At 47.9% G+C, this 215,120-nt stretch carries 218 protein-coding genes, 1 pseudogene, 1 riboswitch and 1 other annotated feature (1 of these 221 only partly in view); of the genes and pseudogenes, 36 read left to right on the forward strand and 183 right to left on the reverse strand.

Annotated elements, in window-relative coordinates; all coding sequences use genetic code 11:
- The 69 genes from dpsA to sucC form a co-directional block, all read right to left on the reverse strand.
- Window positions 1–28 carry the start of a dipicolinate synthase subunit DpsA gene (gene dpsA / locus ACO9K6_RS01405; RefSeq protein WP_424765741.1) on the reverse strand. It extends 872 nt beyond the left edge of the window, so only the first 28 of its 900 coding nucleotides appear in the window; its start codon is at window positions 26–28; its stop codon lies beyond the left edge, outside the window.
- Between the two features lie 131 nt (window positions 29–159).
- Window positions 160–603, reverse strand: coding sequence for a dUTP diphosphatase (gene dut, locus ACO9K6_RS01410; RefSeq protein WP_424765742.1), 444 nt, complete (start codon window positions 601–603; stop codon window positions 160–162).
- Window positions 584–1,852, reverse strand: a complete 1,269-nt coding sequence (locus tag ACO9K6_RS01415; protein ID WP_424765743.1) for a M16 family metallopeptidase — start codon at window positions 1,850–1,852, stop codon at window positions 584–586. Before ACO9K6_RS01415 ends, dut begins: the two co-directional genes overlap by 20 nt.
- A gap of 78 nt (window positions 1,853–1,930) precedes the next feature.
- A complete protein-coding gene (locus ACO9K6_RS01420) occupies window positions 1,931–2,935 on the reverse strand; it encodes a polysaccharide deacetylase family protein (RefSeq protein WP_424765744.1) in 1,005 nt (334 codons plus the stop codon).
- Between the two features lie 209 nt (window positions 2,936–3,144).
- Window positions 3,145–5,244 carry a polyribonucleotide nucleotidyltransferase gene (gene pnp / locus ACO9K6_RS01425; RefSeq protein WP_424765745.1) on the reverse strand — a complete coding sequence of 700 codons (2,100 nt, stop codon included), beginning with the start codon at window positions 5,242–5,244 and terminating at the stop codon, window positions 3,145–3,147.
- Window positions 5,245–5,397: 153 nt separating this feature from the next.
- Window positions 5,398–5,667, reverse strand: coding sequence for a 30S ribosomal protein S15 (gene rpsO / locus ACO9K6_RS01430; RefSeq protein ID WP_235233997.1), 270 nt, complete (start codon window positions 5,665–5,667; stop codon window positions 5,398–5,400).
- Window positions 5,668–5,825: 158 nt separating this feature from the next.
- The gene (locus ACO9K6_RS01435) at window positions 5,826–6,773 is read right to left on the reverse strand and encodes a bifunctional riboflavin kinase/FAD synthetase (RefSeq protein WP_424765746.1); all 948 of its coding nucleotides are present in this window, start codon (window positions 6,771–6,773) and stop codon (window positions 5,826–5,828) included.
- Window positions 6,774–6,817: 44 nt separating this feature from the next.
- Window positions 6,818–7,732: a tRNA pseudouridine(55) synthase TruB gene (gene truB / locus ACO9K6_RS01440; RefSeq protein ID WP_424765747.1), complete on the reverse strand. Its 915-nt coding sequence runs from the start codon at window positions 7,730–7,732 to the stop codon at window positions 6,818–6,820.
- 3 nt (window positions 7,733–7,735) lie between these two features.
- Window positions 7,736–8,725 carry a DHH family phosphoesterase gene (locus tag ACO9K6_RS01445; protein WP_424765748.1) on the reverse strand — a complete coding sequence of 330 codons (990 nt, stop codon included), beginning with the start codon at window positions 8,723–8,725 and terminating at the stop codon, window positions 7,736–7,738.
- The gene (gene rbfA, locus ACO9K6_RS01450) at window positions 8,722–9,078 is read right to left on the reverse strand and encodes a 30S ribosome-binding factor RbfA (protein ID WP_424765749.1); all 357 of its coding nucleotides are present in this window, start codon (window positions 9,076–9,078) and stop codon (window positions 8,722–8,724) included. Before rbfA ends, ACO9K6_RS01445 begins: the two co-directional genes overlap by 4 nt.
- 7 nt (window positions 9,079–9,085) lie before the next feature.
- A complete protein-coding gene (gene infB, locus ACO9K6_RS01455; RefSeq protein WP_424765946.1) occupies window positions 9,086–11,653 on the reverse strand; it encodes a translation initiation factor IF-2 in 2,568 nt (855 codons plus the stop codon).
- A gap of 61 nt (window positions 11,654–11,714) precedes the next feature.
- Window positions 11,715–12,047 carry a L7Ae/L30e/S12e/Gadd45 family ribosomal protein gene (locus ACO9K6_RS01460; protein WP_424765750.1) on the reverse strand — a complete coding sequence of 111 codons (333 nt, stop codon included), beginning with the start codon at window positions 12,045–12,047 and terminating at the stop codon, window positions 11,715–11,717.
- Entirely contained in the window at window positions 12,034–12,348 is a 315-nt protein-coding gene (rnpM, locus tag ACO9K6_RS01465) for an RNase P modulator RnpM (protein WP_424765751.1), read from the reverse strand. Before rnpM ends, ACO9K6_RS01460 begins: the two co-directional genes overlap by 14 nt.
- Window positions 12,349–12,394: 46 nt before the next feature.
- Complete coding sequence (nusA, locus tag ACO9K6_RS01470; protein WP_424765752.1) at window positions 12,395–13,492, reverse strand: transcription termination factor NusA; 1,098 nt, start codon at window positions 13,490–13,492, stop codon at window positions 12,395–12,397.
- A 51-nt stretch (window positions 13,493–13,543) separates the two neighbouring features.
- Complete coding sequence (rimP, locus tag ACO9K6_RS01475; protein WP_424765753.1) at window positions 13,544–14,005, reverse strand: ribosome maturation factor RimP; 462 nt, start codon at window positions 14,003–14,005, stop codon at window positions 13,544–13,546.
- Between the two features lie 169 nt (window positions 14,006–14,174).
- Window positions 14,175–18,482, reverse strand: a complete 4,308-nt coding sequence (locus tag ACO9K6_RS01480) for a PolC-type DNA polymerase III (protein WP_424765754.1) — start codon at window positions 18,480–18,482, stop codon at window positions 14,175–14,177.
- A gap of 43 nt (window positions 18,483–18,525) precedes the next feature.
- Window positions 18,526–19,974 (reverse strand): proline--tRNA ligase, encoded by a 1,449-nt coding sequence (gene proS, locus ACO9K6_RS01485; protein WP_424765755.1) that lies wholly within the window; start codon window positions 19,972–19,974, stop codon window positions 18,526–18,528.
- Window positions 19,975–19,984: 10 nt separating this feature from the next.
- Window positions 19,985–21,259, reverse strand: a complete 1,275-nt coding sequence (gene rseP, locus ACO9K6_RS01490) for an RIP metalloprotease RseP (protein WP_424765756.1) — start codon at window positions 21,257–21,259, stop codon at window positions 19,985–19,987.
- 94 nt (window positions 21,260–21,353) lie between these two features.
- A complete protein-coding gene (locus ACO9K6_RS01495; protein WP_424765757.1) occupies window positions 21,354–22,493 on the reverse strand; it encodes a 1-deoxy-D-xylulose-5-phosphate reductoisomerase in 1,140 nt (379 codons plus the stop codon).
- 17 nt (window positions 22,494–22,510) lie between these two features.
- Complete coding sequence (locus tag ACO9K6_RS01500) at window positions 22,511–23,305, reverse strand: phosphatidate cytidylyltransferase (RefSeq protein WP_424765758.1); 795 nt, start codon at window positions 23,303–23,305, stop codon at window positions 22,511–22,513.
- A gap of 27 nt (window positions 23,306–23,332) precedes the next feature.
- Window positions 23,333–24,097, reverse strand: coding sequence for an isoprenyl transferase (locus ACO9K6_RS01505; RefSeq protein ID WP_424765759.1), 765 nt, complete (start codon window positions 24,095–24,097; stop codon window positions 23,333–23,335).
- A gap of 62 nt (window positions 24,098–24,159) precedes the next feature.
- Window positions 24,160–24,714: a ribosome recycling factor gene (frr, locus tag ACO9K6_RS01510; protein WP_424765760.1), complete on the reverse strand. Its 555-nt coding sequence runs from the start codon at window positions 24,712–24,714 to the stop codon at window positions 24,160–24,162.
- Window positions 24,714–25,442: a UMP kinase gene (gene pyrH, locus ACO9K6_RS01515; RefSeq protein WP_424765761.1), complete on the reverse strand. Its 729-nt coding sequence runs from the start codon at window positions 25,440–25,442 to the stop codon at window positions 24,714–24,716. The genes frr and pyrH overlap by 1 nt, the downstream gene beginning before the upstream one ends.
- A 102-nt stretch (window positions 25,443–25,544) precedes the next feature.
- The gene (gene tsf / locus ACO9K6_RS01520) at window positions 25,545–26,195 is read right to left on the reverse strand and encodes a translation elongation factor Ts (protein ID WP_424765762.1); all 651 of its coding nucleotides are present in this window, start codon (window positions 26,193–26,195) and stop codon (window positions 25,545–25,547) included.
- A gap of 137 nt (window positions 26,196–26,332) precedes the next feature.
- The gene (gene rpsB / locus ACO9K6_RS01525) at window positions 26,333–27,031 is read right to left on the reverse strand and encodes a 30S ribosomal protein S2 (protein WP_424765763.1); all 699 of its coding nucleotides are present in this window, start codon (window positions 27,029–27,031) and stop codon (window positions 26,333–26,335) included.
- A gap of 179 nt (window positions 27,032–27,210) precedes the next feature.
- Window positions 27,211–27,801, reverse strand: a complete 591-nt coding sequence (locus tag ACO9K6_RS01530) for a hypothetical protein (RefSeq protein ID WP_424765764.1) — start codon at window positions 27,799–27,801, stop codon at window positions 27,211–27,213.
- Entirely contained in the window at window positions 27,794–28,366 is a 573-nt protein-coding gene (locus tag ACO9K6_RS01535) for a DUF6115 domain-containing protein (protein ID WP_424765765.1), read from the reverse strand. Before ACO9K6_RS01535 ends, ACO9K6_RS01530 begins: the two co-directional genes overlap by 8 nt.
- Window positions 28,367–28,403: 37 nt before the next feature.
- Window positions 28,404–28,721, reverse strand: coding sequence for a hypothetical protein (locus ACO9K6_RS01540; protein ID WP_424765766.1), 318 nt, complete (start codon window positions 28,719–28,721; stop codon window positions 28,404–28,406).
- A gap of 34 nt (window positions 28,722–28,755) precedes the next feature.
- Window positions 28,756–30,162 carry a DUF342 domain-containing protein gene (locus ACO9K6_RS01545; RefSeq protein ID WP_424765767.1) on the reverse strand — a complete coding sequence of 469 codons (1,407 nt, stop codon included), beginning with the start codon at window positions 30,160–30,162 and terminating at the stop codon, window positions 28,756–28,758.
- A gap of 15 nt (window positions 30,163–30,177) precedes the next feature.
- Window positions 30,178–30,963, reverse strand: coding sequence for a FliA/WhiG family RNA polymerase sigma factor (locus ACO9K6_RS01550; RefSeq protein WP_424765768.1), 786 nt, complete (start codon window positions 30,961–30,963; stop codon window positions 30,178–30,180).
- Between the two features lie 4 nt (window positions 30,964–30,967).
- The gene (locus tag ACO9K6_RS01555) at window positions 30,968–31,405 is read right to left on the reverse strand and encodes a hypothetical protein (RefSeq protein WP_424765769.1); all 438 of its coding nucleotides are present in this window, start codon (window positions 31,403–31,405) and stop codon (window positions 30,968–30,970) included.
- 1 nt (window position 31,406) lies between these two features.
- Complete coding sequence (locus ACO9K6_RS01560; RefSeq protein ID WP_424765770.1) at window positions 31,407–31,901, reverse strand: chemotaxis protein CheD; 495 nt, start codon at window positions 31,899–31,901, stop codon at window positions 31,407–31,409.
- Window positions 31,898–32,518, reverse strand: a complete 621-nt coding sequence (locus tag ACO9K6_RS01565) for a chemotaxis protein CheC (protein ID WP_424765771.1) — start codon at window positions 32,516–32,518, stop codon at window positions 31,898–31,900. The genes ACO9K6_RS01560 and ACO9K6_RS01565 overlap by 4 nt, the downstream gene beginning before the upstream one ends.
- Before the next feature lie 3 nt (window positions 32,519–32,521).
- Window positions 32,522–32,983, reverse strand: coding sequence for a chemotaxis protein CheW (locus tag ACO9K6_RS01570; protein WP_424765772.1), 462 nt, complete (start codon window positions 32,981–32,983; stop codon window positions 32,522–32,524).
- A gap of 14 nt (window positions 32,984–32,997) precedes the next feature.
- On the reverse strand, window positions 32,998–35,076 hold the full coding sequence (locus ACO9K6_RS01575; protein ID WP_424765773.1) for a chemotaxis protein CheW: 2,079 nt from the start codon (window positions 35,074–35,076) through the stop codon (window positions 32,998–33,000).
- A gap of 43 nt (window positions 35,077–35,119) precedes the next feature.
- A complete protein-coding gene (locus tag ACO9K6_RS01580) occupies window positions 35,120–36,475 on the reverse strand; it encodes a protein-glutamate methylesterase/protein-glutamine glutaminase (protein ID WP_424765774.1) in 1,356 nt (451 codons plus the stop codon).
- Between the two features lie 26 nt (window positions 36,476–36,501).
- Window positions 36,502–37,371, reverse strand: coding sequence for a MinD/ParA family protein (locus ACO9K6_RS01585; protein ID WP_424765775.1), 870 nt, complete (start codon window positions 37,369–37,371; stop codon window positions 36,502–36,504).
- On the reverse strand, window positions 37,368–38,585 hold the full coding sequence (gene flhF, locus ACO9K6_RS01590; RefSeq protein ID WP_424765776.1) for a flagellar biosynthesis protein FlhF: 1,218 nt from the start codon (window positions 38,583–38,585) through the stop codon (window positions 37,368–37,370). The genes ACO9K6_RS01585 and flhF overlap by 4 nt, the downstream gene beginning before the upstream one ends.
- Entirely contained in the window at window positions 38,582–40,612 is a 2,031-nt protein-coding gene (gene flhA, locus ACO9K6_RS01595; protein WP_424765777.1) for a flagellar biosynthesis protein FlhA, read from the reverse strand. The genes flhF and flhA overlap by 4 nt, the downstream gene beginning before the upstream one ends.
- Before the next feature lie 22 nt (window positions 40,613–40,634).
- Window positions 40,635–41,732 carry a flagellar biosynthesis protein FlhB gene (gene flhB, locus ACO9K6_RS01600; RefSeq protein WP_424765778.1) on the reverse strand — a complete coding sequence of 366 codons (1,098 nt, stop codon included), beginning with the start codon at window positions 41,730–41,732 and terminating at the stop codon, window positions 40,635–40,637.
- Between the two features lie 12 nt (window positions 41,733–41,744).
- Window positions 41,745–42,542, reverse strand: coding sequence for a flagellar biosynthetic protein FliR (fliR, locus tag ACO9K6_RS01605; RefSeq protein ID WP_424765779.1), 798 nt, complete (start codon window positions 42,540–42,542; stop codon window positions 41,745–41,747).
- Between the two features lie 11 nt (window positions 42,543–42,553).
- Window positions 42,554–42,823 carry a flagellar biosynthesis protein FliQ gene (gene fliQ / locus ACO9K6_RS01610; protein WP_424765780.1) on the reverse strand — a complete coding sequence of 90 codons (270 nt, stop codon included), beginning with the start codon at window positions 42,821–42,823 and terminating at the stop codon, window positions 42,554–42,556.
- A gap of 22 nt (window positions 42,824–42,845) precedes the next feature.
- Window positions 42,846–43,601 carry a flagellar type III secretion system pore protein FliP gene (gene fliP, locus ACO9K6_RS01615; protein WP_424765781.1) on the reverse strand — a complete coding sequence of 252 codons (756 nt, stop codon included), beginning with the start codon at window positions 43,599–43,601 and terminating at the stop codon, window positions 42,846–42,848.
- Window positions 43,591–44,190 carry a flagellar biosynthetic protein FliO gene (locus ACO9K6_RS01620; RefSeq protein ID WP_424765782.1) on the reverse strand — a complete coding sequence of 200 codons (600 nt, stop codon included), beginning with the start codon at window positions 44,188–44,190 and terminating at the stop codon, window positions 43,591–43,593. Before ACO9K6_RS01620 ends, fliP begins: the two co-directional genes overlap by 11 nt.
- A gap of 56 nt (window positions 44,191–44,246) precedes the next feature.
- Window positions 44,247–44,609, reverse strand: a complete 363-nt coding sequence (locus tag ACO9K6_RS01625; protein ID WP_028611027.1) for a response regulator — start codon at window positions 44,607–44,609, stop codon at window positions 44,247–44,249.
- Window positions 44,610–44,633: 24 nt separating this feature from the next.
- Window positions 44,634–45,881 (reverse strand): flagellar motor switch phosphatase FliY, encoded by a 1,248-nt coding sequence (fliY, locus tag ACO9K6_RS01630; RefSeq protein WP_424765783.1) that lies wholly within the window; start codon window positions 45,879–45,881, stop codon window positions 44,634–44,636.
- Window positions 45,871–46,872 (reverse strand): flagellar motor switch protein FliM, encoded by a 1,002-nt coding sequence (gene fliM, locus ACO9K6_RS01635; protein WP_424765784.1) that lies wholly within the window; start codon window positions 46,870–46,872, stop codon window positions 45,871–45,873. The genes fliY and fliM overlap by 11 nt, the downstream gene beginning before the upstream one ends.
- Before the next feature lie 37 nt (window positions 46,873–46,909).
- A complete protein-coding gene (locus ACO9K6_RS01640) occupies window positions 46,910–47,374 on the reverse strand; it encodes a flagellar basal body-associated FliL family protein (protein ID WP_424765785.1) in 465 nt (154 codons plus the stop codon).
- A 2-nt stretch (window positions 47,375–47,376) separates the two neighbouring features.
- Window positions 47,377–47,598: a flagellar FlbD family protein gene (locus ACO9K6_RS01645; protein WP_424765786.1), complete on the reverse strand. Its 222-nt coding sequence runs from the start codon at window positions 47,596–47,598 to the stop codon at window positions 47,377–47,379.
- Window positions 47,599–47,655: 57 nt separating this feature from the next.
- Window positions 47,656–48,474 (reverse strand): flagellar basal body rod protein FlgG, encoded by an 819-nt coding sequence (flgG, locus tag ACO9K6_RS01650; RefSeq protein WP_424765787.1) that lies wholly within the window; start codon window positions 48,472–48,474, stop codon window positions 47,656–47,658.
- 102 nt (window positions 48,475–48,576) lie between these two features.
- Complete coding sequence (locus ACO9K6_RS01655) at window positions 48,577–48,951, reverse strand: TIGR02530 family flagellar biosynthesis protein (protein ID WP_424765788.1); 375 nt, start codon at window positions 48,949–48,951, stop codon at window positions 48,577–48,579.
- On the reverse strand, window positions 48,951–49,487 hold the full coding sequence (locus ACO9K6_RS01660) for a flagellar hook capping FlgD N-terminal domain-containing protein (RefSeq protein WP_424765789.1): 537 nt from the start codon (window positions 49,485–49,487) through the stop codon (window positions 48,951–48,953). Before ACO9K6_RS01660 ends, ACO9K6_RS01655 begins: the two co-directional genes overlap by 1 nt.
- 40 nt (window positions 49,488–49,527) lie before the next feature.
- A complete protein-coding gene (locus tag ACO9K6_RS01665) occupies window positions 49,528–50,919 on the reverse strand; it encodes a flagellar hook-length control protein FliK (protein ID WP_424765790.1) in 1,392 nt (463 codons plus the stop codon).
- Window positions 50,920–50,966: 47 nt separating this feature from the next.
- Window positions 50,967–51,857 carry a MotE family protein gene (locus tag ACO9K6_RS01670; RefSeq protein WP_424765791.1) on the reverse strand — a complete coding sequence of 297 codons (891 nt, stop codon included), beginning with the start codon at window positions 51,855–51,857 and terminating at the stop codon, window positions 50,967–50,969.
- Window positions 51,858–51,909: 52 nt separating this feature from the next.
- Entirely contained in the window at window positions 51,910–52,356 is a 447-nt protein-coding gene (gene fliJ / locus ACO9K6_RS01675) for a flagellar export protein FliJ (protein ID WP_424765792.1), read from the reverse strand.
- 8 nt (window positions 52,357–52,364) lie between these two features.
- On the reverse strand, window positions 52,365–53,690 hold the full coding sequence (gene fliI, locus ACO9K6_RS01680) for a flagellar protein export ATPase FliI (protein ID WP_424765793.1): 1,326 nt from the start codon (window positions 53,688–53,690) through the stop codon (window positions 52,365–52,367).
- Window positions 53,677–54,519: a FliH/SctL family protein gene (locus ACO9K6_RS01685; protein WP_424765794.1), complete on the reverse strand. Its 843-nt coding sequence runs from the start codon at window positions 54,517–54,519 to the stop codon at window positions 53,677–53,679. The genes fliI and ACO9K6_RS01685 overlap by 14 nt, the downstream gene beginning before the upstream one ends.
- Entirely contained in the window at window positions 54,512–55,513 is a 1,002-nt protein-coding gene (fliG, locus tag ACO9K6_RS01690; RefSeq protein WP_424765947.1) for a flagellar motor switch protein FliG, read from the reverse strand. Before fliG ends, ACO9K6_RS01685 begins: the two co-directional genes overlap by 8 nt.
- 23 nt (window positions 55,514–55,536) lie before the next feature.
- Window positions 55,537–57,108: a flagellar basal-body MS-ring/collar protein FliF gene (gene fliF, locus ACO9K6_RS01695; RefSeq protein WP_424765795.1), complete on the reverse strand. Its 1,572-nt coding sequence runs from the start codon at window positions 57,106–57,108 to the stop codon at window positions 55,537–55,539.
- A 42-nt stretch (window positions 57,109–57,150) separates the two neighbouring features.
- Window positions 57,151–57,456, reverse strand: a complete 306-nt coding sequence (fliE, locus tag ACO9K6_RS01700) for a flagellar hook-basal body complex protein FliE (RefSeq protein WP_424765796.1) — start codon at window positions 57,454–57,456, stop codon at window positions 57,151–57,153.
- Between the two features lie 35 nt (window positions 57,457–57,491).
- Complete coding sequence (gene flgC / locus ACO9K6_RS01705) at window positions 57,492–57,941, reverse strand: flagellar basal body rod protein FlgC (RefSeq protein WP_424765948.1); 450 nt, start codon at window positions 57,939–57,941, stop codon at window positions 57,492–57,494.
- A gap of 623 nt (window positions 57,942–58,564) precedes the next feature.
- On the reverse strand, window positions 58,565–59,332 hold the full coding sequence (gene codY, locus ACO9K6_RS01710; RefSeq protein ID WP_424765797.1) for a GTP-sensing pleiotropic transcriptional regulator CodY: 768 nt from the start codon (window positions 59,330–59,332) through the stop codon (window positions 58,565–58,567).
- Between the two features lie 30 nt (window positions 59,333–59,362).
- Entirely contained in the window at window positions 59,363–60,763 is a 1,401-nt protein-coding gene (gene hslU, locus ACO9K6_RS01715) for an ATP-dependent protease ATPase subunit HslU (RefSeq protein ID WP_424765798.1), read from the reverse strand.
- Window positions 60,764–60,832: 69 nt separating this feature from the next.
- Window positions 60,833–61,378 carry an ATP-dependent protease subunit HslV gene (hslV, locus tag ACO9K6_RS01720; RefSeq protein ID WP_424765799.1) on the reverse strand — a complete coding sequence of 182 codons (546 nt, stop codon included), beginning with the start codon at window positions 61,376–61,378 and terminating at the stop codon, window positions 60,833–60,835.
- Between the two features lie 55 nt (window positions 61,379–61,433).
- The gene (gene trmFO / locus ACO9K6_RS01725; protein ID WP_424765800.1) at window positions 61,434–62,753 is read right to left on the reverse strand and encodes an FADH(2)-oxidizing methylenetetrahydrofolate--tRNA-(uracil(54)-C(5))-methyltransferase TrmFO; all 1,320 of its coding nucleotides are present in this window, start codon (window positions 62,751–62,753) and stop codon (window positions 61,434–61,436) included.
- A 466-nt stretch (window positions 62,754–63,219) separates the two neighbouring features.
- Window positions 63,220–65,325: a type I DNA topoisomerase gene (gene topA / locus ACO9K6_RS01730; RefSeq protein ID WP_424765801.1), complete on the reverse strand. Its 2,106-nt coding sequence runs from the start codon at window positions 65,323–65,325 to the stop codon at window positions 63,220–63,222.
- A 28-nt stretch (window positions 65,326–65,353) separates the two neighbouring features.
- On the reverse strand, window positions 65,354–66,487 hold the full coding sequence (dprA, locus tag ACO9K6_RS01735) for a DNA-processing protein DprA (protein ID WP_424765802.1): 1,134 nt from the start codon (window positions 66,485–66,487) through the stop codon (window positions 65,354–65,356).
- A 171-nt stretch (window positions 66,488–66,658) separates the two neighbouring features.
- Window positions 66,659–67,591 (reverse strand): succinate--CoA ligase subunit alpha, encoded by a 933-nt coding sequence (gene sucD, locus ACO9K6_RS01740; RefSeq protein ID WP_424765803.1) that lies wholly within the window; start codon window positions 67,589–67,591, stop codon window positions 66,659–66,661.
- A 57-nt stretch (window positions 67,592–67,648) separates the two neighbouring features.
- Window positions 67,649–68,809, reverse strand: coding sequence for an ADP-forming succinate--CoA ligase subunit beta (gene sucC / locus ACO9K6_RS01745; RefSeq protein ID WP_424765804.1), 1,161 nt, complete (start codon window positions 68,807–68,809; stop codon window positions 67,649–67,651).
- A gap of 343 nt (window positions 68,810–69,152) precedes the next feature.
- Here sucC and ACO9K6_RS01750 point away from each other — a divergent pair, with 343 nt between their 5' ends.
- The gene (locus ACO9K6_RS01750) at window positions 69,153–70,724 is read left to right on the forward strand and encodes a YifB family Mg chelatase-like AAA ATPase (protein WP_424765805.1); all 1,572 of its coding nucleotides are present in this window, start codon (window positions 69,153–69,155) and stop codon (window positions 70,722–70,724) included.
- A gap of 68 nt (window positions 70,725–70,792) precedes the next feature.
- Here ACO9K6_RS01750 and ACO9K6_RS01755 read toward each other — a convergent pair whose 3' ends face one another.
- The 7 genes from ACO9K6_RS01755 to rplS all read right to left on the reverse strand — a co-directional run bounded on the left by ACO9K6_RS01755 (window position 70,793) and on the right by rplS (window position 76,241).
- Window positions 70,793–71,218 carry a YraN family protein gene (locus tag ACO9K6_RS01755; protein ID WP_424765806.1) on the reverse strand — a complete coding sequence of 142 codons (426 nt, stop codon included), beginning with the start codon at window positions 71,216–71,218 and terminating at the stop codon, window positions 70,793–70,795.
- Complete coding sequence (locus tag ACO9K6_RS01760; RefSeq protein WP_424765807.1) at window positions 71,215–71,517, reverse strand: EscU/YscU/HrcU family type III secretion system export apparatus switch protein; 303 nt, start codon at window positions 71,515–71,517, stop codon at window positions 71,215–71,217. The genes ACO9K6_RS01755 and ACO9K6_RS01760 overlap by 4 nt, the downstream gene beginning before the upstream one ends.
- Window positions 71,514–73,361, reverse strand: a complete 1,848-nt coding sequence (locus ACO9K6_RS01765; protein WP_424765808.1) for a hypothetical protein — start codon at window positions 73,359–73,361, stop codon at window positions 71,514–71,516. The genes ACO9K6_RS01760 and ACO9K6_RS01765 overlap by 4 nt, the downstream gene beginning before the upstream one ends.
- Window positions 73,362–73,543: 182 nt before the next feature.
- Entirely contained in the window at window positions 73,544–74,158 is a 615-nt protein-coding gene (locus ACO9K6_RS01770) for a ribonuclease HII (protein WP_424765949.1), read from the reverse strand.
- 61 nt (window positions 74,159–74,219) lie between these two features.
- On the reverse strand, window positions 74,220–75,086 hold the full coding sequence (gene ylqF, locus ACO9K6_RS01775) for a ribosome biogenesis GTPase YlqF (RefSeq protein WP_424765809.1): 867 nt from the start codon (window positions 75,084–75,086) through the stop codon (window positions 74,220–74,222).
- Window positions 75,087–75,095: 9 nt separating this feature from the next.
- Complete coding sequence (gene lepB / locus ACO9K6_RS01780) at window positions 75,096–75,725, reverse strand: signal peptidase I (RefSeq protein WP_424765950.1); 630 nt, start codon at window positions 75,723–75,725, stop codon at window positions 75,096–75,098.
- A 174-nt stretch (window positions 75,726–75,899) separates the two neighbouring features.
- Window positions 75,900–76,241: a 50S ribosomal protein L19 gene (gene rplS, locus ACO9K6_RS01785; protein ID WP_424765810.1), complete on the reverse strand. Its 342-nt coding sequence runs from the start codon at window positions 76,239–76,241 to the stop codon at window positions 75,900–75,902.
- A gap of 201 nt (window positions 76,242–76,442) precedes the next feature.
- Here rplS and ACO9K6_RS01790 point away from each other — a divergent pair, with 201 nt between their 5' ends.
- Complete coding sequence (locus ACO9K6_RS01790) at window positions 76,443–77,858, forward strand: CAP-associated domain-containing protein (protein ID WP_424765811.1); 1,416 nt, start codon at window positions 76,443–76,445, stop codon at window positions 77,856–77,858.
- An 81-nt stretch (window positions 77,859–77,939) separates the two neighbouring features.
- On the opposite strand, the gene trmD is transcribed toward ACO9K6_RS01790, so the two are convergent.
- The 18 genes from trmD to ACO9K6_RS01880 all read right to left on the reverse strand — a co-directional run bounded on the left by trmD (window position 77,940) and on the right by ACO9K6_RS01880 (window position 94,345).
- A complete protein-coding gene (trmD, locus tag ACO9K6_RS01795; protein ID WP_424765812.1) occupies window positions 77,940–78,701 on the reverse strand; it encodes a tRNA (guanosine(37)-N1)-methyltransferase TrmD in 762 nt (253 codons plus the stop codon).
- Between the two features lie 3 nt (window positions 78,702–78,704).
- The gene (rimM, locus tag ACO9K6_RS01800) at window positions 78,705–79,235 is read right to left on the reverse strand and encodes a ribosome maturation factor RimM (protein WP_424765813.1); all 531 of its coding nucleotides are present in this window, start codon (window positions 79,233–79,235) and stop codon (window positions 78,705–78,707) included.
- A 131-nt stretch (window positions 79,236–79,366) separates the two neighbouring features.
- Window positions 79,367–79,597, reverse strand: coding sequence for a KH domain-containing protein (locus tag ACO9K6_RS01805; RefSeq protein ID WP_424765814.1), 231 nt, complete (start codon window positions 79,595–79,597; stop codon window positions 79,367–79,369).
- Window positions 79,598–79,622: 25 nt separating this feature from the next.
- Window positions 79,623–79,895 (reverse strand): 30S ribosomal protein S16, encoded by a 273-nt coding sequence (rpsP, locus tag ACO9K6_RS01810; RefSeq protein ID WP_102712208.1) that lies wholly within the window; start codon window positions 79,893–79,895, stop codon window positions 79,623–79,625.
- A 34-nt stretch (window positions 79,896–79,929) separates the two neighbouring features.
- A complete protein-coding gene (gene ffh / locus ACO9K6_RS01815) occupies window positions 79,930–81,306 on the reverse strand; it encodes a signal recognition particle protein (RefSeq protein ID WP_424765815.1) in 1,377 nt (458 codons plus the stop codon).
- Window positions 81,307–81,330: 24 nt separating this feature from the next.
- Entirely contained in the window at window positions 81,331–81,693 is a 363-nt protein-coding gene (ylxM, locus tag ACO9K6_RS01820) for a YlxM family DNA-binding protein (protein WP_424765816.1), read from the reverse strand.
- Between the two features lie 166 nt (window positions 81,694–81,859).
- Window positions 81,860–82,867, reverse strand: coding sequence for a signal recognition particle-docking protein FtsY (gene ftsY, locus ACO9K6_RS01825; RefSeq protein ID WP_424765817.1), 1,008 nt, complete (start codon window positions 82,865–82,867; stop codon window positions 81,860–81,862).
- Between the two features lie 43 nt (window positions 82,868–82,910).
- Window positions 82,911–86,486, reverse strand: a complete 3,576-nt coding sequence (gene smc, locus ACO9K6_RS01830; protein WP_424765818.1) for a chromosome segregation protein SMC — start codon at window positions 86,484–86,486, stop codon at window positions 82,911–82,913.
- Between the two features lie 126 nt (window positions 86,487–86,612).
- Window positions 86,613–87,311 carry a ribonuclease III gene (gene rnc, locus ACO9K6_RS01835; RefSeq protein WP_424765819.1) on the reverse strand — a complete coding sequence of 233 codons (699 nt, stop codon included), beginning with the start codon at window positions 87,309–87,311 and terminating at the stop codon, window positions 86,613–86,615.
- Window positions 87,301–88,542, reverse strand: coding sequence for a beta-ketoacyl-ACP synthase II (gene fabF / locus ACO9K6_RS01840; protein ID WP_424765820.1), 1,242 nt, complete (start codon window positions 88,540–88,542; stop codon window positions 87,301–87,303). The genes rnc and fabF overlap by 11 nt, the downstream gene beginning before the upstream one ends.
- 149 nt (window positions 88,543–88,691) lie before the next feature.
- Window positions 88,692–88,925, reverse strand: a complete 234-nt coding sequence (locus tag ACO9K6_RS01845) for an acyl carrier protein (RefSeq protein ID WP_053375686.1) — start codon at window positions 88,923–88,925, stop codon at window positions 88,692–88,694.
- Between the two features lie 90 nt (window positions 88,926–89,015).
- Window positions 89,016–89,765, reverse strand: coding sequence for a 3-oxoacyl-[acyl-carrier-protein] reductase (gene fabG, locus ACO9K6_RS01850; RefSeq protein ID WP_424765821.1), 750 nt, complete (start codon window positions 89,763–89,765; stop codon window positions 89,016–89,018).
- A 20-nt stretch (window positions 89,766–89,785) separates the two neighbouring features.
- Window positions 89,786–90,718, reverse strand: a complete 933-nt coding sequence (gene fabD / locus ACO9K6_RS01855; RefSeq protein WP_424765822.1) for an ACP S-malonyltransferase — start codon at window positions 90,716–90,718, stop codon at window positions 89,786–89,788.
- Between the two features lie 53 nt (window positions 90,719–90,771).
- Entirely contained in the window at window positions 90,772–91,758 is a 987-nt protein-coding gene (locus ACO9K6_RS01860; RefSeq protein WP_424765823.1) for a beta-ketoacyl-ACP synthase III, read from the reverse strand.
- A 9-nt stretch (window positions 91,759–91,767) separates the two neighbouring features.
- Window positions 91,768–92,757 (reverse strand): phosphate acyltransferase PlsX, encoded by a 990-nt coding sequence (gene plsX, locus ACO9K6_RS01865; RefSeq protein WP_424765951.1) that lies wholly within the window; start codon window positions 92,755–92,757, stop codon window positions 91,768–91,770.
- Window positions 92,741–93,337, reverse strand: coding sequence for a transcription factor FapR (fapR, locus tag ACO9K6_RS01870; protein WP_424765824.1), 597 nt, complete (start codon window positions 93,335–93,337; stop codon window positions 92,741–92,743). Before fapR ends, plsX begins: the two co-directional genes overlap by 17 nt.
- A 273-nt stretch (window positions 93,338–93,610) precedes the next feature.
- On the reverse strand, window positions 93,611–93,784 hold the full coding sequence (gene rpmF / locus ACO9K6_RS01875; protein ID WP_116043433.1) for a 50S ribosomal protein L32: 174 nt from the start codon (window positions 93,782–93,784) through the stop codon (window positions 93,611–93,613).
- A gap of 39 nt (window positions 93,785–93,823) precedes the next feature.
- Window positions 93,824–94,345 (reverse strand): YceD family protein, encoded by a 522-nt coding sequence (locus ACO9K6_RS01880; protein WP_424765825.1) that lies wholly within the window; start codon window positions 94,343–94,345, stop codon window positions 93,824–93,826.
- A 160-nt stretch (window positions 94,346–94,505) separates the two neighbouring features.
- On the opposite strand from ACO9K6_RS01880, the gene ACO9K6_RS01885 reads away from it, so the two are divergent.
- Entirely contained in the window at window positions 94,506–95,750 is a 1,245-nt protein-coding gene (locus tag ACO9K6_RS01885) for a nucleotidyltransferase (RefSeq protein ID WP_424765826.1), read from the forward strand.
- Window positions 95,751–95,780: 30 nt separating this feature from the next.
- Here ACO9K6_RS01885 and ACO9K6_RS01890 read toward each other — a convergent pair whose 3' ends face one another.
- Complete coding sequence (locus tag ACO9K6_RS01890) at window positions 95,781–96,830, reverse strand: YlbL family protein (protein ID WP_424765827.1); 1,050 nt, start codon at window positions 96,828–96,830, stop codon at window positions 95,781–95,783.
- A gap of 154 nt (window positions 96,831–96,984) precedes the next feature.
- Here ACO9K6_RS01890 and ACO9K6_RS01895 point away from each other — a divergent pair, with 154 nt between their 5' ends.
- Entirely contained in the window at window positions 96,985–98,214 is a 1,230-nt protein-coding gene (locus ACO9K6_RS01895) for a nucleoside recognition domain-containing protein (protein ID WP_424765828.1), read from the forward strand.
- Window positions 98,215–98,239: 25 nt separating this feature from the next.
- Here ACO9K6_RS01895 and coaD read toward each other — a convergent pair whose 3' ends face one another.
- The 3 genes from coaD to ACO9K6_RS01910 all read right to left on the reverse strand — a co-directional run bounded on the left by coaD (window position 98,240) and on the right by ACO9K6_RS01910 (window position 101,561).
- Complete coding sequence (gene coaD, locus ACO9K6_RS01900) at window positions 98,240–98,743, reverse strand: pantetheine-phosphate adenylyltransferase (RefSeq protein WP_424765829.1); 504 nt, start codon at window positions 98,741–98,743, stop codon at window positions 98,240–98,242.
- Window positions 98,730–99,323, reverse strand: coding sequence for a 16S rRNA (guanine(966)-N(2))-methyltransferase RsmD (gene rsmD, locus ACO9K6_RS01905; protein WP_424765830.1), 594 nt, complete (start codon window positions 99,321–99,323; stop codon window positions 98,730–98,732). Before rsmD ends, coaD begins: the two co-directional genes overlap by 14 nt.
- 762 nt (window positions 99,324–100,085) lie before the next feature.
- Window positions 100,086–101,561, reverse strand: a complete 1,476-nt coding sequence (locus ACO9K6_RS01910) for a protein adenylyltransferase SelO (RefSeq protein WP_424765831.1) — start codon at window positions 101,559–101,561, stop codon at window positions 100,086–100,088.
- Between the two features lie 628 nt (window positions 101,562–102,189).
- Between ACO9K6_RS01910 and ACO9K6_RS01915 the strand changes: the two genes are divergently transcribed.
- Window positions 102,190–102,423 carry an S-layer homology domain-containing protein gene (locus ACO9K6_RS01915; protein WP_424765952.1) on the forward strand — a complete coding sequence of 78 codons (234 nt, stop codon included), beginning with the start codon at window positions 102,190–102,192 and terminating at the stop codon, window positions 102,421–102,423.
- Window positions 102,424–102,509: 86 nt separating this feature from the next.
- Window positions 102,510–102,878: a toxin-antitoxin system HicB family antitoxin gene (locus ACO9K6_RS01920; RefSeq protein WP_424765832.1), complete on the forward strand. Its 369-nt coding sequence runs from the start codon at window positions 102,510–102,512 to the stop codon at window positions 102,876–102,878.
- 94 nt (window positions 102,879–102,972) lie between these two features.
- Here the strand turns inward: ACO9K6_RS01920 and ACO9K6_RS01925 are convergent, their stop codons facing one another.
- Window positions 102,973–103,215 (reverse strand): YolD-like family protein, encoded by a 243-nt coding sequence (locus ACO9K6_RS01925; RefSeq protein WP_424765833.1) that lies wholly within the window; start codon window positions 103,213–103,215, stop codon window positions 102,973–102,975.
- A 336-nt stretch (window positions 103,216–103,551) separates the two neighbouring features.
- Between ACO9K6_RS01925 and yjcZ the strand changes: the two genes are divergently transcribed.
- Entirely contained in the window at window positions 103,552–103,677 is a 126-nt protein-coding gene (yjcZ, locus tag ACO9K6_RS01930) for a sporulation protein YjcZ (RefSeq protein WP_424765834.1), read from the forward strand.
- 1,092 nt (window positions 103,678–104,769) lie between these two features.
- Window positions 104,770–104,928 (forward strand): hypothetical protein, encoded by a 159-nt coding sequence (locus tag ACO9K6_RS01935; RefSeq protein WP_424765835.1) that lies wholly within the window; start codon window positions 104,770–104,772, stop codon window positions 104,926–104,928.
- Between the two features lie 164 nt (window positions 104,929–105,092).
- Here ACO9K6_RS01935 and ACO9K6_RS01940 read toward each other — a convergent pair whose 3' ends face one another.
- The 7 genes from ACO9K6_RS01940 to ACO9K6_RS01970 form a co-directional block, all read right to left on the reverse strand.
- Entirely contained in the window at window positions 105,093–105,911 is an 819-nt protein-coding gene (locus ACO9K6_RS01940; protein ID WP_424765836.1) for a TatD family hydrolase, read from the reverse strand.
- Entirely contained in the window at window positions 105,911–106,120 is a 210-nt protein-coding gene (locus ACO9K6_RS01945; protein ID WP_424765837.1) for a hypothetical protein, read from the reverse strand. Before ACO9K6_RS01945 ends, ACO9K6_RS01940 begins: the two co-directional genes overlap by 1 nt.
- Window positions 106,095–106,370 carry a hypothetical protein gene (locus tag ACO9K6_RS01950; protein WP_424765838.1) on the reverse strand — a complete coding sequence of 92 codons (276 nt, stop codon included), beginning with the start codon at window positions 106,368–106,370 and terminating at the stop codon, window positions 106,095–106,097. The genes ACO9K6_RS01945 and ACO9K6_RS01950 overlap by 26 nt, the downstream gene beginning before the upstream one ends.
- A 216-nt stretch (window positions 106,371–106,586) precedes the next feature.
- A riboswitch (TPP riboswitch) is annotated at window positions 106,587–106,700 on the reverse strand.
- 69 nt (window positions 106,701–106,769) lie between these two features.
- The gene (locus ACO9K6_RS01955; protein WP_424765839.1) at window positions 106,770–107,873 is read right to left on the reverse strand and encodes a GerAB/ArcD/ProY family transporter; all 1,104 of its coding nucleotides are present in this window, start codon (window positions 107,871–107,873) and stop codon (window positions 106,770–106,772) included.
- Window positions 107,874–107,889: 16 nt separating this feature from the next.
- The gene (locus tag ACO9K6_RS01960) at window positions 107,890–109,101 is read right to left on the reverse strand and encodes a Ger(x)C family spore germination protein (RefSeq protein WP_424765840.1); all 1,212 of its coding nucleotides are present in this window, start codon (window positions 109,099–109,101) and stop codon (window positions 107,890–107,892) included.
- Window positions 109,102–109,119: 18 nt separating this feature from the next.
- Window positions 109,120–110,667, reverse strand: a complete 1,548-nt coding sequence (locus ACO9K6_RS01965) for a spore germination protein (RefSeq protein ID WP_424765841.1) — start codon at window positions 110,665–110,667, stop codon at window positions 109,120–109,122.
- Window positions 110,668–110,999: 332 nt separating this feature from the next.
- Window positions 111,000–111,485, reverse strand: a complete 486-nt coding sequence (locus tag ACO9K6_RS01970) for a DinB family protein (RefSeq protein WP_424765842.1) — start codon at window positions 111,483–111,485, stop codon at window positions 111,000–111,002.
- 266 nt (window positions 111,486–111,751) lie between these two features.
- Here ACO9K6_RS01970 and ACO9K6_RS01975 point away from each other — a divergent pair, with 266 nt between their 5' ends.
- From ACO9K6_RS01975 to ACO9K6_RS01985, 3 genes are read left to right on the forward strand one after another with little or no spacing between them, the layout of a single operon-like run.
- Window positions 111,752–111,961 (forward strand): hypothetical protein, encoded by a 210-nt coding sequence (locus ACO9K6_RS01975; protein WP_424765843.1) that lies wholly within the window; start codon window positions 111,752–111,754, stop codon window positions 111,959–111,961.
- On the forward strand, window positions 111,951–113,216 hold the full coding sequence (locus tag ACO9K6_RS01980; protein ID WP_424765844.1) for a DNA polymerase IV: 1,266 nt from the start codon (window positions 111,951–111,953) through the stop codon (window positions 113,214–113,216). The genes ACO9K6_RS01975 and ACO9K6_RS01980 overlap by 11 nt, the downstream gene beginning before the upstream one ends.
- Window positions 113,213–113,539, forward strand: a complete 327-nt coding sequence (locus tag ACO9K6_RS01985) for a YolD-like family protein (protein WP_424765845.1) — start codon at window positions 113,213–113,215, stop codon at window positions 113,537–113,539. The genes ACO9K6_RS01980 and ACO9K6_RS01985 overlap by 4 nt, the downstream gene beginning before the upstream one ends.
- Before the next feature lie 24 nt (window positions 113,540–113,563).
- Here the strand turns inward: ACO9K6_RS01985 and ACO9K6_RS01990 are convergent, their stop codons facing one another.
- Window positions 113,564–114,862: a DUF2515 domain-containing protein gene (locus ACO9K6_RS01990; protein ID WP_424765846.1), complete on the reverse strand. Its 1,299-nt coding sequence runs from the start codon at window positions 114,860–114,862 to the stop codon at window positions 113,564–113,566.
- A 162-nt stretch (window positions 114,863–115,024) separates the two neighbouring features.
- Here ACO9K6_RS01990 and ACO9K6_RS01995 point away from each other — a divergent pair, with 162 nt between their 5' ends.
- Window positions 115,025–115,720, forward strand: coding sequence for an SOS response-associated peptidase (locus ACO9K6_RS01995; protein ID WP_424765953.1), 696 nt, complete (start codon window positions 115,025–115,027; stop codon window positions 115,718–115,720).
- 50 nt (window positions 115,721–115,770) lie between these two features.
- On the opposite strand, the gene ACO9K6_RS02000 is transcribed toward ACO9K6_RS01995, so the two are convergent.
- The 5 genes from ACO9K6_RS02000 to ACO9K6_RS02020 form a co-directional block, all read right to left on the reverse strand.
- Window positions 115,771–116,058, reverse strand: a complete 288-nt coding sequence (locus ACO9K6_RS02000; protein WP_424765847.1) for a stage VI sporulation protein F — start codon at window positions 116,056–116,058, stop codon at window positions 115,771–115,773.
- Between the two features lie 80 nt (window positions 116,059–116,138).
- Window positions 116,139–118,193 (reverse strand): ATP-dependent DNA helicase RecG, encoded by a 2,055-nt coding sequence (gene recG, locus ACO9K6_RS02005; RefSeq protein ID WP_424765848.1) that lies wholly within the window; start codon window positions 118,191–118,193, stop codon window positions 116,139–116,141.
- A 4-nt stretch (window positions 118,194–118,197) separates the two neighbouring features.
- The gene (locus tag ACO9K6_RS02010; RefSeq protein WP_424765849.1) at window positions 118,198–119,052 is read right to left on the reverse strand and encodes a DegV family protein; all 855 of its coding nucleotides are present in this window, start codon (window positions 119,050–119,052) and stop codon (window positions 118,198–118,200) included.
- Between the two features lie 33 nt (window positions 119,053–119,085).
- Complete coding sequence (locus tag ACO9K6_RS02015) at window positions 119,086–120,822, reverse strand: DAK2 domain-containing protein (protein ID WP_424765954.1); 1,737 nt, start codon at window positions 120,820–120,822, stop codon at window positions 119,086–119,088.
- A gap of 56 nt (window positions 120,823–120,878) precedes the next feature.
- The gene (locus ACO9K6_RS02020) at window positions 120,879–121,238 is read right to left on the reverse strand and encodes an Asp23/Gls24 family envelope stress response protein (protein WP_424765850.1); all 360 of its coding nucleotides are present in this window, start codon (window positions 121,236–121,238) and stop codon (window positions 120,879–120,881) included.
- A 294-nt stretch (window positions 121,239–121,532) separates the two neighbouring features.
- Between ACO9K6_RS02020 and rpmB the strand changes: the two genes are divergently transcribed.
- Window positions 121,533–121,721 (forward strand): 50S ribosomal protein L28, encoded by a 189-nt coding sequence (rpmB, locus tag ACO9K6_RS02025; protein WP_056636926.1) that lies wholly within the window; start codon window positions 121,533–121,535, stop codon window positions 121,719–121,721.
- A gap of 93 nt (window positions 121,722–121,814) precedes the next feature.
- Here the strand turns inward: rpmB and spoVM are convergent, their stop codons facing one another.
- The 21 genes from spoVM to ACO9K6_RS02130 form a co-directional block, all read right to left on the reverse strand.
- On the reverse strand, window positions 121,815–121,895 hold the full coding sequence (gene spoVM, locus ACO9K6_RS02030; RefSeq protein WP_010345573.1) for a stage V sporulation protein SpoVM: 81 nt from the start codon (window positions 121,893–121,895) through the stop codon (window positions 121,815–121,817).
- Between the two features lie 124 nt (window positions 121,896–122,019).
- Window positions 122,020–122,292 carry a hypothetical protein gene (locus ACO9K6_RS02035; RefSeq protein ID WP_424765851.1) on the reverse strand — a complete coding sequence of 91 codons (273 nt, stop codon included), beginning with the start codon at window positions 122,290–122,292 and terminating at the stop codon, window positions 122,020–122,022.
- 11 nt (window positions 122,293–122,303) lie between these two features.
- Complete coding sequence (gene rpe / locus ACO9K6_RS02040) at window positions 122,304–122,948, reverse strand: ribulose-phosphate 3-epimerase (RefSeq protein ID WP_424765852.1); 645 nt, start codon at window positions 122,946–122,948, stop codon at window positions 122,304–122,306.
- A gap of 5 nt (window positions 122,949–122,953) precedes the next feature.
- On the reverse strand, window positions 122,954–123,928 hold the full coding sequence (gene rsgA, locus ACO9K6_RS02045; RefSeq protein WP_424765853.1) for a ribosome small subunit-dependent GTPase A: 975 nt from the start codon (window positions 123,926–123,928) through the stop codon (window positions 122,954–122,956).
- On the reverse strand, window positions 123,885–125,999 hold the full coding sequence (pknB, locus tag ACO9K6_RS02050) for a Stk1 family PASTA domain-containing Ser/Thr kinase (protein ID WP_424765854.1): 2,115 nt from the start codon (window positions 125,997–125,999) through the stop codon (window positions 123,885–123,887). The genes rsgA and pknB overlap by 44 nt, the downstream gene beginning before the upstream one ends.
- A 4-nt stretch (window positions 126,000–126,003) precedes the next feature.
- Window positions 126,004–126,765, reverse strand: a complete 762-nt coding sequence (locus tag ACO9K6_RS02055) for a Stp1/IreP family PP2C-type Ser/Thr phosphatase (RefSeq protein ID WP_424765855.1) — start codon at window positions 126,763–126,765, stop codon at window positions 126,004–126,006.
- 7 nt (window positions 126,766–126,772) lie between these two features.
- Window positions 126,773–127,819 carry a dual-specificity RNA methyltransferase RlmN gene (gene rlmN, locus ACO9K6_RS02060; protein ID WP_424765856.1) on the reverse strand — a complete coding sequence of 349 codons (1,047 nt, stop codon included), beginning with the start codon at window positions 127,817–127,819 and terminating at the stop codon, window positions 126,773–126,775.
- Window positions 127,820–127,917: 98 nt separating this feature from the next.
- On the reverse strand, window positions 127,918–129,462 hold the full coding sequence (gene rsmB / locus ACO9K6_RS02065) for a 16S rRNA (cytosine(967)-C(5))-methyltransferase RsmB (RefSeq protein ID WP_424765857.1): 1,545 nt from the start codon (window positions 129,460–129,462) through the stop codon (window positions 127,918–127,920).
- Window positions 129,463–130,413, reverse strand: coding sequence for a methionyl-tRNA formyltransferase (gene fmt / locus ACO9K6_RS02070; protein WP_424765858.1), 951 nt, complete (start codon window positions 130,411–130,413; stop codon window positions 129,463–129,465).
- A 4-nt stretch (window positions 130,414–130,417) separates the two neighbouring features.
- Window positions 130,418–130,903 carry a peptide deformylase gene (gene def / locus ACO9K6_RS02075; protein WP_424765859.1) on the reverse strand — a complete coding sequence of 162 codons (486 nt, stop codon included), beginning with the start codon at window positions 130,901–130,903 and terminating at the stop codon, window positions 130,418–130,420.
- 42 nt (window positions 130,904–130,945) lie between these two features.
- Window positions 130,946–133,438, reverse strand: coding sequence for a primosomal protein N' (priA, locus tag ACO9K6_RS02080; RefSeq protein WP_424765860.1), 2,493 nt, complete (start codon window positions 133,436–133,438; stop codon window positions 130,946–130,948).
- Window positions 133,435–134,649 carry a bifunctional phosphopantothenoylcysteine decarboxylase/phosphopantothenate--cysteine ligase CoaBC gene (coaBC, locus tag ACO9K6_RS02085; RefSeq protein ID WP_424765861.1) on the reverse strand — a complete coding sequence of 405 codons (1,215 nt, stop codon included), beginning with the start codon at window positions 134,647–134,649 and terminating at the stop codon, window positions 133,435–133,437. The genes priA and coaBC overlap by 4 nt, the downstream gene beginning before the upstream one ends.
- Before the next feature lie 55 nt (window positions 134,650–134,704).
- The gene (locus ACO9K6_RS02090; RefSeq protein ID WP_424765862.1) at window positions 134,705–135,238 is read right to left on the reverse strand and encodes a YfiT family bacillithiol transferase; all 534 of its coding nucleotides are present in this window, start codon (window positions 135,236–135,238) and stop codon (window positions 134,705–134,707) included.
- Between the two features lie 109 nt (window positions 135,239–135,347).
- A complete protein-coding gene (locus ACO9K6_RS02095) occupies window positions 135,348–135,884 on the reverse strand; it encodes an NUDIX hydrolase (RefSeq protein ID WP_424765863.1) in 537 nt (178 codons plus the stop codon).
- Between the two features lie 27 nt (window positions 135,885–135,911).
- Window positions 135,912–136,097: a hypothetical protein gene (locus tag ACO9K6_RS02100; protein WP_424765864.1), complete on the reverse strand. Its 186-nt coding sequence runs from the start codon at window positions 136,095–136,097 to the stop codon at window positions 135,912–135,914.
- A gap of 89 nt (window positions 136,098–136,186) precedes the next feature.
- The gene (gene rpoZ / locus ACO9K6_RS02105; RefSeq protein ID WP_424765865.1) at window positions 136,187–136,396 is read right to left on the reverse strand and encodes a DNA-directed RNA polymerase subunit omega; all 210 of its coding nucleotides are present in this window, start codon (window positions 136,394–136,396) and stop codon (window positions 136,187–136,189) included.
- A 16-nt stretch (window positions 136,397–136,412) separates the two neighbouring features.
- Window positions 136,413–137,030 (reverse strand): guanylate kinase, encoded by a 618-nt coding sequence (gene gmk, locus ACO9K6_RS02110; protein WP_424765866.1) that lies wholly within the window; start codon window positions 137,028–137,030, stop codon window positions 136,413–136,415.
- A 13-nt stretch (window positions 137,031–137,043) separates the two neighbouring features.
- Entirely contained in the window at window positions 137,044–137,304 is a 261-nt protein-coding gene (gene remA, locus ACO9K6_RS02115) for an extracellular matrix/biofilm regulator RemA (RefSeq protein ID WP_005548256.1), read from the reverse strand.
- A 331-nt stretch (window positions 137,305–137,635) separates the two neighbouring features.
- Complete coding sequence (locus ACO9K6_RS02120; protein ID WP_424765867.1) at window positions 137,636–139,519, reverse strand: bifunctional homocysteine S-methyltransferase/methylenetetrahydrofolate reductase; 1,884 nt, start codon at window positions 139,517–139,519, stop codon at window positions 137,636–137,638.
- A gap of 30 nt (window positions 139,520–139,549) precedes the next feature.
- A complete protein-coding gene (dapF, locus tag ACO9K6_RS02125; RefSeq protein WP_424765868.1) occupies window positions 139,550–140,380 on the reverse strand; it encodes a diaminopimelate epimerase in 831 nt (276 codons plus the stop codon).
- A gap of 121 nt (window positions 140,381–140,501) precedes the next feature.
- Window positions 140,502–143,288 carry a calcium-translocating P-type ATPase, SERCA-type gene (locus ACO9K6_RS02130; RefSeq protein ID WP_424765869.1) on the reverse strand — a complete coding sequence of 929 codons (2,787 nt, stop codon included), beginning with the start codon at window positions 143,286–143,288 and terminating at the stop codon, window positions 140,502–140,504.
- Window positions 143,289–143,466: 178 nt separating this feature from the next.
- On the opposite strand from ACO9K6_RS02130, the gene ACO9K6_RS02135 reads away from it, so the two are divergent.
- Window positions 143,467–145,209, forward strand: coding sequence for an Rqc2 family fibronectin-binding protein (locus ACO9K6_RS02135; RefSeq protein ID WP_424765870.1), 1,743 nt, complete (start codon window positions 143,467–143,469; stop codon window positions 145,207–145,209).
- Between the two features lie 15 nt (window positions 145,210–145,224).
- On the opposite strand, the gene ACO9K6_RS02140 is transcribed toward ACO9K6_RS02135, so the two are convergent.
- From ACO9K6_RS02140 to ACO9K6_RS02175, 8 genes are all read right to left on the reverse strand, one after another.
- A complete protein-coding gene (locus ACO9K6_RS02140; RefSeq protein ID WP_424765871.1) occupies window positions 145,225–146,193 on the reverse strand; it encodes a MerR family transcriptional regulator in 969 nt (322 codons plus the stop codon).
- A complete protein-coding gene (locus ACO9K6_RS02145; RefSeq protein WP_424765872.1) occupies window positions 146,190–147,068 on the reverse strand; it encodes a PHP domain-containing protein in 879 nt (292 codons plus the stop codon). Before ACO9K6_RS02145 ends, ACO9K6_RS02140 begins: the two co-directional genes overlap by 4 nt.
- Window positions 147,059–147,970 (reverse strand): selenium metabolism-associated LysR family transcriptional regulator, encoded by a 912-nt coding sequence (locus tag ACO9K6_RS02150; protein WP_424765873.1) that lies wholly within the window; start codon window positions 147,968–147,970, stop codon window positions 147,059–147,061. Before ACO9K6_RS02150 ends, ACO9K6_RS02145 begins: the two co-directional genes overlap by 10 nt.
- A gap of 132 nt (window positions 147,971–148,102) precedes the next feature.
- Window positions 148,103–148,540 (reverse strand): hypothetical protein, encoded by a 438-nt coding sequence (locus ACO9K6_RS02155; protein WP_424765874.1) that lies wholly within the window; start codon window positions 148,538–148,540, stop codon window positions 148,103–148,105.
- A gap of 205 nt (window positions 148,541–148,745) precedes the next feature.
- The gene (locus ACO9K6_RS02160) at window positions 148,746–149,009 is read right to left on the reverse strand and encodes a YlbG family protein (protein ID WP_424765875.1); all 264 of its coding nucleotides are present in this window, start codon (window positions 149,007–149,009) and stop codon (window positions 148,746–148,748) included.
- Window positions 149,010–149,038: 29 nt separating this feature from the next.
- Window positions 149,039–149,527, reverse strand: coding sequence for a YlbF/YmcA family competence regulator (locus ACO9K6_RS02165; protein WP_424765876.1), 489 nt, complete (start codon window positions 149,525–149,527; stop codon window positions 149,039–149,041).
- A 69-nt stretch (window positions 149,528–149,596) separates the two neighbouring features.
- Window positions 149,597–151,639: a helicase-associated domain-containing protein gene (locus ACO9K6_RS02170; protein WP_424765877.1), complete on the reverse strand. Its 2,043-nt coding sequence runs from the start codon at window positions 151,637–151,639 to the stop codon at window positions 149,597–149,599.
- A 17-nt stretch (window positions 151,640–151,656) separates the two neighbouring features.
- Complete coding sequence (locus ACO9K6_RS02175; protein ID WP_424765878.1) at window positions 151,657–153,339, reverse strand: DNA repair helicase XPB; 1,683 nt, start codon at window positions 153,337–153,339, stop codon at window positions 151,657–151,659.
- A 187-nt stretch (window positions 153,340–153,526) separates the two neighbouring features.
- On the opposite strand from ACO9K6_RS02175, the gene ACO9K6_RS02180 reads away from it, so the two are divergent.
- Entirely contained in the window at window positions 153,527–154,363 is an 837-nt protein-coding gene (locus tag ACO9K6_RS02180; protein WP_424765879.1) for a thermonuclease family protein, read from the forward strand.
- A gap of 58 nt (window positions 154,364–154,421) precedes the next feature.
- Here ACO9K6_RS02180 and ACO9K6_RS02185 read toward each other — a convergent pair whose 3' ends face one another.
- Both ACO9K6_RS02185 and ACO9K6_RS02190 read right to left on the reverse strand, forming a co-directional pair.
- Window positions 154,422–154,853: a CBS domain-containing protein gene (locus ACO9K6_RS02185; protein ID WP_424765880.1), complete on the reverse strand. Its 432-nt coding sequence runs from the start codon at window positions 154,851–154,853 to the stop codon at window positions 154,422–154,424.
- Between the two features lie 73 nt (window positions 154,854–154,926).
- Window positions 154,927–156,120 carry an amidohydrolase gene (locus ACO9K6_RS02190; RefSeq protein WP_424765881.1) on the reverse strand — a complete coding sequence of 398 codons (1,194 nt, stop codon included), beginning with the start codon at window positions 156,118–156,120 and terminating at the stop codon, window positions 154,927–154,929.
- 267 nt (window positions 156,121–156,387) lie between these two features.
- Between ACO9K6_RS02190 and ACO9K6_RS02195 the strand changes: the two genes are divergently transcribed.
- Window positions 156,388–156,732: a YugN family protein gene (locus ACO9K6_RS02195; RefSeq protein ID WP_424765882.1), complete on the forward strand. Its 345-nt coding sequence runs from the start codon at window positions 156,388–156,390 to the stop codon at window positions 156,730–156,732.
- Window positions 156,733–156,742: 10 nt separating this feature from the next.
- Window positions 156,743–157,939, forward strand: a complete 1,197-nt coding sequence (gene ftsW / locus ACO9K6_RS02200) for a putative lipid II flippase FtsW (protein WP_424765883.1) — start codon at window positions 156,743–156,745, stop codon at window positions 157,937–157,939.
- A gap of 63 nt (window positions 157,940–158,002) precedes the next feature.
- Here ftsW and ACO9K6_RS02205 read toward each other — a convergent pair whose 3' ends face one another.
- The 6 genes from ACO9K6_RS02205 to ACO9K6_RS02230 form a co-directional block, all read right to left on the reverse strand.
- Complete coding sequence (locus ACO9K6_RS02205) at window positions 158,003–158,386, reverse strand: Asp23/Gls24 family envelope stress response protein (protein WP_424765884.1); 384 nt, start codon at window positions 158,384–158,386, stop codon at window positions 158,003–158,005.
- Between the two features lie 123 nt (window positions 158,387–158,509).
- A complete protein-coding gene (locus tag ACO9K6_RS02210; RefSeq protein ID WP_424765885.1) occupies window positions 158,510–158,797 on the reverse strand; it encodes an Fpa/YlaN family protein in 288 nt (95 codons plus the stop codon).
- A gap of 138 nt (window positions 158,798–158,935) precedes the next feature.
- Window positions 158,936–159,178, reverse strand: a complete 243-nt coding sequence (locus ACO9K6_RS02215; RefSeq protein WP_424765886.1) for an HPr family phosphocarrier protein — start codon at window positions 159,176–159,178, stop codon at window positions 158,936–158,938.
- Between the two features lie 134 nt (window positions 159,179–159,312).
- A complete protein-coding gene (locus ACO9K6_RS02220) occupies window positions 159,313–160,428 on the reverse strand; it encodes an aminopeptidase (protein ID WP_424765887.1) in 1,116 nt (371 codons plus the stop codon).
- Between the two features lie 66 nt (window positions 160,429–160,494).
- Window positions 160,495–161,205 (reverse strand): hypothetical protein, encoded by a 711-nt coding sequence (locus ACO9K6_RS02225; protein WP_424765888.1) that lies wholly within the window; start codon window positions 161,203–161,205, stop codon window positions 160,495–160,497.
- 144 nt (window positions 161,206–161,349) lie between these two features.
- Entirely contained in the window at window positions 161,350–163,287 is a 1,938-nt protein-coding gene (locus tag ACO9K6_RS02230) for a diguanylate cyclase (protein WP_424765889.1), read from the reverse strand.
- A 364-nt stretch (window positions 163,288–163,651) separates the two neighbouring features.
- Here ACO9K6_RS02230 and rpsD point away from each other — a divergent pair, with 364 nt between their 5' ends.
- Window positions 163,652–164,254, forward strand: coding sequence for a 30S ribosomal protein S4 (rpsD, locus tag ACO9K6_RS02235; protein ID WP_424765890.1), 603 nt, complete (start codon window positions 163,652–163,654; stop codon window positions 164,252–164,254).
- Window positions 164,255–164,311: 57 nt separating this feature from the next.
- Here rpsD and ACO9K6_RS02240 read toward each other — a convergent pair whose 3' ends face one another.
- From ACO9K6_RS02240 to tyrS, 3 genes are all read right to left on the reverse strand, one after another.
- Entirely contained in the window at window positions 164,312–165,832 is a 1,521-nt protein-coding gene (locus ACO9K6_RS02240) for an SPFH domain-containing protein (RefSeq protein WP_424765891.1), read from the reverse strand.
- Between the two features lie 27 nt (window positions 165,833–165,859).
- Window positions 165,860–166,390 carry a protease gene (locus ACO9K6_RS02245; protein ID WP_424765892.1) on the reverse strand — a complete coding sequence of 177 codons (531 nt, stop codon included), beginning with the start codon at window positions 166,388–166,390 and terminating at the stop codon, window positions 165,860–165,862.
- A gap of 131 nt (window positions 166,391–166,521) precedes the next feature.
- Window positions 166,522–167,778 carry a tyrosine--tRNA ligase gene (gene tyrS / locus ACO9K6_RS02250; RefSeq protein ID WP_424765893.1) on the reverse strand — a complete coding sequence of 419 codons (1,257 nt, stop codon included), beginning with the start codon at window positions 167,776–167,778 and terminating at the stop codon, window positions 166,522–166,524.
- A 54-nt stretch (window positions 167,779–167,832) separates the two neighbouring features.
- Window positions 167,833–168,136 (reverse strand) — a binding site (T-box leader).
- Between the two features lie 120 nt (window positions 168,137–168,256).
- Between tyrS and ACO9K6_RS02255 the strand changes: the two genes are divergently transcribed.
- Together ACO9K6_RS02255 and ACO9K6_RS02260 are read left to right on the forward strand one after the other, a co-directional pair.
- Window positions 168,257–171,325: a transglycosylase domain-containing protein gene (locus tag ACO9K6_RS02255; RefSeq protein ID WP_424765894.1), complete on the forward strand. Its 3,069-nt coding sequence runs from the start codon at window positions 168,257–168,259 to the stop codon at window positions 171,323–171,325.
- A 42-nt stretch (window positions 171,326–171,367) separates the two neighbouring features.
- Window positions 171,368–171,751 carry a VOC family protein gene (locus ACO9K6_RS02260; protein ID WP_424765895.1) on the forward strand — a complete coding sequence of 128 codons (384 nt, stop codon included), beginning with the start codon at window positions 171,368–171,370 and terminating at the stop codon, window positions 171,749–171,751.
- 94 nt (window positions 171,752–171,845) lie between these two features.
- Here ACO9K6_RS02260 and acsA read toward each other — a convergent pair whose 3' ends face one another.
- Entirely contained in the window at window positions 171,846–173,570 is a 1,725-nt protein-coding gene (acsA, locus tag ACO9K6_RS02265; RefSeq protein WP_424765896.1) for an acetate--CoA ligase, read from the reverse strand.
- A 245-nt stretch (window positions 173,571–173,815) separates the two neighbouring features.
- Between acsA and ACO9K6_RS02270 the strand changes: the two genes are divergently transcribed.
- Both ACO9K6_RS02270 and ACO9K6_RS02275 read left to right on the forward strand, forming a co-directional pair.
- Window positions 173,816–174,451: a GNAT family N-acetyltransferase gene (locus ACO9K6_RS02270; RefSeq protein ID WP_424765897.1), complete on the forward strand. Its 636-nt coding sequence runs from the start codon at window positions 173,816–173,818 to the stop codon at window positions 174,449–174,451.
- Window positions 174,452–174,501: 50 nt separating this feature from the next.
- Entirely contained in the window at window positions 174,502–175,680 is a 1,179-nt protein-coding gene (locus tag ACO9K6_RS02275) for an acetoin utilization protein AcuC (protein ID WP_424765898.1), read from the forward strand.
- Between the two features lie 70 nt (window positions 175,681–175,750).
- Here ACO9K6_RS02275 and ACO9K6_RS02280 read toward each other — a convergent pair whose 3' ends face one another.
- The 4 genes from ACO9K6_RS02280 to ACO9K6_RS02295 form a co-directional block, all read right to left on the reverse strand.
- Window positions 175,751–176,452: a 5'-methylthioadenosine/adenosylhomocysteine nucleosidase gene (locus ACO9K6_RS02280; RefSeq protein ID WP_424765899.1), complete on the reverse strand. Its 702-nt coding sequence runs from the start codon at window positions 176,450–176,452 to the stop codon at window positions 175,751–175,753.
- Window positions 176,453–176,454: 2 nt separating this feature from the next.
- Complete coding sequence (ccpA, locus tag ACO9K6_RS02285) at window positions 176,455–177,462, reverse strand: catabolite control protein A (protein ID WP_424765955.1); 1,008 nt, start codon at window positions 177,460–177,462, stop codon at window positions 176,455–176,457.
- A gap of 149 nt (window positions 177,463–177,611) precedes the next feature.
- Window positions 177,612–178,025, reverse strand: coding sequence for a hypothetical protein (locus ACO9K6_RS02290; RefSeq protein ID WP_424765900.1), 414 nt, complete (start codon window positions 178,023–178,025; stop codon window positions 177,612–177,614).
- A gap of 159 nt (window positions 178,026–178,184) precedes the next feature.
- A complete protein-coding gene (locus tag ACO9K6_RS02295; RefSeq protein WP_424765901.1) occupies window positions 178,185–178,625 on the reverse strand; it encodes a VanZ family protein in 441 nt (146 codons plus the stop codon).
- Between the two features lie 54 nt (window positions 178,626–178,679).
- Between ACO9K6_RS02295 and ACO9K6_RS02300 the strand changes: the two genes are divergently transcribed.
- Window positions 178,680–179,210, forward strand: a complete 531-nt coding sequence (locus ACO9K6_RS02300) for a type 1 glutamine amidotransferase domain-containing protein (protein ID WP_424765902.1) — start codon at window positions 178,680–178,682, stop codon at window positions 179,208–179,210.
- Here ACO9K6_RS02300 and ptsP read toward each other — a convergent pair.
- The 6 genes from ptsP to ACO9K6_RS02330 form a co-directional block, all read right to left on the reverse strand.
- Window positions 179,207–180,949 carry a phosphoenolpyruvate--protein phosphotransferase gene (ptsP, locus tag ACO9K6_RS02305; RefSeq protein WP_424765903.1) on the reverse strand — a complete coding sequence of 581 codons (1,743 nt, stop codon included), beginning with the start codon at window positions 180,947–180,949 and terminating at the stop codon, window positions 179,207–179,209. The two genes, ACO9K6_RS02300 and ptsP, sit on opposite strands and share 4 nt — an antisense overlap.
- Complete coding sequence (locus ACO9K6_RS02310; protein ID WP_424765904.1) at window positions 180,946–182,832, reverse strand: glucose PTS transporter subunit IIA; 1,887 nt, start codon at window positions 182,830–182,832, stop codon at window positions 180,946–180,948. Before ACO9K6_RS02310 ends, ptsP begins: the two co-directional genes overlap by 4 nt.
- A 158-nt stretch (window positions 182,833–182,990) precedes the next feature.
- Window positions 182,991–183,656, reverse strand: coding sequence for a hypothetical protein (locus ACO9K6_RS02315; protein WP_424765905.1), 666 nt, complete (start codon window positions 183,654–183,656; stop codon window positions 182,991–182,993).
- A gap of 132 nt (window positions 183,657–183,788) precedes the next feature.
- Window positions 183,789–184,223 (reverse strand): CoA-binding protein, encoded by a 435-nt coding sequence (locus ACO9K6_RS02320; RefSeq protein WP_424765906.1) that lies wholly within the window; start codon window positions 184,221–184,223, stop codon window positions 183,789–183,791.
- Window positions 184,224–184,281: 58 nt separating this feature from the next.
- On the reverse strand, window positions 184,282–185,577 hold the full coding sequence (gene aroA / locus ACO9K6_RS02325; protein ID WP_424765907.1) for a 3-phosphoshikimate 1-carboxyvinyltransferase: 1,296 nt from the start codon (window positions 185,575–185,577) through the stop codon (window positions 184,282–184,284).
- Window positions 185,578–185,595: 18 nt separating this feature from the next.
- Complete coding sequence (locus tag ACO9K6_RS02330; RefSeq protein ID WP_424765908.1) at window positions 185,596–186,144, reverse strand: shikimate kinase; 549 nt, start codon at window positions 186,142–186,144, stop codon at window positions 185,596–185,598.
- A 118-nt stretch (window positions 186,145–186,262) separates the two neighbouring features.
- Here ACO9K6_RS02330 and ACO9K6_RS02335 point away from each other — a divergent pair, with 118 nt between their 5' ends.
- Complete coding sequence (locus tag ACO9K6_RS02335) at window positions 186,263–186,601, forward strand: hypothetical protein (protein WP_424765956.1); 339 nt, start codon at window positions 186,263–186,265, stop codon at window positions 186,599–186,601.
- Here ACO9K6_RS02335 and gndA read toward each other — a convergent pair.
- The 6 genes from gndA to ACO9K6_RS02365 all read right to left on the reverse strand — a co-directional run bounded on the left by gndA (window position 186,598) and on the right by ACO9K6_RS02365 (window position 192,588).
- The gene (gene gndA / locus ACO9K6_RS02340; protein ID WP_424765909.1) at window positions 186,598–188,010 is read right to left on the reverse strand and encodes an NADP-dependent phosphogluconate dehydrogenase; all 1,413 of its coding nucleotides are present in this window, start codon (window positions 188,008–188,010) and stop codon (window positions 186,598–186,600) included. The genes ACO9K6_RS02335 and gndA overlap by 4 nt on opposite strands.
- Before the next feature lie 279 nt (window positions 188,011–188,289).
- Entirely contained in the window at window positions 188,290–188,886 is a 597-nt protein-coding gene (locus ACO9K6_RS02345; RefSeq protein ID WP_424765910.1) for a hypothetical protein, read from the reverse strand.
- A gap of 243 nt (window positions 188,887–189,129) precedes the next feature.
- Window positions 189,130–189,267, reverse strand: coding sequence for a hypothetical protein (locus tag ACO9K6_RS02350; RefSeq protein ID WP_424765911.1), 138 nt, complete (start codon window positions 189,265–189,267; stop codon window positions 189,130–189,132).
- A 54-nt stretch (window positions 189,268–189,321) separates the two neighbouring features.
- The gene (locus tag ACO9K6_RS02355; protein ID WP_424765912.1) at window positions 189,322–190,473 is read right to left on the reverse strand and encodes an ABC transporter permease; all 1,152 of its coding nucleotides are present in this window, start codon (window positions 190,471–190,473) and stop codon (window positions 189,322–189,324) included.
- Window positions 190,466–191,632, reverse strand: a complete 1,167-nt coding sequence (locus ACO9K6_RS02360; RefSeq protein ID WP_424765913.1) for an ABC transporter permease — start codon at window positions 191,630–191,632, stop codon at window positions 190,466–190,468. The genes ACO9K6_RS02355 and ACO9K6_RS02360 overlap by 8 nt, the downstream gene beginning before the upstream one ends.
- A gap of 11 nt (window positions 191,633–191,643) precedes the next feature.
- The gene (locus ACO9K6_RS02365; RefSeq protein ID WP_424765914.1) at window positions 191,644–192,588 is read right to left on the reverse strand and encodes an ABC transporter ATP-binding protein; all 945 of its coding nucleotides are present in this window, start codon (window positions 192,586–192,588) and stop codon (window positions 191,644–191,646) included.
- 223 nt (window positions 192,589–192,811) lie between these two features.
- On the opposite strand from ACO9K6_RS02365, the gene ACO9K6_RS02370 reads away from it, so the two are divergent.
- Genes ACO9K6_RS02370 through ACO9K6_RS02380 form a run of 3 tightly spaced genes read left to right on the forward strand, consistent with a single transcriptional unit; the run spans window position 192,812 to window position 195,296 of the window.
- A complete protein-coding gene (locus ACO9K6_RS02370; RefSeq protein ID WP_424765915.1) occupies window positions 192,812–193,942 on the forward strand; it encodes a sensor histidine kinase in 1,131 nt (376 codons plus the stop codon).
- Window positions 193,943–193,979: 37 nt separating this feature from the next.
- Window positions 193,980–194,630: a response regulator gene (locus tag ACO9K6_RS02375; protein WP_424765916.1), complete on the forward strand. Its 651-nt coding sequence runs from the start codon at window positions 193,980–193,982 to the stop codon at window positions 194,628–194,630.
- Between the two features lie 18 nt (window positions 194,631–194,648).
- Entirely contained in the window at window positions 194,649–195,296 is a 648-nt protein-coding gene (locus tag ACO9K6_RS02380) for a YktB family protein (protein WP_424765917.1), read from the forward strand.
- A gap of 96 nt (window positions 195,297–195,392) precedes the next feature.
- Here ACO9K6_RS02380 and ACO9K6_RS02385 read toward each other — a convergent pair whose 3' ends face one another.
- Window positions 195,393–196,586, reverse strand: coding sequence for an MFS transporter (locus ACO9K6_RS02385; protein WP_424765918.1), 1,194 nt, complete (start codon window positions 196,584–196,586; stop codon window positions 195,393–195,395).
- A 177-nt stretch (window positions 196,587–196,763) separates the two neighbouring features.
- Here ACO9K6_RS02385 and ACO9K6_RS02390 point away from each other — a divergent pair, with 177 nt between their 5' ends.
- Window positions 196,764–198,233: an aminotransferase class I/II-fold pyridoxal phosphate-dependent enzyme gene (locus ACO9K6_RS02390; RefSeq protein ID WP_424765919.1), complete on the forward strand. Its 1,470-nt coding sequence runs from the start codon at window positions 196,764–196,766 to the stop codon at window positions 198,231–198,233.
- A gap of 134 nt (window positions 198,234–198,367) precedes the next feature.
- On the forward strand, window positions 198,368–198,784 hold the full coding sequence (locus ACO9K6_RS02395; protein WP_424765920.1) for a DUF1885 family protein: 417 nt from the start codon (window positions 198,368–198,370) through the stop codon (window positions 198,782–198,784).
- A gap of 77 nt (window positions 198,785–198,861) precedes the next feature.
- Here ACO9K6_RS02395 and ACO9K6_RS02400 read toward each other — a convergent pair whose 3' ends face one another.
- The 3 genes from ACO9K6_RS02400 to ACO9K6_RS02410 all read right to left on the reverse strand — a co-directional run bounded on the left by ACO9K6_RS02400 (window position 198,862) and on the right by ACO9K6_RS02410 (window position 200,222).
- Window positions 198,862–199,170, reverse strand: coding sequence for a DUF1292 domain-containing protein (locus ACO9K6_RS02400; RefSeq protein WP_424765921.1), 309 nt, complete (start codon window positions 199,168–199,170; stop codon window positions 198,862–198,864).
- 114 nt (window positions 199,171–199,284) lie between these two features.
- On the reverse strand, window positions 199,285–199,848 hold the full coding sequence (locus ACO9K6_RS02405; RefSeq protein WP_424765922.1) for a stalk domain-containing protein: 564 nt from the start codon (window positions 199,846–199,848) through the stop codon (window positions 199,285–199,287).
- Between the two features lie 170 nt (window positions 199,849–200,018).
- Complete coding sequence (locus ACO9K6_RS02410) at window positions 200,019–200,222, reverse strand: hypothetical protein (protein ID WP_424765923.1); 204 nt, start codon at window positions 200,220–200,222, stop codon at window positions 200,019–200,021.
- Between the two features lie 127 nt (window positions 200,223–200,349).
- Here ACO9K6_RS02410 and ACO9K6_RS02415 point away from each other — a divergent pair, with 127 nt between their 5' ends.
- Window positions 200,350–201,075: an MBL fold metallo-hydrolase gene (locus ACO9K6_RS02415; protein WP_424765924.1), complete on the forward strand. Its 726-nt coding sequence runs from the start codon at window positions 200,350–200,352 to the stop codon at window positions 201,073–201,075.
- 82 nt (window positions 201,076–201,157) lie between these two features.
- Here the strand turns inward: ACO9K6_RS02415 and ACO9K6_RS02420 are convergent, their stop codons facing one another.
- Window positions 201,158–201,409, reverse strand: coding sequence for a DUF3892 domain-containing protein (locus ACO9K6_RS02420; RefSeq protein WP_424765925.1), 252 nt, complete (start codon window positions 201,407–201,409; stop codon window positions 201,158–201,160).
- A gap of 98 nt (window positions 201,410–201,507) precedes the next feature.
- Window positions 201,508–201,660 (reverse strand): hypothetical protein, encoded by a 153-nt coding sequence (locus ACO9K6_RS02425; protein ID WP_424765926.1) that lies wholly within the window; start codon window positions 201,658–201,660, stop codon window positions 201,508–201,510.
- A 160-nt stretch (window positions 201,661–201,820) separates the two neighbouring features.
- On the opposite strand from ACO9K6_RS02425, the gene ACO9K6_RS02430 reads away from it, so the two are divergent.
- Both ACO9K6_RS02430 and ACO9K6_RS02435 read left to right on the forward strand, forming a co-directional pair.
- A complete protein-coding gene (locus tag ACO9K6_RS02430) occupies window positions 201,821–202,009 on the forward strand; it encodes a DUF2524 domain-containing protein (RefSeq protein ID WP_424765927.1) in 189 nt (62 codons plus the stop codon).
- A 309-nt stretch (window positions 202,010–202,318) separates the two neighbouring features.
- Window positions 202,319–202,531, forward strand: a complete 213-nt coding sequence (locus tag ACO9K6_RS02435; RefSeq protein WP_424765928.1) for an aspartyl-phosphate phosphatase Spo0E family protein — start codon at window positions 202,319–202,321, stop codon at window positions 202,529–202,531.
- Here the strand turns inward: ACO9K6_RS02435 and ACO9K6_RS02440 are convergent.
- The 7 genes from ACO9K6_RS02440 to ACO9K6_RS02470 form a co-directional block, all read right to left on the reverse strand.
- The gene (locus ACO9K6_RS02440; protein ID WP_424765929.1) at window positions 202,528–202,878 is read right to left on the reverse strand and encodes a hypothetical protein; all 351 of its coding nucleotides are present in this window, start codon (window positions 202,876–202,878) and stop codon (window positions 202,528–202,530) included. The genes ACO9K6_RS02435 and ACO9K6_RS02440 overlap by 4 nt on opposite strands.
- A gap of 180 nt (window positions 202,879–203,058) precedes the next feature.
- Window positions 203,059–203,847 (reverse strand): CAP domain-containing protein, encoded by a 789-nt coding sequence (locus ACO9K6_RS02445; RefSeq protein WP_424765930.1) that lies wholly within the window; start codon window positions 203,845–203,847, stop codon window positions 203,059–203,061.
- A gap of 333 nt (window positions 203,848–204,180) precedes the next feature.
- Window positions 204,181–205,671, reverse strand: a complete 1,491-nt coding sequence (locus ACO9K6_RS02450) for an alpha-L-arabinofuranosidase C-terminal domain-containing protein (RefSeq protein ID WP_424765931.1) — start codon at window positions 205,669–205,671, stop codon at window positions 204,181–204,183.
- Between the two features lie 105 nt (window positions 205,672–205,776).
- Window positions 205,777–207,288: an arabinosylfuranosidase ArfA gene (gene arfA / locus ACO9K6_RS02455; RefSeq protein ID WP_424765957.1), complete on the reverse strand. Its 1,512-nt coding sequence runs from the start codon at window positions 207,286–207,288 to the stop codon at window positions 205,777–205,779.
- Between the two features lie 57 nt (window positions 207,289–207,345).
- Window positions 207,346–208,194 carry a carbohydrate ABC transporter permease gene (locus tag ACO9K6_RS02460; RefSeq protein ID WP_424765958.1) on the reverse strand — a complete coding sequence of 283 codons (849 nt, stop codon included), beginning with the start codon at window positions 208,192–208,194 and terminating at the stop codon, window positions 207,346–207,348.
- A 3-nt stretch (window positions 208,195–208,197) separates the two neighbouring features.
- Window positions 208,198–209,142 (reverse strand): carbohydrate ABC transporter permease, encoded by a 945-nt coding sequence (locus ACO9K6_RS02465; protein WP_424765932.1) that lies wholly within the window; start codon window positions 209,140–209,142, stop codon window positions 208,198–208,200.
- A gap of 70 nt (window positions 209,143–209,212) precedes the next feature.
- Window positions 209,213–210,526: an ABC transporter substrate-binding protein gene (locus ACO9K6_RS02470; protein WP_424765933.1), complete on the reverse strand. Its 1,314-nt coding sequence runs from the start codon at window positions 210,524–210,526 to the stop codon at window positions 209,213–209,215.
- 397 nt (window positions 210,527–210,923) lie between these two features.
- Between ACO9K6_RS02470 and ACO9K6_RS02475 the strand changes: the two genes are divergently transcribed.
- A complete protein-coding gene (locus ACO9K6_RS02475; protein WP_424765934.1) occupies window positions 210,924–211,868 on the forward strand; it encodes an ArsR/SmtB family transcription factor in 945 nt (314 codons plus the stop codon).
- A gap of 627 nt (window positions 211,869–212,495) precedes the next feature.
- On the opposite strand, the gene ACO9K6_RS02480 is transcribed toward ACO9K6_RS02475, so the two are convergent.
- Complete coding sequence (locus ACO9K6_RS02480; RefSeq protein ID WP_424765960.1) at window positions 212,496–213,491, reverse strand: ATP-binding protein; 996 nt, start codon at window positions 213,489–213,491, stop codon at window positions 212,496–212,498.
- Here ACO9K6_RS02480 and ACO9K6_RS02485 point away from each other — a divergent pair.
- The 3 genes and pseudogenes from ACO9K6_RS02485 to ACO9K6_RS02495 all read left to right on the forward strand — a co-directional run.
- Entirely contained in the window at window positions 213,417–213,905 is a 489-nt protein-coding gene (locus ACO9K6_RS02485) for a transposase (RefSeq protein WP_424765959.1), read from the forward strand. The two genes, ACO9K6_RS02480 and ACO9K6_RS02485, sit on opposite strands and share 75 nt — an antisense overlap.
- A gap of 223 nt (window positions 213,906–214,128) precedes the next feature.
- Window positions 214,129–214,437, forward strand: a complete 309-nt coding sequence (locus ACO9K6_RS02490; protein ID WP_424765935.1) for a hypothetical protein — start codon at window positions 214,129–214,131, stop codon at window positions 214,435–214,437.
- 300 nt (window positions 214,438–214,737) lie between these two features.
- A pseudogene (locus ACO9K6_RS02495) lies at window positions 214,738–215,022 on the forward strand (transposase); the annotation flags it as partial.
- Between the last annotated feature and the right edge of the window lie 98 nt (window positions 215,023–215,120).

A 215,120-nucleotide genomic window follows, 5' to 3' on the forward strand; every position in this document is an offset into this window, starting at 1 on the left:
GCAGCAGCACTTGAACGCCAGTTAGCATCAAGCTTCACTCCTTTCTTGCTAATCACTCTAGACCATCTTATGCTAACGCCCAGAGCGTGGTGAAAAAGAAAAAAGACTAGGGCATATGCCCCAGTCTTCCGCCATGATCCACTTGCTTATTCCAAATGATTAAACGCCTGTATGGCCAAAACCTCCAGCTCCCCGCACCGTATCCGGAAGCTCTTCAGCCTCCGTTATCGTAACTGCTGGAACCTGTTGGAACACCATCTGCGCAATTCTTTCGCCTCGCGCAATAGCAAACGGCTGCTGACCTAAATTAACAAGAAGTACCTTCACTTCACCGCGGTAATCCGCATCTATCGTTCCCGGCGTGTTCAGACAAGTTACGCCATGCTTATAAGCAAGCCCGCTGCGCGGTCTGATCTGAGCTTCAAGCTCGCCCGGCATGGCCATGGCGAAGCCGGTAGGAATAAGCTGACGTTCTCCTGGCTGCAAGATGACAGGCTCTCCAACAGCTGCTTGCAGGTCGAAGCCCGCAGCCCATTCCGACATTTTGCGAGGAATGGCAATATCTTCATTGCCTTCTAGACGCCTAAACAATACTTGATACAAATTGATCCCTCCTGAGCTGTGCTGCAGCCTTATCATTCGATCCCACCATGGCAACCGCGAAAGGTACGGACAACATTCGTTCCGTTACCTCTTTCACATCTGCCATCTTTACGGCATCGATTCGTTTGAGAAGCTCATCCAGCGTATAATGATTACCGAGCATCAGCTCATTTTTCCCTAATCTGTTCATTCTGCTGCTCGTGCTTTCCAGGCTCAAAATTAAGCTGCCCTTCAACTGCTCCTTGCCGCGATGAAGCTCATCTTCCGCCAAGCCTTTAACGGACAGCTCGCTTAGCTGCTCCATTGTCAAATCCAGCACATCTTTCGTTTGCTTCGGCGCCGTCCCCGCATAAATCGTAAACAAGCCCGTATCCGCATAGGTAGTATGGTAAGAATAGACAGAATACGCGAGTCCGCGCTTCTCTCTAATTTCTTGGAATAAACGCGAGCTCATCCCTCCGCCCAGCGCATTGTTAAGCAAGATCATCGCATAGAGTTTTGAATCTGTAATCGAACAACCGGGAAAGGAGATGCATAAATGATTTTGTTCGGTTTTTTTCTTGAAAAACAAGGAATCTCCACGGAAGGCTGGCGAGGAGCCAAGCTCAGCGGCTGGCTTGTTGTTTGCAAATGCTCCAAAGTGCTTTTCTAAAAGAGCCAGCAAAGCTTTTTCCTCAACATTACCTGCAACGCTGATGACCGTATTATCAATCGTGTACATATCATCCATGTAACCGCGCAGCGTATCCGGGCTCATTGCCGCCAATTGCTCTTGAATTCCTAATATGGAGTATGCAAGTGAATGCTCGCCATAGGCAGCTCTCGAAGCCTCATCATGCACTTTATCGTCAGGCGTATCCTCATACATCGAAATCTCTTCGAAAATGACATTTTTCTCCTTCGCAAGCTCCTCAGGATCAAGCGTAGAGTGGAAAAACATATCCGACAACGCATCGACAGCCAGCGGCAAATGCTCATCCAGCACCTTAACAAAATAACAGGTATATTCTTTCGAAGTAAAAGCATTGACATTGCCGCCAATGCCGTCAAACAAATCTGCGATATCCTTGGAAGAACGGTTTTCCGTTCCTTTGAATAGCATGTGCTCGATAAAATGGGTGATACCGTTGTTTTCTAATGTTTCGTTGCGTGAGCCTGCCTTGACCCAAATCCCGAAGGAAACCGATCTAACGGTCGGAATATATTCAACAACGACCCGCAATCCATTGCTAAGCTTATATTTGTTCACCGGGTGTCCTCCTAATGTTTTGTGAAACAAGGCTGTTTTCTTAATCCTTGTGCAGTATACATGAATGGTTTTACTATATCAGAATCCGCTTCCCCCCTCAACAACGGGTGGTATTCTTGCAGAGGATAACGTCTCGCCAACGGTGCCCAGCGCATAACCTCTTGACTTAGCCATTGAAATAATGCTGCTAATCGCATCTCGCGTCGAAGCGGTAGGATGCATGAGAATGAGCGACCCAGGCTCCAGCTTTGATGATACTCGGCTTAAAATGGTACTTGCAGTAGGCTTTTGCCAATCTATCGTATCGATTGTCCAAAGCACAGTCTTTAAGCCCTGCTCCGCTGCGATTTGTACCGTCTTTTGATTAAATGAGCCTGATGGCGGTGCGAACCAATTATTGGAAACCTTTAAAGTGGACTTCAATAAATTTTCAGTCTTCGCGATTTGCTCATAAGCGGCTTGTCTGCTTAGTTTCTGCATATCCGGATGCGAGTAAGCGTGATTAGACATTTCATGACCGTCAGCTTGTATACGCTTTGCGATGTCCGGGTATTTCTTCAACCAGCTTCCATCGAGGAAAAAGGTAGCCTTTACATTTTCCTGCTTCAGCGTCTTTAGAATCGAGTCAATGTACTCGTTGCCCCAAGCCACATTAATCATAAGAGAAATCATCTTCTTATTCGGGTTCCCCCGATAGATGGGATGTGGTCCTAAATCATTTAAGCTGATCTTCGGCTCTACTTCTTTGAATATGTACTGGATCTCACTGGCGCCCGATTTCAGCAGTGTTGCTTCAAGCGTCTTCTCGATATCCACTTCCAGCCCATTATATCCAGGAATCGCTTTCCATACTCGGTCTATTCGGGCATCTACCGGCGCAACCTTCCTTTTCTCAGCCTCTGCCTGCACATAAGTAAGCAGCTTGCTCCTGTCCTTCGGGGTGTATGCGGTATCAGTGGATACCATGTCCGTATTCCTAAATTTTAAAGAAGCAAGAAAATGAGAAACGTCTTCGTTCATACTCACAAAAGCAAGCACCATGAGCATGCTCGCAGTAATAACGGCAGCTTTTTTAAACATCATAATTCTCACTCCCATACGCAGCTCTCATGCTTTTAAGGCTTGACCCGAAGCATGATAATCCATATGTATGAATGAGAGTACAAGGTTATGCAGGATTAACCTGTTTATGCTGGCCATACGGCGAATAATCACTTTTCACGCAACATAAAAAAAGAGACAGATATCATCTGACTCTTCTCTTTCGCTTATATTGTTTATCAGCAAGAAACTTATTGTGGCGCTGCTTCCTCTGTCATAAGGACCTTCGCTGACAAATTAATTCTGCCCTGCTGGTCGATCTCTGTTACCTTAACCTTAATCTGATCACCGATTTTAACGGCATCCTCGGTTTTAGCAACGCGCTCCGTTGAGAGCTGCGAGATATGAACAAGTCCGTCTTTGTTCGGCAAAATTTCTACAAAAGCTCCGAATTTCTCAACGCGCTTAACGGTTCCTAAGTAGATTTCGCCAATAACGACTTCCTTCACAATGCCTTCGATAATCGATTTCGCCTTTTGGTTCATCTCTTCGTTAGAGGAAGCTATAAATACCATGCCATCCTGCTCGATATCGATTTTTACGCCGGTCTCTTCAATAATCTTATTGATGATTTTTCCGCCTGCTCCAATAACATCACGGATTTTGTCCGGGTTAATGCGAAGGGTCAAAATTTTCGGCGCATATTTAGATAGGTTTGTACGCGAAGCCGGCAGGCTTTCTAGCATTTTGTCTAAAATGAACAAACGACCTTGACGGGCTTGCTCGAGAGACTGCTGCAGGATTGCACGGTTAATGCCTGCAATCTTAATGTCCATCTGAATGGCCGTTACGCCCTCTGCCGTACCAGCAACTTTAAAATCCATATCCCCTAGGTGATCTTCCATACCTTGGATATCGGAAAGAATAGCAAAATGGTCGCCGTCTTTAATAAGGCCCATTGCAATTCCTGCTACAGGAGCTTTTATTGGTACGCCTGCATCCATCATAGCCAACGTGCTTGCGCAAATGCTCGCTTGAGAAGAGGAACCGTTCGATTCCAACACTTCAGAAACAAGACGAATCGTATATGGAAATTCAGCTTCAGACGGAATAACCTTGGAAAGCGCACGCTCACCAAGCGCACCATGCCCGATTTCACGGCGTCCTGGCGGACGAAGCGGACGAGCTTCACCAACGCTAAACGGAGGGAAGTTGTAATGATGCATAAAACGTTTTGTTTCTTCTGGGGAGATTCCATCCAAAATTTGAACGTCACCCATTGCACCAAGCGTACAAATGCTTAGCGCTTGTGTTTGTCCACGCGTGAACAAGCCCGATCCATGCGTACGCGGCAGTAGCGCAACATCACAATCGATTGGACGGATTTCTTCGAGCTTACGGCCATCCGGACGAACCTTGTCATGTGAAATAAGACGGCGAACCTCTTCCTTCACGATGTCATAAAGCACTTCCTTCAAATCAGATAGCAGTTCAGGCGTCTCCGCATACTGCTCCTCAAAGTGAGCGACTGCAGCGGAGTTCACAGCATCGATCGCGTCTTGACGAGCATGCTTTTCTTCAACCTTAATCGCTTCCACCAGTTGAGCGAATGCAAAAGCACGAACATCAGCATTGACTTGCTCATTAACACTATGTAGCTTAACTTCCATTTTCGGTTTGCCGGCAATCGCTTGCAGCTCCTCGATTTTGGCAACAATATTTTTAATTTCATCATGGCCGAACATAATCGCTTCGAGCATGACATCCTCAGAGACCTCATTTGCTTCAGCCTCAACCATCATAATCGCTTCTTTGGTGCCTGCAACAACGACGTAAAGATCGGTTTGCTGCTCCTGCTCCACGGTTGGATTAATGATAAATTGACCATTTACACGAGCAACGATAACTCCGCCGATCGGTCCGTCAAATGGAACGTCGGAAATAGACAGCGCTGCCGATGTACCAATCATGGCAGCAATTTCAGGTGAACAGTCTTGGTCCACGCTCATGACCATATTCATGACCTGAACATCATTTCTGAAGCCCTCAGGGAACAACGGACGAATTGGCCTGTCCGTAAGTCGGCTGGACAAAATCGCCTTCTCGCTTGGACGGCCCTCACGTTTAATAAATCCGCCTGGAATTTTCCCGACAGCGTATAAACGCTCTTCGTAGTTAACTGTCAGCGGGAAGAAGTCCAGGTCCTTTGGACCTGCAGATGCAGTAACTGTACATAATACGACCGTATCGCCGTACTGTACGGTAACGGCTGCATTCGCTTGCTTAGCAAGGCGCCCTGTTTCGATGGAAAGAGGTCTTCCGCCTACCATCATTTCAATTCTTTGTACCATTTTACCCCTCCTATTGATTCGTTTGAATTATATTACACTGCAATAATTGGCAGTTTTTTCTGTTACTTTTCCTATTACAAAAAGCAACCCGAATCCGCGTATCCGATTTTCCCGGACGGCAGGACAGCCAGGTTGCTTTTCATTACGCATGTTTTATCGGCGAAGGCCGAGTTTTTCGATCAATGCGCTGTAACGTCTAACATCATTGTTCTTCAGGTATGCAAGCAGCTTACGGCGCTGACCTACCATCTTGAGCAAACCACGACGGGAGTGGTGATCCTTCTTGTGCTCCCGCAAATGCTGAGTCAAGTTAACGATGTTTTCAGTCAGGATAGCGACTTGAACCTCTGGAGAACCCGTATCAGTCGCATGCGTCTTATGAGTCTCAATCAGTTCGTGTTTACGTTCTTGTGTGATTGCCATCCTAATTCACCTCCTTCTTGATAATCGCCATTAGCCTCGCTGCCGTCGGTGAGAGCGGACACCCAAGCTAAGGTTAAGTTTATGAATAGACAACCATAATGACTACCTACCCACAACGATGTAAAGTATAACATAAAAGATAGTATGTTGTCGAGTAATTAGCGATAGTCTGCTATTTCTCTCGCTTTTTGAGAATCTAATTCAATTTGTTTGACGAGCTCGTCTACGGAATTGAACTTTTGCTCCGGCCTTATAAATGAGCGGAACTGAATGCTTATCTGCCGGCCATAAATATCCCCTTCAAAATCAAAAAGATGAGCCTCCATGACCGGCCGAATATCCTGCTTATTAAATGTCGGCTTAAGTCCATGATTCAGAACACCCGAATAGAATTGATCGTCAAGCCAAGCGGTAATAGCATAAACGCCAAGTCTAGGCGCGATGTATGGATGAGCGAACTCGAGATTTGCCGTTGGAAAACCAATCGTTCTGCCTCTGCCATCGCCATGAACGACGGTTCCTGTTACTTCGTAAGGTCGTCCTAGCAAACGCTCTGCCATTTCCAAATCACCTTGCTCGAGTGATTCACGCACATAGGTGCTGCTTACCTTAACGCCATTCTCAAATAACGGCTCGATAACATGGACAGCAATATCAGGATGTCCAAGACGTTTTAATGCCTCTGTATCCCCTGAGCCGCGATGACCGAAATTAAAATCAAAACCAACTACCACTTGCTTGGCATGCAGGGTTCGGAGAACATCATCTACGAATCTCTCCGGGGATACGGCTGAAAACTCAATATTGAACCTCATAATAAATACGAGATCCACGCCAAGCTCCGTAAACAAAGCCGTCTTCACGTCCAAAGGCGTTAGGCATCGATAATATTGGTCACCTTGTCCCAGCACTTCCTTCGGATGTGGATCAAAGGTTAAAACCGCGGAAAGCATATCGGCTTTCTTTGCCTCCATGACTGCCTTGCGAATGACATTTTGATGTCCGCGATGAACGCCGTCAAAATGGCCAATAGCTATGGAAAGCGGCTTGTCCAGCGATAACATGGACAAACCGTTTAAAGGATAACTTAATGGGATAATTTCCAACGCTGACACACCTGCATTTCTTGTTAACTTTCCTTACTGATCGGTTACGCAGAGAATACCTTGACTGCTCTGAAAATAGCAGCCGTCGTATCAATTTGAAAAATGCCCAAGAACGAATGATCTTCATTATATAATCGTACAAGTTGTCCATCATGCTTGTCCGAACCATGCATATGACCCTGTGTCAGGCTGATTTTCTGACCTAAAAGGGCAAGACGACCTACCGAGGTCGGAACAACAGCACGTTCCAAATGTGATATTGCTTCATCTGCTGCAATTAAATGACCTTCTAAGTTGCCATCCTTTTGAAGCTGTTCAATTTGATCCAGCGTCAAGCAGCTCTCTTTTGTAATGCCGCCAGACATTGTTCTCGTAAGATGAGCCATTGCAGCCGGCACTCCAAGCGCTTTCCCGATATCTACACATAAGGTGCGGATGTAAGTACCCTTAGAGCAATTCACTGTAAATGTAATTGTCGGCTTTTCTTGGTCCAGCTTAGCGTTCAGCAGTTCAATGTCATGTATGGTTACCTTTCTAGACTTGCGCTCAACTGTTTTTCCTTCTCTAGCAAGCTCGTACAATCGCTTGCCATCAACCTTCACAGCTGAATACATAGGTGGTACTTGTTCAATCTCTCCTTGAAACCGCTCGAGCACTTCCCGAACAGCCTTCTCTGTAATGCTATGGACAGATTGCTGCTCAATAATTGTCCCGGTCAGATCCTCTGTATCGGTGGCAACTCCCAACTGTAATACAGCTTCATAGGCTTTGGGCCGCTCCTGCACATATTCAACGACTCTAGTCGCCCGTCCAAGACATAAAGGCAATACTCCTGTAACCATTGGATCTAGTGTGCCCGTATGGCCTATTCTCTTCATCTTCAGCAATCGCCGTACCTTTGCAACCACATCATGAGAAGTCCAGCCTTCAGGCTTCCATACCGCCAAAATGCCGTCCATCGTTTAAATCAACGCCTTTCTAACTGCTTCCACCAGCTGCTGTATGGCATCCGGCAAAGGTCCGTCAAGCCTGCATCCTGCAGCTCTTACATGTCCGCCTCCGCCGAAGGTTTGTGCAATAGCGGCAACATTAGCTTTACCAGCAGAGCGTATGCTTGCTTTCACAGCGCCGTCTTCTGACTCCTTAAACAAAATGCCTACCTCAACACCGTCAACGTTAAGCGCATAATTTACTATTCCTTCAAGATCCTCACGCACAGCACCGGTTTCTTGCAAATCGTCTTTGCCAATATACACCCATCCGATTTCAAGATTGTCCGAAAACGTAAGCCGGCTCAAAGCGATCTGCAGAAGCTTCAGCTTGGCTAGTGTCATTTTCTCGAGCAAATGATCGGCAAGCTCATTTCCAGAAACGCCAATCGCAAGCAGCTGCGATGCGATATTCATCACACGCGGACTTGTATTGGAGTATCGAAAGCCTCCTGTATCCGTTAATAAACCTGTATAAATCGCAGTAGCACAATTTAGATCGAGTGTGATTCCCGCTCTCTCAATGAGATCAAACAGGATTTCAACTGTAGCAGCTGCTTCAGCCCTTATGACATTTAAAGCACCAAAACTATTGTTCGTAGGATGATGGTCGATATTAAGCAGCTTTGCTTCATGAGCAAAGCTGCTTGTTACGTCGCCAATACGTCTGTAATCTGCGCAGTCAATCGCAATGACGGCATCGAACTTTTGTTCAGGTGGAGCTTGCTTATAATTAACGATGGATTCGAAATTATCCAGGAAGCTAAGCCTGGAAGGCAGCTCGCCTTCATTGATCAACACCGCTGACTTGCCCAGCTTCTGAAGCAGCCAGCCTACGACTAACGTAGAGCTGATTGCATCACCGTCAGGCTGAACGTGCGACACAACAAGGAAATTATTCGCATTCCTCATGAACGCATACGCTTCATCCAACTGCTTCAAATAGCTTTCGGGCATCGTCATCGTGATTCGTTCCCGCTGTTGATATTGTCAAGAAGGGCTTCAATCCGGCTGCCATACTCAATGCTGCTGTCAAACTTGAATAGCAGCACAGGCGTGTGGCGAAGTCGCATTCGTTTGCCGAGCTCTGTACGGATAAAACCTGTCCCGCTTGCTAGTGCCTTAAGCGTCGCTTCCTTCTGCTCATCGCTGCCAAGCACACTGAGATATACTTTAGCCTGTGATAAATCGCTTGTTGTTTCTACACCAGTTACCGTTATGAACCCGATCCTTGGATCCTTAAGTTCAGTTTGAATAATTTGGCTCAGCTCTTTTTTAATCTGTTCGCCGACCCGTCCTACCCGAATTTTCGCCATGCTATACTCACCTCTCTACGGTTTCCATGACAAACGCTTCGATCGTATCTCCTTCTTTTACATCGTTGAAGCGATCAAGCGTAATTCCGCACTCGTAACCTTGTGCAACTTCCTTAGCGTCATCCTTAAAGCGTTTCAAGGAATCAATTTTGCCTGTGAAGACGACGATGCCGCCGCGGATAAGACGCGCTTCCGCATTACGTGCAATTTTACCAGAGGTAACCATACAGCCGGCAATCGCGCCAACCTTTGTTACTTTAAATACGTTACGAACCTCAGCATGGCCAATTACAACCTCTTTGTAGATCGGATCAAGCATACCCTTCATCGCTTGCTCAATCTCATCGATAACGTTATAAATAACTCTGTGCATACGCACATCAACTTTTTCCTGCCCAATCGTTGCTTCCGCTTGCGGATCAGGACGAACGTTAAAGCCGATAACGATGGCGTTGGAAGCCGATGCAAGAATGATATCTGATTCCGTAATCGCGCCTACACCGCTGTGAATGATTTTAACGCGAACGCCTTCAATATCGATTTTTGCAAGCGAGCCTTTCAGCGCCTCCGAAGAGCCTTGAACGTCTGCTTTGATAATGACGTTCAGTTCTTTAATTTCACCATCTTTGATATGGTTATACAAATCATCAAGCGTTACGCGGGTATTAGCTCCCATTTCGGATTGGCGGTGCTTAATCGAGCGGCGATCAGCAATATCACGCGCTTTGCGTTCGTCTTCGAATACCATAAACGGATCTCCCGCTTGCGGCACTTCCGTTAGACCCGTAATCTCTACAGGCGTAGATGGTCCAGCCTCTTTTAAGCGGCGGCCTTTATCGTTGACCATAGCTCTTACGCGGCCGAAGCAGTTACCCGCTACGAAGGCATCACCAATTTTAAGCGTTCCGTGCTGAACGAGGATACGCGCCACTGGACCTTTACCTTTGTCAAGCTCTGCCTCGATTACTGTAGCACGAGCACGTTTAGCCGGGTTAGCTTTATAATCATTAACCTCTGCTACTAGCAGAATCATTTCCAATAACCCTTCGAGCCCAATGCGCTGCTTTGCGGATACTTCGACGAAAATGGTATCGCCACCCCACTCCTCAGGCACGAGTTCGTATTCTGTCATCTCTTGCTTAATTTTGTCCGCATTCGCTTCAGGCTTATCAATTTTGTTGACAGCAACAATGATCGGTACGCCCGCTGCTTTCGCATGATTGATTGCCTCAACAGTCTGAGGCATGATGCCGTCATCCGCGGCAACAACAATGATCGTAATATCGGTTACCTGTGCACCGCGCGCACGCATCAGCGTAAACGCTTCGTGACCTGGTGTATCCAGGAACGTAATCTTCTTATGATTAATTTCAACTTGGTAGGCACCGATATGCTGCGTAATGCCGCCAGCTTCGCCGCCAGTTACATTTGTTTTGCGAATCGCATCAAGCAAGGTCGTTTTACCATGGTCAACGTGACCCATGATCGTCACAACCGGTGGACGAGCCACGAGATCCTCCTCCTCATCCGTCTCTTCAACGGTTTCGAAGGAATCTTCCTCTACTGGGATTTTCACCTCAACCTCAACGCCATAATCAGAAGCGATCAAATGGATAGCATCCATGTCGATCTCTTGGTTGATTGTAGCCATTACGCCAAGGAAAATCAGCTTCTTAATAACCTCAGAAGCATCCTTGTGAAGCAATTTCGCCAAATCGCCAACGGTCATTGTGCCGCGGACGATAATTTTCTTAGGCGTATTGTCAATCTTCTCACGTGGAGGCTGCTGCTGGAATCGTCCACCGCGGCCTTTTGCTCCTCCGCGATTGTTCCCTTTGAAGCCGTTCGGCTTGCCATCATCAAATCGGTTTTGGCCTGGTCTTCCTTTACGGTTAGCCCCATCATTACTTCCACGAGCTTGCCCCTGTGCCGGTCTCGAATCGAAGGTACGATTCTGCCCCTGTGCTGCTGGACGATTAGCTCCATCCTGACGAGGTGCGCTTGGACGGCTGCTGCCGCCTTGGGTACCTTGTCCGCCTTGCGTGCTGCGGTTCTGGCCTGACGGTGCAGGACGATTAGCGCCGCCTTGACCTTGACCTCCACGATTATTGCCATTATTCGATTGTCCTGGACGATTGCCTTGGCCACCTTGACCTTGGCTGCCGCGATTTGCTCCCGCATTTCCTTGCGAAGGACGGTTGCTGCCGGTTGGCTGCCCCGGACGGTTGTTTTGCTGACTTGCTGGTCGCTGTTCACTTTGTTGTTGGTTGGTTTGTGTTTTCGTATTAATAGAATTCATAGGCCCCTGTCTGTCTTGATTAGTATTTTTATTATCCTGTCCTGATTGTCCCTGCGGCTTCCGGTCCTGCTGCGCTTCCGGCCGGTTAGCAGTTGGCTGAGCGGAAGAAACGGAAGCCGTTGTGGTGTCCTGCGCCCTTTTTGCCGCAGCGTTTTGCTTAATGTTGCGGAAAAAGCCTTCCACCTTATTGACCATCTCATTTTCCATGACACTCATATGGTTATTAACCGGTAAATCCAGCCGTTTAAGAATCGTGATGATTTCTTTGCTGCTCATATTGATTGACTTTGCATACTCGTATACCCGCAGCTTATCTTTATTTTCGTTATTGTCTTGTTTATTGACCAATATGATCCACCTCCGTATTATGACTCAGATGATTCGCAATCATTTTTCCGAATTGCGCATCAGTTACCGCCAGCACAACGCGTTCGGGCTTTCCAATCGCCTTTCCTAGCTGCTCACGGTCGAATGCTTCGGCGAGTTGTATACCGTAGGTGCTGCATTTGTCACGAAACTTTTTCTTTGTATTATCTGAAGCATCTCCTGCAATAATAACAAGATACACTTGCTTGCTTCGTACCGCTTTCAGAACAATTTCATCACCGGTGATCAATTTTCCGGCACGCATCGCCATACCGAGCTGCGATAAGCTCTTATTCTGCTTCATCGCTGATCAGCTCCTTGTTTGCCTTGAATTGTTCTTCAACCGCTATAAAATCACGCTCTAATTGATCATAAATATGATCTCCAACAGGCTGTTTGAGCGCCCGATCAAGCGCCCTCGACTTTTTGGCAAGTTTAAAGCAGTTAACTTTTCCGCACAAATAAGCACCACGGCCCGCTTTCTTGCCTGTCAGGTCAATTTGCACCTCTTCGGCCGGTGTCCGTACTATCCGTATGAGTTCCTTCTTCGGCATCATCTCCTGACAAGCGACGCATTTGCGAAGCGGTACTTTTCTCGGTTTCACCGCACACCCCTCCTCTGCCAGCTGAATTGACTTTTATCATAATGAATTAATCGATAGAAACGGAGTCTTGGTGCATAATCGTCGTGAGCGACTTCGGACGGCCATATTCCTGTTCGGCCTGCGTCTCGCTCTTGATATCGATTTTCCACCCTGTGAGCTTCGCGGCAAGTCTAGCGTTCTGACCTTTAATACCGATTGCAAGTGACAATTGGTAATCAGGAACAATGACTCTAGCCATCTTCTCTTGCTCGAACACAATAACCTCAAGCACCTTAGACGGGCTAAGTGCGTTTGCTACGTACTCATTCACATTTTCCGACCAGCGAACGATATCGATTTTCTCGCCTTTCAGCTCGTTAACGATCGTCTGAACGCGCATTCCCTTCTGCCCAACACAAGAACCGACAGGATCGACCTCAGAATTACGGGAATGAACGGCGATCTTTGAACGGAACCCTGCCTCTCGCGCCACTGAACGAATTTCAACGACACCATCGTAAATTTCAGGCACTTCTAGCTCGAACAATCTCTTCAACAGGCCTGGATGCGTACGCGATAAAATAATTTGAGGACCTTTAGTCGTATTTTCTACTTTCGTAATATACGACTTCACACGATCGCCATGCTTAAATTTATCGGTAGGCATAAGCTCTGTCAAAGGCAGTACAGCCTCGACCTTTCCTAAATCCACGAATAAATTCCGAACATCCTGCCGCTGAACAATACCGTTCACGATATCCTCTTCTTTGTCGATAAATGCGTTGTAAATAAGTCCCCGCTCCGCTTCGCGGATACGCTGCGTAACGACCTGCTTCGCCGTTTGGGCTGCGATACGTCCGAAATCACGGGGGGTTACTTCAATCTCGGCGACATCGTCGAGCTGGTAATGAGGATTGATCTCGCGGGATGCCTCAATCGTAATCTCAAGCCGGGGATCAAGAACCTCATCTACGACGGTTTTGCGGGCATATACTTTGATGACGCCAGTATGACGATTGATATCAACGCGAACGTTTTGCGCCGTATTAAAATTCCGTTTATAACTCGAGATAAGTGCGGCTTCGATCGCCTCCAGAAGCACGTCCTTGGTAATCCCCTTATCTCTTTCAATTTCCTGTAACGCTTCAATAAAATCCATGCTCATCGGAATGGAGCTCCCCCTTTCATATTCTAAAACGAATGGATGCTACTATTTTTAAAACACGATTGCAAGTCTAGCGCTGGCAAATTTCGCATAAGGAATTGTATGCTCCTTCTTGCCAGTGCGGACAACCGCGTTTTCTCCATCAAATGAAAGCAGCAGCCCTTCAAATTCCTTAGCGCCGCTAATCGGTTCATATGTTGTTACGTAAATATGCTTGCCGATTGCCTTGCGTACATCTTCTTCCTTCTTAAGCGGGCGCTCAGCGCCAGGCGAGGATACCTCAAGAAAATAGGCATCAGTGATTGGATCATTCTTATCCAGCTGCTCACTGACATATTCACTAATCCGGCCGCAGTCATCGATATCGATTCCGCCTTCTTTATCCACGAATATGCGCAGGAAATAGTTGCTGCCTTCCTTCACATATTCAATATCAACCAGTTCAAATCCATTGCTGCTGAGGTAAGGGCTTATCATTTCCTCAACGGCGGTTTTGATTTTGGATGTACTCAAATTCAGTTGACCTCCTGTTAATAAACGCTATGCGATTTTGTCGAATACAAAACGTAAAGAGTGGGTTTCCCCACTCTTCTGCATTAAAGTCTTTATCTTCATCATTGCCAGAAAAATTATAACATAACCGCTTTAGAGTGACAAGAAATCTTTTCTATATCTCGTGCGCCTAAAACAAGGAAAGCTGGTTGGATTCCGGCAATCCGCGGAAGCAGCCCATGCTGCCAAGCACCTCAATAATCGTCTTTGTCGCCTTGGATTTCATCTGGAAATCCTCGATTGACAGAAACTCTCCATAATCCCTTGCAGCCGCAATATTGCGCGCGGCATTATCACCAATTCCGGCGATCGCGGCAAAAGGAGGAATAAGCGAATCTCCATCTACCTGAAATTTTGTCGCATCTGAACGATATAGATCAATCGGCTTGAAGGAGAAGCCCCGTGCTGTCATCTCAAGCGACATTTCCAGCTGAGAGACCATATTCTTCTCTTTAGGCAAGGCATTAAAGCCCTTGGCTTCGATCTCGATAAGCTTGCGTAAGATGGCATCATAGCCTTGGCACAACAGCTCCAAATCAAAATCATCCGCTCTTACCGTGAAGTAAGTGGCGTAATATTCAATTGGATAATAAAGCTTGAAGAAGGCGGTACGAACAGCGGAAATCACGTAAGCTGCGGCATGTGCCTTCGGGAACATGTACTCGATGCGCAGACAGGAGTCAATATACCATTGCGGCACCTTGCAGCGTTTCATCTCCTCAATCCACTCTGGCGTCAGCCCTTTGCCCTTACGAACGCTCTCTGTAATTTTGAAGGCAAGACCCGCATCCATGTCGGCTCTATAAATCAAATAAAGCATAATGTCATCACGACAGCCGATAACCGTTTTAATGTTGCAGGTGCCCTTCTTGATAAGCTCCTGTGCATTGCCGAGCCATACGCCCGTTCCGTGTGACAATCCGGAAATTTGCAGCAAATCGGCAAAGGAGGAAGGCTGCGTTTCCTGAAGCATCTGACGCACGAATTTCGTCCCCATCTCCGGTACACCGTAGGTCGCGACAGATGAACGTATTTTTTCACCCGGTATGCCCAGCGCCTGCGTGGAGTTGAACATGCTCATCACCTTCGGATCGTTCATGGGAATTGTCGTCGGATCAACACCTGTGAGATCCTGAAGCATCCGCATCATCGTCGGATCATCGTGCCCGAGTATGTCGAGCTTGAGCAAATTTTCATCAAAGGCATGGTAGTCAAAATGCGTGGTCTTCCATTCCGCATTCACGTCGTCCGCAGGGTATTGTACCGGCGTAATATCCTCAACTTCAATATAGTCCGGAACAACCACGATGCCACCTGGATGCTGACCGGTGCTGCGCTTAACACCTGTACAGCCGCTTGCAAGTCTTGCCAGCTCGGCCCCGCGCCATTTCTTGTTATGCTCTTCTTCATATTTCTTCGCGAAGCCATAAGCGGTTTTCTCTGCCACTGTACCGATCGTGCCCGCACGAAATACACTTTTCTCTCCAAACAGCTCTTTCGTGTAGTTATGAGCGATCGGCTGATAATCACCGGAGAAGTTAAGATCGATATCGGGAACCTTGTCCCCCTTGAATCCCAGGAAGGTTTCGAACGGTATATCCTGTCCTTCACCCTTCATCGGCTTCCCGCAGTTCGGACAATTTTTGTCGGGCAAGTCAAAGCCGCTCGGTACGCTGCCATCCAAAAACCATTCGCTGTGGCGGCATTCCGGATTTTTGCATAAATAGTGAGCAGGCAAAGGATTAACCTCAGATATGCCAAGGAAGGTAGCCACCACCGAAGAGCCGACCGAGCCCCGTGAGCCGACGAGATAACCGTCCGCATTCGATTTTTTAACAAGCTTCTCGGAAATCAGGTAGTTGGCCGAAAACTTATATTTAATAATAGGAACGAGTTCTTTCTCCAAACGGTCAATGACGACCTGCGGCAATTGTTCGCCATACATTGATTTCGCTGTTTCGTAGCAGGTGTTACGAATTTCCTCATCGGCGCCATCAATATTCGGAGCAAAAAGTCCGGTCGGGAACATATCATAAGGCTCGAAGCGATCAGCGAGCTCATTCGTATTTGTCACGACGACCTCGCGAGCTCTTGCTTCACCCAGGAAAGCAAACTCCTCCAGCATTTCATCCGTTGTACGGAAGTGAGCATCCGGCTTACGCTGTGCTTTAAGCGGACTGAAGCCCGTTATACCGTTAATCGTTATATCGCGGTACATTTTGTCACGCGGGTTCAAATAGTGCACGTTACCAGTAGCAATAACAGGCTTGCCAAGCTCATCGCCAATTTGGCAAACACGTCTTAGCGCTTGCTCGATTTCAGCACGACTGCCAACCAAGCCCTTTTCTACGAGGTGCATGTAAAAATCGATGGGCTGAATTTCAAGCACATCATAAAAGCGGGCAACCTCGACCGCCTCTTCATAAGATTTGTTCAGTACCGTTTCAAAAAATTCACCCTTCTCACAGCCGGAAATGACAAGCAGCCCTTCGCGCAATTCGACAAGCTTACTCTTTGGTATCGTCGCTACCCTCTTGAAATACTCTGTATGGGATATCGAAATGAGCTTGAAAAGGTTTTTCTTGCCGACAGCGTTTAATGCATAAATACTGGAATGAAAAGGGCGTGAATTCGACAAATCGATACCTACATAATCGTTAAGCTGATGCAGATTTGTAATATTTCGTTCTGCTGCATCGGCAATTAGACCATAGAGAATGCCGCCGAGCGCAAGGGAGTCATCGACTGCACGGTGATGATTCTCAAGGCTGATTTTATATTTGTCTGCGAGCGTATTAAGACGATGGTTTTTGAGAGACGGATGAATGAAACGTGCCAATTCCAGCGTATCGAGCACTGGGTTTTTCACTTCCGGCATGCCTAGCGCCTTGCAATTTGCTTGGATAAAACCGATATCAAAACGCGCGTTGTGCGCAACAAGCACATCATCCCCAATGAATGCTATGAACTCCCGGAGCTTCGGCTCAAGCTCTGGCTGGCCTCTAACCATATCGTCAGTAATATTAGTCAATTGCGTGATATGATATGGAATTTTCTCAAGAGGATCAATTAGTGTGGAGAAGCGATCAATCTCTTTACCGTCACGCATCTTGACACCGGCAAGCTCAATAATCTTATTGTTGATGACAGATAAGCCTGTCGTCTCAATATCGAATACGATGTAGGTCGCCGTTGCCAACGGTTCAGGCCGGGATGCAAGCACCATCGGCACCGCATCGTTCACGACATTGGCTTCAACGCCGAACAACACTTTAATGCCATGTTTTTTGGCTGATTTGTTGGCATCTGGATAACACTGGATATTGCTGTGGTCCGTTATAGCGATAGCCTTATGTCCCCACTTTGCCGCTGTCTTGATGTAAGTGTCTACTGGCGTAATGCCATCCATCACACTCATCGTCGTATGGAGGTGAAACTCCACGCGCTTCTCCTCCGCTTTATCCATGCGGTCTGCAGGAGCTCTAACCTCATGCAAATCATTAGGCATCATGACAAGCTCAGGCTCCTGCATGAAGCGATCGTATTCAATACGGCCTCGAGCCTTAACCCACTTGCCATTTGCTATTTGGCTTAAAATTTTAACGTCATCCTTCGTTTTCGCGAACATTTTCATCGCGATGGAGTCGGTGAAGTCGGTTAAATTAAAGGTGAATAATGTACTGCCATTGCGAAGCTCCTTGACATCCAGTCCGAAGACGGCACCTTGTACCGTAATCTTCTTCTCTTCTTCTATAATATTCATAAGAGGCACGGGTTCTTCTCTAATATCATAACCGACCGCTAATCGCACTTCGCCCTCGTCCACATTCTCCGCTTCAGTCTGTGAATTATCCATCATCTGCTGCACAAATTCGCGTTCTTCCTGCACGATTCGGAGATTGTATTCGTCAATGATTTCCTGACGCGACTCATTTACGATCATTTTCACTTTGCAGGTTCGTTGGAAAAAAGAATTGTAGAATCGAACGATGGCCTCATCCACACGTTTTTTGCGAGCAAGCTCTAGTCCGGTGTTGTCCAGCAGCGACAACGTCAGTACGTCCCCTTCGACGGTTATGCTCGCTTTTTGCAGCCAACCATTGACAGAGGCTATCTCATGCTGCGCCCATTCCATGAACAAGCCCCAGTATTGCATAACGATGGACTCCGTTTCGACTACGGAATCGTATTGCATCAAAAATGTAATGTCCGCAATATGCGAAAATTTCGTGCGAACAGCCTGACAAAGGCCGTTATACGCCTGTAAAGGAACCATGGACGTTTTGCGTATGCAAAACGTCCATTTCCGGTTGCTTTTACTTACAATAACCTGATCGATATATCCATCTTGAAAATATTGATTAATAAGTTCCTGCGGCAGCTCTGCTTGCTGCAATAAAAGCTCAAAGCGCTGCCGCTTGTCTGCGGTCTGAGTCATATGATCTCACTCCTTAAGATCCGAACCGAACTAGCTTCAGTCCTTAATAAGCTCTTGCGAACACGACAGTATGCTTAGCGGGATCGCCGCATACGAGACAAGTTTCCTTGTGAACCGATGGTTCGAATGGAATATTCCGGCTTGTCGCCCCTGTTTCCTCTTTAACCTGCTTCTCGCAAGCTGCAGAGCCGCACCATCCAGCTTCGACAAAGCCGCGCTGCTCCTCAAGAAAGTCCTTCATTTCATTTAGCGTATCGACTGAACGAGAATTATCAATACGGAATTGCTTTGCCCGATTATACATCTCCTCATGCGTCTCCGCTAAGAAAGCCTCAACCTCAGCAACTAGATTCGCTTGCTGAACGATCCGCTTCTCACCAGTAATACGGGAAACAAGCACAACTTGTCCATTCTCCATATCACGCGGTCCAAGCTCAAGTCGAAGCGGAACGCCACGCATTTCATATTCATTAAACTTCCAGCCTGGGCTCACATCCGCGCGGTCATCGACACGAACACGAATACCTGCTTTCTTCAGCTCCGCATACAGCTCGTCCACACGTCCTACGACCTGCTCGCGCATTTTCGCTGGTCCGATCGGAATCATAATGACCTGTGTCGGCGCTACCTTCGGCGGCAATGCCAGTCCACGATCATCTCCGTGCACCATAATCAGAGCGCCAATCAAACGCGTACTTACCCCCCATGAGGTTGTATGCGCGAATTGCAAAGTATTCTCGCGGTCTAGAAATTTAATGTCAAAAGCTACCGCAAATTTTGTACCAAGATAATGAGACGTTCCAGCTTGCACAGCCTTGCCGTCCTTCATCATCGCTTCAATGGAATACGTATCCACTGCGCCCGCGAATCTCTCCGAAGGCGTCTTCTCGCCTTTAATAACCGGAATGGCTAGAAACTCTTCAACAAACTGCGTATATACCTCAAGCATTTGCATCGTTTCCTGACGTGCTTCTTCTTCGTTCTCGTGAGCCGTATGGCCCTCCTGCCATAAAAACTCGCTCGTGCGAAGGAATGGCATCGTCCGTTTCTCCCAACGGACAACGTTCGCCCACTGATTAATGAGAAGCGGCAGATCGCGATAGGATTGAATCCATTTGGAATACATATGGCCGAACATCGTTTCCGAAGTCGGACGAATGGCGAGACGCTCCTCAAGCTTCTCTCCCGCAGCCTCTGTCACCCAAGGAAGCTCTGGATTAAAACCTTCTACGTGCTCCTTTTCTTTTTGAAAGAAGCTTTCAGGTATAAATAAAGGGAAATAAGCATTGCGGTGCCCGGTCTCTTTAAATCTGCGATCGAGATCACGCTGAATATTTTCCCAAAGCTCATAACCCTCCGGGCGGAATACGATGCATCCGCGTACGGGTGAATAATCCATGAGCTCTGCTTTTTTGATGACGTCAATGTACCATCTTGAGAAATCTTCGCTTTGCGGTGTTATTTCTGTAACGAACTGTTTGTCTTTAGACATGAGCGACTAATTACTCCCCTCTTACCAATCGTAAAATATCATTATAGGTAACTACCAGCATCAGCAGCATAATTAACGCGAAGCCGATGAAGTGAACCAAACTTTCCCTGCTTGGGTCGATAGGACGACGGCGAATTGCCTCGATCCCAAGAAAAATAAGGCGGCTTCCATCCAGCGCCGGAATCGGAAGAAGATTAAATATCCCCAAATACAGGCTAAGCAGCGCAGTCCAGGATGTAAGCTGCGCAATCCCTTGCTGGGCGATTTGACTTGTCACCTCAGCCGTACGTACGGGACCACCCAAATCATCCAGCTTGAACTCTCCGAATATAAGCTTTTTAAAGCCTTCAAAAATGCTGATCGTCATATTTTTCATAAGACTGGCCGCGCCCGTAAATGTTTCTGAAAAAGTGGCCGCTCGTGTTGGTAAAGCTGCTGTAATCCCTACCTTGCCTACTCCCTCATCATTCGGCGTAGGAGTGAGAACAATTTTCTGCTCTTGACCATCACGAATTATATTTAAAGTTACAGCTTCATTCGGTGATTTTCCAATAATATCAATCATTTTATCAAAATCGGCACCGATCTTAACCCCGTTTACCGAATCGATGACATCGCCTTTTTGAAGATTTGCTTGATCCGCAGGCATCCCTTCCGTTACTTCATTCACGAAAAGCTTGTCAGGGTTGTCGACCACGACTCCCGCCATCTGAATATAGACAGCAAACAAAACAAATGCAAGGACGAAGTTCATCATCGGACCTGCAAAAATAGCAAGCGCACGCTGTGCGACCGTCTTGCTTCCGAACTGTCTATCAATTGGTGCGATTTGCGTTTCTTTCCCTTTTGAAATCATCAAAGCTTGAGGATGTACCGAATAGCTCTCTTGATCGCCTTCAACATCCAAAGCGACGGACAGCTTGCGCTCCAAATCAATGTTGATAACTTCGCCGCGAATAACACCGCTCCGCTCGTTAAGTCGATCCAAATAAATCCTTGTGATTACATTGTCCTTGACACGTACAGCTATGGTTTGTCCAAGCTGTACCTCGACAATTTCGGGATCCTCGCCCGCCATGCGCACAAAACCGCCTGCTGGGATAAGTCTTAGCGTGTATCTCGTTTCTCCTCGTTTTAACGAAAATAACTTTGGCCCGAAGCCAATAGCAAATTCTCGAACTAATATCCCCGCTCTTTTTGCGAAATAGTAATGACCCCATTCATGAATCGTTACAATAACGAAAAATACGAGCACCGTCAAAAAGACGACCTGAATCATGTGCATTAAGCTGAAGCCTCCTGTTCATTACGGCCTGTACCCTGTACATAGATTATCATTATTCTCCCGTCCGATACAAGAGAACCAGCAATTGACCGAATTAAACGGATTCCGCCAGCTTACGTGCCCAAGCGTCTACTTCCGCAATAATCTGAAGGTCGATTATATCCGTTGCCACATGTTTGCTGACTACCGTCTCTAATATCCGCTCGATATCTAAAAACGTTATCTCACCTTTGAGAAAACGAGCCACCGCTACTTCATTGGCCGCATTGAATACCGCTGGGGCGGACTGGCCATTTCGGCCGCATTCAAAGGCCAGTCGCAAGCATGGATATCTCTCAAAATCCATTTCGCGAAAGTTCAGTCTACCTATTTCGGCCAGCTTTAGCCGCTCAGTTGGCGTTGTAAGCCGATTGGGATAGGTTAACGCATACTGAATCGGAACTCGCATATCCGGGAGACCGAGCTGGGCCACAACACTATGATCAACAAATTCCACATAGGAATGGATAATACTTTCCGGATGAATAATGACATCTATTTGATCATATGTAACATCAAACAGCCATCTGGCTTCGATGACCTCCAGCCCTTTGTTCACCATCGTCGCTGAATCAATCGTAATTTTAGCGCCCATCGACCAATTCGGATGATTAAGCGCCTCCGCAACGGTTACTCCTTCGAGCTGTTCTCTGCTGCGATCGCGGAACGAGCCTCCGGAAGCCGTTAACGTGATTTGCTTCACTGCTTGTCGACTCTCACCATTCAGGCATTGGTAGATCGCCGAATGCTCACTGTCTATTGGCAAAATCGGTACATTGCGCAATCGAGCACGCTCCATAACGAGATGACCGGCAGTGACCAGTGTTTCTTTATTGGCTAAACCAATTGTTTTTCCTGCATCGATAGCAGCTAATGTTGCCGGAAGCCCTCTGCTCCCCATAATGGCTGTCACGACGATGTCAGCATCAGTTCCTGCCGCAATCTCGATTAAACCCTCTTCACCGTATACAACTTTTGTAGCAGCTGGCAAATGCGGACGAGCCGCCTCCGCATCCTCTTTGGTTGCAAGACTTACAATGCCAGGCTTAAATTGGTTTGCTTGCTTAATAAGCAAATCAACATTTGACCCTGCAGATAATCCAACAACCCTGAAGCGTTCTGGATCATGAGCGATAATGTCTAACGTTTGTGTTCCAATAGAACCGGTAGAACCTAATATACTAATTCTCTTCATGCGAAAATCCTCCTGAATTATACAGGGATCAGCCCCGTCAGCAGCAGCAGCGGAAATACAATTAACCAGCTGTCACAACGATCCAATACACCGCCATGTCCCGGAAGCAGCGCACCTGTATCTTTAATATCTCGCACACGCTTGTAAGCTGATTGAATTAAATCTCCGAACTGTCCCGCAATTGCTGCAAGCAATCCGATAAGTAATGCCGCTGATAGAGAGATCAGCTCCGGTGCAGCCAACGCAAATGCAGCAGAGATAATTAGTGAAAGCAAAACTCCGCCCAATGCTCCTTCTATCGTTTTATTCGGGCTAATTGAAGGCCAAAGCTTCGTTCTGCCTAAAGCCCTTCCAAAAAAATAAGCGCCGATATCTGAAGACCAAATACACCCAAAGGAAAGAAATGTCCAAAACAATCCGTGTTCCCCTGCTTGTCGAACTTCAATCATAGCCGCAAATCCATAGCCAACATATAAAGCGCCTAGCAACATGAGCGCGGCGCCATCGATGGTCGTTTTATTTTTCGTAACAACGGTTAGCGCAAGCAGCAAAAAGGCCAGCATCCAAAGAAATGTTAATGGCGATGGCATAACCATTCCCCAGTCGGACCACGGAAGCACGAAAAGCAGCACGCCTGCATAACCAAGCAGTGAAGCTGGATGCGTCCATGCTGCCCCATTCATGCGCACATATTCAGAAAACCCGATAATAGCAAGCAAAATGAGTAATCCGGTATAAAACCATCCGCCTATTCCAGCTAAACCAATGAAAAATGCGCCTGCTAAAACACCCGTAATTATTCGTTGTCTCAATGAAAAGTCACACTCCGTTACTTGAAGCTACAATCCACCATATCGACGTGCACGGCGCTGATATTCCATAATCGCTTCTTGAAAATGCGCTTCCGTAAATTCAGGCCAATATACATCCGTAAACCACAACTCACTATAAGCAAGCTGCCACATCATAAAGTTACTTAATCGCAGCTCTCCACTTGTACGAATGAGCAGATCAGGATCAGGCAAATCCGCAGATAGCAAACGATCCGCCATAACTTTATCGTCAATATCTTCAATATTTATTCGTCCTTGTTGAACCTCAGCAGCGATTTCTTTGACTGCTTCCAGCATTTCTTTCCTACTGCCATAATTTAAAGCGAAATTTAAAATCAAACCGGTATTACCCGCTGTTTTTACAATTGCCTCTTCTAACGCACTAATCGTATATGGCGGCAAGCCCTCTTTGTGGCCCATCATTCTAACCTGGACGTTATTGGCGATGAGCTCCTCTAATTCAATTTCCAAAAATTGCTGAGGAAGCTTCATGAGGAAATCCACTTCTTCCTTGGGTCGTTTCCAGTTTTCTGTTGAAAACGCATATAACGTCAAATATTTGACGCCCAGCCGGTCTGCCGCCATCGTAATTCGCTTGACCGCCTTCATACCGGAGTGATGACCTGCCACTCGTGGCAACCCACGATTTTTAGCCCAGCGACCGTTTCCATCCATAATAATGGCAACATGCTCAGGCACGTTCTGAAAGGCTTCTGGATCAGCCGGCTGTAGGGACGATTTGCCAAACTTGGCCCAAAGTCGCTCGATCATCTAACTTCCTCCCAACCAAAATCAAAACCAAACCCCACCTATCGGAGGGGCCCAGAGTATTATTATACTTCCATAATTTCTTTTTCTTTAGCTGCTAACACTTTATCCACTTCTGCAATAAATCTGTCGGTTGCCTTCTGGATATCCTCCTGATGACCACGCGATTCATCCTCAGAGATCGTTGTCTTCTCCAGCTTCTTCACCGCATCATTCGCATCACGGCGAATATTACGGATAGCCACCTTTGCGTCTTCACCAAATTTCTTCGATGTTTTCACCAATTCAGCACGTCTCTCTTCCGTAAGCGGCGGTACAGAAATACGGATCGCTAAGCCGTCATTTGATGGATTTAGCCCAAGATCTGATTTCATAATCGCCTTCTCAATAGCACTTAATGAAGACTTATCCCATGGCTGAATGAACAATGTACGCGAATCCGGAGTGTTTATATTGGCTAATTGATTAAGGGGAGTCATAGCTCCGTAATATTCAACCTGTATACGATCAAGCAACGCAGGATTAGCTTTACCAGCCCGCAGTGAGGAGAAATCACGTTTCATTGCGGCAATAGCCTTATCCATACGCTCTTCGGCATTCTTTTTAATTTCTTGCGGCATTATTTCGCACTTCCTCTCACAATCGTTCCGATTTTCTCACCAAGGACGACGCGTTTAATATTCCCCTTCTCCGTAATGGCGAATACAATTAGAGGAATATTGTTATCCATACAGAGTGAGGATGCAGTAGAATCCATAACACCTAGATTGCGATTAAGCATATCGAGGTAGGTAAGCTCCTCATACTTCTCTGCTGTATTATCTTTGAAAGGATCAGCCGAATAAACGCCGTCCACCTTATTTTTGGCCATCAAAATAACTTCCGCTTCAATTTCAGCCGCACGTAAAGCTGCAGTTGTGTCAGTGGAGAAGAACGGATTACCTGTGCCCGCAGCAAAAATAACAACGCGGCCTTTCTCAAGGTGACGAATAGCACGGCGTCTAATATAAGGCTCGGCAATTTGTTGCATAGCGATTGACGTCTGAACGCGGGTAGGCACATCGATTTGTTCCAGTGCGTCCTGAAGCGCCAGTGAATTCATTACAGTAGCCAGCATTCCCATATAATCAGCTGTTGCGCGATCTATACCTTTTGCTGTTCCGGCGATTCCACGCCAGATGTTGCCGCCTCCGACAACAATTGCCACTTCAACACCAAGCGCAATTACTTCTTTAACCTGATCAGCTATCGAAGAAATGACAGATGCTTCTATGCCATAACCTTCCTGTCCAGACAGCGACTCACCACTTACCTTCAAGACGATACGTTTAAACACAGGTTGCTCCAACGTCTATACCTCCATCATGCACCTCAATTGTCGAGGTTATCAAATATGTTCTAATCATACAAGCAGGCGGGGCGGACGCCCCGCCCCGCCTGTGCGTTCGGATTAAAGTTTTGCTTGAGCCATAACTTCTTCAACGAAATTGTCTACTTTTTTCTCAAGTCCTTCGCCAAGCTCATAACGAACGAAACGACGGATGGAGATATTCTCGCCAATTGCACTGATTTTTTCATTCAGCAATGTCGAGATCGTTTTGTCTGGGTCTTTGATGAAGGATTGCTCAAGCAAGCAATATTCTTCATAATATTTTGAAATGCGGCCTTCAACCATTTTCTCAACGATGTTAGCTGGCTTGCCTTCGTTAAGTGCTTGAGCCTTCAAAATTTCGCGTTCTTTCTCAAGCTCATCGCCAGGAACTTCTTCACGACGAACGAACTTCGGATTAGCTGCCGCAATTTGCATTGCAACATCTCTTGCAAAATCGCGGAATTGGTCCGTTTTTGCAACGAAGTCTGTTTCACAGTTTACTTCAACGATAACGCCGATACGGCCGCCTGCGTGAATGTAGGATTCAACAACGCCTTCTGTTGCAATACGTCCAGCTTTGTTAGCTGCTGCCGATAGACCTTTCTCACGAAGCAGGGCAATCGCTTTTTCAATATCGTTATTTGTTTCGTCAAGAGCTTTTTTGCAATCAAGCATTCCTGCTCCTGTTCTTTCCCGTAGTTCCTTTACCGCGCTAGCACTAACTGCCATAGTAAACCCTCCTATTATTTTCACGATGCCATTCTGGCTTCGTTATAATCAGATGTCAGAATTGAATTGCGTTCAAAAAAAGGGCAGTGAGAGGTTTATCACCATCTGACCACCCTTTGTTGACTTTCTAACTAAAATTAAGCTGTTGTTTGTTCGCCTTGATTAGCTTCAACGATTGCGTCAGCCATTTTCGACGTCAACAACTTAACCGCACGAATTGCATCATCGTTACCAGGGATTACATAGTCGATTTCATCCGGATCACAGTTTGTGTCCACGATGCCAACGATTGGGATACCCAGTTTACGAGCTTCAGCAACCGCGATACGCTCTTTGCGCGGGTCGATAATGAACAGCGCGCTCGGCAGGGATTTCATACCTTTAATACCGCCAAGGAATTTTTCCAGACGATCTTTTTCTTTACGAAGAATAATAACTTCTTTCTTAGGAAGAACCTCGAAAGTGCCATCCTCTTCCCATTTCTCTAACTGCTTCAAACGATCGATACGCTTTTGAATCGTTTGGAAGTTAGTCAAAGTTCCACCCAACCAACGTTGGTTGATGTAGAAGTTACCGCAACGCTCTGCTTCTTCTTTAACAGAATCTTGAGCTTGTTTTTTTGTTCCTACGAAAAGCATAGTGCCGCCTTCAGCAGCGATCGATTTAACAAAGTTGTACGCTTCGTCAACTTTCTTAACCGTTTTTTGCAAATCGATAATGTAAATCCCGTTTCTTTCTGTGAAGATATAACGATCCATCTTCGGATTCCAACGACGAGTCTGATGACCGAAGTGTACCCCAGCTTCTAGAAGCTGTTTCATGGAAATAACCGCCATTTCTCCAACACCTCCTGTTATGGTTTTTTAGTGCTCCTCCGCATGTCGCATCTTTCGTCAAAACTTCCGCCGGGCGGAAGCACCAATTGACAAAATTGACCTGCGTGCGTTTTTAACACCGTCAATTAATATACCACAAATACATATTCGGCGCAACAATAGTTTCATAAAAAGAATGCCTACTTCGACTTAATGTCAGTAGTGATAGCTACTGCCTCTGATCTCGTTAGCGGCTCGCTGGTCACGATCTTAACCGCCTGATCAACTGTTATCGCTTCAGGAAACAAAAAATAACCGGCGCGAACCAGTTTTTTTGTTGATTTCATTTGTTTAATAAATGCTGCCTGATCATCAATAATATTGTATTTTGCTAGACGCTTAGCTGTATTGGTCAAATTTAAGCCTTCTTCAATTCGGATAACATGCTTCGCAGGTATTGTTTCCGATTTTTTTTCAGCAGCAGTAGCGGCCTGCTCCTTCTCCTTAGCACCTTCTGTATTGCTCGATGCAGGTTTAATCGAAGGAGACGGGGATGGCTGCACTTTGGTTACTTCATCTGATTTTAATTGCTCGTCAATTTTTGCGGAATCGCGCTCGGCCTCAATCATAGCATCTACTTCATCCTGCGTATAAAGCTTATCATTTAGTTCTTTATCGATATTTTGCAGATTCTGATTGGATTGCTCTCCCATTAACATAAGCTGAAAAAGCAATGCTCCAATAATAATCCCGGACCCCAGTCCAATGAGAAACATTCGATTTTTAAGCACGTGAGCCCCCCTCCTGCTTCGCCAGCTGAATGATGAGCTGCACCTCGCCTTTATTCATACCAAGCTTTTTCGAAATCATCTCAATAGATTTTCCCTGGTCGTAGAGCTCAAATAACTCCGAGTATCGCGCATGAATCGAATTTACAGTCGGCTGCTCGACTAATACGGGTGGAGGAACCTGTTGCTCTGCTGCTTTCCTAGAAGGGTGAATGGCTTTCGGCTCGTCAGAGAAGTAAGGTGTCTCCGGCTTGCTTGCAAACGCAGCACTTCTCTCAAGCGCAAGCTGCAACTGCTCCGTCTGTTGCTCATATTTCCGCTCAAGCTCTTTCAGACGCAATTCCATTTTATCGGACTCTGCCTTCGCCTCCTGCTGTGCCCGCTTTACCAGCAGCACAAGCTCGTCATTATCCTTCTCCATGTTTTCCATAAACTGCTCTAATGCAGTTTCCATGTTTTGGACAGCATGTTCTGGAATGGCCGAATCTACTTTCTTACGCGGTAGAGCTAGGGCGCCTACAATGACAACTGCACCAAGTAATAGGATATAATGCAAATATGGCTGCAACGTTTTGTACCCGCCTTTCTAATAGAAGCTTCCAGCCTTACAGCTTCATATCAAAGTTATGTCCTTTATACGGATGCGCAGGCTGCTCATCGGCCTCCGACTCCTCAACCTTATCTCTACGCTTCCTGTTGGAATGCTCATTTCCGTTATGTCCATCCTGCTCACTGCGTACCTGAAGGCCTGTTGTATGCTCAACTTCCGTGTTCTTGCTTCTTAGCTCCTCTGTAAGCTTGGCTGACTGGTTCGCCAGCATATTCTGATCTGCAACAGGCTTATGAAGAGCATGTCCATGCTGACCGCTAAATTCTGGCGTACGTGGTATAGACATTTGCAAATGAATAGGCTTGAATGTCATTTCCGCTCACCCCTTCTCGAATTAATCGGCGTTGCTAAGAAGTAAATGGAACAAGCACAATATCCCCCTCTGAGTAACGGAACGATACGCGCTGTGCAGAATCCTTAACAAATTTAGTGTATCTGCCAATCACGATTTTAGTGCCGCCAAATACAGTATTCGAAACATTTACCCTGGAGCTTTCTGAATCCTCAAGCGTTTTCTCAATTTCAAGAATTTTCTCCTTGGCTTGATCGTTTTCAAGAATCGTTTGCCGCTTTGTTGCTGTAAGCTTGATTCGCATAGCAAGTCGATCCGAAGACAATTGGTCTGCTGCCGCCAACTGATCCAGTATAGTAAGGGCTTTATCTGTTTTGTCCAGATTTTCCATGCCTTGCTTGAGCTTCGTCCTTAGCTCTGTGAGTTCAGATCTATGCTCCGGCTTGACACCGACCTCTATAGTTGTTGTTGTGGACATAGAGTTTCCAATCGTACGGGCGCTGACAAGATCACCAGCTTGAATAAGTCCGCCGACAATCAAGCCTTTTGCTCCTGAACAAACAACATTTTTACCTGCTTTAATATGTGAGTGCATAATACTTTGCGATACCAGCACTTCTTCACCTGCGATAACGTTGCCGTCTTGAACGAAGGAGCTTCGAACATTGCGCCCTGCCTTGACATAGCCTTTATTACCAGCCAAAAGCCCTCCGGTTATCTCAACAGAGCCATCCGCTTCGATTTCCGCGCCTTCAACGCCTCCAATGATTCTAATGTCTCCAGAAGCTTTGATACGAAAACCGCTAAGGACATTGCCGCGAATGATAACCGTGCCGACAAAATCAATATTTCCAATACTGTAATCAACATCACCATTAACTTCATATATCGGAAACACATTGATCTTTTCATTGTCCGTTAACGTAACTAGTCCGTCAATAGCCGCGTACATAGCTGTCTGATCGTCATTAACAACGACATTCTTACCGACCTTAAATCTAACCTGCTTGCCCAGCTTAGGAGGAATCTCTTCACCCGTAACCATCTTCCCCGGTGCGCCTGGCAGCGGATCGAAGCGCTCTGCGATCAAATGACCTCGCATCACGTTTTTGAGCTGAACGACTTCCTTAAAGTCTACCTTCCCGTCCTCTAGCTCGGCAGGACGATTATATTTTTTTTCCATATTAAAAACAAGCTTTACGAATCCATCCTGGCCTGCAGTAACCGCATCCCCTTGCGCAATCAACGTTTGCTCCTTATAATAGGCAAGAGGATTCGAGGCTATTTGTTTTAGCAAATCGCTCCTTAGTCCATAAACAACACCATTACTGCGAATAAAGTCCTCCAATTCCTTACTACTGCAACTAAATTCATCCGAAAAACGGTTAAAAGTTAAAAAGGCGGACAACTTATCGGCTGATGTCTGGATATGAAGGTATGTTTCCAATTGTAGATTACCCACCTAGCTCCCCCCCTTTTAATGCTGCATGAGTTGATCTTTATGCTTAGCCAAAGCACCACGAAGCCGTAAAATAGCTTTAGAGTGGAGCTGGGAAATTCTCGAAGGTGAAAGAGACATAACTTCTGCGATCTCGCTTAAGGACAATTCCTCGTAATAAAATAACGAAACAACTGTACGTTCCTTCTCAGTGAGCTTTTCGATCCCTTTAACAAGCGATTCCTTTAAATAAAACTCGTGCACCTTATGGTCTGGATTTTTTGCTTTTTCATCAACCAGCAAAGACATCCGTGTTTCCGATTCCTCTTCGCGGATCGGATCCTCTAAGGAGCATACGGTTGTAACTGCAATATCCTGAAGCATACTTAAAAACTCTTTCTCAGATACCTGCAAATACTCGCTAATTTCTGCGTCTGTAACGGAACGTAAATACTGCTGCTCCAAATGCTGATAGGCTTCTTCAACCTTCTTCGCTTTCTCGCGAACGGAGCGCGGTACCCAATCCCCTTGCCTCAAGCCATCGATAATCGCACCGCGAATTCGCCAGGATGCATAGGTTTCAAATTGCAATCCTCTACAATAATCAAACTTTTCAATCGCATCAATGAGCCCCATTACGCCGTTGCTCGCAAGATCATCCTTAATGACATTTTTCGGAAGTCCAATCGCCATCCGGTTCGTTACATATTCAACAAGCGGCAGATACTGTTCAATCAGCTTTTTCTTTGCTTCCAAATCGCCTTGTTCTCTCCAGGCTTGCCACATCTGGAAGTTTGTCAAATGAGGCGTTTTCTGCTCAATCATCGACTCACTCTCCTGTCAGGTGACGAATGGCTTTAACCAATTCCTCAGGTTGTTTATTTTTTGTAGATAACAATTGAGGAGGATCTAACGGACGAAAATCACCCGGTTCCTTTGATTCGTTATGAACGGGTTGTGCCAAAGATCCATCCTGCAGCTGAGATTTCAACAATTGGTTTAAATCATCTGATTCATCAGGCGTTTGCATGTCAAGCTGTGTTCCTTTTCCTTCATCCTGCTCGGTTGCTTCTTCTGCAAGAGAGGGCGGTTGAAGAATGTAAGTCAAAACTGCGCGAGCTGCATAAGCAAGAACAAAAAAAGCGATGAAAGCATACATACCTCTTAGCAGCATAACCGTAACTGGATTGTTACCGATTGAGAAAGCTACTGTAAGTACGGTGCCAATGATTCCAAATACGACATTCCATCGCCATGTTCCCAGCATATTAAATCTCCTTTGTACCAAACTGCACACTTCTTATAGATAACATTCCGCTAACGCTGTCAAATTCTATCGTTCGACCAAAGCTCCCGCCTGTATCTTGGCCAAGAATAGGTATCTTGAAACGATCCAGCATGAGTATGCATGATTCTACATTGCGAGGACCGATTCGCAGCGAATCCGAATGACCAGACATCGCGAACATTTGGGCGCCGCCTGCCATTTTTGCTCTCATTCTCTCCACAACAGCGCCCGCCGCAATCATTCGTTCAAGAAGCTCAGGAATGGCCGTATCTGCATATTTCGCAAAATTAATATTGGTCTCGCGGGCAATATCCGAGGATGGTAGCATCACATGCGCCATACCTGCAACCTTTCGTATCGGATCAAATAAGGCTAGTCCAACACATGATCCTAAGCCGGTCGTTTTCAGAATTTCTCCATCAGTTGCAATATTTAAATCTGCCATTCCAACCTTAACCAAATTTTGTTGTATCATTCGCCAACGACTCCCAATGCCCTGAAAATTTTACCGAACGAATCCGGATCAGGTATAAGGAAGAAATGTCCTTCCAGCGATTGATGGTCCTCCAAAAATTTGGTTTCAATTAATAAAGCCGAGTCACCCATTTCACCGTACTGCATTAAGCCATAGCTCAAAATCGGGCCTGCCATATCGACCGCAATAGCAGGTACAGATGGTGCCATCGTAAGATTAGTAAAGTCCGCTAATGATGATAAATAGGAGCCTGCCAAAATATTACCGATCTCGCATAATGCCGATAGCTCCATTTCGGAATATCCATTTTGCTCCTCGACATTTATGGCAAGCAATTGATGTAAAATTCTTTTTGCTGGCTCTTCTTCTATTATAAAAAACATATTACCCGGGGCTTCACCCTCTACACGAAGGAAAACCGCGATTACAATTTGCTCAGATCCGCCCACTCGCTCTGCTACCTCTTCGAAAGGCAGCAGGCTCACTCTGGGAACAGCCATATCAACAGGTTTGTTTAACAAGCGAGATAATGCCGTTGCCGCATTACCTGCTCCGATGTTGCCGACTTCTTTCAAAACATCTAATTCAAATGCTTCAAAGCGGCTGTATAGGTTCACTTTCTATACCTCAAGCTGTTCAAGCTGAATGATTTCGTTTTTGTTCAAAACTTCAGTAAGATTAAGCATGATGAGAAGTCGACCTTCACCAAGCTTGGCTATGCCTCTTAAGTATTTGGCTTTGATTCCACCGACAATTTCTGGCGGCAGATCAATCGTGTCGGTATCGATATCAATAACATCGTTCGCGGAATCTACGATGAAGCCAACCTCCATATCAGCTACAGCAACTACGATAATTCTCGAATTGTCAGTAGCAACCGTTTCCGATAGATTGAAGCGGCCGCGAAGGTCAATGACTGGAACGACTACTCCCCGCAGATTAATTACACCTTTAATGAAAGCTGGTGTTTTGGGAACTCGTGTAATTGGAGATAATCTTTCAATCGTGCGAACCTTATCTACTTCGATACCATATTCCTCGTTGCCTAGTGCGAACACGATAACCTTTAATTCTTCTCCCATCGTTAAAAACCTCCCTATTTGATTAATGCATTCGGATCAATGATTAGTGCGACATGTCCATCGCCAAGAATAGTTGCGCCTGATACAGTAGGAATATTTGTTAAATATTTGCCTAGTGACTTCAAGACAATTTCACTTTGTCCGATAAACTCATCAACTGTAACAGCTGCCCACTTCTCGCCTTTGCGAACCACAACGATTTCAGTCTCTTGCTCGTCATTTTCGTTGAAATCCGGCGATTCCAATACCTTGCTTAAGGAAATAAGAGGAATAATTTGATTCCGGAATTCTATCATTTTATTACCGTGGACCACTAGCACTTGCTCTCTACGAATAATACCGGTTTCGACAATCGATGATAATGGTATGGCATATTTCTCTGATCCAAGCTTAATCAGCATTGCTGCGATGATAGATAAGGTTAACGGGAGTTGGACAGAAAATTTCGTTCCTTTTCCAAACGTAGAATCTATGGTTACATTACCGCCCAGTGCAGTTATTTTGGATTTCACGACATCAAGACCAACGCCGCGACCGGAAATATCAGATATCTTATCGGCGGTACTAAATCCTGCTGCAAAGATCAGCATATTAATTTCATCTGGTGACAGCTGCTTTGCTTGCTCTTCTGTTATAACACCATTTTTGATGGCTGTTTTCAATACACGCTCATGATGAATGCCTCGGCCATCCTCTTCGACTTCAATAAACACGTGATTTCCGCTGTGGTAGGCTCTTAAATGAATCGTACCTGTCTCCGGCTTACCGGCAGCAATTCGCTCATCAATCGTTTCGATACCGTGATCAACAGAGTTACGCAACAAATGAACAAGCGGATCGCCTATCTCGTCAATGACCGTTCGATCCAGCTCAGTGTCAGCACCAGTAACAACGAGCTCAATTTTCTTATCTAATGACTTAGCCAAATCTCTGATCATTCGTGGAAAACGATTGAATACAGAGTCAACCGGAACCATTCGAAGCTTCAAAACAATGCTTTGAAGATCCGAGCTGACTCGAGTCATATGCTCAACCGTCTCCGTTAAATCATTGCGTTTGATCTCGCTGGAAAGCTGCTCTAATCTTACACGGTCAATAAGCAGCTCACTAAATAAATTCATAAGCATGTCCAATCTTTCGATATCAACGCGGATGGTTCGCGATACGCCGCCGGCTGCTGCAGGCGCCGTTCCGGCTTGCGCTTTGCTTGGAGCGGCTTCGCGCGCAGTCTCTGCCTTAGCCTCCGCAGCTACAGCTTCATTTGATGCAGATACCGCTTCTGCTGCAGCCGCTGCTGGCGCTTGATTCAGCATTGCTAATGACTCGCTGTCCAGCTGCGTTACGTTGACGGTCTCAATTTCTGAAATATTAGAAATTTGCGCCTGCAATTCATCTTGGCTCAAGCTGGAAATCGTAAATACAGAAAATGAGAAATCAAATTTTTCTTGTTCAATATCTTGAACGGATGGATTGGACTTGATAACCTCGCCATTACGCTCCAACACTTCAAATACCATGTATGCACGAACCGCTTTTAGCAAGCAATTATCGCGAATGGTAACCTGAACATGATGCACCTTATGGCCGCTTTCGATGGATTGCTGTAAAATTGAAGCTTGATATTCATCCAGCAGCATCGCCCCTGATGCGCTTGATGGTGTGGCCACTGTGGGTGCTTCAGCCACAGCTAAAGTCACATTCCCCGGATTGTAATCACTCTTCAGTATAACTTGAAGTGACGCCACAATCGTCGTTACGTCAGCCTTTCCTGTACCACCGCCCACAATATCTTGAACCATTGCTTCAAGGGCATCCAGCCCTTTAAACAAGGTATCAAATATAAAGCTGTCCATTTTGAGCTTATTGTTCCGAACGAGATCAAGTACATTTTCCATCTCGTGTGTTAAGGCCGCCAAATCTTCGAAGCCCATAGTCGCAGACATTCCTTTCAGCGTATGCGCTGAACGAAATATGGATTGAACAATACTTAGCTCCTCCGGCTCGCCTTCAAGCCGCAGTAGATTTTCATTCAAAGACTGCAAATGATCATTTGATTCATCGATAAACATCGAAAGGTAGGCATTCATATCCATTTTCTAGCACCTCCTGTAGTGTAGTTTAGTGATTCTAGCCTATTTATTTCAACACTGCCTGCACTAATTGTGAAGCAATGTGTTGCAACGGTAATATTTTATTCACACAGCCCGCTTCGATCGCTGCACGCGGCATTCCGTAAACGACACAGGTTTCCTCTGCTTCAGCAATCGCAGATTCTATTCCGTCATCCGCCAACTGCTTCATCCCTTTTGTTCCATCACTGCCCATACCCGTCATAATGACAACATGCCGCCTCAGATCTCTATAAGCTAGCAATGATTCAAATAGTACATCCACGGAAGGACGATGACCATTTCGCTGAGGCTGCTCCGTTAGTAATATGGCGTAGCCTGAAGCATCTTTTGCAAGCTCCATATGATAACCGCCGGGCGCAATATACACAACGCCAGCAGACACCCTTTGTCCCTGCTCGGCTTCAACAACATGGAGCGCACTAAAGCTGTCTAGACGCTGCGCAAGGGATTTCGTGAATTTAGGCGGCATATGCTGAACGACAAGCACCGGCGCTGGAAGATCGCCTGGCAGTGTGGTGATGACCTCATGCAATGCCCTTGGTCCCCCGGTAGAGGTCCCTAGCGCAATGATATGGCGGAACGTGGTGCTCGCACCGGAAACGATGTGCTTTCTTGAAGAAGCAGAGTTTTTCATTCCTGCAGGTTCACTATGTGAATCCCGAACGGCTGGTCTTCGTGGTGTAATAACAGCTTTTGGTTTGCTTGGTGCTGCTTGCTCCGCCTTAATTTCTTTTTGATTCTTATGTAAAGAGGATGCCGCACGCGGCTCAGGCTTTTTGCTCTGAGCAGATGGTTTCAGCTGTTTCTGATCCTCAACCGGACTTGAGACCTTTGCTTGCGGCGGCTCCTCTGGTTTTAACGTTTGCTTGATCTTATGTTCGACAATTGCAGGCTTCGTCTCTACTGTATCCGTAGCAGTTGTACTTTCTGCCTCCATCTTAATAATTGGCTGATGCTGCTTGGTTTGTACCGCAAATCGAAGCTTCTCCAGCAATACCTCTCCAACCTGATGAATATCATTCGAGATGGCGCTAGATGGTTTCCTAATAAAGTCGAATGCCCCAAAATGCAGAGCTTTAATCGTCTCTCTCGTATTATCCTCGCTTATACCCGACAGCATAATGACTGGCGTTGGACGGTTACTCATAATGAGTTGTAACGCTTCTATTCCATTCATTATTGGCATTTCTAAATCCAGCGTAATCGCATCCGGCTTCCATACACGGACTGCTTCAACAGCCTCCTGTCCGTTTACGGCCGTAGCTACAATCGTAAATTGTGGATCCTGAATAATTAGATCGCTTATGATTTTTCGCATGAAGGCGGAATCATCAACAACAAGGATACGATAAGGAGCCATTTTATTCCCTCCTCATTTCCAAAGGATTATCTTGAAAGTCTGAACATTTTATGCAAAAACCCTTTGACTCCGCCGCTAACAGGGTTACTCTGCGGGATTTCGAGAAATTTCTTTGCGATTCTCTCGATCGCAACGGATGCTTCGCTTCCGGGAAAGGCAACTGTAAAGGGCACCTGACGCTTCACAGCCTTTGTTACATTAGGATCATCCGGAACAATTCCCAACGATGGTAATGTTGAATGCAGAAATCGCTCTGCCACTAAACTGATTTTATCGGCAGTCTGCTTTCCTTCACGATAATCAACTGCCCGATTGACGATAAGCTTGAAATTGACATCCACATCCATAGCCTTCACCATTTTAATAAGGGCATAGGCATCGGTAATGGAAGTAGGCTCTGGAGTTGTAACCACAATTGTCTCTTGAGCCGCTGTAATGAATTTTACAGTTTCTTTCGACAAACCTGCCCCGGTATCAAACAAAATAACGTCATATTTTCCGTGAAGCTTGCTTATTTCCTCCGCAAAAAAATCCAACTGCTCCGTTGACAAGTCAAGCAAATCTTTAAAGCCTGATCCGCCTGCTATAAAATTAAGACCTTCAGGACCTTCCTGCACAATGTCCCAAATCGTTTTTTCCGTCTTCAGCAAATGGTAAAGATTATAGGAAGACGATATGCCCATCAGCACATCAATATTGGCCATACCGATATCTGCATCAAACACAAGCACTTTTTTTCCTAACCGCTGTAGAGTTAATGCAAAGTTAAGACTGAAATTCGATTTCCCCACTCCGCCTTTTCCGCTTGTCACCGTCACAATACGAGTCGTGCGTCCCTCTTCTCGAAGCTCCTGTTGCTTGACTAAATTACGTAATGCTTCTGCTTGGTCGTTCATCGGCTAGCGCTCCCTAATAACTGTTGAATATAGGACTCGACTTGGAATTTCTCAATATCGTCTGGTACGGTCTGACCGCTTGCCATATAGGTTGGAAATAATTCGTAATTTACAATTAAGTTAAAGATTGCACCGTAGACGGCAGTCTCATCAAGCTTTGTAAATAGCACCTTCTTAATACCATATTTGACAAAACGATCGGCAACCGCTGCCATATCCTTTGATTTCCCAGTCATGCTCAATACGAGAATGGTCTCGCTGGGCTCAGTTGATTGCAGAAGGCTATTAACCTCCGAAACATGAAGCTCACTCCGAAAATTCCGCCCAGCCGTATCCATATAGATGAATTCGCGATCTTCAAGCTGCTTTAAGGCTTTGGGCAGGTCCATCGTAGAAAACACGACTTCCAAAGGAACATTCAATATATTCGCATAGGTTCTTAGCTGATCAACAGCTGCAATTCGGTAAGTATCAGAAGTAATAAAGCCTACTTTACGTCCCTGCTTAATAGTATGCTCCGCTGCAAGCTTCGCGATTGTTGTTGTCTTGCCAACTCCTGTAGGGCCGACAAAATGTACAACTCTTGCTTCTGGATGAATACCGCTCCCTCCATAAGGCTGAAGCCATGCCTTAAGCTGCTCCGCTGCAAGCTCCCATACCTGCTCCTTTGTAAATTCCGTATGCTCTTCGTCTTGTTTAGCCAGAATAATTTGAATCAGCTGTTCGATCCATTGCATATCCATTTCCTGATCGACTAGATGTTCTTTAAGCTCCAGCAATTGATCTGACAGAAAGGTATGATCACTCTGTTGTTTTGATAGCTTAACCACATACTGTCGTAAGTCGCGAATCTCATCAATAATAAATTGCTCACGCTCTTCTCGTTCCTTTTGCTTCTCAGAGGTTTGAGCAGCAGACGTTTCGAGCATAACGTTCGTCGGACGTTCAGCGGCCCTTAAAATTTGCTCCAGCATAGCCTCAGCTTGGGGAGCAGGTTTGGGCTGTTGAATATTCTGATTTACTTGATTTACTTGATTCGCATGATTCGTTTCAATAGCTGCAATCACTTCCATCTTCTTCTTTCGAAACATGCCCATGAAGCCGCCAACCTTAATTTCCTTTGTATTCAGTATGATAGCGTCTTTTCCCAACTCGCTCCTGATCATGGTCACAGCTTCTGGCAGTGCATTAACAACGTATCGCTTTACTCTCATAGATTCACCACCCCAACGCTTTGAACTTCAATGTTAGGCTCCAGCTCGCTATAGGAAAGGACTGGAAGGTCCTGCATCGTTCTTTCCACGATTTGTCTTAAGTACATTCTAATCGTCGGTGAAGCCAGAACAACCGGCTGCTGACCAGCTTGAATTTGGCGATTGACATGCTCATTAAGCTTTTGATAGATTTGCTGCGTAGAGATCGGATCGAGCGCTATGTAACTGCCTTGATCTGTTTGCTGCACAGACTCAGCAATCTTCTTCTCCAATTGAGGCCCGACGGTAATGACTTTAAGTGTATCCCCGCCTGCCGAAAATTGCTGCGTAATTTGCCTGGATAACGCCTGGCGAACATATTCCGTCAAAATATCCGGGTCTTTCGTATAGTTTCCATGGTCAGCCAGAGATTCAAAAATGGTTACAAGATCACGGATCGAAATTTTCTCGCGCAGCAGCTTGGAAAGCACCTTCTGCACATCACCAATCGTCAATATGGATGGGATAAGCTCATCAATTAGAGCAGGATAGGTTTCCTTCACATTTTCTACCAGGAGCTTTGCTTCTTGACGTCCTATCAACTCGTGAGCATGACGCTTAATAGTCTCAGTTAAGTGAGTAGCGACAACCGATGGCGGGTCGACAACGGTATAGCCAGACAACTCTGCTCGTTCTTTCATCGGCTCATCAATCCAAATGGCCGGCAAGCCGAAAGCTGGCTCCGTCGTTTCAATCCCGACCACCGAATCATCCTCAAAGCCGGGGCTCATCGCCAGGTAATGATTGAGCAGCAAATCGCCCCGCGCTACCATATTTCCTTTTATTTTGATGACATATTCATTTGGCTTTAATTGAATATTGTCTCGGATTCGAATAACCGGTACAACTAATCCAAGCTCAAGCGCGCATTGTCTGCGGATCATAATGATCCTGTCAAGCAGATCTCCTCCTTGCTGCGTATCCGCCAACGGAATCAAGCCGTATCCGAACTCAAATTCAATCGGATCAACTTGCAGCAAGCTAATTACACTTTCAGGACTTCGCACTTCTTCAATCTGCTGTTCCTCGACAAGCATATCCTCTTGCTCCTGCTGTTTGCTGATCTGTTTCTGCATGTACCAGGCGCCGACAGCAAGCAGAATGGCAAATGGCCAAGTTCTCATGATGCCGATCGGCGTAAGTCCGAGTAATCCAATTGTACCGGAAGCTATGTATAAGAGCTTCGGATATTTGAATAGCTGAGCAGTCACGTCCTCAGCCAGATTGCCGTCAGACGCGGCTCTCGTCACAATAAGTCCTGCTGCAGTTGAAATAAGCAAAGCAGGTATTTGGCTGACCAATCCGTCCCCGATGGTCAGAATCGAGAAGGTAGAAAGCGACTCTCCAAAGCTTAAACTGTGAATGGTCATACCAATAATAAAGCCGCCTACTAAATTGATGACGAGAATAATAATCGAAGCGATCGCATCGCCCTTTACGAACTTACTCGCACCATCCATCGCTCCATAAAAGTCGGCTTCACGTTCAATTTTCGAGCGACGTTCCTTCGCTTGCTGTTCATTAATGAGACCTGCATTCAAATCAGCATCGATACTCATCTGTTTACCCGGCATTGCATCGAGTGTGAACCTTGCGGCAACCTCTGCTACCCGCTCGGAACCTTTCGTAATGACGATAAATTGAACGACGACTAGAATGAGGAAAACGATAAAGCCAATGGCTATTTGTCCTCCGCCCACCCAGCTGCCGAATGCGGCAACAACCTCTCCGGCTTCAGCATGCGACAAAATGTTTCTTGTTGTCGATACGTTTAGCGCAAGACGAAAAAGAGTAGTGATTAATAGAATCGCTGGGAATATAGAAAAGTCTAGCGCTTCCCTCGTATTCATTGCGATAAGTAATATCATCAGCGCCATAGAAATGTTTAGTATTATGAGTATGTCCAGCAATAGAACCGGGATCGGGATTATCATCATGAGAACTATGCCGATTACTCCGAATAGAATGACGAAATCTTTTACTTTCATGACGCCGCCTCCTCCCAGTAAATTATGATGATTTCGCACGGCCCTTCATCTTATATACATACGCCAAAACTTCCGCCACAGCCTGGAACAGATCTGGAGGAATGACATCCCCAATTTCGGCCCGTTCGTAAAGTGCTCTGGCTAATGGCTTATTTTCCATCGTAACAACGCCATTTTCCTTTGCTATCTCTTTAATTCGCAGAGCAACATGATCCATGCCTTTTGCAACGATCTTCGGCGCTTCCATCAGAGAAGCATCATATTTTAATGCAATGGCAAAATGCGTTGGGTTTGTAATGATTACATCTGCTTTGGGTACCTCCTGCATCATTCGCTGAAGCGCCATTCTGCGCTGGCGTTCGCGGATTCGTCCTTTGATTATAGGGTCACCCTCTGATTTCTTATGCTCATCCTTAATATCCTGCTTCGACATTCTTAAGCTCTTGCTATGCTCGTAACGCTGATATAAGTAATCCGCAAACGCCAATACAGCCAATACAGCACCGATCTCGATGCCTAACCTGATGGTTATGCCCGCTGTATAACTGAATATTTGTTGAATTGATAATGAAGCGAGCAAAAGGATACGATCCCATTCTTTCAATATAGCCATATAAACAAGAATGCTGACAATAGAAAGCTTCAATAAGCTTTTCAAAAATTCAACTAGTGTTCTCGCTGAGAAAATACGCTTGAAGCCCTCGATCGGATTTAACTTTGACAGCTTCATTTTGAGCGGATCACCTGTCAGTAGAAAACCGAACTGCATAAGGTTTCCTAAAACACCGACAAGGATCGCGATTGCAAATATGGGAAGAAGCATGAGAAGCAGCTGTGCAGTAAGGTCATTAAAAAGCGTTATCATATTGCCGGTTGTTACATCCATGAGCAGCCAGTTCTCAAACAAATTATCGAACATCATCATGATGCGTTCTTTATAAAAGCTGCCTAACATCATAAAGCTCATAAATACAAAGGTTAATATAAGTGCACCGGGCAAGTCCGGAGATTTAGCAATCTGCCCCTTCTTTCTTGCGTCGTCTTTCTTCTTCGGTGTAGCCTGTTCAGTCTTCTCCTGACTGAATAATTGAAGATCAAGCTCTAGGCGGTAATTACGCACGATTCCATCCTCCTATTGCCCTGCTGGCGGCGGTCCTTGCACAATTCCGAATAGCTGCTCCAACGCTTCGAACATGATAGAAAACAATCTTTCAAAGATGCCTGACAGACTTGGCATAAGCAGCATAAGTAAGATTAGACCTATTATGAGCTTCAATGGTATACCGATAACAAAAACGTTGAATTGCGGTGCTGACTTTGTTAAGAAGCCTAACCCGACATCTGTCAAAAACATGGCTACAACTAATGGGGCAGCAACTTGAATACCAAGTAAAAATACATTCCCGACCAATCTGGTTAAAAAATCAGTAACACCGCCGCTCATCAGCCTGCTGAATAGTTCATTTGACAGAGGCATCCATTTATAGCTATCCATCAAGCCCGCTAACAGAAAATGATGGCCATTCATCATCAGAAAGATGACGATCATGAGCATATACTTGAAGTTACCAAGCATTGGCGCAGATGCGCCTGTATGCGGATCCACAATATTAGCCATTGCAAAGCCCACTTGCAAATCCATAAAGGCGCCAGCCGTTTGAACAACTGTAAAAAATAAATAGACTACGTAACCCATCAACACACCGACTAAAATTTCTCGAAGGACTGCCAGTACGTATTGCGCATCCGGAACGATCGTCTGCTCCATCCCATACGTTAGAAAAACAATAAAAGAAATAAAAAAACCAAGTCCGATTTTAAACGTATTGGGTACTACACGAGACGAGAAAACAGGAGCTACGACGAAAAATGCAGTTATTCGACAAAAGATTAGCAAAAAAATAGGAAAACCTTGTACGATCGCATTCATTCATTCACAACCTAACCGATGTAATTATGGAGATTATTCAGCAGATTGTAAGTGAAGTCGATGACCGTATTTAGAATCCATGGACCAAAAACGATAATGGACACGAAGACAGCTACAATTTTGGGAACGAAAGCAAGCGTCTGCTCCTGTATCTGTGTTGTTGCTTGAAAAATACTGACGATTAACCCAACAACCAGGGCAAGAACGAGCATTGGCGCACTGGCTTTCAAAACCACAAAGACGGCCTCACCAGCCAGTCCGATTATGAAATCAGTACTCATTAAACGTATCTCCTTGCTGTGTTCACGTATTAAAGCTCAATAATAGAGATTTAACGATCAAATACCAGCCATCTACTAATACGAACAGCAATAATTTGAAAGGCAATGAGATCATAACCGGCGGAAGCATCATCATCCCCATAGCCATCAAAGTACTTGCAACAATCATATCAATGACCAGGAAAGGTATAAAAATCATAAACCCCATCTGAAATGCGGTTTTGAGCTCGCTTATCGCAAAGGCCGGAATTAATACCGTGATCGGTATATCTTCAAACGAAGCCGGTCTCTCCGTTTGTGTATAGTTCATGAACAGAAGCAGGTCCTTCTCTCTCGTATGAGAAAACATAAATTTTTTCATTGGAACGGCCGCTTCCTCAAGAGCTTCCGTTTGAGAAATTTGACCATTCAGATAGGGCTGTAGCGCAACCTGGTTTACTTCAGAAAATGTTGGCGCCATAATAAAAAAAGTGAGAAACATGGCAAGTCCGATGAGCACCTGATTGGGCGGCATCTGCTGCGTGCCAAGTGAAGTTCTTACAAAACCGAGTACGATAATAATTCGTGTAAAGCTGGTCATTAATACAAGAATAGCTGGTGCAACACTTAAAACTGTTATTAATAGAAGTATGGACAATGCACTAGTACCAGGCGCTTCGCCATTCCCGTTACCTATATTAATAGATACATCAGGTAACGGCTCCGCGAATGCTTGATTATGTAATAATAATGCAAGCAGTTGTACAGCAACGATTGATATCCACCACTTATTTTTCATCATCCATCAACCGTTCGTTTGTTTTAGAGTCATGCAGCAACGATTCCAATTGTTGCTTGCGATCGGCCTGCTGACTAAGCTTGTTATTAAGCAAACTCTGAAAGGAAGAAGACTGGTTCCATTGATCGTTTGTTGGCTCGGCTCCAGCTTTCTCATTCCGATTCCTCACCTTGCTTAATAGGAGTGATAAAGTATTTTGCGGCCAACCTGTATCGGATTGACGTTCTATCGCAGCGATAACCTCGCGAACTTGTTCAGCATCATCCAGCTTATCAATCAGCGTAATCTCAGTGCCTACTCCTACGATGTAAATCCGCCCTGCAATTTCAATAACCTGAATCGAATTATTTTGTCCTAGCGCGATACCTCCGAGAGAACGAAGCGAACGATTCGCCCCCCATGCTTGGTTGCGCTTGGACAACCATTTAATGACCAAGATGATCAGGACGATAACGATAGCCAGAGAGATAAATACCCAAATCATACTGCCGGCTAAATTTTGTGAATTGGAGAAAACCATTTGTTCATCATTGTTTGCGGTGCTGCCGTCTGCTGCGGCAGCAGCCGCAAAACCTGGCCAAATCGTCATCCCAAGAGCAGACACCATTGAAATGTACGAATGTATGTTCAGCATTTCCCTTACCGTTATCCGAGCGTTTTCTTGATCGCTTCGATAACGCGATCGGCTTGGAATGGCTTCACGATAAAATCCTTTGCGCCTGCTTGAATCGCGTCAATAACCATGGCTTGCTGACCCATCGCTGAGCACATAATAACCTTTGCATTGCCATCCAGCTTTTTGATTTCCTTAAGCGCGGAAATTCCGTCCATCTCAGGCATCGTGATATCCATTGTCGTTAAATCCGGTTTTAGTTCCTTGTACTTCTCAACCGCCTGAGCACCGTCTTGTGCTTCACCGACGACTTCGTAGCCGTTCTTTGATAAAATGTCTCGGATCATCATGCGCATGAATGCTGCATCGTCTACGATTAGAATGCGGTTTGCCATTTTTTATCCTCCTAGGATGTGATGTTATTGTAATTTTTGAATGCGGTCCCATTGGCTTACGATATCTGTTACACGAACACCAAAGTTTTCATCAATGACAACAACCTCGCCTTTAGCGATTAGCTTATTGTTAACCAAGATGTCAACAGGCTCGCCGGCCAGCTTGTCCAGCTCGATGATTGAACCTTGCGACAGCTCTAAAATATCTTTTATTTGCTTCTGGGTCCTTCCTAATTCTACAGTGACCTTTAGCGGTATGTCGAGTAATAAATTAAGGTTTGTCTCGTCTGCTTGCGCAAAAGGCATGTTTTCAAAATTAGCAAATTGTACAGGCTGTACATTAACATTGCGATTAGCTGTCTGGCCGTATGTATGCGGTCCAGGCGGCTGCATCGGGTATTCATAGCCTGCTGCAGGTGTCTGGTATGGCATCTGCGGTATCTGCGGCATTTGCGGTGCTGCATGCATTTGTGGAGGCATCGTATGCATTGGAGGCGCAGCCGCAGCCGTCTGCTGAATCGCTTCTGCTTGCTGAACAGCTGGCGGAGGCGTTACCGCTGCCGGTGCTGGTGTTTCGTCCATACCGGACATCAATATATCAACCATATGCTTCGCAAATGCGACTGGAAGCAACTGCATAATCGTAGAATCAATGAGATCACCAATCAATAACCGGAAAGAGATTTTGATAAACAGATCAACAGGCGGCAAATGGTCCAAACCATCACCCTTGTTAACATCTAAAATATCAATGCCGGGTGGTGAAATATTAACAAAGCGATTAAAAATCGTCGACATCGATGTTGCGGAAGAGCCCATCATTTGATTCATCGCTTCTTGAACAGCGCTGATATGAATTTCATTTAGCTCTTCTATTGTAACATCACCCTCGCCGCCCAGCATGAGGTCTGCGATAATTTGCGCATCCTTGGTTTTGATCACTAATGAATTAATGCCTTGGAAGCCATCGACATACTGAACGCTGACAGCAACATGCGGTTTAGGAAAAATATCTGGAAGCTCGTCCTTTCTGACAAGCGTTACTTGAGGCGTCGTAATATCGACTTTTTTTCCAAGCAATGTTGAGAGAGCCGTAGCCGCGCTGCCGAACGTGATATTCCCAATTTCACCCAATGCATCCTGCTCTAAAGCCGACAAATAGTCTGTTAGCAAATCTTCACCTGGGGTTGCTTCTGTCGGTTCTGGTTCGTTGGAGGATTGTCGAAGCAGCGCATCAATTTCCTCTTGTGATAAATAATCCTTACTCATCATTGTCTTCTTCAACTCCTTCGCTGATTACCTCGTCGACCTGCACAGCCATCCGATCCTTCACGGAGCCTGGACTGCCTATGAATTTCAGCTTGTCTCCAACCTTAATTTTCAAGCCGTCATCAACCGATTTATTTAGTGATATGACATCCCCAATATTCAGACCAAGAAATTCTTTGATCGTAATGGAAGATTCTCCGAGCTCCGCTACGATTGGAAGTTTGGCTTTGCTTACCCTTTGCTCTAATATCTCGACCTCTTCAGGCGCACGGGCTTTCTTCTGCGATACAAACCAATGGTGAACAGATAATCTTGACATGATAGGCTCGATTACGACATGCGGAATACAAAGGTTGATCATGCCCGTTGTATCGCCAATTTTAGTGCTGAACGATATGAGCGCAATCGTCTCATTCGGAGATACAATCTGCATAAATTGCGGATTTGTCTCCAAAGCTTCCAGCCTTGGCGATATATCAATAATCGTTCTCCATGCCTCCTGCAGGCTCTCAAAGGTACGGCTAAATATCCTTTCCATAACGATCGTTTCGATCTCAGTCAGATTATTGATTTTAGATGGAGCCGTTCCTTGCCCGCCTAGCATTCTATCCAACATCGCATATGCAACGTTAGGATGAACCTCGAGTACCATACGACCTTCTAGCGGCTCCGCTTCAAATATGTTCAAAATCGTCATTTTTGGAATCGAACGAATGAATTCGTCATATGGCAATTGCTCGACCTGCACGACATTGATTTGAACGAAAGTGCGAAGTTGCGCTGAGAAATAGGTTGTCAAATATCGCGCGAAGTTTTCGTGAATACGAGTTAAGCTCCGGATATGATCCTTCGAGAAACGAACTGCGCGCTTAAAATCATAAACACTGACTTTACGTGTCGTTTCTTCCTTTTTCAAATCCTCCGCATCCATTTCCCCGGAGGACAATGCAGCAAGAAGCGCATCAATTTCATTTTGCGATAAAACATCAACCAAATATCTCACCTCCTTCGAGGAATGTCGGCATCATCAACTATATTTGCGAAATAATAAAGTTTGTGATTTCTACTTTGATCAGCTTCCCTTTGGGAAGGATCGGATTAATTAAATTTAACAATTTAGATTCAAGAGCATCCTCGCCTTGTGAGCCCTGCAGCTCCTCGGGTGTCATATCCGCCACCGTGCGGTTAATAATCGGCCTTATTTCAATTTCAAGCAGCTTATCAAAGGATTCTTTTGTTTTTTTACTATCGAGCTGGAAGGCAAAGTTGAGCATTACAACATAATCAGGATCTTTAAGATTTCTTCTAAAATCCTTTAATTCGGATGTGACCTCTACACGCTCATCAGCAGACAAAACCTTGACCTCAATCGTCTTTGTCTCGTTAGATTGCTCCTTCGGGTCCGAAAAAAACGATTTAAATAAAATAATAGAGACGATTGCGATTAACGTAATCGCGAGTAAAATTGTAATTAACCATGGTATCATCTTCTTCATACTCAGAGACCCTCCGTCTGCTCACTCTTTTGGGCTCCTGCAATGAGGCCGATTGAACGAAGAAACTGCTGATTAAGCATCAACAGCTCTGCTGTCTTCTCCTTCACTACTAGCTTCTTACCCGTCGTAAGCGTAATAACCGTATCAGCAGATTCTTCAATTATTTCAATTAAAAGAGCATTAATTGTAACCTTCGAGCCATTCAAACGTGTTACGGTAATCATTAGCTACCCCCTCACACCTAGGGGAGGCTATTAAGCCTCCCACTGGTTATGACTTACCTATCGTTTTAAGTTAACAACTTCTTGCAAAATTTCATCAGATGTTGTAATAATACGAGAGTTCGCTTGGAAACCGCGTTGTGCTACAATCATTTCTGTAAATTCAGCCGTTAAGTCAACGTTTGACATTTCGAGCTGGCCGGCAACAATGGATCCGGTACCTAGTTCCGCGTCACCAGCGAACGACAAGTAATCCTCAACATTCGCTTCCGGATTCGCATTTGCCGTTACACGGTACATGTTCCCGCCAAGCTTCTCAAGACCAGAAGGATTTACAACTCTTGCTACGCCGATTTGAGTAATAGGCTCGGTACCATCTGCAGTCACACCCATAATCGTGCCATCCTGTCCAATCGAAAATGCGGTAACGCCATCTTCCAGCGCGATTGGCTCGCCATCGACATTCAACACAAAGTATCCATCGCTTGTAACAAGCTGTCTGTTCGCGTCAAGCGTAAAGTTTCCTGCGCGGGTAAGCAGCATCTCAGAATCCTCATTGGCTCTAACTACGAAGAATCCATCTCCGTCAATACGCAGATCTGTTGGTTGATTGGTCGTCATAGCGCTGCCAGCAGTATGTACTGTGTCTATGGAGCTGATCGATACGCCCAGACCGATTTGCTTCGCATTGACACCGCCGCGCGCACCGTCCTCAGGAGCTGTGACGCCGGCAACCGTCTGGCTAAGAATATCCTTAAACATAACTCGACCTGCTTTAAAACCAACCGTATTAACGTTCGCAATATTGTTTCCAATGACGTCAAGCTTTGTTTGAAAGCCACGCATACCAGAAACGCCCGAATACATCGATCTTAGCATTTACGTTATTCCTCCTAATAATGGTTATTATTTCAAAAATATCACACTATCAACAGCTGCTTCGATCGGTCCGCAGCTCAAGGCCTCCTGATAGGTCCAGCCTTATGATAAAACAATAGCGCTATCGATTTGAGTAAATACGCTATTTCTCATTTGACCGCCATCCATGGCGGTTACAACGGTACGGCTCGGTACGTTCACAATCATTGCAATATCTTTGAATAAAATTAACGAGTCCTTGGCACCTTTAGATTCCGCTTCATCAACAGCATTCATAATTTTCGTGATCGACTCTGGTTGCAGGCTAATGCCGCGCTGCTGCATACGAACCTCTGCATGATGACTAAATTTAAGCACTTTAGCATCGAGCATGCCTTGAAAGCCCGAAGCTTGCGTCGTACGTCCTGCTGCTTTTTTTGGCTGAAGCGGCGTTGATTTAACCGGAAATAAATGACCGATCTTCATTTTCTCATTCATTAGCTTTCAACCCCCTTAATCGTGGCTGAAGCAAAAGAATTTGGATCAAGAACTGCAGCGCCTCCGTCACTCTTAGATTCATCTGCAGCAAGGTTGTCCGCATTTGTTTCTGAGATGGAGGTAACATAATCTAGCGCTACTTCCGAATCTCCGGCCTTCGCATAAAGAATTCCATTCTTAGAAATAATAGAATCCACAGTGCCCTTTGATGTTATAACAGCGCCTGCCTGATCATATTGGTTCCACTCAATCGTTTTCCCGATAATACTCGATGCTGAACCTATGTTCTGACGCATTAAGGAAAGCTCCGTCGCCATGTTCATCAGCTGCTCTACTGAAGTGAATTGCGCCATTTGAGCAATAAACTCTTTATCCTGCAAAGGCTGCATCGGATCTTGATTCCGAAGCTGCGTAACAAGAATACTTAGAAATTGATCCTTGCCGAGCATATCCGTATTTTTCTTGGCGGCAGCCGCTTGAACATTGGACTGACTGTAATTAGGCCATACAACACGAGCAGAAACACTATCTGTCATAACCGATCACCTCCAATCCTCCATCACTGTGATGCATTCGTTACGCTTTGACGTTAATCCCTCTGCCGTATCCTAAATGCTGAACAGCAGCCTGTTCGATCAGATCGGCCTCAAACTGTGATTCGGCAGCTCCTTCATCACCTTTGAAGGCTTGTTGACCGGGTGCCCGTTGTTGATTGCCGCCTTGGCCATGCTGCTGTTGGAACAGCTGCGCAGCCGGTTGTCCCTGTGATACTTCCAGCTTATCGACGACAAGACCTTGTGCTTGAAGTGCAGCTCTAAGCTGTGCCATTTGATTATCGAGCATATCTTTCGCCATTACGTTATCTGTCTGGAAAACAGCAGTTAACAAACCATTCTGCATCGTAATACGGACGTCGACCTGACCCAGATGCTCTGGGAACAACATCAGTTTGGCTTCAGATACGCCATTAAGTGTTGAAATATTGAATTTTTGGATGACTAACCCTGTCATCGATTGAGCAAAATCATCAGCAACAACAAATGATGTTGTTACAGCAGCAGCATTTGTCGCAGCTAACGCTGCTCCACGCGCCATTTCGGGATTATTTATCCCCATCTGTAACACCTGCTGCGGCTCCATTGAATTGTCTGCGGATTCCGCGTCAGCAGTTAGCGCATTTGCTTGTCCGGATGAAGAAAGATAAGAAGGATGTATTGCTTGCTGGGATAAACGCTGCAATAAAGCACTGACCTCAGCTGGCGGAGCGCTCTGAGCATGAAACAGCTGTTGTGCGAATACCGTCGATTTCGTTTGCGTTTTATCAGTTTCCACCGACTTGCCTTCCAAAATCGCTGCTATTGCTTCAAGCTGTTTTCCAACTATTACAGCCGGCTCTATATGCTGAATGCGCTTCACGTTACCTTGCTGAAGCAAGGCTTGCAGTTGAAGTAACGTATCCTGTAAATTATTCTTCAGCATCGCTATCTGACTATTCCCTTCAGTAGCGGTTTGTCCATTAAGCTCAGTAGACGATGCAGTACTATTCGTCTGAATTGCGGACGCCGGTATGCCAAGAATCGTAAGCAGCGCTGTCATTTGCTCAATCGCCGACTCCAGTTGCGCCATCTGTTCTTCAGCTTCTGTTGGGTCTTCCACAGCTTCTGATTTTGATGACTCAAGCTGAACCAATAACCCGTCAATTATTGTCATCAAATCTGATAAAGAAACCATGGCTTGAGTTCCATCAGCTTCAGTTGCATCTGAATGAATGACAGCTGTTATCACAGGTATTGGAGGTACCGCAGTTGATGATCCTGCAGCTGCTTCCGTCCCGGCTGTCGCACCATTAATTTGCTGAACCAATGTTTTTTGAAACACGACACCGTTCCCTGCTGAACCCGTTTGACCATTACCGGCTGATTGCGATGGGGGGTGTACTGCTGCAACTTGTGAAATCATCATCTCCATTTTTTCACCTCCTTCCCATGATTGCGTATAGATATCGTTTTAGAGCACTAGCTGCCTGTCATCATTTGCGAAACGAGTTGAGCTGTGATTGCCTCATTTAATTTGGACATTTCTGCGAGAATTGCGGATCGTGTCTGATTATCAACGGCATTCAGAATACGAATCACCTTACTTGGGCTCACATCCACCATTTTGATCAAGAGCTCAGCAGCGCTTGTCGCAGCCATTGCCGTAAAGGTTGCGCTTAGCTGTTCTTGATCCATTACCGAAGATGGCGCCTTCGTATCAGCAGATTCCTGTGTGCTTAGCCTGGCTTGAAGAGCTGCAATTTGCATATCCTTAGCGGTAACATTATCTTTTAGCATCATAGCTGCATCAGCAGCGGTCTGTGGATTCATCTTCTCCATAATGCGAACACGATCATCTGGACGCATATTTGCGAATACAAGCACCATTTCCTCAAGCGTCATGCTTTGTAGGATGGGCGCTGCTCTGCTAGGCGTTATTTTTGCAAACATGCTCGAAAGCTCTTGAATCTTTGCTTGATACTCCACATCCTCAAGCTGCTGTTCTTCATTAGCTACTTTAAGCTGCGAGTTATCAGTCTCCAAATTGTTAAGCTCCTGCTCAAGCGCTGCTTTTGCCTGGTTCGCTGCAGCAAGCTCACCTTCAACCGCCGTAAGCTGCGCTTGCAAATCTGCAATCTTTCCCGACATATTCGCATTCTTCAGCTCTTCATCATCAAGAGAATTATTTGCAGCATTTGGTTCGGGCAGCACGTCTCTCAGAACAGGAACAGAATTGCCCAATTCGAGCATTTTATTACGAAAATCATTGTCGACAAGGGTATACAGCACGCCAAGCAGAACGATTGCAAATAAAATCGGTGTCATCAAAAACATCAGACGTTCTATTGCACTGTAACCTTGCTTTTCCACTTCCGGTCCCGCCAACTTCATTCACTCCCTCTAGCCGGTCTCACACATTAGTTTATGGGGTTGATAGCATGAAACGGACACTTGCAAGCTCATCCAATTCGTTTTGCTCTTTGATTTGCATGGCATATTGGAACCGATTACGTGCATGATCCTTTGCTTTAAGCCACACCTTTTCGTCCTTCATTTTGTCAGAAAGCTTCATTCTGTTTTGCTCAACCACTTTTTGTGCTTGCAGTACATCAGTCAACTTGCTCGTAATACAGGTTACTAAATAGTCTAGATAATGTTGAATAGCCTGCAGCTCAGCTAACGGCACTGCGGACTGAGAGGCTTCAAGCAGCCTCAACTCCCATGCCGATTGCTGCGAACGCAATTGCTCGAGAGAAAGTTCCTCAGCGCTTAATACACCAATCGCCGAGGAGAGAATCCATTCCGCCTGTGTTTTCTCACTGGACTTCAAATCAACTATCTTTTGAAATGAATAACGAAACGATGCCATTAATTGGCTCAACTCCTATAGAAATCTTGTATTAAACGCTCCTGGGCTTCCTGTAAAGCTACCTTTTCGTTCGTCTTTTGCTTCGTATAACTATGTATGGAGTCAATAGATTCAAGCGCCAAATCAATTTCTGCATTTGAGCCTCGTTGGTACGCCCCGATATTAATAAGGTCTTCCGAATCTCTATATACAGATAAAAGCTTTTTCATTTCATTCGCCGCGTCCTGCTGCTGTTCCGTTACGATTTCCTTCATGACACGACTAACGGATGCAAGCACATCGATCGCTGGAAAATGGCCTTTGTGAGCCAAATGTCTACTAAGGACAATGTGACCATCCAGTATGCCTCGAACGGCATCGGCAATCGGTTCGTTCATATCATCGCCGTCTACAAGCACGGTGTAAAAAGCAGTGATTGAGCCTGCAGGACCTGTGCCGGCCCTTTCTAGCAGCTTTGGCAAAGCTGCAAATACCGATGGAGTATAGCCCCGGGTTGCAGGAGGTTCGCCTATGGCCAACCCAACCTCTCTCAGTGCCATAGCATACCTGGTCACCGAATCCATCATCAGCATGACGTTTAAACCGCGATCACGAAAATATTCTGCAATTGAAGTAGCGATTAACGCACCCTTCATCCGAATCAACGCGGGCTGATCCGATGTAGCAACAATAACGACTGAACGCGCAAGCCCTTCAGGACCAAGATCCTTTTCCATAAACTCGAGAACCTCTCTGCCGCGCTCGCCGATGAGGGCAATCACATTCACATCCGCAGAGGTATTGCGTGCAATCATGCCCAGCAAAGTACTCTTTCCTACGCCAGAGCCGGCGAATATACCAACACGCTGACCTCGACCGACGGTTAACAGTCCATCGATTGCGCGAACACCAATGCCTAGCGGTTCAGTAACACGCGGACGCATCAGCGGATTGCTCGGCTCATTGTGAGTGGAGTAATGCGGCATTCGTCTTGGCAGAAAGGAGCCATCGAGTGGATTGCCAAGACCATCGAGCACTTTACCCAGCAATTCAGAGCCAACCTGAACCGACAGGGGTTTGCCCGTCCCGACGACATCGCAGCCCGGGCTTATGGCATGCAGGTCGCCTAGAGGCATCAATATAACTTTATTATCTCGAAAACCGACAACCTCTGCTTTAATGGGTTTGACAGCCTTTGAAGGATAAATCAAGCATACGTCGCCGATACTTGCGTCAGGGCCCTCGGATTCAACTGTAAGGCCGATAACCTGTGTCACCTTACCATTAACCCGAACGGGATCTAGCGGCTGCAAATGCTCAATGTATTTCAAAACATCAAGATTATTCAATTTCATCATTTTGCCCTCGTTCTTCACCGCTCTGATGAGCGAGATGGAGAAGCTCACGCTTAATCTCAGTAAGCTGAGTATCAATCCGAGCATCGATGCTGCCAAACGCTGAACGTATGACGCAGCCGTTATCCTTAACTGTTGAATCAGGTAATATTTGCAGCTCAGCCTGTGAATCAATCGCCATAAGCAGCTCTTCTCGAGCGGCTTGTACGAAAGCGAGTTGCGCAGGCGCGACGCATAACGTTATTACACCCTGCTCTCTTCTTCGCGACAAAGATTTGCGTATGAGCTCAATGGCCATGTCTGGCGCCATTGTTAATTGTTTGCCAATAATTTTTTCAGCAATCGCACAACTTAATTCGACTAAGAAAGGTTCTGCTTCTTGTATAATCTGCTCGCGCATTTCATAAGCCGATTTCAGTACAGAAGACGCCTCAGTAAGCTTCTGCTCCCATAGCTCGCGTAATTCGTGTTCTGACTGCGCTGCTCCTTCGGCATAACCGAGCTCATAACCTGCCTTTCTAGATTCTTCAGAAGCTGCTTCATCTTCCTCGCGCTTCTGCAGCCACCATACATCCATTTGCTGTTCAGTTTCAGCGAGAAGCTTCTGACTTGCCTCAGCAGCCTCGCGAAGACGCTCTTCGGCAAATTGCTGGGCATCATTCAATATTTGATCCCGCAAAGAAATCGTTTCTTCATCCGGAACTGATTGTTCTGCATCAGCTGATTCATCAGCAGCTTCTTCCATTTCGATATGGCGCTGCTGCAGCCATTGCAGCTTCTTAAGCTGATCAACGGATACGACACTTGACGATTTGATCAGATTAGACAATGATATCGTCTCCTCCGCCGCGAGCGATGATGATTTCCCCAGACTCTTCTAATCTGCGAATCGTAGCTACGATTCGTGTTTGTGCTTCTTCCACATCGCGGAGTCTCACTGGACCCATAAATTCCATCTCTTCCTTGAAGGTCTCTGACATGCGTTTCGACATATTACGAAAAATCGCTTCTCGAACCTCTTCACTTGCAACCTTAAGCGCCAGCTGGAGATCGGCACTCTCGATGTCGCGTATAATACGTTGGATGGAACGATTGTCGATATTGACAATATCCTCGAATACAAACATTCGCTTCTTTATTTCCTCTGCAAGCTCCGGGTCTTGGATTTCAAGAGCATCCAAAATTGTACGTTCCGTTCCGCGGTCGACACCATTCAAAATTTGAACGATCGAATCAATACCGCCTGCATTCGTATAATCCTGCGTTACTGTGGCCGATAGTTTTTGCTCTAGCACGCGCTCAACCTGAGATATAACTTCTGGCGAAGTGCTGTCCATCAAAGCGATTCTTCTTGCGACATCGGCTTGCTTCTCCTGTGGAAGGGAAGACAGGATATGTGAAGATTGCTCTGACTGCAAATATGAAAGCACGAGTGCGATCGTTTGCGAATTCTCGTTTTGAATAAAGTTTAGAATTTGAGTTGGCTCTGCTTTTCTAGCAAAATCAAAAGGTCTAACCTGCAAAGTAGCCGTAAGACGATTAATGACTTCCAATGCTTTTTGTTCACCAAGCGCTTTCTCAAGGATGTCTTTCGCATAAGAGATACCGCCTTGCGTAATATACTCCTGTGCCATACATATTTGATGAAATTCACTTAATATCATTTCTCGATCTAAATTATCGACCTTTCGTACATTGGCGATTTCTAATGTCAATTGCTCAATTTCTTCATCTCGCAGATGTTTGAAAATTTGAGCCGACACTTCTGGTCCAAGCGTAATGAGTAATATCGCCGCCTTTTGACGTCCCGATAATCCTTGCATCGATTTTGACACTTATACCACCTCTATTCATCAACAAGCCATGTGCGCAAAAGATTAACAAACTCATCAGGCTTCCGCTTGGCGAGCGTCTCGAGATTTTTGCGAGCTTGACTCTCATTACTGACGCTTTCCAAATCAAGCGTTGGATATTCAACCTTCGTCGGTGTTGGCAGTTCGATTTCTTCTTCAACGACTTTTTTACGTCTGCGAGCAAGCATGTATATTAATCCGCCAATAATGGCTAATGCTGCGACACCTATGCCAATGATCCATGGCATCGAAAGAGTAGAGGTTTGAACATCTGATGCACCGCCTGTAAATGTTCTTCCAATAATCGCTACCTTCTGGCCCATGAGGTCAGCATTGGTTACATCTTGACCTGAATCTGCAAGCTGCGAACGAACGAGTGTTGTCAAATAAGTATTGATAGCTCCGAGCGTCGTATCATCATTCAATTCTGATTGCTCGATCCCTACGCTAATCATTAGATCCTTAAGTACGTATGGCGCAGATACAATATTATTATTAATTCGATCCACTTCATAGTTTCTAACTTGAGAGTTGGATTCTGATGAGCTTTCACCAGCGGCTACAGCATCATAAGTGGGAATATCAGTCTCACCAGTTCCTGCATCGCCGCCTGCTTGTCCACCGTTACCCGTTGAGGTATTATTGTTAATTTGTTCGCTAATGATTATGCCGTTGTTATTATTATTTTCTAATGGCCTTACTAATGATTCTTGGGTTTGGATCTTATCGAAGTTCATACTGCTCGAAACTTGAATGACTAAGTTTTCCGGCCCTACGATCGTTCCAAGAAATTGCTGAATATCCTTTTTCAATTCGGTTTCATATTTGCGTTGAATTTGGAATTGGGTTTCAACAGCATCCGTGCTTCCCGCTGTTACGCCGTTAACTTCTGAATAAGTTAATTCTCCTTGGGGACTAGAAATTGTAATATCCTGTACCGCAAGCTTCGGGACCGCTGTTTTCACCAAATTATAATAACCGTCTATTTCTTTTTGACTAGGACGGTAACCGGCTACGAACTCCAACATAATTGAAGCTGATGCCTTCCCTGCATCCTCAGGTGTTAAAAAAACACTTTCTTCAGGCAAATTCACTAAAACCTTTGACGTTTCTACCCCTTGCATTGCATTAAGAAGCTGTTGAATTTCGCCATTCAGCGCATTCAAATATTTAACATTGAATTCATTTTCCGTCGTACCGAAAGCGCTTGAGCTTGCGGTGAACGCCTCAAATCCAATCGAGCCATTTTGCACTAGACCTTGAGAACCTACATCCACTTTAATTCGTGATGCATCCGTACTTGGAACGGAAATGTTCTTGCCGTTGTTGCTAAGCTCATAGGGTATTCCACTTCCATCCAGATAAGTCATAATAGCTGCAGCATCCGTTGTATCCAAGTTCTGAAATGCTATTTCGTACTCCGTTCTAGTAAATACGATGGTTAGTAAAATGATAGCTAACAGTAACCCGCCAATGGATGCCCCCAGCCATATTTTTTGTTTCCTGCCCATTTGACCCCAAAACTGCGAGAGCCTTCCGCGGTACTGGGCCAATCTCTCGTTCACATTGTCACCTCACCCAAATGCTTTGCTAGATCAAAAGTACGATTAAACTTGCATCCGCATAATTTCTTGATAAGCCTCGATTACTTTATTGCGGACCTGGGTGGTAAGCTGCAAATTTAGACTCGCTTGCTCCGAAGCTATAAGAACCTTAGTCACATCAACTTCGCCAACTAAAAATTGAGTGTTAAGATTTTGAACATTTTTTTCCTGAGCATTAACATTATTAATTGCTGATTCCAAAAACTGTCCAAATGATTGCGTCAATTCTGCCGGAGTCGCCTCTTGAATCGGTTTCGATTGTGTTAGTTGTGTGGGATTTATTTGTCCGAGCGACATCGATTGTATCATCATTTCTCCTCCTCTTCATCCTAAAGTCATATTCTTTATTTTCCAATTTCCAGTGCCTTTGCAAACATAGCCTTTGTGGCATTTAATGCCGTTACATTCGCTTCGTAAGAGCGTGAAGCCCCAATCATATCAACCATTTCCTTCGCAACGTCGACATTCGGCATATTCACGTAGCCATTTGCGTCAGCATCAGGATGAGTTGGATTATATACGAGTTTGTTTGGCGAGTGATCCTCTCTTATATGTGTCACCTTTACTCCTTGAGCAGCCTTGTGCCCTCCGAGCTGCTGTGAGAGTATGCTCGAAAACGACTGCTGCATCGGCTCCATGACAACTATTTTTCGCTTATAAGGCTGGAATTGTCCGTTCACGAAGCTGCCACGCGTTGTTTCCGCATTTGCAATGTTAGATGAGATGACATCCATTCGCAGACGCTGCGCGGTTAAAGCAGAAGCGCTAATATCGAAGCCTGTTGAAATTTTCAGAGTTAGCCTCTCCCCTCCATAGATGTTTACTGCATTTTAATTTCATAATCCAATTGATGAACTTGGGCAATTTAACGTGATTGATTTCGTTTCAGCAAAGACATTTCGCCATCAATACCCACATTATTTTCGTGATTGTTCAACTTCGTTGTTTCAGTGGTTATGATTTGGGGTAAATGTAAATGAGAAGCTCGGTTGCCAATACGCAGATGCTTCATATTCGTCCTTCCCCCGGCTCAAAGCTCATGCTGATCATTATCGAATGATTGCTCCAAACATGGTTCGAACCGAACTTCAAAACGTTTAAAATGCGGTATATATGCGTTTTTCACATTGATTGCATTGACGCGCTTAGGCATTATAAATCACCCTCCAGCCTCGAAAATGCTGCGTCATGCAACAAATTCACGTAATTTCACCACTTTCGCAAAGAAGGTCTTTTTTAATATTCAACAGAATATCTCTCATTCCTGCCTGCTTCGACATTAATAATTAAAAAAATGAGATAGAGATGTCGATTTTTGCCGACATCATATTATTCATCAACAGCCTAAATTATAACAATAAGAAATAAGCCCTATCTTTGTATTAAGATAGGGCCGAATTGGTCGAATTGACCTAGGTTATGATTTTATTTTCTCCAATTCCTGTAGTAATTGGGTGTTTAATATTTTAATATAGGTACCCTTCATTCCTAGAGATCTTGTTTCTATGACCCCAGCGCTCTCCAGCTTGCGAAGAGCATTTACGATCACTGAACGAGTAATGCCCACCCGATCTGCTATCTTTGAAGCAACGAGCAAGCCTTCCTTTCCGTCGAGCTCCTCGAAAATATGCTCAACAGCTTCCAGCTCACTAAACGATAATGACCCTACTGCTATGGAAACGGAGGCACGACTGCGCACTTCCTGCTCAATCTCCTCCGTGCGTTCACGCAAAATCTCCATACCGACGATAGTTGATCCATATTCCGCCAAAATAAGATCATCATCATCGAATTTTCCTGATAACCGGGTAAGCACCAGCGTTCCTAGACGATCTCCCCCTCCTACGATTGGGACAACCGTCATAATTTCCTGCTCGCCCAGCTTAGGAAACATTAAAACGCCAGGATCAGGCTGGACATTTGTCATTGATTCCTGCATATCTAAAAAGCGAACATTGCTCTCTAAAGGAAAGCGAAGCTCTTCTGCGGAAAGTGATCTCATAAAATCATGATCATACGCATCCACTGCAGCGCAGCCCAAAATTTTCCCTTTTCGGCTGACGACGAATACATTCGTCTGAATGGTCGTACAAAGAACCTCTGCCATTTCTCTAAAGCTCAGTGCTTTTCCTGCTGCGCGCTGCAGCAATCGGTTAAGCGTTCTTGTTTTCGTAAGTAAAGTCATTTCTCAATTGCCTCCCAAAACTCTTAACAACTACAGTATATATTGACTCAAATCGCGATTTTGAGCAATGGTTCCCAGCTTTTCCCGAACATATTCAGGTGTTATCGTCATTTTATCCAATGATAGCTCAGGCGCCTCGAATGACAAATCCTCTAAAAGCTTCTCAAGAATGGTATGCAGTCTACGTGCGCCAATGTTCTCCGTATTCCGATTCACGTCAGCAGCAATCGATGCAAGCTCGTGAATAGACTCGTCTGAGAATTCAATCTGAATGCCCTCCGTTTCCAAAAGTGCAGAATATTGCTTCGTCAACGCATTTTTCGGCTCTTTCAGAATACTCACGAAATCATCCAAACTTAAGCTGGTCAGCTCTACCCGAATCGGGAATCGGCCCTGAAGTTCGGGAATAAGATCGGAAGGCTTCGAAACGTGAAAAGCGCCTGCTGCAATAAACAGAACATAGTCTGTTTTCACAGGACCATATTTCGTCATAACGGTCGAGCCTTCTACAATCGGTAAAATATCGCGTTGAACGCCTTCTCTCGAAACATCTGGTCCGTTTCCGCGAGATGGACTTGCAATTTTATCAATTTCATCTATGAATATAATACCCGATTGCTCTGCGCGAATAATCGATTCAGAAATGACATCATCCATATCAATTAGCTTATTCGCTTCTTCTTGCGTCAACACTTTACGGGCTTCCTTCACGGGCAGCTTGCGCTTCTTCGGTTTCTTAGGCATGAGCTGGCCGAACAATTCCTGCATATTCATCCCCATGCCTTCAGGCCCTTGTCCAGAGAGCATATCCATCATGTTAGGCGTTGTATCCTCAACCTCTATTTCAATGATCTCATTCTCAAGCTTACCCGCAGCAAGCTGCTCTTTCATTTGCGAACGCTTCTGAGCAAGCCCGTAATCAGCTTCAGGTTCTTCCGCCGCTTCCTGTGCTTGCTGCTGATTACCAAATAACATCTCAAATGGATTTTTTGAAGACTTAGCTTTAGTTGCAGAAGGTGCAAGCAGATTGACAATACGCTCATTAGCAAGTTTTTCCGCTTTTCCCTTAACCTTCTCCGTCTTTTCGCTCTTTACCATTCGAATTGCCGTTTCAACAAGATCGCGAACCATGGACTCAACGTCGCGTCCTACATAACCAACTTCTGTAAACTTTGTTGCTTCAAGCTTTACGAACGGTGCTTTTACAAGCTTAGCCAAACGACGAGCGATTTCCGTTTTACCGACCCCCGTTGGACCAATCATTAAAATGTTTTTCGGAACGATTTCATCACGCAGCGTTTCATCCAGCAAGCTTCTACGATATCGATTACGAAGCGCAATGGCAACTGACCTTTTTGCTTGCTTTTGACCGACGATATATTTATCGAGCTCCGTTACGATCTGACGAGGCGTCATTGCATCATTTCCCATATTAAATCCCTCCGATTTGTTTTCCTTCAACATGGACTTACGAAGCTTGGCAATGGTTTACACACCTATCTATTCAATTTCTTCGACTATAATATTGTTATTCGTGAACACACAAATTTCTGCTGCAATTTCCAATGCAGAGCGAGCGATATCCTTCGCTTCCATATCGGTTGCATGACGCTGCAATGCCCTTGCGGCAGATAATGCAAAGCTTCCTCCCGAACCGATTGCCAAAATGCCGTCATCCGGCTCTATAATTTCACCATTTCCAGAAATAAGCAGCAGTCCCGTCTTGTCCATCACGAGCATCATCGCTTCTAATCTGCGTAGAACCCGATCCGAACGCCATTCCTTCGCAAGCTCAACTGCGGAACGCTGTAAATTGCCGTGATGTTCCTCGAGCTTTCCCTCAAATTTCTCGAACAAAGTGATGGCATCCGCAACCGAACCTGCAAAGCCAGCAACTACCTGTCCCCGGTAAAGCCTTCTCACTTTTTTTGCTTGATGCTTCATGACCATGCTATTTCCAAAGGTTACCTGTCCATCACCTGCAATTGCGCCCTTGCCCTTATGTCGAACCGCGCAAATTGTCGTTGCATGAAATTGCATTTCCATCTCCTTGCCTCCTCTAATATCTGTATGAAATACGGTTACACATCCTACTTACGGCTCATGCCTGCAAATGTTCCCGTTTAAATTGCTCAATCGATTCCAGGGCACGATTGGCAATCATTTCATTTTTCTCTTTCTTATTACGAATCTTATTCTCAAGCGGCGGGAATAATCCAAAATTTGCATTCATTGGCTGAAAATGCTTGAAGTCGGCCGTTGTAATATAGTTAGCCATACTTCCCAAGGTCGTTTGTTCTGGCAAAACAACAGGTTCAAGACCGCGGGCAAGCTTAGCCGCATTGATTCCTGCGATAAGTCCAGAAGCAGCCGATTCTACATAGCCTTCTACCCCAGTCATTTGACCAGCAAAAAATAAATTGTCACGATTATTCATCTGGTACGTTGGCTTAAGCAAGCGCGGAGAATTAATGAATGTATTACGATGCATAACTCCGAAACGTACGAATTCCGCATTTTCCAATCCAGGAATTAAGGAAAATACACGTTTCTGCTCTCCCCACTTCAAATGCGTCTGAAAACCAACCATATTGTAAAGGGTACCTGCAGCATTATCTTGCCGAAGCTGAATAACCGCATAAGGAAGCTTGCCAGTATGAGGATTAACGAGCCCAACTGGCTTCATTGGTCCAAATAATACTGTCTGCTTCCCTCTGCTTGCCATGACCTCTATTGGCATACAGCCTTCAAAATAAATTTCCTTTTCAAAATCTTTAAGCTCCGCCGTCTCCGCAGTCGTGAGGGCCTCATGAAAAACGTTAAATTCCTCTTCTGTCATAGGACAGTTAAGATAAGCTGCTTCACCTTTATCATATCTCGAGGCCAAATATACCTTATTCATATCAATCGAATCTTTATCGATAATTGGCGCTGCGGCGTCATAGAAGTAAAAATACTCCTCGCCAAGCAATTCTCGGATTTGTGCCGACAGCCCCGGTGCCGTTAAGGGACCCGTTGCAATGATGACAATGCCATCCGATGGAATTTCCGTCACTTCTTCGTTACGCACCTCAATAAGAGGATGCTCCCGAAGCCTGCTTGTTACCTCTCCAGAAAAACCATCACGATCTACAGCCAATGCTCCACCTGCCGGTACGGCATGCTGATCGGCGCAGCTTAGAATAAGCGAGTTCAGTTGACGCATTTCCTCTTTCAATACGCCTACCGCATTCGTTAGGCCGTTGGCCCGCAAGCTGTTGCTGCAGACAAGCTCAGCGAATTGATTCGTATGATGAGCCGGTGTTTTGGTTACCGGACGCATTTCGTATAAAACAACAGGCACTCCTTGTGATGCAATTTGCCATGCGGCCTCGCTGCCTGCGAGACCCGCTCCGATTACGGTTACTTTTTGATGTGACAATGTGGTCAATCCTCTCAGAATAAAGTATAACCAAACCTTTGTAGGGCTTTTACCAGACTTTCAAAGGGTTCAACTTCCAAGACCTTCAAAGGCTTTAACTACCGAACCTTCTTAGACTTTCGAACCCACCCAAACCCTCCCTTCCAAGGGAGGGCCCCGAGGGTTGCATCCTATGGACACCCGCAATTAGACTAACGGAGAAGTTATTGAAATGCTTATGTGCTGCGTTTGCTTAGTGCTCGCTTTTGTCCCTGCGGGACATGCTTTCTTTTTTGTGCGCCTGGGACACACTTTGTGTCACGTTTGGCGGCTTATGCTGCCTTTGTATTGAATTAGCGGAATTTTCTGCCTTTAGTAGAGAGAGGCTTGTTCAGGCTGAACAAGCTCGTATAACAACGCTGTCCTCCCTGTTGGAAGGGAGGACGGGTTGATACGGTTAAATGTGAATAGCGATCAAGCGGTTAAATTAGCCATTTTCGAGATCTTGGTCTTCCTCGTCCGGAACCTCTTCGGAATAATCGCAGGAAGGACATTGCAGCTTGACGCCGCTGCGATTGCGTTTCTCAACAAGCATGGTATCGCATTGCGGACATGGTTTGCTTGTTGGTTTGTCCCAGGAAACGTAATCACAGGCAGGATATTGATCACAGCCGTAGAAAATACGCCCCTTTTTGCTCCGGCGCTCAATAATTTTTCCTTCGGCACATTTCGGGCAAGTAACGCCGATGTCTTTCACAATCGGCTTCGTATTGCGACAATCCGGGAAACCGGAACAAGCAAGAAACTTGCCGAAGCGACCCATTTTGTAAACCAAATGACGACCGCATTTTTCGCAAATCTCATCGGAAACCTCATCTTGGATTTCGATTTCCTTCATTTCTTCCTCAGCTACCTCAAGCCGTTTCTCGAAGGAGTCATAGAAGGTTGCAAGCACCTTCACCCAATCCTCCGTCCCTTCCTCCACATGGTCGAGATTTCCTTCCATGTTAGCTGTAAACTCGGCATCAAGAATCTCAGGAAAAAACTCCTCCATCAGCTGAATAACGAGATCACCCAGCTCAGTTGGCATAAATTTCTTCTCTTCCATCGCGATGTAGCCGCGCTTTTGGATTGTTTCCAGCGTAGGCGCATAAGTACTCGGACGCCCTATGCCTAATTCCTCAAGCGTTTTCACAAGCCTTGCCTCCGTATATCGCGGCGGCGGCTGCGTGAAATGCTGCTTAGGATCTATAGCCTCTGATTGAATGGTATCGCCTACTGCGAGCGGCGGCAAAAACTTATGCTCCTCCACCGTACCATCATCATTGCCTTCCACATAAACCTTCATGAAGCCGGCAAACTTCACTTTAGATCCGGCTGCTCTAAAGACCGTATCGCCTGCTTGCAGATCTACTGTCATTGTATCAAGGACAGCCGACTGCATTTGGCTCGACACGAAGCGCTCCCATACAAGCTTATATAAACGAAGCTGGTCTCTGCTTAGAAAAGGTTTCATCGCTTCCGGTTCACGCATGATTGAGGTCGGACGAATCGCTTCATGCGCATCCTGGGCATTACTGTTCTTCTTCGTGTAAATACGCGGCTGCTCTGGAAAAAACTCTGCCCCATATTTTTCTGTAATGTACTCTTTCGCTTCCTCTTGAGCCACAGGTGAGATTCGAGTTGAATCGGTTCTCATATAAGTGATTAAACCGACCGTGCCCTCTTTCCCAAGCTCCACACCCTCATAAAGCTGTTGAGCGACTGACATCGTCTTGGATGCGCGGAAGCCAAGCTTCCGCGCGGCCTCTTGCTGAAGCGAGCTTGTAATGAACGGCGGCGCCGGATTGCGCAGACGCTCCTTCTCGCGCACCTCGGACACCGTGAACGGTTTGCCCTTCATCGCGGCAAGCACTTCCTGCACATCAGCTTCCTTGCCCAGCTCACGCTTCACTCCGTTAACCGAATAGTATTTTGCATCAAACGGAATATTCGTGTGGTTCAGCTTAGCCGTAATCGACCAGTACTCCTCAGGCACAAATGCATCAATCTCATTTTCGCGATCGATAATGAGCTTCACTGCTACCGATTGCACACGTCCGGCCGATAAGCCCTTCTTCACTTTTTTCCACAGCAAAGGGCTAATCTTGTAACCGACTAGACGGTCGAGTATTCGGCGGGCCTGCTGGGCATTCACTAAATCCATATTGATTTTGCGCGGGGTTTTAAAAGCATCTTTAACCGCTTGTTTTGTTATTTCATTAAATACAACGCGGCAGGTGTCCGTCTCATCAAGCTCTAAATAATGCGCCAAGTGCCATGCAATCGCTTCACCTTCGCGATCCGGATCGGCTGCAAGATAGACATGCTTGACTTTTTTGCTAGCATCCTTCAATTCCTTCAGGATGCTGCCTTTCCCGCGTATCGTTATGTATTTAGGATTAAAATCATTTTCAACCTCGACGCCGATCTGGCTTTTTGGCAAATCGCGAATATGACCCATTGAAGCTTTAACGATATATTTGCTGCCTAAATACTTTCCGATCGTTTTGGCTTTAGCTGGTGATTCGACGATAACTAATGAATCTGCCATGTGAGGCGCCTCCTCTCTCCAATGCAAGCTATAAAGCGATATATATTGACCCAGGCTGCAGTTCAATTTTCCGTTTTATACATAAATTTAGCAGAAGTGAATTCAAATGTCCAAACGGAATAGCTGACAGCTCATGTAATTCATTGATGGATAAGGGCTGATCCTGTAATAATGCAATCAATTTCAACTCGTCTGGCGATAGCGCTGAAGCCTGTGAAATCTTCTCGGATTCGCTTCCTTCAATCGATTTCTTGAAGGACTCTAATACCGCAGGCAGCCAAGAAAGCTCGTCAACAATATCCTTTACACTGCTGATTAGCTTCGCTTCCCCGCGTTTTATAAGCTCGTTCGGACCTTCGCTCTTCGGGGAAGATATTGGTCCGGGTATGGCGAAAATCTCTCTAGACATATCAGACGCATGCTGCGCCGTGATGAGAGATCCGCTTCGTGTAGCTCCTTCAACGACGACGGTCCCAACGGACAAGCCTGCTATGACTCGATTACGCTGCGGAAACTGTCCGGGATGAAGAGGCGTACCGATCGGCGTCTCCGATACCAACAAACCATGCTCCGCAATTTTGTGAAATAGGGATAGATTCTCAGGCGGATAGCATGTGTCGATTGGCGTGGGCAGAACAGCTATTGTACTTCCTGCTTCATTGAGCGCAGCTTCATGTGCTTTGCTGTCGATCCCTCTTGCCAAACCGCTGACAACCGTTAAGCCTGCCGCAGAAAGCTCCTTCGCAAGCGCCATAGCCGAATGTTTTCCATATGCCGTTGGCACTCTTGTGCCTACTACTGCAACGCATGGCCGCTGCAGAAGCTCAAGTCTCCCTCTCGCATACAAAACCCATGGCGGCTGAGCTATTTCCTTCAACACCTGCGGATATGCCGCATCAAACGGCGTCAATACAATCGCATTAGCTTTGGCTACAGCTGTAGAGGGTTCTTCTGTTAAAATCCAGGGTTGCTCTGCATAACGATCTACAGCCTTCTGAGCCTGACCGCGATGCAAGCCAATGGAGAGCAAATCCTCTATCGTCCAATGACGTTTATTCCAAAATTGATGCTTAATCGCCTTCTGAATCGCATGCCATCCAATGCCCGGTATTTCATGGAATGCAATAATCATTTGTCTTCGAATGGCTTGATCGTTAGTCATTTAATCCAACCCCTTCATATGTAGGGCTGGCTTGCATTCCTATCTATTGTGCTTCACACAGCAGAAGAATGCAAGTCAACCACAAAAATAATGAATCTTCCCAAAAAAAAAGCAACCCTTCAATTCCCGTTATCGGGTCATTGAAAGGTTGCTTACCTCAACCATTGCTATTTATTTACGTGTAATACATTTTTCGAGCAAGCCTTGCTCTTCAAGCACGCTCACAAGCGTAGAGCCCATTTCGGAAGGCGTTGGCGCCACTTTAATGCCGCAAGCCTCGAGTGTTGCTATTTTCTCAGCAGCCGTTCCTTTACCTCCAGAAATAATCGCGCCCGCATGTCCCATGCGTTTGCCTGGAGGCGCTGTAGCGCCGCCGATGAAGCCGACAACCGGCTTCTTCATATTCGCTTTAATCCACTCGGCAGCTTCTTCCTCTGCTGTGCCGCCGATTTCACCGATCATGATGACAGCGTAAGTATCTGGATCGTCATTGAATTTGCTTAAAATATCGATGAACTCGGAGCCTTTAACCGGGTCTCCGCCGATACCAACCGCGGAGGATTGACCAATACCGCGAGTCGTAAGCTGATGAACCGCTTCATATGTTAACGTACCAGAGCGGGAAATAACCCCTACATGTCCAGCGGAGTGAATGTAGCCCGGCATGATGCCGATTTTACATTCGCCTGGCGTAATAACGCCTGGACAGTTAGGTCCGATCAAAGTCGTTTTGCTGCCGTCCATGTAACGTTTTACTTTAACCATGTCAAGCACCGGAATGCCTTCTGTGATACAAATAACGAGATCCAGCTCCGCATCAACAGCTTCCATGATCGCATCTGCAGCAAATGCAGGCGGTACATAAATAACAGAAGCGTTAGCGCCAGTAGCAGCAACTGCTTGAGCCACTGTGTTGAATACTGGAAGGGAAACATTTGATCCGTTATCAAGAGTAATATCGACGTTCGTGCCGCCCTTGCCAGGCGTTACGCCGCCTACCATTTGCGTACCGTATTCCAATGCGCCTTTTGTATGGAACAAGCCAGTAGCACCGGTAATACCTTGCGTTATGACTTTAGTATCTTTATTAACTAAAATGCTCACTCTTAACTCACATCCCCTGAATGAATTCGTATGCGGCGAGCCGCACAACAAGTTATCTTATTTCACGAGAGCGACAATCTTCTGCGCGCCGTCCGCCATGGAATCCGCAGCCACGATGTTCAATCCCGATTCTTTCAAAATAGTTTTGCCTAGATCAACGTTCGTGCCTTCAAGACGAACAACGAGCGGACGGTCAAGACCGACCTGCTTCGCTGCTTCAACAACGCCGTTGGCAATGACGTCGCAGCGCATAATGCCGCCGAAAATGTTAACGAAAATACCTTTAACTTTCGCGTCGGACAAAATGATTTTGAACGCTTCTGTTACCTTCTCAGCTGTCGCGCCGCCCCCTACGTCCAGGAAGTTGGCAGGGTCGCCGCCGTAGTATTTAATAATATCCATCGTTGCCATTGCTAGACCAGCGCCATTAACCAAGCAGCCAATGTTGCCGTCAAGAGCGATATAGCTAAGATCGAATTTGGATGCTTCAATTTCCTTTGCATCTTCCTCTTCCAGGTCACGAAGCTCCACAATATCCTTGTGACGATACAGTGCGTTCGAATCGAAGTTCAGCTTCGCATCAAGCGCAATGACTTGACCGTCGCCAGTAACGACAAGCGGATTAATTTCCGCGATCGAAGCGTCCTTCTCGACGAATGCCGTATACAGGGAGATCATGAATTTTACCGCTTTATTGACAAGCTCGCCTGGAATGTTGATCGAATAAGCCAATTTGCGCGCTTGGAAAGCTTGCAGGCCAACAGCCGGATCAACAATTTCTTTGAAAATTTTCTCCGGGGAATGCTCTGCTACTTCCTCAATCTCTGTTCCGCCCTCTTCCGAGGCCATCATAACGACACGACCCGTACCGCGATCCAAAACAACGCCGATATAATATTCTTTCTTGATATCGCAACCTTGCTCAATCAGAAGGCGTTTTACTTCCTTGCCTTCCGGACCTGTTTGATGCGTAACCAGCACTTTGCCGAGAATTTCACTCGCATAAGCACGCACCTCGTCCAAATTTTTTGCCACTTTTACGCCGCCCGCTTTACCGCGGCCGCCTGCGTGAATTTGAGCCTTCACGACAACGACTGGTGAACCGAGTGCTTTAGCCGCTTCAACAGCTTCATCGACGGAGAAGGCTACTTTTCCTTCTGGTACGACTACTCCATACTGTTTTAGGACCGCTTTGCCTTGATACTCATGGATATTCATTGTTGAAATCCTCCATTTCACAGACCGAAATCAGTCATATGTACACAAACCTATACCATTGTAGCACCTTTCACCGCTTGTTACCTTACTTTCATTCATAATTAATACGGCTTTTTTGATATGGATTCAATCTCAAATTGAGATTAGATCCAATAATTCAGCAAAAAAGCCGATAATTATAGCTTAAGACACGCCCATTAGTATAGCCCAAACGGTTACCCTATACACTTAATTTCAAGAGGATTGACAAGCTATAATCCTCTCCATTATGATAATTTCAATAATAAAACGATACGGAATGGTAAGGAAGCACCTTCATTCATGTAATGGGGGTTTTTTTGTCGTGTTCAGCTTAATTCGAAGCGCAAGCGTCTATGGTGTTGATGGCAAAAGCATATCGGTAGAAGTAGACATCGCGAGCGGTCTCCCGCAAGTAAATATCGTTGGTTTGCCAGACCCAGCTGTTCGCGAATCAGTAGAAAGGGTACGAGCAGCGCTTAAAAACAGCGGGTTTACGTTTCCCATGGACCGGATTACGGTCAATTTGGCTCCTGCTGATTTGCGCAAGGAGGGTACCTCCTTCGACTTGGCTATTGCAGCAGGAATACTGATCTCAAGCGGACAAGTCAGCTCGGACCCTTTTGAACAAACCTTATTAGTAGGCGAGCTATCGCTGAATGGCAGCGTTAGGCCAGTCACCGGCATGCTGGCTATGCTGGAACAAGCAAAGCTGTCGGGCATACGCCGCGTTCTGCTCCCGCTGGACAATGTCAAGGAAGCTGCCTGGATATCCGGAGTAGAGCTGTTCGCACTAACTCATCTGAAAGAGCTAGATTCACTAAAAAATAAAACCAAAGATTGGCACCACATACGTGTCGATGCAGAGAAGCTGTCTGCCATTCGAGGCGTGCCAAGCGAAGACTATCCTCATGCTTTGTATGATGAACTAGGAGATTACAGTGATGTCGTGGGACAGCATCAAGCCAAACGCGCCATGCTAATCGCCGCTGCTGGCAAACACAACATTCTTCTAAGCGGTCCCCCCGGGACCGGAAAAACAATGATGATCCGCCGACTTCCCGGGATATTGCCGGTGCTCAGTGAACAAGAGGCATTGGAGGTTACGAAAATATATAGTGTGGCGGGCAAGCTGGCGGAGAGCTCTCACGGTCTAATTACCCATCCACCATTCCGCGCTCCTCACCATACGATATCCGCCGGCGGCCTTATCGGCGGCGGCTCGATACCGAAGCCTGGCGAAGTAACATTGGCTCACCGAGGCGTTCTTTTTCTCGATGAGCTGCCTGAATTCCCTAGACAAGTTCTAGAGGTCATGCGACAGCCGCTTGAGGATCGAATCGTGACCATTTCTCGCTCCAAAGCTATTTTCCAGTTTCCTGCAAGCATTATGCTTGCGGCTTCCTTTAATCCGTGCCCATGCGGTTATTATGGACATGAATACGGTGACAAACGCTGTATTTGCAGCGCATCCATCATCAGCCGCTACCGCTCGAAAATTTCCGGACCGCTTCTGGATCGAATAGATCTGCACCTGGAGGTGCCTCGGCCAATTTCCATTGATCATGACAAGACAAGTCCCTCTCTGTCTTCATCTCAAATGCGGCAAATGGTCACAGCTGCAAGAACCTTTCAGCAAACGCGCGCTTCTGAGCTCGGCGTTATCGCAAATGGCGAATTATCCGGCGCTGCGCTGCGCAAAACAGTTCATATGAAGCAAGAAGCCTCAACCTTGCTTGAAAACGCCTTTAAAGCGTTAGGCATCAGTATGCGTGCCTATGACCGGATGCTTAGGCTGTCACGAACGATTGCAGATCTTGAAGCAAGCGAGACGGTGGAGGAAGAGCATGTCGCAGAAGCCATTCAATACCGAAGGCTGGAAATATCTCAGCCTTGATCAACACAGATAAAAAAGGGGACATCTCCACGAGGCGGATGTACCGCAGAAGATGTCCCTTTACTCTATTAAAAAGCGCCTTCATAATGCTTGCACTCTATAATCTCATCGCCTTGCCTGCTCATTGTAAGCGCAATGACATCGAATCGAATTGCCGTTTCAGTTCTGCCTATGCTGCGCATATATACTAGTGCCGTTTCTCTGACCTGCAGCTGCTTTCGACGATCAACCGATTCGGCAGCCGTTCCAAACCTCCCGCCGTTCTTTCTTGTTCGCACCTCCAAAAATACAATTCTGTTGTCATGCTCAGCGATAATATCGATTTCTCCGCTGCGACAGCGCCAATTGCGTTCGATGATGACATAGTTAGAATCCAGTAAAAAGCGGCAAGCAGCATCCTCTCCAAGCATTCCCGTCTGCTTACGTGTATCCTTGCCCTCCTTGCTGTAATTTACGTTTATTTCTTCATTCGATAATGTCTTCTTTTTGTTCATTCCATATCCCTCGCTTTACGGTCGGAGCGATAAACGAAACTTAATATTTCAGCCACTAGCGTATATAGCTCGGGCGGAATTTCCTGATCAATATCCAGCTTAGAGAGCACCTCGACAAGAGAGGAATCCTCTTGTACCGGAATTCCATTTTGCTTCGCCCGCTCAAGAATGAGCTCCGCCATATGCCCTTTGCCTTTTGCAACCATGACCGGAGCGGAGCGCTCACCCGGCTCATATTTTAATGCGACCGCTTTTTTTATCGTTTGCTGCGCTGGATTTTTCGACGGATCGCCTGTCATATACGGTAATCGACTCCTTTATAACGACTAGAAGAAAAAGGAGACAATTCAGGCGGCTGCTGTTCCTTCGTTGCAGTCGCTGCATCAGTCTGCGGCTCTCCTGCTTTCGGCAGCGGCTTCGTGCGCAGCGATAATAGCTGGTAGCCTGCTTGGTGCAAGCTATCAGCTATTTCTGCGCGTGAGCCCTCCGCAAGAGACGCAATCGCAGGATGGTCATTCCACAAATTTAAGCTTACGATTTTATCTGTTACACTAACATCGACCATTGTGTCACCAAGCGTATTCATCGACAAATTAAACAATAATCTGCAATTAGACGCATCAAGCTCACCTTTAGCTCCGCGTCTCGTTTGAATGTGAACCGATGCCGTTTGATTCCCATCCGGGCTTTGCAGCGGAATAAACATAGTCACATGAGTAAGCAGCGAGCTGTTTCGCTCAGGCGTCAGCAAAAGCTGCTGGCCCGTTATTTGCTGAACGAGCTGCTGCGCCGTATCCTTAACAGCAGGCAATGTATCATCTGATGCTATTAGCGATAGCAAAGCACTCTTAAGTGACTCTTGCTGTGTCTGTTGTACTTGATCGCCTGCTGAACCGCCATCCACTGAAGCCGCAAGCTGCGTAGCTGGCAGGACAGCCGCTCTATCGGCGTGCTGCCGCAGCTCAACAACCTTCACGTGCTGCTCTTCCGCACCGGCTTGACTTTCTTGCAAGGCTGCGGCATTTTGCGCTGTGTTCACGTTTGCCGCTTGTGCTGTACCTGCTGATGCTGCAGAGGCGACCGCACGATTCTGCTCCGCTGCGGCAGTTGCTGCTGATGCATTAACTTCAACAGCAGGAGGAGACTTCTGGGAAGACGCGCCTTGCACGTGCTGCGCATCCGTACTCCATGCCTTGGTCAACTGGAGCTCGTGATCAACACCTAGCCACTTCATCATATGCCCTAGCCAATTCGGCTGACTGCCTGCCGTACGAGAAAATGGTTGACCCGTTGCTTCATTTCTGTCCATTGCCTCAGTCACTGGCATTGAAGCGTTGCCGCTAGTCATGCTGTCTGCTCTTGCTGGCATGCCCGCTTGCGCCTGAGCTGCCACTGTGGAAGGCTTCCCGCTTGAGTCTGCTGCCTGAGCCTGCGCCGGAAAGTTTACCCCTTGGGAGACTGCACTTCGAAGCAGCTCTGAGCCTTCAGCAAGCAATGTCAACACACGAGCTGCTGCTTGATTCAACTGCTTCTGCTCAGCTCCGTCAGCTCTACTGCTGCCGTTGACTGCGAGCTGCTGCTGCAGCGCGTCGAGAAGCTCGTGTGTGCTTGACCCGAACATGACTTGGTGGAAAGCAGCTACCGTTGCACCCGTCATAGGGAGTCCGCGTTTAAACGCGGCTGCGGAAGCCTGCATCCACTGTTCGGCATCTATACCTGCGGGCATCGCAGCCGCGGCCCGTTGGAAAGCTCCAGCTACTTCTCGATTAAGAATAACGCCCTCTCTGCGCAGATCCTTCACAATTTCTACTGCCCACTTCTGCTCAGGCAGAGAGAGCTGCTTAGCCCACTCCTTAAAAGTATCATCGGGCAAGCCTACAGCCCCGGGCTCGACCTGCTTCAGCGTGATCATCGCTCCGCTCGATTGCGGCTGCACCTGAAGCATAGCTGATTGCCCGACCTGCAGCGGAAGCTCAAGCTTCGCCCTTACCTGCACGCCATTAATTTGGACAAGCGCTTCATTATTTTCCATCACCTGCAAAATAACACCGCGGACAATTTGTCCCACCTTAAGCTCCACTGCTCTGGAATCACTGGCAGCTGCTTCTCCCAAAAAACTTCTCATCATTTGACTTATATTCATTTATTTCATCGCCTCCGTTGCCACAGCGCGCTTCTACGTTTCACACCAATTAGCTATATCCCTTATATCGGTTAAATAGCTGAAACCTTGAAGCTTATTTCCAACAAAAAAACGCCCGTTAATCGCACATGGTATTCGAACCTGAGTGTGATCAACGAAGCGTTTAGCTCGTCCATTTACTTTTAAAATAACAGCTGCTGCTCCGCTGGAAACAGCTTGCCCAGAAAGGATCTGCGATGCAGCGGGCTTGGCCCGTGCTCAAGCAGTCTCTCCCGATGCAGCTTGGTCGCATAGCCTTTATGTATGGAAAGACCGTAAGCGGGAAACTGCTGCTCCCATTCCCCTTCGCATAATCGGTCTCGCGTCACCTTGGCGATGATAGATGCTGCAGCAATCGATTGACTGTTCGCATCCCCTTTGATGATGGAGAGCTGCGGAATAGGCACGTCCACCTTCTCCGCATCCACTAGCAAATAATCGGTTGGCGACTGCAGTGATTCTACAGCAAGCTTCATTGCCAATCTGGCAGCCTGTTTAATATTGATACGATCGATCATTTCCGCATTAACGCGAGCAGCAGACCATGCGACACATTCCTGCAAAATAATATCGTACAACTGCTCTCGCTTCTTCTCTGACAGCTTCTTCGAATCATTTACGCCGTCGATCACGAGGCCGGGCGGCAAAACAACCGCGGCAGCAACGACATCGCCGAACAAGCAACCGCGCCCGACTTCATCTACACCAGCAATCGCTTTATAGCCCTCCTGCCATAAAGGCTGTTCATACTGCAGCATCATGCGTTCCCCCATTCCTAAGAAGCTAGGCAATTTCATTCTCCCTCAACCTCTTGTGCCCTTAATATGGAGGAGCCTCAAGCGTAATTCGGCCAAGCTTGCCCGCTCGTAGATCACGCAAAATGATACCTGACGCTTTCTCAAGATCAACGCGTCCTCCGCTCATAAGACAGCCTCTCCGACGGCCGATGTCTTCCATTACCCGAACGATTTCATCGGAATCCGCAGAGTCCTTCGGCGGTGTTTCAAGCTCATAGCGCTCCTTTATGGCAGGCCAGTAACGATCGACAAGCTCGCGAACGGCAAAAAACGCAATATCGTCCACGTTTAAAATTTGCTCCTTTATAGATCCGATCATCGCAAGCCGATAACCGACCAGCTCATCCTCGAATTTCGGCCACAAAATACCAGGCGTATCGAGCAATTCCATTTCCGTACCTACCTTTATCCACTGCTGTCCCTTCGTTACGCCCGGACGATCGCCCGTCAAAGCGATATTACGACCGGCAAGCCGATTGATCAGCGTCGATTTACCGACATTAGGTATGCCGACAATCAACCCTCGAACAGCACGAGGATTCATTCCTTTGGAAATTTGTTTTTCAATTTTTTCATGGAGAATCTGCTTAGCCTTAAGCGGAATATCGCCAACTTTTGTGCCTGTTGAAGAGTCAACCGCAACGCATTCATGCCCCTCATTCTGAAAGTACGCCATCCACTGCTCGGTCGTTCTGGGATCTGCCAAATCCGATTTGTTCAAAACGATTAACCTTGGCTTGCCGTTTAATATTTCCTCAATCATCGGGTTGCGGCTCGAAAGCGGCAGCCGGGCATCCAATAGTTCGATGGCAAGATCGATTAGTTTGAGCTTGTCTTGTATTTGCCGCTTCGCCCTGGTCATATGACCCGGAAACCATTGAATGGTCATTTACTCACCTCATTTATTCCAATGCTTGATAAACTCTAGCTTGTTAAGCGGCCAAAAAATAATATCAGCTCGTCCAACAATTTCATCATCCGTTACAAACCCGATATCTCTACTGTCGGAGCTATTCCCTCGGTTGTCGCCAAGCGCCAAAATCATACCCTCAGGAACCGTTGCTTCTTGTACGTTGGCATTAGGGAAGTTAGGGCCGCTATTATATAATTTGCCTTCCGCATGAGCGGCTTCGATTGCTTCTTTAATATAAGGCTCTTCTATTTTCTGCTCATTAATGTACAGGTCATCGCCTTCAAGTCGAATCGTGTCCCCCGAAACCCCAATAACACGCTTAATAAACTTTCTGCCCTGCTCCGGCACATCGAATACGACTACCTCGCCAAACTCCGGCTCACGGATCGCGTACAAAATTTTATTTACAATCAGCCGTTCGCCCGTCTCAAAATTCGGCTCCATTGACGGTCCGTCTACAATAAACGGTGAAAATAAAAACTGACGAATCAGAAAAACAAGAACGACCGCAATAACTAGCGCTTTAATCCACTCCACGATTTCCTTATACGCTCCGCCTTGCTTGCCGGAACGGGCTGCATAAGTCGCGTTGCGATCTGGTGTCGATTGCTGAATTTCCGCTTGGCTTCGCGTTTCCTTTAATTCATTCTCATTCCCGCTATTTGGCCCGTCATTACGCTCTTGACTGTCCAGTATGCTCGCCTTCTTCCCTATGCTGAAATGTGAAAATACGATTTAGAAAAAAACGAAAAGGAGCTTGTTTGCGCAAGCCCCTCTTGTCGTTTGATCTTAACGAATTTCTTTAATTCTAGCAGCTTTACCGCGAAGTCCACGAAGGTAGTACAGCTTCGCACGACGCACTTTACCACGACGAGCCACTTCGATTTTTTCGATTTTTGGCGAGTTAAGAGGATAAGTTCTTTCCACACCAACACCGTAGGAAATTTTACGAACTGTAAAAGTTTCGCTGATTCCACCGCCGCGACGTTTAATAACAACGCCCTCGAACAATTGGATACGCTCACGAGTTCCCTCGACAACCTTTACGTGAACTTTCAAAGTGTCACCAGGACGAAAGTTCGGCAGATCTTGACGAAGATTTTCTTGCGCAATAGTTTGTAAAAGATTCATTTGATTCACTCCTTCCACCATAGACGTTCTTATAGCTCACCTTATTCCACTGAATAGGCTCATCGCTAATAGCGGACCGTCCGAGTTAACGAACAACATTAGAAATGTTACCACAAAACGGCTAACAATTCAACACGTTTTTTAAATACATGTTTCATGTATACTGATTATGACAATTAATGACTGAAAGAGGTGACATCCTTGCGAAACAACAAGAAGTTAGTATTATCTTTAAAAAAGATAACCATTTCCGCTGCCCTGATGCTTACAATCGCACTAGCGCCTATCCAAACGTTAGCCGGGCCTGTGAGCTTCAACGACACTTCCGGACATTGGGCCGACAGTTATATTTCATGGGCTGTTGAGCAAAACTTAGCGCAGGGCTATAACGACGGCTCCTTCCAACCGAACAAACCCGTCAATGAAGCCGAATTTCTCGCTATGCTTTTACGAGCTTATGGAATTGTTCCCATCTCAGCGTCAGCAAGCGGCGAATGGACAAAGCCCTATTACGAATACGCCAGCAGCTTAGGCTGGCCGTTGAACGGCAATCAAAATAACGGCACATTTCGCCGCGGACAAGCCGCAAGCATAATAGCTGCAGCAGTCAATGGCAAAGCTTATACGGAGATGAGCGCCATTCAGTGGCTGCTGGATGAGAAGATCTCCCAAGGCCGCACCTCCGCCACCGTCAGAGGATTTATTCCGGACGGCAAGCTGACGCGCGCAGAAGCACTTACCTTCTTTTATAATCTAAAGCTTCATTCCGCGTCATTATCGACCAACATAATAATAGAAGCAGACACAGCTCTTGGCGGCATCGCATTAAATGATTCCTTACAAAAGCTGATTCAGACGTTTGGAAAGCCTTCCAGAATTGATCCCAGCGAGTACAGCTTTTCCTGGTATGTCTATAACAGCAGCTATTCCAATTACATGATGTTCGGCGTAAAGAACAATCGTGTGACGGCGCTCTTCTCCAACGCAAGCAGCCGCTGGAGAATGGCAAACGGAATCAAGATAGGACAATCGATAGGGTCTGCCAAGAAGCTAATCAGCGTGAGTGCGAAAAATGCAACTGCAGATGATTACTATGTCTATTCACTTGGCAGTGAACGAACCACACTATTTATCGATTCCCATGACAGCAACAAAATTATCGGCATTATTCATATGAATCAAGCAGCTTCCAAAACAATCGATCAAGCCTATAACACAAAGCTTCAGGCAGCGTTCGAGCAGCAAGTATTCGATCTGGCTAATGCTGAACGCGCAGTCCGAGGTATTGCTGTATTGCAATGGGACAAGCTCGCTGCAGCTGCAGCCCTCAGCCACAGCAAGGATATGAAGTCCCGAGATTACTTTGCTCATGAAAATCCTGACGGGTTATCCCCCTTCGACCGAATGAAGCAGGAAGGGGTTAAATACCGTGCGGCAGCAGAAAACCTCGCAGCAGGTTATCCGAATAGCATATACGCGCATTACGGCTGGATGAACTCCAAAACAGGACACCGGGAAGCGCTTATTGATAAAGATCTCGAGCGACTGGGAACCGGCGTTGCGTTTGGCGGGAGCTATCATACTTATTATACCCAAAATTTTTATACGCCCTTGTAGTCTTAACGAATAACTGGACTCAAAATTAGAAAAATGGTGATACATCGCTGCATCACCATTTTTTTCTGCTACTGGCCATAGTCAAACTTTTGGGCTTGAAGCATTTGAACGAGCCGTTCTCTCTTGAGCAGCCAGCCACTTTCGTTCCTTATCTGTTAACTCCGCTTGCTCAAGAAGATCTGGCCGGCGCTGCAGCGTACGCAGCAGCGATTGCTCACGCCGCCATACCTCAATATTGGCATGATGACCGGAGATAAGCACATCTGGCACCTGCCAGCCGCGGAATTCCGCAGGCCGCGTATAGTGGGGATGCTCAAGAAGACCTGTGCTGTAGGAATCAGTGACTGCTGATGTCTCGTTGCCTAATACGCCAGGCAGCAGTCTAACTACACTGTCGATGACGGCCATCGCAGGCACCTCGCCCCCCGTCAGCACATAATCACCAATCGACAGCTCGTCCGTCACCAGATGCTCCCTAATACGCTCGTCATAGCCCTCATAGTGACCGCAGATCAGCACAAGGTGCTGCTCCTTCGCAAGCTCCTCCGCCTTTTGCTGCGTAAATTGAGCGCCCTGCGGGCACATCAAGATCACTCTAGGACGGACATCCTCTTCAATATTCAAGTCTTCTATTGCCGCAAATACGGGCTCCGGCTTTAGCACCATGCCGCCTCCGCCGCCGTAAGGATAATCATCAACCGTATTATGCTTATTGTTCGAGTAAGCCCGGAAGTTGATCGCATCAAGCGAGACAATACCCTTCTCTTTCGCTTTTCCAAGAATACTCGCATTAAACACACCGTCGAACATTTCTGGAAATAGCGTCAGCACATCAATTTTCATCGGTTAAATCAATCCTTCCATCAAGCGCACCGTCACAACCTTCTCCTGTTTGTCGACACTGATTAATACATCATCAATCACTGGCAGCAGAAGCTGCTGCTGCTTGCCGGCACCCTTAGGGCGATCCACAACCCATACGTCATTCGCTCCTGGGCTCAATATTTCAGAGATGACACCAAGATCATCGCCTTCCTCGGTGACGACACGGCAGCCGATGATCTCATGATAATAATATTCGCCTTCGACAAGCTCCTCTTGCTCTGCCTCAGATACTTTAAGCACCCAGCCTTTATATTTCTCTACCTGATTAATGTCATTGAAGCCTTCCAGCTTTATTATGTATACGTTCTTGTGCTCACGGGAGCTGACGATCCTCACTTCCATTGAAGCTCCGCTATCCTCATTCAGCATAAGCAGCTTGCTGCCAGACGCGAAGCGCACATCGCCGAAATCCGTTTGTGACAGTACCTTAAGCTCTCCCTTAATACCATGCGTATTGACAACCTTCCCAACCGTAAACCATTTTTCGCTCATGACTACCAGCCCTTCATATGTGTATAAGCATATTATACATACAAAAACGGCTTCATTCCACATTCCGGAACAAAGCCGTTTCAACAGAAAAAGGTTAGGACGATTATCCTAACCCTTCATTAGCGCCTGCATCATGACTTGATGTCCACAATGACACGCTTTTGCGATTTGCTGGAAGCAGAAGTTACTACCGTTCTCATCGCTTTCGCTATGCGCCCTTGTTTACCGATAATTTTACCGATATCCTCAGGGTGAACCGAAAGCTCGTATATCGTGCCACGGTCATCATCCTTCACATTGATCTGCACCTGATCCGGATGATCAACCAATGCCTTCGCTATGACAAGAATCAAGTCCTTCATCTCAAGGCCCTCCGCTATTCAACAGTTATTTCTGTTGCTTAAGCTCATGGAACTTTTTCATAACACCAGCTTTGGAAAGCAAGTCGCGAACGGTATCAGAAGCTTGTGCTCCTGTTTGTAGCCATTTCAACGCTTTTTCTTCGTCGATCTTAACTTGAGCCGGTTGTGCAACCGGGTTATAAGTACCGATCTCTTCGATAAAACGTCCGTCACGCGGCGAACGGGAATCCGATACGACTACGCGGTAGAAAGGAGCCTTATGAGCGCCGATTCTTTTCAAACGAATACGTACTGCCATGGAAATTCACCTCCTTCAAGTAATAAACAGCAGATTAAAACGGGAACTTCATATTTTTGCCGAGCATTCCCTTTAGGCCCTTCTTGCCGCCCTTCGGTCCTTTCGGTCCCATCATCGATGAAAATTGCTTCATCATCTTCTTCATATCGTCAAACTGCTTGATCAAGCGGTTCACTTCGACCACCGTTGTACCGCTTCCTGCCGCAACCCGCTTCCGCCGGCTGTGGTTAAGAAGCTCCGGCTTCTGCTTCTCTTCCTTCGTCATGGAGCGAACAATCGCTTCGACGCGGCCGATCTGCTTCTCGTCGACCTTCATATCCTTCATACCCTTCATCTTGTTCATGCCGGGCAGCATATCCATGATTTGATCGAGCGGACCAAGGTTTCGTACCTGCTCCATTTGCTCAAGGAAATCGTCGAATGTAAATTCCGCCGTGCGCATTTTACGTTCCATTTCCTTCGCTTTGTCTGCATCAATGTTCGACTGCGCCTTCTCAATGAGAGAGAGCATATCGCCCATGCCGAGAATTCTGGACGCCATCCGCTCGGGATGGAACGGCTCCAAGGAGTCGATCTTCTCGCCCATTGCCGCGAATTTGATTGGGCAGCCCGTGACCGCTTTAACGGAGAGCGCAGCACCGCCTCGCGTATCGCCGTCAAGCTTCGTGAGCACAACACCAGTTAGTTCAAGCTGCTCATGGAAGCTCTTAGCTACGTTAACTGCATCTTGACCTGTCATGGCATCGACGACGAGCAGCACCTCGTCCGGCTTCGTGATCTGATGAATTTGCTTTAGCTCTTCCATCAGTTCTTCATCAATGTGCAGGCGGCCTGCCGTATCGATAATGACGTAATCGTTGCCGTTCTCCTTCGCATGCTGCAGACCGGCGCGCGCGATTTCAACCGGAGAGGTCTGATCTCCCAAGGCGAATACCGGAGCATTAATTTGCTCGCCTAGAACTTGAAGCTGCTTAATTGCAGCTGGACGATAGATATCGCAAGCGATAAGCAGCGGCTTGTGATTGCCCTTCTGTAGAAGCTTAGCCAGCTTGCCAGACGTCGTTGTCTTACCGGCACCTTGCAAGCCTGCCATCATAATAACGGTTGGAGGCTTATTGGCCTTGGCCAGCTTGCTCTGGGTTCCACCCATAAGCTCGGTAAGCTCTTTATTTACGATATCGATGACGACCATGCCGGGCGTAAAGCTCTTTGACACATCTAAGCCAATTGCCCGTTCCTTCACCTTTGCGATAAAGTCTTTGACGACCTTGAAGTTAACGTCTGCTTCAAGCAGTGCAAGCCGCACCTCGCGCATTGCTTCGTTAACATCCTCTTCGGATACTTTGCCTTTGCCTCGAAGCTTGCTGAACACATTTTGTAGCCGACTCGATAAGCTCTCAAACGCTGCCATGTACCGTCACCTCCATTCTTTTCGTTATTCCGTCTTGCTTAATTGTAAAATCATGCTCATCAGCGCCTGCCTGTCCTGCTCGGCAATCGATAACTGATTGATGCTGCTGGCAAGCTGTTCGGTCATGTGCACGAGCGCTTCATGCCTTGCGAGCAAACACAGCTTACTCTCGTAGCTTTCGAGCACTTGCTCTGCGCGCTTGATATGCTCATATATCGCTTGCCGGCTGATGCCGAACTCTGCAGAAATTTCACCAAGTGAGAAATCATCGTGAAAATAATATTTAAGGAACGTCCGCTGCTTCTCTGTCAGGAGCGGCTCGTAAAAGTCGAATAATAAATTGATGCGGGTTGTCTTGGATAAGGCGTCTGGTTCATTTGCTTTCATCCCCTAAGCCCTCCTGCTCGTATACCATTCGCAGCCGTCAAGGAAAAAGCCTTTACAGCTGACAACGTCTTTTATCATACATGACATCATAGGCAGCTGTCAAGCTTTTTGCCTTGTCACCTTAACGAGCCGACCTGACCCTTGTCAACTTGCATACGATCACCGCTTAATCCGATTGTTTTCCCGCATCCTCTTCGTCTGTTTCATGAATCAATCCTGCGAACAACGCATGTATGAATTGCTCCGAATCGAACTGCTGCAGGTCGCCCATCTTCTCGCCAAGTCCAACGAACTTCACCGGCAGGCTCAGCTCATTGCGGATCGCAATAACGATACCACCTTTAGCCGTGCCGTCGAGCTTCGTCAGAACAAGTCCTGTCACGCCGCTTTTCTCACCGAACAGCTTCGCCTGGCTAAGCGCGTTCTGGCCGGTCGTCGCATCAAGCACCAGCAGCACCTCATGCGGTGCGTCCGGAAGCTCGCGCTGGATGACGCGGAATATTTTGTTAAGCTCCTCCATCAGGTTCGATTTATTTTGAAGCCTTCCTGCTGTATCGCACAGCAGCACATCCACACCGCGCTGCTTGGCTGCATGGACAGCATCGTACATAACAGCCGCAGGATCTGAGCCCGACTGCTGCTTTATCACATCAACGCCAACCCGCTGTCCCCATACCTCAAGCTGCTCGATCGCACCCGCTCGAAAGGTATCGCCTGCTGCCAGAAGCACGCTTTTGCCTTCGCTTTTGAACTTATGCGCCAGCTTGCCAATCGTAGTCGTCTTGCCCACGCCATTAACACCGACGAACAAAATGACAGTGATGCCGCTTGCCGCCATACGAATCCCCGCTTCATCGTCACCCTTCATCATTTGAATAAGCTTCTCTGAGAGTATCGGCTGCAATTCATTGGCATCCTCGATTTTGCGTTTTTTCACCTCGACGCGCAGTTCCTCGATTAGCTGCATCACCGTGCCCACGCCCACATCGGCGCCGATCAGTATTTCTTCCAGCTCTTCATAAAAATCTTCGTCGATTTTCTTGCGTCGAGTAAACAGCTCCTCGACCTTCTCCACAAAGGCCGTTCGCGTCTTCGTTAAGCCTTCCTTGAAAATATTCGTTACCGCTTCGGTCTTCGACGCAATGCTTTCCTTCAGCTTCTTAAAAAAGCTCATCGTTTCTTTTCCTCCATCCTCGCATTACCGGCATCTTCTTTATTTATGCAGATACCGGTTCTTCTTCCTCTAGACGAACGGATACCAGCTTCGATACGCCGCCTTCCTCCATCGTAACGCCATAGAGCACATCCGCTTCTTCCATCGTCCCTTTGCGGTGTGTGACAACAATAAACTGCGTAAGCCCTGAAAACTCTCGCAAATATTGGGCAAAACGTGATACGTTCGCTTCGTCAAGCGCCGCTTCAACCTCATCGAGGACGCAGAATGGCACCGGCTTCACCTGCAAAATCGCAAATAGCAGCGCGATTGCGGTCAATGCCCGCTCTCCGCCCGAGAGCAGCTGCAGATTTTGCAGCTTCTTGCCCGGCGGCTGCGCGACAATGTCTATTCCCGTCTCCAGCACATGCTCAGGCTCGGCCAATATAAGATCCGCTCGACCTCCGCCAAAGAGCTTCGCGAACACAACAACGAAATGACCGCGTATCGCCTCGAAGGTCGTTTTGAACCGTTTGGACATTTCATCGTCCATTTCCCGAATAACCTGGTAAAGCGTCGATTTTGCTTCAATCAAGTCATCCTTTTGCTCTGTTAAAAATTCAAAACGCTCCTTCACACGCTCGTACTCATCAATTGCGCCTAAATTAACTTCGCCCAGCGCCGTAATTTGACGTTTAAGATCGCGAACCTCGTTCTGTGTGCTGACAACATCCTGAGGAATGGGATACTGCTCCTTCGCCAGCTCATAGCTAAGCTCGTATTCCTCGCTCAGCTTGCGAAGCAAGTTATCGAGCTCCACATCCAAGCGGTTTGAGGCAATTTCCGTTTGCCGCATTTGCTCTTCAACCTGTCTTAATTGCGCACGCTGCTCCTTTGTTTCGCTTTCGCCTTGATCAAGCTCGACAATACGCTGTGCGCGAGCCGCACGCTTCAAATCCGTTTGCTCTGCACACTCCTGCTTTTTCAAGCGCAGATGATTGAGCTGCTCAATCTGCTGCACGGATTCCTCGGTATGCCGCGCAAGCTCCTCCTCCTGCTGCACATACAAGGTGCGCAAGCCGGACAGCTCCTGCTTAGCCCGTTGAATGTCCGCGCGCACACGCGTAGACTGATCCTCGAACGAAAGCTTCTCCTGGTCTGTCTTCGCTGCCAGTATCTTGATATCCGTCAATTGGCCCTGCAATGCTTCCTTCTGGGATTCACTCGCCTTACGCCGTTCTTCTGCCAGACGAATCGCTTCCTGCAGCCTCGCTTCATCCTCTGCGAGCTGCTCTAACCGGAGCTCAGCCGCTGCGGCCGCTGCTTGTATATCCTTTTGCTCTGATATATGCGTGCTTCTGTCCGCGGTATAAAGCTGCCTCTGCTCCTCCAGATGCTTGGCTTCATTATTAAGCTGCTGAAGCTCCGCGCGGATCTGCTGTTCTTCAATTCGGCTCTGCTCGCCTTGGGCGCGCAGCTCCTCTATATTGTGGGTACGAATCGAGTGCTCCTTGCGGAGATCGCTAAGCTTGTCCCGCAGCTGCTCCACCATTTGGCGGGCATCCGAAATTTCCTGATCAAGCGCATCGATCTGACGCTGACGACCTAGCAGACTTGCACCCTTCTTCTGCAAGCTGCCGCCCGTCATCGAGCCTCCAGCATTAACGATATCTCCTTCCAGCGTAACGACACGATACCGGTATTGACATTTTGAAGCGATACGATTCGCCTGCTCCAGTGTCTCTGCAAGCAATACGTTCCCTAGCAAATTGTTCACGATCGCTTCATAACGTTTCTCCGAGCTAACCAATTCCGCCGCAATGCCAACAAAGCCATCAATTGCTTCAGCCGTGCGCTTATCATGCTCCGGCACCTGTCTGCCCCTTATAACATCGAGCGGCAGAAAAGTGGCGCGTCCAAGCTGCCGCTGCTTCAGAAAGCCGATTGCAGCACGGGCCGACTTCTCGTCCTCCATGACGATATGTTGGAGTGCTCCGCCTAAAGCTGTCTCTACAGCTGTCTCAATACGTTCAGGCACCCGCATCAGCTCTGCAACCGCGCCATGTACGCCGCTTATGGCGCCATTACCTTTGCGAGAAGCTTTAAGCACTTCCTTAACGCCCAGCATAAAGCCATCTAACGCGTCCTGCATTTCCTTCATCGTGTCGCGTCTTGAAACGTGACTGTCGAGCTTCTGTTCCCATTTCCGAATCGCGAGCGTCACCTCTTCGAGGCTTTGCGATATCGTCTTCGTCTGCTCTGATTCTGTAAGCAAGCGGCTTCTAGCCTGCTCAAGCCGTGCCAGAGTAGCCTCCAGCAGCTGTGAAAGCTCTGTGCGGCGTTCGTTAAGACGGATTTGCTGTTCCTGCCACTTCGACTCATCTTCGCTGATTCTCTCCATCCGGCGCTGCAGCGTTTCCTGCTGCTGAGCCGCATAGCGAATCTCATTGCGGTGCTGTGCCATCGCGCTTAGCACCGCAAGCAGCTCGCCCTTGAGCGTCTCCTCCGCATCGGCGCCTGCTCCGCCTGCAACGCCTACCAGCCTCGCTTCCTCATTGGCTATTTGCGCACGAATGTCGGCAAGCTGCAGCTCTAATGCCGCTGCTTTACTGCGAAACTCTGCTTCCTCCTGCGTCAGCGATACGATCCGCGCGTCAGAAGCGGTAATGGATTCCTCCAGCTGCCGTTTGTTTTGCTCAAGATTGCGCTTGCGCTCCTTCAGCACCTCGCCATAGCCCTCACATTTCTCGAAATCCTCGCTTATCTGCAGCATAGCTTCATGCAGCTGATCCAGCTCAAGCTCGAGATCCCGCAGCATCTGACGATCCTTCTCCAAATGCGCGTCATGCTTGCTGACGACGGTCGACAGCTGTAGCTGCTCCTGCTGCAGCCTTTCAAGCTTGCCGTTCGCCTCTGTCCAAGAGCCATGAATCTGTTCAATATTATGTACGTACATGGAAATCTCTTTGGTCTTCAGCAGCTCTTTGAGCGACTTGAAATGTATCGCCTTCTCCGACTGCTTCCGCAGCGGGCCGACCTGATCCTCCAGCTCGGTGACGAGGTCATTTATACGAAGCAGATTCTGCTCCGTTTCATCCAGCTTCTTCTGCGCCTCGCGTTTACGCGACTTATATTTGACAATGCCCGATGCTTCCTCAAAAATACCGCGCCGGTCCTCCGAGCGCGTACTCAAAATCTCTTCAATTCGGCCTTGTCCAATGATGGAGTAAGCCTCCTTGCCGATCCCTGTATCCATAAATAGCTCGGTAATATCTTTGAGTCTGCATGGCTGCTTGTTAATTAAATATTCGCTGTCGCCGCTGCGATGAACACGACGCGTAACGGTTACCTCGTGATATTCGAGCGGCAGAGCGCCGTCACCGTTATCGAGCGTAAGCGATACCTCGCTGTAATTGACCGCCTTCCGAGCGTCACTGCCAGCAAAAATAATATCCTCCATCTTGCCGCCGCGCAAGCTCTTCGCGCTTTGCTCGCCCAGCACCCAGCGTATGCCGTCCGAGATATTGCTTTTACCGCTTCCGTTCGGGCCTACCACAGCCGTTATACCGGTTACAAATTCCATTTCTGTTTTGTCCGCGAACGACTTAAAACCAAATAATTCGATCCGTTTCAGAAACATGTCTTGGTTTTCACCTCACCCCTCATTGTACCACATCTGTTAAGCCTTGATAACCATTCCATTCCCCCTGTTCAGCAAAAAAGAGAGCATCCTGAGGTCGTCAGACCATCAGGACACTCTCTTCCATTACTCCTTCGAAAACGTACGCCAAGCCTCTGCTGCCGCACGCTGTTCCGCTTCCTTCTTCGTTCTGCCGCTTCCAATACCAAAGCGCTCATCCCCGAGATAAACCTCAACGACGAACTCTCTGTCATGTGCCGGACCACGCTCTTCGATGATGCGGTATTCGACCGGACCTAGGCCGTGGTGCTGCGATCGCTCCTGCAGCTTAGACTTCGAATCTTTCACAAGCAAACCGTAATCATTCGATTCCACGAATGGGAACATATGCTCATTTAAAAAGGCTCTCGTCCGCTCGATTCCAGCGTCTACGAAGATCGCTCCAACAAACGATTCGAACAAATCCGCAAGCAAAGCCTGTCTTTGTCTGCCTCCGAGCTGCTCCTCGCCGCGACCTAGCAGCACATGAGCGCCGAGCTCCAGTCGTTCAGCGAATTGCGCCAGCGACGGCTCGCATACGATGGACGCACGCATCCGCGTCAGCTCACCCTCTGGGCGCTGCGGGTATGTCGTGAACAAATACTCCGACACAAGCAGCTGCAGCACCGCATCTCCCAGAAATTCCAATCGCTCATTATCTTGTGCAGACCCGCGTTTGTGTTCATTCACATAAGAGGTATGAGTAAAGGCCTGTTTGAGCAGCTTCGTCCGCTTAAAGCTGAGCTGCAGCTTCTGCTGCAGCTCATAGAAGGGATCACGCTTCATATACTTTCATCACGATCGTAGCATTATGACCGCCGAATCCGAAGGAATTCGACAGCGCTGTACGGACGTTAGCTTCACGAGGCTTATTCGGCACATAATCGAGATCGCATTCCGGATCTTGATTGTCCAGATTGATCGTTGGAGCAATCACGCCGCTCTTAAGCGTCAGGCCTAAAATAACGGCTTCTACGCCGCCAGCCGCTCCGAGCAGATGGCCTGTCATCGATTTGGTCGAGCTAACCGCTACTTTATAAGCATGGTCGCCGAACGCTTTCTTAATCGCCTTCGTTTCTGAGCGATCGCCTACCGGCGTCGACGTACCGTGCGCATTAATATAATCGATTTCGGATGGCTCAATGCCTGCATCCTTGATCGCCTTCGTCATACAACGAGCAGCTCCGTCTGGATCAGGCTCTGTCATATGGTGAGCGTCACCGCTCATGCCATAGCCAATGACCTCAGCGTAAATCTTTGCACCTCGCGCCTGTGCATGCTCAAGCGATTCCAGCACAAGAACGCCAGCGCCCTCACCCATAACGAAGCCATCGCGATCGATGTCGAAGGGACGGCTTGCTTTTTCCGGCTCGTCATTGCGAACGGACATCGCACGCATGGAACAAAAGCCCGCCATACCTGTAGGTCTGATTGTCGCTTCCGCTCCGCCAGCAATCATCACGTCGGCATCGCCGCGCTGAATCAATTTGAACGAATCACCGATGGAGTGTGTTCCGGTTGCACATGCGGTAACCGCTGTGCTGTTCGGCCCCTTAGCACCGGTCAGCATCGATACTTGGCCGGACGCCATATTCGCGATCATCATTGGAATAAAGAAAGGACTCACTCGCTTCGGCCCTTTCTCTAAGAGGATGTTATGCTGATCCTCCCAGGTACCAAGACCTCCGATACCAGATCCTACCATTACGCCAACGCGCTCAGCATCGGCATTTTCGCCGATTTTCAAATCTGCATCCTTTACCGCAAGCTGGCTTGCCACAGCAGCAAACTGAACGAAACGGTCCATTCTGCGGGCTTCTTTTTTATCTAAACCGTAATCCTCAGGATTGAAGTTTTTGATTTCTGCAGCAATCCGGGTCGGATATTCAGAAAAATCGAATGCCTCAACTACAGAGACACCAGACTTGCCATCCATCAAATTTCCCCAAAACTGCTCCAAATCCGAGCCTAACGAGGTAATAACCCCCATACCTGTAACCACTACTCTTTGTTTCATTCCATTCACCTCTACAGACAGCGATATAGATGACCGCGCTTGCATCATCTTCATTTATATATAAAAGCTATCACGCTTTGCATAATCTCAAGTTTGAAAACGAGCAGTATGGAGAGAAGTCCCGTTTGTTATAACGGGACTTGTCCTTTTTACGTATGAGATTGTATGTATTTAACTACTTCTCCCACCGTCGTGATTGTCTCTGCATCTTCATCAGAGATTTCCATATCAAACTCGTCTTCTAGCTCCATGACCAATTCTACGACATCAAGAGAGTCAGCGCCGAGGTCATCTTTAAAGGAAGCTTCAAGTGTTACTTCTGCTTCGTCCACGCCAAGTCGGTCGATGACGATACGTTTTACGCGATCTACTACTTCGGACATCCGGTTCACCTCCTCCATGGTATTATACGAGAATTAAAGATAAAATGCCATACGCAACCGTTTTAATTCCAAAGAGCGGAATAATCGGCGCTACATGTACATGCCGCCGTCCACATGAATCGTCTGACCGGTCATATAGGCCGATGCATCCGATGCAAGGAAACGAACCGCATTTGCAATGTCGCCAGGGTCACCAAGCCGCGCAAGCGGAATTTGGCCGGACAACGACTCGCGCATTTCTTCCGGCAGCTTATCGGTCATGTCGGTCTGAATAAATCCAGGGGCGACGCAGTTGACAGTAATGCCGCGTGAAGCAAGCTCGCGCGCGCTAGCCTTCGTCAGACCAATCACGCCGGCTTTAGCCGCAACGTAGTTCGCCTGACCGGGATTTCCAAGCACGCCGACAACCGATGAAATGTTAATAATTCGGCCGGAGCGCTGCTTCATCATGGGACGAGTGACCGCTTTGATGCCATTGAACACACCTTTCAGGTTTGTCTCAATGACCTGGTCGAATTCGTCTTCCTTCATACGCATAATAAGATTATCTCTTGTAATGCCGGCATTATTCACCAAAATATCAATCGCTCCGAACTGCGCAATTACTTCCTTCACCATGGATTCGAATTCATCCGTCTTGCCGACATTCGCTTGCAGAATGATCGCCCGTCTTCCAAACGCTTCAACAGCTTGCGCCGTCTCGGCTGCCGCTGCTTCGCTGCCGGAGTAGTTAATGGCAACGTCAGCACCTGCTTCAGCGAGAGCAATAGCGATAGCTCTCCCGATCCCGCGCGATGCACCGGTTACGAGCGCCTTCTTCCCTTCCAGGCTGGCAAACATTCAATCCCCTCCTATTTGTGTTAATTCACCTGCAGCGCATCCAGCGCAGAGATGCTGTTTACCGAAATAACCCGCACGTTTTTGTCGATCTTCTTAATCAAGCCGGCAAGCACCGTACCTGAACCGATTTCAACAAACGTGTCTACACCCTGCTCAATCAAATAACGGATGCTGTCCTCCCATAGAACCGGTGAATACACCTGCTCTACGAGCAAGCTGCGAATTTCGTCCGCAGCTGTTACCGCACGCGCCGTCACATTCGCCACGACAGGCACAGAAGCGTCTTGCAGTTCAAGATTCGCAAGCATTGCTTGCAAATTGTCCGCCGCAGGCTTCATCAGCGAGGAATGGAACGGTCCGCTGACCTCCAGTGGAATGACCCGCTTCGCGCCGGCCTCTTCCTTCCCCCGTTCAACCACCGCTTGGACTCCTGCAGCCGTACCGGATACAACAATTTGACCAGGGCAGTTTACATTCGCGAGCTCAACAGCTGAGCCTTCAGCCGTAATCGACGCGCATAGCCCTGCGAGCGTATCACGCTCCGCACCGAGCACCGCTGCCATCGCCCCTTGACCGCTTGGAACGGCCTGTTCCATAAATTGACCGCGGGCACGAACGGTGCGAACGGCATCCTCGAACGAGAGTACACCTGCAGCCACTAGAGCACTGTATTCGCCAAGGCTGTGCCCCGCTACGAAATCCGCCTTCAAGCCGCGTCCTTCCAGCGCCGCAAGCAGCGCGATGCTCACAGTCAGCAGTGCAGGCTGTGTATTTGCGGTTTGCTTAAGCGCATCATCCGGACCCTCAAAAATGATTCGGCTCAATTCAAAACCTAACGCAGCATCCGCTTGCTCAAAAATCGATCGCGAACGATCAAAGCTATCATAAACATCCTTGCCCATTCCAACAGCCTGGGCGCCTTGCCCTGGAAACACAAATGCCGTTTTACTCAACGTATTGCCCCCTTACAAGCTAAAGATCTGCAATCAGATAACGAAATATAATTTTACCAAATAAGAACGGATGCTCCCCAGGTTAAACCGCCGCCAAACCCAACCAGCACAAGGCAGTCCCCTTCGTTCACGCGTCCCTGCTCTACGGCTTCAGCTAAAGCAACCGGTATTGAAGCAGCAGACATGTTGCCATACTTGTCAAGGTTGACCATCGCTTTGTCTTCCGACAGGTTCAAGCGATTAAGCGCCGATTGTATGATTCTGATATTCGCTTGATGCGGAACGAGAAGATCGACGTCTTCCTTGGCTATGCCCGCTTTCTGCAGAGCATCCTCTGCTGCGCTTCCCATAATGCGAACGGCAAACTTGAAAACATCATTGCCGGCCATATGAATATAATGCTGCTTGGACTGAATGCTTTCCTCTGTCGCCGGAACCCTGGATCCGCCGCCATGAACCTTAAGCAGCTCTCCGCCGCTGCCGTCCGCCCCAAGCTCGAACGAACGGAAACCGCGCCCTTCCTCTACTTGCCCAAGCACAACAGCACCGGCGCCGTCACCGAACAAAATGCAGGTATTACGGTCCGAATAATCCGTAATGCGGCTTAATGTTTCCGCGCCTACCACAAGCACATGCTTGTACATACCTGTCGCTATCATGTTGGAGCCCGTCGCTAAGCCATAGATGAAGCCGGAACAGGCCGCAGAAAGGTCAAAAGCAGCTGCTTTCTTCGCACCCAGCTTATCCTGCAGCAAGCAGGCCGTTGAAGGAAAAAACATATCCGGCGTAATCGTAGCAACGATAATAAGATCGATATCTTCAGCTGTAAGACCAGCCGCCTCGATCGCTATTCGCGATGCTTGCAGAGCTAGATCGGAGGTCGCCTCTTCGGCAGCAGCAATTCTGCGCTCCTTAATGCCTGTTCGGGTAACAATCCACTCATCGTTAGTTTCGACCATCTTCTCTAGCTCGTGATTCGATAATATACGTTCGGGAACATATTTACCCGTTCCTATAATTCCGACAGGATGTAAATTCATTTCACACACTCATTTCCCGTTAATTTCAGCTGCAATTGATTCGGTAAGCTGACCTTGAATCGCTATACGTGCTTGGCGCACCGCGTTTTTCACGGCGAGAACGTCAGATGAGCCATGACATTTCACAACTAGGCCGTTCAATCCAAGCAGCGGAGCGCCGCCATGCTCTTTGTAATCCATTTTTTTCTTAATGGTACGCAGCTTAGGCAGCATAATGGCCGCAGCCAGCTTTGTCATGAGAGATTGACCGAAAGCATCCTTCAGCGAAGTGAAAATCGTACCCGCTGCACCTTCCATGGCCTTCAGCATAATGTTCCCTGCAAAGCCGTCGCACACCAGCACATCACAGCCGCGCGTTAAAACATCCCTTGCTTCCACATTGCCAATAAAATGAATCGGCGCCTGGGACAGCAAATCATATGCGAGCTTCGAGATTTCATTTCCTTTCTTCGCCTCGGTGCCTACATTAAGCAGACCAACCCGCGGCTTCTCCATCCCATGCACCTTAGCGCGATAAATACTGCCCATTATCGCGTATTGCAGCAAATGCTCTGGCTTTGCGTCCATGTTAGCTCCAAGATCGAGCGCCAGCACGCCAATATCATCCATCGTCGGCATCATCGGCGCTAGCGCCGGTCTCTCAATGCCGTCCAGCCTTCCAACTACAAGCAGCCCTGTCGCCATTAATGCTCCTGTGTTACCTGCCGAGAGCATCGCGTCCGCCTGCTTCTCGCGAACGAGCTGGCCGGCTACGACCATAGATGCCCCTTTCTTCCGACGCACTGCCTTCACTGGCTCATCATCAGGCCCGATCACCTCATCAGCGTGATAAATCGTCACGTTAGCGGGCTTCTGCCCATTCATAAGCGGTTCAATTGCAGCGGTGTCTCCGACCAGCAGCAGCTCCGTATCGGGCCACTGCGCCGCTGCCTCCAATGCGCCTTGCACAATTAAGCCTGGCGCGTTATCTCCGCCCATCGCGTCAATAGCGATCCGCAATTCCGTCTCCCCCTCCACTGTCTGTGTCTCCCGCGGACCGATAAATGACAAAGTTTCCTTGGAATACCATTTCATCGCCTACATACGTGAACAGCTCCACCTTCGCCTTGCTGCGCTCTCCCGAAATCGAACGAACGTAAGCTTTGGCGATACATTTCTCCCCCAGCTTCACCGGGCGTATAAAACGAATATCAGCTGTTACCGTAAGGGCTATTTCATCGTTTATAACAGCAACCGCAAGTGAGTTCGCTTGCGCAAATACGTGATGTCCGCGTGCGATGCCGGTTCTTGAGAATACATGCTCCTCCCGAATCTCGAACACCGATATACCGCTCTTGTCTAATTCCAGATCAACAATATCGCCTATCACCTCATGCAAAGGCAGTGACCTAACGGAGTCGTAGGAGCGTTCAGCCATCAGCTTCAGCCGTTCTCTAAGCTCCGGAATCGCGAGCTCCATTCGATCCAGCCGAATCGTCTGGATACTCACCTTAAGCAGTCGCGTGAGCTCCCGATCCGTTATGAAGGGATTTTCTTCGATTAATCGGGCTAGCTGCTGATGCCGCTGCCGTTTGGGCATTCGTTCGATGTTCGGCACCACCTTATACAGTATAGTGACAGTTTTATTATTAACCCCAATTCGCTGTTTGATAGCAGCTCGCGTTAAGGTTAGTTTATGTATGTTACTTGATATTATCACCTGGTACTAATTAAGTATATAAAAAAAATCGGCCTAGTGCAACGAAGTGCAGCACTTTCCTACATTCAGCCTGTTCTTTCTTAGCACTTACAGCGATTTTCAAAAAAATAACACTCCATCATATGATGGAGTGCCATTAATGAAACCATTCCATTATTGGGAAATGATCTCTTTTGTTTTGTAATATCCACATACTTTGCACACGTGATGAGCTAACTTAAGCTCTCCACACTGTTCGCATTTCACCATACCCGGTATTGCAAGCTTAAAATGCGTACGACGTTTGTCGCGGCGAGTTTTGGATGTTCTACGTTGAGGTACTGCCATATTTCCCACCTCCTTCAAAAAATCAATCGCTACTTGCGCTTATTCCTTAAATAAATCCTTCAGCGCCGCAAAACGAACATCAATCTTCTCGTTCTGACAGCTGCATTTGTGCTCATTTAAGTTCTGTCCGCATGTTGGACATAGGCCTTTACAGTCATCGCTGCAAAGCGGGGCAAATGGTATGGACAGCTGAAGCGCTTCTTCCACATAAGGCATCAGGTCCAATTTGTCCGCATTTACTTCAACAAAGTCACTGATCTCTTCTTCTGTGTATTCGTCGCTCTCTACGTTAGTCGCAGCTCGTTTGAATACCTCAGAGAAAGGAATGACGATATGATCCTGCACCGGTCCAAGACACCGTGAGCAAACGAGCTCTAAGTCGATAGCAAGCTTGCCATCCACTTCGATAAAGCCCTCATGCCCGGTAACCTGAAGCGTTACATGAAGCGATCCTGCTCGGTAAACATCTTGGCGTCCTTTGAATAGATCATTGACATCTAACTGCTCATTGATCGTCGATTTAAGACTTTTGGACATTGTTTCTTGCATATGAAACTGCATCTGATCACCCCAAACAAACAAAGATTATTATATCTATCAGCCTACCGTTTTGTCAACATTTTCACACTGTTTTTCGTCAAAACACATCCGACCGATGTGTGATGGACAACACTGTGATATAGTGAAACAACCAGCATTTTACATAGAAAGGACAAAGCGAATGCGCACAGTCGGGCTAATTGTGGAATACAACCCATTTCATAACGGTCATCTTTATCATTTGCAGCAGTCACGCAAAATAACGCAGTCGGATGCTGTAGTCGCTGTTATGAGCGGCCATTTCCTGCAGCGAGGCGAGCCTGCCCTGCTCGACAAATGGATCCGAACAAGGACCGCTCTTGATGGCGGGTGCGATCTTGTCATTGAGCTGCCAGTCGCTTATGCTACGCAGGCTGCTGAATGGTTTGCTTACGGCGCCGTTTCCTTGCTCGAAGCAACGGGTGTCGTAGACAGCTTCTGCTTCGGCACGGAGAGCGGCGAGCTTGCACCGCTGCTTCAAGCGGCTGAGGTCGTTGCCCATGAGCCACCAGATTTCAAAAGATGTTTAAAGGAAAAGCTTCAGACCGGAATAAGCTATCCTAACGCATACAGCAGCGCTGTTTCTGAATATTTAGCTGAGCATGGACATGCCTCTGCCGCTAATTTCCCATTCGCGCTGCCAAATCATACATTGGCGCTGCATTATTTACTTGCCCTGAAACGAATCAACGGCAAAATGGAGCCCTTCACCATTGCGCGCGAGAAATCGCAATATAATCAGGAAACCGTGACTGATACTCAAATTGCCAGCGCGACTGCGATTCGCAAGCTGCTGCTGGAGCAGCGTTCGCTGGATGCCGCGCGATCATACATGCCTCCCTCCACATTCCAAGCGCTGGAGCAGGCATGGTTGGACGGGCATTGCCCAATCAGCTGGGAGCTATTCACGAGCCAACTGTTTCATGCGATCGTCACTCGTTCTGCTGCAGAACTTGCCAGCATGCATGAAATATCCGAAGGGCTGGAGCACCGCATTCGAAGCACTCTGCCAAAGCTCGCTACCAGGCAATTCGAAGAATTGCTGGCAGCGCTGAAAACCAAGCGCTATACGCGCACTAAGCTTCAAAGAGCGCTTCTCTCCGTGCTTCTTGGACATACCAAAGCAGATTTCACGGCAGATAAGCTCGCTTCCGGCATCGAATACATAAGAGTGCTCGGCTTCACCGAGAAGGGCAAGCAGCTATTAAAGCGAATGCGCACTACCGCCGCATTGCCTGTGCTGCTTAGCGCGGCCAGGGCACCACAGCCTTACCGTTATCTTGAGGTTGATGTACAAGCGAGCAGCGTATATATGCTTGGTATGCCAAACACGGCTTCACCGCAGTCCTTGTTCCGAGATTTCACGAATAAACCGATTACGATTTAATCAGCAATAGAAATCAATAATGGCTATTGGCTATTCAGATTCTTTGAATTCCTCTATGCGATCCAAGGCTTCCTGAAGCGTCGCAACACTTACCACTTTCATGGAGGTGTCGATCGACCTGGCTTTCTCATCCGCCTCCTTGAAATTGTCCGCAGGCGCCAGAAACAGCTGAGCGCCTTCTTCGCTTGAGATGACAATCTTCTGTTTAATCCCGCCGATTGCGCCAACCTTACCATCCGCTGTAATCGTTCCGGTTGCTGCAATCCGATGACCGCCGGACAAATCTCCTTCAGTCAGCAAATCGAGCGCCTGCAGCGTGAATACCAAACCGGCTGAAGGTCCTCCAATCTCGCCCGCCGCAATCGTCAAATGGTAGCGGGGATCGTCGGGCTCCAAGCTCCGAAGCTCAGTCAGACTAATGATGCCCAGCGCCTTCAACCGCTCCTCTTCCGTAACACCAGTCCCCTGAGCGCGGGCAGGAATGAGAACGCGAATGACCTCTTCACCCCGTTCCACATCGAATGCAGCAGACGGTTCCTTATTTAAGGCTTGCAGCAGCCCGAACAACTCCTCAATATTTTCGAATCGCGCTCCTCCAGTCAGCCCGAGCAGCTTATCGCCTGCCTGAAAAGGCGCCAACAGCCGATTCTCAGCCGTATACGCATCCGAAACGATAATGGCTTGCGGCTTACTCTTATAAGGCAAGCCCGCATGCCGATATGCAGCCTCTACCGCATTATTTTGCGAGCCCTGCATGATGACGTTCAGTCTCTCCACATATTGCTGCCTGGAATAACCCCGAAGCACATCCCTTTTCAGATACACATCCTTACTCGAATCCCACATCGACTGCAGCGTGCTCAAAAAGTTAGGCTCCGTCATTTTTACCGCGGTGAGCAAAAATTCGCCATCCCCCAGACGGTCGCCTTCCTCGATTGAGATCATCGGTTCGACCGGCACCGCAAGTCCCGGCTCATATACGACATAAGGTGTAGGAGCATAAAGCAATATCCACATCATCAAAGCCGTAACAATAACGATATAAATAAGGCGGCGAAAATCCGATCGTTTTTCTTGCACCCTCCATTCCCCCATTCTGAATGCTAGATGGTCTATCCTCCGTCGCGCATGCGTACTATTTAACGTATACGGTTGTCCTCTTTAGGATAGAATTGACCGCTATATTGCGCCGCACATCGATTACCCGCCCAGTGAAACAAGGAGTTGAGTGGCATTGGCCAAGACAGTTATGCTAGCAGTTATTTCCATTATGTTAGTTGTCGCAATCATCCTGCAGCCAGATGCTGCTTTTCAAGCATCGCTGCAAGGTCTCACCGTATGGTGGAATATCGTATTTCCCGGCATGCTGCCGTTTCTCGTCCTATTTGAGCTGATTGCGGCCTTCGGTCTTGCGCATGCTTTCGGCTCGCTCCTGCAGCCGCTTATGGGCAGGCTATTCAAGCTTCCCGGCGAAGCGGCAATCGCAATCGCGTTAGGATGGATGGGTGGATTTCCGGCCGGCCCGGAAGCAGTAGCATCTCTTCGCAAAAGAAAGCTGGTGACAAAACAACAGGGCCAGCGTCTGCTAGCCCTTGCTCATATGCCTAATCCGCTGTTCATGATTGTTGTCATCGGAGCAGGCTTCCTGCATAAGCCTATCGTTGGCACCATGCTTGCCGCAGCCGTATGGCTGTCGGCGATTTGGCTATTGCTTCTTGCTTCGCTGTTTATCCATGAGGGAGGTACCGAAAACATTCATGAACCTCCGAGCGCCTCAACTAAGCAGCGCATCAGCTTACTGGAGCGAGCGGCCGAAGCGCTGCATCTCGGCAGAGAGCAAGACGGCCGCAGCTTTGGCAAAGCGCTCGGCGACGCCGTCTCATCCAGCGTCCAAAAACTAATGATGATTGGCGGCTTCATGATCTTCGCAGCGGTGCTTGCGAAATTAACCGAGCCGCTGTTTGACCCGCTTCTGGCTTATCTGGAGCTAAACTTCCTCACTCAAGCCTTTTTCGAAGGCCACTTAGGCGCTTATGCCGCTTCGATATGGGACGCACCGGGCACCAGCACACGATTGAATGCCGCTGTGATATCCGCCGTACTCGCTTGGAGCGGACTAAGCGGCATTTTGCAGACAGGCTATGCCATTACAGGCACAGATTTAAAGCTTCTCCCGTTCGTAGCCTGGCGAGCCGCTCATGCCATCCACGCGTTTGTTTTCATGTTTCTGCTATGGAAGCCCATTACATCCCTGCTTCGAACCTTGCTGCCGGAAGAAGCAGTCCCTGCTGCTGCAATCCCAGAATCTCTTAATATAGATCCCGTTGCTCCCGTTACGTGGAGAGTGGGAGATTTTCCGCAGCTATGGCAGTTCTCCTTAACCGGATGTCTGTTGATGGCCTTCCTGTGTCTTTTGCTATCCCTCATGCTCTGGCCCTATCGACGTACGAATAGATCGTTATAGGATAAGAGCAAGCTCTTTCAGCAGATCACATGCGAGCTTTATATTTCTCTCTTAACTGCTGCTCCACAACAGGAGGCACCAGCTCATGCACCGCTCCGTTAAACTGTGCAATTTCCTTCACTATGCTTGAGCTTAAATAGGAATATTTCGGATTCGTCATCATGAACATCGTATCAATCTCTTCATCCAGCAAATGATTTGTGGAGGCAAGCTGAAGCTCGTATTCGAAATCCGTTACGGAACGAATGCCTCTAATAATCACATTTGCCTGCTTTGATTTCATAAATCGAACGAGCAGATCCCGGAAGCTGTCGATTTCGACATTCGGAATGTCGCGCGTCACTTCCATAAGCAGCTCCTTGCGCTCCTCTACCGAGAATAGCGGATTTTTACTCGTATTATTTAGCACAGCGACAATAAGCCGGTCAAATTGCTTCGCGGATCTGCGAATAATATCCAGATGACCATAGGTTACAGGGTCAAACGTGCCCGGGTACACGGCAACGCGTTCTTGTTTACTCGTTGACACCGGCCTCACTCCCTTCGTGTATATCTTCGTTGTTGTATGTATATATCGACACAGCGATATCGCCGTATTTGGCATGCTTCATTTGGTCAAAATGGTCCAGCCGCTCCGGGTACTTATGAGCCGCATCGTGTTCCACAACAATGATTGCCCCTGACTCAAGTAGTTTAAGCTCAGCAAGTTGCTCCATCAATGCGTCCATTGTTATCATTTTGTAGGGCGGATCGAGCAAAACAAGACGGAACCGCTGTCCCCGCTTAGCTAACGCTTTCAAAGCACGTTCGGCGTCGTTCCGATAAATTTCGGCGGCACTGCCCATCCTTGCCGTTTCTACATTTTGACGGATCGTGTCGATGCTTATTTTCTCCCGATCAATAAACACCGTCCGTTCTATCCCTCTGCTCCAAGCCTCAATACCTAAGCCGCCTGTCCCTGCGAACAGGTCCAGTGCCATTCCCCCATCGAAGTAAGGTCCGATCATGCTAAATATGGCTTCCTTCACCTTATCCGTTGTCGGCCTTGTGTTCATACCGGGTACAGCCTTCAGCGTGCGGCCCTTGGCCTCGCCCGCAATGACTCTCACTGCAATTGCCCCCTTCTATCTGGTCCCCGCCTATCGTACCATACAACCCCTTTGTTAATAAAGCAGAAGCATGTCGAATGAAAAGCAATACAAGCCCATTCCAGCTCGATTGAAAATAATTACATCCTATAAATGTATAATTCTCATCAAACCGGACAAGATAAAGTCATCGGCGTCGCAAGATGTCGTAGACAACCGCGGAGAAGACTTACGTTTCCCCATAAGTTCTTCGTCCGGTTTCTCCTCTCCCATGAAAAGGAGCCCTAGAAATAGGGCTCCGATTTTTTTTGTAAATCCCTTATATATCATGTTTTGAAATTCCTGGTTATTTCATCGAAGTGCATAAGTCATGTTTTTTTAATAAATTCTGCTTAATTTCTCCATTAACGCCACTTCCTCAGCTTAGCCACTTTCCTCTTATAAATAACCCTGAATTACGAAAGTAAAGCCTCACAAAAATATAAAAAGGTGCCCTGATCTTTGGTAGAATAGTGTTTGTCGAGAACACATCACCCAAAAGAGAGAAGCACCTTTAAGGTGAAGTTTACCGCAAAAATCGCTAATCTGAAAAAGGAATTTCCTGTTAGAAACGCCACAAATATTGCAGGCAGCAAAGTCATGCTCGCCTATCTTGAAAAAATTGGCTTGGATCGGGCCTTTCACACCTTAAGATTCTCAAAAGCCGCTAATGCCATATTCCCTTGCAAACATTTATTATGATGTTTTTCTTTTCAATGAATTGGTTGGTCTAATGCTTCTATATTAGGTACCGCAAAAGGTCCGGTAAGGACGGGTTGATAGCGCAGGCAGTGTGGAGTAATCAGCCTGCTCGGGGGAGTGCGCATAAGGGCTTGAAAGAACATCTAGCAGCCGCTCCATCACGCTGTAGTCTCCTTGTTTCACCGCTGCTTCTAGTGCGTCTTCAACCAGGTGGTTGCGCGGGATTAGCGCGGGATTGCTCTTCCGCATCAACTGATGCGAGGAGGCTTTTGGTTCCTGTTGCCTGCCTAGTCTCGCCTGCCACAGCTCATGCCACTCCGCAAATCCCGAATCGCCAAACAGGACCGTATCCTCCAGCTTATCAAAAGTTAACGCGCGAAAAGTATTCGTGTAGTCCGCACGATACTTCTGCATCATACTGAGCAGGCCTTCAATAAGGGATTCATCCTCTAGCTCATCGTTAAAGATACCTAGTTTTGCTCTCATTCCCGAAAGCCAATTACGGTGATACAGCTCGGTAAAATCTGAAATCGCATCCTCGGCCAATTCGACAGCCTGCGCCTCATTGACATGCAGCAGCGGCAACAAGGCTTCAGCAAATCTCGCGAGATTCCACGCGGCAATACGCGGCTGATTACCATAGGCATAGCGGCCATAAGTGTCAATGGAACTGAATACCGTTACTGGGTCATAGGCATCCATGAAAGCGCAAGGACCATAATCAATGGTTTCTCCGCTAAGAGCCATGTTGTCGGTATTCATCACCCCATGAATGAAGCCAACGAGCTGCCATTTGGCAATCAGCACAGCCTGACGCTTGATCACTTCCTGAAGTAAAAAAAGATAACGGTTCTCATCCGCGCCAACTTCTGGAAAATGTCTTTGCAATGTGTAATCAGCCAGGTCCTGGAGATCCTGGGCAGTCCCCCATTGTGAGACGTATTGAAAGGTGCCGACGCGCAGATGACTGGCAGCCACGCGGGTGAGAATTGCACCTTGTTGCTCGGTTTCGCGGATGACTGACTCACCGGTTGTTGCCACCGCCAGGCTGCGGGTGGTAGCAATTCCAAGCGCATGCATGGCTTCGCTGATGATGTATTCGCGCAGCATCGGTCCAAGCGCCGCTCGACCATCGCCTCGGCGGGAGTATGGCGTTTTACCTGAACCCTTAAGCTGAATATCTAACCGGTCGCCTAGGGGAGTGATCTGTTCGCCAAGCAGCAGAGCCCGGCCGTCCCCTAACAAGGTGAAATTCCCGAATTGATGCCCTGCATAAGCTTGGGCAAGAGGCAAAGCGCCTTCGGGAATCAGGTTGCCAGCAAGCACCGCTACGCCATCATTGCTTTGCAGCGCTTGGACGTTCAACCCCAGAGATGTTGCCAACGGACCATTAAGAATACTCAACTTCGGTGAGCGTACAGGGGTTGGGTTGAGCCTGGTAAAAAATGTTTTTGGCAGACGGGCATAACTGTTGTCGAAGTTCCATCCTGTTTCAATTATTGCTTTTTTCTCTGTCATCGTATCTCTCTTTTCTTTTATCTTTTTGCATCTTATACCGTTGGTACTGCAGATGGATATCATTGTACTATTGTTACTCGATAGTTGAATGATTATGTTCAATCAACAAATCTTTTAATCTGTTTTTAACTTCAGGCCAATCCTCATCAATTTCAGTTCTTCATGCACGAATGAGAAGTCAACCAACTCCTTGATTTGTCTTAACCTATTGTCCTTAGGAACAATTAAGTTATAGAGCGCTATGTATGGACCTACGATCAGCGTCTGTTGCTGTTGAATCATTCGAATCACCATCTCCCTATGATGACTTAATTATACAAGAAATAAGGTACAGCCTCCTCCTATTTTTGAGAAACTGTACCTTTTTTACATCATGGGGACTTTTTCAGTGGCTTCGATAATACTGGCTTCCTTTTAACTGCAAACGGTAATTACACGATTACAGGATGAAAATGAACCGAAGTATATTTGTACAAGCTGTGATCTTATAATACTTGTGTCTTATGAGCAAAATTCATAATCGTCGCTTTGAGTTACCGACCGTATTACGCGCGAGCATTTTTGCGAGGTTTTCATCAAGCTATATAAAGCGACGACAGACACGATTATAACGGAAACGTCCGAGAATCTGGACCAACAATTATTTTCTCCTTATGCTAGTGAGGCGATTATGTTTTTGTCCTCAGCAGATGTCATTAAAGGAATAACAAAGGACACCTTCGGACCCAAACAGCATGCCACCAACGATAAACAACTGTCTAGCACCAAGAACGCCCATGGGATAACCCGATCTGGGACCTTAGTTGCGTTTCTCATCAGACACAGAGATTCCACGAAGTTATTACTTCGTTATAAAATATGAACGATTAGACAGAAAAACAAAAAGCGGGACGAATATATAGTTATAAAGACTTAATAGAAATAATATTTTCGGAGGTGTCGTATAGAATGCAAAATTTCATGATGGAACGAAATATGAATTATTACCTCCAACTGCCTTACACGTTAACAATTCAAGAAATTGATGATGGAAAGGAGTCTTATTTCTACGGTTATTATGCAGAACTCGCAGGATGCGAAAGCAAAGGCGGGACAATAGAAGAGCTTCTTAGTAACTTAACAGACACAAAATTGGCATGGATTGCAATTAGATTCGAACGTGGGGAAATCATTCCTGAACCACAAACAGAATATAGCGGACAACTGCTATTACACGTGCCAAAGTCGTTACATCAGCAGCTCGCTATTCAAGCGCGTCAGGAAGGGATCACCTTAAACCAGTATTTGCTCTATAAGCTAAGCAGCAGATTACAATAACCCTGGAAACGCAAACGGCGGTTTAACACATGATTTTCATGTTCTAAACCGCCGCTTCGCTTTTTCTAATCAATCAACACTTAAAAAAAAGAGCTCAGTAAGAGCTCTCTACTTTCATAATGTCCAAGAATGGTATTTTTATGATCTCGCCTTGGTTACTGACGTGAACCATCTTCGTTCGAGAGTCCATATTTACGATTTTCCCACAAGGCTGATAATCCCAATTCCAAACGGTAAATAGTAATTCAGATTGTTCGTGCTTCGCCTCGACGAGTCGTTCGCCTAATTCCTCTAATGCAAACTCGTCTCGTGTCGGCCGTTTTGGTCCTTTTGCCAAGTATGTCTCCTCCAAGCTCTTGTTGTATTCGTTTCAAGCTGCCTTCTTCATCTAATCCATCCACGATAATGTCGATTAGTGTCCTTAACCTAATTGTCGTACTTTTACGATCTCTAATAAAAATATATTGATTGTGGACGCTCTTTTTTGCTCCAGAGGCCGCTGAAGTCTTTCCGTGTATCATCAAGCATGCTGTTCCATCGGCCCTATGTCAATGATTTTCTAAGTCTAGGCCAACGTCATGGAACATCGGTTACCATAGCAAACACCCAAGCACACAGGCGAAATCATGCATAACTTACAGAGTATCCACTACTTCAGGAGGTGCATGAGAATATGTCAGGATTAGTTGGAGGAGCATTCAATAACACAGGAATGATTTTGGTTCTTTTCATTTTATTAGTAATTATCGCTTGCAGCTGCATGAGCGGCATCGGCCCGGTTTGCGGAAAGGGCTGTTAATTCAACGTCTACGGCTTGCTTCATTCATGTATAAATGTGCAGTACTTATATTACAGACCCCATCCCTGGGTCTTTTTTTTGTTAAACTCTGAATATTTATACATAATACTAAATTACTTATTTTTGCCAATATCGGCTTGATCATCGAGGCTAGGCGTATATCACCTTCTAATTACCTCCCTGCCAAACACCCAAGCATATTAAAAATCCATGCATAACATACAGAGTAGTCTAGACGTAAGGAGGTGGGATGAACAATGTCCGGTTACGTTGGTGGTGCTTTTAACAACACTGGAACTATTCTGGTGCTCTTCATTTTATTGGTGATCATTGCTTGCAGCTGCATGGCTTGCAGATACTAAACTAGACCTAATACGCAATGCATACCAGCAGCGTACTCAAGTTACAAGGAGGTGTATTGGCGAATGTCTGGATATGTTGGCGGTGTTTTTAATAACAACCTGGGCGTCATTTTGGTGCTTTTCATCCTATTGGTGATTATAGCTTGCAGCTGCATGGGCAGAGTCTACTAAATAAGTGAGACGCAAGCTCCATCGTATTTAAGCTGCTATCATTCTTTAATAAAACCTCTCCCAATAAAAGGCCCACTCTGTGGGCCTTTTGCGACTCTTGCTAGTGATTGTCTTATATTAAGCTCCTGATTTAATCTCCGTCATTTCCCTCCTATTAACACGCAACAAGGTTGGCGCAACCATCTTATCGGATCTCCCGCTCGTTTAATTTTTAATTTGACTTACTTATCGGCCTTCATGGTCAGACTCAAATTAAGTTTGTTATCGGAGGGGTCTCGAAAATCCCAAATCGTCGGATTCAATTCTCCCCTACTCATGGTGTTATTCTACTTTTCAACAATCCGACAAAGATTTTTAAGGTACGGTTAAGGTTTGGTTTGTATAATAAGAGACATCAACCCCACCGTTGATTTATAGATCTAGGACAGTTGCCCACAGCGATGTGGGCGATTTTTTTTGAAACCAGATAGGCTTTAAAACGTTATAACTGAATATACATGCAAGTAGCAGAGGCTTACGAAGTGGTTTTGCGGGCGCAAAACCTGAAGGAGGCGATTCCGTGGAAACATTCGGCAGAGGATGTCTGTACATCATTGTCGGCGTCATAGCCGTGATGGCGCTAGCCTTTATTGTTGGAGGCACGATTACGATTCCGTGGTTCATCCTCATTCCCTTGATCATACTCGCATTCTGGGCCGCATCTAAGAAAAGTAAGTGAACGGATAGTCCCGCGCTATAATATGAAAACCGACACCTTGCCAGATGAGGCGGAATGTCGGTTTTTCTTTTGGCATCTATACACCGTCAAAATTCAGCCTTACACTTCTCCTTCACTGTTGCAGCTAAACCCGCTCCGCCAGCAGCACGACCTTTGCCGCATAACTATACGCCATAAAATCGCTTCGTATTCGCAAGCAATGCTTCCGCAATCTGCTCTGCAGGCCGCTCCTTAATGCGTGCAATATGCTGTGCAGCATCAGCAGCCATAGTCGGCCGAGTCTGCTTCCCGGTATAAGGGCCTTCGAACGGCCACGGGCCGTCGGTCTCCACCATCATAAGCTCTAGCGGATATTGCTTCACAAGCTGCTGTATCTCTTCTTCATACGCCACATCCGGTGTAATTGAAATCATATAACCGCTTGCTGCCATTCTCCGCACTGCAGCCTGGCTGCCCTTAAACCAATGGAAGTGTGCCCTCCGGACGCCATGCCTCTCCAAAATATCGCAGGCCTTGTCCGCATCCTCGTACACCGCATGCAGCACGATCGGACGATCCAGCTCTGTCGCCAGTGCGGCGAATCGGGCTAACAGCTCTAAATAAGCAGCTTCATCGAAAGCAATACCCGCTGACTCTGATGCTGTCCTTGTGTAATACGGCAGGCCAACCTCGCCGATCGCGAACGGCTCCCCTGCTTCATGCCGCATACGAATCCATCCAAACAGTTCATCGAGCTCCGCACCAGTGTGAATCGGCTGCTCCGGATGAAAACCGTAGGCCGGATGCACCCTTCCAGGATGCCGGATGGCAAGCTCTCGGTTCAGGATAGAGGAGGCCAGATGCATAGACACCGCTACTACGGCAGCAGCGCCTTCCGCAAAAGCCTCTTCCAGCAAGCCGTCTAGCTCCGCTTCCTCATATAAGTCGACATGAATATGCGCATCTATAAAAGAAAACGTATGCTTCTCTCCGTTCATGGGCATCACACGCTCTCCTTCATACCGACTTTAAGCAGCTCGTAAATACGCTGCTTCAGCTCATTAAATCGCGGATCGCTCCACAGCGCTTCGCTGCGCGGCCGCGTGAATGGAATCTCATATTCCTCCAGAACAACAGCAGGCGAAGCGGACAGCACAACAATCCGATCTGATAAAAACAATGCCTCCTCAATACTGTGCGTCACGAGCAGCACCGATCTGCGGTTTTCCTCCCAAATCGACATCAGCCACTGCTGCATTTGCAGTCTCGTCTAGGCGTCCAATGCCCCGAACGGCTCGTCCAGCAGCATTAATCGCTTGGGAGCAAGCAGCGGGTCTCCTTAAGAAGGAGACCCGCTGCAGCATCCCGCCGGACAGCACATGCGGATAGGCATCCGCATATTCATGAAGACCGATTCGCTCCGCAGCCTGCCAGCGCCAATACGAATACGAGCATAGCTCCAACGATTCTCCACGACGCTTGTCCTGCTTTTTTCTGATTCATGATGTGTGTTGCTCTCTTCGCTTGCTCTATTTTTTATAAAAGGTGACGAGCCTTCTTACGTGTCCGGTTCATGGAAATATAAAAAAAAAGCGTCCTCCCAATCCGGAGGACACCGTCAATTTGGCTGTGCAGCTGTTCCCTTCAGCATCGGCCGGATCAATCTAATCGAGCCTGCTGCATAAACAGAGCGTCTGTCCCTACGCTGGCATTACCCAGATCAGGTTTAAAGGGTCGGAATTATAAAGAAAATCCCCTCTCAGCCGGCCTAACCAGCTCCCCGGAACATATTTAGTTTCGTCAACATGTCAATTGTAAAGCAAAACCCGACCAAAATGCTAGTCTTTTTCTGAAAACCATTTTCAAAGATCACCTGCTTGAACCTTATAAGACTGCTTATACTTCTTGCGTACGCCCACCATCAGCATAAGCATCGGCAGCGCAACCTGGAATAACGGAACAATTTTGAGCGTAATATCTAAGCCAATCCAAATATGATACGTATAATTCGGCTCAAAAAAGGATGATACATAAATGACAATGCCGACCGGCATGACAGAGTAACGATGCGCTATGCCTGTTATGGCTTTGAAGGTGAGTACCGACGCCATATAGAACGCGGTCATTTTCACATACAGCCCAATGAACAAGAGCAGTGTAACAATAGCATCAATCCGCTCCAAGAAATTAGCAAGCCTAATGAGCTGTACCACCTCCAGCAGAGGGAGTGTCGACAGCTTTGACAGCTCCGGTCCAAGCACGCTCATGATGAGCGCATTCATCATAACCAAGAAGAGCGACACGGCGATCTGCGACCAATATGATATGCGTCCAATCGCTTTTTTTTCATTAACGTACTTCCAGAACACGAGCATGATCACCATCTGCCCGAAAGGGAAAGATAGCAGACTAGGAAAAGCTGCCTGTATGACGGGGATTGACCCATACTCTAGGACTGGCAGCAGCTGTTGAATATTCGGCAGTCTTGCAATAAACAGCAGCAAAATAATAATGAAGTAGCTAAACGCCGCAATCGGAAAGAGCAGCTGGACGACACGAATAAATACCTCCACCCCTTTGCTTACGCAATAGGCGGATACGCCTAAAATCATCAGCATCACAATCCACTTCGGCGTAAGTGTCAGGAGCGCCACTGCCGTCAGCTCGCCGACATCCCTCACATTGCGCATGGATTCATACGCGAACCAGACGGCATAAATGAGTCCAACGGCACTGCCGATCCATTTGCCAAAATGCATTATAAAAAGCTCGGCTAACCCTGCCCCCGGCGCACGCTTCTGAATATGAACGTAAATGACGGTGAGCAGCAAACCTGCCGCTGCCGCAAGGGACATGGCTAGCCACGCATCCTGCTTCGCCTTCATTCCGAGCTCGAACAAAGGAGTGCTGCCTATAAGGAAAATAATAATCAGAATGGACAGCTGGTTTTTGCCGATTTGCTGCATACCGTCTCCTTTCCGGCTACGAGCGCGCCTTCTCCTGCGCCTTTTTGAAGCCGCTGCCGCTCATGCCTGTTGCATGAAGCTTAACCTCCACCGTGATCTTTACTTCCATTTGCGAGAATAGCTGCGGCCAATCATCCTCCATCTTATGCCACAGCTTTGGATATTTATTGTGGATAACGTTGCCGAAGCCGACGACATCCGCCCGATGCTTGCGAACAGCCTCCCATCCGAGCGCCATCCCAGCTTGTATTTCCTTCTCGATTTTACCTTCTATCTTTTCCACCTCTTGCGGCTTGGACAGGTCGCCATCGCAATTGTACTCAAGCAGCTGCCCTTTCGCCATCGTGTGGACATACATCGTCCACTTGTCGCCTGATCGCTCAGGCCGAAGCTTGGTTTTTGCGCTGATGATGCGTATAGAGGACTCCTTAAGCTTGTTCTCATCGCGCTCGCAAGCAAATGAGACCGTTGTCCGTTTGATATGATCCGCCAGCCACATCACCCCTTGACTCTCATTCCTTGTTATCCAGCCTACCAGCTTATCCTTCTGAATTAATCCCAAATCGTGAAGCCTCACCTTCGAAGGCGTATTCGTCCGGTTCAGTTTATCCCCATGGTCCATGCTTTCGGTAGTACCGCCAACAGTGAGACTCGGAACGCCTGTCGCTTGCGACGCGCCCAGCAAGTCCAGCACCACCTGATACATCGTCATTTGGCGAAAGGCCGAGCTGTTTTTTTCTTCGTTGGCCATCATGCGTTGGATAGCCGTACCGGGTATTTTCTCCAGCGGGATGAGCTGCTCGAGCATCCTCCGTGCGTTTCCTTTTGCCAGAAACACACCCACCGTCTCGCGTGAATCCGAATTGCGCAAATAGACGTCGAATAATTGATCCAAGCCTTTCCGGGCCGCCTCCTCACCAATAATGATGATTTGATTATGACCAAAATATAACTGCCGCGACGTCTCCTGGCTTGCCCTGCTCGTTGCCATCCGAAAGTTGTCTCCCGTTGTCGAGAAGACATTAACCGCCACCCCACCGCCGGAGGACGGGCTTTGATTGGATATCGCCTGTGGAATAACCACCTGATAAGACAATTGCCATTTCCCATTCTGCCAATCGATGCTTGAAGCCGACACAATCCCGATTTCATTCAGCTCCACTCGATTCCAGCAGCCGCTTACCAGCAGACAGCAGAGCAGCAGCATGACAAGCCTTATACGGTTCACCGTTACCCCTCCTTTCAGCTATGGCTTCTCTGCTTGCCGCTGTGCGGGCGGCATCTTCCCCTTCCCCCTCCGCTTTGGATTACGCAGCTTCATATCAAGCGGCCTGAACACGATTGCCCACCACGGAAGCCGTACAAACATATCCCGCCACATCCCTTGCTTTGCTCCCCCTGGAGCTAACGGCGACATATACGGCACGCCGAACGAGCGAAGCGAGGCGAGATGGACAAGCATGAACAGCACCGATGTGAAAATACCGAAAAATCCAAGCATTCCCGCCATCAGCATGAATAGAAAGCGTATAATTCTTGAAGTAGCCGCCATATTGAACTCCGGCGTCACAAAATTCGATATCGCCGTGAAGGAAACGACGATGACCATCCCCGCAGATACGATGCCCGCTTGCACAGCGGATTGTCCTAATACGAGAGCGCCGACGATCGAAATCGCGGGACCGATCGCCCTTGGCATCCGCAGCCCCGCTTCGCGAAGCACCTCAAAGGTCATTTCCATGAGAAGCGCCTCCACAAGGCCGGGAAATGGGATTCCTTCCCGTTGAGCGGCAAGACTGATAAGCAGCGTCGTCGGCAGCATTTCTTGATGATATGTCGTTATGGCAATATATAAGGCCGGAAGCAGCATCGATACGACATAAGCGGCATAACGAATCAAGCGGACAAAGGACGCGATATCGTAACGCTGGTAGAAATCCTCAGGGGATTGAAAAAAACTGAAAAACGTCGTAGGAGCAAGCAGCACCATTGGCGTTCCATCAACCATGATCGCGACTCTTCCCTCAAGAAGCGAAGCTGCTACTGTATCCGGCCGCTCCGTATTAAGCAGCGTCGGAAATAAGGTGAAGGTCTCATCTTGAATGAATTCCTCAATATAACCGCTTTCGAGCACGCCATCGATCTCAATGGCACCCAGTCTGCGGTACACCTCCTTCAAAATCCCTTCATCCACAATGCCGCGCAAATAAAGCACGGCGACATTCGAATGCGTCTGCTGCCCGATCTTGTGCATTTGCACATGCAGGTCAGGGGAGCGAATAATCCGGCGGATCAGGCTAATATTCGTTCGGATATTTTCCACGAAGCTGTACTGCGGTCCCCGAATCACCGTTTGCGTCTGCGGAATAGTGACAGATCGCTGCTCGCCGCCATTCACGTCCGCCGTTAACGCCGCGGCACTGCCATCTGCCATAATAAGGCACAGCCCATCCGTCATACCTTGAAGCGCCTCATCCAGTGTGCTGATATGCTCCACGGAGCCAACCGCCAGGACGCAGCTGCGCAGCGCCTCCAGCAGCTTGCCGCCCTTGGCGTACGCATGCTGAGGCAGCTTGAGCGACATCAGCGGCTCCATAACGCTTTCATTAATTGTCTCCGAATCCACAATTCCGCCCACGTACATGATCGCCAGCTCGCGCTCTGGAGCCGCATCGCTGCGGAACGGCCGGATGACGATATCCGCGCTCTCGCCGAACCGGCTGCGGATCGCTTTCATATTAGCCTGAAGCGACGGACTAAGCGGCGTTAGAGCCTCTGTCGGTTGTTTGCTCATAGCGGCACCTTTCGTTTCCAAGTTGCTTCTATTTTGGCGCATAATGGATGCAATTATGTACCTAACCGATTTATTCGCTCACGGGTGTGGGTGGGTGGGGCGACATGTTCCACTGTACGATTATCGAAGCAGCAATATTCCCGCAGCTGTCGCATGGCGAAACGCAGACCGCTAAAAAAGGACAGCCTGCATTCGGCTGCCCTGTTTTATGTATGTGCTTCAAACGGAGCCTCAATATGCGACGGGCAATATCGCGATTCTACGATGCACTCACCCAGAAACGGCGCAAATATTGGAGGTTCAGATCGCTTGTCCTTATAATAATCATTCAATTAGTACAAATCGAACATGTTGACTTCATAGCCTTGCTCTTTCAAATATGTAAACAACTGCCCGCGGTGATGCTGCGCATGGGTAACGATCTCAATCAGCCATTTCGCCTGTACGGAGCCATGCTCCAAATAAAACGGTGTTGTTTTTTTATGAAGAAACTCCTCATCCGGCAGCTCCTTCATATACTTCTTCACATCCTCCATACCTGCGGTCATCCAACCGATTAATTGTTCCTGATCCAGATCTGCTGAAATAGCCCCCTCCAGCGCGCGAATCTCCTGCTCGCTCTTTTCCTGAAGTATCAGCAGATCTGTAGAAGGTACCGCCACGAGATGATGAACGAGCTCCAGCAGCGATCTCATATTTTCCCGCGGCCTGTAATGCCAGTGCTGCGGCGAAATTTTGCGTATGAGATTAGAAGACGTCCTGACGATAAGCTCCAATTCCTCGAATAGCAAATCCTTTATTTCCTTAACCGCTTGCATAGCTTTCACTCCATTCTTCCAATTATTTTACCTTGCAAGTCCAACTGGGCCTACTTCCCATTGTAGCTTATAGCAGTGGAAATCATTGCCACTATTATAAAAAATAACGGAGAAAAATAAAATTTTCAAATCGACACGACTTATGGAAATGATAACCCCCCTGACACCTTCTCCCCTTCTCAATAACATCCATAAAAATCCTGTAGAATAAGAACAGATGTTCTGTATATAATAAGAACATAAGTTCTTATACGGAGGGAAGCATCATGGCATTGGAAAAATGGTTAAATATGATCGGTTGTGTCGTTGATGTGATTTATATGAGCAAGAAGGGCCAGTTTACGAAAAGAAGGCTTCGCGTCATTTCCGTGCGCGATGGCTATGTAAGAGCTTTTTGCCTAAGCTCGGGCGCACAGCGCGTCTTTCTGCTTGAAAATATACTGGCTGCAGAGCGGGTGAACCGCAATGCCTCGTGAAAGAGTAGTTATGCTCGCCGACTGCCAATCGTTTTATGCATCGGTAGAGAAGGCCGAGCATCCCGAGTACCGGGATCTTCCCGTTGTTGTGGCCGGCGACCCTGAGCGCAGATCCGGCATCATTCTTGCCGCCTGCCCGATCGCCAAGTCGTTCGGCGTTACGACGGCGGAGCGTCTCGGCGATTCGCTCGCGAAATGCCCGGACCTTGTTATCATCAGACCGCGAATGCAGCTGTATATTGACATTTCGATGATGATTACGCGCATTTATCAGTCATACACCGACCTCGTCGAGCCTTATTCGATTGATGAGCAGTTTCTCGACGTGACGGGCTCGCTGCATTTGTACGGTACGCCGGAGGAGCTCGCGCGACTTATTCAGAGCCGGATTCAGCAGGAGCTTGGAATTTACACCCGCTTCGGCATTGCCGAGAACAAAATACTGGCGAAGACGGCCTGCGACAACTATGCGAAGAGAAACGAGGCAGGCGTCTTTGTCCTGTCGAAGGAAAGACTCCATGAGACGCTTTGGACCTTGCCCATAGCCAAAATGTTCATGGTCGGCAGCCGCATGACGCGGCATTTCAACGCAATGGGAATCGAGACGGTCGGCAAGCTCGCCGAGACGCCGCTCGATAAGCTGAAGCTGATGATGCGCCGCAAATTCGGCAAAAACTCCGATATTAACGCCGAGCTGTACTGGCGCATCGCGAACGGCATCGATGACAGCCCAGTTACGCCCGGCACCCATGAGGAGGCTCCGCGATCGGTCGGGCATATGATGACGCTGCCGCGCGACTATAGCAAGCTGGAGGAAATCAAGGTGGTGCTGCTCGAACTGACCGAGCTCGTCTGCCAGCGCTGCCGCGGCAAGGGCTATATGGGCCACGTCGTGTCGGTCGGCTGCATGGGCGCGGATTATGACCGTCCCACCGGCTTCAGCCGTCAAATGAAAATGGACGATCCGACCAACGTCACCAATCAGGTATATCGCGCGGCGGTCGAGCTGCTGCTGCGGCACTGGGACGGCCATCCGGTAAGAAAGGTCGGCGTCAGCCTGACGCAGCTGACAGCTGACGATGAATACCAGCTTTCGCTCTTCGATCCGCATCGGGAGAAAACAATGGCGCTGGAGCGGGCGACGGATGCGATTAAACGGAAGTATGGGGACGCTACTATATTACGAGCGGTTTCGATTACTCCTGCTGGGCAGGCACAGCACCGCTCTGAGAAAATCGGAGGACATTACAAATGAGAAAGAAGCTGGAAGGCAACGGACTTTGGGAATCAAGCCGCATGATGCTGCCTGAGCACAAAGTAGCCATTAATGAGCACGAAGCGGCTTTGCTGCTGCGGCAACGCGTCGAGCTGGACGAACAGGAGTGGGAAAATGTCGCCCGCTGCGTGACCGAGTCGCTGCAGCAGCGGCAGCAAATTACGCTTCGGCTGTTCCACCCTATCGAGGAGCTGACCGTAATCGGCATCGTGGACCGCATCGACCAGCAGCGGGGACGCTTCATGGTCGACGGCGAATGGTTCTTGATAGGCGACATCGAGGGCGCCGTCATAGAGGAGTGATGCAGCCTCAGCCAAATGTTCCGATTAGAGGAATTCATCTCTCCCAGACTCGCTCCGCTGCGAAGCAAGTACGGCAAGCTCGATCTTGTTCAGCATCATGCCGTATTCATTCGTAATTTCAAACGTATGCGGCAGCGGCAGCGTCTGGAAAAAAGGCAGCACATCGGCAACGGATTGAAACCAATCGCCGGGCTCAGGTGTCTCCAGCGGCTGGTCGCCCCACGCAGCGCTAAGCTCCGGGCTGTAGAGCGGCTCGACGCCAGGCTTCAGCCGCCCGCCCAGCAGCCGCTCTACATAGACGCGCTCAGGCGGCTGATGGCGTATGCGCGAGAACAAATGCGGCGCATAATCTGCACGCGAGCCCGTGTGCTTAACCGCGCCGGCAAAGCCTTTGGCGCCATCGTACACACGCGGAATGCCGAACAGCATCGCATACAGCCGTTTCCCGAATTCGATCCGCTCCTTCAAATGCTCGAAGCGCTCCAAAATTAGACCGGACAGCTTCAGCGCAGCGGCATCCTCCTTCTTGTCTTTTCCTTCTTGACCATGCCCGCTGCTATAAGGGAAAACCACACCATTAAGCTGCAGAAGCGACTGCAGCCCAAAAAAAAGCGTATGAAGCACCTTTTCGCGGAAGTAAGGATGCTGAACCACGCGCTGTTCAATATAGTGCTGCTCGTTGACAATCAAAGCGACCGTAAGCGGAATCGAATCGCGGTCACGCCAGAACTGCTTCCACACCGGCAGCATGAAGGAGGACACGCCAAAGGCCGGAAGCAAATGGTATAAGCTTCGCCCCTCGCGCCTGCTCCATTCGTAAAGCAGCAGCTGTGGATAAGCATCCTGGAAAATAAACGCGTTCGCTCGCTCCAAAAAACGAAAAACCGCTTCACGCTGCTCTGCATGAAGCAGCAGCGGAAGCCAATCCCCTTGCAGGTCGGTCATATTCCAGCCGCCGTTGCGCGATACCATATGCGCAAGCAGCGCCCAATGCAGCTCCGGCATGCGAAAGAAAACCGAGCGGTACGCTTCCGTTCGCGTCACATTGTTGCGGTTATGAGCAGCGGTCTCCGTCCGAATGCGCGCAATAAGCGCCAGCTCCTCCTCCGTGAAGCTGGCGGAGACAGCTGGCGCAGCACCCAGCTTCGTCCAAGCAGCTGAAAGCCTAGTCACAGCAGCCTGCGAGAGCCGCAGCGGCACAGCTTCGGCCAGCATCGTATGCGAAACGCTCATGGCGTCCCATTTTCCAACCGCGTAATCGAACGCTGCGCCTGGCAAGGCGAGCAGTTGCCTAAGCCAATAGCCGAATGAACGGCGATGCATGCGTACCCCTCCTTATTGTCCATCGTCAGCGCTCTGATGAGATAAACCCTATATATGCCAGTATCCTCTACAGAGTGCTTCACCATACCTGGAAGCAAAATAAGCGATAATGGAGCAGGCGTTGTATAATAAGGACAAATTCTGAACAGGAGGTGAACAACGATCTGCGGAAGATACACGCTAACCGTAACGCTGGATGAGCTAATGGTCAGATACAGAATTGGAGAAACCATGATCCCCTTCCATCGACCAAAATATAATGTGGCGCCAAGCCAACAGGTGCTCGCGATTATTAACGACGGACTAAGCAACCGGCTCGGAGAGTTAAAATGGGGGCTTATTCCGCCATGGGCTGATCATCCCAAGATCGGCTTCCAAATGATTAATGCGCGCTCGGAGACAGCTGCAAGCAAGCCTGTCTTTCAATCCCCGCTCCGCTCCAAGCGCTGCCTCATCCCCGCGGATGGCTTCTATGAGTGGAAGACGACCGCAAATGGCAAGCAGCCTATGCGAATCGTACGGAAGGATCGTGCCCTATTCAGCCTCGCTGGCCTGTATGAGACATGGGTTTCGCCAGACGGCTCCAAAATCAACAGCTGCACCATACTGACAACAACGCCCAATAAGCTGATGGCCCCGATTCATGATCGTATGCCGGTTATTTTGAAGCCAGAAGACGAGCAGCTTTGGCTGAATCGCGCCGTATCGCATGTGAATCTGCTTACGCCGCTGCTTCAGCCTTACAGCTCCGAGGAACTGGATGCATACCCGGTATCCCCTTCCGTCGGCAGTGTCCGTAATGACGATGCCTCCCTCATCGAGCCCTTTGCGGCGGGCGAGCAGCTGGAGCTGTGGTAATCGCAGCAAGCCAATAACCGTTCATAAAAAAAATCGCCGACCGAAAACGGTCAGCGAAACATCCCCCACAGCTTCAGCAAATGAAACGTGTTGTTGGGATCAATTTTTTGCCCTAGAACAAAGGCGACGATCTGTTCTTCCTGCGTATCCGTAAGCTGCTCCTGCAAAATAACGGCAGCAGACTTCACAAGCCTTCTCACCTTCGGCCGGTCCTGCAAATCGGCCTTGGTCACATTGCCCAGAAGCTCGCGAATCCGCTCCTTTACGGCAGGGTTTTTCATTTTAAACTTGACACGTTCGACCAACTGCGGCTGTATGCCGTATTTTTGGTAACTCAACGTCTAGACACCTCCATCCGGCAGTGCATTGCTCTCCAATCTCAACGTTACACTATATGCCGAAGGAAGGTAAATCTTGCCTAATCAAGCTGTTCCCCTTGAAAAACCGGATCAGTCTGCAGCACTCTGCGTACTCTGACAAAGGACTCATTTGTCCAAAAATCTTCTCGCTCCGTCAATACAGCCGCATCCTCGCGGGCAAGCTCCAGCACCTCGTAATCCGCAACCATGTCAGCGAGCCGGAACTCCGGCAGACCGCTTTGCTTTGTGCCGAAGAAATCGCCAGGACCGCGAATTTCTAGATCACGCCTCGATACCTCGAAGCCATCGTCCGTATCCGTCATCACCTTCATCCGCTCGCGTCCCGTTTCTGACTTCGGATCGGCGACCAGAATACAATGCGACTGATGCTCGCCCCGGCCTACCCGTCCACGAAGCTGATGCAGCTGTGACAAACCGAAACGCTCAGCATCCATAATAATCATGAGCGTCGCATTCGGCACGTCAACGCCTACCTCAACGACGGTAGTCGCGACAAGCACCTGCGTTTCATTGGCGCCAAAAGCGGCCATGACGCTCTCCTTCTCGGCTGCAGACAGCCTGCCGTGCAGCAAGCCCACCCGCAGGTCGGGAAACGATTGCTGTGTCTGCACATACAGATCGATCGCATTTTGAACGTCAAGCTTCTCCGACTCCTCAATCAGCGGGCAAATGATATACGCTTGGCGGCCCTTGCTAACCTCCTTGCGAATAAATCCGTACACCCGTTCCATCATGCTGTGCTTTACCCAATAGGTCTTTATCGGCTTTCTTCCATGCGGACGCTCGCGAATGGTCGACACGTCCATATCGCCGAAGGCCGTAATAGCCATCGTCCTTGGAATGGGAGTCGCCGTCATCGTAAGGACGTCGGGATTCATCCCTTTGCGCCTCAGCACGCTGCGTTGATTTACGCCAAAGCGATGCTGCTCATCAACAACAACTAATCCGAGGCTGCGAAAGAAAACATCCTCCTGAATAAGCGCATGCGTCCCGACAACGATATGGATCATCCCCATCTGAAGACCGGCAAGCACATCTCGCCGCTTACGCTCGGTTAAGCTTCCTGTCAGCAGTGCGACCTCAATGCCTATTTCCGCAAACAGCCTTTGCAGAGAACGCATATGCTGCTCGGCCAGTATCTCGGTCGGCACCATAAGCGCTCCTTGATGGCCGGCCTTCACCGTGACATACAGCGCGATGGCCGCAACGACCGTCTTGCCTGAACCGACATCGCCTTGCAGCAGCCGATTCATGCTGGAGGGCCTGCGCATATCCGTTAAAATTTCATTGACAACCTTCTTCTGTGCATCTGTCAGCTCAAAAGGCAAGGCAGCCGCGAATTGACGAATCGTCTCGCTGTCCATCCGATGAGCGATACCATCATTACGCTTCCGATTTAGCGCCCGGTAGGCTTGCAGCTTCAATTGAAATAGAAACAGCTCCTCGTATACAAGCCGTCTGCGCGCAGCTTGTCCTTCCTTCGTATCATCCGGTAAATGAATACGCTGCACTGCATCTCGTCTAGCCATCAGATCATGCTGCTGGACAAGCTCATACGGCAGCAGCTCTTCGATCATCGCGCCGTACTGCAGCAACGCTTGACGAATCGTCTTGCGCATCCAGCCTTGCGTAATTCCTCCGCCGACTGAATAGACCGGCTGCAGCGTTCCTGACTTAGAGGCCCCGCCGCTGCCCGGAAATTCGGAATCCGATACCGTCATTTGCAGCCGCTTCTGCTCCCACTTGCCGGTAAGCATAATTTCACGGCCGAGCGTAAGCTGGTCCTGTAGAAAATGCCGGTTGAACCATACCGCCGTAACCAGCCATTGCCCGACTTCAACCATACAAGTCAGCCTCGACTTGCTGCGTCCATAGCGCTGCAGCACAGGCACGCCGCGCACATGTCCAAGCACGGTTACCTTATCGCCATCCTTCACGTCGGTTAGCTCGCGAATGCGGTAATCCTCGTAACGAAAAGGGAAATAATCAAGTAAATCAGCAACGGTCTGCACGCCAAAGGCGTGAAGCTCTTTTTCCTTAGGAGCGCTCACGCCTTTGATTTGCCGAACTGAAATTTGATCCAGCTCTATCATAGGATCACAGCCTGCGCATGAACACGGCCGAAACGGCTGGTCCTGTATGTGTTCCGATAACGCTGCCAATGGTGGTCCAGTCTATTTCTTGAACATTGAACTGGCTCTTGACGAGCTCGCCAAGCTCCCTGCCCGTCTCATTAGACTGCGCCCAAGCCATCGTGACGTTAACCGGCTCATCCCCAAACTCCTGTTTAAGAAGCTCGATGATTCGCGCTATCGCTTTTTTGGAGCCGCGCATCTTATCGACCGCGATAACGACGCCTGTAGGATCAAGCGACAAAATCGGCTTAATGTTAAGAATGGACCCAATAAGTGCGGATGCCTTGCCGATCCGACCGCCCTTTTGCAAATATTCAAGCGTGTCGACCAAAAAATAAAGCTGCGTATCGCGCTGCAACTTATCATGAGCTTCGATGATTCGTTCCTTGGATTCGCCTGCCTGCGCCATTTCAGCCGCTTTCACGACACGCATCCCGAAGCCGTAAGAAGCAGATTTCGAATCAATCAGCGTAATATCGGAATCCTGCTCAAGCATAGAATGAGCAATAACCGCCGACTGATAGGTGCCGCTGAGCGCTGATGACAAATGAATAGAAATAATAGGCGAATCAGCATCCTCTGCGAGCAAACGCTCGTATACATCCAAAAATTCCTGCGGCGAAGGCTGCGAGGTTGTCGGAAGCGCCGATGCTTGCGTCAGCTTCTCATAGAAGCGGTCCCCGTCTATCGTTAGCGCATCCAAATACGTTTCTTCTCCAAAAAGTACCTTAAGCGGAACCATCACGATGCCTAACCGCTCTCTTACTTCTGCTGGAATGTCGGCCGTGCTATCTGTTACAATTCGAACTTTTCCCACGTTTCATCCCTCCAACATCAATAAGCTTTCCTTTTATTCTACTGCCAGCACATACGGGTAAAGAGGCTGTCCGCCGTTTTGAACCTCCAGCTCAAGCTCCGGATACTGCCCGGCAACCCATTCACATAGTGAAGCCGTCTCGACAGAATCTGCTTCTTCGCCAGTAAAGACGGTCAGCAAATCGCCGCCGCTCTCCAGCATGCTGCTGATCAGTCCTTGGCAGGCTTGAAGCAAACTAGCATGAGAGACAACAATCGTTTTCTCCTTGATGCCGATATAATCGCCTTCTCGAATGTCAACACCTTCTATCGTCGTGTCGCGAACCGCCTTCGTAATTTGACCGGAAAGAACTTGCTCCGCTGCGTTCTTCATCCATAACGTATTGCGTTCCGCCGATTCGTCCTCCTTGAAAGCTAACACAGCCGCCAAGCCTTGCGGAATGGTGCGGGTCGGAATAATCGTTATGTTACGCTCACTAAGCTCTGCTGCCTGCTCCGCCGCCAAAATAATGTTTCCGTTATTCGGAAGGATATAAATATGCTCTGCAGACAGCGCCTCGATTGCCTTTACGAAATCCTCTGTGCTGGGATTCATCGTTTGACCGCCGGACAACACGGTATCGACATCATTTTCAAGAAAAATGTCTGATATCCCTTCCCCAAGCGCAACCGCGATAATACCATAAGGAGCCCGCTCGAAAACTTGTCCGGGCGGAGTGACTTGGACAATGGCTTGACCAGCCAGCAGCTCGGCAGCTGAAAAATCAGCCGTGCTCACATCCGTGAAGTCATGCTCCAGCAAATCGCGATGCTGCTCACGCATGTTCAGAATATGAATGTCAGTCAGCTCTCCGTATGGCAGCGATAAATTAAGGACATCGCCAGGCTTGCGCGAGTGAACATGAACCTTAATTATATCCTCTTCGGTTATTACCAGAATAGAGTCGCCGTCCTTTTCCAACGCGCGTTTGAAAGCGGATTCATCAAAGTACACTGCTGTTTTTCCGCTGTGTTTACGATTGATAAAAAATTCCATGTCATATAAATATTCAATGTCGTCCGTTGATAAGCGAGCCTGTGCCGATGTCCGCTCCAGCTTGCGAATAACAGGAGCTGCTGCGGGGACTGCCACCTCCTCCGGAGGCGCGGCTTCTGACGGCATCGCATACGAATCCTGATAGCCGCTGCCATCTGATTCCGACAGACTGCGCATAAAGCCTTCATAAATGAATACCAGACCTTGTCCACCCGAGTCAACGACGCCAACCTGCTTCAGCACAGGCAATAAATCAGGCGTACGCTGCAGCGCTTCATGCGCCTTCTGATGGACCTCCCGCATAAGCTCCGCTACGTCATTCGTTCGGCGGGCATATTGGACCGCATGCTTCGCAGCTTCCTTGGCGACGGTAAGAATCGTCCCTTCAACCGGCTTTACTACAGCTTTGTAGGCTAAATCAACGCCATGCTGCAATGCTGCCGCTACTTGAGCAGCGCCAGCCTCCTCGAGATTGGCCAGCGATTTCGAGAAGCCGCGTACCAGCTGCGATAGAATAACGCCCGAGTTCCCTCTGGCACCCATCAACAGACCCTTAGACAATGCTTCCGCCGCTTTGCCGATACTCTCAGATGGCTTGCTCCGGAGTTCACGGACACCGGAAGTCATCGTTAAATTCATATTCGTTCCCGTATCGCCATCCGGCACCGGAAACACATTCAGAGCGTTGACATACTCTGCATTTCGTTGTAAAAAATCCGCGCCGAGCAGTGCCATCGCGGCAAAATCAGATCCGTTAATTGAGCGCTTACCCAACGAAAATTCCCTCCCTGTTACTTGGATACCCTGACGTCTTGCACAAATATATGGACTTCTTCCACTTGTAGACCGATTACGTCATTCAGCACATATTTCACCTTGGATTGAATGTTATGCGCTACCTCGGAAATCTTCGTTCCATAGCTCACAATGATGTACAGGTCAATATGTTGCTTTTCATTTTCCCTTCTGACAACTACCCCGCGGGTAAAATTCTCTCGTCCGAGCAACTCGGCAATACCGTCCTTCAGCTGTTTGCGGGAAGCCATTCCGACGAGTCCATAACAATCCATGGCCGCAGAGCCTGCAAGAACGGCTATGCAATGGTCGGTAACATGGATGGAACCTATTTCGGTGCTTAGCTGCATAGGCATGGAAATACACTCCCTTACTGTATATATTATGGACTATGTACCATTGTACTATAAATGGCTCCTTTATAGAAGTCTGTTCGAAAAATCCAGCAATTCTGCGAAAAATAAAGATTTTAACTCGAAATAAGTCATGTTTCACTTTATATTTAGGTTGTACAGTCTCGCTGTTTATGTTACTATATTCAAGTGTGTTTAAATGTTATTTGTCTAACGAATGAAGTTTTCCTCACGCATAACGGAGCCAACGCTTTTGGAATCAGTTTTGCTGCAGCAAGACTTAAAGGAGGTGTAGTCATGTCCCGCAAATGTTTTCTAACAGGTAAAGCACCTGGTACAGGTAACAACGTATCCCACGCTAACAACAAAACTCGTCGTTCTTGGGGCGTAAACGTGCAGAAGGTTCGCATTCTGGTTGACGGTAAGCCGAAACGTGTTTATGTCAGCACTCGCGCACTGAAATCCGGTAAAGTTACCCGCGTATAATGATGGCTTAAGCCATAGACAAAAGCACCTGAGCGCTCAGGTGCTTTTTTTCATGTTCACGATCGCAGCCTTTGGGGATCCACGAGCTTCGATCTAATTTTTTTGAAAGGTATTCAAAATCGCCTTAACGAACCCGCCCAAAAATTTCGGCAGCTTGATCGTGTAAAATTTCATGCCTCATCCCTCCTCAGACACGCTCATCGAATTGACCCGTGACAAGAACCTTCGCTCATGTAACCATCCTATGCGTTGTCAGTTCGTCCTATTCCATCGTAAGCGTGCCGGGAAGAGCCCATTCTTAGACCGCTGCAGGAAGCGGGTTATCTCTTATATAAAGCACTGCGGCTATCGTAAGCGCAATCAGCAGATAAAAGACTATGCCGAGCACGAAGAAGGATATTCTTATTCCCAACGTATCAAATCTTCGAAAAAAACGTATGCCTATGTATAAAGCAAGAAGCGAAAATAAATATTTGATCATTCCCTCTATAAGTGAGAACATCGCCAGCATGGCACCGGCAAGAAACGTGTAACCCAGCAGCCACAGCGTCGTTTTTAGCCGTTCATTCATTCTATCCGCTCCTATCTTAAAGCAGCGATGGCCGCTGCGCGATCCCGCTCTGCAAATACGGCATTGCCTGCTACAAGCACATTAGCGCCAGCCTCCCGAATCAATGGAGCGGTGACATTGTTTACGCCGCCATCAACCTGCACGTCTACTGCATGCAAGCCGCGTTCCTGAAGCATAGCGCGGAGCTGCCGCAATTTAACGAGCGAGTATGGAATGAACGCTTGACCGCCAAAGCCTGGATTTACCGTCATAATAAGCACAAGATCTAAATCCTGCAAAATAGGCTCTAATACATGTACCGGAGTCGAAGGATTGATGGCAACACCAACCGGCAGTCCTTTTTCCTTAATAAAATGAACCGTTCTATGCAAATGAACGCACGCTTCGGCATGCACCGTAATCCTGTCTGCTCCAGCTGCTATATAATCAGCAAGCGACAGCTCCGGCCGTTCGATCATTAAGTGAACGTCAAAGGGCAGCGATGTTGCAGAACGAACCGCTGAGATAACAGGCGGACCAAAGGTCAAGTTCGGAACAAAATGTCCGTCCATGACATCGACATGAATCCAATCCGCTCCGGCTGCATCAACCGCCTTAATTTCCTCCCCGAGCCGCGCAAAGTCAGCAGATAATATAGAAGGCGCGATAATTGTCATTGTGGTTAGTACCTCCGTTTTTTCTCTTTCATTTCCGCCAAGAATAGGATGTAATGGTCGTACCTGCTTTGTTCGATCCGACCTGCCTGCAGCGCTTCAAGCACAGCACAGCCTGGCTCCTGCACATGCGTGCAGCCGCGAAATTTGCAGCTTGGCGACAGCTCGCGCATCTCGACAAAACAATAACCCAAGTCCTCAATGCCGAGCTCGTTGAAATCCAACTGACTGAAGCCCGGCGTATCCGCAACTAATCCGCCGCCGATTTCAATAAGCTCGACATGCCTCGTCGTATGCTTGCCTCGGCCAAGCCTATTGCTGATTTCATTCGTCTCAAGCGTAAGGCCGGGTACGATTGCATTCAGCAAGGATGACTTGCCAACGCCCGACTGCCCAGCGAATACGGCCAAATGACCGATCAGACGCTCCTGCAGCTGCTCAATCCCTTGGCCAAGACGGGAGCTGGTCCCGAACACCTCATAACCAAGTGCCTGATAAATACGATTAACGGAGGCAGCCGCAATCTGCGCCTCCTCCGTTTCCATTCCGTTATTTTCCAAATCCTGTTTGCTGAGACAAAGCACTGCCGGAATGCCCGCATGCTCAATATGCACAAGAAACTTATCCAGCAGATGCAAATTAAGCGCTGGCTCCGTAACCGAGAATACTAAAATCGCCAAATCAATATTTGCTACCGGTGGACGAATAAGCTCCGAGGAACGAGGTAAAATCTCCTCAACGGTTCCTTCCCCGTTCTCGGTTAAGCTGTATAATACCTCATCACCTACAAGAGGGGAGATGCCCTTATTCTTAAATACGCCGCGTGCGCGGCACTGGACAGGCTCCGAGCTCCAGCCCTCATCCTTAGCCCGAACATAATAATAACCGCTAAGCGCCTTTACAATTGTGCCTTTAAGATGAACGGTGTTTTGGACAGGGTTAAGGCTGCTGCTGTGGCTCTTCTTCTTGGGCTGCTTGCTCATCGCTTTCGTTAACCTCCGCTTGTGCCGGTTCTTCTGAAGGCGGCGCTTCCGTCGGCGCCTGCTCCTCACCCGGAATAGTCACGGTGGACGAGTTCGTACCCTGATCCACCTCTTCGTACGTGATCGATTTTGTATCTATGAACTGATTATCGCGATAAACCGTCACTCTTGCCTCTGTATCCGGCGCTAGTACAACCGTAACAGGGAAGCTTTGCGTGCCCGAAATTTGCTGTTTAACCGCTTCAATTTCTTCACCGCGCGCATCAGAGTAGACAATTCGGATTTCGCTTGTTTTCCCCGCTTCCGCAGGCGATATGACGATATTGAACTGATGCGCCTTCGCATCAGCCGGCGGGCCGGAGCTGACACTAATCGAAACCTTTGAACCTTTTGCTACTTGCTCCTTTGGCTGGTAAGGCTCTTGGCTTATGACATAATCCTTCTGGTGCAGATAGCTTGGTTCATATAAAATATCGGCATCTTCAAGCACCAGCTCGCTAGCCCTGATCAGGTCCCTCGCTTCAGCAAGACTGTTGTCGACTAAATTCGGCATCGGAACGGTTTCTCTGCCTTTGCTGACCATGAACCAGAATTCCACAGTCTCTGGATCAAACTGCACACCCGCCTTCGGTGTTTGCTGAATGATCGTATCCGGCGCTTCCTCGCTAAACACGGAATCCGTGACGATCCGGTCCTCAGAGACCCCAAGCGCAGTCAGCTCATCTATCGCATTTTTCAGCGTTTGACCAACGTAATTATTCAACTCCTCCAGTTCGGGACCTTCGCTAACGGTAAGCTGAATGAGCGAGCCTTCCTTCACCCGCATATTCATTTTCGTCTGACTTATCACCTGATCCTTTGGAATGTCCTTATTAAACTCGCGAACCACAGGGTCCTCTACTTTAAGTCCCGCCGCTTCTATCTCTTGCCGCGCTTCCGTTTCCGGCTTGCCAACGACATACGGAACGTCTACCTCGGCCACGTCCAATCTCCCGAGCAGCCAAATAAATCCCATAATAATAAGCGCCAGGATAAGAAGGGTCGCGCCAACGACGGTCAGCGGCTTCTTCCATTCCTTCTTATTTGAGGCGAGCTCTTTTGTATTCCACGGAGTGTCCGTATCGGACGCGGCACTCTGATCGATCCTGTCTTTGGCAGCTACCGTCTTAACATCGCCGCGAATGGCAGGCATTACCCGAGTCTCTTCCATATCATTAACGTTCATAAACGTTATTTTCGGTTCGTTAAGTCGATCGGGCTGCAAGCAGCTGTCCAAATCGAGCAGCATCTCATGCGCAGAGCCATAGCGTTCGACCGGGTTTTTGCGCATTGCTTTAAGAATGACGTTCTCCACACTTTGCGGAATATGAGGATTAGCGATACGCGGATCTTCGAAATTTTCCTGCAGATGCTTCAAAGCTACGCTTATCGGGCTTTCTCCAAAGAAGGGAAGCTTTGCTGTCAGCATCTGATAGAGCACGATCCCGAGCGAGTACAGATCCGATTTCTCCCCTGTATTGATTCCTTTGGCGTGCTCGGGAGAGAAATAATGGACGGATCCAATAACAGAGCCGGTTTGTGTAATCGTGGATGAGGTCACCGCGCGCGCTATTCCGAAATCCGTCACCTTGACCCTTCCATTTTTCCCAATTAATATATTATGAGGCTTGATGTCACGATGGATGATATGATTCTGATGAGCGTGATCGAGCGCATCCGCTATTTGCGCAGCAATATGCACCGCTTCTTCTGCCTGCAACGGTGCGCGCTCTTGAATGATTTCGTTCAAATTAGGGCCTTCAACATACTCCATAACAATATAATGCGTTTCATCCTCTTGCCCCACATCGTATATGCTGACGACATTTGGATGAGATAACGCGGCTGCCGATTGCGCCTCGCGGCGAAAACGGCGAATAAATTCCTCGTCATTCACAAATTGCTGCCGCAGCACCTTTACCGCTACCTTACGGTTCAGCAGCACATCATGCGCTTTATAGACAAGCGCCATCCCGCCGCCGCCGATGCGCGTCAAAATTTCATAACGTCCGGCCAAGTCATGTCCAATCATTTAATCACCCCTCTTGATTCTTGCCAGCCGCATCTTGCAACAGAACGACCGTAATATTGTCGTCCCCTCCAGCATGCAGTGCCAGCTGAATGAGTTGATCAGCCTTCGCTTCCAGCTCAAGCTGTTCCGTGGTGACCGTTTGCAGCATTTGCTGCTCGCTTACCATATTGGACAATCCGTCGCTACAAAGGAGCAGTACATCCTGCGATGACCACTCTACCTCTTGTATATCGATCTCGATTCGAGCATCTGTTCCGACCGCACGCGTCAGCACGTTGCGCCGTGGATGATGAGCAGCCTCCTCAGCGCTTAGCTGGCCGGATTTCAGCAATTCATTGACGAGTGTGTGATCATCCGTTAATTGCGTAATGACGCCTTCCTTAATCTTGTAGGCGCGGCTGTCACCGACATGTCCAATAATAGCATTGTCCTTCTTGACTAAGGCTGCCACGATCGTGGTACCCATGTTGTGATAATGCTCGTTACGAACGCCCATTTCGTAGACAGCGTCATTCGCCTGCGAAATCGCCTGGCGAATGAGCATTTTGCCTTCCTGCACTGACAAATCAGCCTTTGCTGCACTCTGCTCCAGCATACGGCGGAAAGCATCTACTGCCTTCTGGCTTGCCACATCGCCAGCCTGATGACCACCCATCCCGTCTGCGACGATGGCAAGTGTTACGCCGTTATTAAGCTGACCCACCCATGCCTGGTCTTCATTTACTTGACGAACCCGTCCAATATCACTGCGGTTTGCCGTTAACAATCCGTCATCACCCCGTCGTGGACTCCATATGTTTCGCTCTTAATTGACCGCAGGCGGCCGCAATGTCATGCCCTTGCTCCCTGCGAATCGTCACACTAACCTTATTACGCTCCAGCACCCGCTGGAATTCAAAAATATCCTCGCGCGGCGTCCGCACGTAATTGCGTTCCGGCACATGGTTAACAGGAATCAGGTTGACATGGCACAGCATGTCCTTCAGCACCTCAGCCAGCTCCTGCGCGTGCTCCGGACGGTCATTTACGCCGCCGATGAGCGCATACTCAAACGTAATCCTGCGGCCTGTCTTCGCGATGTAATGATGGCAAGCGGCCATAACGTCTTCAAACGGAAAGCGGCGGTTAACCGGCATCAGCTTTGAGCGAAGCGCATCATTAGGCGCGTGTATGGAAAGCGCCAAATTAATTTGCGTATTCTCGTCCGCGAATTTATACATGCTTGGCACAATTCCGCTTGTCGATACCGTAATGTGACGCTGACCGATATTAAGCCCCTTCTCATGAATCATCAGACGCAGGAACGTCATAGTCGCATCGTAATTCTCGAACGGCTCGCCAGATCCCATAATAACGATACTGGATACACGTTCGTTGGTCGCATCAAGCATTTGCTGCGCAGTCACCACTTGGGCTACAATCTCGCCCGCGGTCAGATTGCGCTTAAGTCCGCCAAGCGTCGAGGCGCAGAAGGTGCAGCCAATACGGCAGCCTACCTGCGTCGTAACGCAAATGCTGTTGCCGTAATTATGGCGCATAATAACGGTCTCGATCGCATGATTGTCATGAAGACCGAATAGAAACTTGACCGTACCGTCCTTGGATTCGAATCTTGTGATTTCATTGAGCGTCAAAATTTCGAAATGCTCATCCAGCTTGTCGCGCAATTCTTTCGGCAAATTGGACATATCTTCAAAGCTCTTTACCCGCTTCACATATAACCAGTCAAACAGCTGTCCGCCGCGAAATGCCGGCTCACCGTTGTCCTTCATCCATTGTTGAAGCTGATCGAGCGTGTAGTCATAGATACACGGTTTCATATTATCACACCTGTACTTTAAAGTAGGGCGGCTTACGCAGATGCGTGCCGCCATCGATTTATTTTACCACAAACGCCCATGTTGAGCCATAAGCCCGCTTAGGGGCGTCTAACCATACGTGCAATATAGAAGCCATCGCTGTCAAAATGCTGCGGAAGAAGCTGGGCTTGGCCATCGAACTGGTCGCCGATTGCGCCCGCATTCCTTAGTTCATGAATGATCGGTTCCGGCCAATTTCGGTCAAGCTCAAATTCAGGATGCCCCTGCAGGAAATGAGCTATCTGCCGTTCATTCTCATCCTGTTCAATCGTACAGGTGCTGTATACGAGTACGCCCCCAGGGCGCACCAAGCCGCATACAGCGTCCAGCAAACGCTTCTGGACAGCCGCTATTTCTGAGACATCACCTGCGGTTTTTGTCCATTTAATTTCTGGTTTGCGCCTAATCACACCAAATCCAGAGCACGGCGCATCAAGAAGAACGGCATCCATCGACTGGGACTTGAATCGCTCGCTCAGCTTCATGGCATCCTCCGTAATGGCTTCCACATTGCGAAGCTTAAGCCGTTCGGTTTGCGTTACGATAAGCTCACGCTTATGCGCATGCAAATCATTCGCCCACACCTTGCCCTTGCCTCCCATTAGCTCGGCCAGATGCGTGCTCTTCCCGCCAGGTGCCGCGCAGCAATCCAGCACTTGCATGCCGGCTTTCGGGGCTACAACCTCGGCGACCAGCATGGAGCTCTCATCCTGCATGGTCCATAGTCCCTCGCGGAAGCCTTCCGTATCCGCCAAATTGCCGCCGCGGTTGATCGTAATACCTGCCGGGGCTACGTCGGAGGCGTCAGCATCATAGCCTTCCGTCCTCAAAGCGGCAATAAGCTCATCGCGGCTGCCGCGCAACGTGTTCGCCCGTATGCTCGCCTTCGGCTGCTCATTTCCTGCGGCGCAAATTGCCTCTGCCGTCTCCACGCCGTAAGCCTCTGCCCAGCGGCTTACCAGCCACTCTGGATACGAGTGCCGCAAAGCGATTTGTGCAATGGGATCTGCGTTCTTAATAGCTGATGGCGTAAGCTCCGCTCGTCCACGGTCGATGCTTCGCAGCACGCCGTTCACCATTCCCGATATACCGGCATGGCCGCGCCTCTTGGCGATCGTTACCGCCTCGTTAACCGCCGCGTGAGCAGGGATGCGATCCAGATAAAGCAGCTGATACGCGCTCATACGGAGCAATTGATGCACCCACGGCTCAAGCTTATGTAAGCCTTTAGAAACAAACCCGCTGAGCCAGTGATCAAGTGTAGCTTGTCTTTGAATGGTGCCGTAGACGAGCTCAGTAACAAGCCCCGCATCCGCGCGCTGCAACTGCGCTTCCTGCAGCGTGCGGTTAAGCTGAAGATTGCTGTAAGCGCCGGTCTGCGCCACTTTGACCAAAGCATCCATCGCCAGCTCTCTCGGTGATTTCGCTTTACGCGCTGCCTGCTGCGGCTGGGCACCTGCGTGCACAGTTTTTCTGCCATTGGAGCCGTTGCGCTTACTGCTCGCTTTCGGTTTCACGCTCGGGCTTGAACCGGACCTTCGACCTGCATCAGAAGGGCTGCCGCCACTCCGTTGTGCGGGCTTATGCTTGCTGCCTTCCGTCATTTAAGCACCTCCGTCTTCAAATCGGGTGCCCGGCTCAAGCCGGGCACCCTTCAGCCAGTCGGCTGCGCTCATGGCCTTCTTGCCGGCAGGCTGAATTTCCTGCAGCAAGAGTATGCCCTCGCCTGTTTGTACCTTAATGCCGCTATGATCAGCTGCAATTACAGTGCCTGGAGTCGTTTCGGCACGATCTGATGTAAGGGGATCCACAGCGCAGGCCCGCACTTTGAACACTTCTCCACCTAGGTAGGTGAAGGCGCCGGCCATCGGAGACAATCCCCGTACCTGGTTGAAAATGGCGCGGGCCGACTTCCTCCAATCAATACGCTCATCTTCCCGCGTAAGGTTCGGCGCATAGGTCGCTTGCTCGTCCTCCTGCTTCACCGCTTTTGCTTCTCCCGCAATGACGGATGGCAGCGTTGTTCCTAACAGCTCCGCTCCAGCTACGCTCAGCTTCTCGAACATCGTACCCGACGTATCCTCGTCGGTAATCGGCAGCTCGACAACACTGATCATATCGCCCGTATCCAGCCCTTCGGCCATATACATTATCGTAACGCCTGTGGAGCTTTCTCCGTTGATGATGGACCGCTGAATAGGCGCACCGCCGCGATATTTCGGCAGCAGTGAGCCATGCACATTGATGCAGCCCAGGCGAGGAAGCTCAAGCACCGCCTTCGGTAAAATTTGTCCGTATGCGGCCGTTACTATCAGATCAGGCTTCAGCTCGGCAATCGCCGCAACCGCCTCCGCGCTTCTCATTCGCTCCGGCTGCAGGACAGGCAGACCGAACGACAACGCCGCTTCCTTGACAGGCGGCGGCGTCAATGTTTTTTTGCGGCCCTTCGGCCGATCCGGCTGCGTTACGACCGCAACGACATTATACTTCTGCTCCAGGAGCAGCTTCAATGAGGGAACGGCGAACTCCGGCGTTCCCATAAATACAATACGCATGAAGCTATTCGCCGCCTTTTCTAGGTCTTTCCGTAATATCGTATACATTCTGCGCCAAATCGGTAAACAGAATACCGTTCAAATGATCGACTTCATGCTGGAACGCACGCGCGAGGTAACCCGTTGCTTCGATCGTAAACGGCTGTCCGCTGCTGTCTTGACCGTTGACAACGATGCGATCAGCGCGAAGCACATCTCCGTTCAAATTCGGAATGCTCAGACATCCCTCCGCACCAAGCTGCTCGCCTTCCTGCTCGACAATGACCGGGTTGACCATTTCAATAAGGCCGTTCTCATCGCCTACATCGACCACGATTACGCGCTTTGAAATGCCAATCTGAGGGGCGGCAAGACCAACGCCTTCCGCATCGTACATCGTTGCCGCCATATCCTTCAGCAGCTTTTGCAAATTAGGGTTAAACTTCGTTACTTCTTTCGCCACTTCTCGCAATACCGGATCGGGGTCTTTCACAATAATTCGGATACCCATTCTATGCCCATCCTTCTCATTCTGTAATATAGTAATAGCTATTTATAATATAACTTGCGGATCAACGTCAATGCTGAACTGCACCTGCTTTTGCGGCGGTCCGTCCGTGAATGGCGCGAGCGCCCTGCGAACGAGCGCTGACGCATCAATATTACCACGATATTTTATCACACATTGAAAACGGTAGCGATCCTTTATTCTCGCGATTGGCGATGCAACAGGCCCTAGCACCTCTACCGCTCTGGAGAAGCCGCTGTTTAAAGGGATTAGCACGCCCTCGTGTTCTGCCAGCTCGCGCAGGGACGCCGCGAAGCGTTCACTGACCGAAGAAAGCAGCGGAAGCTGTTCATGCGACATTGTCACCAATATAAGCCGGCAATAAGGAGGGTAACCCATCATCCCGCGGTGTCTGAGCTCCTCATTGACGAACGCCGCATAATCATGCTGCTGCGCGGTCATGATCGCGTAATGCTCGGGGACATAGGTTTGAACGACAACCTCACCTGGCAAATGATGCCTGCCCGCTCGGCCCGCAACCTGGGTAAGCAGTTGAAACGTCCGCTCCGCTGCACGGAAATCCGGCAAATTAAGAGAGGTGTCCGCCGCAATCACGCCCACAAGAGTAACATATGGAAAATCCAGCCCTTTTGCTACCATTTGCGTGCCGAGCAGCACATCCGCTTTCCGCTCGCCAAATTGCTTCAGCAGCTTTTCATGCGAATTTTTCTCCGTCGTCGTATCGACATCCATACGAATGACACGAATGCCGGGAAACAGCTTTGCAAGCTCCTCCTCTACCCTTTGCGTACCTGTACCGAAATAGCGGATATGCTCGCTCTGGCAGGAAGGGCAGGTCGTGGGCGCTTGCTCAGCATGGCCGCAGTAATGACAACGAAGCACACGGGTTTTCTGATGATAAGTTAGCGAAATATCGCAATGCGGGCAAGCTGCCGTGTAGCCGCAGGAGCGGCACATCACGAAGGTCGAATAGCCGCGCCGATTAAGCAGCAGCACGGATTGCTCGCCGCGCTCCAGTCTCTCGGCGAGCGAGCTGTGCAGCAATCGGCTGAACATCGAGCGATTGCCCTCCTTCAGCTCCTCGCGCATATCGATCACGGTAACCGGCGGCATCGGTCTGCTGCCTACCCGATCGGGCATTGGCAGAAGCGCCGGCTCACGGCCTTGATCGCGATCCGTCAAGGGACGGCTCGCAGCCGCAAAAGATTCTAGGGAAGGCGTGGCCGATCCAAGCACAACTGCCGCGCCATGCTGTTTAGCTCTGCGCACCGCCACGTCCCTTGCATGATATTTCGGACTCTCCTCCTGCTTGTAAGAGGTTTCGTGCTCTTCATCAATAATGATCAGGCCAATGCGCTCAAACGGCGCAAAAATAGCCGATCGCGCGCCGATGGCTACCTGTACCTGACAATTGCGGATCTTGCGCCACTCATCATAACGCTCGCCATTGGAGAGCCTGCTGTGCAGTACAGCTACCGCATCGCCGAAGCGGCCTTTAAAGCGCTCCACCATTTGCGGCGTCAGCGATATTTCGGGAACGAGGACGATCGCTTGTTTCTCCTGCTCCAGGCAAAATTGGATCGATTGCATATAAACCTCGGTTTTACCGCTGCCGGTAACGCCGTGCAGCAGCATCGTCTGCGGTTCACCTGCGTCAACTGCCCTCACAACGCGGGCGTAAACCTCCTCCTGTCCCTCCGTTAGCGGCAAAGGTGTCGTCCGTTCAAAATCACGATCGGCATAAGGATCGCGCTGCTGCTCCACCTCGCGGAGCTCAAGCAGCTCTTTCTCTACAAGGGAGCGAACGCTGGCTGCTGATCCACCCGCTTCAGCCAGCAGCTGCTGCAGCGGAATCGGACCGCCATGCTCGAGCATGAAGGAAAGCATCTCACGCTGCTTAGCCGCTCTAGCGGGCAGCTCCGCCAATGCCGAGCGGATCGTTTCCACGTCTGCAGGAACAAATACCGTCAGCACCTTACGTATGGCAAGCCTGTCCCTAATGGACGTTTGCTCGACGAGCACGCCTTCACGCAGCGCTGACTTCACGATTCGCGCATGCTCTGGGAACTTTTCCAGCAGCGCCTCCAGCTTTACGAATTGTCCACTTCCGCCAATCCAATTCAAGAGCGCAGGCGGCAAATCCTCAGCCGCCGCCTCATCATCCTGGATGCCGACAAGCCGCTCAGCCTTGCCCTTTAGAGCAGCTGGAATCATTGCCTGCAGCGCCGTTGTCCACGAGCAGCAGTATTTTTCGCTAAGCCACTTTGCGAGCTCAACAAGATCCGGCAGCAATGGCGGCACAGGATCAAGCAGCTCGGAAATAGGTTTGAGTCTTTTCGGATCGATATCCGTCTCAGCCGCTAGCTGCGTCACGAAGCCCTGCAACACCCTTCCTCCGAAGGGAACTCCCACACGGCTGCCCACCTCAATCCATTCCTCCATGGCCGAAGGCACCTCATAATCAAAAGGCCGATCCGTCTGGCGGCTCGGCACGTCTACAATGACTTTAGCAATCATGCTTCATACCCTCCAGAGTGGGGAAGCCTATCTGCAATCAACTCCAATAATCGATTCGCAACCTCGCGCTTCGACAGGAGCGGCAGCGATTCCAGCAGCCCCTCCTCGCCAAATATTTGTACAATATTCGTGTCGCCGTTGAAGCCGGCACCATCCTTGCTGACATCGTTTGCGACAATAAGGTCACAGTGCTTGCGGCGCAGCTTGTCCATCGCGTAATAGTCGATTCGTTCCGTTTCTGCTGCGAACCCGACCAAAAACTGCTGCTTCTTCCGCTTCCCCAGCGTCTCCAGTATATCCGTCGTTCGCTCAAGCTCAACGACAAGCCGCTCACCGGTCTTCTTGAGCTTCTGCTCACTGATAGCCGCCGCCCGATAGTCGGCCACGGCCGCCGATTTCACAACAATATCCATTTCATCATATAGACTCGTTACCGCATCCAGCATTTGCTGTGCGCTCTCGATCCTAACCAGCTTCACACCCGCTGGAGGCGACGAAGACGTACGGCCGGCAACTACCGTAACCTCAGCACCCATCAGCAGGGCAGCCTCGGCAATGGCAAAGCCCATTTTTCCAGAGGAATCATTCGTCAAATATCTTACGGGATCAAGCCGCTCCATCGTGCCGCCTGCCGTGACCAGAAGCCGCTTGCCCGCCAGTTTTCCGCTTTTGGCAAACCACGCTTCGATCGCTGCAGCGATCTCCTCCGGCTCCGCAAGCCTTCCCTTCGCCACATAGCCGCAGGCCAGCTGTCCTGTACCGGGCTCTATGAACAGCGCCCCGCGCGAAGCAAGCAGCTCCATATTGCCGACGACAGCCGGATGCTCATACATATGCACATTCATAGCTGGCGCAATAATAATGGGACAAGTCGCAGCCAGCAGCGTCGTGCTAAGCATATCGTCGGCATGACCGCCCGCAAGCTTCGCAATTACGTTAGCTGTAGCCGGAGCGACAACGATCAGATCCGCATGATCCGCCAGATCAATATGCGATACGACCGCCGGGTTACGCTCATCGAATGTATCGATATAAACAGGATTGCGCGATAACGTTTGCAAGGTTAACGGCGTAATAAATTTGGTTGCCGAATCCGTCATAATGACATGTACATTCGCACCCGCCTGCACCAGCTTGCTGCAAAGCGCTGCGCTTTTATAGGCCGCAATTCCACCTGTAATACCGAGTATTATTGATTTTCCTTTTAACATGCTGTATCTCCCGTCTTCCAGTAAGCAGCAGCTGCTAAAGCTCAGCTCACACTTTTCACTCAGGCTGCCAATCTTTCCGTTCTCTCAAGCTCGTGATTTGCGCAACATGGTGTCTGCCATGCCAAGAGACGAATCCAAGGAAATAGGCCAAACCCATTTGACTGCCTTTCTCCGGATGATAGAACATTTTCTCAAAATCAGCCGTCGTCATCGATCGCAGCAGCAGCACCCATCGTGCATAGATGCCCTCTATAATAGCTAAGCTTACTTCCGGAGAAGCCTGCAGGCTGTCTGCCGTCTCGGCCCAGCGCTCTTCATGAAACGGCTTGATCGTAGGATTCGCTTCCGTAATCGCAAGCTTAAAGCGCGAGAAAGAATTCATCGCTGCATCCGCGATATGATGAACAACCTGACGCACGGTCCAGCCCCCGCTCCGATAAGCTGTATCAAGCTGTGAATCGTCCAGATCTGCAATGGCTGCGCGCAATTGTGAAGGAAGCTTCTCTATATCTGATATCCACTGCTCTCGGTGCTTAGCGGTCATTCCCTCGAACGAGTATCTGCCAATCGGATAACGCAATTTATCCATTCCGTTCCCTCCCAATTCTCGATCACTGCATCATACAAGCGCTTCCTCTATCATACCATACGACATCCCAAAAACTAACTAGCGCATATCAATTTGAGCAGTCACAAAATTATGAGCTTCTTGTTGTTCTTAGCTCATGAGCCAGCCTGTAAAGCTCTGCAATATCGAAGCGCCCAATTTCCTCGAACCTGCTAACCGCCTCTGCAATGTCGACAACCTCTACCGCAACAACCTGTTCACCATCGGGCGGATTTAACGGTTCACCGACAATAGCAACCTCCCCATAACCGATCATTCTAACAAAATTCGGATGCGGAATATGCGGTCGATACGGCTCTTCCGCAAATGACTGGCAGCGAAAACAGCCGAAAGGTGTATACGAGACAAGCTCCGCTCCGAGCTCCTCCCTTACCTCTCGCGCCAGCGCATCCATATGGTATTCATTAGGCTCCAGCGTCCCGCCTGCAAGCTCCCATTTTCCGTTATCAATTTTCATCACGACATATTGCTCGTCAACTGTAGGGATGATGCTAATATTGCTGATCATTGCCGCATCCACTTCATAATCAAGTGAAAAGCAATTTTCCACAAAACCGATAACTATACCCTTCGACAAGGTTGGAAATTGACTCATTGTGACGTTCATAGGTGATACTTCCTTTTCATTTATTTATTAACCATTCATGAACTGTATAACTCCGATTCCAATAAAAAGCACAAAAAAAACGATCAAAAAGGCAATAATGAACCTTATCGGACCTGAACCTCTCCGCTTCGAATGCTCAGTCAGCCTCTCGACCTCCAGCTCCAGCCTTTGCAGCGACTCCTTCAATTCCTTCATGTCCTGCTCATCCGCCAATGCTTTCCCTCCTTCATCCGAATAAAAAAAGGAGTGCACGACTGTCGCCAGCCTGCAATCCTTCTTGTCTTCATCATGATGGTAAAAAACTAATCCTCTTTTGTAGGAATCTTCTCTACCTGGAGAATGTCTCCGTAAATTTCCTCTAGCGCAACGCCCACGAACTTGCGGGAGCGTGGATTACGAAGCTCGGACTTATCCCCGTTGCGAAGCATGCGGGCACGTCTCGAGGCAGCAACGACAAGCGTGTATTTGCTGTCTACTTTTTTCACCATTTCATCAATGGACGGATATAACATCGTTCATTCTCCTCACTCAAGCTTTCTCGATTGCGGCTACCATATCTGTAACATAAGGCAAATAACGATCTCTACGGCAATGCTCGGCAATAATAATGCTGCGAATACGATCGCAGGCAGCATCAATTTCGTCATTCAGAACCGCGTAATCATAATGACGCAGCAAATTCATTTCCTCTACGGCAACCGTCATCCGATTATTAATCGTATCCAACGTTTCTGTACCGCGGCCTGTAATCCGCTGCTTCAGCTCGTCCAAGGAAGGCGGCAGCAGGAATACGAATATGCCGTCAGGAAACTTCTGCTTAACTTTAAGCGCTCCCTGCACTTCAATTTCCAAAATAACGTCCTTGCCGCTCGCTAAAGTGCGCTCGACAAAATCACGCGGTGTTCCATAATAATTGCCAACGTATTCCGCATGCTCCAGCAGCGCGTCACGCGCAATCATTTCCTGGAACTGCTCTCTGCTCTTGAAAAAGTAATTGACGCCGTCTACCTCACCCTGCCGCGGCGACCTAGTCGTTGCCGAAACAGAGTAGATTAAATCAGGTATCTTATTACGAAGAACTGAGCATACCGTTCCCTTTCCGACCCCTGAAGGACCGGACAACACAAGTAACAATCCCTTATCCATATTACTCCCCGTACTATTCGTCGTTATCGTCATCCTTTGTGGACAAGCGATGAGCAACCGTCTCCGGCTGTACCGCTGATAAAATAACATGATCGCTGTCAGTAATAATAACAGCCCGCGTGCGGCGCCCATATGTTGCATCAATGAGCATATGTCTGTCTCGCGCTTCTTGAATGATCCGCTTAATCGGAGCCGATTCCGGGCTTACGATTGAAATAATGCGATTTGCCGATACAATATTACCGAATCCGATATTAATAAGTTTAATAGCCAAGCCTGGTTCCTCCTCCGCCTACGGTCTCCCATGTGCATCTGCCTGTGAATCATCCAAAATATAATAAAATATAAATACGACAAATGATGTTCTTGCCAAATACCGACAGAACTACTGCACTATTGTTGACGAAAAAAGTGCGGTGCATACGTCTTGAAGCACGATAAAGCATATGCCATAGCTTCTGTTGGACGGTCTGTCCCTACTATGCTCTAAGCAGCATGACAACTGTATCCATGCCTTATTTTAATTGATTTTTCACAATCGAACAAGCAAAAATGCGAAAACAAGCAAAAAGGCCAGTTTTCGCACACATTTCGTCACCTATGAATTACGTCGATTGGGTCTGTTCCCAAACATATTTTGTAAGCTGAACACCCATATCATAGAACATGAACGGTGTGATCAGATAAATGCCGTTAAAGTGCGGCAAGGCAGCATCAAGCAGCTCCTTGGCGATTTGTACGCCTTCGGCGCGGCCTGCTTCGCCTTCCAGACCGGCCATTCGCTGTCGAACCTCATCTGAAAGCTGGATGCCAGGCACCTCGTTATGCAAGTACTCGGCATTTCGTCCGCTTGCCAGCGGCATAATACCGATAAAGACCGGCACGGATAAATGCTTTGTTGCCTCCGCGATCCGTTCAATCAGATCAGGATCATATACCGGCTGCGTCATAATGTAATCTGCGCCTGATTTTATTTTGCGCTCAAGACGCTGAACCGCTTTGTCCAAATGCTTTACATTCGGGTTAAACGCGGCGCCAACGACGAACTTCGCCTTTTGCTTCAACGGCTTGCCCGAGAAGGCTGTCCCATCATTCAACTGCTTGATCATGCGAATCATTTCGAAAGAGGTTAAATCATAGACTGAGCTTGAGTCAGGCAAATCTCCGAATCTGGCCGGATCTCCCGTCACTGCCAGAACATGATCGATATTGAGCGCATCAAGACCCATCATATGCGACTGCGTGCCGATGAGATTGCGGTCTCGGCATGCGATATGAACAAGCGGACGCAAGCCAATTCGTTCTTGCACGAGAGCCGCGAGCGCAATATTGCTCATCCGGGTAACTGCAAGCGAATTGTCAGCCATCGTAACCGCATCCGCCTTCGCTTCCTTAAGAGCCGCTGCGCCATCCATAAACTTGCGGATATCGAGATCGCGCGGCGGATCAAGCTCCACAATAACCGTATGCCGCTTCTGCACAAGCTCGACGATAGAAGGCTCACTTGCAGCAGCATGCTTTGACTCAGCAACCGCATTGGAAGGTCCCGCCTGATGAGCGGCCGGCTGTACGACAATCTTCTCCGAAGTCTTAACGACCGACGAAACTTGTCCGCTCTGCGGCACGTAACCGTCAAGCGCCGCAGCCATCGCTGCTACATGCTCAGGCGTTGTTCCGCAGCAGCCGCCGATAAGACGTGCTCCGCGATCAGCAAACCGCATCGCCGTCTCCGCAAAATATTCAGGTCCTGCAGAGTACGTATATTTGCCGTCAATATAATCAGGAATTCCGGCATTCGGATAGACAGATAACGGTAAGCCGACAGGCCCCTCGATCGCATCGATCGCTCTCATGATGCCGTTAGGACCGCTGCGGCAGTTGAAGCCTACAACATCAGCGCCCGCAGCTTGAAGCTGATCGAAAGCGTTCTTCATCCCGTTGCCTTCCTGCGTGCGGCCAACATCCTCTACCGCAAACTGGCATATGACAGGCAGGCTCGTAGCGGAACGTGCAACCCCCAATGCAAGCAGCATTTCGTCAAGATCGTAGAACGTCTCCAGCAGCAGCCCGTCTACGCCTTCTTCAAGAAGCGTATGCATTTGACGCTCGTAAGCTTCTTTTACTTTTACAGTGCGTAAATTTTTAAGTTTTCCGTCTCGAATGGAGCCCACCGCGCCAACGACATACGCGTCAGCTCCAATGGCCGCACGCGCTGCTCGCACGCCGGCACGGTTAATGGCTTCCATCTCGCCTTCCAGACCATATTTAGAAAGCTTCTCCAAATTGGCTGAGAAGGTATTCGTTTCGATCACCCGCGCCCCTGCTTCGTAATAGCGGCGGTGAATATTTTCAATCACGTCAGGTCGAAGCGTATTAAATTCTTCATAAGAAACGCCGACAGGGAACCCCATCTGATAAAGATAGGTTCCCATCGCGCCGTCCCCGGTCAAGATACGCTGCTCCAGCGCTTCCCGCAAATCCGGTTTCATTTTATTCCTACCACCCATCTCATGTTGCTCTTACACTGTACCGCGGAAGGAAACAGCTGCAGGTCCAGTCATATAGACATGATTATCTTCCTCATTCCATTCAATGAACAGATCGCCGCCTTTGAGCGATACGGTAGCCGTCCGATCAGTAGCCCCGGTCAATACGGATGCAACGACTGTTGCACAAGCCCCGGTGCCGCAAGCCAGAGTCGGCCCTGCGCCACGCTCCCAAACCCGCATGTCCGTGTGCGTGCGAGATTTGACAGTTACAAACTCCACATTTATTTTACGGGGAAATAGCGGATGCGTTTCAAGCTTTGGCCCCCAAGTGTTCAAATCAAAGTTCACGGCATCGTCTACATAAATGACGCAGTGAGGATTGCCCATCGATACCGCCGTAAACCGAAACTCGCGTCCGTCCACCTCGATCGGGTGTTCAATGACACGCTCAGCATCAACCGTTGTCGGCACCTGCAGTCCGTTCAGAATCGGCTCTCCCATATCGACACGCACGCTCTCAACCTTGCCGTCTTGAATAGTCAACTGTACCTTTTGAGCGCCAGCACCGAGCGTTTCAATCGTCATTTCTTCCTTATCGATTAACCCATTATCATAAACATATTTCGCCACACAACGAATCGCGTTGCCGCATTGCTCTGCTTCAGAGCCGTCCGAATTTATGATGCGCATACGGAAATCCGCAATTTCCGATGGGAGAATGTAAACAAGCCCGTCTGCGCCTATTCCAAAAAACCGATTGCATAAATCAATAGCCAGCTCCGCCACATTGTTTGGAAGCTGCTGCTCTCCTGCAATGACAACAAAGTCATTACCAAGGCCGTTCATTTTCGTGAAATTCATATGAATGCTCTCTCCTTGCTTCATCTACCAGTATAATAATAGCTATGATTTTTCCTAATAGCATACCGCAAAGCAAGGAGAAACGCTATTCATAATTTGTATCAACATTTGCATTTTTACGTTATCTTGCCGCCGTTTGCGGGCCTAGCGGCCAGTTTGTTTTTGTTTTGTTTTTCTTAGAGGCGCCGAGCACGCTGCCCATTCCCATGAGGAAGGTTGGTATTCCGGCGGCAACAAATACGAGACACCACTCACGAATGCCGATTGGCACGGTTTTGAAAATCGGCTGCAGCGCTTCGATATAAAGCACGCCAAGCATTAGCAGCAAAGACGAGATAACCGCAAACACCAAGTATTTATTTTGAAGCGGATTGCGATGAAAAATCGAACGCGAGCTACGGCAATCAAATACGTGAATCAGTTGAGCCATGACGAGTGTCGCGAAAGCAACCGTCTGCGCTTTGACAAGCTGATCCGCGCTTCCAGGCGCCTCGTGCAGGGTCAGCCAGAAGGCTCCCAGCGTACATACGCCGATCAAGATCCCGCGGCTAATAATTTTCCAGCCCAGTCTGCGCGAAAAAATGCTTTCTTTCGCCGAACGAGGCTTTTGCTGCATCAAGTCCTTCTCCGCCTGGTCTACGCCAAGTGCCATTGCCGGCAAGCCATCGGTAACGAGATTAACCCATAATATTTGAATCGGCACGAGCGGTAGCGGTAGTCCTGCCATCATCGCCAGAAACATAACTAAAATTTCACCAACATTAGACGCTAATAAATAACGGATAAATTTGCGAATATTTTCATAGATGCCCCGGCCCTCTTCAATTGCCGCGACAATCGTCGAAAAATTGTCGTCGCTCAACACAAGCGCCGAAGCCTCCTTCGAGACATCCGTCCCTGTGATACCCATCGAGATCCCAATATCAGCCGCTTTGATGGCTGGAGCGTCATTCACCCCATCGCCGGTCATCGCTACGACATGCCCCTGGCGCTGCAGCGACTTTACGATCCGCAGCTTATGCTCCGGCGAAACACGGGCGTATACATAAATTTTGTCAACCAGCCGGTCGAGCTGCTCATCATCCATCGCCTCCAGCTGCTTGCCGCTCATTGCGATGCCTCCGCGCGGCATAATGCCAAGCTGGGCGGCGATCGCTTCCGCTGTTAACCGATGATCCCCGGTAATCATAACCGTCTTAATTCCAGCGCGGCGGCAGGTCGCAATCGCTTCCTTAACCTCGCGTCGCGGGGGATCTATCATACCTGTTAAGCCTACGAAGACCAGATTGTTCTCCACATCGCCTTCCGTCTCGCATGCGTCGCCGGCGCGGAGATCACGATAAGCAAGTCCCAATACGCGAAGCGCAGACTCCGCCATCTCCTCGCCCGCTTCTGCACATTTGCGCTTAAGTGTCGCCGTAAACGGTACAACCTTCCCATCCCAAAGCACGTAGCTGCAGAGATCTATCAGCATATCCGGCGCACCCTTCGTACAGATCAGGCGGCCTCCCTGATGCGTAACAATAACCGACATCCGCTTTCTCTCCGCATCGAACGGAAACTCCTTCTCGCGCTTGTACAGCAGCTCCAACGATTTTGCCGAAGAGCCCAGCTTAGCGGCCAGAACGGCTAACGCTCCCTCAGTTGGATCTCCTTTCAGCTGCCATTCTTCCTGGGGCTCCTTGCTTTTCCGTTTCTTGGCGGGCTCAGCAGTCTCTACCTTTACAATCTCAGCATTATTGCATAATGCGCTAACCTGCAGTAGTCGTTTGATCGACAAATCAAGCTTGGTATCAAGCGTTTTTCCATCCTGAGAAATAGATCCGACCGGCTCATAGCCCTCCCCGCTTACCTGCAGCCGTCTGCCGCCAATCCATACATGCGTGACCGTCATTTTATTTTGGGTCAGCGTTCCTGTTTTGTCTGAGCAAATAACGGAGGCGCAGCCGAGCGTTTCAACAGAAGGCAGCTTCCGCACGATCGCCTTTCGCTTGATCATGCGCTGTACGCCCAGCGCAAGCGCAATCGTCACGATTGCCGGCAGGCCTTCGGGAATAGCAGCTACAGCGAGACTGACTCCTGCAAGGAACATGCCATATGCAGGTTGTCCGTGCAAAATCCCTGCGACGACTACCATGACCGTCAGACCAAGCGCTACGACGATCAGAATTTTGCCAAGCTGTTCCAGCCGATGCTGGAGAGGCGTCTCCATCGATTCGGTCTGCTCGATTAAGCCGGCAATTTTCCCCATTTCTGTATCCATTCCCGTCCGGATAACAAACCCTTTCGCTGTTCCTCTCGTGAGCATCGTACCCATAAATCCAATATTTTTCTGATCGCCAAGCGCCATCTCAGATTCAGAAATGACAGCAGCGTGCTTATTGACAGGTACGGATTCGCCTGTTAACGCCGATTCCTCTACGTAACAGCTGTTTGCTTCAAGGAACCGCAAATCAGCAGGAATGCGATCCCCGCTTTCCAGACATACGATATCGCCTGGCACGAGCTCCTTGGCCGGTATCGTCATTAATTGTCCGCCGCGTATGACCTTTGCCGATGGAGAAGATAATTCCTTTAGTGCGCGCAAGGATCGCTCCGCTCGAAACTCCTGCGCGAAGCCAAGCATGGCGTTCAGCACAATAATCGCCACAATCGTGATCGCGTCCAAATATTCGCCGAGCAATCCTGAAATTAAAGTTGCGCCCATCAGCACAAGCACCATAAAATCCTTGAACTGGTTCAAAAATAACATAATGGGCGATACGCGCTTGCCTTCCGACAGCTCGTTTCTGCCGTGCTTCTCCAGCCGCTCCGCCGCCTCCGTAGCCGTCAGACCTTGATCAGGGGAGCTGACTAATGTGTCAACCAGCTCACTTGTCCCCATTTGATGCCATTTCATTTGTTCCATGGTATAACTCCCTCCCGTGATAGGCCGAGCCAAGCAGCAGCAACGCCAGCCCTTCGGACAGCCCTTCTAGGATAAATGTATTCGGACAGCCTATAAAATATCCCAACAAGCACTTAAGTTTTTGTCCGAACTATGGCATGATAGAGAAAGACTTATCAGGAAGAGAGGAACAGCTACCATGGCATTAGACGGTATCGTCACTCATGCAATAACACAGGATCTGCAGCGCGCTGTAGGCGCACGTATACATAAAATCCATCAGCCTACTGATCATGAGCTTGTGCTCAGCATCCGGGGAGCGGGAATGCAGGGCAAGCTTCTCCTGTCCGCTAACCCGACTTATCCGCGGGTGCATTGGACGACCGGGAGCTATGTCAATCCGATGGAGGCGCCCATGTTTTGCATGCTGCTCCGCAAGCATTGCGAAGGCGGCATGATCGAATCGATTAAGCAAATCGGACGCGAGCGCATTATTCATATCGAGGTAAAGCACCGCGACGAGCTCGGTGATTTATCGAACAAGACGATCGTGATCGAAATCATGGGTCGTCACAGCAACATTATTCTAATGGACCCTGCAACAGGGATCATTCATGACGGCATCCATCATGTTACGCCGGCCATAAGCAGCTTCAGAATCGTACTGCCTGGCAGCAGCTACACAGCTCCGCCTGATCAAGGAAAAACAGATCCACTTGCCATCGCGAGCGAACAGCAATTTGCGGAGGCGCTCAGTGCTAAGGACGAGACCGTCCCGCCGCACAAGCTCCTTGTCGATGCGCTGAGCGGCTTCAGCCCTCTCCTTGCCAAGGAGCTCGTTCACCGGACACAAGCAGAAACCGGCGAGCCGAGCCGCAAGGAGCTTTGGGACACCTTCTCAAGCTTCATCGAGGAGGTAAGGGCGAATCGTTTTACGGCTGTCATTAAGTCTGATATTGAAAGCGGAAAAGACTATTTCTCCATTACGGAGCTGACTCATTTACACGGTGAGAGTACCCATTTCGCTAACATTAGCGCATGTCTTGAGGGCTTCTACGGCAACAAGGCCGAACGGGATACCGTTAAGCAGCGCGCCGCCGACCTCATCCGATTTGTTCAAAATGAAAAGGCAAAAAACGAAACCAAAATCAAAAAGCTTGAGGAAACATTAGCTGTCGCGAAGGATGCCGAGAAATATCGCGTCCTCGGGGAGCTTCTTACCGCCTATATGCATCAAATGAAACGCGGAGATCAGTCCATTACACTGATTAACTTCTATGACGAGGAGCAAGCGGAGGTAACCATTGATCTGGACCCTCAGCTTACACCTTCCGATAACGCGCAGCGCTATTTCCGCCGTTACACAAAGCACAAAAACAGCTTGTCCATCGTCGAAGAGCAAATGAGCCTGGCCCTTACAGAGATTCAATATTTTGAATCCTTGCTGCAGCAGCTGGACAAGGCTTCTCTTGCCGATATTGGTGAAATTCGGGATGAGCTTGTCGAGCAGGGCTATATGAAGGAGCGCGGCCGCCGCGGACCGAAAAAGAAAAAGCCGCTCCGTCCAACGCTGATATGCTTCACCTCGTCCGAGGGCGCTGCCGTTTATGTGGGCAAGAACAATACCCAAAATGAATATTTAACGAATCGACTTGCTTCTCCCTCCGATACCTGGCTGCACACGAAGGACATTCCAGGCTCACACGTTGTTATTCGCGGCAGCGATTTCGGCAATGCTACGCTTGAGGAGGCGGCGATGCTTGCTGCTCATTACAGCCAAGCGCGTGATTCCAGCTCGATCCCAGTGGATTACACTACGATTCGACATGTCCGCAAGCCTAACGGCGCTAAGCCCGGCTTCGTTATTTACGACAATCAAAGAACGCTGTTCATCACACCGGACGAACAGCGTATTAAATCGCTTGCTTTCGAATTGAAATAATAAAAACACGGCTTCTTATTCCATAAGAAGCCGTGTTTTTATTTTTTGGATGGCGCTCTTGCCGTCTCCTGTAATCAAATGGACTCGCTTTGTCCCCTCCAGCAGCCCATCCTCCTGTACGGCCCTCCCGCCGATGAACACATGCGTGGCCAAATTCCCCTCCTCGATTTGCTTGTCCAGCTCAACCAAAAATGGAATAGACTTCTCCAATTGCTTCACGATCGAGTAGCTAAACGTGAACGCAACTGGCCTATGGCCGTCCAAGCAATCAAACATGCCTTTCTCTGAAGGAGAGGGGCCCAGGTAAATAACTTTAAAGCCTTCCTGCTGGGCAAAGAAACCAAAAATCAAGATGCCAAGCTCATGTCTCTCACCGGGACCGCAAGCTGTCACAAGCAGCGGGCTGCCGTCAGCCGGTCGGAATAAACTGCGAATCGCAAGCATTCGATCGCGAATAAAGTGACTTCCGAAATGCTCTTGGTATTCGGATATCTCCCCCCGCGCCCAGCGCTCACCCAGCTCTACAAGCGTCGGCTCTAATATATTCAGCAAAAGATACTCCAAAGGATGAGTGGCAAGCAGCTGCTCATAAAATCGTTGAGCATTAGCCAAATCGAGCTCCGTAAAGCATTGAAGCAAATGCTCAATCGGCTGATTCCAATCATAGCTGTTGGATAGGCTAGTCTCTTGATTTTGCCACTGCTCCAGCTTGCCCGCGGTGCCTTCTCTTTCGATTGCCATATCCAGACCTTCTCGCCTATTGCCCTTCCATTCCAGAACCGCCATCCCGATCGGAACACCCTTATCCGCTTCGCGCTTCAGCCACAGCAGCGTATCGATGTCCTCTTTTGTATAGCCTCGATAGCCGTTAGCCATTCTTTGCGGCGCAACGGCCTCATAACGTTCCTCCCACTTGCGTATAAGCTGGGTGGACAAGCCCGTGCGCATGGCTGCCTCTTTGATCGTGTAAAGCCTGTAAGTCATTTCGAACTCCCCCATGAAGATCGGAGCTGTTGCAGAACGTGAACATCTACGCTGCGGCTCCCTACTGCACCATGAAATATTTGTCCGTGTCGAACGCCATGGAAATCAGAGCCTCCGGTAACGATAAGCTTATATTGTCTCGCAAGCTCAGCGTATCTTTTCTCTTCCTCCGGTCCATGATCAGAGTGAAAAACCTCGATCCCTTTTGCGCCATGCCGGACAAGCTCTTCTACAAGTGAATCATTTCCGTATAGTCCAGGATGTGCAATAATGCTCGTTCCGCCGGCCTCCTTAATCCACTCCATTGCTTCATAAGGATGTACGCGAGGAGGGTTGACATAGGCCGCCGCATCTGATGCCAAATACCGATCGAAAGCCTCTTGCATGCTGGCGACAACTCCCTTCCGAACGAGAACCTCCGCGATATGCGGACGTCCGATGCTAACTTCAGCCGCTGGCAACGAATGGCTTGTATCGCTTCCATGAGCGGCAGCCACTACGTCCTCCATAGCTATTGTGATCCCAAGGTCACGCAGCTTGTCTACAATCATTTCGTTCCGGCGTTCTCGTGTACCTCGCAGATCGGCAAGCCTGGAAAGCCACTGTCCATCCTCATTATTCGTATAATAGCCCAGTATATGAATATCAATTCCTTCCGCCACCGTGCTAACTTCCACGCCTGGAACGACCTGGATGCCGATTCGTTCCCCTTCAAGCATGGCTTCCGCTACGCCGGACACGGTATCATGATCCGTGATGGCAACAGCTGATAGCCCTGCCGCCTTTGCCAGTCGGACATTCTCCGCCGGAGACTGCATGCCGTCCGAAGCGGAGGTATGGGTATGCAAATCAGCTTTTCCGTTTATTATAGCCATTGCTGCAAATCCCTCTCTCTCAAAAAGGTTAAGAAGGTAACGGCGGAAATAGGCAGCAAAGCGGACTTTAAATAGATGGAATAGAACTTACGCTGGAACTTCGTATCCGATATTTTAATCATACGAATTAATCCTAGCGTAACCTCATGCTTCACGGAGGATGAGGAGATGAATGAAATACCCAGCCCTGCCTCCACCGCAGATTTAACTGCGCCGGTGCTTCCAAGCTCCATAATGATTTTCATTGAAGCAGGATCGATATTTTTCTTCCTAAGCTGCTCCTCCATCACCAACCGGGTCCCAGAGCCTTGCTCCCTAAGCACGAACGGATACTCCATAACTTCCTCCAGCGTGACCGAGGAGCGGTCAGCTAACGGATGATTTTTAGAGACAATAAGTCTAAGCTCATCGCTCATTACCGCCTCCATATGCATATCCGGATGGTTGACGGGTGCCTCGATTAAGCCGAAATTAAGCTGATGATTCAATATATCCTCCATAATTTGCGAGGTGTTCATCACCTTCATGCTGATCGAGATATGCGGGTACTCCTGACCAAAGGGACCCAGCAGGCGGGGCAAAATATATTCCCCGATCGTCAAGCTGGAACCAAGCTGAAGCCTGCCCTTCAGTTGCTTCGTAAAAGCCGACATCGCTTGATCCGTATCACGAATAAGATCTATACTGCGCTGTGCATAAGGCATGAGCGCTCTTCCAGCTTCCGTCAATTCAATACGCTTCGTTGATCGCTGCAGCAGCTTAGTGCCGAAGTAATCCTCAAGGGATTGGACCTGCATCGTAACGGCAGGCTGAGTCATATGAAGAGATTGCGCAGCTGCAGAGAAGCTGCCCCGCTCCGCTACCGTATAAAAAATATGCAACTGATGAAAATTAAGAGCCATCGCAACAATCATCCTTTCTTCTATCGTTATTATACTACAAACCTTATACAAGTCGCATATACCTTATAAAAAAAGCGCACAATCTTTTCAGACTGAACGCTTTTTTTCGTTATTTTTTATAAATTTGTTATTTCATTTGCGTTTCCTGCTGCTCTTCACTAGCGTCATTCGTCTGGAATGACGCAGCCATGAATAATAGGATCTCAGGTCTCTAAGCTCGATCGTCTCGGACATTCGTCCTAGGAACGTAACAATAATCATCTTATGTAAAGGATTTCCAACAATATCCGTCTCCGTTAATGAATCAGAGAATTCTGCTACAAAAACGAGGTCGTCATCAATCAAATAAACATCCTGTTCGTTGCGATAATAAGGCTCGACCCTGCCCTGCTTCAAGCATTCCCATAAAAATTCGGCAATGTCCACGAAGCCGGTTTTCTCGCTTTCAATCCGGTCTAGCCAACGACTTTTGGCATGGTTCGTAATTACGATGTCTGCAACTTTCTTATCGCCAAGATCGATATAAAACGACTCATAAGTGCTCCATCTTCTCGTCATTTTATCCTTCATTACGAAACCTTCTCCTTCCAAGGGACCAGGGCTTTTATACTATATTAAAATTCATTTTACCATGATTGACCGATAATACAACATTAAATTAAAATCAGGCGAAATATGTTAGTATTTGTATAAAAACAATAAAAAAGACGCTTCTTAGCGCCTTTCTCGCGCCAAGAAGCGTCCATCTATAGAAGAGGTGACAGCTTTTTAATGGTTATAGCGTATAAAATCTCGTTTTGTCCTCGAGGTCTTTGCTGTATTCCGTCTTAATTTCATTCCGGTATGAACGTTCGATCTTCCTGACGTAATGCAGCTTCCCCATCTGTCTAACGGATTCCTCCGAGCGGTCCGCGTTCATATACATAACGACGTAATGCATCCTGCGCGACATATAATGAACAGTCCCGAATCTCTCAAGCGACCTTGCCGCCTTCAAATCACTTACCCAAACAATATAACCCGTTCGATCCGGTAACATCTCTTCCCTCCTAATCGATTTGCCGCCCGTTAGCCGCAGCCGCCGCTTCCGCAGCTGCATGATCCGCCGCTTCCACAGCCGCCGCCGGCGTTCTCGTTGCTCGGCACTTTAATATTGTCAGATACCGACTCAGCAATTGCACGAGAAACCTCGTAAAGCATCCCATCTACAACTTGCTCCGCAAGCTTATAGCTGCGCACGCTTTCGATCTCGCTTAGCTCGCGTTCAATTTGCTTTACCTTATCCTTCGCGGCATTATAATCGGGATGAAACCGACCAAAGCGTTCACATTCCGCAAACAACTCTTTCGCCTTCGCAAATTGCTTCTGCAGCTGCTTCACTTCTTCATCCTGATCCACAAGCGATTTCCAATATAAATATTCGGCAACCTCTGCCGACTGATTGATCAAATCTCCTAATTCATAAGCGCTAAGCAGCAACGACGCCATATCGAGCGAAGAAACGCCGCCTTGCGGTTGCTCCAACGGAACAGCCGATAACCCTTCAGCAACTGGCATTTATCCACCTCATTTCAATTCGCTAACATCTACACTATCATATCATATTCATTTACAAAATAGATAGGATCATATTTGCTCAGATTGTCCGGGTAGGACAAGCCGCATCTCTTCCCACATGTCTGGTGTAAGGCGTATCAGCTCTCTTTCCTGCTTATTACGCAGCTTACCGATAACAGCCCAGCCTCCCTCCTGCTGCTCGAGCCTCTCCGGCACGAATGACCGAAGCTCATCATCCATGCGAAGCTGAACAGGCGTTTGCCATGCCAGAGCGCGCTCAATCATCTCTTTCCTTGTTGAATGATGATAACTGCGCAGCTGTTTCATCCACATAGCCGGAACTTGATCTTTCTTATAAAACGACTTCGTGCGCGTATTTGCATCATTTTCGGTTATTTCATACTGATGAAGAGGATAATGCTCGTAAATATACATAACAGTTGATCGCGAGCTGTCCTCTGGCAGCAACTGCAGCGAGTCTGAATAAGCCGCTTCGTCAGCTGCCTTCATCATCGGATAACGTATTTCCTCCACCGAGGCTGAAGATTGTATTCCTTTGCGCGGCGGATACCCCGCCTGCTGCAGCAAGCGCCTAATCTCCAGCACATCGGTCTTGCTCACAATGAAATCCGAGACACCGAGCTTGAATAAACGCATGGCAGCAATTTCCGGCACCTTCTCAACAAGCTCCGCCATCTGCTCATTGTCGCATCGCAGCAATACGACCTCCGCGAATTCAGTACGGCATGCACGTCCCGTCCACAAGTCAAGCATCGCCTCGACCATAGCCGGCAGCCGCTCTCCTCCTGAGGCATGAACAAGAAAATCACGAATAGACTTTAATGTCCTTCCATGCTCCAATGCGCGAGTAATCGTGGCTGCCTCTATTTTGTATACAGCTACCTGTTCATCGGATATTCGTTCGGCAAGCAATTCCAGCTCCCAACAGATAATGTACGGACATTCCGGCTCAACGATAAGCTCGCCGTTTGGCTGTACATGTATAAACGGAGGGCTCCCATTGGATAGATCGTTGTGAGCAGCCCCGATCACCGCATTGCTTTTCCACCTGTATAACAGCCTCTCCGTATCTGATCCATCGCAATCAATGACATCCATCCAACCAAGACTATGGAACAAACTCAGCCAGCAGGACAGAGCTAATGGATCACGTCCGGTTAATCCCTCAGACAACTTGATGGAGGCCGCTTGGCTCCATTCGTTGAGCATATGATCGGAGTACCATAGCCCTTTCTCTATTCCATATAGTGCTGCAGCTGTATGCGAGCTTACGGATCCCGCCGGCATGAGCAGACCCAGACACCAATCCATCAGCTGCTTTTCTCTCACATCGCTGTTAAGCAGAAGCCAACGGCGGAGCCTTGCCTCGTCCCACTTTAATTGCCCTTCGACCCTTTGAATCAGACCACACGCAGTGCCTGCCTCCAGGATGAAAGCCGCCTTTAGCGGATAATGTTCCTTATACGACCACTTTAGCTCAAAAGGCAGCAGACACTGTTCATCGAGATCTGCCGCTTCCGACAGCTTAGCAATCGTCTTTTTGGCAAGGACTCCCTTTAACGTTAATTCCATTCCGCTTTTGGCGAGGACACTGAAAGCATACAACAACTGCTTGCTGAACGGGATGCGATTCGATCTTATTTTGCCCTTCATTAACCGGTTGCGATCATGAACTGAAATTGTCTCCCCGGTAAACGGAAATAAGACGTTTTGCCATATGACAAAACATTCGACCGGCATGAAATAAATACATTCTCCCCAAACTTTGCGAACAGAAAACAAAATGCCGGCATCAATCAGATCAGCCAAACCCCATCGGCACTCAGCTCCTGATAGTACGGTTTGATGGTGAAGTGTAGTTAAAAGTTTTTCTTCATCAACAGGGACTGCAGCGAATGATTGCAGCATTTGCTTTAATACCAAAGCCGCTTGCGATGATAACCGTTCAGCCGCCGCTTGGATGGACATCTTATCTGTTATTGCCTCCTGCCAAGACAAGCCTTGCTTCAGAGCATCACACCAAGCCGGTGCCTGAAGCATACGTTCCTTCTGCTCATCGCTCAGCTTGTCTAGTAATTGCTGCTTGTTCATTGTTCTGCCGCCTCCTCTCAAGCATGTTCGGTATGAGTCCAATGGAGCCTCTCATAATGATAGCCCTGCTCTAGCATGAACAGCTGTCTTCTCATCGCGAACTCCATTTCCTTCGTCTCATCCGTCACGAGCGTATAAAACCAAGCTGAATTATGTCCTAACTTTGGCCGCAGCAGCCTCCCGATTCGCTGCGCTTCCTCCTGCCGGGAACCAAAGCTGCCCGAAAGCTGTATAGCAACCGAAGCATCAGGAAGATCAACCGCAAAATTAGCAACCTTGGAAACAATTAGCACTGGTATATCGCCAGCCTTAAATCGCTCATACAGCCGCTGCCTCTCCTGCTGTGGTACTGCGCCAGTAAGAACGGGTGCCTTAAGACGATCACCAATTTCATGAAGCTGAGCTAAATATTGACCAATAATAAGAGTTGGCTTACCGGCATGCTCATTTAATAAACGCTGTACGATAGCTATTTTATCCGGATTTTCGGCAGCTATCCGCAGCTTAGAGCGCGCGCTTGCTTCACGATATTGCTCCTTCTTATCGCGCTGCAGCGGCACTCTTATTTCCGTACAAGATACAACAGCGATATGCGAGCCCGCTTCCGCTGTCTTCCACTGCATGTCGAACAGCTTCGGTCCGATTAAAGAATATACGTCTTCGGCATAGCCATCCTCACGCACGAGCGTGGCCGTAAGCCCCAGCCTTCTTGTTGCTTGAATATCAGCAGTTCTCCTGAATACAGGCGCAGGCAGCAGGTGCACCTCGTCATAAATAATGAGTCCCCAATCCCGCTCTGAAAATAACTTCATATGAGCGAATGACTCATCCTTCGATTTCCTATGCGTCAGAATGCTGTAGGTTGCAATCGTAACTGGCCGCACCTGCTTCAAGGCTCCGCAATACATGCCAATCTCGGAATCCGTCAGTGATGTTTTATCGAGCAGCTCGTCTCTCCACTGCTTGACCGATGTCATATTCGAGGTCAATATAAGCGTCGCGCTGCTTATTTTTGCTAATGCTGCTATACCGACGATCGTTTTTCCTGCGCCGCAAGGGAGCACCACTACACCGCTTCCGCCCTGAATGGTCCCTACTGCAGCAATAAGCTCGACGGCCGCTTTCTGATAGTCCCTTAATGCGAACATCTTGCCCTGCACGGTTTGGCTGCGTATCTGTACAACAAGCTCCTCACCCGCAAGATAGCCTGCCAAATCCATTACCGGAAACCCTAAACGCGTCAGCTCCTGCTTAATAAGTCCTCTGCAGCCTTCCTTGATTTCCAAAACTTTACTCTCAGTATTTTCTCGAACCCACTCGGCCACGGACGGATGAACATATAACTCCTCCATTAATTGGTGGTCACCCTCTAGAAACAGCTTTCCGTCTCGCGTGATTAAATGCAGCTTGCCATACCTGCCCATGAGCCTGCGTATCGTCACTTCAGCCTGCAGCGGCAGCTCGTACCTGGCATGCTCAGATAACCAGCCCAAAATATCATCTGCGCTAATACCAGCAGCAGCGCTTTGCCAGAGAGATAACGGCGTCATACGGTACGAATGGATTACTCCTGCCCTGCTTACGGCATCTGCGAATCGTATTAGCTTATCTTTGGCTTCCTCCGCACCGCCCTTGCTCACATCCAGCAGCACCGTTAAATCCGACTCCACGACTAAGGGTCGCTCTATGCCTTCGCGCATCTTGTTCCTCCTGATATCCCAGATATATTCGGCTCTTCCAGCATGCTTCTTTTGTCAGTATGAAAGGATTTTACTTATTTTATGCTTAAATCATGTTATACTCTTCGAGATTTTTATTAGGGTTATATGATATAATAATAAGAGTTTCTTATATTAATCCATATTTGAGCCGGGGGTAACATCATCAATGAAAAGAAACTTAATCCTTCTCCTACTGCTCATTTGTCTGCAGCTTGCCGGCTGCTCGTCCTTCTCCTTGGACGAATTGCAAGCCAATAAATGGTATCCCATATCCAGCTTTGTGGACGGTGATACCTTTAAAATTCAAACAGGCTCTGAAGAGACTACAATCCGACTGCTCTATGTCGATACACCTGAAACCAAGAAACCGAATAATCCCGTAGAACCTTTCGGACCAGAGGCTTCCGCTTATACAAAACAGCTTTTGTCCGAATCCGGAGAAGTAAGGCTGAGCTTCGATAAGGAGTTGAAGGACCGTTACGACCGGACACTTGCAATCGTAGAGCTAAAGGATGGCCGTATCTTAAATGAACTGCTGCTTGAGCAGGGATTCGCAAAGGTACTCATTGTCGAACCAAACGTCAAAATGGAAAACGTATACAAACAAATCGAGCAGCAAGCCAAGCAGGACAAACGAGGTATTTGGAGCATTACTTCCGAAATGGCTGATACAACTATCTCTATTAAGAATGCGGACTACAGCGGAATACTTATCGAGGTAGACAAAAGAGGCGAGATGGTTACGATCATCAATTCGACGAATGAACCGATCACATTAGACGGTTGGAAGCTTGTCAGTGTTCGAGGCAATCAAACCTACAAGTTTATCCCTTATATTCTAAAGCCTGAACAGGAAGTCATCATTTCCTCTGCAGATGAATATGACGAATACGCGGATAACGTATTAGACTGGGGCTCAACAAATATTTGGAACAACAAGGAATCCGATCCCGCAGAGCTGTATAACGCTAATAATGAGCTTATGGCCGTATGGGAGGATTAATAGTTGTGATTAGAAAAACAGACTGCACGGGCTCGGGCAGTCTGTTTTATTGAAATTATTAATGGATTACTCCATGCTCCTGCTCTGAAATCGCACTTAGCGCTTCACCAGCCTCATTCACAAATATCTCCCGAACGGCTAGATCGCCGATCGCTAATATACCGACTAATTCGCCATTATCAACGACAGGCAATCTTCTAATTTGACTTGCTGCCATTCGCTCTGCCGCTTCATCCGTCGTTGTGTCCGGTGTGATGGTTTCGACATTTCCCGTTATCACTTCCGAAACGGCAGTCGAGCCTGAATGTTTCTCTGCATAGCCGCGTATGACCAAGTCCCGGTCAGTTACAACGCCTATCAATTTTTTACCTTCTACGATTGGAATAAATCCAATATCATGCTGCTTCATTTTTACGGCCAGCTCGTAAATATTATCCTGAGGTGCAGCAGTGATACAATCCGTCGTCATCATTTGTTTAACCGTCGTCATCAAACGTCCTCCTTAAATGTCATTCGATCATTAGCATCTCCGAATGCTTGGACGCTCATACGCATAAACAAAATTAGGATACGGTATGCTCAGCCGCATAATGCTCAGCCATTCCGATCAATAACCGCGCTGCGTGAAGCATGGAACGCTCATCTACATCAAATTTGGGATGATGATGTGAATACACAGCCCCGCGCTCCTCGCTGCCTGCTCCAACAAACATGAAGCAGCCAGGCGCCTTCTCCAAATAATAGGAGAAGTCCTCTGCAACCGTGATTGCCTCCGCATGAACGACAGACTGCTCGCCGAACAAGGCTTCGCTTACTTTAAAAAAACGCTCAGCCTCATTTACATCGTTTACGACCGGTGGATATCCAATACGCATATGATACTCATAAGCTGCGCCATGCATGTCGCAGGTGTGCTTAATCAAGGCTTCCAGACGCTCATGAATCATCATTCTGGTCTTCTCGTCGAAGGAGCGTACCGTTCCTTTCAGTTTACAACGCTCAGCGATAATATTGTTCGTTGAACCGGCTTGAAAAGATCCTATAGTTACGACTGCCGGATGCAGCGGATTAACATTGCGGCTTACAATAGATTGTATGGATTGCACAAGCGCCGAGCCGATCATAATCGTGTCAACGGCTTGATGGGGCAATCCGCCATGGCCTCCGCGCCCGGTAATCTCAATCACGAATTCATCTGCCGCGGCCATAAAGGGCCCTGGCTTTGAAGCGACAAGACCATACGCAAGCGGCGTCCACAAATGGACACCGTAAACTGCATCTACGCCGTCCATTGCTCCGTCCTTGATCATCGGAAGCGCCCCTCCAGGCGTAACCTCCTCTGCCGGTTGGAACAAAAGCCTTCTTTCCCCGTTAATGCATCTACGATTGGCTGCATAATAAGCAGCGACCGCAAGCAGACCCGCCGTGTGCGCATCATGACCGCATGCATGCATCACATTGGGCACCTTCGATGCGTATTCACATGTTTTCTCATCCTGAATCGGCAGTGCGTCAATGTCTGCTCTTAATGCTATAACAGGTCCTGGATGATTTCCTTTAATTGTTGCAATTATTCCATGACCGCCAACACCAGTCCGGATTTCACAGCCCAGCTCTGTCAACTGGCTGGAAATCCAGCTCGCCGTTACCCTCTCATGGAACGACAGCTCAGGATACTGATGCATATGTCTGCGCCATCGCAGCATCCTCGGATATAGCTGATGCAGCGTATGATCTACGATATCCTCTGTTTGCATATCGCAAACCTCCTAAATTTTCGTTTTATTCTATAGCTTAACAGATAAACACATGATTAAGGAAGCTAATACGACAGGTAACAGAGATGTTGAGCAGTTTTCTTGAAAATGTCACTTTTGATAAGCCCGAATAGGTGGAGTAAGGCTTGCGCTGACTGGGGAAACATACTATCATGAGAAAAGAATGTACAACTCTGTCTTTTGAATTGGAAGCATACGCTTATATAAGGTCTGTCTTGCTTCACAAAACCTTTGGGAGGAACTACCATGATTATTGAAAATACCGGATTAAACGGTGTTAAGAGCGAATTAGACCATCTAGATGAATCCGCTGAAAAAGTTGGGTTTGTCCGCTGGCAGTGGGAATATTATCGCGCTACATACGACCTGAAGCTTGAGGATCGCGCAAGCGGTTCAGATTATTACTTACGTTTTGCTACTCGCGCTGTGGAGGGCAAGCTCGAATCCCCACATGCCGTGCTTGTTATTGAGTCTGTATACATTGGACGCGCTACATTCCCGCACGGTTTGGAATATGAGTCTCCGGTCCCACAACCGATTCTTAACACAGCCATGCAACGACTCGAGCAATTAAAGCAATTACTAGCCTAGAGGGATCCATATGAAAGCTGCGCAGAACGGTAGCCGTGGAAGACCGGACTTTCTGCTTCTCATCTTAACGCTTCTGCTCGTCGGATTCGGACTTGTGATGGTATTCAGCGCAAGTTCGGGGGTTGCAGTTGTTGATCCTAATATCAACGATGCCTTTTACTTTACAAAACGCCAGCTCATGTGGGCTGGCCTTGGTATTTTTGTGATGTTATTGATGATGAACCTAAAATATCAGGTGTATAAGAAGGTATTTATGCTGCTTTTTTTACCGGTTATCGTTATGCTTATGCTCGTTCCGTTCGTAAGCGAATCCATAAACGGCGCCAGAAGCTGGTTTGGTATAGGAAACCTTGGTATTCAACCGACAGAGCCTGCGAAGCTTGCGCTAATCTTATATCTAGGGGCGCTTATCTCCAAAAAAGGCGAGAAATTTCGCGATTTCAAAAAAGGACTGCTGCCCGTAATCGTCATTGTCGGCTTCATTTGCGGTCTCATTATGCTTCAGCCTGATCTCGGCTCCTGCCTAGTGATCGCCGCCTGCGCAGCCGTCATGATATTGGCAGGGGGAGCGAACCTAAAGCATGTTTTTGCTGCAGGGTCCGTCGTTATTTTGCTAATGACAATCATCATCAGCATATGGATGGCTGTAGATCCTGACATATGGCAATACAGAATCGATCGTTTTACGGCTTACGCCAATCCTCTAGCCGATCCACAGGGCTCAGGATGGCAGCTCGTATCCTCCTTGCAGGCGCTAGGTCACGGTGGATTAACCGGGGCCGGATTCGGGGAAAGCGTACAGAAGCTGCATTATTTAAAATATGCTTATAATGATTTTATTTTTTCGATTATCGCCGAAGAGCTTGGTTTTATCGGAAGCACGATCTTCTTGCTCTTTTATTTATTATTTTTATGGCGCGGACTTATTGTCGCTCTTCGGTCATCCGATCAGTATGGGACAGTGGTTGGTGTCGGAATCGTCGGATTATTCGCCATTCAGGCCTTTATCAATGTTGGTGGCGTAACGGGCGCTATCCCGTTAACAGGCGTTACCTTGCCATTCATCAGCTACGGAGGCTCCTCGTTGCTTGTATCGCTGATGTGCATGGGCGTGCTGCTCAGCATATCTAGAGAATCGAACAAGACGGAGAAATCAGTTTCCACGTCAGCGAATAATCGTACGATCAGCCGGACGCATCAAGCCTAAAAACAAAGACGGTACCTCCCAAGCTGGAGGGTACCGTCTTTTTGTTAAACTCCGTATCGTAAATCACTTCAATCGCTGTTGCTGCTGCTCGTCGAGCTCTTCCTCTTTGAAAGCAACGCCCTCTACTTTTACATTCACTTCCACAACCTGAAGCCCAGTCATATTCTCGACCGACTCCCGTACATTAAGCTGCAATTGACGGCAAACCTCTTGGATAGGAATACCATAATGGACAATAATTCGAAGATCAATTGCTGCTTCCAGCTGGCCTACCTCCACAGATACGCCCTTCTGAACATTTTTTCCACTTAATCGCTTGGCAAGTCCTTCAGATATTCCGCCCGACATGGCTGCAATGCCAGGTGTCTCAAGCGCCGCGAGTCCAGCTATCGTTGCTACTACATCATCAGAAATTCGGATAAGACCTGTTTGAAGCTCTTCGGTCATGTGACTCACTCCTCATTTTGCCATATACGTTTATTGTAATGGAAGAAATGGCATGAAGCAAGAAGGGTACATGTATTCAAACGGCTAATGTCAATCAAAAAAAGAGCAGCCCCCATTTGGAGACTACTCTTTCTTGTCCAATGCTTCGTATAGAAGAGCCAAATTCCGCTCTAGTCTGCTCACTATTTCTTTGCCTGCCATCTCGGCTATTAAACCAGCGCGTACGGCAAAGTCCACCTCTCGCGAGAAACCATACATCTGCGTATCTAGTACTTCTTCGTACAAAGGACATTGTCGAGTCGTCAAATTTTCCATTTGAACCTCGATAAGCTTTTCTATTTTACTCGCATCTTCCTGAAGGAGACGAAGCGCTTTCTCATTCAATTGTACCGTAACTTCCGGTGAAGACATCGTTTTCCCCCCTGTGCGCGTATCCGCCGTCTTCTATACCCTTTATATTAGACGAAAAAGAGGGAATATACAAGGACAAAACAGAAAAGCGCTACTTCAAAAAAGAAGTAGCGCTTCACCTGTCATTTCATCCAGCAGCTAGTCTGTTATAACGGTTACGTTCAAGTTATGCTTCGCGAACACATTTGCCATAGCTGTCTTAGCTTCTTCGGCATCTGGTCCGTGTACATGCAGTTCGTATGCGTGCCCTCCAACAAGGGTAGTGAACAGTCCTAAAATGCTCTTGACATCGATATATTTGTTCTCAGCTTGAAGAACGATCGAGGAAGTGAATTGACTAGCCGTTTGAGAAATTTCTACAATAGCAGCATTGTTGGACATGGGAGATCCCTCCATTTTTTTAGTAAAGCTTACCTTTGTCACAATGATAACCTGAAACGTACCATCCAGCAAGAGAAAAAAACAAAAACGCTTTATTTTCCATTTTTTTATCGTAAAGCTGCATAACAAACTCTTTATTTTAAATTTTCCGCATTTAACCCTTCAAGTTCTGAAATGACAAATTGTCCATCCTTGCGTATAAGCACATCATCGAAATAAATTTCTCCGCCACCATACTCCGGACGCTGAATAAGCACTAAATCCCAGTGAACGGAGGAACGATTGCCGTTGTCAGTCTCCTCATAAGCTTGGCCTGGGGTGAAATGAATGCTGCCGGCAATCTTCTCGTCAAACAGAATATCATTCATCGGATGCAAGATGTGCGGATTAAAGCCGATCGCAAATTCACCAATAAACCGTGCGCCCTCATCCATATCCAAAATTTCGTTCAGGCGAGCCGTATCGTTGCTCTCTGCCTTGACAATTTTTCCATTCTCAAAAGTGAGTGAAATGTTCTGGAATGTGACGCCGGAGTACACGCTTGGCGCATTATAGGTAATCGTCCCCTGCACGGAATGACGAACAGGTGCTGTAAATACCTCTCCATCCGGGATGTTGCGATGACCAGAGCATTTTTTCGCTCCAATGCCTTTAATAGAAAAGCTCAAGTCCGTTCCAGGCGCTACAATTCGTACGCGATCCGTTCTACGCATTAACGCTTCAAGCGGATCCATCGCTTTGTCCATTTTCGCATAATCAAGATTGCATACATCAAAATAAAAATCCTCAAACGCTTCCGTATTCATGTTCGCAAGCTGAGCCATTGAGGCGTTCGGATACCGCAGAACGACCCACTTTGTTTTTTTGACGCGCTGCTCCATATGTACGGGATTTCTATAAATTTGCTCATATAGGCGCATGTTAGCTTCAGGAACGCCGGCAAGCTCATTCACGTTATCACCAGCCCGAACGGCAATATACCCCTGCATATTTTTCATGCGCTCCAGATCAAGCGCTGACCATAGCTCCATTTGCTCCTTCGTAGCGTACTGCAGCAGCGTTCGCAGAACGGATCGATCGCTCGTTTCGATAAATGGCCTGCCGCCGCGCTTAGCAACCTCCTCGATTAAGCATTTTGCCAGCTCGCGCTCCGAGCCGATCATATCAATTAATATATTTTCTCCTGGTTGAACATCAATAGAATACTGTACTAAATTCTGAGCCAGCTTTTGCAATCTTGAATCGCGCATGTCTCATTAACACTCCTTCTCCCTCTTACGAATAGGTAACAAGTCCATCGTATCATGCCTGCTCCTCTATTGAATAGTACCGCTTGGTGTACCATCGAAGGCTTGAAAGCGAACGGTCGTGAATCTTTCCTCCGTTGCCTTTCTTCCGTTATTGATATAGCTGAATACCGTTTTCTCATCCATTTTGAGCGGCAGTATCCGATTACGGTCAATGATGAGCTCATACTCTGTTTTCGCCTGCATAGATGCAAGCCTATTTTCCAGCTGCTTGCGCGATCGCGCCAGTTCCTTTAACCAATCTTCTTTGTATGGTGTCTCCCCGCTAGGCTCATTCGTCCCCAGTTGATCAAGCTGCTCAAGCAAACGCTTCTTCCACTTCTCCTTGGAGACCGCCGGCTTTTCTGTAATATGCAGTGTTACAGTCTCGGGATTATTCGGATCGTTAATTAAACGAACCTCAGCATTAGAATTATTAAGACTTTCTAGTACCTGTAGAGGATTCCAATGCAGCGGCTCCTTATTGCTTGTCTGCACCGTTAATTGTTGATGATCTACCACCTTGCCTTGAAATGTTTCTGGCTTGAATTCCAACCCGTCCGCAGTCTTCATGCTCGTTGAGCCCGTAAATGCGTACTGATCGGTAGCCGCAAGACCCGAATAGGATAAAGACAGCCATTCCTCCGGTGAACGCTTCGCCGCTCCAATGCTGCAGCCGTAAAGTAACATGACAAAAAACAGCATTAGCATAAGCTTCCCCACTCCAAGCACTTTCCTCATTTACTAAACCTCCCGTTCGTGGTCATCCTTTTGTAGAATCCCAATCCGGCACTGTCTTTATTCCCACTTGGCTGTAAAAAAGAAAAGAGCGCCTGTTAAGGCGCCCTCATTGCTGTTGTTCTCAAGCTAAATCATTTGCACGAATTATCCTATGAAAATGCAGTTTCTGCCGTTATTTTTTGCTTCGTATAGTGCCATATCCGCACGATAGAACAACGATTCTACGCTTATTTTCTCGTTCTCGAACGTCCATTCGGATACGCCGCAGGATACGGTCACTCTTGGGTCGGTGTTCTTTTCGATGACGATTCGAATTTGCTCCGCGATGCGGTAAGCTTGCTCTGCACGAATACCCGGCAAATATACGGCAAGCTCCTCGCCCCCCCAGCGGGCTGCGATATCCCCTGGCCGAATGGACTCTGTAATACTCCTGCTTACCTGAATTAATATACGATCACCGATTTGATGGCCAAACGTATCGTTCACCAGCTTGAAGCAATCGATATCGACAAGTATGAGCGAGCCAAAAGGGTCCGTTCGCTGGCGATTTTGGATTTGTTCATCCAGATAGCTGCGAGCATAGAGCCCAGTCAGGTTATCGGTAATAACCATACGGCGGACTTCCGCGTGGAGAGAAGCATTCGTCACTGCCAGACCAATATGCGTGCTCATAACCTGCAGAAGCTTGTAATTGTCGTAAGAGAAAAAGTTTGGCGCCTTATGTGTAACAAGGATGGCTCCGACAACCTCGCCGTCCACTTGAATAGGAGTAGCAATAAGTGATCTTGAGCCTGTTTCGTCCATCAGCCTCGAGGATACTACTCGCGTATGCCAATAATCAGAAATTATCATAGGCTCTCTTGTGCGATATACCATACCGCAGAAGCCATATTCCGGAGAGAACTGCTCTCTCGTAAAATCCGGCAAGTTGCTGGACATGACAATGAACTGACTTTTCTTCTTATTTAACTGCAGCACACAGCAATAATCAGCGTCAAATATCGTTAACAGCTCGCTTGTAGCGAACTGAAAAATTTCCTTAAGCCGAAGCGATTGATTAAGCCTCTTCGTCAGATCATTAATCAGTCGAAGCTCATTAATGAGCAGATTTGATTGCTCATACAGCTTGGCATTCTCAAATGCAGAGCCAGCTGTATCGGCCAGCAGCAAAAATGCAGGCAAATCCGCTTCATCCCACTCGCACGGGCCGATCGAAATGCAAAGTACGCCATAAGCCGCCTGCTTGCCGCTCATTGGCACCGCAAGACGGATCGTGCCATTGCGGTCTTGCTCCGTCACGGCTTTGCCGTTCAAGAACGCTTTAGCAACAAGATCATGCTCCGCATTTTTGAATACAAGCGGCTTTACGCGCGGGTCGCCATTTAAGTGATCCTGTGACAAATACAAGTGCACCTCGGAACAAGGATACAGATGCTCCAGACTTCGCAGCAGCTCGGAAAGCACAGACGAGACATCGATTTGATCATAAAGCCTCTTGGCCGCATAAAATAGAGTATCTCTTCGATTTGCTTCCTTCTCTGCGCGCTGCCGCTGAAGCAGCAGGTCCTTGACGTAAATGTGCTCGAATTGCCGATAAAAGCAGCTGCGATAATGAAGGGAGCAGATTTGCAGCTCCGAGACATATTTATCGGAGGCGATTGCGGTCACATAGGCGAAGGCCCCAAATAACACGCCATCGCTTCTTCTGGTTAAAGGCACGACTGCCGTACATCCCGCTTTGGACTCATAAATAAACGGCTCACCGTTAACAAGCACATTTTGAAGGGCAGATGCCAAGAGAGCCTGGCGATTACCTTCAGGCCACTCTACAGCTTGTCCTGCGGCGGCAATCTCCTTCGCTTCCCGATTAAACAACACAAATTCACCCGACTGAAATAAAGAAAGATCCGCTGCTTCTTTTTCCCACTGACGAAAGCTCTCTTCCAGCAAAGGCGACAGAAACGGCTCGTCCGCATCTCTAATATCTTCATCGCTGAACCATATCGGTTGTGATTCTGCTGATCTGTCAACAATCGCTGATACCATACGATGTGTTATATTGCTTTCTACTCGTTCAACCATGCAGCACCCGACCCCTCCATTTGTCAGCCAAGAGATGAGCCTTCCGTTTCCCGGAAAAACATTACAATAAGCATACTTCATTTGTAAGAATATTGCACTACTTAGTCAATAAAATATAGGACTTTGGATGCTCATTCTTTTCGTCGGAAATTGTTGCTCTAATCTTGACAACTGCGGTATATTTCATATATTATTTATTGATGAATAGATGGGCGTACGGTTTTGTGTCACCCTCATGAAATACGTTCACTGCAGGCCTGCGGCTGACTAGCCTGACAGGGACGAGCATGCTCGGACGATGAACGTATTCGGCGAAACACAACCCCAATCTCAAATTTATTTGATGAAGGAGTTAACTTTACGTATGTCACGTTATACTGGTCCTAAATTTAAACTAAGCCGCCGCCTTGGAATCTCTTTGAGCGGAACTGGCAAAGAGCTTGCAAAACGCGCATTCCCTCCAGGTCAACACGGTCCTAACCAACGCAGAAAGATGAGCGGTTATGGCGTTCAATTGCAAGAGAAACAAAAGCTTCGTCACATGTACGGCTTGAACGAGAAACAATTCCGCAACTTGTTTGACAAAGCGGCAAAAATGAAAGGTAAAGCCGGTGAAAACTTCATGGGCCTCCTTGAAAGCCGTCTTGACAACCTCGTATACCGTCTTGGCCTTTCCAACTCCCGCGCAGGCGCTCGTCAGTTGGTATCGCATGGTCACGTAACTGTAAACGGCAAGAAAGTGGATATCGCTTCATATAGCGTTTCTCTTGGCGATGTAATCGGTTTGCGCGAGCGCAGCCGCAGCCTAAGAACGATTAAAGAAGCTATGGAAGGTCGTCATCACCTTCCGAACTACTTGGAGTTCAACGAGCAAGCAATGGAAGGCAAGTTCATCCGTTTGCCTGACCGCGGTGAGCTTTCCCAAGATATCGACGAGAAACAAATCGTCGAGTTCTACAGCCGTTAATGCTGACAAAACCCTCGAGCCTTCGGCTCGAGGGTTTTTTTTGATGCATGAGTAGGCTTATCCTTCCAGCTTAGGAGACGGACGCAGCTGTGCAATTTCTGTATACTGGCCTCCGTCTGGCGGTACCGCAATCGCTTTCGTTGTCAAACCTTTAATGAGTGAATTGACATCTATTCCCGACACGCTCTTCAGCATTTCCGGTGCGGTTGACATCAGAGAAGTTACATAATTGCTCAGACGCGCTGCCCCTTCACCATTACCCGTGTCCACAACAGTGAGCTTATCGATGCTGCTTATCGGCTCAGCTATTTTGCCGGCAAGCTCAGGGAGCATCTTGACAATAATATCTAGAATCGCCGCCTCGCCGAATTTCTCGAACGCTTCGGCAAGCTTCTCTTTCGCCTCGGCCTCAGCCAACCCACGCAGCCGAATAACCTCCGCTTCCGCCGAGCCTTTCGCTTTCTCCGCTTCTGCAACGGCTAAGCCGTCCAGACGCTTCTGTGCAGCATTCGCCTTCGCCTCCGCTTCGATTCGATATTGCAGCGCGTCAGCTTCGCGAAGCTGCTTCTCTTTGTTTGCTTCTGCCGCTTGCACAACGGCGTAACGATCCGCATCGGCTTTCTTCTTCACTTCCGCATCATATTGCTTCTCCCGCCGCAAAATCTCCTTTGCTTCGAGATCGATTTCACGTTCTTTACGAACCAGCTCTACTTTCATCTGCTCTTCGACCACGCTTTGCTTTGCACGAGCCTCTTGAATGGAATAGGCCTGATCCGCCTCTGCCTTCGCCGTATCCTGATCGCGTTTGAACGATGCGACCTTCATCTCTTTGTCCTTTTCTGCTTCTGCGATATTTGTATCACGCAGAAGCTCCGCCTTTTGCCCAGCCTCTGCCGCATGCGCCTTCTGAATTCTAGCATCCCGGACCGCTTCAGCTTCTGCGATTTCCGCATCACGTTTCACTGCAGCGATACGCGGCTTCCCTAGCGCGTCTAAATAACCATGCTTGTCGCGCAAATCCTTGATCGTGAAGGAAACAATCTGCAGTCCCATTTTCTTCAAATCCTTGGCGGCAACGCCTTGAACCTCTTGTGCAAACTTATCGCGATTGCGATAAACCTCTTCAACCGTCATCGATCCCAGAATAGCTCTCAAGTGCCCTTCCAGCACCTCCTGCGCTTCACCCTTCAACGCTTCAGTCGGTTTTCCTAGAAATTGCTCTGCCGCCGTTGCGACATCCTCAACAGCCCCACCGATTTTTATAATGGCTACCCCGTCTGCCATAACCGGAACCCCTTGCTCCGTATACACCTCGGGAGTAGACACGTCAAGCTTGTGAGAAAGCAAAGAGAGAAATTCAGCCTTCTGGAAGATCGGCAGAATAAAAGCGCCTCCGCCTCTTATAATTTTCACCTTCCGTCCAGATTCATCAACGCTCGCATTCCGTGTTCCCAGGAAAGAACCGGTAACTAGCATCGCTTCATCCGGGCTTACGGTTTTGTACCGCGCCCAGAAAGCGATACCAAGCACAACAAAAACACCAACAACAATCGCAGGAATTATAAAATAATCCGGCATAAACATTTCTCCTCTCGGTTGTATGGTTTAATTCAAATTCACCTCCGACACATAAAGCGTGTCGTCCTTCACCTCAACGACGACAACCTTAGCCCCACCGGCAATGGCTATTCCATCGAAGCTTGCTGCAATTTGATTCGTAAACCCTGCCCCTACCTTCACCATCACTTCACCGTAGCCGGAAGCTGGAATCGGAACAAGCACTTCAGCCAGCACACCAGACAGTCCATGGATTGAAAATGCGATAGAATTTTCGCTTTCTTCCATCGGTCTAATATAAAGAAAGAACACGCCCGCTCCAGCTACGATGGCAATAAGCAAAGAAAAAAATAGTATAGCTGTCATTCCAAATGCGGAGTACCGATAAAGCAGCAGGCCTGCTCCGCCAAATGCTGTGATGCCGCCAACAAACGATGTCGGCGAAAACCAGGTAGGACCGTCTAATGATAAAAACTCGAGCGCTCCGTCCAGCACCTGTCCAAGCCAATCCCCGAAAACGACGCTCACGACAGCATACAGAATACCGCCGATCAGACATGCCATAAATAACGCTTCCAACTTCCTCCTCCTCTCTTTACATCCATAACATGTTAACTCTTCCGTTATTTATTACGATCGAAATCATCATTTGTTTCCAAAAAAATGGAGCTTGTTGAATTTTATCAATTCAACAAGCTCCATTGGAACATCTATCCCCATTTAATTTTCACGAACTTTCGTTTGCCGACCTGCAGAACATCTCCGTCCTGTGGTGTAACATCAGCATTGACATCGGTTATTTTCTCTTCATTAATACGCACAGCGCCCTGTTGAACGCTCCGTCTTGCTTCACTGCTTGTCGGCTGCAGGCCAAGCACGGTGAGCAGCTTCACAATGCGAATTTGACCGTTTTCCAGCTCCTCCGCAGGAATCAAAACCTCTTCTATATCGTCAGGCAGCGCACGCTGCTGGAATACCGTTATAAAATGGTTTTCCGCTGCTTTCGCCGCTTCCTCTCCATGGTACATCCTCACAAACGTTGCAGCCAGACGCATTTTGGCATCACGAGGATGTAAAGAACCGTCCTCGAGCCTAGCTTTCAACACAGCTAATTCCTCATGATTTAAATCGGTCGCAAGCTCGTAGTATTTGTACATGAGCTCATCGGGAATCGACATTGATTTTCCATAAATTTGGTTAGGCTCCTCGTCAATACCGATGTAGTTACCAAGGCTTTTGCTCATTTTGTTAACACCGTCAAGCCCTTCGATGAGCGGCGTCGTAATGGTAACCTGAGCAGGCTTTCCGTATTCCTTCTGCAGCGTTCTGCCCATTAGCAGGTTGAACTTCTGGTCTGTGCCGCCAAGCTCGACGTCGCACTCCAGCGCAACCGAATCATAGCCCTGCATGAGCGGGTAGAAAAATTCATGTATGCTGATTGGCAATCCGCTCGTGTAACGTTTCGTAAAGTCATCGCGCTCCAGCATGCGAGCGACTGTTACTTTCGCCGCCAAATTAACGACATCCGCAAAGTTGAGCGGCGCCAGCCATTCAGAGTTGTAGTACAGCTTCGTTTTATCCGGGTCTAAAATTTTGTAGATTTGCTTCTGGTACGTTTCTGCATTACGTTTCACGTCTTCTTCCGTAAGCTGCTTCCGTGTTTCCGATTTGCCTGTAGGATCGCCGATCCGCCCTGTAAAATCGCCAATCAATAGTTGCACCTGATGGCCAAGCTCCTGAAATTGACGCAGCTTGTGAAGCACAACCGTATGCCCGATATGAATATCCGGCGCCGATGGATCAAGTCCCAGCTTCACCTTGAGAGGGTTTCCAGTTGCGACAGCATTCGCTATCTTTTGTTTCAACTCCTCCTCTGGCACGATTTCCACTACGCCGCGGCGCAGTACATTAAGCTGGCGTTCAACCTCTGCCTGCTGCTCTTTCGATAATTTTTCCCATGCAACCATAAAACTTTTCCTCCTTTGTATGCGTCTATATAGACATAAAAAATCCTTCCAGCCCCAAGGGACGAGAAGGATTAGCTCGCGGTACCACCCTCGTTAGAGTAAGTCTGCTGCCGCATGGCAGTTTCTTTACTCTCACTTCGTTGCTTGATAACGGAGTGCAGCTCCGAAGTGTACTACTTGGGATAGGTCTGGCAGCCCAATTGCTCTAAAAGCCGCCCGCTGTCGAAGCAGCGGAATATCCGGTTCCTACACTTAGCTCCAGGCGGTAATTCGACAAGCGGCGCATACCGGTTCACAGCTCCCACCGGCTCTCTGGAAATACGTTGCGCTGTCTACTCATGCCCTTCATAGCCATGGTTAGATAAAACTTTATAGTGTTTATACCACAAGAACTAGCAGGAAGTCAATCAGGTAGAGACCTGATTACTTTGGTGATTTATGTTATAATAAGTCTGCTATTTGGAGGAGGAGACATATCATGCAAGAAGAAGAACGTCAACTATCGCCAATAAAACGAAGCAAATGGCGTACATTCGGACTTATATCATTTATCACAATCAAATGGATGGTTTATTTCGGAATCTTTATCGGATTGCTGGCCGGGGGTGCCGTAACCGGCTACGTTGCAGCACTCGTGAAGGACGAAGAAGTTAGACCTCGAACCGTCATTGAAGAAAAGGTCAGCGAGAACGCGATAACCGGCTTTGTCTATTTTAATGACGAAACGTTAGTTGGACAGCTAAGAACGTCTGAGGACCGTATGATTATTACATACGAAGATTTGCCGCCTCAAGTCATTAACGCTGTTCTAGGGATTGAAGACAACAATTTTCTCGAGCATAATGGCGTAGATATAAACGGACTAGGGCGAGCCGTTAAGCAAAAGCTGCTGAATGAGGATACCCAGACAGGCGGCAGTACGCTAACACAGCAGTTGGCTCGTCGCATGTTTTTAAGCTTAGATAAAACGGACAGCCGCAAAATCAAGGAAATTTTCCTATCCCTTCGTATGGAACGGTATTTGACGAAAGAAGAAATTTTAACAGCATATTTAAACAAGGTTCCATTCGGGAACGGCTCCAGCGGCTATAATTTATTTGGTATTAAAGCTGCGGCAAAGGGCATATTCAACATCACGGACCTGAACAAATTAAACATTTCTCAATCTGCTTATCTTGCTGGTCTGCCGCAGCGTCCGTCCGCCTATACCGCTTTTACGGGCAAAGGGCAATTCAATGAACAGGGTTTCGAGCTGGCAATGGGCCGCCAGAAGACCGTTTTGAAGCGGATGTTTGAAACAGGACGCATCACGCAGCAGGAGTATGACGAAGCATTAACGTTCGACATCAGACAGTCGCTTGCAGAGCCTTCCGAAAAGGCCTATACCACTTACCCTTACTTAATGCTCGAAGCCGAGCGTCAAGCCGCGGAAATTATGCTTATGCAGCAAGATCCAACCTTGAAAAAGGAAGATTTAACGAAGAAGGAAAATGCAGCTCTCATGGAAGAGGCTCGCGATCACCTTCTACGCGGCGGCTACCATGTGTATACAACAATTGACAAGGATATCTACAAGCTGATGCGCGAAATTGGCAGCAATGAAAAAAACTTCACGCCATACAGTGAAGAAAAAGGCTTGGAGCAGGTCGCTGCGATTATGCTCGACCATAAGACTGGCGCAATTCTAGGCATGCTCGAGGGCCGTGATTTCTATGAGGAGCAGCTCAATTACGCTACTCAAATGACCAGGCAGCCTGGTTCGACGATGAAGACAATAGCATCTTACTTGCCCGCCATTGAAATGGGCATTATCCAGCCAGCCAGTATTATTGACGATGCGCCGATCGTGATGAAGGATGGCGAGAAAGGCTTCCACATCCCGATGAACGTAAATAGAAAATTTGCCGGTCTCGTCACTGCCCGCGATGCGTTAAACCGCTCGCTTAACCTGCCGGCGTTAAAGGTTTTTAATGAAGAGGTCAAAATCGAAAATGCCTGGGAATTCGTTAAAAAGCTTGGGATTACGACGCTTCAGCCGGAGGATGCCTATTCGCAAACAGGTGTAATCGGAGGACTTAGCATCGGAGTTTCCGTTGAGGAGCTTACGAACGCATACGGCGCGATACCGAATAAAGGCGAATTCAACGATGCATTTATGATCTCGCGGATCACCGATGCCAACGGAAAAATCGTATATGAGCATAAGATGGAGCCAAAACAGGTTTTCTCGGAGCAAAGCGCATTCCTTATGACCGATATGCTTACGACGGTTATTACAGGAAAAGGCGGCTCTGGCAGCAAATTAATGTCTGAATTCGATAAATTCGGAGAAATTCCGATTGCCGGCAAGACGGGCTCAACGCAAAGCTACGGAGACGTATGGTTTATGGGCTTCACCCCCGAAGTCACCTTAGGTGTATGGTCCGGCTATGAGGAGCAAATCAATTCCTTGTCTGAAGCCGGAAAAGCAAGAGCGCGTCAAATTTGGGCGTTGATTATGAATAAAGTTACGGATACCAAGCCAGAACTGTTCACAACTGACTCATTCGATCGGCCTTCCGGTATTGTGAAGGCAACCGTATCGAGCGCAAGCGGACTTCTTCCAAGCCAATTGACGAAGGAAGCAGGCATGCTCGTTACCGATTGGTTTAACCAAAAGGATATACCGAAGAAGACGGATGATACTTTAGTCAAAATGGCTTATATTACGTATGAAGGCGTAAATTATTTGCCAAACTCAGCAACTCCTCAGGAGTTTTTAAAGGAAAAAATCGTCATTAAACGAAAAAAACCGCTGGATGCTCTAATGGATGAAATTAGAGAAGCACAGGCGAAATTACCAGCGAGCAGTCGTCGGCCGATGGGCGTGTATTTGCCTGCCGATGCAGATAATAATGCCCCATCCAAAGAGGATCCGCGTGCCGATGACGGTTCCCCGCCGCCGCCGCCGGCTAACATCAGGCTGCAAGCGGAAGCTGGCGGTTCTGTCATCCTAACCTTCAGCAACAGCACAGCTAAGGATGTCGTCGGTTACCGCATCTATAAATCTCTCAATCAAGGCAACTATCAGAAGGTTGGAGAGTCTCTCCCTTCGGATGGTGAGAAAAGAGCGAAGTTCTATGCTTCCAGCTCGCAAAGCAACAGATATTATGTAACTGCCGTTGACGTTGTAGGCAAGGAGTCCGCGCCAAGCCGGATTGCGGAATACGGCAACGTTCCGATTATTCCGGAATTGCCGGTCGGTAACGGAGACACCAATAGCAATAACAGTGAAACAGGAACAGTACCTTCCGCGCCAAGCGGCCTTCAAGGGATCAAAAACGAGCAGAGCGTCCTTATTAGCTGGTCACCCAACAGTGTATCCGACCAAGTAACGGAATATCATGTGTATTACAGTGAAACCAATAACGGGCAATACACACGGATCGGATCTACTTCGGAATCGAGCTTTGTAAATCCTGGTCCTCTTGTATCCGGCATCTACTATGTAACATCCGTAAATACGGTTGGAGAGTCGGGCCCGTCATCGTCTATAATAGTGGAATAAAATGAAAATTAACATTGAGAACACGAAAGAGGTTGGATACCGATGAATAATAAACGTCTCGATCACGTTGGAGTAATGGTCAAAGATATGGACGCTGCAATTCATTTTTACACTGAGATTATCGGCTTTGAGCTGAAAGGACGAATAAAGCATTCGAATGGTGTCGTAGAGCTTGCTTTCCTTGGATTCGGTCAATCCGACGAGACTGAGCTTGAATTGATTCAAGGCTATAACGACAATCTTCCTGTCGAAGGCAAGGTCCATCACTTTGCTATTCATAATACCGATGTCCAAGCAGAATTTAATCGGTTGCAGCAGCTGCAAGTATCCTTCATTGACGAAGCCATCACAACATTGCCGAATGGATATCAGTATTTCTTCGTTCGCGGTCCCGAGGGTGAATGGATTGAGCTGTTTCAACGGTAGATGACTAACGAAGAGTAAGGCATACAAAACAGAGAGGCTATCCCGGTGGATAGCCTCTCTTCTATTTTTTCGATCGATGCTTGCCTTGTCAGTCTTAATCTTCTATCGTTGACAAATCACCAGTCGGCAGGTTGAGCTCCCAAGCCTTTAAAACCCGTCGCATAATTTTGCCGCTGCGCGTTTTAGGCAGCTTATCCTTAAATTCAATCTCTCGAGGAGCCGCATGCGCAGACAAGCCAACCTTCACGAATTGTGAAATTTCCTGCTTCAGTTCCTCCGAAGGCGTGAAGCCTTCGCGAAGCGCAATAAACGCTTTTATAATTTCTCCGCGCATCGGATCAGGCTTACCAATTACGCCTGCCTCTGCAACAGCAGGATGCTCGACCAGCTTGCTTTCTACCTCGAACGGTCCCACTCGCTCGCCTGCTGTATTGATTACGTCATCGATGCGTCCCTGGAACCAGAAGTAGCCATCCTCGTCCATATAGGCGGAATCGCCCGATATATACCAGCCCTTAAGGTAGAAGTACTCTTCGTATTTGGATGGATTGTTCCAAATCTTGCGCATCATGGACGGCCAAGGTGTTCGAATGGCAAGATTGCCCATTCGATACGGCGGCACCACATTACCGCTGTCATCAATAATAGCTGCTTGCACGCCTGGGAGAGGCTTGCCCATTGAGCCTGGCTTAATATCCATGCTTGGGTAGTTGCAGATCAGCTGTCCGCCTGTCTCGGTCATCCACCATGTATCATGAATGCGTTGACCGTACACCTTCATTCCCCAACGAACAACCTCTGGGTTAAGCGGCTCGCCTACGCTCAGTACATGACGAAGACTAGAGAGGTCAAATTGTTCTGACACATCATCTCCTGCACCCATAAGCATGCGGAATGCCGTAGGGGCGCTGTACCACACTGTAACGCCATATTTTTGAATAACACCATACCAATCACTAGGACTGAAACGACCGCCGCGAATGACGTTTGTAGCGCCATTAAGCCATGGAGCGAAGATACCATACGATGTGCCAGTGACCCAGCCTGGATCAGCAGTACACCAATACACATCATCCTCTTTCAAATCGAGGACGACCTGTCCGGTATAGCGGTGCTGAATCATAGCATTCTGAACATGATATACGCCTTTTGGCTTGCCGGTAGAGCCCGAAGTATAATGCAAAATGAGACCGTCTTCGCGATCCAGCCATTCGATCTCGACTTCATCCGAAGCATTCGCCATTTCTTCTGCAAAATCTATCACTCCGGCTTCCTTCGGCACATCTTGACCAAATACGATAATGTGCTTCAGATTTGGGAGCTCTTCACGCTTAATGCGCTTGAATAATGCAGGTGTCGTTACGATCGCAACCGCGTCACTGTCCAGCAGCCTATCCTTTACGGCTGTTTCCATAAAAGCCTCGAACAACGGCCCGACTACTGCGCCAACCTTCCATGCACCAAGTGCGCTAAAATACAATTCTGGCGTACGGGGCATAAAAATAAACATCCGCTCGCCCTTGTTAATACCAAGCTTTCGCAATACATTTGCAAATCGGTTAGACTGCTTACTAAGCTGTTCAAATGTATAGGATTCATCCCGTTCATTATCACTATAGTAAAGGGCAATCTTATTTCCTTTTCCTTGTTCGACATGGCGATCGATAGCTTCATAAGCCATGTTCACTTTACCTGTGCTGTACCAGCTAAACTGACTTTCGATCTGATTCCAGTCAAAGGAAGCGACAGCTTCCTCATAATTCACTAAATTCGAATTAGCTGCTGTTGCTGGAATACGTTCTTGATGCAAGTTGATCATACTATCACTCTCCCATCAAATCTCTCTTTACTTTCCATAAGAATACGCTTACAAAAAATAGTCAGCACTTGATGCGAACAAGCAGCCATTTGCTATCGCTTTCTCCTTTGGCTGCAAACCGCCATAACCATTATAACATATCTTTTTTCTACTCGACTACGCTTTTCATTTTCACAAATGTTTGTTATAAAGAGTAGTAGACGTTATGAATCAGACAGCACTATATCAGCAGAGGGGGTTCATCCTTGGAACATCGTAAGCGTTTGCAGCGGGAACAACTTGCTCTAGAAGGCAGCCGCGAGCTTATCCTTGAAGGCCCTGTCCCGCCAGAGAGGCTTTCCGGCATGACAATGCATCCTGCGCTCGACGCTTTCCGGAAACCGCAAGAGCAGCATGATGCGCTTATCGAAATTGCGGGTTTGGACGAAGGTCGAATCATTCTAGCGCGTGAAGGCGACATCATTGTAGGTTATGTCACATTCCATTATCCAGATGAGCTTGAGCGCTGGTCTGAAGGTGGAATGACTGATTTAATTGAACTCGGAGCAATTGAGGTAGCCGATGAGTATAGGGGGTACAGAATAGGCAAACGTCTGATTCAGCTCGCATTTGCAGAGGAGCAGCTGGAGAATAGGATTGTTTTTACGACTGAATATTATTGGCATTGGGATTTGGAGGGTACGAAGCTTAACGTATGGGATTATCGCAAAATGATGGAAAATCTAATGAAATCAGTCGGAATGACCTGGTTTGCGACAGATGATCCCGAAATATGCTCCCACCCTGCGAATTGCCTTATGGTACGCATAGGCAATGAGGTGCCTCTAAGTTCCGTGGAGCAATTCGACCGCGTTCGCTTTCGTCAAAGATTTATGTATTAGACCATACTTGGGAAGTAGGTTTGCTTAGCATAACTTTTAGGAGGATCGTGATGGCTTCTGATGCTATATTTATACATCATTCGGATTCAAACGGATATAACTTTGGTGAGGACCATCCCTTCAATCCACTCAGGCAAGAGCTTACGATCGATTTGCTTAAAGCGACCGGTGCCTTATCCGATGAAGAGATTATGGCCCCGCCTTCCTATTCGGAGGGCGATCTGCTTGCCCTTGTGCACCGGACAGACTATTTGAGTGCCGTACGGCGATTAAGCGAAGGTGAGTATTCAAGCGAGAACGAAAGCATCATTCAGCAATATGGCTTTCATACGGAGGACACGCCTTCCTTCCCGGGTATACATCATGCTGCTTGGACCATCGTCAAAGGTTCTGTAGCTGCCGCTGACGCCGTCATGACAGGCCGCGTCGCTCATGCCTATCACTTGGCAGGCGGACTTCACCATGCCTTCCCGGACCATGCCTCCGGCTTTTGTGTGTACAATGATGCAGCCGTAGCCATAAAGCATATTCGCCAAGCCTATAGCGCTAAAGTGCTCTATATTGATACCGATGTCCATCATGGCGACGGCGTACAATGGATATTTTATGACGATCCCGAGGTATGCACCTATTCTATTCATGAGACGGGCAAATTTCTGTTCCCTGGAACGGGCTTTGTAAATGAGAAGGGATTAGACAAAGGGTTTGGCGCTTGCTACAATGTTCCGCTAGAGCCCTATACAGAGGATGATTCTTGGCTGGAAAGCTTCAATATCACGCTTCGCAAGGTGATAGAATCCTATAAGCCTGACGTCATCATAAGTCAACATGGCTGTGATGCGCATGCTTACGATCCGCTCTCGCATATGCACTGCAGCATGCGCATTTATGCCGAGATTCCGGCAATTATCCATGAGCTCGCTCACACCTACACGAATGGACGCTGGATTGCGCTCGGCGGCGGCGGCTATGATATCTATCGCGTTGTGCCGAGGGCTTGGTCACTCGTATGGCTAACCATGATCAACAATCCCATCGCTGCTGCTGCCTCGGCTGGTCAGAAGGTGGCATTGCCCGAAAGCTGGCTTCAGAAATGGGCTCCGCAAAGTCCTGTCGACCTGCCTAAGCAGTGGCTCGATGAGCCATGCAGCATCGAACCGATACCGCGACGCAGCGAAATTACGGAAAAGAATAGAAAGATTCAAGCAATTACAATACAAGATATATAATCTTTAACCAGCTATCAAAAAAGCAGCAGCACTGACATTGCCAGTGCTGCTGCTATCTTTCAAGGAATCACTATTCAATATGCTGAACGATATCATCAATAATTTTATAGGAATTATTGGAGGATGTAACGGTGAACTCAGAAAAGTTCACATGTGCAGAACCATCAGCCTTATCAGACATAGATCGAATAATAACGAAAGGCACTTCATTCATGTCACACACCTGCGCAACAGAAGCCCCCTCCATCTCGGCGCATGCGCCCTGCATCGTATCATGCAGCAGCTTAACTGTCTCACGGTCTGCAATAAATTGGTCGCCCGAAAGAACCTTCCCCTTCAGACTTCGTCCAGGGAAAAGCCGTTCACTTGCCGCTGCAGCCAGCTTAATTAACCGATTATCAGCTATAAACTCTGACCTAGCATGAAAGGGAATCGTACCGCGTGCAAAACCAAGCGGCGAGCAATCCATATCGTGCTGGATACAGCTTGTAGAAACGACGATATCCCCGATATTGAGCTGTGGATCAATCGCTCCTGCCACACCTGTGAATAGCACGCAGTCTGCTCCCAAATCCAATAAAATTTGTGTGCAAACTGCGGCATTTACTTTACCGACGCCAGACTTGCAGTAAATCACTGCTTTGCCGTGAAGCTCGCCCACATAGTAGGTTATCCCTGCTTTCGTCACCTGTGACGTTACATCCACATGCTTATGCAGCAATTCAATCTCTTCCGCCATGGCACCGATAATACCAATTTTGTTAAAAGACATTTTTACTTAACTCCTCCAACCGATTGACGCACAACAATTTCATGCGGCAGCACAACTTTGGATTGATCGACATTTTCCTTCTTCATCAGCTTTGTAAGCAAACGCATGGACACAGCGCCAATATCATACATCGGCTGAGCAACCGCAGTGAGCTGCGGGCGAACCATGGAGGCCATACGGCTATTGTCTACACTAATGACCGAAATATCATTGGGAACCTTCAGACCCGAGTCTTGAATGCTATGTATAGCGCCAATCGCCATTTCATCCGTTGCTGAGAATACAGCGGTAGGGCGTTTATCCAGCTCGATAAAATATTTCATAGCTTCTGCTCCGGATTCATAGCGATAGTTGCCGATTCGAACGAGGCTATCGTCATAGGCAATGCCAGCTGTATCAAGCGCGCGCTTGTAGCCTTGGAACCTGGCATAGCCAATTGAAGGATCCTGCAGCGTGCCGCTGATCATCGCGATGCGAGTATGGCCCTGCTCCAATAAATTTTTGACAGCATCGTAAGCTGCATCCTCATGGTTGATATCCACCGATGGGATTTGCTCACTCTCATCGGAAGTGGCGCATAAGACGATTGGCACATTCGCTGTCTTGAAAGCTTGCAAATGATCTTCCGTTACAGCCCCGCCCATGAACAGGAGCCCGTCCACTTGCTTCTCAAGAAGAGTATTGATAACGCGAATTTCTTTATCTTTCTTCTTATCCGCATTACACAAAATAATATTATAATGATACATATTCGCAATATCTTCGATTCCGCGAGCGACCTCTGCGAAAATAGCGTTCGAAATGTCCGGAATGACTACGCCCACCGTAGTCGTTTTCTTGCTGGCCAGGCCTCTTGCCACAGCATTTGGACGATATCCGAGTCTTTCAATTGCTTCATATACCTTTTTCCGTGTTGCTGGTTTCACATTCGGATTGTTATTAACAACCCGGGAAACCGTAGCCATTGATACTCCTGCTTCTCTTGCTACATCATAAATGGTTACCGTCACAATACTTCGCTCCATTAGCTCAGATTTTAACATTACGTACGCCGCATATTAACGTAATCATACGACAAAATATTACTTTTCGCAATGTTCGTGCATGTTCACGCCAGTGATGCTCTGCTGAGCTGTGCGAGAAAAGGACAATCCGAATGCTATGTAAGGAGTGTTCGCCGGCTTAATTGCTCAAGCCGTTTATTTAAGTCCGCAATCCAAACTTCATCGTTCAAGGATTGAGCAAGCAAATACAAATCCAACAGCTGGTTGATCCGCTGCCCGATTAATCGATCGACAGCGTTTTGATCCGTATGCTTTTTCTCGACCTTCGCTTCAACGAGTAGATTTGCCCATTCATTGCATTCATTAAATAAAAAGGTTTGCTTATCCGGCTTCGCTCCCAATTGAGCGATTAAACCGGTTAAATCCGGCTTAACCTCGGGAGACACTTCACTCCTGCTGCACGCTGGACATGAGTATATAGGAACGTTATCGATCTCAACCTTAGCCGAATAAATAACTGTGCGCAGCTTCATCTTCATGATGTCACCACAATGACACCGTTTTTGCAAAGTAGTCCACTCCTTCTTATAGCGGTCGATGCCGCTAAACGTTCTTTCGAGAGTTGCAGTCTATAGATTATTCGACCTTTTTTGCAAAAACTCCTGCTTGTGTGCACTATGTAATTTTTACTACTCTAGCCTAGCTATTAGAACAGTCAATAAATGCAGTTATGGCGCGATTCTTCTCCACATTTTGCGAATCGGAGGAAGAGCTGACACGGCCGTCCAGATGGCTGCACCAATCATATCGTTCCTTACGTCAAGCGGGTCCATCATTCTACCGCCAACAAAGGTTTGATGGTATTCATCCGTCACTCCGTAAAAGCCGCAAATAACAATAATCATTACTTTCATCCAGAATCTGTCCGCTCTAGCTCCTATTCCGTAATCAATCGTTACGGCTAGTATAAAGTAAGAAACAAAATGTCCCCAGTTGAAGTCCGTCATCAATGGAAACAGCTTTTGAAAATAAGGCAGAATCGTACTGATCTCATCTCCAGTTCTTGAGGAAAGCATAAAAATAACGGTCATCCAACCGACTGCCGGTAAAAATCGGAGCAGTCTTACGTAGCGAAAGGGGGCTTGGTTTGCTGGTTCGGTTTGCTTCATCGTTTCTCCTTCGTTACAATAATAGAGAGTTTTTAATAGATGGAGGGGAATAACATGTCACTGCAAAACAAAACTGTCATCTGCTTGCTTGACGACGAATTTGAGGATTTGGAGCTTTGGTATCCCGTATACCGCGTCCGCGAGGCTGGCGCTACCGTTCTTTATGCAGGACCCGAAAAGGGCAAGAAGCATATCGGTAAATATGGCGTGCCTGCAGTAGCGGACCTGTCCTTCGATGAGTTGAATAGTGATGATATCATCGGTTTACTAGTCCCTGGCGGTTGGGCACCGGATAAGCTCCGTCGTTATCCGAAGGTGCTAAAGCTTGTTCAAGAGCTGAACGATGCGGATAAGCCGATCGGTCAAATCTGTCATGCAGGTTGGGTGCTTATTTCTGCTAAAATATTGGAAGGCCGCAAAGTAACATCAACACCCGGCATTCGCGATGATATGGAAAATGCGGGCGCAACTTGGTTTGATGAGGCTGTCGTCGTAGACGGAAATCTCATTTCAGCCCGCCGCCCGCCTGACCTTCCACCTTACGCAAAAGCATTTGTCGACGCATTAGAACAGCGAATGGGCTAACCATTCGCTGCTTTTTTGTCAATTCGAAGTATAAAATCGTCCAGCTGCTCCAAAATTTCCGCGGCGGTGCGGCAAGCGTGCAGCTGCTGGAAAACCTCTCTGCTCTCTTCCTGCGTCGTAATTAGCAAACGCTCCTTTACCTGCAAGATCGAATGGGAGGACATACTGAGCTCATCCACGTCCAAGCTAAGCCACAACGGCAGCGCTCTTATATCCCCTGCAAGCTCGCCGCATACGCCAACCGTAATGCCGTTTCGTTTAGCTGCTTCAACCGTCATTCGCAGCATACGAAGCAGAGCAGGATGATAGGGCTCATACAAATGAGAAATTTCTTCATTCATCCGATCTACAGCTAATGTAAATTGCACAAGGTCATTCGTCCCAATACTAAAGAAGTCGACCTCCTCCGCCAGCAGATCGGCAATCATAACTGCCGCAGGAACCTCAATCATAATACCGATCTTCATCCCCTTATCATAGGGGTGGCCTGCCTGCTCAAGCTCACGCTTCGCTTCATTTAACACGGCGTTGGCTGCCCGCACCTCTTCCACCGAGGAAATAAGCGGGTACATCAGCTTCACTTTACCGTAATGGCTGGCCCGTAAAATAGCCCGAAGCTGCGTCTTGAACAAGTCCTGACGATCCAGCGAAATCCGGATCGCTCTGTAGCCAAGAAATGGATTATCCTCCTCAGGTAGCTCAAAGTAGTCGAGCTGCTTATCCCCGCCTACATCAAGTGTCCGGATAACGAGCGGTTCTCCTGCAAGCTTCTCCGCTACGCGACGATAGACCTCGAACTGCTCCTCTTCTAATGGAAATCGATTGCGATCCATATACAAAAACTCAGTTCGGAATAGACCGACGCCATGCGCGCCGCTTGACAGCGCAATTTCCAGCTCCTTGAAGGAGCTTATATTAGCAGCAAGCTCGAGCCTTTTTCCATCAGGCGTTATAGGACGGTATCCCGCAATGTCATGAAGCTTACGCTTCTCTTCTATTTGACGACGCTGCAGCTCCGTATACTTATTGATAATAGACTGCTCAGGATGGAGATATACTGCACCATCGCTTCCATTGATAATGATCATTTGACCGGTTTGAATAGGCTCCTCAAGCTTTGTCTCAATGCCAACAACCAGCGGTACCCCGAGCGCCCTTGCCATGATGGCGGAATGCGAGGTTGTACTGCCAGCGAGCGTTACAATGCCCAGCACATGCTGCGGGTTAATATGCGCAAGCTGAGACGGCGAAAGCTCCTTTGCAATTAATATAAAAGGCTGCGTATCCTGCGGCAGAGTAATTTCTGGAGCGCCTAACAAGTGCTTGAGAAGACGATTACCAACATCCTTAATATCAAGCGCACGTTCCTTCATATATTCATCGTCGAGCAGATCGAACATCGTAACGAAGTGATCGATTGCTTCCTTCACCGCCACCTCGGCTGCTTTGTATTGGCGCTGAATTATGCCCTGTATCTCATTCATGAAGACCGGATCGTCCAAAATAGCGAGATGCGCGTCGAAAATCTGGGTCTCATCGGAGCCGACAACATCACGAAGCTCGTCTTTAATCTGTTCGATTTCTGATTTCGATGTGCGAATGCCTTCGTATACGCGCTCGAATTCACGGGCAAAATCCGCCACGTCAATTTTCTGCTCCGGCAGCTCCCACTCCCAGTTCGGCAGCACGAATGTTCTACCGATCGCAATGCCTGCAGAAGCCCCTATTCCTTGAATCATTGCGTTTCCCCTCCACCATTTCTCTCTTTAAGTACAACTGACATGACCGAGGTCTGTCCTTTCTTCACCGCTTTGAAAGGCGCGTACCTCCATGAATGCACGAGGTCAGAGTTAGTAATAACCATCGGTGTCGCAAGCGATTTGCTCTCTCTTCGCACCCGCTGCAAATCAAACTTGATGAGAAGCATACCAGGCGTAACCTCGTCGCCTTCCTTCACTACAGCGTTGAAATACGATTTGCCAATCAGTTTGGACGTATCAATGCCGATATGTAGAAGCACCTCAAGTCCTTCTGGTGTAAGAATGCCGATGGCGTGCATCGTAGGATAAATATGAATAACCTTTCCTTTTACCGGCGAAACAAGCTCTCCCCGATCCGGAATGAACGCGACGCCTTGTCCTACAAGCTTTCCGGCGAATATCGGATCGGGCACCTCCTCAAGCGGTATCATTCGGCCCTGCATTGGTGAGTGAAACAGCACCTGTGCCTGATCGCGGTGAATGGTTTTAATAATTTCTTCGCGTATTAACTCGGAATAGGTCCCGAATACGACCTGTACATGACCGCCGCCAAGCTTGATTACGCCGGCCGCTCCCAAATTACGAAGGGCGCTCGTATCTATAAGCTTCTCATTCGATACTTTAAGTCGAAGCCTCGTTATGCACGATTCCATACGCACGATATTTTGCTTGCCGCCGATGGCTTGCAATATGAGTGGCGCCCTGTACGGGATACCTCCTGCCCATTCGTCAAGCTGTGAGCCTTCCTCGCGCCCAGGGGTCGGAATTCGGAATCTTCTAATCGCCCACCGGAATAGAAAATAATAAACCAGCCCGACAATAATGCCGATCGGAATCAACAGCCAGCCACGCGTGGCCAAATGCTCATTAATAACGAAATCTATGGCTCCAGCAGAGAATGAGAAGCCATGCTTTATGCCAAGCTCGTATGTAACCCACATAATAATGCCGGACAGGAAAGCATGTACAACATATAAATAAGGTGCTACAAACAAAAACGCGAACTCCACAGGCTCCGTTACACCCGTAAGAAAGGAAGCAAGCGCCGCGTAAAGAAACGTCTTGCGAATTTTCGGCTTCAAATCCTCGCGCGCCTCATGAATGATCGCTAAGGCTATCGCCGGCAAAGCGAACATCATCGTCGGATACAATCCTGCCATAAATGCGCCTGCAGTTGGATCTCCTGCGAAGAAACGCGGTAGATCACCATATACCATCTGACCGCCTGCGGTTTCATAACCTCCAATTTGAAACCAAAATACATGGCTAACTAAGTGATGTAAGCCAAATACGACCAAAATCCGATGCACAAAACCATATAAAAACACACCAAAGCCGCCGCCTGAGGCCACGCTCTCTCCCAGCTCAACAAGCATGTGCTCCAGGTAGGGCGTAAACTTCAGCATCCCGATTGAGAATAATAAAGATACGAAGCTTACGAAAAGCGGAACGAACCGCGGTCCGCCAAAAAACTGTATATACTCCGGCAAACGAAGATTTTTGAAGCGTTCATGGCTTAGTCCGGCTATAATGCCAATTAATGTGCCGATGAGAACCGTCGGCTCAATCGGCGTCTCCGATGTGCCTGTTATCCCGCTGTATATAATCATCCCTATAAGCGCTGCCATACCGGCCGATAGTGCATTTCCGGTCAATCCAAGAGAAATTCCAAGCGCAAATATATAAGGCAAAAAAGTGAATATCGATTCACTTGCCGCAATTAAATAGCCTTCCATCCCAGGCAACCCAATGATCTGCCAAGGCAGCTTGCTTAAGCTCAAAAAAATAGCTGCACCAGGCAAAACAATCATAGGCAGCATGAAAGCTCTACCCAGCTGCTGCAGGCTTCCCATAAAAACCATCTCACACCTCCGTTTTGCACAGCAAAACTTACTTCGTAAGCAGTCGCTCGACATATCTATAACGATGTTAAGCGTTTACTCGATTTTTGTCAAAGTAAAACGGCGAGCCGTAATGGCCCGCCGATGTTGATGATTCTTTTCTTTAGATAGTGTTGCTTTTAACGCATATTTCCGGAATAAGGCGAAGATTGTGCATCCCTGCCTGCTTGATAGCCGAGCTGGCCAATAACCGGACCAGCTTGCTCGTATGCATTAGTTGCTTGGTACACAGGATGATACGACGACTGATTGGATTGTGTCTGCGTCATACCTCCGTACGAGCCAGCTCCCCCAGCATTGGGTTGAGTATAACCGTAGTTGCTGGTCGCTTGCTGACCATATTGGTTGTTTTGCTGAGTATATTGCGTACCCATACCCATAGTTGACTGTGTAGGCTGATAGAACGAGTGCTGGCTGTCAGAACCAGCTTGATAGCCTACATGCGCAATGACAGGACCTACGTTGCCAAACGCAGTTGCAGGGGATTGCGCGTAGCTTTGCACCGGTTGATGCGAAATGAATGAATTGTTCATGGCAGTCGGTTGCGACATGCTGCTGTAGCCTGTCGACATACCATATTGTCCGTTTTGGCCATACGAATTAGTCGCTTGAAAAGCATTTGGCTGATGCGGCACAATCGAATTCGATGGTCTGCCGAATGATGGCTGGCTCAGCTGTCCTTGGTAATGGGATTGCACGAACCCGGATGGCTGAAAGTTTGTATTTTGATTATGGTAGCCTTGTTGACCTTGGTACATACCCGACTGTTGCGAAAATTGATTCACGTCGTGTCCTCCTTGGATGACAATCATAAAGTCTTCAAGCCAATGGCCAATCCCTCTTAAAGCAGGAAGCTTATCGGCGCTCGCACTTGAAGCCTTTCTTATTGTGGAGGAGTAACCCGTATTTTATTACAGTTATGTTTTGGATTTTCCGTTAGGCAGCAAAATCGAATCCTCGACCTTGATGCAGCGGTCCATTATGACTTGCAAGCCGCCCTTAGAGGCAATCTCAGCAGCCTCCTCGTTTGCAATTCCAAGCTGCAGCCACAACGTTTTGGCCCCGATGGCAACTGCTTCCTCCGCGACGGAAGGCGTATGCTCGCTTCTACGAAACACATTCACAATATCCACTGGTACAGGAATGTCTTTGAGCGATGCATAGCTTTTCTGGCCTAATATCATTTCGGCATTAGGGTTGACAGGTATGATCGTATAACCTTTCGCTTGCATGGCTTCAGATACTGCGTAAGAAACACGCTCGGGATTGTCGGACAGACCAACAACAGCGACCGTTGCACTATTTTGCAAAATATCTTTTATTTGCTCACGGGAAGGATTCTCAAACGCCATCAAAACACCTCATTCATTTGATTTGGCAAAAAGCGGTTTGACAAAGCTTACATAAACATTAACCTTCGATCCACTCTACATTAGCACCCAATGCTAGCAAATGATCGAAATAAATCGGGTAGGACTTTGCGACATGATGTGCATCGCGAATGCGAAGCGGCTGTTTGGCACGCAGGCCAACAACTGTTAATGCCATTATCACACGGTGGTCGTAATGCGCATTAATTTCCACGCCGCCCTCTACGCCTTCTGGACGTCCATGTACGATAATTTCAGCTTGCCGCTCTTCTACATTAGCGCCAGCTTTACGCAGTTCATTCAAATAGTCAGTGATGCGGTCACATTCCTTGTACCGTAAATTTTCAACATTGTAGAAACGTGACGTGCCTTCAGCGAATACGGCTGCAGCTACCATCGCCAGCACCGCATCTGTCGCGTGGTCACCATCAAATTCCACAGCCTTCAGCTTGCCGTTCCCCTTCACATGCACAATGCCGTTCTCATGCGTGAGCGGAACCTCCATCATCTTCAGCACATCTACGACAGCACGTTCGCCCTGCTTACTTTTCTCTTCTAAACGGTGTACGATAACATCCGAATGGGTTACAGCTGCTGCCGCTAATATCGCCGCTGAGCCTGGATAGTCGCCTTGCACCGAATACGTCTTGGCCTCGTAGCTTTGACCGCCTGGAACGCGGAACCGCATGTAATCCTCATCCGCATGGATAATGATTCCAGCCTGCTCTAGCACTTCAAGCGTCTGACCGATGACGATTTTCGATTTCAAATCGTGAACAACTTCAATCTCGCTGTCTTCCTCAAGAAGCGGCGTCAAGAACAATAGCGCGCTTAGAAACTGCGAGCTGATGTTGCCGGAAACTTGAATTTTCCCGCCCTTAGGCGCTCCGCCGCGAATTGTGATTGGCAGTTTGCCGTCATTGTGATCGATTGAAACACCCATCGACGTTAAGGAATCGATTAAATCGCTGTGCGGACGCTTGCCGAGTGAATCAGGATAACGATTAATAAACGTTACATCCGGGCATAAAGCAGCGATAGCCATCAGAAAACGTAATACAGCACCCGCATTGCCGACATCAAGCTGGTTGACCGGCTTCGGATTACGGCCAAAGCCCGTAATGGTAATTTTCTCGTCATCCTCTTCAACAATCGCTCCCAGATCGCGAATACAGCGGCGCATCGCGTCGCTATCCTCACTGTGAGCCGGATAATAAATCGTGCTCGTACCTTCTGCAAGAGCAGCAACCAGCAGGTAGCGAGTTGTATAATTTTTGGAAGACAGCGCTTGAAGCTCTCCTTCAAGTCTAGGCGTCGGTGTCACTAAAACGTCCATCGTTCGTATGATCTCCTTTTACAATAAAATATATTGCTCTAATACAGCGGCAACAACCTCATCTGCCGTCATATACGTCGTATCAATCGTTAAATGGGCAAAATCGTAAGCGTTTTTGCGCTGCTCCAGCAAAAGGTTCACTCGCTCAGTCGCATCACCTAGCAGCAAGGGGCGGGCTGTATCCGACTTTACTCTTGCAATAATCTGCTCCGGACTCGCTTTCAACGCAACAACATAAGATTTGCTAAGCATAAGCTCTCTATTATAGGGGCTTAAAACTGCGCCACCGCCGGTTGCCACAACTGCAGGTTCCTTATGATCTAATAAAGACGCAAGCACGTTGGTTTCAATGACTCGAAAGCCAGCTTCTCCGTCAGTTGCGAAAATTTCGGATATGGATCTGCCCGCAAGCCGTTCAATTTCCTCATCACCATCAATCCGTGTCCACCCAAGCTTCTTCGAAAGCAGCTTGCTTACCGTTGATTTGCCTGTTCCCATAAAGCCGATTAGCACTAATTTGTTTTTTTGCTGCCTCTCCATTGTAAACGTTTCACCCTTTTCGTTCATTCCTTACCCTTTTTCTTCAATATCATATCATTTATTTGAATAGCGATGGTATAAAAAAGTTCTAAATGCCGTATGGTTGTTAATGATACATATAAAAAGGATTGGAGTGACGATAGTGATGATCAGTGAGCCTCATCTGCCTGCTCAACACCTCATCGAGCGGCGAATTCAGCGTATTCTTGATCCTGCTCATCCGCTTTGCCGCGAAGATGTCGTTTGGATGCTGGAGTACATTAAAAAAAAGGTGGCTGACGAAGACCCAGCGTTAATGGATCTGTCGCAGCCACGCTTAATGCAAAACTTTCATTTCTTTGCGGAAGCAGCCATGTCACTTATTCACCGCAGACATAGCTGCGACCAGGAGGCCGACCGGTTACGCGACTGGCTGCGACAAGCAGCATACGGACTAAAAAAGGATAATCCCGCGAACCAAATCGTTAGAAGGCAATGGTATTAGGATTGCATCCAGTTGAAGTGGAAGCTGCCTTCTTTGTCCATACGTTTGAAGGTATGCGCTCCGAAGTAGTCACGCTGTGCTTGAAGCAGGTTCGCAGGCAAGCGCTCTGTACGGTAGCTGTCGAAATAAGAAATCGCGCTGGAGAATGCGGGTACAGGTACGCCATTCGTAACCGCAACGCCAATAACTTCACGCCATGCGTCTTGATAGGACTCGACAACATTTTGGAAATAAGGATCAAGCAACAGGTTGCGCAGGTTCGGATCGCGATCGTAGGCATCCTTGATGTTCTGCAGGAAGCGAGCACGAATAATGCAGCCGCCGCGGAAAATCATCGCGATATCGCCGTAGCGCAGATCCCAGTTGAATTCTTCAGATGCTGCACGCATTTGCGCGAAGCCTTGAGCGTACGAGCAAATTTTACTTGCGAACAATGCTTTGCGCACTGCTTCAATGAATGCCGCTTTGTCGCCTTGGAATGGCTTTTTAGCAGGTCCGCTAAGCACTTTGCTTGCAGCAACGCGCTCTTCCTTCATAGCGGACAAGAAACGCGTAAATACAGATTCTGTGATGATCGATAGCGGTACACCTAGGTCGAGCGAGCTTTGGCTCGTCCATTTGCCTGTACCCTTCTGACCAGCGGAGTCTAGGATAACATCTACCATCGGCTTGCCTGTCTCAGGATCGTATTTCGAGAAGATATCTCTTGTAATCTCGATCAGGTAGCTGTCCAGCTCGCCTTTGTTCCACTCAGCGAAAATTTCATGAAGCTCTTCCACGCTAAGGTCAAGCACGTTCTTAAGCAGGTCATATGCTTCGCAAATAAGCTGCATATCGCCGTACTCAATACCGTTGTGTACCATTTTCACATAATGGCCTGCTCCGTCTGGTCCGATATATGTACAGCAAGCGTCATCGCCAACTTTTGCAGAGATAGCGGTAAGAATCGGCTCAACCAGCTCATATGCGGATCTTTGACCGCCTGGCATGATCGAAGGACCTTTCAATGCGCCCTCTTCGCCGCCGGAAACGCCGGTACCGATGAAACGGAAGCCTTTTGCTTCGAGATCTTTGCTGCGGCGAACGGTGTCAGGGAAGTAAGCATTGCCGCCATCGATAATGATATCTCCTTCAGACAAATGCGGCACGAGGGAATCGATTGTTGCGTCTGTTCCAGCGCCTGCTTGCACCATGATCAAAATTTTGCGCGGCACTTCGAGCGATTGCACGAACTCTTCAATCGTGTACGCAGGTACGAGGTTTTTGCCTGCTGCTTCTTGAATCAAATCATCCGTCTTCTCGCGGGAGCGGTTAAATACCGATACCGTAAAACCTCTGCTCTCAATATTAAGGGCCAAATTCTTACCCATTACAGCTAATCCGATAACGCCAATTTGTTGTTTTGACATCTGGTTCTTCCATCCTTCATCTATAGTTTGTGGTCACAATAGTTTTATTTTACTCCTTTTATGTCGAGAAGAAAACTATTTGAAAGCAAAAATGTCGTAACTCGACATTAGTTTTATTGACCGCTTTAGAAAGTTTACCTTATATAAGCTTAAATTGCCAAACCACATCGTAAAAATCTATACTTTTTCTCTCACCGCGCACGCAAAAACGACCAAAAGCCGTAAATTTCCCCAGCATTTGATCGTTTTAGGTTTTCCTGTGGGAGCCTTCATTCATCATCAAAGCTCTAGCTGCAGCATTTCTGTTCGAAGTAGCGCCAGCTTTTCCTTCGAGGCTGCAACCGCTTCCTCTCTGTTGTCCTGAAGGGCATCATAGAGCATTGAAAGCTCATAATCCAGCTCATAACGTAATATAATGGCTCTCTCCTCCGCACGCTTCGATTGAAACGCCTTTATCATTTCCTCTATTGTAACAAATGGTTTCTTCTGATAAATGATCCGATGCTCCATGCCGGACACCTCCACAAGTCGTATGATCTCACCGAACATAATGCTTTCAATGACGATTTGACGATCCTTGATACGTTTCACAACCGCATGTCCACGTGTGTCATTAATCAGTTTTTCAATCAACTCCGACAGCTTCTCGTCTTTAATAATGTAGTCCCCGACAATTTTGTAACGATTTTTCATTCGTTGGAATTGAAGTTTGACAAGCTTGCGGCCGGTTCGAATGGAAACGAGAAATTGGCCCTCTGTCTCACTCCAATACAAGGAGTACCCTTCCTGAATCAAATCACGGATGAGATTTTGGATTTGCCGGCGGTCAAATCGCAGCTCCAAATTGCAATATTCGACTTCATGGCTTTTGTTCACGGCAATCCCTCCCTTGCATCAGTTTAGTTGACGAAATGTTCTGATAATTTGTTCTTATCTTTATCTTATACTCCATCTTATGTTATGGCAACTTGGATTATTGACTAATTTTATGCTGTTCACTGTCTAAACTTAAAAAAGGGCTCCGACCGTTTCAACCGAAGCGTGCCTGGCCCTCTTATCCGGGTATATTCCTGCCGTTGAAATCTTATTGATTCTGCAAGTGAAGCGTTAACCTCTTGGCTATTCTTTACGGCACGCGATCAAGACAGCTTCCTCTAGCTCCACCGTATGCGCATGCTTTAAATGCTCGCCCGGTTTAATGCCTGCTAGATGGTAGTCCTTCTCGTTCGCTCCCGCGATGCTCGCCGACATTGCCATAATCACAGCATCTGCAAGGATCTGTACAGATAGTCCAATTGGGTAATGTTGAAATTAACTCGTGCGGTTCGGTCTAAGCACAGCTGCGCCAAAGGTCATCATAACCGAAGCAATTAGAAGCAAAATGAGCAGGTGATTGCCAATATCGCCAAGCGTTCCTCCGCCAACTAATCGATCTATCGCTTGAATGGCCCATTTTTGAGGCGTGAAGTTGGCAAGCTTCTGCATAAATTCCGGCAGCATCGACAACGGGAAGAAGCAGCCGCTAATCAAGCAGGTCGGCATAATGATCAAGTTATTAAGCTGACTCAGCTGAGCGCTGATTCTTACAAATCCCGCGACCGCAGAAGCAATTCCTACTGCAGCAAACAAGAAGCATTCCAGCACAAGCAGCATAGCGCCGAATGATATACCAGGTGAATAGCCGAACACAAAATAAGTTGAGCCAAGTATGATGACAAGCTGGATCGTCCCTACCAATATACTGCCGATAAAATTGCCGAAAGCAATTTCATGGGCTCGCACCGGTGCCGTATACATTCTTGCCATCGTCCGATGCTCGCGATCCTCCATGACGAAGCCGATGGTCTGAATTGCAAGCATCATAATGAACATAAGGATGAGTCCGATCATGAGGGGATTGGAAACGATATTACCGAGTTTCACACTAACCTGTTCGGTCGTTAGTTTTGGCTGAGCTTGCCTATCAAGAAGTGCAATGAGTTGGTTCATAACAAGCTCATTGTCTCCCTCCCCGCGAACGAGCAGGACAGTTGCCGTCAGCTTGCTCAACTCGGAATCCAGCAGCGTCGCAAGCGATGCATTCCATAGCTGCTCGCTCATTCTGTACATGTCGACTTCGGGCTGCTTCTCTTCAAGCAGCGCCTGTGTGAAATCTGGCGGGATATACAGCCCGGCATCCGCTTTCCCGTATTCAACCGCAGATCGCACGATTTCATCTGATGCTGACGACTCCAATCGAACTTCATATAAACTTTCCTTGTTAAGTGATTCAACCAAATATGAACCCAATATTCCCTCATCCGAATTATTTACGGCAATGACAGCCTTCTGATTGTGCGAATCCGCGAACAGGCCCACTACAATTGACAGAACGATGGCCGGCAGCAGAACATTCATTATCAACCCTCGCCGCGAGCCCATTGTTCGACGTATGAGCTGCGCAGCGATATATAAACTAGGCACGATAGCTCACCACCTTCGGAAGCCTTATTATTGCAATTGTAGACAATAGAACTGCAATAATGGCAAGAACGCCTATCTCATGCCATACCAATGACAGATCCGTTCCGTTCATAATTGCCCGCAGGCTGTCGGTCGCCCAGTGGTTGATCGTCCATTTCGCCACATCGCCTACCACGCCTCGAATATCAGCCACCATCCCGCCGCTAAGAAAGGTCATCGCAAAGATTGCTATGGTCACAAGCGTTTGCGTCGTTTTTTCCGTACCCGCGAACGATGCAATGATGATTGCAAGGCCCGCTCCAGCAGCTGTAGTGAACAAACAAATCAAAGTAACCAAGCCAAAGTGGCTGCCCCAATCTACCCCAAATGCAACCGCAGTGAATGTAACAATTACAATTGCTTGTATTGCTGCTAGCGCAACCGAACCTGTGATGATGCCTAATACAAAGGCTTTAAACGAGGCTGGCATAGCATAAATGCGATGCAAAGTACCTCCCTTTTTCTGACTCATCAAGGAAATCGCGGCCGACATTCCACCGTAAAGCAGGAACATAATCAAATATGCCACGGCATAGTATTGCATCGCCGAGGTGGAATCGAATACCGCGTTATCGCCGTCACCAAGCGTTTTAACCGCTAATAAAGATCGAGACCGCACTCCTTCATTTGGCAGTTCAGCCCCCGCAACAGTCGCCGGATCCAGTGTTTCTGCCGCCGCTAGCATAAGATTTGCTCGAACCATATAGCTGTTCACAACGGCGTCCGCGGCGATATTTTTTTCCTCATAACGTCCTGAAAAGATTAGCCAATTCGCCGTATCTCCAGCAACTGCGCGTTCCGAATATTCTGATGGCACGACAACGCCATAATCGGCCGAGCCCGCCTGAACCAAATCCTGCACATTCTCGCCTGAGCTTGCCGTTAGAACTTCAATATAAGGCTTTACGTCGTCACTGTTCCAGAACTGCTCTATCCCTGCTCGCATAGCGCCTTGATCCTCAATATAAAGAGCGACCTTTGCGGGCTTAATATCCTGATCAAACGCGCTGCCCAGCAAAAAAATCAATAATAACGGCAGCCCGATCAATATAATTAGAAGAGCCCTCATTCGGCTATATTTCAGCAGCTCGTAATAAGCCGTTGTCCACCATGTTCGCATTTTTTATACCCCTATTCGTCCCGCAACGTTCGTCCGGTCATCTGGAGAAACAACGTTTCCAGGTTTGGCTCTACTCTAGTCAGCTTTCGCAGCGTTATGTCATGCTTCTGCAAAATAAACAGTAAATCTTGCAGAATAGACGGGGATTCCTTCACTGTCACCTCGACGGTTTTGCCATTGCCACTTTCCTCCAGCCGCTTGACACCCGGATGCTCCTCCATCTCAGCAATTGCCTCTTCGAACCTGCGGTCGATTTCAAATACAAGCTTCTCCTCCTGCCCCGCCTGGCGCTTCAACTCATCCTTCGTGCCATGGGCAATGAGTTTCCCTTGATCCAAAATACCGATTCTGGAGCAAATCGCTTCAACCTCCTCCATGTAGTGACTCGTATAAATGACGGTTGAGCCCAGTCTATTCAATTCTCTTACCGACTCCAAGATGTGATTCCTTGATTGCGGATCGATGCCAACAGTCGGCTCATCCATAATAATCAGCTTTGGCCGATGCATAATTGCACATGCCATGTTGAGTCGCCGCTTCATGCCGCCCGAGAACGTAGAGGGCTTATCCTTCGCCCGCTCCAACAGGCCGACGAATTGCAGCGCCTCATCAATCCTGTCACGCAGCAGCTTTCCTCTTAACCCATACAGCTTCGCAAAAAAGGCGACATTCTCCCTTGCTGATAAATTTTCATAAATCGCAAGCTCTTGCGGCACGAGTCCGATTCTCCGCTTCACCTCAAGCGGCTGCTTGCGGATGGAAAAGCCTTCAACCGTAATATCGCCTCCGCTTGGATCAAGCAAGCCGGAGAGCATATTAATTGTCGTGCTCTTGCCTGCGCCGTTCGGACCCAGCAGACCAAAAATTTCCCCTTCTTCAATATTGAAGGTAAGATGATTCACCGTTAACGCCGTATCATATTTTTTAACAACCTCGCGAAATGCTACGAGACTCAAATTCCATTCACCCTCTCGGTTAATTGCTGTTAAACCAATTGTAACGAATCATTGGCATTGCAACAGGTCTATAAAGTCATCATATGAAGGTGACAAAAGTCATTTTTTAACTGCATATCAAATGAAAAAAGTCTCCTAGTTTATAATGATTATAAATAAGCTCGTCCAACTGATGCCGCATATGCTATACTAAAGCAAATTCTGTTGCAGGAGCTTATCCGCCATGAACATACTGCTGTACCGGATTCGGACTTTGCTTGCTGTGGTACCTGCTATCCTAAGCATTGCGAACATTTCAGCAGGCTCTTATGCGCTTTACACGACGTATATATTGCTTGCAATGCTTTTGATGAAGGCGAGCTCTCTCCTTCCCAAATACGCCAGCTTGTTTCTGCTAGCGGAGCTTATCAGCTTTGCTTGGTTATCCTATACGCATGGCGGAATTTTATTCTTAATGCTGTTCTCCACCTTGATCGCTATTTTTCGAAGCAAGCCTCCTCCACTCGTCAGTGCTGGCTGGAGCTTCTTGGGGTCAGCTTTACTCTATGCCTCTTTGCAGGGCAGAGACAGTGAAATGCTTTTTACGGTTATTATGCTTTGGTATGCAACAGCAGCCATCCTTTATGCGGCTAATCAAGTTGAAGAAAAGCGGTACAAAATCGAAGATTTATATGAGGCGCTCGCTTCAAGCCATGAAGAGCTGGATGCCGCAAGGCGCCGAATGCTGGAATATGCATCACAGGTCGAGCAATACGCTCAGAGTGAGGAGCGCAATCGAATTGCCAAAGATATTCATGATGATCTTGGTCATCGGCTCATTCGCGTCAAAATGATGTCCGAGGCGGCTCTTCACCTGTTCGAAACAGATCCGACTCGGTCAAAGGGCATGGTTGAGCAAATACGCGATCAGCTGCAGGACAGCATGGAGCGGATGCGCCGCACGGTGCGCAGGCTTGCGGCGGACAACGATGACGATACGAGGAAGTATGCGCTGGACAAGCTTGTTGCGGAATCTGCAAACGCTTTGGGCATAGCCGTTAGCTTCAAGTTACAAGGCATCCCGCGACCGCTTTATCCAAGCCTCGAGCTCATTTTGTTCAAAAATGCGCAGGAGGCCATCACGAACGCGGTCCGGCATGGACAAGCCAGCATCGTCACCGTAGAGCTTGTCTTTCATAAAGACAGTGTCGCATTAACCATTGCGAATAATGGGGCTATCCCGGATGAGCCTATTGAAGCCGGATTAGGCATGCGAGGCATGAAGGAGCGCATGGCATTAATCGGAGGACGGCTGGAGTGGCACAAGTCCGACCGTTTCTCGGTAACAACCACGCTCCCGCTGCTAGGCGGATGATGGCCTTATTTTATAGTGACGATAGGAGTCTAATGCAATGATAAGAGTATTAATCGTGGACGATGATCCTTTTATTCGGGAAAGCATGCAGGTCATTTTGGACCTCGATCAAGCGCTGCACGTTGTCGGGGTTTGTAGCAACGGCAAGGAGGCAGCCGATTTCGTTTCTGAACAGCCGGTCGATGTCGTGCTTATGGATATTCGAATGCCCGTCTGTGACGGCGTAGAAGGAACTAAGCGGCTGCGTGCGCTTGAGCAGCCTCCTGCCGTACTCATCTTGACGACGTTCGACGACGACGAATATGTTACACAAGCTATTCGTAATGGCGCTAATGGCTATTTGCTCAAAAACGTTCCGCCAAGCCGAATCATTAGCGGCATTAAAACGGTATACGAGGGCTCGATGCTCATACATCCAGCTATTGCACGCAAGCTTGCAGGCCTGCTGGATGCGCCCCGCCCTTCTGCCAATACAGCAGCAACCATTACCGGACTGACACAGGCAGAAATCGAAATTGTTCGTCTAATAGCCGACGGACAATCCAATAAGGAGATTGCGGCATCCTTATTTCTAAGCGAAGGCACGATTAAAAATTATATATCGGAAATTCTGCACAAGCTTGAGCTCCGGGACCGTACGCAAATCGCCATTTTTTATTTGAAATTATTGCATCAATCATCGAAATAACAAGAGGAGCGATCCATTATGACGACACAGACAACCTCCGCCGGGCTGCCCGGCTTTACGCAAGCCGATTTCAATGTATTTCTGCTGCAGGGACTTGAAGAGCGCATGTCCGCCATCCAAAATCAAATCCAGCCTAAATTTCGAGCATTAGGCGAACAGCTCAGCGTCGATTTGTCCGTACACGCCGGCAATGAAATGCACTTGCATGTGGCAAGGCATGCGCGCCGTAAAGTAAATCCGCCGAAGGACACTTGGCTCGCGATTTGCAGCAACAAGCGCGGCTATAAAGCGCATCCGCATTTTCAGCTTGGACTGTTCGATGATCATTTGTTTTTGTGGCTTGCACTTATTTATGAAGTTCCGAACAAATCAGGCATAGCGGCTGCGTTCTTGAATCAAATCGATGACGTCATCGCTGCCGTTCCGGGCGATTACGTGCTTTCGCTTGATCATATGAAGAAGGATTCCACCGTTGTCGGCGAAATGTCCAGAAAGGACTGGACAGACGCGCTAGTCCGCTTCCGCGATGTACAGAAGGCGGAGCTGCTGATCGGCAGGCATGTCCAGGCCGGCGATGCTCTACTTCGTGACGGCGACGCGCTGCTGGAGTTCGCTTCTTCTACTTATGAAACGCTCATGCCTCTTTATCGGATGGCCAATGTATAAGTAGTTTTGCCTGATTTAACTATAAAGGAGCTAGCTCCTTCCTAAACAAGAAAGCCGGATACCCATCATGTGATGAGTACCCGGCTTGTTTTTGCATTATTTTGCCGAATCGACTGCTGTGACCTGTGTTTGCTGCTTGTCCAGTTGACGAAAGCGGACCAATAAGACAAGTGCGGCAAGACACAATATGCCGCCAAGCAGATAAGGAAGCCCCATATCTATCGTAAAGAAAAACGATCCCAGAAGCGGTCCCGCTACTCTTCCCAGACTGTCCATCGATGAGCTGAGTCCTGAAGCCACGCCTTGCCCTACTGTTGTCTTCTGTGTAATAAGCGAGGTGACGCAAGGACGTATCAACGCATTGCCAATACCGAACACAGCTAGCGACAGTGTTGCCCACCATAAGGAATGCGCTGCCAGAAGGAGGAAGAAGCCCAAAGCTGATATGACAAGACCGATCGCAATGTACTTCGTCTCCTCTCCCTTCTTAATACGACGACGCACAATGCCGCCCTGTACCAACGCACCGACAAGTCCACACACAAAAAACATAATGCCTACCTGGAAAGGTGTGACGTCAAAACGACGAATACCGAAAAATTGCAGGGTCGCCTCCAAACCCGCAAGCGTAAATGTGACGAAAAAGGCCAAAACATATAAGTACTTGAGCGGCCCCCGAAAAGCAGTCCACCGCGAAACCCGCTTCTCTGCCTTCGTCTTCCGCTGCTCGGGAGCAAGCGACTCCTTCAGCTTCCAGGCAGCTAGCACGAACGTAATCAGCGCCAAGCCTGATGCCGCGAAAAACGGCGTCTCAAGCGACACTACGCTAAGCATTCCGCCAAAACCTGGGCCGAACGTGAAACCGAGACCGATCGACATGCCGACGAGCCCCATTCCCTTCGTCCGCCGTTCAGGAGGCGTAATATCCGCAACATAGGCAACAATGACCGAAGCGACCGCGCCAGAGAACAATCCCCCGAGTATTCTAGAAAGATACATGAGCGAAAGATTGCCCGATGAGAGACCGAATAGCAAGAAGCTCGCGGCAAAGCCCAGCACCCCAATTAATATAATCGGTCTTCTTCCGATTCGGTCAGATAAGCTTCCCCATAATGGAGACAGTATAAAAGCAACTAAAGAATAAATGGCAAGCATTCGCCCGGTATGTATTTCCGCATTGTCCGGATTCGTTGCCAGAATAATTTCCGGCATAACCGGGATGATAATCCCGAACCCTAAAAATGTAGTCATTAAAATGGCCATTACAATAATCATACGATTATCTTTCATGCTGCACCCCCTCCACCAACCTATGTTACCATAACCATTTATTGATCATGTATGAACAATTGAAGAACAAATAATGCTTACGTCTTCAGATATCAAAAAAACAGACTTGCAATCCCCCCTGTATTTGCTATACTCAACTTTGTTTGTAATCTAGAATGAAAGGCAGGGATGAATGCGATGGATCATAACAAAACCCCGCTCTTCAGTGCGCTTCGCCGACATGCGGAGCAGGATCCCGTACAGTTTCATATTCCCGGACACAAAAAAGGATTGGGCAGCGATGCGGAGTTTCGTGAATTTATCGGCGATAACGCGCTGTCAATCGACTTAATCAATATAGCACCGCTTGATGACCTGCATCAGCCTACCGGCGTGATTGAAGAAGCCCAGAAGCTTGCTGCCGATGCTTTCGGCGCTGATTACACCTACTTCTCCGTGCAAGGGACAAGCGGCGCCATTATGACGATGATCTTAACCGTGTGCGCGCCAGGTGAAAAAATAATTGTACCACGCAATGTCCATAAATCAATTATGGCCGCTATCATTTTCGCAGGTGCAAGGCCAGTCTTTATCTCGCCCGCACGGGACAGCAATTTGGGAATCGACCACGGCATTACAACACGGTCCGTCCGCAAAGCGTTAGAGCGGCATCCGGATGCCAAAGCCGTCCTGGTTATCAATCCTACTTATTACGGCATTTGCGCTAATCTGAAAGAGATCGTTGATCTTGTCCATAGCTATGATATTCCTGTGCTTGTAGACGAAGCGCATGGCGTACTCATTCATTTTCACGAGAAGCTTCCGATGTCCGCAATGCAGGCCGGTGCCGATATGGCGGCAACCAGCGTACACAAGCTCGGAGGATCCATGACGCAAAGCTCTGTGCTTAACGTCCGCAAGGGGCGTGTCAATCCTCATCGTATCCAGACGGTCATCAGCATGCTGACGACTACATCAACGTCCTATATTTTGCTTGGATCGCTTGATACATCCAGACGGAACCTCGCCTTGAATGGACATGCCCTTGCGGAACAAACCATTGAGCTGGCCCAATATGCACGCAAGGAGATTAATGAAATTCCAGGTCTGTATTGCTTCGGAGATGAGATTCTTGGCGGCGAAGCGACTTATGATTATGATCCAACCAAAGTATCGATTCATGTTCGCCATCTTGGCATCACCGGTTATGAAACAGAAAATTGGCTGCGTGATCACTATAATGTAGAAATCGAAATGAGCGATATGTATAACATTCTTTGCCTAGTTACGCCTGGAGATACCTCCGACTCTGTGTCAAAATTGTTAACAGCACTGCGCGGCCTCTCAGAGCGGTTCCATGAAGGCGCTGAAGCGCGGGAGCTGGTCGTCAAAATACCGGATATCCCGCAGCTTTCCCTAACGCCGCGCGATGCGTTCTATGGCGAGACAGAGGTCATTCCGTTCAAGGAATCAGCCGGTCGGATTATCGCAGAATTTATATATGTCTACCCACCAGGCATTCCTATTCTATTGCCGGGCGAGGTCATCTCCCAGAAAAATATCGATTACATCGTCGATCATGTCGAGGTTGGACTGCCGGTTAAGGGACCTGAGGATCGCAGTATCGAATTCGTCAAAGTTATTGTAGAAGAAACAGCTATTTCATAAATTGTCGATATTGCCGACTGCACAGCCCTTTAGGACTGCTGCTGTCGGCATTTTTGTGACTTGAAAGCTTTCCGCATCCACTTATTGTCAACCAATTTGGAGCATGCTATGATTGTTGTCAGAGGTGAGATGCCATGAGTCAAAGCGCTTACATAAAATTTGTCCAGGGATCGGCCGTTGAGAGCCTGACGCTGGAGGAAATCAAGAACCAGCTCTCGCATTATCGCGAGCAGACCGCATTAACCGGCTCGCAGCTGGATTGGAACTATGCAGAAGCAGCTTTTCCTTACACATTCGAATCCAAGCAGGATGACCGGTGGTTTTATTTGAAAGGCATCAATCCATTGTATAAATACATCATATTCGGTCCTGGAGAAGCGATAAGCGTGGCCGGCAGCAGCGTTCCCTGCGTTCAAGTCGTATTGCCTGACGAAGCTACGCATGGGGATAAGGGCAAAGCTAATGAGCTTTGTAAATTTATAGCCAAGCAGCTGCAAGCCGAGCTAACGATGTTTAACGGCCGAACCATTTATTATAATTCTAGAAAATAACGCTTAGTGAACAGAAAGATCCGCGTCAGCCAGCACGCGGATCTTTCTGTATACTGCTTGTCTATACTCCAGAACAATTATTTCTCTTCGTTCTCAGTACGGGCAATTTCCTCGTAGATCGCTGTTACGCGGTCCCACTCGGCATCGTCTTCGATTCCAACCAGGAAGGATTCATCGCCCTCTTCTTCAATACGGAAAATGACGCCGTCTGCTTCAGGATCGTTCCGATCCAGCAGGACTGCGTACACATTGTTTTCGGATTCAAACGTATAAACCATGACCATTTCACGTTCTTGGCCATCATCGTCAGTCACGATTAAGACATTCTCTTCATGCTCGTGGTCATGACCACAACCGCAATCAGGTCCATGCTGATGCTCGCTCATGATATTACCCCATTTCAATAAAATATACAGACTAACTTATCCTACCACGACAGTCTATACACGGTCAAACGAAAAGCCCCTTCGCATGAAGAGGCTTTTTAACGATTTGGATGACTAAAGCGAGGAAATAATCTTCTCAGAGATGACGGTCCACTCATCTGATCCTGTCGATCTTATAAAGAAACGGATCGGGTATTTGCCGCTGGATTCAAATTTGTATTCGATATCCTCGGTGCCATACCAGAAATTATCATTTTTCGGATTGACTTTTCCTGACTGGATAACCTTCTCTTTTCCACTTGGATCGAATATCGATATTTTTACCGCTTCAATATCGGTCTTTAAATTATCGATTTGAGCAAGCACCTTAAATTTCCCTTGAAAGCCTCTGTCGACATTGCCGAAAACCGTGTTGTTACGGAATAGAAACATATGAACATTTGGCTTATACACGGTTGCACGCTTATTTGTATTGTCCCATTCCACAATAGCCTGCAAGGAGGTTGCCAGCTGACGCAGCGGCAAATATGTCTTGCCTTCAGCGATTAAACCGCCATCGTCCTGATCAATTCCATTGATAAACACTCGTACCTTCTGTCCAGCAGAGTCCGCAAAGAGCATTGTTCCTCCCCATAAGGACAATACCAGCAGCAGAATAACAACTTTCCTAAGCTTCATGGCTGTTAACCCTCCATCCGATTGCCTGGATGTATGGTTATACTCCGAGTCATGTGCAAAGTTGCGCTGCTTTCGGGACATTTTTTTGCATGGCGCGGCATTTGGCCACTATTCGACCACTGCTGTCAAAACCTGTTGAAACCTGCGCTTGCCTGGGAAATAAAAAACCATTACCCTAACGTCCTTGTCAATATGCAAGGAACGCCCTTCCCTACCGCTCCCGGCTGCCTCATTCTAGCCAAATAGCTCATTCCTCTGCTGCATGGCGTTTTGCACACTGCGCATGTATCTGAAAGCACCAGCTTATAGTTATATTGCTTTCGATCGCTTGAAATTTTCTTTTTCTTAACGATTTTCCCTTTTCCTTTGCTCATCCGTCATCCCTCCACTTCACATACCGCTTTTGCATTGTATGTAAGTTCGGGCGAATGTGCATCTGCAATTGTCAGGCACACACATAATTTGATACAGTAATTAATGTAAGAATGAGGAGGTTTCGTGATGCACATTCAAATGATCGGAACGGGAAGCGCCTTTGCGAAAAAATTCGATAATAACAACGCGTTAATTGAAACGAACGGCTTTCGCCTGCTTGTGGATTGCGGTATTACTTTGCCCAAGGCGCTTCACCGGTTGGGAATGTCCTTCACAGAGCTTGACGCGATTATAATCAGCCATATTCATGGGGATCATGTGGGAGGTCTTGAGGAGCTCGCTTTTCAAATGATGTTCAAATTTAAACGAAAACCTGTATTATTTATTGCAGATACACTTATCGAGCCTTTATGGGAGCATACGCTGCGCGGCGGTCTTACACAGGATCCACTAAACAGGCTGGAGGACTTCTTCGAAGTTCGTCCACTGAAAGAAAATCAGCCTTACGAGCTGCATCCGGGACTGCAGGTTAAGCTGTTACAAACCAAGCATATTCCAGGCAAGCGGAGCTACTCCTTATTGTTCAACGACCGCTTCTTTTACTCTGCAGACATGCGCTTTGACAGCCAGCTGCTGGATGTGCTGGTTGACCAGGGCGTTAATACGATCTTCCATGATTGCCAGCTTGAGTCGCCAGGCGTCGTACATGCCAGCTTGGAGGAGCTTCTAACGCTTCCTGCGAGCATACAAAAGAGAACTTGGCTGATGCATTACGGAGATGCAATGGAGGAGTATGAAGGGCTAACAGGCCATATGCGGTTCGTTCAGCAGCATAAGCGTTACGAGGTATAATGGATGCTTGGAAAGGCGCCTGCATAAACGCGGCGCCTTTCCTTGTTACGCTTCTTTTATTTAACACAGTTAAATATATGCATTAAAAAGTCGGAAGCTGATCCAAATTATTTGTTGGGTCACCATCCGCATCCCCGCGGATATAGGTCTCTCCATCCCTGCCCTTGAATGTGTTAACGCCCGCAATATGTCCTGCTTGCACCTCCTGCAGCGCTGTCTGGTAATCGAGTACGCGACCGCTCGATGTTTGGAATGCAGTCAAATCACCGTCTCCGTTTTTTTGCACCGCTACGATATGCTCTCTCAGTTCCTGTCCGCTATTGTTCATGTCCATGCTCGAACTCCCTCCTCTCATGTCGCCAATCTTATCAATCGACTGATAGCATGCCCGAGCACGGATAGATCTATTCCTTTCCTCAAAGATTTAGCTTGTTAATCCCTTGGAAGCCTTCTCTTCCACACGAACTGCTCATCATGAGACTGGGAGTCACTTCTAACAAATCTCGCCACAGCACCGACCACTGTTCCGATAATCCCAAACATGCCGATAAGCCATATCATAAGAAAAGCATATTCTGCCAGCAACAGATACCGCCTCCTGTGCGCTTTCTAACATCGTATGCTGCTGTATTTCCGAATAGTAATCCGAATGGATCGCGCATATCTGTCACGTAAAGGCTCATACTAATTTACGGTCAAAGATTAACGGTTTATGGCCTAACCTTAAATCATTGGAGGGATAACCATGCTTGAGCAGCTCGAGAGCGACTATAACTGCGCGAATGCTTCAACCGATTTGCCTAGTTTGTTGCAGGAATTGGAGAAGATGGAGAACGGGTTACATTCAGCTCAAACAGAGGAACAGCAGCAGCAATTAAACCGTCTGCGGAACCAGATCCATTTTATTCGAAATAAATGCGGAATTCACCATTAATATTGAGAAAATGCAAAAAACACCTCCTGTTTGCCGATATAGCAAGCAGGAGGTGTTTTCATGAACATATAGATCTTCGCGTGTAAGGAAAGAACCCCCACGATAGATCACGAAATCATGGGGGGTTATGTAATAATCGTAAAGAAATGTTTCATATGTTGCGAATCCCGTTTAAGTATTAGTCTATAAAAGATTTCTTAGACGAACCAATTGTTCACATAACTAACAAAAATCTAATATTTGTATGAAACAATTCTAACAGCCATCATTTATAATAATCTTACAAATAAAAGAATTGGAGAGTTTATGATGCACAACTGTACACACAAACAGCAAATTGAAGAAGTAAGAGCTGAAATGGTACGCGTGTATGCAAACTGCAACAGCTTCACCGATCATGCTGTTGTCCAGATCAGCCAGAAGCTAGATTTGCTCCTGAATGAGTATGCCTATTGCATTGAAAAACAAGCAAAACGAATAAAAAGGATGCCTTACGTAGTACATGAACAATTATCAACCTAATATGCATAGAACTCAATAGCGGTACTTTCATCCTTGACTGCCGCAAAAACGAAGCTTAACCCTTCGGTCATCCAATCTTCAATTGTTTCCGGCTGCGATAAATCGATATCTTCAATCGCGCTGTCCCAAACTTCAATCGCGTCCTCACGACCCGCTTCGTTCAAAAATAACAGCTTGAAAATCATCGGTTCCCTCTCATCATCATAAAACTCGGAAACCTCGAAGCCCGTAAATTGCTGCACAATGAGTCTGTAATCCACATCATTTTGCAAATGAATAATTCCTGATTTACCGAGCAGCTTATTTATTTCTGCAGCAAATATATTATGCGTTTCGTTATTATACATCTTTATTGTCATCTCCCTCTCCAATCTCATTCAACAATAAATCCCGGTGACTAAGACTTTTCCATATTCTCATAACGTTCATTCCTTGTCAAACCTCATAAAAACCGTAAGCCGCTGGCGAATTCAAGGACGCATAGCGGCTTACTTTAGATGGGTATGTGATTAATAATTTGATCTCTGCTAACCAATAAACGATTGCACCCAAACCCCGTTATAGTATGCGATTCCGATTCGGGAAAAGCTGCTTTTTAAAATATTCGCTTTGTGTCCCGGGCTGTTCATCCAATCGTTCATCACCTGCGTCGGACTGGTTTGGCCTTTTGCAATATTTTCGCCTGCAGAATTATAGGTAATCCCAAATGCCTTCATCATCTCGAATGGTGATCCATATGTCGGCGATTGATGATCAAAGTAATTATTATTGTACATATCCTGTGCTTTGGACATAGCCACATTTGATAATTTGCTGTCCATGTTAAGAGACTTTAAGCCTGCTTTGGTTCGTTCCTGATTAACCAATTCCAGAACTTGCTGCTCATATTGATCTGATGTTGCCGATCGATCTGATGTTGGTGCTTGACCAGGTGTTGGTGCTTGACCGGGTGTTGGTGCTTGACCAGGTGTTGGTGCTTGATCTGATGTTGGTGTTCGATACGACGTTGGATCAGCCGGCACCACTTGTGTTGTTCCGTTGTTTGGTAGCTGCCCACGTATAATCCGTTCGAGTTGATTTGCAACATCGGGTATATTTTTCTTCGATAAGGATGGTACACCCGGCATTGATATCGATGAAGCCTGTGTGGTGTGAGGTGCAGACGCATTGTTCGGAGCAGAATTCGGTTGATGTGTTTGATGTGTTTGATGGGTCCGATGCGTTTGATTGCCAACAGCTTGTTTGTTTGTTGTATGGTCATTGTACGAACAGCCGGTTACCAACAATAATGCTGTAAATAGGATATATTTTCTCATAGTTCCAGCCCCCTCGATTCATCCATGTAGTAATGTTACCGAGTTAGGGTTTGCTGTGAGCGTTTTTTTATTCGGAGCATAAAAAGCCAATAAGGCTTGAATTTTGATTTCGTTGCGGTCAATATCTCATTTTTGGAATTCGTGATTAGCCTCAATCATGTGCTTCAGATGTCTGGGGGCTCACTTGAAATTGCTTTACCTTCATTGCGAATCAACTTATTGAGCGAGATAACTGGTTGGAGCATGTGGCTGAAGGTGCAGTCAGCAAATAATAACGCCCATAATCAGCTGTGTCAGCTGATTATGGGCGGATTTTTGTTGTCCCCTGTTCGATTACAGCCCGATAATATTGACCGAATGCGGCGGGAGCTCAATGATGAGTTCTCCTTCCGAGACGAATTCGGCAACGGACACTGGTCGAACACGATCAGGATTATTCTTATCGTTGTATGCGTCTTTGGAATCTGCGGAAAGAGAAGACCACAGTTTTATCGTCGAGCGCCCATCCCTACTTTCCAGCCGAACTTTCACGTTTTCTTCTGGATGCCGATTAATAAGCGAGATCCTCACCTCTCCTGTCTCTTCAATAACAGTTGCTGCACAATCAAGCACCGGAACCTCCTCAGTATCCTTGCCGTTCTGTACGGCTATTGACGGATTGCCCGTAATCCAACTGTCTATCACCTGATTTCCCAGCCCATTGACATACAAATCAAACACATGGTAGGTCGGTCGCAGGATGATGCCGGTCTCATGTGTCCGAATCAATCCACGTGTGTTGATCGAGGGCGCATAATTAGCCATTCCGATCATATCGCTATGCTTCAAGCATAGATTCAGGAAACAGGCGCTGAAAAGAGCATCCGCCATTGTGTATGAATGATCGAGATCGTTCAAATCTCTCGTATCGACATAGTCCTTTGGATCAGTCGCGGTATTCACATTCGGATGATGCCATCCGCGCAGGTTCCATTCATCGAATGCTACTCGTATTTTTCCGAGATAGCCCATAACTCCGAGAATATGCCTTGTCATGTCAATCTGCTGTTCAATCCTGGTCGTATAAAGCATGCAGGTTTCATAATCAGACAGGTTATTGTTCTGCCAGAGTGGATCCCAATATCCGTGAATGGACAACCAGTCCAGGAAAGGGCCGGCTTCGCGAAGCAAATGGATATTCCAATCCAAATCAGCTACGCTCGCGGCGAATAGCTGAATCGATGGATCCACGCGCTTCATCATTTTCGCCGATTCCTTTACGAATCTCCCCCATTCTTCAGGCGTTTTGGCGCCCATCTCTCCAGGTAAATAATTCTCATTGCCGATACTCCAGTAAGTAACGTTATGAGGATCCACATGACCGTTAGCTATACGAAGCTTCGCCCACTTGCCTTCCGTACGGAGATTGCAGTACTCGACCCAATCACTCATTTCTTCAGGCGTTCCTGTACCGGCATTCGTGCAAATATATGGCTCGGTATCAAGCTTGCGGCAGAGTGCGATGAACTCGTCGGTTCCAAATTCATTGCTGTCTTCCACCCTCCAAGCTTTGTCGAAATGCGGTTGCCTTTCCGATCCGATACCGTCCTTCCAGTGATAAGCGGAGACGAAGCATCCGCCAGGCCACCTGACGACCGGAGGATGGATACGCTTCCAGGCTTCCAGAACATCCTTTCTAAAGCCTTCTTCGTCCGATAATGGAGAACCCGGACTAAAGATGCCCCCATAAATTTGATTATGGAAGTGCTCGATGAAATGTCCGTAGATCCGCGTATCTCTTTGACCCGTTATACGTTCGGGATCAATGGTAACTTTGATTTCCATATTATGGACTCCCCTTTCTTTACTCCCTAGTTCTGATGAAATGACAGTCGCCAGCGTTCCGTAAACCGATATTTATTCATACCAATCAGAATATTTTTCTAACCTTTATTTCTTGTTTTTGCCGAGACGGATGACGTGCCAGGAATGTTTTGGAAGCGTAGCCTGAAGCATTCCGTCGGTCGCGGAGGAGTGACCATTTTTATGCGGCTTTACCGATTCGTTACCTAGTGTGTTTACTGCCTTTAAATTTTCGTTTTCAAGCACGATATGTTCGATGACGCCATATCCCGGATAACTGCGAATATCGCATGTCAGAGTCATGGCTTCCTCCAGACTCCGATTGAGAGCAAACACATTTACTTCCTCAGTATCCGGGTTGTACACGGCTACACTGTCTAGGTAAGGAACGTCAGTGAATTGTTTTGAATCGTATTTTGGCGACGAAATGACTGGTTGCAGCGCAATGCCTCGTCCGTAAACGGATGCATGCAGATACGGATAGTAAATTGTTTGTTTCCAAGAACCTCCGCCATTTTCTGTCATAATCGGAGCGATAACGTTAACAAGCTGTGCCAGGCAAGCGATCTTAACGCGGTCAGAATTTTTAATCAACGTAATTAGCATACTGCCGACAAGAAGAGCATCCTCGAAGTTATAGATATCCTCAAGCTGTGGAGGCGCAATGGACCACGGATCGATCTTTTTGTCGGCCTCATTGGAATGGAACCATACGTTCCACTCGTCAAAGCTGAGATTGATGGTCTTTTTACTGCGTTTCTTCGCCTTCATGTAATCACATACCGATATGATCGTTTTGATGAAATGGTCTAAGTCCAGCGAATTTGCAAGATAGCTGGCCGAATCGTTGCTGCGGTTACCGTAATACTGATGAAGCGATACGTAATCCACAGCTTCGTAATTATGCTCGAGCGATGTCGCTTCATATTGCGGAAATGTAGGCATTGAGGTGTTGGAGCTTCCGCACGATACAAGTTCGATCGTCGGATCAACCAACTTCATGACTTTCGCGGTTTCAAGCGCCAAACGGCCGTATTCGTCAGCCGTTTTGTGGCCGATCTGCCAAGGACCATCCATTTCGTTGCCTAAACACCACGTTTTAATGGCATGAGGCTGCGCCCAACCGTGCTGCTTGCGAAGGTCGCTCCAATAGGTACCGCCTGGATGATTGCAGTATTCGATCAGATTACGGGCCTCGTCAATCCCGCGCGTTCCGAGATTGACCGCCATCATCACTTGTGTGTTTACGCTGCGCGCCCAATCGACGAACTCATTCGTTCCGAATTGATTCGTTTCGGTAACGCGCCAGGCCAGATCAAGCTTTCTCGGTCTGTTTTCTTTTGGGCCTACGCCATCCTCCCAGTTATATCCTGATACGAAATTTCCGCCCGGATACCGAACGATCGGAACCTGAAGATCAGTGATAAGCTTGCTGACGTCCTGGCGAAATCCGTTCTCATCCGCTTCGGGATGTCCGGGTTCGTAAATGCCGCCGTACACCGCGCGGCCGAGATGTTCAATAAAGGAACCGTAAATACGGTTATCAATTTCGGATATCTTAAAATCTTTTTCAAGCGTCATTTCCGCCTTGAGTGTCATATGATCACCTTTCTTCGTATAGGAGTTAGTTAGAAATAAAAACGTATGCAAATACGATTATCCTTTGACCCCGCCTGCTGTCATACCTTCAATGAAATATCGTTGGAAGAACAAGAACACTATAAGAATCGGAATAATTGCCATGACGGCCCCAGAAATCAGCATGTCGAAGTTATTCCCATAAGGCGTCAGCAGCGTGGCGAGACCGATCGGAATCGTCAGCTGTTCGTTGGTCCGCAGTACGATCAGCGGCCAAAGGAAATTATTCCATGCGAACAATGCCTGCAATATCGCCATGGATGAGAAAGCGGGTGCCATTAACGGCATCATGATGCGGAAAAATGTGCCCAATTCAGTAGTCCCGTCTACACGCGCCGCATCCAGAAAATCTCTAGGCAATCCGCTCGCATACTGGCGGAAGAAAAAGATCGGCAGCGGCGCGACTACGAACGGGAGAATAATCCCCCACATGCTGTTGATCAAATTCAGTGAGATCGAAAGCTTATACAAAGGCAAAATGATGATTTCAAGCGGAACCATCATGGTTATGAGCACTAAAGCAAAAATGAGATTGCGAAATTTAAAATTGTATACAGCTAAACCATATCCGACCATCGAGGATAGAAACAAACAGAGAACCGTAAATACTGCGGTGATGATCAAGCTATTCTTGTACCAGGTTAAATACAGCGATTCACCTGAGAATAGATACGAATAGTTCTTGAGTGAAAAAATTTCCGGACTAATCTTCAAGTTTAAACCGAACCTCATCAGCTCCTGCGCTGGTTTAAAGGAGGCGATGATCAGCGTGACAAGCGGGAACACCGCAAATGCCGCAAAAATGATAAACAGGAAAAGAAGCAACACCTTATTGAGCGACCATTTGGTTTTCTCTTCTTGCCCCATCATTCAGTCCTCCTTCTTGAACATCCCAAAAAATTTAAGTTGAGCTAACGTAATAATCAAAGTAATCGCAAGCAGTGCGATACCGACGGCCGATCCGAGCCCCAGATTGTTCTGCTCCAGCCCATTACGATACAGGTAGCCTACTATAGTTAACCCAATATCATTCGGCGAGCGGTTGCCGGCCCACAGCATGTAGCTCTCCGTGAACATGGAATAACCGCCGTAAATGCTGATTGTGAACACATAAATGGTGATTGGCTTCAACAAGGGAACCGTAATACGGAGAAACTTATCCCAAGTTGAAGCACCGTCTATTTCAGCTGATTCGTACAATTCCTTAGGAATATTCTGGAGTCCCGCCATAAAATAAAGGAGATTGATACCAATCCAACGCCAAGCGGCAAGGGTGATGAGCGTGATCATAGCCAAATATTCCTTGCCGAGCCAACGCTGCTTCTCTATTCCGAAGTAGGAAATAATCGTATTCATGAGTGAGCCTTCCAGTTCTCCAAAAGCAAGCCGGAAGATAGTGCCTGCAACAACTACGGAAGTCAGCGCGGGAATAAAAAGTGTGGATCGGAAAAAGTTTTTGGCAACCATTATCTTGGAATTTAAAAAAACTGCCAAAATCAATGGTATGGGTATGAGAATTAAAAGCGTATAGAAAGTATATTTACTGCTGTTTATAAGCGCTTTCAAAAAGGTTGGATTCCAAAGGTCCTTATAATTAGCAAGCCCAATATATTCGACTTGTCCCGGAAGAACGGACTGAAAGCTCATATTAATAGCTGATAAGACCGGAGAAGCGAAAAAAACTACAAATGAGATGAGAAAAGGAAGCACGAACACGTAAGGGGCAATTTTCTGATTGTACAAGATACCTGAAATCTTCTTCGAGGTTTTCGGCGTCTCCACTCCGGTAATCGCCTCCGGCGAGTTGTTTGCCATTACTGGTCCTCCTTCCGAATACTAGTGTCACTAGCCCTATTGGGCTAGTGACACCTATTAGGTTATTTGATTACAGCTGGTCAGCAGCTTCCTTCAGTACTTTCTCAGGATCTTCGTTGTCAAGGAGTATGCGTACGAGTACCGACGTTCTAAAAGCGTCCGAGATCATAGGCGTCGTTTCATTGATGTTTACACCTTCGATTTCATCTTTAACCTCATTAAGAACGTCAAAGATATCCGGTCCGAAATATTCGGTAAATTTGTTAGGCTCGCTGAGCGCTGGATCTGACCATACATCTGAACGGAGCGGATCAAAGCCCAGCTGTTTCCAAATCTCGATATTTCCTTCTTTAGAAAGTTTAGCGAAGGCAAGAAATGCTTTTGCCAGTTCTGGATTTTTAGTCGTCTTCGTTACTGCAGTACCAGTACCGCCCATACCTGCGGAACGTGGTTGGCCTACTTCCCAGGCAGGCATCGGTTTGATGATGATTTTGCCCTTGAGGTCAGGCATGTAATCTGTGAAACGTCCCATATACCACATTGGCATCCAGACAGAAGCTGTGCCGCCGCTGTTCATCAGGCCGTAATATTCCTCACTGTGATGATTTCCGCCCGGAGCCGGAATTGCAACGCCGGATTTCAGCAGGTTTTGCTGCCATTTTATCGGTTCAAGAACGAGCGGGCTCGTGATGTTCACTTTTCCGTCTGCCGTTTGGAAATCGTCGTTTCCAGGTGCTTGAGAAACTTGCGGCCACAAGGACCACAGATCTGCTGTTTCCAGCGAAGTCATTGGAACGTCCGTTGCTTCCAGTACTTTTTTGCCGGCCGCTTCAAAGTCAGCCCAAGTTTCAATATCATCGGCGTTTACGCCTGCTTGATCAAGAATTTCTTTGTTGTAGTAGATAACGGCAGCTCCAACGTGGAAGTCAATCCCATAATACTGACCGTCTTTGGCATAAATATCCATCCGCGACTGAACCACGTTGCCGAGCTCCGGCTCAACCACATCATTAAGCGGAAGAAGCTGCGGCTCTCCCTTAAGGAAGTTCGGGAACTTATTAAGCTCAATATCCGCGAGATCAGGAGCGCCAGTTCCAGATTGGAGCGCTACCAAAAGCTTGTTGTGCATGTCGTCATAAGGAAACGTATTGACTGTCAGATCAAATTGTTTATCAGGATTCGCTTCATTCCAGCGTCTAGCCATGTCCTCGTAGAATGTTTGATGAAGTTCATTGAATGTCCATAATTCCAATTTCGCTTTCGCTGTGCCGTCAGTCTGGGTATTTGCCTCCCCCGTCTCTCCACCTGTGTTGTTTGAACAAGCTGACAGAATCGCAGTGAGCACTACTAGAAGAGAAAGTACCGTAAGCAGTTGCTTTTTCACTTCTTTTCCCCCTCGATAAATAGATTTATATGCTTAATCCCTTTCAGGATTGAAGCTGTTAAAAAGGTAACGCACATTCATTTTAAACTTTCAATTTTTGTTTTATATAAATCTAAAACGTTTTATTGTTTTATAATATATATCTCCAATTTGTTTGTCAATGATAAAATGTATGCGTTTTCAGATAAATTTAATTTAGTTTTTACTCAAACAAATGCTAGATAATCCGATCGATCTACTTGAATAAAGCGCTAACAATTAATGATCCACTAACCTACATTAGATTTTCACACTTGATTAACTAAATTTTATAACGATTCAACCTTTTCCTTCTCATCTTAGTTGTTTTGATTTATAATAAACTAAAATAATTACAGCCTAGAGAGGATGCGTTCCGATGATACATATTAAAGAACTGCGTTCGGGCTTGAGTATCTTCAAAGCATTAAGTTCTGAAATCCGGATCGAAATTTTGGATCTGTTGACGAAATATGACAGTTTGAACTTAAATGATATCGCCGAGAAGCTTGGGCTGACCAATGGTGCGATTACGATGCATATCAAGAAGCTTGAAGAGAGCGGTCTTATCGACATAACAACTGCAGTCGGCCGACACGGCATCCAAAAAATTTGTTATTTGAACGAAGAGCTGCTTACCGTTGATTTGAAGAACAAAAGTGCTGAAAATCCAAACGTTTACGAAGTGGAAATTAAGGTCGGTCACTATTGCGACTACTACGCGGAATCGACATGCGGACTCGCTACCAAGGATAGTATAGTTGGCGAATTCGACAATCCGCGTTACTTTGCCGATCCTCAGCATATTAACGCGGGAATCGTTTGGCTGACAAAAGGTTTCTTGGAGTATCGGATTCCCAACTACCTAAAGCCGAACCAACGCTTTAACGAGCTTCAATTCATTATGGAGCTTAGCTCCGAAGCCCCTACTTACAACGATGATTACCCTTCTGACCTCGTATTCAGCGTCAATGGCGTCGAACTCGGCGTGTGGACGTCACCCGGCGATTTCGGAAGTGAACGCGGAACCAACAACCCTAATTGGTGGCCGCCCCATTTGAATCAGTATGGGCTGCTGAAATTGCTCAGAATTAACGAGAACGGTACCTTTATCGATGGCTGTCTGATCTCTAATGTGACAATAGCTGATATACAGCTAAACCAGAATACCGATATCAAATTCAAAATCGGCGTGTCTGAGTCCGGCAACGTCGGTGGTCTTACGATTTACGGACAAAACTTCGGAAACTACAATCAGGATTTAATTGCCCGTGTCATCTATGATGTTGCGGAGAGAACATTGTCGAATCCTGCTATCGTTTAGATGGACTCGAGTGAGAGGAGGTGACTAGCTCCCATTCTCTCACACCATCGTATGCAGAAGGAGACAGCCAAAAATTTTGGAAGTATATTTTTTAACAATGAACATTAAGGAGTAAAATTAAGAGGTACACTACAAGGGGGGAATCAGTGTATTTTGTCCAAATTTCAATTCGATAATAGTCCTAAAAAGGCGAAAAACCCTTACACTGTAAGGGTTTTTCTGTATGATCTGAACAGGGTTCGAACCTGTGACCCCTCCCCTGTCAATGTAGCCCTTGGGGTATCCTTGAGTGTTTACCATTGCTCGAAAGCCTACTCTTAAAAGGCTTTCGGGCATTGTTTATTTCCGAATGTTACCCTTGATTTCCAAGCCTTATTAGAGGTTTGCTACCACGCATTACACGAGAGAAACTCGTTGCTGTCAATGTCGTTATATCTAATCTCCCAATATGCACGGATATGTACGAAATCTTGCTGTTCTATGGGAATCGGATGAACAATTGAGTGATCCGGTCATCACAAGGACATTCTCGACCGAATCGTGTAAAAAAGTGAGATCATACACTTAAGCATGGAAATGAATTGTGGGATTCGCAAATCAAACGATATCTTATTTCTTGGTTTTTCTCTACCAAACGAGACGAAGCTCTTCGCTTAGAAACAAGAATCTCTCTGGCTCGCGCTCCTTCATGCGGCTGAGCCACTGCTTGTGTTGTTCTATGATCTGCTGCCGGTCTTGAATCAGCATATTCAACACAAAATCATGTCTGGCGCCTTCCTTCACGCCGAACAAGTCAAGCTTGTCCCAGCCCCAGAGAGCAAGTGAGGTCACCAGTCCGATCATGAATCCAAACACTGTGCTGTACAGCAGCTCGCCTATAACGGGAATGGACCGGATCAGTTTCATCGGCGGGAACTTATCAATCGTCTCTTCGAGCAGAATGCCTATAGAAACGGCAAGCGCTGCTATAATGATTTTCCCCGCCTCGTGAAAGGCTTGCTCTTTTGTCATCCCAGCCGGCGGATTCATTAGCATCTTAACCGCTTTGACAATCGAAAAAAAACCTTCCCTGATTAAGCGTACGATGTTCTTGGCCGTTGTCATAAACGTATTTATTATAACCGTTACGATATTCGAGAAAATGCCCGAGAGCATGCCAGCGAAGCCTTCTTTCAGCGCCTCTTTCCATTTGGAGATGATTTGTAGCACGATTCTGTTCAGACGCTCCTTCAGATCGTCCCAGAAGCCTTTGGTTCTGCCGACTCCGTGCTTAACGGCATCGCGGATTTCATCGAATACAGCCGAAATCGTCTCTGTAAGGAACAATCCTACCACTTTTCCCTTCTCCGACCAATTCAGTTCTAGATCGCCGCCCATTTGCACTGCAAGCACCTTCGATATTTTCAGACCCAGACCGGAAGATTGGAACGTCGCAACCGTCGGCTCTCCGCCGCCTCCGTACAGCTCGGCTTTGAAAAGCCCCCGCCGCCGCTCCTCGCTCATCCCGGCACCGGTGTCCGGTGGGAAACAGCTATTAAGTATGGCTGGATTGCCGGTGAACAGCGTTTCTTCTTTCTGCTGAGAATCATTGATGTGTTTGATCGTGCTATTATCACGTATCACCATGGACTGTTCTGTGAAGCCAAGGACCTTTTTCAAATAACGCAGGAGGCGTTGATGAAGCAGCAGCTATTTGACAATGAGAATAAGACAGTGATCCGTTCAGACAATGGTCCGCAATTCATTAGTAATCGATTTGCAGAGGCCTGTACGGAGTTTGACATGGTCCACGAGCGTATTCCGCCTAAAACGCCGAATAAAAATGTGCACATTGAATCCTATCACGCCATCGTTGAATTGGAGTGGTACCAGCGCCATGAATTTGAGTCATATCCACAGGCCTATGAGATTGTGAGTCAATTTATCCAGGATTATAACCGCATCCGTATTCATAGCAGCATCTACGACTTATCCCCATATGAATATATGGAGGCGGTCATGGATGGGACTGTAAAACCGAAGCAAGTTAAAGTCTAATCATGTTCGAAACATCCATTTTAGAGTAAATGCAGCAAATTAAAGCAATTTTAAGATCGAAATCGAATAAGAGGTGTAGTGTCCACAATAAGGGTGTTAACCGCACGACTAGCTGGCCTGTAATCGTTGGGAAAAACTCTGAAATGCATGACTACTCGCATATACGGGTAGTCTGTAGTAGAATGGTACAATGCTTCACTATATGATTAAGAGGTGTTCCCGAATGTCAATTAGCTTTACCCAAACTATTATAAGCCGATTAAAAAGAGAAATCGCAAATATTGAAAAACAATGCATGGACGAGAAGCGAAAAAAAGATAAAGCTCAAACCAAGTTGAAGCAATTACAAAAAGATAGTAAAAAAAGTACTTTGCCAAGTGATTTAAGCAGTAAATTGACCCGGATTAATAAATTAAACGAAGAATTAACTGAAATAAACAAAAAACAAGCTCAATTATCTACTCTGTTGTCTAACAAGAAAGTGGAGCTAAATCAGTATCTCTCGAAGACTATACAGCTGGAAAACAAATAATTTAATCGTTTATTATTGAATACACGAAGAAGCCTAAAGACCCTTGTGCTACAAGGTTGAACTGTGACCCATAAGAAGGACACTTTAAAAAAAGTGACCCTCTTGTGGGTCATTTGTGTTTTAATCGAGATACAGGGAAGAGGAGTGAGGTCATGGGAAAGTTGAAACGAATCGTTTTTACGGAGGAGAAGATACGAAAGTTGGAAGCAAACCCCAACGTTGGATCGGCTACACTAAGTTGGACAGAAAAAATAAGGGCTTGTAGAATAAACCTATCATGCTAAGGAGCGGATCTCTACAATGCCTAAAAAGCAACGACGAACATTTACAACCGAATTCAAAAAGCAAATGGTGCAGCTCTATGAAAATGGGAAAACCAGAGCAGCGATTGTGGAGGAATATGACCTCACAGCTTCTGCATTAGACCGCTGGATCAACCAAGCTCAAACAACGGGCTCCTTCAAAGAGAAGGACAATCGCTCGTTAGAAGAAGAGGAATTGATTGATTTGCGAAAAGAGAACCAGCGTCTGAAAATGGAGGTGGATATTTTAAAGCAAGCCGCGCTGATCATGGGACGAAAGTAGCTATCATCCAGAACAACCGTTCTGAAGATGATGTCACTGAAGCTATTGTGGATATCTTTCTCAAGAACCGAAAAGCCTACGGCACACGCAAGATTAAA

It is taken from the genome of Paenibacillus praedii (genome assembly GCF_049725345.1).
In the GTDB taxonomy this organism is placed as follows: domain Bacteria; phylum Bacillota; class Bacilli; order Paenibacillales; family Paenibacillaceae; genus Pristimantibacillus.

What these genes read in the sequence shown, in the direction of transcription:
- ACO9K6_RS01420 (WP_424765744.1), bottom strand. Translation starts at nt 2,935, where the DNA reads ATGATGTTTAAAAAAGCTGCCGTTATTACTGCGAGCATGCTCATGGTG.
- pnp (WP_424765745.1), bottom strand. Translation starts at nt 5,244, where the DNA reads ATGGTACAAAGAATTGAAATGATGGTAGGCGGAAGACCTCTTTCCATC.
- rpsO (WP_235233997.1), bottom strand. Translation starts at nt 5,667, where the DNA reads ATGGCAATCACACAAGAACGTAAACACGAACTGATTGAGACTCATAAG.
- truB (WP_424765747.1), bottom strand. Translation starts at nt 7,732, where the DNA reads ATGGACGGCATTTTGGCGGTATGGAAGCCTGAAGGCTGGACTTCTCAT.
- ACO9K6_RS01445 (WP_424765748.1), bottom strand. Translation starts at nt 8,725, where the DNA reads ATGACGATGCCCGAAAGCTATTTGAAGCAGTTGGATGAAGCGTATGCG.
- rbfA (WP_424765749.1), bottom strand. Translation starts at nt 9,078, where the DNA reads ATGGCGAAAATTCGGGTAGGACGGGTCGGCGAACAGATTAAAAAAGAG.
- infB (WP_424765946.1), bottom strand. Translation starts at nt 11,653, where the DNA reads ATGAGCAGCAAAGAAATCATCACGATTCTTAAACGGCTGGATTTACCG.
- ACO9K6_RS01460 (WP_424765750.1), bottom strand. Translation starts at nt 12,047, where the DNA reads ATGAAGCAGAATAAGAGCTTATCGCAGCTCGGTATGGCGATGCGTGCC.
- nusA (WP_424765752.1), bottom strand. Translation starts at nt 13,492, where the DNA reads ATGAGCATGGATTTTATTGAAGCGTTACAGGAAATTGAAAGAGATAAG.
- ACO9K6_RS01480 (WP_424765754.1), bottom strand. Translation starts at nt 18,482, where the DNA reads ATGACTCAGACCGCAGACAAGCGGCAGCGCTTTGAGCTTTTATTGCAG.
- proS (WP_424765755.1), bottom strand. Translation starts at nt 19,974, where the DNA reads ATGTCTAAAGACAAACAGTTCGTTACAGAAATAACACCGCAAAGCGAA.
- rseP (WP_424765756.1), bottom strand. Translation starts at nt 21,259, where the DNA reads ATGCACATGATTCAGGTCGTCTTTTTGACGGTGCTCGTATTTTTCGTT.
- ACO9K6_RS01495 (WP_424765757.1), bottom strand. Translation starts at nt 22,493, where the DNA reads ATGAAGAGAATTAGTATATTAGGTTCTACCGGTTCTATTGGAACACAA.
- ACO9K6_RS01505 (WP_424765759.1), bottom strand. Translation starts at nt 24,097, where the DNA reads ATGATCGAGCGACTTTGGGCCAAGTTTGGCAAATCGTCCCTACAGCCG.
- frr (WP_424765760.1), bottom strand. Translation starts at nt 24,714, where the DNA reads ATGCCGCAAGAAATTAAAAAGAATGCCGAAGAGCGTATGGATAAGGCT.
- tsf (WP_424765762.1), bottom strand. Translation starts at nt 26,195, where the DNA reads ATGGCAGTTAGTGCTAGCGCGGTAAAGGAACTACGGGAAAGAACAGGA.
- rpsB (WP_424765763.1), bottom strand. Translation starts at nt 27,031, where the DNA reads ATGGCGGTTATTTCCATGAAACAGCTTCTAGAAGCTGGGGTACACTTC.
- ACO9K6_RS01540 (WP_424765766.1), bottom strand. Translation starts at nt 28,721, where the DNA reads ATGACATTCAAGCCTATTCATTTGCAAATGTCTATACCACGTACGCCA.
- ACO9K6_RS01550 (WP_424765768.1), bottom strand. Translation starts at nt 30,963, where the DNA reads ATGATTGAGCAGAAAACGCCTCATTTGACAAACTTCCAGATGTGGCAA.
- ACO9K6_RS01555 (WP_424765769.1), bottom strand. Translation starts at nt 31,405, where the DNA reads ATGCTGGGAACATGGCGATGGAATGTCGTATTTGGAATCATTGGCACC.
- ACO9K6_RS01560 (WP_424765770.1), bottom strand. Translation starts at nt 31,901, where the DNA reads ATGATACAACAAAATTTGGTTAAGGTTGGAATGGCAGATTTAAATATT.
- ACO9K6_RS01570 (WP_424765772.1), bottom strand. Translation starts at nt 32,983, where the DNA reads ATGGGAGAAGAATTAAAGGTTATCGTGTTCGCACTAGGCAACGAGGAA.
- ACO9K6_RS01575 (WP_424765773.1), bottom strand. Translation starts at nt 35,076, where the DNA reads ATGGATATGAATGCCTACCTTTCGATGTTTATCGATGAATCAAATGAT.
- ACO9K6_RS01580 (WP_424765774.1), bottom strand. Translation starts at nt 36,475, where the DNA reads ATGGCTCCTTATCGTATCCTTGTTGTTGATGATTCCGCCTTCATGCGA.
- ACO9K6_RS01585 (WP_424765775.1), bottom strand. Translation starts at nt 37,371, where the DNA reads ATGAACGACCAAGCAGAAGCATTACGTAATTTAGTCAAGCAACAGGAG.
- flhF (WP_424765776.1), bottom strand. Translation starts at nt 38,585, where the DNA reads ATGAGAGTAAAGCGATACGTTGTTAATGCACTGCCAGAAGCTGTGACC.
- flhA (WP_424765777.1), bottom strand. Translation starts at nt 40,612, where the DNA reads ATGAAAGTAAAAGATTTCGTCATTCTATTCGGAGTAATCGGCATAGTT.
- fliR (WP_424765779.1), bottom strand. Translation starts at nt 42,542, where the DNA reads ATGAATGCGATCGTACAAGGTTTTCCTATTTTTTTGCTAATCTTTTGT.
- fliQ (WP_424765780.1), bottom strand. Translation starts at nt 42,823, where the DNA reads ATGAGTACTGATTTCATAATCGGACTGGCTGGTGAGGCCGTCTTTGTG.
- fliP (WP_424765781.1), bottom strand. Translation starts at nt 43,601, where the DNA reads ATGAAAAATAAGTGGTGGATATCAATCGTTGCTGTACAACTGCTTGCA.
- ACO9K6_RS01620 (WP_424765782.1), bottom strand. Translation starts at nt 44,190, where the DNA reads ATGACGATTTGGCCAGGTTTTGCGGCTGCTGCCGCAGCAGACGGCAGC.
- ACO9K6_RS01625 (WP_028611027.1), bottom strand. Translation starts at nt 44,609, where the DNA reads ATGGCAAACCGCATTCTAATCGTAGACGATGCAGCATTCATGCGCATG.
- fliY (WP_424765783.1), bottom strand. Translation starts at nt 45,881, where the DNA reads ATGATGAGTAAGGATTATTTATCACAAGAGGAAATTGATGCGCTGCTT.
- ACO9K6_RS01640 (WP_424765785.1), bottom strand. Translation starts at nt 47,374, where the DNA reads ATGAAGAAGATGATACCATGGTTAATTACAATTTTACTCGCGATTACG.
- ACO9K6_RS01645 (WP_424765786.1), bottom strand. Translation starts at nt 47,598, where the DNA reads ATGATTACCGTAACACGTTTGAATGGCTCGAAGGTTACAATTAATGCT.
- flgG (WP_424765787.1), bottom strand. Translation starts at nt 48,474, where the DNA reads ATGCTAAGATCGATGTATTCGGGCGTTTCTGGTATGCGTGGCTTTCAA.
- ACO9K6_RS01655 (WP_424765788.1), bottom strand. Translation starts at nt 48,951, where the DNA reads ATGAATGAGAAAATGAAGATCGGTCATTTATTTCCGGTTAAATCAACG.
- ACO9K6_RS01660 (WP_424765789.1), bottom strand. Translation starts at nt 49,487, where the DNA reads ATGACAGATAGTGTTTCTGCTCGTGTTGTATGGCCTAATTACAGTCAG.
- ACO9K6_RS01665 (WP_424765790.1), bottom strand. Translation starts at nt 50,919, where the DNA reads ATGGAGATGATGATTTCACAAGTTGCAGCAGTACACCCCCCATCGCAA.
- fliJ (WP_424765792.1), bottom strand. Translation starts at nt 52,356, where the DNA reads ATGGCATCGTTTCGTTATTCATTTCAAAAGATAGTTGATTTGAAGTCC.
- fliI (WP_424765793.1), bottom strand. Translation starts at nt 53,690, where the DNA reads ATGAAATTGAATAATCTTGATGTTTTGAAATACATTGAGCATTTGCAG.
- fliG (WP_424765947.1), bottom strand. Translation starts at nt 55,513, where the DNA reads ATGCAAGGATTATCGGGACGTCAAAAGGCGGCGATATTACTCATTACG.
- fliE (WP_424765796.1), bottom strand. Translation starts at nt 57,456, where the DNA reads ATGATACAATCGATGTCGCTCGGACAAATAAATCCCACACAACTAACA.
- codY (WP_424765797.1), bottom strand. Translation starts at nt 59,332, where the DNA reads ATGACTTTACTTACGAAAACAAGAACGCTTAACCGATTGCTGCAGCGC.
- hslU (WP_424765798.1), bottom strand. Translation starts at nt 60,763, where the DNA reads ATGGGAAATGATGCAATGACGCCTCGTCAGATCGTAACGGAGCTCGAT.
- hslV (WP_424765799.1), bottom strand. Translation starts at nt 61,378, where the DNA reads ATGGAAATGCAATTTCATGCAACGACAATTTGCGCGGTTCGACATAAG.
- topA (WP_424765801.1), bottom strand. Translation starts at nt 65,325, where the DNA reads ATGGCAGATTCATTAGTTATCGTCGAATCACCAGCTAAAGCCAAAACG.
- dprA (WP_424765802.1), bottom strand. Translation starts at nt 66,487, where the DNA reads ATGACTAACGATCAAGCCATTCGAAGACAAATGATTATTGCATTCCAT.
- sucC (WP_424765804.1), bottom strand. Translation starts at nt 68,809, where the DNA reads ATGAATATCCATGAGTATCAAGGCAAAGCGGTCCTAAAACAGTATGGA.
- ACO9K6_RS01755 (WP_424765806.1), bottom strand. Translation starts at nt 71,218, where the DNA reads ATGAACAAAAAGAAGACATTATCGAATGAAGAAATAAACGTAAATTAC.
- ACO9K6_RS01760 (WP_424765807.1), bottom strand. Translation starts at nt 71,517, where the DNA reads ATGACAGGCGATCCGTCGAAAAATCCAGCGCAGCAAACGATAAAAAAA.
- ACO9K6_RS01765 (WP_424765808.1), bottom strand. Translation starts at nt 73,361, where the DNA reads ATGAATATAAGTCAAATGATGAGAAGTTTTTTGGGAGAAGCAGCTGCC.
- ACO9K6_RS01770 (WP_424765949.1), bottom strand. Translation starts at nt 74,158, where the DNA reads ATGCTGCAGTATGAACAGCCTTTATGGCAGGAGGGCTATAAAGCGATT.
- ylqF (WP_424765809.1), bottom strand. Translation starts at nt 75,086, where the DNA reads ATGACCATTCAATGGTTTCCGGGTCATATGACCAGGGCGAAGCGGCAA.
- rplS (WP_424765810.1), bottom strand. Translation starts at nt 76,241, where the DNA reads ATGAATCTTTTACAAACTATTGCGCAAGAAAATCTTCGTCAAGATCTG.
- trmD (WP_424765812.1), bottom strand. Translation starts at nt 78,701, where the DNA reads ATGAAAATTGATGTGCTGACGCTATTTCCAGAAATGTTCGACGGTGTG.
- rimM (WP_424765813.1), bottom strand. Translation starts at nt 79,235, where the DNA reads ATGAGCGAAAAATGGTTTACGGTTGGGAAGGTTGTCAATACGCATGGT.
- ACO9K6_RS01805 (WP_424765814.1), bottom strand. Translation starts at nt 79,597, where the DNA reads ATGAAGGACTTGATTCTTGTCATAGCGAAGGCATTGGTTGATCATCCG.
- rpsP (WP_102712208.1), bottom strand. Translation starts at nt 79,895, where the DNA reads ATGGCAGTACGTATTCGTTTGAAAAGAATCGGCGCTCATAAGGCTCCT.
- ffh (WP_424765815.1), bottom strand. Translation starts at nt 81,306, where the DNA reads ATGGCAGCGTTTGAGAGCTTATCGAGTCGGCTACAAAATGTGTTCAGC.
- ylxM (WP_424765816.1), bottom strand. Translation starts at nt 81,693, where the DNA reads ATGAAAGCAAATGAACCAGACGCCTTATCCAAGACAACCCGCATCAAT.
- ftsY (WP_424765817.1), bottom strand. Translation starts at nt 82,867, where the DNA reads ATGAGCTTTTTTAAGAAGCTGAAGGAAAGCATTGCGTCGAAGACCGAA.
- smc (WP_424765818.1), bottom strand. Translation starts at nt 86,486, where the DNA reads ATGTTTCTGAAACGGATCGAATTATTTGGTTTTAAGTCGTTCGCGGAC.
- rnc (WP_424765819.1), bottom strand. Translation starts at nt 87,311, where the DNA reads ATGAAGCGTGATCCCTTCTATGAGCTGCAGCAGAAGCTGCAGCTCAGC.
- fabF (WP_424765820.1), bottom strand. Translation starts at nt 88,542, where the DNA reads ATGAAACAAAGAGTAGTGGTTACAGGTATGGGGGTTATTACCTCGTTA.
- ACO9K6_RS01845 (WP_053375686.1), bottom strand. Translation starts at nt 88,925, where the DNA reads ATGTCCGAAGTAGTAGATCGCGTAAAACGTATCGTCATCGACCGACTT.
- fabG (WP_424765821.1), bottom strand. Translation starts at nt 89,765, where the DNA reads ATGTTTGCCAGCCTGGAAGGGAAGAAGGCGCTCGTAACCGGTGCATCG.
- ACO9K6_RS01860 (WP_424765823.1), bottom strand. Translation starts at nt 91,758, where the DNA reads ATGAATTTACATCCTGTCGGAATTATAGGAACGGGTAAATATGTTCCC.
- fapR (WP_424765824.1), bottom strand. Translation starts at nt 93,337, where the DNA reads ATGCCCAAACGGCAGCGGCATCAGCAGCTAGCCCGATTAATCGAAGAA.
- rpmF (WP_116043433.1), bottom strand. Translation starts at nt 93,784, where the DNA reads ATGGCAGTACCTCAACGTAGAACATCCAAAACTCGCCGCGACAAACGT.
- ACO9K6_RS01880 (WP_424765825.1), bottom strand. Translation starts at nt 94,345, where the DNA reads ATGCAGTTTCATATGCAAGAAACAATGTCCAAAAGTCTTAAATCGACG.
- ACO9K6_RS01885 (WP_424765826.1), top strand. Translation starts at nt 94,506, where the DNA reads ATGCGCACAGTCGGGCTAATTGTGGAATACAACCCATTTCATAACGGT.
- ACO9K6_RS01910 (WP_424765831.1), bottom strand. Translation starts at nt 101,561, where the DNA reads ATGACAGAGAAAAAAGCAATAATTGAAACAGGATGGAACTTCGACAAC.
- ACO9K6_RS01920 (WP_424765832.1), top strand. Translation starts at nt 102,510, where the DNA reads ATGCAAAATTTCATGATGGAACGAAATATGAATTATTACCTCCAACTG.
- yjcZ (WP_424765834.1), top strand. Translation starts at nt 103,552, where the DNA reads ATGTCAGGATTAGTTGGAGGAGCATTCAATAACACAGGAATGATTTTG.
- ACO9K6_RS01940 (WP_424765836.1), bottom strand. Translation starts at nt 105,911, where the DNA reads ATGCCCATGAACGGAGAGAAGCATACGTTTTCTTTTATAGATGCGCAT.
- ACO9K6_RS01955 (WP_424765839.1), bottom strand. Translation starts at nt 107,873, where the DNA reads ATGCAGCAAATCGGCAAAAACCAGCTGTCCATTCTGATTATTATTTTC.
- ACO9K6_RS01965 (WP_424765841.1), bottom strand. Translation starts at nt 110,667, where the DNA reads ATGAGCAAACAACCGACAGAGGCTCTAACGCCGCTTAGTCCGTCGCTT.
- ACO9K6_RS01970 (WP_424765842.1), bottom strand. Translation starts at nt 111,485, where the DNA reads ATGCAAGCGGTTAAGGAAATAAAGGATTTGCTATTCGAGGAATTGGAG.
- ACO9K6_RS01975 (WP_424765843.1), top strand. Translation starts at nt 111,752, where the DNA reads ATGGCATTGGAAAAATGGTTAAATATGATCGGTTGTGTCGTTGATGTG.
- ACO9K6_RS01980 (WP_424765844.1), top strand. Translation starts at nt 111,951, where the DNA reads ATGCCTCGTGAAAGAGTAGTTATGCTCGCCGACTGCCAATCGTTTTAT.
- ACO9K6_RS01985 (WP_424765845.1), top strand. Translation starts at nt 113,213, where the DNA reads ATGAGAAAGAAGCTGGAAGGCAACGGACTTTGGGAATCAAGCCGCATG.
- ACO9K6_RS01990 (WP_424765846.1), bottom strand. Translation starts at nt 114,862, where the DNA reads ATGCATCGCCGTTCATTCGGCTATTGGCTTAGGCAACTGCTCGCCTTG.
- recG (WP_424765848.1), bottom strand. Translation starts at nt 118,193, where the DNA reads ATGATAGAGCTGGATCAAATTTCAGTTCGGCAAATCAAAGGCGTGAGC.
- ACO9K6_RS02015 (WP_424765954.1), bottom strand. Translation starts at nt 120,822, where the DNA reads ATGGCACTGCTCGGCGCGGATTTTTTACAACGAAATGCAGAGTATGTC.
- ACO9K6_RS02020 (WP_424765850.1), bottom strand. Translation starts at nt 121,238, where the DNA reads ATGCCTATGCAGCTAAGCACCGAAATAGGTTCCATCCATGTTACCGAC.
- rpmB (WP_056636926.1), top strand. Translation starts at nt 121,533, where the DNA reads ATGTCCCGCAAATGTTTTCTAACAGGTAAAGCACCTGGTACAGGTAAC.
- spoVM (WP_010345573.1), bottom strand. Translation starts at nt 121,895, where the DNA reads ATGAAATTTTACACGATCAAGCTGCCGAAATTTTTGGGCGGGTTCGTT.
- ACO9K6_RS02035 (WP_424765851.1), bottom strand. Translation starts at nt 122,292, where the DNA reads ATGAATGAACGGCTAAAAACGACGCTGTGGCTGCTGGGTTACACGTTT.
- rpe (WP_424765852.1), bottom strand. Translation starts at nt 122,948, where the DNA reads ATGACAATTATCGCGCCTTCTATATTATCTGCTGACTTTGCGCGGCTC.
- rsgA (WP_424765853.1), bottom strand. Translation starts at nt 123,928, where the DNA reads ATGAGCAAGCAGCCCAAGAAGAAGAGCCACAGCAGCAGCCTTAACCCT.
- pknB (WP_424765854.1), bottom strand. Translation starts at nt 125,999, where the DNA reads ATGATTGGACATGACTTGGCCGGACGTTATGAAATTTTGACGCGCATC.
- rlmN (WP_424765856.1), bottom strand. Translation starts at nt 127,819, where the DNA reads ATGAAACCGTGTATCTATGACTACACGCTCGATCAGCTTCAACAATGG.
- rsmB (WP_424765857.1), bottom strand. Translation starts at nt 129,462, where the DNA reads ATGACGGAAGGCAGCAAGCATAAGCCCGCACAACGGAGTGGCGGCAGC.
- fmt (WP_424765858.1), bottom strand. Translation starts at nt 130,413, where the DNA reads ATGCGTATTGTATTTATGGGAACGCCGGAGTTCGCCGTTCCCTCATTG.
- def (WP_424765859.1), bottom strand. Translation starts at nt 130,903, where the DNA reads ATGGGTATCCGAATTATTGTGAAAGACCCCGATCCGGTATTGCGAGAA.
- priA (WP_424765860.1), bottom strand. Translation starts at nt 133,438, where the DNA reads ATGATTGCTAAAGTCATTGTAGACGTGCCGAGCCGCCAGACGGATCGG.
- coaBC (WP_424765861.1), bottom strand. Translation starts at nt 134,649, where the DNA reads ATGTTAAAAGGAAAATCAATAATACTCGGTATTACAGGTGGAATTGCG.
- ACO9K6_RS02090 (WP_424765862.1), bottom strand. Translation starts at nt 135,238, where the DNA reads ATGGATAAATTGCGTTATCCGATTGGCAGATACTCGTTCGAGGGAATG.
- ACO9K6_RS02095 (WP_424765863.1), bottom strand. Translation starts at nt 135,884, where the DNA reads ATGAACGTCACAATGAGTCAATTTCCAACCTTGTCGAAGGGTATAGTT.
- rpoZ (WP_424765865.1), bottom strand. Translation starts at nt 136,396, where the DNA reads ATGTTATATCCGTCCATTGATGAAATGGTGAAAAAAGTAGACAGCAAA.
- gmk (WP_424765866.1), bottom strand. Translation starts at nt 137,030, where the DNA reads ATGGATAAGGGATTGTTACTTGTGTTGTCCGGTCCTTCAGGGGTCGGA.
- ACO9K6_RS02120 (WP_424765867.1), bottom strand. Translation starts at nt 139,519, where the DNA reads ATGAAACCGGATTTGCGGGAAGCGCTGGAGCAGCGTATCTTGACCGGG.
- dapF (WP_424765868.1), bottom strand. Translation starts at nt 140,380, where the DNA reads ATGAATTTCACGAAAATGAACGGCCTTGGTAATGACTTTGTTGTCATT.
- ACO9K6_RS02130 (WP_424765869.1), bottom strand. Translation starts at nt 143,288, where the DNA reads ATGGAACAAATGAAATGGCATCAAATGGGGACAAGTGAGCTGGTTGAC.
- ACO9K6_RS02135 (WP_424765870.1), top strand. Translation starts at nt 143,467, where the DNA reads ATGGCATTAGACGGTATCGTCACTCATGCAATAACACAGGATCTGCAG.
- ACO9K6_RS02140 (WP_424765871.1), bottom strand. Translation starts at nt 146,193, where the DNA reads ATGACTTACAGGCTTTACACGATCAAAGAGGCAGCCATGCGCACGGGC.
- ACO9K6_RS02145 (WP_424765872.1), bottom strand. Translation starts at nt 147,068, where the DNA reads ATGGCTATAATAAACGGAAAAGCTGATTTGCATACCCATACCTCCGCT.
- ACO9K6_RS02150 (WP_424765873.1), bottom strand. Translation starts at nt 147,970, where the DNA reads ATGGCTCTTAATTTTCATCAGTTGCATATTTTTTATACGGTAGCGGAG.
- ACO9K6_RS02155 (WP_424765874.1), bottom strand. Translation starts at nt 148,540, where the DNA reads ATGAAGGATAAAATGACGAGAAGATGGAGCACTTATGAGTCGTTTTAT.
- ACO9K6_RS02160 (WP_424765875.1), bottom strand. Translation starts at nt 149,009, where the DNA reads ATGTTACCGGATCGAACGGGTTATATTGTTTGGGTAAGTGATTTGAAG.
- ACO9K6_RS02165 (WP_424765876.1), bottom strand. Translation starts at nt 149,527, where the DNA reads ATGCCAGTTGCTGAAGGGTTATCGGCTGTTCCGTTGGAGCAACCGCAA.
- ACO9K6_RS02170 (WP_424765877.1), bottom strand. Translation starts at nt 151,639, where the DNA reads ATGAACAAGCAGCAATTACTAGACAAGCTGAGCGATGAGCAGAAGGAA.
- ACO9K6_RS02175 (WP_424765878.1), bottom strand. Translation starts at nt 153,339, where the DNA reads ATGCGCGAAGGCATAGAGCGACCCTTAGTCGTGGAGTCGGATTTAACG.
- ACO9K6_RS02180 (WP_424765879.1), top strand. Translation starts at nt 153,527, where the DNA reads ATGAAAAGAAACTTAATCCTTCTCCTACTGCTCATTTGTCTGCAGCTT.
- ACO9K6_RS02185 (WP_424765880.1), bottom strand. Translation starts at nt 154,853, where the DNA reads ATGACGACGGTTAAACAAATGATGACGACGGATTGTATCACTGCTGCA.
- ACO9K6_RS02190 (WP_424765881.1), bottom strand. Translation starts at nt 156,120, where the DNA reads ATGCAAACAGAGGATATCGTAGATCATACGCTGCATCAGCTATATCCG.
- ACO9K6_RS02195 (WP_424765882.1), top strand. Translation starts at nt 156,388, where the DNA reads ATGATTATTGAAAATACCGGATTAAACGGTGTTAAGAGCGAATTAGAC.
- ftsW (WP_424765883.1), top strand. Translation starts at nt 156,743, where the DNA reads ATGAAAGCTGCGCAGAACGGTAGCCGTGGAAGACCGGACTTTCTGCTT.
- ACO9K6_RS02205 (WP_424765884.1), bottom strand. Translation starts at nt 158,386, where the DNA reads ATGACCGAAGAGCTTCAAACAGGTCTTATCCGAATTTCTGATGATGTA.
- ACO9K6_RS02210 (WP_424765885.1), bottom strand. Translation starts at nt 158,797, where the DNA reads ATGTCTTCACCGGAAGTTACGGTACAATTGAATGAGAAAGCGCTTCGT.
- ACO9K6_RS02215 (WP_424765886.1), bottom strand. Translation starts at nt 159,178, where the DNA reads ATGTCCAACAATGCTGCTATTGTAGAAATTTCTCAAACGGCTAGTCAA.
- ACO9K6_RS02220 (WP_424765887.1), bottom strand. Translation starts at nt 160,428, where the DNA reads ATGCGCGATTCAAGATTGCAAAAGCTGGCTCAGAATTTAGTACAGTAT.
- ACO9K6_RS02225 (WP_424765888.1), bottom strand. Translation starts at nt 161,205, where the DNA reads ATGAGGAAAGTGCTTGGAGTGGGGAAGCTTATGCTAATGCTGTTTTTT.
- ACO9K6_RS02230 (WP_424765889.1), bottom strand. Translation starts at nt 163,287, where the DNA reads ATGGTTGAACGAGTAGAAAGCAATATAACACATCGTATGGTATCAGCG.
- rpsD (WP_424765890.1), top strand. Translation starts at nt 163,652, where the DNA reads ATGTCACGTTATACTGGTCCTAAATTTAAACTAAGCCGCCGCCTTGGA.
- ACO9K6_RS02240 (WP_424765891.1), bottom strand. Translation starts at nt 165,832, where the DNA reads ATGCCGGATTATTTTATAATTCCTGCGATTGTTGTTGGTGTTTTTGTT.
- tyrS (WP_424765893.1), bottom strand. Translation starts at nt 167,778, where the DNA reads ATGGTTGCATGGGAAAAATTATCGAAAGAGCAGCAGGCAGAGGTTGAA.
- ACO9K6_RS02255 (WP_424765894.1), top strand. Translation starts at nt 168,257, where the DNA reads ATGCAAGAAGAAGAACGTCAACTATCGCCAATAAAACGAAGCAAATGG.
- ACO9K6_RS02260 (WP_424765895.1), top strand. Translation starts at nt 171,368, where the DNA reads ATGAATAATAAACGTCTCGATCACGTTGGAGTAATGGTCAAAGATATG.
- acsA (WP_424765896.1), bottom strand. Translation starts at nt 173,570, where the DNA reads ATGATCAACTTGCATCAAGAACGTATTCCAGCAACAGCAGCTAATTCG.
- ACO9K6_RS02275 (WP_424765898.1), top strand. Translation starts at nt 174,502, where the DNA reads ATGGCTTCTGATGCTATATTTATACATCATTCGGATTCAAACGGATAT.
- ACO9K6_RS02280 (WP_424765899.1), bottom strand. Translation starts at nt 176,452, where the DNA reads ATGTCTTTTAACAAAATTGGTATTATCGGTGCCATGGCGGAAGAGATT.
- ACO9K6_RS02295 (WP_424765901.1), bottom strand. Translation starts at nt 178,625, where the DNA reads ATGAAGCAAACCGAACCAGCAAACCAAGCCCCCTTTCGCTACGTAAGA.
- ACO9K6_RS02300 (WP_424765902.1), top strand. Translation starts at nt 178,680, where the DNA reads ATGTCACTGCAAAACAAAACTGTCATCTGCTTGCTTGACGACGAATTT.
- ptsP (WP_424765903.1), bottom strand. Translation starts at nt 180,949, where the DNA reads ATGATTCAAGGAATAGGGGCTTCTGCAGGCATTGCGATCGGTAGAACA.
- ACO9K6_RS02310 (WP_424765904.1), bottom strand. Translation starts at nt 182,832, where the DNA reads ATGGTTTTTATGGGAAGCCTGCAGCAGCTGGGTAGAGCTTTCATGCTG.
- ACO9K6_RS02320 (WP_424765906.1), bottom strand. Translation starts at nt 184,223, where the DNA reads ATGGCGTTTGAGAATCCTTCCCGTGAGCAAATAAAAGATATTTTGCAA.
- aroA (WP_424765907.1), bottom strand. Translation starts at nt 185,577, where the DNA reads ATGGACGTTTTAGTGACACCGACGCCTAGACTTGAAGGAGAGCTTCAA.
- ACO9K6_RS02330 (WP_424765908.1), bottom strand. Translation starts at nt 186,144, where the DNA reads ATGAACGAAAAGGGTGAAACGTTTACAATGGAGAGGCAGCAAAAAAAC.
- ACO9K6_RS02335 (WP_424765956.1), top strand. Translation starts at nt 186,263, where the DNA reads ATGATCAGTGAGCCTCATCTGCCTGCTCAACACCTCATCGAGCGGCGA.
- gndA (WP_424765909.1), bottom strand. Translation starts at nt 188,010, where the DNA reads ATGTCAAAACAACAAATTGGCGTTATCGGATTAGCTGTAATGGGTAAG.
- ACO9K6_RS02350 (WP_424765911.1), bottom strand. Translation starts at nt 189,267, where the DNA reads ATGGCAATGTCGGCGAGCATCGCGGGAGCGAACGAGAAGGACTACCAT.
- ACO9K6_RS02360 (WP_424765913.1), bottom strand. Translation starts at nt 191,632, where the DNA reads ATGCGAACATGGTGGACAACGGCTTATTACGAGCTGCTGAAATATAGC.
- ACO9K6_RS02370 (WP_424765915.1), top strand. Translation starts at nt 192,812, where the DNA reads ATGAACATACTGCTGTACCGGATTCGGACTTTGCTTGCTGTGGTACCT.
- ACO9K6_RS02375 (WP_424765916.1), top strand. Translation starts at nt 193,980, where the DNA reads ATGATAAGAGTATTAATCGTGGACGATGATCCTTTTATTCGGGAAAGC.
- ACO9K6_RS02380 (WP_424765917.1), top strand. Translation starts at nt 194,649, where the DNA reads ATGACGACACAGACAACCTCCGCCGGGCTGCCCGGCTTTACGCAAGCC.
- ACO9K6_RS02385 (WP_424765918.1), bottom strand. Translation starts at nt 196,586, where the DNA reads ATGAAAGATAATCGTATGATTATTGTAATGGCCATTTTAATGACTACA.
- ACO9K6_RS02390 (WP_424765919.1), top strand. Translation starts at nt 196,764, where the DNA reads ATGGATCATAACAAAACCCCGCTCTTCAGTGCGCTTCGCCGACATGCG.
- ACO9K6_RS02395 (WP_424765920.1), top strand. Translation starts at nt 198,368, where the DNA reads ATGAGTCAAAGCGCTTACATAAAATTTGTCCAGGGATCGGCCGTTGAG.
- ACO9K6_RS02400 (WP_424765921.1), bottom strand. Translation starts at nt 199,170, where the DNA reads ATGAGCGAGCATCAGCATGGACCTGATTGCGGTTGTGGTCATGACCAC.
- ACO9K6_RS02405 (WP_424765922.1), bottom strand. Translation starts at nt 199,848, where the DNA reads ATGAAGCTTAGGAAAGTTGTTATTCTGCTGCTGGTATTGTCCTTATGG.
- ACO9K6_RS02410 (WP_424765923.1), bottom strand. Translation starts at nt 200,222, where the DNA reads ATGAGCAAAGGAAAAGGGAAAATCGTTAAGAAAAAGAAAATTTCAAGC.
- ACO9K6_RS02415 (WP_424765924.1), top strand. Translation starts at nt 200,350, where the DNA reads ATGCACATTCAAATGATCGGAACGGGAAGCGCCTTTGCGAAAAAATTC.
- ACO9K6_RS02420 (WP_424765925.1), bottom strand. Translation starts at nt 201,409, where the DNA reads ATGGACATGAACAATAGCGGACAGGAACTGAGAGAGCATATCGTAGCG.
- ACO9K6_RS02430 (WP_424765927.1), top strand. Translation starts at nt 201,821, where the DNA reads ATGCTTGAGCAGCTCGAGAGCGACTATAACTGCGCGAATGCTTCAACC.
- ACO9K6_RS02435 (WP_424765928.1), top strand. Translation starts at nt 202,319, where the DNA reads ATGCACAACTGTACACACAAACAGCAAATTGAAGAAGTAAGAGCTGAA.
- ACO9K6_RS02440 (WP_424765929.1), bottom strand. Translation starts at nt 202,878, where the DNA reads ATGTATAATAACGAAACGCATAATATATTTGCTGCAGAAATAAATAAG.
- ACO9K6_RS02445 (WP_424765930.1), bottom strand. Translation starts at nt 203,847, where the DNA reads ATGAGAAAATATATCCTATTTACAGCATTATTGTTGGTAACCGGCTGT.
- ACO9K6_RS02450 (WP_424765931.1), bottom strand. Translation starts at nt 205,671, where the DNA reads ATGGAAATCAAAGTTACCATTGATCCCGAACGTATAACGGGTCAAAGA.
- arfA (WP_424765957.1), bottom strand. Translation starts at nt 207,288, where the DNA reads ATGACACTCAAGGCGGAAATGACGCTTGAAAAAGATTTTAAGATATCC.
- ACO9K6_RS02460 (WP_424765958.1), bottom strand. Translation starts at nt 208,194, where the DNA reads ATGGGGCAAGAAGAGAAAACCAAATGGTCGCTCAATAAGGTGTTGCTT.
- ACO9K6_RS02465 (WP_424765932.1), bottom strand. Translation starts at nt 209,142, where the DNA reads ATGGCAAACAACTCGCCGGAGGCGATTACCGGAGTGGAGACGCCGAAA.
- ACO9K6_RS02475 (WP_424765934.1), top strand. Translation starts at nt 210,924, where the DNA reads ATGATACATATTAAAGAACTGCGTTCGGGCTTGAGTATCTTCAAAGCA.
- ACO9K6_RS02490 (WP_424765935.1), top strand. Translation starts at nt 214,129, where the DNA reads ATGTCAATTAGCTTTACCCAAACTATTATAAGCCGATTAAAAAGAGAA.